This window comes from Streptomyces sp. HUAS MG56 (genome assembly GCF_058673395.1).
The window spans coordinates 5,197,813-5,421,335 of sequence record NZ_CM178722.1 but is presented as its reverse complement, the minus strand read 5'-3'; the positions used below and the strand labels follow the sequence as shown (position 1 = coordinate 5,421,335).

At 71.3% G+C, this 223,523-nt stretch carries 201 protein-coding genes, 14 tRNA genes, 3 rRNA genes, 1 other RNA gene, 5 pseudogenes and 1 riboswitch; of the genes and pseudogenes, 110 read left to right on the top strand and 114 right to left on the bottom strand.

Going from position 1 to position 223,523, the window contains the following annotated elements; translation table 11 throughout:
• Positions 1–301: 301 nt before the first annotated feature.
• Positions 302–1,381 carry a histidinol-phosphate transaminase gene (gene hisC, locus AC4OXY_RS25710; RefSeq protein ID WP_356032401.1) on the top strand — a complete coding sequence of 360 codons (1,080 nt, stop codon included), beginning with the start codon at positions 302–304 and terminating at the stop codon, positions 1,379–1,381.
• Between the two features lie 15 nt (positions 1,382–1,396).
• Here hisC and AC4OXY_RS25705 read toward each other — a convergent pair whose 3' ends face one another.
• Positions 1,397–1,780 (bottom strand): cyclophilin-like fold protein, encoded by a 384-nt coding sequence (locus tag AC4OXY_RS25705; protein WP_362820651.1) that lies wholly within the window; start codon positions 1,778–1,780, stop codon positions 1,397–1,399.
• Positions 1,781–1,988: 208 nt separating this feature from the next.
• Here AC4OXY_RS25705 and AC4OXY_RS25700 point away from each other — a divergent pair, with 208 nt between their 5' ends.
• From AC4OXY_RS25700 to AC4OXY_RS25685, 4 genes are read left to right on the top strand one after another with little or no spacing between them, the layout of a single operon-like run.
• The gene (locus AC4OXY_RS25700) at positions 1,989–3,497 is read left to right on the top strand and encodes a cytochrome ubiquinol oxidase subunit I (protein ID WP_356032395.1); all 1,509 of its coding nucleotides are present in this window, start codon (positions 1,989–1,991) and stop codon (positions 3,495–3,497) included.
• 15 nt (positions 3,498–3,512) lie between these two features.
• Complete coding sequence (gene cydB, locus AC4OXY_RS25695; RefSeq protein ID WP_376287889.1) at positions 3,513–4,517, top strand: cytochrome d ubiquinol oxidase subunit II; 1,005 nt, start codon at positions 3,513–3,515, stop codon at positions 4,515–4,517.
• 59 nt (positions 4,518–4,576) lie between these two features.
• Positions 4,577–8,077 (top strand): thiol reductant ABC exporter subunit CydD, encoded by a 3,501-nt coding sequence (cydD, locus tag AC4OXY_RS25690; RefSeq protein WP_491991132.1) that lies wholly within the window; start codon positions 4,577–4,579, stop codon positions 8,075–8,077.
• Entirely contained in the window at positions 8,074–8,328 is a 255-nt protein-coding gene (locus AC4OXY_RS25685) for a hypothetical protein (RefSeq protein ID WP_491991131.1), read from the top strand. Before cydD ends, AC4OXY_RS25685 begins: the two co-directional genes overlap by 4 nt.
• A 19-nt stretch (positions 8,329–8,347) precedes the next feature.
• On the opposite strand, the gene AC4OXY_RS25680 is transcribed toward AC4OXY_RS25685, so the two are convergent.
• From AC4OXY_RS25680 to AC4OXY_RS25650, 7 genes are all read right to left on the bottom strand, one after another.
• Positions 8,348–9,235 (bottom strand): HAD-IIB family hydrolase, encoded by an 888-nt coding sequence (locus tag AC4OXY_RS25680; protein ID WP_362820646.1) that lies wholly within the window; start codon positions 9,233–9,235, stop codon positions 8,348–8,350.
• A gap of 94 nt (positions 9,236–9,329) precedes the next feature.
• Positions 9,330–10,241 (bottom strand): LLM class flavin-dependent oxidoreductase, encoded by a 912-nt coding sequence (locus AC4OXY_RS25675; RefSeq protein ID WP_356032386.1) that lies wholly within the window; start codon positions 10,239–10,241, stop codon positions 9,330–9,332.
• 42 nt (positions 10,242–10,283) lie between these two features.
• The gene (locus tag AC4OXY_RS25670; RefSeq protein WP_491991130.1) at positions 10,284–10,742 is read right to left on the bottom strand and encodes a hypothetical protein; all 459 of its coding nucleotides are present in this window, start codon (positions 10,740–10,742) and stop codon (positions 10,284–10,286) included.
• A 69-nt stretch (positions 10,743–10,811) separates the two neighbouring features.
• Positions 10,812–11,372: an RNA 2'-phosphotransferase gene (locus AC4OXY_RS25665; protein WP_376287884.1), complete on the bottom strand. Its 561-nt coding sequence runs from the start codon at positions 11,370–11,372 to the stop codon at positions 10,812–10,814.
• Between the two features lie 121 nt (positions 11,373–11,493).
• Complete coding sequence (locus tag AC4OXY_RS25660; RefSeq protein WP_376287882.1) at positions 11,494–12,441, bottom strand: MerR family transcriptional regulator; 948 nt, start codon at positions 12,439–12,441, stop codon at positions 11,494–11,496.
• Between the two features lies 1 nt (position 12,442).
• Positions 12,443–14,197, bottom strand: a complete 1,755-nt coding sequence (locus AC4OXY_RS25655) for an SDR family oxidoreductase (RefSeq protein ID WP_491994640.1) — start codon at positions 14,195–14,197, stop codon at positions 12,443–12,445.
• 32 nt (positions 14,198–14,229) lie between these two features.
• Complete coding sequence (locus tag AC4OXY_RS25650; RefSeq protein ID WP_071374970.1) at positions 14,230–15,072, bottom strand: M24 family metallopeptidase; 843 nt, start codon at positions 15,070–15,072, stop codon at positions 14,230–14,232.
• A gap of 255 nt (positions 15,073–15,327) precedes the next feature.
• Here AC4OXY_RS25650 and AC4OXY_RS25645 point away from each other — a divergent pair, with 255 nt between their 5' ends.
• The 5 genes from AC4OXY_RS25645 to AC4OXY_RS25625 all read left to right on the top strand — a co-directional run bounded on the left by AC4OXY_RS25645 (position 15,328) and on the right by AC4OXY_RS25625 (position 19,177).
• On the top strand, positions 15,328–16,311 hold the full coding sequence (locus AC4OXY_RS25645) for an ABC transporter ATP-binding protein (protein ID WP_356032489.1): 984 nt from the start codon (positions 15,328–15,330) through the stop codon (positions 16,309–16,311).
• Positions 16,301–17,209, top strand: a complete 909-nt coding sequence (locus AC4OXY_RS25640; protein ID WP_356032377.1) for an ABC transporter permease — start codon at positions 16,301–16,303, stop codon at positions 17,207–17,209. The genes AC4OXY_RS25645 and AC4OXY_RS25640 overlap by 11 nt, the downstream gene beginning before the upstream one ends.
• Complete coding sequence (locus AC4OXY_RS25635) at positions 17,206–18,117, top strand: ABC transporter ATP-binding protein (RefSeq protein ID WP_356032375.1); 912 nt, start codon at positions 17,206–17,208, stop codon at positions 18,115–18,117. The genes AC4OXY_RS25640 and AC4OXY_RS25635 overlap by 4 nt, the downstream gene beginning before the upstream one ends.
• A gap of 10 nt (positions 18,118–18,127) precedes the next feature.
• A complete protein-coding gene (locus AC4OXY_RS25630) occupies positions 18,128–18,847 on the top strand; it encodes an ABC transporter permease (protein WP_356032373.1) in 720 nt (239 codons plus the stop codon).
• A 78-nt stretch (positions 18,848–18,925) separates the two neighbouring features.
• Positions 18,926–19,177, top strand: a complete 252-nt coding sequence (locus AC4OXY_RS25625; protein ID WP_376287879.1) for an SGM_3592 family protein — start codon at positions 18,926–18,928, stop codon at positions 19,175–19,177.
• A 338-nt stretch (positions 19,178–19,515) separates the two neighbouring features.
• On the opposite strand, the gene AC4OXY_RS25620 is transcribed toward AC4OXY_RS25625, so the two are convergent.
• From AC4OXY_RS25620 to AC4OXY_RS25580, 9 genes are all read right to left on the bottom strand, one after another.
• Positions 19,516–20,316, bottom strand: a complete 801-nt coding sequence (locus AC4OXY_RS25620) for an HAD family hydrolase (RefSeq protein WP_356032369.1) — start codon at positions 20,314–20,316, stop codon at positions 19,516–19,518.
• Complete coding sequence (serS, locus tag AC4OXY_RS25615) at positions 20,313–21,590, bottom strand: serine--tRNA ligase (protein ID WP_376287877.1); 1,278 nt, start codon at positions 21,588–21,590, stop codon at positions 20,313–20,315. Before serS ends, AC4OXY_RS25620 begins: the two co-directional genes overlap by 4 nt.
• 584 nt (positions 21,591–22,174) lie before the next feature.
• Positions 22,175–23,107: a prephenate dehydratase gene (gene pheA, locus AC4OXY_RS25610; protein WP_356032365.1), complete on the bottom strand. Its 933-nt coding sequence runs from the start codon at positions 23,105–23,107 to the stop codon at positions 22,175–22,177.
• A 174-nt stretch (positions 23,108–23,281) separates the two neighbouring features.
• A complete protein-coding gene (efeB, locus tag AC4OXY_RS25605) occupies positions 23,282–24,565 on the bottom strand; it encodes an iron uptake transporter deferrochelatase/peroxidase subunit (protein ID WP_356032363.1) in 1,284 nt (427 codons plus the stop codon).
• An 8-nt stretch (positions 24,566–24,573) separates the two neighbouring features.
• Complete coding sequence (locus AC4OXY_RS25600) at positions 24,574–26,565, bottom strand: copper resistance CopC/CopD family protein (RefSeq protein WP_491991129.1); 1,992 nt, start codon at positions 26,563–26,565, stop codon at positions 24,574–24,576.
• Positions 26,566–26,578: 13 nt separating this feature from the next.
• A complete protein-coding gene (locus tag AC4OXY_RS25595) occupies positions 26,579–27,070 on the bottom strand; it encodes a copper chaperone PCu(A)C (protein WP_362820632.1) in 492 nt (163 codons plus the stop codon).
• On the bottom strand, positions 27,067–27,720 hold the full coding sequence (locus AC4OXY_RS25590) for an SCO family protein (protein ID WP_356032357.1): 654 nt from the start codon (positions 27,718–27,720) through the stop codon (positions 27,067–27,069). The genes AC4OXY_RS25595 and AC4OXY_RS25590 overlap by 4 nt, the downstream gene beginning before the upstream one ends.
• A gap of 118 nt (positions 27,721–27,838) precedes the next feature.
• Complete coding sequence (locus AC4OXY_RS25585) at positions 27,839–28,576, bottom strand: YcnI family copper-binding membrane protein (RefSeq protein WP_362820628.1); 738 nt, start codon at positions 28,574–28,576, stop codon at positions 27,839–27,841.
• A 129-nt stretch (positions 28,577–28,705) separates the two neighbouring features.
• Complete coding sequence (locus AC4OXY_RS25580) at positions 28,706–29,560, bottom strand: hypothetical protein (RefSeq protein ID WP_491991128.1); 855 nt, start codon at positions 29,558–29,560, stop codon at positions 28,706–28,708.
• A 234-nt stretch (positions 29,561–29,794) separates the two neighbouring features.
• Between AC4OXY_RS25580 and AC4OXY_RS25575 the strand changes: the two genes are divergently transcribed.
• Positions 29,795–30,265, top strand: a complete 471-nt coding sequence (locus tag AC4OXY_RS25575) for an ATP-binding protein (RefSeq protein ID WP_356032351.1) — start codon at positions 29,795–29,797, stop codon at positions 30,263–30,265.
• 25 nt (positions 30,266–30,290) lie between these two features.
• On the opposite strand, the gene pdxR is transcribed toward AC4OXY_RS25575, so the two are convergent.
• The 3 genes from pdxR to AC4OXY_RS25560 form a co-directional block, all read right to left on the bottom strand.
• On the bottom strand, positions 30,291–31,664 hold the full coding sequence (gene pdxR, locus AC4OXY_RS25570) for a MocR-like pyridoxine biosynthesis transcription factor PdxR (RefSeq protein ID WP_491991127.1): 1,374 nt from the start codon (positions 31,662–31,664) through the stop codon (positions 30,291–30,293).
• Between the two features lie 67 nt (positions 31,665–31,731).
• Entirely contained in the window at positions 31,732–33,192 is a 1,461-nt protein-coding gene (locus AC4OXY_RS25565; RefSeq protein WP_491991126.1) for an aminopeptidase P family protein, read from the bottom strand.
• Between the two features lie 150 nt (positions 33,193–33,342).
• Positions 33,343–34,875, bottom strand: coding sequence for a PP2C family protein-serine/threonine phosphatase (locus AC4OXY_RS25560; RefSeq protein WP_491994639.1), 1,533 nt, complete (start codon positions 34,873–34,875; stop codon positions 33,343–33,345).
• A 489-nt stretch (positions 34,876–35,364) separates the two neighbouring features.
• On the opposite strand from AC4OXY_RS25560, the gene AC4OXY_RS25555 reads away from it, so the two are divergent.
• Together AC4OXY_RS25555 and AC4OXY_RS25550 are read left to right on the top strand one after the other, a co-directional pair.
• Positions 35,365–36,030: a bifunctional DNA primase/polymerase gene (locus AC4OXY_RS25555; protein ID WP_356032346.1), complete on the top strand. Its 666-nt coding sequence runs from the start codon at positions 35,365–35,367 to the stop codon at positions 36,028–36,030.
• 174 nt (positions 36,031–36,204) lie between these two features.
• Positions 36,205–36,846 (top strand): hypothetical protein, encoded by a 642-nt coding sequence (locus AC4OXY_RS25550; RefSeq protein ID WP_402067323.1) that lies wholly within the window; start codon positions 36,205–36,207, stop codon positions 36,844–36,846.
• Positions 36,847–37,112: 266 nt separating this feature from the next.
• Here AC4OXY_RS25550 and AC4OXY_RS25545 read toward each other — a convergent pair whose 3' ends face one another.
• The 3 genes from AC4OXY_RS25545 to AC4OXY_RS25535 form a co-directional block, all read right to left on the bottom strand.
• Entirely contained in the window at positions 37,113–38,075 is a 963-nt protein-coding gene (locus tag AC4OXY_RS25545; protein WP_356032342.1) for a DUF5926 family protein, read from the bottom strand.
• 162 nt (positions 38,076–38,237) lie between these two features.
• Positions 38,238–38,888, bottom strand: a complete 651-nt coding sequence (locus AC4OXY_RS25540; protein WP_356032340.1) for an ATP-binding protein — start codon at positions 38,886–38,888, stop codon at positions 38,238–38,240.
• Positions 38,889–38,950: 62 nt separating this feature from the next.
• Complete coding sequence (locus AC4OXY_RS25535; RefSeq protein WP_376287869.1) at positions 38,951–39,790, bottom strand: glycerophosphodiester phosphodiesterase; 840 nt, start codon at positions 39,788–39,790, stop codon at positions 38,951–38,953.
• A gap of 260 nt (positions 39,791–40,050) precedes the next feature.
• On the opposite strand from AC4OXY_RS25535, the gene AC4OXY_RS25530 reads away from it, so the two are divergent.
• Together AC4OXY_RS25530 and AC4OXY_RS25525 are read left to right on the top strand one after the other, a co-directional pair.
• Positions 40,051–41,529, top strand: coding sequence for a S1C family serine protease (locus AC4OXY_RS25530; RefSeq protein WP_376287867.1), 1,479 nt, complete (start codon positions 40,051–40,053; stop codon positions 41,527–41,529).
• Positions 41,530–41,651: 122 nt separating this feature from the next.
• Positions 41,652–41,738: transfer RNA gene (locus tag AC4OXY_RS25525), tRNA-Ser, on the top strand.
• 78 nt (positions 41,739–41,816) lie between these two features.
• Here AC4OXY_RS25525 and AC4OXY_RS25520 read toward each other — a convergent pair.
• A complete protein-coding gene (locus AC4OXY_RS25520) occupies positions 41,817–42,689 on the bottom strand; it encodes a bifunctional DNA primase/polymerase (RefSeq protein WP_356032334.1) in 873 nt (290 codons plus the stop codon).
• Between the two features lie 359 nt (positions 42,690–43,048).
• On the opposite strand from AC4OXY_RS25520, the gene AC4OXY_RS25515 reads away from it, so the two are divergent.
• From AC4OXY_RS25515 to AC4OXY_RS25480, 8 genes are all read left to right on the top strand, one after another.
• Complete coding sequence (locus AC4OXY_RS25515) at positions 43,049–43,360, top strand: hypothetical protein (protein WP_356032332.1); 312 nt, start codon at positions 43,049–43,051, stop codon at positions 43,358–43,360.
• Between the two features lie 217 nt (positions 43,361–43,577).
• The gene (locus AC4OXY_RS25510; protein WP_491991125.1) at positions 43,578–44,756 is read left to right on the top strand and encodes an acyl-CoA dehydrogenase family protein; all 1,179 of its coding nucleotides are present in this window, start codon (positions 43,578–43,580) and stop codon (positions 44,754–44,756) included.
• Positions 44,753–45,742: a bifunctional MaoC family dehydratase N-terminal/OB-fold nucleic acid binding domain-containing protein gene (locus AC4OXY_RS25505; protein WP_356029872.1), complete on the top strand. Its 990-nt coding sequence runs from the start codon at positions 44,753–44,755 to the stop codon at positions 45,740–45,742. The genes AC4OXY_RS25510 and AC4OXY_RS25505 overlap by 4 nt, the downstream gene beginning before the upstream one ends.
• Position 45,743: 1 nt before the next feature.
• Positions 45,744–46,769, top strand: a complete 1,026-nt coding sequence (locus tag AC4OXY_RS25500) for an acyl-CoA dehydrogenase family protein (protein ID WP_491991124.1) — start codon at positions 45,744–45,746, stop codon at positions 46,767–46,769.
• Positions 46,759–47,226, top strand: coding sequence for a MaoC family dehydratase (locus AC4OXY_RS25495; protein ID WP_356029874.1), 468 nt, complete (start codon positions 46,759–46,761; stop codon positions 47,224–47,226). The genes AC4OXY_RS25500 and AC4OXY_RS25495 overlap by 11 nt, the downstream gene beginning before the upstream one ends.
• Positions 47,223–48,389, top strand: a complete 1,167-nt coding sequence (locus tag AC4OXY_RS25490; RefSeq protein ID WP_491991123.1) for a lipid-transfer protein — start codon at positions 47,223–47,225, stop codon at positions 48,387–48,389. The genes AC4OXY_RS25495 and AC4OXY_RS25490 overlap by 4 nt, the downstream gene beginning before the upstream one ends.
• A 282-nt stretch (positions 48,390–48,671) precedes the next feature.
• Positions 48,672–49,265, top strand: a complete 594-nt coding sequence (locus AC4OXY_RS25485; protein WP_362820616.1) for a SigE family RNA polymerase sigma factor — start codon at positions 48,672–48,674, stop codon at positions 49,263–49,265.
• A gap of 145 nt (positions 49,266–49,410) precedes the next feature.
• A complete protein-coding gene (locus AC4OXY_RS25480; protein ID WP_356029877.1) occupies positions 49,411–51,066 on the top strand; it encodes a long-chain fatty acid--CoA ligase in 1,656 nt (551 codons plus the stop codon).
• Positions 51,067–51,141: 75 nt separating this feature from the next.
• On the opposite strand, the gene AC4OXY_RS25475 is transcribed toward AC4OXY_RS25480, so the two are convergent.
• A complete protein-coding gene (locus AC4OXY_RS25475; protein ID WP_491991122.1) occupies positions 51,142–55,338 on the bottom strand; it encodes a PAS domain-containing hybrid sensor histidine kinase/response regulator in 4,197 nt (1,398 codons plus the stop codon).
• A 375-nt stretch (positions 55,339–55,713) separates the two neighbouring features.
• Positions 55,714–56,226 carry an SSI family serine proteinase inhibitor gene (locus AC4OXY_RS25470; protein WP_356029879.1) on the bottom strand — a complete coding sequence of 171 codons (513 nt, stop codon included), beginning with the start codon at positions 56,224–56,226 and terminating at the stop codon, positions 55,714–55,716.
• A gap of 165 nt (positions 56,227–56,391) precedes the next feature.
• On the opposite strand from AC4OXY_RS25470, the gene AC4OXY_RS25465 reads away from it, so the two are divergent.
• Positions 56,392–56,482: transfer RNA gene (locus AC4OXY_RS25465), tRNA-Ser, on the top strand.
• A 202-nt stretch (positions 56,483–56,684) separates the two neighbouring features.
• Positions 56,685–56,757: transfer RNA gene (locus AC4OXY_RS25460), tRNA-Arg, on the top strand.
• Between the two features lie 224 nt (positions 56,758–56,981).
• On the opposite strand, the gene AC4OXY_RS25455 is transcribed toward AC4OXY_RS25460, so the two are convergent.
• On the bottom strand, positions 56,982–57,164 hold the full coding sequence (locus AC4OXY_RS25455; RefSeq protein ID WP_356029880.1) for a hypothetical protein: 183 nt from the start codon (positions 57,162–57,164) through the stop codon (positions 56,982–56,984).
• A gap of 147 nt (positions 57,165–57,311) precedes the next feature.
• Here AC4OXY_RS25455 and AC4OXY_RS25450 point away from each other — a divergent pair.
• From AC4OXY_RS25450 to AC4OXY_RS25440, 3 genes and pseudogenes are all read left to right on the top strand, one after another.
• Positions 57,312–57,581: pseudogene (locus tag AC4OXY_RS25450) on the top strand (XRE family transcriptional regulator); the annotation flags it as partial.
• Positions 57,582–57,583: 2 nt separating this feature from the next.
• Positions 57,584–58,054, top strand: coding sequence for an NUDIX domain-containing protein (locus AC4OXY_RS25445; protein WP_376287852.1), 471 nt, complete (start codon positions 57,584–57,586; stop codon positions 58,052–58,054).
• Between the two features lie 184 nt (positions 58,055–58,238).
• On the top strand, positions 58,239–58,751 hold the full coding sequence (locus tag AC4OXY_RS25440; protein ID WP_491991121.1) for a hypothetical protein: 513 nt from the start codon (positions 58,239–58,241) through the stop codon (positions 58,749–58,751).
• 873 nt (positions 58,752–59,624) lie between these two features.
• Here AC4OXY_RS25440 and AC4OXY_RS25435 read toward each other — a convergent pair.
• The 4 genes from AC4OXY_RS25435 to AC4OXY_RS25420 all read right to left on the bottom strand — a co-directional run bounded on the left by AC4OXY_RS25435 (position 59,625) and on the right by AC4OXY_RS25420 (position 62,223).
• A complete protein-coding gene (locus AC4OXY_RS25435) occupies positions 59,625–59,846 on the bottom strand; it encodes a hypothetical protein (protein WP_376287850.1) in 222 nt (73 codons plus the stop codon).
• A gap of 144 nt (positions 59,847–59,990) precedes the next feature.
• On the bottom strand, positions 59,991–60,257 hold the full coding sequence (locus AC4OXY_RS25430) for a hypothetical protein (protein WP_356029884.1): 267 nt from the start codon (positions 60,255–60,257) through the stop codon (positions 59,991–59,993).
• 165 nt (positions 60,258–60,422) lie between these two features.
• Positions 60,423–61,457, bottom strand: a complete 1,035-nt coding sequence (locus AC4OXY_RS25425) for a sphingomyelin phosphodiesterase (protein WP_376287848.1) — start codon at positions 61,455–61,457, stop codon at positions 60,423–60,425.
• A 274-nt stretch (positions 61,458–61,731) separates the two neighbouring features.
• Positions 61,732–62,223 (bottom strand): MarR family winged helix-turn-helix transcriptional regulator, encoded by a 492-nt coding sequence (locus tag AC4OXY_RS25420; RefSeq protein ID WP_376287846.1) that lies wholly within the window; start codon positions 62,221–62,223, stop codon positions 61,732–61,734.
• 85 nt (positions 62,224–62,308) lie between these two features.
• Here AC4OXY_RS25420 and AC4OXY_RS25415 point away from each other — a divergent pair, with 85 nt between their 5' ends.
• The 9 genes from AC4OXY_RS25415 (at position 62,309) to AC4OXY_RS25375 (ending at position 72,449) form a co-directional block, all read left to right on the top strand.
• Positions 62,309–62,665: an HGxxPAAW family protein gene (locus AC4OXY_RS25415; protein ID WP_376287844.1), complete on the top strand. Its 357-nt coding sequence runs from the start codon at positions 62,309–62,311 to the stop codon at positions 62,663–62,665.
• 58 nt (positions 62,666–62,723) lie between these two features.
• Positions 62,724–63,596 carry a DUF2797 domain-containing protein gene (locus AC4OXY_RS25410; protein ID WP_376287842.1) on the top strand — a complete coding sequence of 291 codons (873 nt, stop codon included), beginning with the start codon at positions 62,724–62,726 and terminating at the stop codon, positions 63,594–63,596.
• An 86-nt stretch (positions 63,597–63,682) separates the two neighbouring features.
• On the top strand, positions 63,683–64,051 hold the full coding sequence (locus AC4OXY_RS25405; protein ID WP_356029889.1) for an antibiotic biosynthesis monooxygenase family protein: 369 nt from the start codon (positions 63,683–63,685) through the stop codon (positions 64,049–64,051).
• 107 nt (positions 64,052–64,158) lie between these two features.
• Positions 64,159–64,899 (top strand): response regulator transcription factor, encoded by a 741-nt coding sequence (locus AC4OXY_RS25400; protein ID WP_491991120.1) that lies wholly within the window; start codon positions 64,159–64,161, stop codon positions 64,897–64,899.
• Positions 64,896–66,554 carry a sensor histidine kinase gene (locus AC4OXY_RS25395; protein ID WP_491991119.1) on the top strand — a complete coding sequence of 553 codons (1,659 nt, stop codon included), beginning with the start codon at positions 64,896–64,898 and terminating at the stop codon, positions 66,552–66,554. The genes AC4OXY_RS25400 and AC4OXY_RS25395 overlap by 4 nt, the downstream gene beginning before the upstream one ends.
• Positions 66,555–66,568: 14 nt before the next feature.
• Positions 66,569–67,996: a bifunctional glycosyltransferase family 2/GtrA family protein gene (locus AC4OXY_RS25390; RefSeq protein ID WP_356029892.1), complete on the top strand. Its 1,428-nt coding sequence runs from the start codon at positions 66,569–66,571 to the stop codon at positions 67,994–67,996.
• Positions 67,993–70,170: a mannosyltransferase YkcB-related protein gene (locus AC4OXY_RS25385; RefSeq protein ID WP_491991118.1), complete on the top strand. Its 2,178-nt coding sequence runs from the start codon at positions 67,993–67,995 to the stop codon at positions 70,168–70,170. Before AC4OXY_RS25390 ends, AC4OXY_RS25385 begins: the two co-directional genes overlap by 4 nt.
• 49 nt (positions 70,171–70,219) lie before the next feature.
• Positions 70,220–71,632, top strand: coding sequence for an MFS transporter (locus AC4OXY_RS25380; RefSeq protein ID WP_491991117.1), 1,413 nt, complete (start codon positions 70,220–70,222; stop codon positions 71,630–71,632).
• Positions 71,633–71,687: 55 nt separating this feature from the next.
• The gene (locus AC4OXY_RS25375; RefSeq protein ID WP_356029895.1) at positions 71,688–72,449 is read left to right on the top strand and encodes a TetR/AcrR family transcriptional regulator; all 762 of its coding nucleotides are present in this window, start codon (positions 71,688–71,690) and stop codon (positions 72,447–72,449) included.
• Between the two features lie 6 nt (positions 72,450–72,455).
• Here AC4OXY_RS25375 and AC4OXY_RS25370 read toward each other — a convergent pair.
• The 5 genes and pseudogenes from AC4OXY_RS25370 to AC4OXY_RS25350 all read right to left on the bottom strand — a co-directional run.
• Positions 72,456–72,563 (bottom strand): annotated as a pseudogene (locus AC4OXY_RS25370) (PPOX class F420-dependent oxidoreductase); the annotation flags it as partial.
• Positions 72,564–72,847: 284 nt separating this feature from the next.
• Positions 72,848–73,318 (bottom strand): PPOX class F420-dependent oxidoreductase, encoded by a 471-nt coding sequence (locus AC4OXY_RS25365; RefSeq protein WP_376287832.1) that lies wholly within the window; start codon positions 73,316–73,318, stop codon positions 72,848–72,850.
• A gap of 51 nt (positions 73,319–73,369) precedes the next feature.
• On the bottom strand, positions 73,370–74,191 hold the full coding sequence (locus AC4OXY_RS25360; RefSeq protein WP_356029897.1) for a YceI family protein: 822 nt from the start codon (positions 74,189–74,191) through the stop codon (positions 73,370–73,372).
• Positions 74,192–74,295: 104 nt separating this feature from the next.
• Positions 74,296–76,791: an MFS transporter gene (locus AC4OXY_RS25355; protein ID WP_491994638.1), complete on the bottom strand. Its 2,496-nt coding sequence runs from the start codon at positions 76,789–76,791 to the stop codon at positions 74,296–74,298.
• 88 nt (positions 76,792–76,879) lie between these two features.
• Positions 76,880–77,380 carry a MarR family winged helix-turn-helix transcriptional regulator gene (locus AC4OXY_RS25350; RefSeq protein ID WP_356029899.1) on the bottom strand — a complete coding sequence of 167 codons (501 nt, stop codon included), beginning with the start codon at positions 77,378–77,380 and terminating at the stop codon, positions 76,880–76,882.
• A gap of 216 nt (positions 77,381–77,596) precedes the next feature.
• On the opposite strand from AC4OXY_RS25350, the gene AC4OXY_RS25345 reads away from it, so the two are divergent.
• Positions 77,597–77,803, top strand: coding sequence for a hypothetical protein (locus AC4OXY_RS25345; RefSeq protein ID WP_356029900.1), 207 nt, complete (start codon positions 77,597–77,599; stop codon positions 77,801–77,803).
• A 15-nt stretch (positions 77,804–77,818) separates the two neighbouring features.
• On the opposite strand, the gene AC4OXY_RS25340 is transcribed toward AC4OXY_RS25345, so the two are convergent.
• The 9 genes from AC4OXY_RS25340 to AC4OXY_RS25300 all read right to left on the bottom strand — a co-directional run bounded on the left by AC4OXY_RS25340 (position 77,819) and on the right by AC4OXY_RS25300 (position 83,441).
• Complete coding sequence (locus AC4OXY_RS25340) at positions 77,819–78,595, bottom strand: hypothetical protein (protein WP_491991116.1); 777 nt, start codon at positions 78,593–78,595, stop codon at positions 77,819–77,821.
• Positions 78,596–78,644: 49 nt separating this feature from the next.
• Positions 78,645–79,583, bottom strand: a complete 939-nt coding sequence (locus tag AC4OXY_RS25335) for an RNA polymerase sigma factor SigF (protein WP_356029902.1) — start codon at positions 79,581–79,583, stop codon at positions 78,645–78,647.
• Between the two features lie 418 nt (positions 79,584–80,001).
• Positions 80,002–80,850 carry an RNA polymerase sigma factor SigF gene (locus tag AC4OXY_RS25330; protein ID WP_356029966.1) on the bottom strand — a complete coding sequence of 283 codons (849 nt, stop codon included), beginning with the start codon at positions 80,848–80,850 and terminating at the stop codon, positions 80,002–80,004.
• Between the two features lie 174 nt (positions 80,851–81,024).
• A complete protein-coding gene (locus AC4OXY_RS25325; protein ID WP_356029903.1) occupies positions 81,025–81,318 on the bottom strand; it encodes a Dabb family protein in 294 nt (97 codons plus the stop codon).
• 10 nt (positions 81,319–81,328) lie between these two features.
• Positions 81,329–81,508, bottom strand: a complete 180-nt coding sequence (locus AC4OXY_RS25320) for a hypothetical protein (protein WP_071377271.1) — start codon at positions 81,506–81,508, stop codon at positions 81,329–81,331.
• 198 nt (positions 81,509–81,706) lie between these two features.
• Positions 81,707–81,791: transfer RNA gene (locus tag AC4OXY_RS25315), tRNA-Ser, on the bottom strand.
• Between the two features lie 45 nt (positions 81,792–81,836).
• Positions 81,837–82,268, bottom strand: a complete 432-nt coding sequence (gene tadA / locus AC4OXY_RS25310; RefSeq protein ID WP_356029967.1) for a tRNA adenosine(34) deaminase TadA — start codon at positions 82,266–82,268, stop codon at positions 81,837–81,839.
• 65 nt (positions 82,269–82,333) lie between these two features.
• The gene (locus AC4OXY_RS25305; protein WP_356029968.1) at positions 82,334–82,873 is read right to left on the bottom strand and encodes a tRNA adenosine deaminase-associated protein; all 540 of its coding nucleotides are present in this window, start codon (positions 82,871–82,873) and stop codon (positions 82,334–82,336) included.
• A gap of 325 nt (positions 82,874–83,198) precedes the next feature.
• Entirely contained in the window at positions 83,199–83,441 is a 243-nt protein-coding gene (locus AC4OXY_RS25300) for a hypothetical protein (RefSeq protein WP_356029904.1), read from the bottom strand.
• A 96-nt stretch (positions 83,442–83,537) separates the two neighbouring features.
• On the opposite strand from AC4OXY_RS25300, the gene upp reads away from it, so the two are divergent.
• On the top strand, positions 83,538–84,173 hold the full coding sequence (gene upp / locus AC4OXY_RS25295) for a uracil phosphoribosyltransferase (protein WP_356029905.1): 636 nt from the start codon (positions 83,538–83,540) through the stop codon (positions 84,171–84,173).
• Between the two features lie 25 nt (positions 84,174–84,198).
• Here upp and AC4OXY_RS25290 read toward each other — a convergent pair whose 3' ends face one another.
• The 6 genes from AC4OXY_RS25290 to AC4OXY_RS25265 form a co-directional block, all read right to left on the bottom strand.
• Entirely contained in the window at positions 84,199–84,846 is a 648-nt protein-coding gene (locus AC4OXY_RS25290) for a LytR C-terminal domain-containing protein (protein ID WP_376287824.1), read from the bottom strand.
• A 98-nt stretch (positions 84,847–84,944) separates the two neighbouring features.
• Positions 84,945–85,241, bottom strand: a complete 297-nt coding sequence (locus AC4OXY_RS25285) for a type II toxin-antitoxin system VapB family antitoxin (RefSeq protein ID WP_004943146.1) — start codon at positions 85,239–85,241, stop codon at positions 84,945–84,947.
• 372 nt (positions 85,242–85,613) lie between these two features.
• Complete coding sequence (locus tag AC4OXY_RS25280) at positions 85,614–85,739, bottom strand: hypothetical protein (protein WP_356029907.1); 126 nt, start codon at positions 85,737–85,739, stop codon at positions 85,614–85,616.
• A gap of 57 nt (positions 85,740–85,796) precedes the next feature.
• Positions 85,797–86,141 carry a hypothetical protein gene (locus tag AC4OXY_RS25275; protein ID WP_356029908.1) on the bottom strand — a complete coding sequence of 115 codons (345 nt, stop codon included), beginning with the start codon at positions 86,139–86,141 and terminating at the stop codon, positions 85,797–85,799.
• A 134-nt stretch (positions 86,142–86,275) separates the two neighbouring features.
• On the bottom strand, positions 86,276–86,956 hold the full coding sequence (locus tag AC4OXY_RS25270; protein WP_356029909.1) for an HdeD family acid-resistance protein: 681 nt from the start codon (positions 86,954–86,956) through the stop codon (positions 86,276–86,278).
• 63 nt (positions 86,957–87,019) lie between these two features.
• Entirely contained in the window at positions 87,020–87,613 is a 594-nt protein-coding gene (locus AC4OXY_RS25265; RefSeq protein ID WP_356029969.1) for an HhH-GPD-type base excision DNA repair protein, read from the bottom strand.
• Positions 87,614–87,840: 227 nt separating this feature from the next.
• On the opposite strand from AC4OXY_RS25265, the gene AC4OXY_RS25260 reads away from it, so the two are divergent.
• The 3 genes from AC4OXY_RS25260 to AC4OXY_RS25250 all read left to right on the top strand — a co-directional run bounded on the left by AC4OXY_RS25260 (position 87,841) and on the right by AC4OXY_RS25250 (position 91,032).
• A complete protein-coding gene (locus tag AC4OXY_RS25260; protein ID WP_356029910.1) occupies positions 87,841–88,317 on the top strand; it encodes a cupin domain-containing protein in 477 nt (158 codons plus the stop codon).
• Positions 88,314–89,084, top strand: a complete 771-nt coding sequence (locus AC4OXY_RS25255) for an SDR family NAD(P)-dependent oxidoreductase (RefSeq protein ID WP_376287821.1) — start codon at positions 88,314–88,316, stop codon at positions 89,082–89,084. The genes AC4OXY_RS25260 and AC4OXY_RS25255 overlap by 4 nt, the downstream gene beginning before the upstream one ends.
• 76 nt (positions 89,085–89,160) lie before the next feature.
• Entirely contained in the window at positions 89,161–91,032 is a 1,872-nt protein-coding gene (locus AC4OXY_RS25250) for a copper resistance CopC/CopD family protein (RefSeq protein ID WP_491991115.1), read from the top strand.
• A gap of 170 nt (positions 91,033–91,202) precedes the next feature.
• Here the strand turns inward: AC4OXY_RS25250 and AC4OXY_RS25245 are convergent.
• Positions 91,203–91,287: transfer RNA gene (locus tag AC4OXY_RS25245), tRNA-Ser, on the bottom strand.
• Positions 91,288–91,407: 120 nt separating this feature from the next.
• Between AC4OXY_RS25245 and ffs the strand changes: the two genes are divergently transcribed.
• The 6 genes from ffs (at position 91,408) to AC4OXY_RS25215 (ending at position 99,994) form a co-directional block, all read left to right on the top strand.
• Positions 91,408–91,504, top strand: an RNA gene (ffs, locus tag AC4OXY_RS25240) — signal recognition particle sRNA small type.
• Positions 91,505–91,542: 38 nt separating this feature from the next.
• Positions 91,543–93,765 (top strand): DNA polymerase III subunit gamma and tau, encoded by a 2,223-nt coding sequence (locus tag AC4OXY_RS25235; RefSeq protein ID WP_491991114.1) that lies wholly within the window; start codon positions 91,543–91,545, stop codon positions 93,763–93,765.
• 167 nt (positions 93,766–93,932) lie between these two features.
• The gene (purD, locus tag AC4OXY_RS25230) at positions 93,933–95,201 is read left to right on the top strand and encodes a phosphoribosylamine--glycine ligase (protein WP_491991113.1); all 1,269 of its coding nucleotides are present in this window, start codon (positions 93,933–93,935) and stop codon (positions 95,199–95,201) included.
• A gap of 285 nt (positions 95,202–95,486) precedes the next feature.
• Positions 95,487–97,247, top strand: a complete 1,761-nt coding sequence (locus AC4OXY_RS25225; RefSeq protein ID WP_356029918.1) for a M48 family metalloprotease — start codon at positions 95,487–95,489, stop codon at positions 97,245–97,247.
• A gap of 247 nt (positions 97,248–97,494) precedes the next feature.
• A complete protein-coding gene (locus AC4OXY_RS25220; protein ID WP_356029919.1) occupies positions 97,495–98,991 on the top strand; it encodes a N,N-dimethylformamidase beta subunit family domain-containing protein in 1,497 nt (498 codons plus the stop codon).
• 103 nt (positions 98,992–99,094) lie between these two features.
• A complete protein-coding gene (locus AC4OXY_RS25215) occupies positions 99,095–99,994 on the top strand; it encodes a phosphoribosylaminoimidazolesuccinocarboxamide synthase (protein ID WP_356029920.1) in 900 nt (299 codons plus the stop codon).
• Between the two features lie 46 nt (positions 99,995–100,040).
• Here the strand turns inward: AC4OXY_RS25215 and AC4OXY_RS25210 are convergent.
• The 8 genes from AC4OXY_RS25210 to AC4OXY_RS25175 form a co-directional block, all read right to left on the bottom strand.
• Positions 100,041–100,116: transfer RNA gene (locus AC4OXY_RS25210), tRNA-Gly, on the bottom strand.
• 23 nt (positions 100,117–100,139) lie between these two features.
• Positions 100,140–100,754: a response regulator gene (locus AC4OXY_RS25205; RefSeq protein ID WP_356029921.1), complete on the bottom strand. Its 615-nt coding sequence runs from the start codon at positions 100,752–100,754 to the stop codon at positions 100,140–100,142.
• Complete coding sequence (locus tag AC4OXY_RS25200) at positions 100,751–101,983, bottom strand: sensor histidine kinase (protein ID WP_491991112.1); 1,233 nt, start codon at positions 101,981–101,983, stop codon at positions 100,751–100,753. The genes AC4OXY_RS25205 and AC4OXY_RS25200 overlap by 4 nt, the downstream gene beginning before the upstream one ends.
• 29 nt (positions 101,984–102,012) lie before the next feature.
• Positions 102,013–102,822: an ABC transporter permease gene (locus tag AC4OXY_RS25195; protein WP_491991111.1), complete on the bottom strand. Its 810-nt coding sequence runs from the start codon at positions 102,820–102,822 to the stop codon at positions 102,013–102,015.
• The gene (locus AC4OXY_RS25190; protein ID WP_356029924.1) at positions 102,819–103,787 is read right to left on the bottom strand and encodes an ABC transporter ATP-binding protein; all 969 of its coding nucleotides are present in this window, start codon (positions 103,785–103,787) and stop codon (positions 102,819–102,821) included. The genes AC4OXY_RS25195 and AC4OXY_RS25190 overlap by 4 nt, the downstream gene beginning before the upstream one ends.
• Positions 103,788–103,918: 131 nt before the next feature.
• Positions 103,919–103,991 (bottom strand) — tRNA-Gly (locus AC4OXY_RS25185).
• A 79-nt stretch (positions 103,992–104,070) separates the two neighbouring features.
• A tRNA-Gly gene (locus AC4OXY_RS25180) sits at positions 104,071–104,142 on the bottom strand.
• Positions 104,143–104,320: 178 nt separating this feature from the next.
• Positions 104,321–104,638, bottom strand: coding sequence for a histone-like nucleoid-structuring protein Lsr2 (locus AC4OXY_RS25175; protein WP_067056255.1), 318 nt, complete (start codon positions 104,636–104,638; stop codon positions 104,321–104,323).
• 310 nt (positions 104,639–104,948) lie between these two features.
• Here AC4OXY_RS25175 and purS point away from each other — a divergent pair, with 310 nt between their 5' ends.
• From purS to purL, 3 genes are read left to right on the top strand one after another with little or no spacing between them, the layout of a single operon-like run.
• Positions 104,949–105,221 (top strand): phosphoribosylformylglycinamidine synthase subunit PurS, encoded by a 273-nt coding sequence (purS, locus tag AC4OXY_RS25170; RefSeq protein WP_067056252.1) that lies wholly within the window; start codon positions 104,949–104,951, stop codon positions 105,219–105,221.
• Positions 105,218–105,898, top strand: coding sequence for a phosphoribosylformylglycinamidine synthase subunit PurQ (gene purQ / locus AC4OXY_RS25165; protein ID WP_491991110.1), 681 nt, complete (start codon positions 105,218–105,220; stop codon positions 105,896–105,898). Before purS ends, purQ begins: the two co-directional genes overlap by 4 nt.
• A complete protein-coding gene (gene purL, locus AC4OXY_RS25160) occupies positions 105,895–108,153 on the top strand; it encodes a phosphoribosylformylglycinamidine synthase subunit PurL (protein WP_356029926.1) in 2,259 nt (752 codons plus the stop codon). Before purQ ends, purL begins: the two co-directional genes overlap by 4 nt.
• Positions 108,154–108,210: 57 nt before the next feature.
• Here purL and AC4OXY_RS25155 read toward each other — a convergent pair whose 3' ends face one another.
• A complete protein-coding gene (locus AC4OXY_RS25155; protein ID WP_491991109.1) occupies positions 108,211–109,389 on the bottom strand; it encodes a glycoside hydrolase family 183 protein in 1,179 nt (392 codons plus the stop codon).
• A gap of 97 nt (positions 109,390–109,486) precedes the next feature.
• Here AC4OXY_RS25155 and AC4OXY_RS25150 point away from each other — a divergent pair, with 97 nt between their 5' ends.
• From AC4OXY_RS25150 to purM, 4 genes are all read left to right on the top strand, one after another.
• Positions 109,487–110,284, top strand: coding sequence for a maleylpyruvate isomerase family mycothiol-dependent enzyme (locus tag AC4OXY_RS25150; RefSeq protein WP_491991108.1), 798 nt, complete (start codon positions 109,487–109,489; stop codon positions 110,282–110,284).
• Positions 110,285–110,340: 56 nt separating this feature from the next.
• Positions 110,341–110,844: an META domain-containing protein gene (locus AC4OXY_RS25145; RefSeq protein WP_402067383.1), complete on the top strand. Its 504-nt coding sequence runs from the start codon at positions 110,341–110,343 to the stop codon at positions 110,842–110,844.
• A gap of 159 nt (positions 110,845–111,003) precedes the next feature.
• Entirely contained in the window at positions 111,004–112,533 is a 1,530-nt protein-coding gene (purF, locus tag AC4OXY_RS25140; protein WP_356029930.1) for an amidophosphoribosyltransferase, read from the top strand.
• Between the two features lie 42 nt (positions 112,534–112,575).
• Positions 112,576–113,646, top strand: coding sequence for a phosphoribosylformylglycinamidine cyclo-ligase (purM, locus tag AC4OXY_RS25135; RefSeq protein ID WP_356029931.1), 1,071 nt, complete (start codon positions 112,576–112,578; stop codon positions 113,644–113,646).
• A gap of 89 nt (positions 113,647–113,735) precedes the next feature.
• Here the strand turns inward: purM and AC4OXY_RS25130 are convergent, their stop codons facing one another.
• On the bottom strand, positions 113,736–113,993 hold the full coding sequence (locus AC4OXY_RS25130) for a DUF3073 domain-containing protein (protein WP_023548946.1): 258 nt from the start codon (positions 113,991–113,993) through the stop codon (positions 113,736–113,738).
• Positions 113,994–114,284: 291 nt separating this feature from the next.
• Entirely contained in the window at positions 114,285–115,412 is a 1,128-nt protein-coding gene (locus AC4OXY_RS25125) for a Leu/Phe/Val dehydrogenase (protein WP_376287806.1), read from the bottom strand.
• A gap of 191 nt (positions 115,413–115,603) precedes the next feature.
• On the opposite strand from AC4OXY_RS25125, the gene AC4OXY_RS25120 reads away from it, so the two are divergent.
• Both AC4OXY_RS25120 and bldC read left to right on the top strand, forming a co-directional pair.
• Positions 115,604–116,446: a DUF8083 family protein gene (locus AC4OXY_RS25120; protein ID WP_376287804.1), complete on the top strand. Its 843-nt coding sequence runs from the start codon at positions 115,604–115,606 to the stop codon at positions 116,444–116,446.
• Positions 116,447–116,988: 542 nt separating this feature from the next.
• Positions 116,989–117,195, top strand: a complete 207-nt coding sequence (bldC, locus tag AC4OXY_RS25115) for a developmental transcriptional regulator BldC (RefSeq protein WP_003949541.1) — start codon at positions 116,989–116,991, stop codon at positions 117,193–117,195.
• Positions 117,196–117,656: 461 nt separating this feature from the next.
• On the opposite strand, the gene AC4OXY_RS25110 is transcribed toward bldC, so the two are convergent.
• The 8 genes from AC4OXY_RS25110 to AC4OXY_RS25075 all read right to left on the bottom strand — a co-directional run bounded on the left by AC4OXY_RS25110 (position 117,657) and on the right by AC4OXY_RS25075 (position 124,576).
• Complete coding sequence (locus AC4OXY_RS25110) at positions 117,657–117,899, bottom strand: DUF6274 family protein (RefSeq protein ID WP_356029934.1); 243 nt, start codon at positions 117,897–117,899, stop codon at positions 117,657–117,659.
• A gap of 209 nt (positions 117,900–118,108) precedes the next feature.
• Positions 118,109–118,183, bottom strand: a tRNA-Asp gene (locus tag AC4OXY_RS25105).
• A gap of 97 nt (positions 118,184–118,280) precedes the next feature.
• Positions 118,281–122,225 (bottom strand): ATP-dependent RNA helicase HrpA, encoded by a 3,945-nt coding sequence (hrpA, locus tag AC4OXY_RS25100; protein WP_491991107.1) that lies wholly within the window; start codon positions 122,223–122,225, stop codon positions 118,281–118,283.
• A 57-nt stretch (positions 122,226–122,282) separates the two neighbouring features.
• The gene (locus AC4OXY_RS25095; RefSeq protein WP_356029936.1) at positions 122,283–122,594 is read right to left on the bottom strand and encodes a hypothetical protein; all 312 of its coding nucleotides are present in this window, start codon (positions 122,592–122,594) and stop codon (positions 122,283–122,285) included.
• A 55-nt stretch (positions 122,595–122,649) separates the two neighbouring features.
• Positions 122,650–122,723 (bottom strand) — tRNA-Phe (locus tag AC4OXY_RS25090).
• 24 nt (positions 122,724–122,747) lie between these two features.
• Positions 122,748–122,822, bottom strand: a tRNA-Asp gene (locus tag AC4OXY_RS25085).
• Between the two features lie 38 nt (positions 122,823–122,860).
• A tRNA-Glu gene (locus AC4OXY_RS25080) sits at positions 122,861–122,933 on the bottom strand.
• Between the two features lie 80 nt (positions 122,934–123,013).
• The gene (locus AC4OXY_RS25075) at positions 123,014–124,576 is read right to left on the bottom strand and encodes a metallophosphoesterase family protein (RefSeq protein WP_376287799.1); all 1,563 of its coding nucleotides are present in this window, start codon (positions 124,574–124,576) and stop codon (positions 123,014–123,016) included.
• Positions 124,577–124,680: 104 nt separating this feature from the next.
• On the opposite strand from AC4OXY_RS25075, the gene AC4OXY_RS25070 reads away from it, so the two are divergent.
• The 8 genes from AC4OXY_RS25070 (at position 124,681) to AC4OXY_RS25035 (ending at position 133,209) form a co-directional block, all read left to right on the top strand.
• On the top strand, positions 124,681–125,031 hold the full coding sequence (locus AC4OXY_RS25070) for a metallopeptidase family protein (RefSeq protein ID WP_356029938.1): 351 nt from the start codon (positions 124,681–124,683) through the stop codon (positions 125,029–125,031).
• 92 nt (positions 125,032–125,123) lie between these two features.
• Positions 125,124–125,657: a hypothetical protein gene (locus AC4OXY_RS25065; protein WP_491991106.1), complete on the top strand. Its 534-nt coding sequence runs from the start codon at positions 125,124–125,126 to the stop codon at positions 125,655–125,657.
• A gap of 226 nt (positions 125,658–125,883) precedes the next feature.
• Positions 125,884–128,109, top strand: a complete 2,226-nt coding sequence (locus tag AC4OXY_RS25060; protein ID WP_491991105.1) for a DEAD/DEAH box helicase — start codon at positions 125,884–125,886, stop codon at positions 128,107–128,109.
• Between the two features lie 116 nt (positions 128,110–128,225).
• Positions 128,226–129,740 carry an amino acid permease gene (locus AC4OXY_RS25055; protein ID WP_491991104.1) on the top strand — a complete coding sequence of 505 codons (1,515 nt, stop codon included), beginning with the start codon at positions 128,226–128,228 and terminating at the stop codon, positions 129,738–129,740.
• A gap of 99 nt (positions 129,741–129,839) precedes the next feature.
• Positions 129,840–129,912: transfer RNA gene (locus AC4OXY_RS25050), tRNA-Lys, on the top strand.
• A gap of 480 nt (positions 129,913–130,392) precedes the next feature.
• Entirely contained in the window at positions 130,393–131,334 is a 942-nt protein-coding gene (locus AC4OXY_RS25045; RefSeq protein ID WP_491991103.1) for an STAS domain-containing protein, read from the top strand.
• A 103-nt stretch (positions 131,335–131,437) separates the two neighbouring features.
• A complete protein-coding gene (locus AC4OXY_RS25040; RefSeq protein WP_491991102.1) occupies positions 131,438–131,938 on the top strand; it encodes a DUF5994 family protein in 501 nt (166 codons plus the stop codon).
• Between the two features lie 77 nt (positions 131,939–132,015).
• Positions 132,016–133,209 (top strand): PP2C family protein-serine/threonine phosphatase, encoded by a 1,194-nt coding sequence (locus AC4OXY_RS25035; RefSeq protein WP_376288034.1) that lies wholly within the window; start codon positions 132,016–132,018, stop codon positions 133,207–133,209.
• Between the two features lie 24 nt (positions 133,210–133,233).
• On the opposite strand, the gene AC4OXY_RS25030 is transcribed toward AC4OXY_RS25035, so the two are convergent.
• On the bottom strand, positions 133,234–133,716 hold the full coding sequence (locus AC4OXY_RS25030) for a DUF5994 family protein (protein ID WP_150944920.1): 483 nt from the start codon (positions 133,714–133,716) through the stop codon (positions 133,234–133,236).
• 244 nt (positions 133,717–133,960) lie between these two features.
• Here AC4OXY_RS25030 and AC4OXY_RS25025 point away from each other — a divergent pair, with 244 nt between their 5' ends.
• Positions 133,961–134,245: a hypothetical protein gene (locus tag AC4OXY_RS25025; protein ID WP_491991101.1), complete on the top strand. Its 285-nt coding sequence runs from the start codon at positions 133,961–133,963 to the stop codon at positions 134,243–134,245.
• Between the two features lie 41 nt (positions 134,246–134,286).
• Here the strand turns inward: AC4OXY_RS25025 and AC4OXY_RS25020 are convergent.
• Positions 134,287–134,598: pseudogene (locus AC4OXY_RS25020) on the bottom strand (site-specific integrase); the annotation flags it as partial.
• A gap of 84 nt (positions 134,599–134,682) precedes the next feature.
• Here AC4OXY_RS25020 and AC4OXY_RS25015 point away from each other — a divergent pair.
• Entirely contained in the window at positions 134,683–135,183 is a 501-nt protein-coding gene (locus AC4OXY_RS25015) for an NUDIX domain-containing protein (RefSeq protein ID WP_402067396.1), read from the top strand.
• Positions 135,184–135,278: 95 nt separating this feature from the next.
• Here AC4OXY_RS25015 and AC4OXY_RS25010 read toward each other — a convergent pair whose 3' ends face one another.
• From AC4OXY_RS25010 to AC4OXY_RS25000, 3 genes and pseudogenes are all read right to left on the bottom strand, one after another.
• Positions 135,279–136,187: an ImmA/IrrE family metallo-endopeptidase gene (locus AC4OXY_RS25010; RefSeq protein ID WP_376288033.1), complete on the bottom strand. Its 909-nt coding sequence runs from the start codon at positions 136,185–136,187 to the stop codon at positions 135,279–135,281.
• Between the two features lie 39 nt (positions 136,188–136,226).
• Positions 136,227–136,442 (bottom strand): annotated as a pseudogene (locus AC4OXY_RS25005) (helix-turn-helix domain-containing protein); the annotation flags it as partial.
• Between the two features lie 7 nt (positions 136,443–136,449).
• On the bottom strand, positions 136,450–137,280 hold the full coding sequence (locus tag AC4OXY_RS25000; protein WP_376287788.1) for a hypothetical protein: 831 nt from the start codon (positions 137,278–137,280) through the stop codon (positions 136,450–136,452).
• A gap of 367 nt (positions 137,281–137,647) precedes the next feature.
• Between AC4OXY_RS25000 and AC4OXY_RS24995 the strand changes: the two genes are divergently transcribed.
• The 4 genes from AC4OXY_RS24995 (at position 137,648) to AC4OXY_RS24980 (ending at position 142,810) form a co-directional block, all read left to right on the top strand.
• Positions 137,648–139,252 (top strand): sensor histidine kinase, encoded by a 1,605-nt coding sequence (locus AC4OXY_RS24995; RefSeq protein WP_491991100.1) that lies wholly within the window; start codon positions 137,648–137,650, stop codon positions 139,250–139,252.
• On the top strand, positions 139,243–139,926 hold the full coding sequence (locus AC4OXY_RS24990; protein WP_491991099.1) for a LuxR C-terminal-related transcriptional regulator: 684 nt from the start codon (positions 139,243–139,245) through the stop codon (positions 139,924–139,926). Before AC4OXY_RS24995 ends, AC4OXY_RS24990 begins: the two co-directional genes overlap by 10 nt.
• An 88-nt stretch (positions 139,927–140,014) precedes the next feature.
• The gene (locus AC4OXY_RS24985; protein WP_491991098.1) at positions 140,015–141,211 is read left to right on the top strand and encodes an alpha/beta hydrolase family protein; all 1,197 of its coding nucleotides are present in this window, start codon (positions 140,015–140,017) and stop codon (positions 141,209–141,211) included.
• Positions 141,212–141,685: 474 nt separating this feature from the next.
• A complete protein-coding gene (locus tag AC4OXY_RS24980; RefSeq protein ID WP_356029942.1) occupies positions 141,686–142,810 on the top strand; it encodes a PP2C family protein-serine/threonine phosphatase in 1,125 nt (374 codons plus the stop codon).
• A 72-nt stretch (positions 142,811–142,882) separates the two neighbouring features.
• Here the strand turns inward: AC4OXY_RS24980 and AC4OXY_RS24975 are convergent, their stop codons facing one another.
• From AC4OXY_RS24975 to AC4OXY_RS24960, 4 genes are all read right to left on the bottom strand, one after another.
• Positions 142,883–143,539: a DUF2637 domain-containing protein gene (locus AC4OXY_RS24975; RefSeq protein WP_356029943.1), complete on the bottom strand. Its 657-nt coding sequence runs from the start codon at positions 143,537–143,539 to the stop codon at positions 142,883–142,885.
• A gap of 10 nt (positions 143,540–143,549) precedes the next feature.
• The gene (locus AC4OXY_RS24970; protein WP_356029944.1) at positions 143,550–143,735 is read right to left on the bottom strand and encodes a hypothetical protein; all 186 of its coding nucleotides are present in this window, start codon (positions 143,733–143,735) and stop codon (positions 143,550–143,552) included.
• Positions 143,736–143,916: 181 nt separating this feature from the next.
• Positions 143,917–144,495 (bottom strand): TetR/AcrR family transcriptional regulator, encoded by a 579-nt coding sequence (locus tag AC4OXY_RS24965; protein WP_356029945.1) that lies wholly within the window; start codon positions 144,493–144,495, stop codon positions 143,917–143,919.
• A gap of 644 nt (positions 144,496–145,139) precedes the next feature.
• A complete protein-coding gene (locus AC4OXY_RS24960; RefSeq protein ID WP_356029946.1) occupies positions 145,140–145,844 on the bottom strand; it encodes a TetR/AcrR family transcriptional regulator in 705 nt (234 codons plus the stop codon).
• A 131-nt stretch (positions 145,845–145,975) separates the two neighbouring features.
• On the opposite strand from AC4OXY_RS24960, the gene AC4OXY_RS24955 reads away from it, so the two are divergent.
• Together AC4OXY_RS24955 and AC4OXY_RS24950 are read left to right on the top strand one after the other, a co-directional pair.
• On the top strand, positions 145,976–146,602 hold the full coding sequence (locus AC4OXY_RS24955; protein ID WP_491991097.1) for an NADPH-dependent FMN reductase: 627 nt from the start codon (positions 145,976–145,978) through the stop codon (positions 146,600–146,602).
• Positions 146,603–146,616: 14 nt separating this feature from the next.
• A complete protein-coding gene (locus tag AC4OXY_RS24950; RefSeq protein WP_356029948.1) occupies positions 146,617–148,041 on the top strand; it encodes a DHA2 family efflux MFS transporter permease subunit in 1,425 nt (474 codons plus the stop codon).
• A gap of 22 nt (positions 148,042–148,063) precedes the next feature.
• Here AC4OXY_RS24950 and AC4OXY_RS24945 read toward each other — a convergent pair whose 3' ends face one another.
• Both AC4OXY_RS24945 and AC4OXY_RS24940 read right to left on the bottom strand, forming a co-directional pair.
• A complete protein-coding gene (locus tag AC4OXY_RS24945; RefSeq protein ID WP_356029949.1) occupies positions 148,064–148,723 on the bottom strand; it encodes a GTP cyclohydrolase II in 660 nt (219 codons plus the stop codon).
• Positions 148,724–148,832: 109 nt separating this feature from the next.
• Positions 148,833–149,369, bottom strand: a complete 537-nt coding sequence (locus AC4OXY_RS24940; RefSeq protein ID WP_491991096.1) for a MarR family winged helix-turn-helix transcriptional regulator — start codon at positions 149,367–149,369, stop codon at positions 148,833–148,835.
• A gap of 98 nt (positions 149,370–149,467) precedes the next feature.
• On the opposite strand from AC4OXY_RS24940, the gene AC4OXY_RS24935 reads away from it, so the two are divergent.
• Positions 149,468–150,601 carry a dihydrofolate reductase family protein gene (locus tag AC4OXY_RS24935; RefSeq protein WP_491991095.1) on the top strand — a complete coding sequence of 378 codons (1,134 nt, stop codon included), beginning with the start codon at positions 149,468–149,470 and terminating at the stop codon, positions 150,599–150,601.
• Positions 150,602–150,675: 74 nt separating this feature from the next.
• Here AC4OXY_RS24935 and AC4OXY_RS24930 read toward each other — a convergent pair.
• A tRNA-Met gene (locus AC4OXY_RS24930) sits at positions 150,676–150,749 on the bottom strand.
• A gap of 328 nt (positions 150,750–151,077) precedes the next feature.
• Positions 151,078–151,244, top strand: a riboswitch (cyclic di-AMP (ydaO/yuaA leader).
• Between the two features lie 9 nt (positions 151,245–151,253).
• On the opposite strand from AC4OXY_RS24930, the gene AC4OXY_RS24925 reads away from it, so the two are divergent.
• Entirely contained in the window at positions 151,254–152,279 is a 1,026-nt protein-coding gene (locus tag AC4OXY_RS24925; RefSeq protein WP_356029952.1) for a M23 family metallopeptidase, read from the top strand.
• Between the two features lie 74 nt (positions 152,280–152,353).
• On the top strand, positions 152,354–153,298 hold the full coding sequence (locus AC4OXY_RS24920) for an aldo/keto reductase (RefSeq protein WP_362823525.1): 945 nt from the start codon (positions 152,354–152,356) through the stop codon (positions 153,296–153,298).
• A 40-nt stretch (positions 153,299–153,338) separates the two neighbouring features.
• Here AC4OXY_RS24920 and AC4OXY_RS24915 read toward each other — a convergent pair whose 3' ends face one another.
• From AC4OXY_RS24915 to AC4OXY_RS24900, 4 genes are all read right to left on the bottom strand, one after another.
• On the bottom strand, positions 153,339–154,676 hold the full coding sequence (locus AC4OXY_RS24915; RefSeq protein WP_402067410.1) for a PrsW family intramembrane metalloprotease: 1,338 nt from the start codon (positions 154,674–154,676) through the stop codon (positions 153,339–153,341).
• Between the two features lie 69 nt (positions 154,677–154,745).
• The gene (trmB, locus tag AC4OXY_RS24910; RefSeq protein WP_362823524.1) at positions 154,746–155,573 is read right to left on the bottom strand and encodes a tRNA (guanosine(46)-N7)-methyltransferase TrmB; all 828 of its coding nucleotides are present in this window, start codon (positions 155,571–155,573) and stop codon (positions 154,746–154,748) included.
• A 269-nt stretch (positions 155,574–155,842) separates the two neighbouring features.
• On the bottom strand, positions 155,843–157,063 hold the full coding sequence (gene lhgO / locus AC4OXY_RS24905; RefSeq protein ID WP_356029955.1) for an L-2-hydroxyglutarate oxidase: 1,221 nt from the start codon (positions 157,061–157,063) through the stop codon (positions 155,843–155,845).
• 69 nt (positions 157,064–157,132) lie between these two features.
• Entirely contained in the window at positions 157,133–158,557 is a 1,425-nt protein-coding gene (locus tag AC4OXY_RS24900; protein WP_356029956.1) for an NsdA family TPR-like regulatory protein, read from the bottom strand.
• Between the two features lie 689 nt (positions 158,558–159,246).
• On the opposite strand from AC4OXY_RS24900, the gene AC4OXY_RS24895 reads away from it, so the two are divergent.
• Both AC4OXY_RS24895 and AC4OXY_RS24890 read left to right on the top strand, forming a co-directional pair.
• Positions 159,247–161,322: an asparagine synthase-related protein gene (locus AC4OXY_RS24895; protein ID WP_356029957.1), complete on the top strand. Its 2,076-nt coding sequence runs from the start codon at positions 159,247–159,249 to the stop codon at positions 161,320–161,322.
• A 164-nt stretch (positions 161,323–161,486) separates the two neighbouring features.
• On the top strand, positions 161,487–164,810 hold the full coding sequence (locus AC4OXY_RS24890) for an ATP-binding protein (protein ID WP_491991094.1): 3,324 nt from the start codon (positions 161,487–161,489) through the stop codon (positions 164,808–164,810).
• 26 nt (positions 164,811–164,836) lie between these two features.
• On the opposite strand, the gene AC4OXY_RS24885 is transcribed toward AC4OXY_RS24890, so the two are convergent.
• Positions 164,837–166,747 (bottom strand): sigma-70 family RNA polymerase sigma factor, encoded by a 1,911-nt coding sequence (locus tag AC4OXY_RS24885; RefSeq protein WP_376287767.1) that lies wholly within the window; start codon positions 166,745–166,747, stop codon positions 164,837–164,839.
• A 215-nt stretch (positions 166,748–166,962) separates the two neighbouring features.
• Positions 166,963–167,748, bottom strand: coding sequence for a TetR/AcrR family transcriptional regulator (locus AC4OXY_RS24880; RefSeq protein WP_362823521.1), 786 nt, complete (start codon positions 167,746–167,748; stop codon positions 166,963–166,965).
• Positions 167,749–168,126: 378 nt separating this feature from the next.
• Between AC4OXY_RS24880 and AC4OXY_RS24875 the strand changes: the two genes are divergently transcribed.
• The 3 genes from AC4OXY_RS24875 to AC4OXY_RS24865 all read left to right on the top strand — a co-directional run bounded on the left by AC4OXY_RS24875 (position 168,127) and on the right by AC4OXY_RS24865 (position 172,158).
• A complete protein-coding gene (locus AC4OXY_RS24875; protein WP_376287765.1) occupies positions 168,127–169,506 on the top strand; it encodes an NAD(P)/FAD-dependent oxidoreductase in 1,380 nt (459 codons plus the stop codon).
• A gap of 159 nt (positions 169,507–169,665) precedes the next feature.
• Positions 169,666–171,336, top strand: a complete 1,671-nt coding sequence (locus tag AC4OXY_RS24870) for an ATP-binding SpoIIE family protein phosphatase (protein ID WP_376287763.1) — start codon at positions 169,666–169,668, stop codon at positions 171,334–171,336.
• A gap of 3 nt (positions 171,337–171,339) precedes the next feature.
• Positions 171,340–172,158 (top strand): class I SAM-dependent methyltransferase, encoded by an 819-nt coding sequence (locus AC4OXY_RS24865; protein WP_491991093.1) that lies wholly within the window; start codon positions 171,340–171,342, stop codon positions 172,156–172,158.
• Between the two features lie 65 nt (positions 172,159–172,223).
• Here the strand turns inward: AC4OXY_RS24865 and AC4OXY_RS24860 are convergent, their stop codons facing one another.
• Positions 172,224–173,513, bottom strand: a complete 1,290-nt coding sequence (locus AC4OXY_RS24860) for an MFS transporter (RefSeq protein ID WP_402067419.1) — start codon at positions 173,511–173,513, stop codon at positions 172,224–172,226.
• A gap of 126 nt (positions 173,514–173,639) precedes the next feature.
• Between AC4OXY_RS24860 and AC4OXY_RS24855 the strand changes: the two genes are divergently transcribed.
• The 4 genes from AC4OXY_RS24855 (at position 173,640) to rrf (ending at position 179,995) form a co-directional block, all read left to right on the top strand.
• Entirely contained in the window at positions 173,640–174,188 is a 549-nt protein-coding gene (locus AC4OXY_RS24855) for a MarR family winged helix-turn-helix transcriptional regulator (protein ID WP_356029965.1), read from the top strand.
• A 663-nt stretch (positions 174,189–174,851) separates the two neighbouring features.
• Positions 174,852–176,377 (top strand): 16S ribosomal RNA (locus tag AC4OXY_RS24850).
• A 312-nt stretch (positions 176,378–176,689) separates the two neighbouring features.
• Positions 176,690–179,808: ribosomal RNA gene (locus tag AC4OXY_RS24845) — 23S ribosomal RNA — on the top strand.
• Positions 179,809–179,878: 70 nt separating this feature from the next.
• A 5S ribosomal RNA gene (rrf, locus tag AC4OXY_RS24840) occupies positions 179,879–179,995 on the top strand.
• The 16S, 23S and 5S rRNA genes sit together here, the layout of an rRNA operon.
• A gap of 57 nt (positions 179,996–180,052) precedes the next feature.
• Here rrf and AC4OXY_RS24835 read toward each other — a convergent pair.
• Positions 180,053–180,416 (bottom strand): annotated as a pseudogene (locus tag AC4OXY_RS24835) (cysteine hydrolase family protein); the annotation flags it as partial.
• 52 nt (positions 180,417–180,468) lie between these two features.
• Between AC4OXY_RS24835 and AC4OXY_RS24830 the strand changes: the two are divergent.
• Positions 180,469–181,029 (top strand): GNAT family N-acetyltransferase, encoded by a 561-nt coding sequence (locus tag AC4OXY_RS24830; RefSeq protein ID WP_362816995.1) that lies wholly within the window; start codon positions 180,469–180,471, stop codon positions 181,027–181,029.
• Here the strand turns inward: AC4OXY_RS24830 and AC4OXY_RS24825 are convergent.
• The 9 genes from AC4OXY_RS24825 to AC4OXY_RS24785 all read right to left on the bottom strand — a co-directional run bounded on the left by AC4OXY_RS24825 (position 181,026) and on the right by AC4OXY_RS24785 (position 192,468).
• Positions 181,026–182,534: a type IV secretory system conjugative DNA transfer family protein gene (locus AC4OXY_RS24825; protein ID WP_491991092.1), complete on the bottom strand. Its 1,509-nt coding sequence runs from the start codon at positions 182,532–182,534 to the stop codon at positions 181,026–181,028. The two genes, AC4OXY_RS24830 and AC4OXY_RS24825, sit on opposite strands and share 4 nt — an antisense overlap.
• Before the next feature lie 25 nt (positions 182,535–182,559).
• A complete protein-coding gene (locus AC4OXY_RS24820) occupies positions 182,560–183,972 on the bottom strand; it encodes an ATP-binding protein (protein WP_356020577.1) in 1,413 nt (470 codons plus the stop codon).
• 14 nt (positions 183,973–183,986) lie between these two features.
• Positions 183,987–185,546 (bottom strand): SCO6880 family protein, encoded by a 1,560-nt coding sequence (locus tag AC4OXY_RS24815; RefSeq protein ID WP_356020574.1) that lies wholly within the window; start codon positions 185,544–185,546, stop codon positions 183,987–183,989.
• Complete coding sequence (locus AC4OXY_RS24810) at positions 185,543–186,889, bottom strand: hypothetical protein (protein WP_356020572.1); 1,347 nt, start codon at positions 186,887–186,889, stop codon at positions 185,543–185,545. The genes AC4OXY_RS24815 and AC4OXY_RS24810 overlap by 4 nt, the downstream gene beginning before the upstream one ends.
• Positions 186,879–187,709: a DUF8175 domain-containg protein gene (locus AC4OXY_RS24805; protein WP_491991091.1), complete on the bottom strand. Its 831-nt coding sequence runs from the start codon at positions 187,707–187,709 to the stop codon at positions 186,879–186,881. Before AC4OXY_RS24805 ends, AC4OXY_RS24810 begins: the two co-directional genes overlap by 11 nt.
• A 164-nt stretch (positions 187,710–187,873) precedes the next feature.
• Positions 187,874–188,182 (bottom strand): DUF8827 family protein, encoded by a 309-nt coding sequence (locus AC4OXY_RS24800; protein WP_356020567.1) that lies wholly within the window; start codon positions 188,180–188,182, stop codon positions 187,874–187,876.
• A gap of 360 nt (positions 188,183–188,542) precedes the next feature.
• On the bottom strand, positions 188,543–189,829 hold the full coding sequence (locus AC4OXY_RS24795; RefSeq protein WP_356020565.1) for a S53 family peptidase: 1,287 nt from the start codon (positions 189,827–189,829) through the stop codon (positions 188,543–188,545).
• 334 nt (positions 189,830–190,163) lie between these two features.
• Positions 190,164–191,537 (bottom strand): S53 family peptidase, encoded by a 1,374-nt coding sequence (locus AC4OXY_RS24790; protein WP_491991090.1) that lies wholly within the window; start codon positions 191,535–191,537, stop codon positions 190,164–190,166.
• A gap of 289 nt (positions 191,538–191,826) precedes the next feature.
• Positions 191,827–192,468, bottom strand: coding sequence for a TetR/AcrR family transcriptional regulator (locus AC4OXY_RS24785; RefSeq protein ID WP_376295455.1), 642 nt, complete (start codon positions 192,466–192,468; stop codon positions 191,827–191,829).
• Positions 192,469–192,530: 62 nt separating this feature from the next.
• Between AC4OXY_RS24785 and AC4OXY_RS24780 the strand changes: the two genes are divergently transcribed.
• Positions 192,531–193,430, top strand: a complete 900-nt coding sequence (locus tag AC4OXY_RS24780) for an oxidoreductase (RefSeq protein ID WP_356020558.1) — start codon at positions 192,531–192,533, stop codon at positions 193,428–193,430.
• 4 nt (positions 193,431–193,434) lie between these two features.
• Here AC4OXY_RS24780 and AC4OXY_RS24775 read toward each other — a convergent pair whose 3' ends face one another.
• Both AC4OXY_RS24775 and AC4OXY_RS24770 read right to left on the bottom strand, forming a co-directional pair.
• Positions 193,435–193,575, bottom strand: a complete 141-nt coding sequence (locus AC4OXY_RS24775) for a hypothetical protein (RefSeq protein ID WP_491991089.1) — start codon at positions 193,573–193,575, stop codon at positions 193,435–193,437.
• Between the two features lie 10 nt (positions 193,576–193,585).
• Positions 193,586–193,858 (bottom strand): Scr1 family TA system antitoxin-like transcriptional regulator, encoded by a 273-nt coding sequence (locus AC4OXY_RS24770; RefSeq protein WP_491991088.1) that lies wholly within the window; start codon positions 193,856–193,858, stop codon positions 193,586–193,588.
• Positions 193,859–194,102: 244 nt separating this feature from the next.
• Here AC4OXY_RS24770 and AC4OXY_RS24765 point away from each other — a divergent pair, with 244 nt between their 5' ends.
• The 4 genes from AC4OXY_RS24765 (at position 194,103) to AC4OXY_RS24750 (ending at position 197,558) form a co-directional block, all read left to right on the top strand.
• The gene (locus AC4OXY_RS24765) at positions 194,103–194,531 is read left to right on the top strand and encodes a Uma2 family endonuclease (protein WP_491991087.1); all 429 of its coding nucleotides are present in this window, start codon (positions 194,103–194,105) and stop codon (positions 194,529–194,531) included.
• An 87-nt stretch (positions 194,532–194,618) separates the two neighbouring features.
• Positions 194,619–195,386, top strand: coding sequence for a trypsin-like peptidase domain-containing protein (locus tag AC4OXY_RS24760; RefSeq protein ID WP_356020550.1), 768 nt, complete (start codon positions 194,619–194,621; stop codon positions 195,384–195,386).
• Between the two features lie 226 nt (positions 195,387–195,612).
• The gene (locus AC4OXY_RS24755) at positions 195,613–196,632 is read left to right on the top strand and encodes a C40 family peptidase (protein ID WP_362816975.1); all 1,020 of its coding nucleotides are present in this window, start codon (positions 195,613–195,615) and stop codon (positions 196,630–196,632) included.
• A 218-nt stretch (positions 196,633–196,850) separates the two neighbouring features.
• Entirely contained in the window at positions 196,851–197,558 is a 708-nt protein-coding gene (locus AC4OXY_RS24750; RefSeq protein ID WP_356020546.1) for a phosphatase PAP2 family protein, read from the top strand.
• Positions 197,559–197,588: 30 nt separating this feature from the next.
• Here the strand turns inward: AC4OXY_RS24750 and AC4OXY_RS24745 are convergent, their stop codons facing one another.
• The gene (locus AC4OXY_RS24745) at positions 197,589–199,145 is read right to left on the bottom strand and encodes an FAD-binding oxidoreductase (protein ID WP_402062510.1); all 1,557 of its coding nucleotides are present in this window, start codon (positions 199,143–199,145) and stop codon (positions 197,589–197,591) included.
• A gap of 365 nt (positions 199,146–199,510) precedes the next feature.
• On the opposite strand from AC4OXY_RS24745, the gene pstS reads away from it, so the two are divergent.
• The 4 genes from pstS to pstB all read left to right on the top strand — a co-directional run bounded on the left by pstS (position 199,511) and on the right by pstB (position 203,639).
• Entirely contained in the window at positions 199,511–200,644 is a 1,134-nt protein-coding gene (gene pstS / locus AC4OXY_RS24740) for a phosphate ABC transporter substrate-binding protein PstS (protein ID WP_362816969.1), read from the top strand.
• 123 nt (positions 200,645–200,767) lie between these two features.
• Entirely contained in the window at positions 200,768–201,775 is a 1,008-nt protein-coding gene (pstC, locus tag AC4OXY_RS24735; RefSeq protein WP_356020539.1) for a phosphate ABC transporter permease subunit PstC, read from the top strand.
• Positions 201,772–202,833 carry a phosphate ABC transporter permease PstA gene (gene pstA, locus AC4OXY_RS24730; protein WP_356020536.1) on the top strand — a complete coding sequence of 354 codons (1,062 nt, stop codon included), beginning with the start codon at positions 201,772–201,774 and terminating at the stop codon, positions 202,831–202,833. The genes pstC and pstA overlap by 4 nt, the downstream gene beginning before the upstream one ends.
• A gap of 29 nt (positions 202,834–202,862) precedes the next feature.
• Entirely contained in the window at positions 202,863–203,639 is a 777-nt protein-coding gene (pstB, locus tag AC4OXY_RS24725) for a phosphate ABC transporter ATP-binding protein PstB (RefSeq protein ID WP_491991086.1), read from the top strand.
• A gap of 156 nt (positions 203,640–203,795) precedes the next feature.
• Here pstB and AC4OXY_RS24720 read toward each other — a convergent pair whose 3' ends face one another.
• On the bottom strand, positions 203,796–204,239 hold the full coding sequence (locus AC4OXY_RS24720; RefSeq protein WP_402062514.1) for an ATP-binding protein: 444 nt from the start codon (positions 204,237–204,239) through the stop codon (positions 203,796–203,798).
• A gap of 228 nt (positions 204,240–204,467) precedes the next feature.
• Here AC4OXY_RS24720 and AC4OXY_RS24715 point away from each other — a divergent pair, with 228 nt between their 5' ends.
• The 8 genes from AC4OXY_RS24715 (at position 204,468) to AC4OXY_RS24680 (ending at position 208,456) form a co-directional block, all read left to right on the top strand.
• Positions 204,468–205,322 (top strand): helix-turn-helix domain-containing protein, encoded by an 855-nt coding sequence (locus AC4OXY_RS24715; RefSeq protein ID WP_402062517.1) that lies wholly within the window; start codon positions 204,468–204,470, stop codon positions 205,320–205,322.
• A 10-nt stretch (positions 205,323–205,332) separates the two neighbouring features.
• The gene (locus AC4OXY_RS24710) at positions 205,333–205,518 is read left to right on the top strand and encodes a DUF397 domain-containing protein (protein WP_402062519.1); all 186 of its coding nucleotides are present in this window, start codon (positions 205,333–205,335) and stop codon (positions 205,516–205,518) included.
• Between the two features lie 87 nt (positions 205,519–205,605).
• Complete coding sequence (locus tag AC4OXY_RS24705) at positions 205,606–205,833, top strand: hypothetical protein (RefSeq protein WP_071377625.1); 228 nt, start codon at positions 205,606–205,608, stop codon at positions 205,831–205,833.
• A complete protein-coding gene (locus tag AC4OXY_RS24700) occupies positions 205,820–206,335 on the top strand; it encodes a DUF6879 family protein (protein ID WP_356020622.1) in 516 nt (171 codons plus the stop codon). The genes AC4OXY_RS24705 and AC4OXY_RS24700 overlap by 14 nt, the downstream gene beginning before the upstream one ends.
• Positions 206,336–206,341: 6 nt before the next feature.
• Entirely contained in the window at positions 206,342–207,193 is an 852-nt protein-coding gene (locus AC4OXY_RS24695; RefSeq protein WP_362817016.1) for a helix-turn-helix domain-containing protein, read from the top strand.
• 63 nt (positions 207,194–207,256) lie between these two features.
• Positions 207,257–207,511 (top strand): hypothetical protein, encoded by a 255-nt coding sequence (locus tag AC4OXY_RS24690; protein WP_356020527.1) that lies wholly within the window; start codon positions 207,257–207,259, stop codon positions 207,509–207,511.
• Complete coding sequence (locus tag AC4OXY_RS24685; protein ID WP_376295466.1) at positions 207,508–207,948, top strand: glycine-rich domain-containing protein; 441 nt, start codon at positions 207,508–207,510, stop codon at positions 207,946–207,948. The genes AC4OXY_RS24690 and AC4OXY_RS24685 overlap by 4 nt, the downstream gene beginning before the upstream one ends.
• Before the next feature lie 79 nt (positions 207,949–208,027).
• Complete coding sequence (locus AC4OXY_RS24680; RefSeq protein WP_491991085.1) at positions 208,028–208,456, top strand: hypothetical protein; 429 nt, start codon at positions 208,028–208,030, stop codon at positions 208,454–208,456.
• A gap of 247 nt (positions 208,457–208,703) precedes the next feature.
• Here the strand turns inward: AC4OXY_RS24680 and AC4OXY_RS24675 are convergent, their stop codons facing one another.
• Positions 208,704–209,702, bottom strand: a complete 999-nt coding sequence (locus AC4OXY_RS24675; RefSeq protein ID WP_356020521.1) for an inorganic phosphate transporter — start codon at positions 209,700–209,702, stop codon at positions 208,704–208,706.
• Between the two features lie 7 nt (positions 209,703–209,709).
• Complete coding sequence (locus AC4OXY_RS24670) at positions 209,710–210,330, bottom strand: DUF47 domain-containing protein (protein WP_071380744.1); 621 nt, start codon at positions 210,328–210,330, stop codon at positions 209,710–209,712.
• A 218-nt stretch (positions 210,331–210,548) separates the two neighbouring features.
• On the opposite strand from AC4OXY_RS24670, the gene AC4OXY_RS24665 reads away from it, so the two are divergent.
• Positions 210,549–210,908, top strand: a complete 360-nt coding sequence (locus tag AC4OXY_RS24665; protein ID WP_356020518.1) for a metal-sensitive transcriptional regulator — start codon at positions 210,549–210,551, stop codon at positions 210,906–210,908.
• Here AC4OXY_RS24665 and AC4OXY_RS24660 read toward each other — a convergent pair whose 3' ends face one another.
• Complete coding sequence (locus AC4OXY_RS24660; RefSeq protein ID WP_356020627.1) at positions 210,909–211,076, bottom strand: hypothetical protein; 168 nt, start codon at positions 211,074–211,076, stop codon at positions 210,909–210,911.
• A gap of 101 nt (positions 211,077–211,177) precedes the next feature.
• Positions 211,178–212,086: an SCO4651 family lipoprotein gene (locus AC4OXY_RS24655; RefSeq protein WP_356020516.1), complete on the bottom strand. Its 909-nt coding sequence runs from the start codon at positions 212,084–212,086 to the stop codon at positions 211,178–211,180.
• 136 nt (positions 212,087–212,222) lie between these two features.
• Here AC4OXY_RS24655 and AC4OXY_RS24650 point away from each other — a divergent pair, with 136 nt between their 5' ends.
• The gene (locus AC4OXY_RS24650; RefSeq protein ID WP_356020514.1) at positions 212,223–212,390 is read left to right on the top strand and encodes a hypothetical protein; all 168 of its coding nucleotides are present in this window, start codon (positions 212,223–212,225) and stop codon (positions 212,388–212,390) included.
• On the opposite strand, the gene AC4OXY_RS24645 is transcribed toward AC4OXY_RS24650, so the two are convergent.
• The 6 genes from AC4OXY_RS24645 to AC4OXY_RS24620 form a co-directional block, all read right to left on the bottom strand.
• Positions 212,372–212,782 (bottom strand): NUDIX hydrolase, encoded by a 411-nt coding sequence (locus tag AC4OXY_RS24645; protein WP_356020511.1) that lies wholly within the window; start codon positions 212,780–212,782, stop codon positions 212,372–212,374. The genes AC4OXY_RS24650 and AC4OXY_RS24645 overlap by 19 nt on opposite strands.
• Before the next feature lie 19 nt (positions 212,783–212,801).
• Positions 212,802–213,881, bottom strand: a complete 1,080-nt coding sequence (locus tag AC4OXY_RS24640; protein ID WP_376295472.1) for a CHAD domain-containing protein — start codon at positions 213,879–213,881, stop codon at positions 212,802–212,804.
• Positions 213,862–216,093: an RNA degradosome polyphosphate kinase gene (locus tag AC4OXY_RS24635; RefSeq protein ID WP_376295474.1), complete on the bottom strand. Its 2,232-nt coding sequence runs from the start codon at positions 216,091–216,093 to the stop codon at positions 213,862–213,864. Before AC4OXY_RS24635 ends, AC4OXY_RS24640 begins: the two co-directional genes overlap by 20 nt.
• Positions 216,094–216,337: 244 nt before the next feature.
• Positions 216,338–217,321: an ABC-2 membrane transporter-related protein gene (locus AC4OXY_RS24630; protein WP_491991084.1), complete on the bottom strand. Its 984-nt coding sequence runs from the start codon at positions 217,319–217,321 to the stop codon at positions 216,338–216,340.
• Positions 217,318–218,247, bottom strand: a complete 930-nt coding sequence (locus AC4OXY_RS24625; RefSeq protein WP_356020503.1) for an ABC transporter ATP-binding protein — start codon at positions 218,245–218,247, stop codon at positions 217,318–217,320. The genes AC4OXY_RS24630 and AC4OXY_RS24625 overlap by 4 nt, the downstream gene beginning before the upstream one ends.
• Positions 218,244–218,726 carry a GntR family transcriptional regulator gene (locus AC4OXY_RS24620; protein ID WP_376295477.1) on the bottom strand — a complete coding sequence of 161 codons (483 nt, stop codon included), beginning with the start codon at positions 218,724–218,726 and terminating at the stop codon, positions 218,244–218,246. Before AC4OXY_RS24620 ends, AC4OXY_RS24625 begins: the two co-directional genes overlap by 4 nt.
• 130 nt (positions 218,727–218,856) lie before the next feature.
• On the opposite strand from AC4OXY_RS24620, the gene AC4OXY_RS24615 reads away from it, so the two are divergent.
• The 5 genes from AC4OXY_RS24615 to AC4OXY_RS24595 are packed head-to-tail and all read left to right on the top strand — an operon-like array spanning position 218,857 to position 223,358.
• Positions 218,857–219,399: an RNA polymerase sigma factor gene (locus AC4OXY_RS24615; protein ID WP_356020499.1), complete on the top strand. Its 543-nt coding sequence runs from the start codon at positions 218,857–218,859 to the stop codon at positions 219,397–219,399.
• Positions 219,396–220,241 (top strand): zf-HC2 domain-containing protein, encoded by an 846-nt coding sequence (locus AC4OXY_RS24610; RefSeq protein WP_362816948.1) that lies wholly within the window; start codon positions 219,396–219,398, stop codon positions 220,239–220,241. The genes AC4OXY_RS24615 and AC4OXY_RS24610 overlap by 4 nt, the downstream gene beginning before the upstream one ends.
• Positions 220,238–221,122: an ABC transporter ATP-binding protein gene (locus AC4OXY_RS24605; RefSeq protein ID WP_356020495.1), complete on the top strand. Its 885-nt coding sequence runs from the start codon at positions 220,238–220,240 to the stop codon at positions 221,120–221,122. Before AC4OXY_RS24610 ends, AC4OXY_RS24605 begins: the two co-directional genes overlap by 4 nt.
• Entirely contained in the window at positions 221,119–222,654 is a 1,536-nt protein-coding gene (locus AC4OXY_RS24600) for an ABC transporter permease (RefSeq protein ID WP_491991083.1), read from the top strand. The genes AC4OXY_RS24605 and AC4OXY_RS24600 overlap by 4 nt, the downstream gene beginning before the upstream one ends.
• Positions 222,642–223,358, top strand: a complete 717-nt coding sequence (locus AC4OXY_RS24595; protein ID WP_491991082.1) for an ABC transporter — start codon at positions 222,642–222,644, stop codon at positions 223,356–223,358. Before AC4OXY_RS24600 ends, AC4OXY_RS24595 begins: the two co-directional genes overlap by 13 nt.
• Positions 223,359–223,523: the final 165 nt, after the last annotated feature.

The window sequence follows — 223,523 nt, the reverse complement described above, 5'->3', positions numbered from 1 at the left end:
AAGACGTGACGCGGCGACGCGTGTGGGCCTGCTAAGTGCCTGATGTCTCGAAGAGGTCTCAACTCACCTGGACGGGGGATGCGCGCCACGGCGCAAGCCACCGGCGCATAGATATATGTACGGCGCGCCCCCGGAAACGTACGCCTTCGTGCCGGGATGCCCGCGATGGCGCCGAGGGGGGCGAGGTTCTCCTGTCGCCGTCCCGGCAACCTGTACGCACCGGGGCCGAATCCTCATAAGGTGTGGAGTATTGGAAGCCGGCGGTGTCGACGGTCCGCCGGCGGTCGCGAGGAGGACTGCGGTGAGCGAGACGAGCCCGAAGCTGCGCGCCGAGCTGGAGGGTATCCCTACCTACAAGCCGGGCAAGCCCGCCACGGCCGAAGGGCCGGTCGCCTACAAGCTGTCCTCCAACGAGAACCCGTACCCGCCGCTGCCCGGCGTGATGGAGAGCGTCACGGCGGCCGCGGCCGACTTCAACCGCTACCCGGACATGGCCTGCACCGGGCTGATGAACGAGCTGTCGGAGCGTTTCGGCGTTCCGCTCTCCCACCTGGCCACCGGCACCGGCTCCGTAGGCGTCGCCCAGCAGCTCGTCCAGGCCACCAGCGGCCCCGGCGACGAGGTGATCTACGCCTGGCGGTCCTTCGAGGCGTACCCGATCATCACGCAGGTCAGCGGTGCCCGGTCGGTGCAGGTGCCGCTCACGCCCGGTGATGTGCACGACCTGGACGCGATGGTGGAGGCGATCACCGACCGGACGCGGCTGATCTTCGTCTGCAACCCCAACAACCCGACCGGCACGGTGGTGCGGCGGGCCGAGCTGGAGCGGTTCCTCGACCGGGTGCCCGGCGATGTGCTGGTGGTGTTGGACGAGGCCTACCGGGAGTTCATCCGCGACCCCGAGGTGCCCGACGGTGTCGAGATCTACCGGAACCGCCCCAACGTCTGCGTCCTGCGCACGTTCTCCAAGGCCTACGGGCTCGCCGGGCTGCGGGTCGGTTTCGCGATCGCCCATGAGCCGGTCGCGGCGGCGCTGCGCAAGACGGCGGTGCCCTTCGGCGTCAGCCAGCTCGCACAGGAGGCGGCGATCGCCTCGCTGCGGGCCGAGGACGAACTGCTGGGCCGGGTCGGCTCGTTGGTGGGTGAGCGCACACGCGTGGTCGACGCGCTGCGCGGCCAGGGCTGGACGGTACCGGAGACGCAGGCCAACTTCGTCTGGCTGCGCCTCGGGGAGGGTGCGGTCGCGTTCGCCCAGGCCTGTGAGCAGCACGGAGTGGTGGTCCGGCCGTTCCCCGGCGAGGGTGTGCGGGTCACGGTCGGCGAGACCGAGGCGAACGACATCTTCCTGAAGGTGGCGGAGTCGTTCCGCAAGGAGCTGTAGCCCCCGGCAGGAGGGTCAGTCCTGGTCTCCGGTCAGCTCCACGCGGACGGGGTCGCCGTCCCGTACGGTCGCCAGGGCCCGGGGGTCTCCGTCGAGGCGCCCCAGGATGTTGCACGGACTCGCGAGGCGGCACTCGTCGCCTCGCGAGATCGGTGTGGGGCCATAGGGGAGGGCGAGCGCGTCGCCGTCTGTCCAGAAGGCCACGGTGCCCGGCTCCACGACCTGCCGGGCGTCCGTTTCACGTGAAACAGAGACACCTGTGTCGAAATACACCTCCTCGCCCCAGGTGTGGGCGCTGGAGGAGAACGGCAGTGCCTTGGCGAGGGCCTGCGTGGTCGGTGTGGCTGCGTCGAGGGTCGCGGTGATGTGCCCCGCGGGCCAGGAGATCCGTATCTGCATGGCGCGCAATTCAACAAGATGTTGAAGTCGCTGCCAAGGTCTTGACTTCGTGGCACTACAGCCACCCCGCCTCGCCAGGCTGAAAATCAGTGCGTCATAATGGCTTGTGAATGTGAACGCGTTCACAAGCGCGTCCCGATTGCTCCCATGATGTGTGTGGCAAAAGGGGCAAACTGCCGCTACCACGGCGAAGTAAGGAGCTGACGACGTGGAATTGGCTTTGGCGCCGGAGACACTGGCGCGATGGCAGTTCGGCATCACCACCGTCTACCACTTCCTGTTCGTCCCGCTGACGATCTCCCTGGCCGCCCTCACGGCCGGGCTTCAGACGGCCTGGGTGCGCACGGAGAAGGAGAAGTACCTCAGGGCGACCAAGTTCTGGGGCAAACTCTTCCTGATCAACATCGCCATGGGCGTGGTCACCGGCATCGTGCAGGAGTTCCAGTTCGGCATGAACTGGTCCGACTACTCGCGGTTCGTCGGTGACATCTTCGGTGCGCCGCTCGCCTTCGAGGCGCTGATCGCGTTCTTCTTCGAGTCCACCTTCATCGGCCTGTGGATCTTCGGCTGGGACAAGCTCCCCAAGAAGATCCATCTGGCCTGCATCTGGATGGTCTCGATCGGCACGATCCTCTCGGCGTACTTCATCCTCGCCGCCAACTCCTGGATGCAGCACCCGGTCGGTTACAAGATCGACAAGGCCAGGGGGCGTGCCGAGCTGACCGACTTCTGGGCCGTGCTGACCCAGAACACCGCGCTCAGCCAGGCCTTCCACACCCTGACGGCGGCCTTCCTGACGGGTGGCGCCTTCATGGTCGGTGTCTCCGCCTACCATCTGGCCCGCAAGAAGCACATCCGCGAGATGAAGACCTCGCTGCGGCTGGGCCTGATCACCGTGGTCATCGCCGGCATGCTCACCGCGATCAGCGGCGACACCCTCGGCAAGGTCATGTTCAAGCAGCAGCCCATGAAGATGGCAGCGGCCGAGGCGCTGTGGGACGGGCAGAAACCGGCGCCCTTCTCGATCTTCGCCTACGGCGACGTGCAGAAGGGCCACAACACCGTGGCCATAGAGATCCCCGGCCTGCTGTCCTTCCTGGCCAACGACGACTTCACCTCGTACGTCCCCGGCATCAACGACGTCAACAAGGCCGAGCAGCAGAAGTTCGGCCCGGGCGACTACCGGCCCAACATCCCGGTCGCCTTCTGGGGCTTCCGCTGGATGATCGGCTTCGGGATGGCCTCCTTCGCGATCGGCCTGGCCGGGCTGTGGCTGACCCGCAAGAAGTTCATGCTGCCGCAGCATCTGCGGGTCGGTGAGGACGAGGTGCCGCACCTGGTGCTGTTCAAGAACAAGGCACTCGGCTCGAAGCTGTCCCCCTGGTACTGGCGCATCGCGACCTGGACTTTGGCCTTCCCGCTGATCGCCAACTCCTGGGGCTGGATCTTCACCGAGACGGGCCGCCAGCCGTGGGCCGTCTACGGCGTCCTCCAGACCCGCAACGCGGTCTCCCCCGGGGTCTCCCAGGCCGAGGTCCTCACCTCGATGATCGTCTTCACGTCGCTGTACGCGATCCTCGCCGTGGTCGAGGTCAAGCTGCTCGCGAAGTACGTCAAGGCCGGTCCGCCCGAGCTGACCGAGGCCGACCTCAACCCGCCCACGAAGATCGGCGGCGACACCCGTGACGCCGACAAGCCGATGGCCTTCTCTTACTAGGCCGGGGGAACAGTTATGCATCTTCACGACGTCTGGTTCGTCCTGATCGCCGTCCTGTGGACCGGCTACTTCTTCCTGGAGGGCTTCGACTTCGGGATCGGCATCCTCACCAAGATGCTGGCCCGCGACCGGCCGGAGCGCCGGGTGCTGATCAACACCATCGGGCCCGTGTGGGACGGGAACGAGGTGTGGCTGCTCACGGCCGGCGGTGCGACCTTCGCGGCCTTCCCGGACTGGTATGCCACCCTCTTCTCCGGTTTCTATCTGCCCCTGCTGGTCATCCTGGTCTGCCTGATCCTCCGGGGCGTCGCCTTCGAGTACCGCGCGAAGCGGCCCGAGGAGAACTGGCAGCGCAACTGGGAGCACACGATCTTCTGGACCTCGCTGATCCCGGCCTTCCTGTGGGGCGTGGCCTTCGGGAACATCGTGCGGGGCGTGAAGATCGACCAGCACTTCGAGTACGTCGGCACCGTCTGGGACCTGCTCAACCCCTACGCCCTGCTCGGCGGCCTGGTCACGCTCACCCTCTTCACCTTCCACGGCGCGGTGTTCACCGCGCTCAAGACCGTGGGGGACATCCGGGTGCGGGCACGGAAGCTGGCCCTGCGGGTCGGTCTCGTCGCGGCCGTCGTGGCTCTCGCCTTCCTGCTGTGGACGCAGGACCACAGCGGTAACGGCAGGAGCCTGGTGGCCCTGATCGTGGCCGTCGCCGCGCTGGTCGCCGCTCTGGTGGCCAACCAGGCCGGGCGCGAGGGATGGTCGTTCGCCCTGTCCGGCCTCACCATCGTGGCCGCCGTGGCGATGCTCTTCCTGTCGCTCTTCCCGAACGTCATGCCGTCCACCCTGAACGGGGACTGGAGCCTGACGGTCACCAACGCCTCGTCGAGCCCGTACACCTTGAAGATCATGACCTGGTGTGCGGCGATTGCCACCCCGCTCGTCATGCTCTACCAGGGCTGGACGTACTGGGTGTTCCGCAAGCGGATCGGCACGCAGCACATCGCCGATATCGCGCACTGAGTCCGCCGAGGGTGTGTTTCACGTGAAACACGCCCTCTGGGCCGAAGGGCACGTTTCACGTGAAACCAATCGATCCGCGTCTGCTGCGCTACGCACGCGCCACCCGGTTCTTCCTCGTGGCGGTCGTCGGCCTGGGAGCCGTCGGTGCGGGGCTGGTCATCGCCCAGGCGATGCTCATCGCCGAGGTCGTCGTCGGTGCCTTCCAGCACGGGGGGTCCGTCGCTGAACTGCGCACTCCCCTGCTGCTGTTGGTGGCCGTGGCGGTGGGCCGTTCGGTCGTCGCCTGGCTCACCGAACTCGCCGCCCACCGGGCGAGCGCGGCGGTGAAGTCCGAACTGCGCGGTCGCCTTCTGGACCGGGCGGCGGCGCTCGGTCCTGGATGGCTGGGCGGTCAGCGGACCGGCTCGCTGGTCACCCTGGCCACGCGGGGCGTGGACGCCCTGGACGACTACTTCTCGCGCTATCTGCCGCAGTTGGGGCTCGCGGTGGTCGTGCCGGTGGCGGTGCTGGCGCGGATCGTCACCGAGGACTGGGTCTCGGCGGCGATCATCGTCGGCACCCTGCCGCTCATCCCGCTCTTCATGGTCCTGATCGGCTGGGCCACGCAGTCCCGGACGGACCGTCAGTGGCGGCTGCTGTCCCGGCTGTCCGGCCACTTCCTGGACGTGGTCGCGGGTCTGCCCACACTGAAGGTGTTCGGCCGGGCCAAGGCGCAGGCCGAGTCCATCCGCCGGATCACCGGCGAGTACCGGCAGGCGACCATGCAGACCCTGCGGATCGCCTTCCTCTCCTCCTTCGCGCTGGAACTGCTCGCCACGCTGTCGGTGGCCCTGGTCGCGGTGACGGTCGGCATGCGGCTCGTCCACGGCGACATGGACCTGTACATCGGTCTCGTGATCCTGGTGCTGGCGCCCGAGGCCTACCTTCCGCTGCGCCAGGTCGGGGCGCAGTTCCACGCGGCGGCCGAGGGGCTCGCCGCCGCGGAGGAGATCTTCGCGGTGCTGGAGACGCCGGTCCCGGCGTCCGGCACGGGTGCGGTGCCCGAGGGCGCGGTGGCCTTCGACGGGGTCACCGTCCGCTACCCCGGCCGCTCCGGCGACGCGGTGAGCGACGTGTCGTTCACCGTCGAGCCCGGCGAGACCGTGGCGCTGGTCGGGCCGAGCGGTGTGGGCAAGACGACACTGTTGAACGTGCTGCTGGGCTTTGTGGAGCCCGCCGAGGGCCGGGTGCGGATCGGTGGCGCGGAGCTGGCCGGCCTGGACCTGGAGGAGTGGCGCTCGCGGATCGCCTGGGTGCCGCAGCGGCCGCACCTGTACGCCGGGACCATCGCGGAGAACGTACGGCTGGCCCGGCCCGACGCGGACGACGGTGCCGTACGGCGGGCGTTGCGGGACGCGGGCGCGCTGGAGTTCGTGGACGCGCTGCCCGAGGGGGCGGAGACCGTGCTCGGCGAGGACGGGGCCGGGCTGTCGGCGGGGCAGCGGCAGCGGCTGGCGCTGGCTCGGGCGTTTCTCGCCGACCGGCCTGTGCTGTTGCTGGACGAGCCGACGGCCGCGCTGGACGGGGAGACCGAGGCGGAGGTCGTGGCAGCGGTGCGACGGCTGGCGGTGGACCGGACTGTGCTTCTTGTGGTCCATCGGCCTGCGCTGCTGGATGTGGCCGACCGGGTCGTTCGGTTGACCGGCCGTGAGCATGCCGGGGAGCTCCACTCCCTGGACCCTCGCCCTTGCCTGCCCACCACCCGCCATTCTCGGCTGGAGAGTGACCCGACAGCCGCGACAGACCTGCCGGAGCAGACCCCCGCCCAGCCCCGCAGCCCCCTTGCCCGGGTTCGCGGGCTTGCCCGGCCCCTGCGCGGGCGGCTCGTGCTGGCGCTGGTGCTCGGGGCTCTCGCGCTCGGCAGTGCCGTCGGGCTGATGGCGACGTCCGGGTGGCTCATCTCGCGGGCCTCGCAGCAGCCGCCCGTGCTGTATCTGATGGTGGCCGTGACGGCGACGCGGGCCTTCGGGATCGGGCGGGCCGTTTTCCGGTACGCCGAGCGGCTGGTGTCGCACGACGCCGTGCTGCGGATGCTGGCCGACACCCGGGTCGCGGTCTATCGGCGTCTGGAGCGACTCGCGCCTGCCGGACTGCGCAGCGCCCGGCGCGGTGATCTGCTGACCCGGCTGGTCGCGGACGTGGACGCCTTCCAGGACTACTGGCTGCGCTGGCTGCTGCCCGCCTCCGTGGCCGTCCTCGTCTCGGCCGGTTCCGTCGGCTTCACGGCGTGGCTGCTGCCCGAGGCCGGGGCCGCCCTCGCGGTCGGTCTGGCGGCGGCCGGGGTCGGTGTTCCCCTCGTCACCGCCTCCGTGGCCCGGCGCGCCGAGCGGCGGCTGGCGCCCGCGCGGGGCGTGCTCGCCACCCGCGTCACCGATCTGCTCACCGGCACCGCCGAACTGACCGTCGCCGGTGCGCTGCCCGCCCGTAAGGACGCGGCCCGGCGCGCCGACGGCACGCTCACCCGGATCGCTTCGCGCGCCGCCGTGGCCACCGCGCTCGGCGACGGGCTCACCGCGTTGATCTGCGGCCTGACCGTCGCTGCCACCGCGCTGTTCGGCGCCCAGGCGGTGGCCGCGGGCCGACTCGGCGGCGTGGCGATGGCCGTGGTCGTCCTCACCCCGCTGGCCGCCTTCGAGGGCGTCCTGGGGCTGCCGCTCGCCGTGCGCCACCGGCAGCGGGTGCGGCGCAGCGCGGAGCGGGTGTACGAGGTGCTGGACACCCCGGAGCCCGTACGTGAGCCGGAGCGGCCGCGCCAGGCGCCGGCCTCGCCGTTCCCGCTGGTGGTCAAGGGGCTCGCCGCGCGGTACGAGGGGCAGCGGCGGGAGGCGCTGGCCGGGTTCGACCTCACGCTGGAGCAGGGCAGGCGGATCGCCGTGGTCGGGGCCTCCGGTGCCGGCAAGACGACCCTCGCGCAGGTGCTGCTGCGGTTCCTCGACCCGGAGGAGGGCGCGTACATGCTCGCCGGTGTGGACGCGTACGCGCTGGCCGGTGACGACGTACGGCGGCTCGTCGGGCTGTGTGCGCAGGACGCGCATCTCTTCGACAGTTCGGTGCGCGAGAACCTGTTGCTGGCCGGGAAGGAGGCCACCGAGGACGATCTTCGCCGGGCGCTGGCCCGGGCCCGGCTGCTGGACTGGGTGGACTCGCTGCCGAACGGCCTGGACACGCTGGTCGGCGAGCACGGGGCGCGGCTGTCCGGCGGTCAGCGCCAGCGGCTCGCGCTGGCCCGTGCGCTGCTGGCCGACTTCCCCGTCCTGGTCCTCGACGAGCCCGCCGAGCACCTGGATCTGCCGACGGCCGACGCGCTCACCGCCGATCTGCTGGCCGCGACCGAGGGCCGTACGACGCTGCTGATCACCCACCGGCTGGCGGGCCTGGACGCGGTGGACGAGGTGATCGTGCTCGACGCGGGCCGGGTTGTGCAGCGGGGCGGGTACGCGGAGCTCGTCGCCGTGGACGGGCCGCTGCGGGCGATGGCGCTGCGGGAGGAGGCGGCGGAGTCGCTGGTGGCGGCGCGGTGACCGTCACCCGGGCCGTCGAGCCCGCCCTGCGGATGCCGCAGTTGCCGGCGGCGATGCGGTCCGTGGGCAGCGGGCTGGAACGGCACACCACGCTGGACCGGAGCGGTGAGACGGCCGCTGCCACCGACTTCCGGATGCTGCAGTTCGCCGCGCAGATCAACATGGCCGCCGTACCGCCGCGTTCACGCCCTCGCACCGCTTCCTCGGCCCTGTCGACGCGGCCGTCGGCGACCTCACCGGCGAGAACCTGAGACGCCGGGCCGGCAGGACCTAGAAGCGGTCCGCCAGAAGCTGTTCGATCACGACCGCCACACCGTCCTCGTTGTTGGCGACCGTGCGGCCCGACGCGGCGGCGACGACGTCGGGGTGGGCGTTGCCCATCGCGTACGAGCGGCCGGCCCAGGTCAGCATCTCGACGTCGTTGGGCATGTCCCCGAAGGCGACGACCTCGTCGTGCGAGATGCCGCGCTCGGCGCAGCACAGGGCGAGCGTGCTGGCCTTGGAGACGTCGGGGCCGCTCAGTTCCAGCAGGGCGCTGGGGCTGGAGCGGGTGACGTTGGCGCGGTCGCCGATCGCGATCCGGGCGAGGGTGAGGAAGGCGTCGGGATCGAGGTCCGGGTGGTAGGCCAGGATCTTGAGCACGGGCTGGTCGGCGTCCGGACCGTCGGGGGCGAGGAGCCGCTCGGCGGGCTGGAGGTTGTCCGGTATCTCCAGGTGCAGCTTGGGATAGTCGGGCTCCTGGTGGAAGCCGTAGGTCTGCTCGACCGCGAACACCGTGCCGGGCGCCGCCTCGCGCAGCAGCCGTACGGCGTCCAGGGCGTTCGGGCGGGCCAGTTCGCGCACCTTCACGAACCGGTGGGCGCCGGGGCCGCCGTGCAGGTCGACCACGGCGGCGCCGTTGCCGCAGATCGCCAGGCCGTGGCCGTGGACGTGGTCGCTGACGACGTTCATCCAGCGGGCCGGGCGGCCGGTGACGAAGAAGACCTCGATGCCCGCCTCCTCGGCGGCGGCCAGCGCCGCGACGGTCCGTGGGGAGACCGATTTGTCGTCCCGCAGCAGCGTGCCGTCGAGGTCGGTGGCGATCAGCCGCGGCCGTAGGGCGGCGGACGGGGTCCCGGGCTGTCTGGTCGCTGAGGTCACCCGGCCATTCTCGCGCATATGCCCGCACGCCCGTGCGGGACTCCGCACAGATGAGACGCAGATGACGCTCAGCGGCACGGACGGCATCCGGTGCACCGGAGGGCCTTCCGCGTCAGCCCAGTTGAGCGAGCGCCTCCATGGCGATCTTCTCGAAGACCTTCTCGTCCGCGGCGAAGTCGGAGTCCGGGATGGGCCAGTGGATCACGATCTCGGTGAAGCCCAGCTCCCGGTGCCGGCCGGCGAAGTCCACGAAGGCGTCCACGGACCGGAGGGGCTGGGCACGGTCCGGGGTGAAGCCGGTGAGCAGGATCTTGTCCAGCTCGGCCACGTCCCGCCCGGCGGCCGCGCAGGCCTCGGACAGCTTGCCCAGCTGGCCGCGCAGGGCCTCGACGGACTGCTCCGGAGTCCCGGTCTCGTAGAGCTTCGGGTCGCCCGTGGTCACCCACGCCTGTCCGTACTGCGCGGCGAGCTTGAGACCGCGCGGGCCGGTGGCCGCCACCGCGAACGGCAGCCGGGGCCGCTGCACACAGCCGGGGATGTTGCGCGCCTCGTCCGCCGAGTAGAACCGGCCGTCGTGGGTCACCGCGTCCTCGGTGAGCAGCCGGTCGAGCAGCGGCACGAACTCGGCGAAGCGGTCGGCGCGCTCGCGCGGGCTCCACGGCTCCTGGCTGCTGTTCAACAGCGCCGTCGCGTCGAAGCCGGTGCCGCCGGCGCCGATGCCGAGCGTGATCCGGCCGCCGGAGATGTCGTCGAGGGAGATCAGCTCCTTGGCGAGGGTCACCGGATGCCGGAAGTTCGGCGAGGTCACCAGCGTGCCGAGGCGCAGGGTCTCGGTGACGCCGGCGGCCGCGGTCAGGGTCGGGACCGCGCCGAACCAGGGGCCGTCACGGAAGGTGCGCCAGGACAGGTGGTCGTAGGTGTACGCGGTGTGGAAGCCCAGCTGCTCGGCCCGTGTCCAGGTCGAACGGCCGCCTTCGCTCCAGCGGCGGTGGGGCAGGATCACGGTGCTCAGACGCAGGCTCATGCGTTCGAGAGTAAGCGGCCCCACGGACAACGACCCAAACGATCAGCGGACGTTCCGGCTCAGCCACGGGCTCAGCAGGATCATCGGGACGTACTCCGTGTGCGTACGGTCGCCGGGCAGCGGGACGACCAGGCGGTAGCCGGGCGGGAAGCGGCGCGTCCTGACGTGGGCGAGGCCGTCGAAGACGGAGCGGAGGAAGGCCGGGACGTCGTCGCGCGCGATGTCGGGGCACTCGACGCCCTCGACGGTGATCAGCGCGTCGTCGTCCGGATAGAGCCGCACGCTCACCTGGGGCAGGCCGCCGAACTCGACGTACGCCTCGTGCGGCAGGGAGCCGTCGGGATCCGTGATCACTCCGATCCCCGCGGCGTCGCGGCGGGAGGTCCGGTCGGCGCCGATGTCGTCGTTGACCTCGATCTCGCGCGCGTAGCGGGCGGCGAGGGCGCGCAGGGCGTCGACGGCGGCCTGGGTGGTCGGCAGGTGTACGGGCGAGTGGTCCATACCACCGAGGACGGCGGCACGCGCGCGAAGGTTCCTCGGAGGGAGGGAAAGAGCGCAGGTCACCAGGGGTCAGCGGGAGCCGGGGAAGCGCAGGTGTCGCGGCGGTACGGCCTTCGTCAGCCAGACGCCGTTGGCGCTGACGTGGAAGACGTGGCCGTCACGGTGCATGGCGCCGGCGTCCACGGCGAGCACGACGGGGCGGCCGCGGCGGGCGCCGACCCGGGTGGCGGTCTCGCGGTCGGCGGACAGGTGCACGTCGTGCCGGTTCATGGGCCGCAGTCCCTGTGCGCGGATCGCGTCCAGGGCGCGGGCGACGGTCCCGTGGTAGAGGTACGGCGGCGGGGTCGCCGGGGGCAGGCCGAGGTCGACCTCGATGCTGTGGCCCTGGCTGGCGCGGATCCTGTCGCCGTCGACCGCGAAGCGCTGTTTGTCGTTGGCGGCCACCACGTGGTCCAGCTCCTCGCGCGTGACCGGGAACCCGTGCGCGGCGGCCGCGGCGATCAGCGCGTCGATCTCCACCCAGCCGGCCGGGTCCGGGGTGAGCCCGATCCGCTCCGGCTGGTGGCGCAGGTGCTTGGAGAGGTATTTCGACACCTTCACGGTGCGTCTTTGGTCATGCTCTTCCTTCATGTGTCCAGCGTGCGCGAGAGACGCGGATCACGCAGGTCTTTTTTGTCCCCAGGTTTGATCCACAACCAACTGTGGTTATCCACAGGGGAATTGGTGAAACTGTGGATAAGTGACGGGCGGTTTATGATGGTTCGGGAAGTTCCTTGTCCGCAGTGGAGACTGAGGCCAACTGGTCCAAGGACCGTGCCCTCGCCTCCCGTTCGGCCGCCAGCGCGATGAACTCGGCGACATGCCTCGGACCAACGAGCCTTTCCACGGCGGAGATCGTCTCGGTCGGCAGGGGCACGGAACGGGTGGCGGACGCCTCCGGCGCCGGCTTCTCGGTCACGAGGTGGGTGCGCAGATGTCTGGTCGCCAATGTGCGCATGGCCCGGGCCAGTTCGGCCTCCATCGTCTGCTGGGCCAGCGGTCGCAGCCGGCGCACGAGCGAGGCCGCCTCCGCCGCGTGCGCGTCCGTGCGCCGCCCGGGATCGTCCAGGTAGCGCGCGAAGACGTACTCGCTGGTGAACTCCAGGAAACGGGCGGCGATGTGCTCGACCTGGCCCCTCAACTCCCGCAGGTGGTCCGAGATCGCGGACAGCGGCACCCCGGCCGCGTGCAACTCGACGGCCACGGCCAGCTCTTGGGGGCTCGGCACCGAGAACGTGTCCGGGTCGCCCTCGATCCGCTCCAGGACGCCCAGCTCGACCGCCTCCGCCACGGCGTCGTCGTCGGGCGCGGCGCCGAAGCGGGCGTCGAGCTCGGCCCGGGTGACCCGGGCGGGGCGCTCGTCCGTCCACGGGCCCTCCACCTCGGTGACCAGGCCGAGCACCCCGCCGAGGCCCCGGCCGGTGTCCCAGGCCTCCAGCAACTCCTTGATGGACGCCAGGGTGTAGCCGCGGTCGAGGAGGTGGGCGATCTGGTGCAGCCGGGTGAGGTGCGCCTCGGAGTAGAGGTTGGCGCGGCCCCGGCGCTCGGGCCGGGGGAGCAGACCGCGGTCCTGGTAGGCGCGGATGGTCCGCACCGTCGTGGCCGTGTGGTGCGCCAGGTCCTCGATGCGGTACGTCCGCGCGGGCGGCGGTCCGGTCATCTCACAGCCTCGGCTCCACGCGCGCGATGCGCCGCAGCGCCCCGGGCAGGAATCGGGACATGAGGTGGGCGCCGCGCGCCTCCGGGGTCACCGGGACGACCGCCTTGTCGCCGGTCACCGCGTCCAGGATCGCCTCGGCCACCTTCTCCGGCGGGTAGTTGCGCTTGCCGTACAGCCGCGCCGACTTCTTCTGCCGGCGCCGCTCCTCCGTCTCGTCGACCCCGGCGAAGCGGGCCGTGGAGGTGATGTTGGTGTTGACGATGCCGGGGCAGATCGCGCTCACCCCGATGCCCTGACCGGTGAGTTCGGCCCGCAGGCACTCGGAGAGCATCAGCACCGCCGCCTTGGAGGTGCTGTAGGCGGGCAGGGCCCGGGAGGGCTGGAAGGCCGCCGCCGAGGCGATGTTGACGATGTGGCCGCCCTGGCCGCGCTCGCTCATCCGCGCGCCGAAGAGCCGGCAGCCGTGGATCACGCCCCACAGGTTGACGTCCAGGACCTTGCGCCAGTCGTCGGTCGTGGTGGCGAAGAAGGAGCCGGACAGGCCGATGCCCGCGTTGTTGACCAGCACGTCCAGCACGCCGTACTCGCGGTGCACCTTCTCGGCGAGCTTCTCCATGGCCTGCTCGTCGGAGACGTCGGCCGTCTCCGCCCAGGCCTCGGGCGCGCCGACGAGCCGGGACAGCTCGGCGGTGCGGGCCGCGGACTCGGCGTCGCGGTCCACGGCGACCACGCGCGCGCCGGCCTCCGCGAAGGCGAAGGCCGTGGCCCGGCCGATGCCGCTGCCCGCGCCGGTGACCAGCACCAACTGCCCGCCGAACCGGGCCGCGTGGCGGCCGGTGGCCTTCGGTTCCGGCCGGCCGCCGTCGACGGACATGATGAATTCCTCGATCCAGGAGGCGACGTGGTCGGGCCGGGTGCGCGGCACCCAGTGCTTGGCCGGGAGCGTGCGGCGGGTCAGCTGCGGTGCCCACCGCTCCAGGTCGTCGTAGAGCCGCTCGGACAGGAACGCGTCCCCCTGCGGCGTGATGAGCTGCACGGGCGCGTGTGCGTACGCGTCGGGGCGGGGCCTGGTCAGCCGGGCGCGGACGTTGTCCCGGTACAGCCAGGCGCCGTGCGCCGCGTCGGAGGACAGGGACGCGGTCGGGTAGTCGCCGCCGGGGACCTGCTCGACGCGCTCCAGGATGCGCGGCCAGCGCTTGCCGAGCGGGCCGCGCCAGGCCAGCTCGGGCAGCACGGGCGTGTGCAGCATGTACACGTACCAGGACTTGGCGCCCTGGCCGAGGAGCTGGCCCACCCGGCGGGGCGTCGGCCGCTTCACGCGCGCGTTGATCCAGTGTCCGAAGTGGTCCAGGGACGGGCCGGAGATCGAGGTGAAGGAGGCGATGCGGCCCTCCGTGCGGCCCACCGTGACGAACTCCCACGACTGCACCGAGCCCCAGTCGTGCCCGACCAGATGCACCGGCCGGTCCGGGCTGACCGCGTCCAGCACGGCCAGGAAGTCGTCGGTGAGCTTGGCCAGCGTGAAGCCGCCGCGCAGCGGCTGCGGCGCCGTCGAGCGGCCGTGGCCCCGGACGTCGTACAGCACCACGTGGAAGCGGCCGGCGAGCCGGCCGGCCACCTCCGACCAGACCTCCTTGCTGTCCGGGTAGCCGTGCACCAGCACCACCGTCGGCTGCTCCGGATCGCCCAGCTCGGCCACGCACAGCTCGACCCCGCCGGTCGCGATCCGGCGCTCCCGCGCCCCCTTCAGCGTCACGCCCGCCCTCGCCTCTCCCGCGCCGTCCGCCGTCACTTCTCCTCCGCCCAGCGCCGCACGTGCGGCAGATCGTCGTCCAGCCAGAACGCGCTCTGCTCGGGGTCCCCGGAGTCGGTGACCACGAGGATCTCCTCGAACTTCGCGCCCGTACCCCGGAAGCCGAGGTGGGGTTCGACCGCCCACAGGCCCGGCTGCGGCGGGTGGTCGGAGAAGCGGTACGGCGACCACAGGGGCGACCAGCCCTCGCGGTGGCCGTGCAGCGCGTCGGCGGCCAGCCCCTTCAGGGACTGCGTGCCGAACCCGAACAGGTGCGGGGAGAAACGGCGCTGCTTCACCCGGTCCACTTTGTGGGCGATCACGCCGAACGGGTACGCGCGATGCCGGTTGGCGTAGCCCTGGCGGACCATGAGGCGGTCCACGTCCTCGTAGATCTCGCGCAGCGGGCGCCGCTCGCGCACCTCGCGCAGGATCAGCTCCCGGTGCGCCTCCAGGTCGGCCATCAGCCGGTCCTGCACCGGGTTGACTCCGAGGGAGCCCGAGTAGCCGATGTCCGCCGTGTACCCCTCGTAGACCGGAGCCATGTCCAGGATGAACGGCATCCCGGGCGCCAGGGCGCGGTCGGTGGGGAAGAACTGGAGCGGGACGCGGAAGTTCACGAACGCCGTGCGGTCGCCGAACCAGGCGAAGGGCAGATGGAACCAGTCCCGCACCCCGCGCTCGCGCAGCCACTCGCGCTGCATCCGCGCCGCCTCGCGCTCCGTCACACCCGGCTCCAGGCGCGCCGCGACCGCCTCCGCGCACTCGTAGGCGAGGCGCTGCACCCGCCTGAACCCCCGCAGCTCCACGGAGAGTTCGCTGCTCACTGCCGTCGTCATGCCGCCCCGTCCCGTCGTGCCGCCGACTCGACGCGTCGCCTCGCCGACTGCGGTACGCGTCCGTAACTTGACATTGGTGAATGTGACAGTTGTTAGAGGCGGCGTCAATAGGAGGGACGACAGGCTGTGGAAAACCCGCGGTAACCCTTAGGCAGGGCATCCCTTAGGGCCCCGTAATACCTGGGACTGACACGAAGACGGCTCTGAGGTCTGACGACCGGCGTGGCCCGCATCACTACGGTCGTATGCGTGACTGTGATCGCGACCGAAAGCCTGAGCAAGCGGTTCCCCCGGGTGACCGCTCTCGACCGGCTGTCCGTGGACATCGGACCCGGTGTGACCGGACTCGTCGGAGCCAACGGCGCCGGCAAGTCCACCCTGATCAAGATCCTGCTGGGTCTGTCCCCCGCCACGGAGGGCCGCGCCGAAGTGCTCGGCCTGGACGTCGCCGCCCCGTCGTCGGGCCGCGCCATCCGCGAGCGCGTCGGGTACATGCCGGAGCACGACTGCCTGCCGCCCGACGTCTCGGCCACCGAGTTCGTCGTCCACATGGCGCGCATGTCCGGCCTGCCGCCCGCCGCCGCCCGCGAGCGCACCGCGGACACCCTGCGCCACGTCGGCCTGTACGAGGAGCGCTACCGCCCCATCGGCGGCTACTCCACGGGCATGAAGCAGCGGGTCAAGCTCGCCCAGGCGCTGGTGCACGATCCGGAGCTGGTCTTCCTGGACGAGCCGACCAACGGCCTCGACCCGGTCGGGCGGGACGACATGCTCGGCCTGATCCGCCGCATCCACACCGACTTCGGCATCTCCGTCCTGGTCACCTCCCATCTGCTGGGCGAGCTGGAGCGCACCTGCGACCACGTCGTCGTCATCGACGGCGGCAAGCTCCTGCGCTCCAGCTCCACCACCGACTTCACCCAGACCACGACCACCCTGGCGATCGAGGTCACCGACAGCGAGACCCACCCCGACGGCACCCGCGCGGTCCGCGAGGCGCTCCACGCGCGCGGACTGGACACGCAGGACGAGGGCGCCGGACTGCCCGGCGCGGGCCACGTCCTGCTGCTGACCGCCGAGAGCGAGGAGATCTACGACCTCGTCCGGGACGTCGTCGCCGACCTCGGCCTCGGCCTGGTGCGCATGGAGCAGCGCCGGCACCACATCTCCGAGGTGTTCACCGACGACGGACACAGCAGCGACAAGCAGCGGAAGGAGGCCGTCGGACATGGCGGTTGAGCGCCCCCTGCCGGCCCCGGCCGGCGACCAGACCCGCATCCACGACATCGGCTACCGCGGCTACGACGGCCCCCGCCTCGGCCGCGCCTACGCCCGCCGCTCGCTGTACGCGCAGTCCCTGCGCGGCTCCTACGGACTCGGCCGCTCGGTGAAGTCCAAGGTGCTGCCGATGGTGCTGTTCGCGGTGATGTGCGTGCCCGCCGCCATCATGGTGGCCGTCACCGTCTTCACCAAGGCGCACGAACTGCCCGTGACGTACACCCGTTACGCGATCATCATGCAGGCCGTGATCAGCCTGTACGTCGCCGCGCAGGCACCCCAGTCCGTCTCCCGCGACCTGCGCTTCAAGACCGTGCCGCTGTACTTCTCGCGGCCCATCGAGACCGCCGACTACGTCCGCGCCAAGTACGCGTCGCTGGCCTCGGCGGTCTTCATCCTGACCGCCACTCCCCTGCTCGTGATGTACGTGGGCGCGCTGCTGGCCAAGCTGGGCTTCGCCCACCAGACGAAGGAATTCGCCGAGGGACTGGTCTCCGTGGCGCTGCTCTCCCTGCTGTTCGCCGGCATCGGCCTGGTCATCGCCGCCGTCACCCCGCGCCGGGGCTTCGGTATCGCCGCCGTGATCGCCGTGATGGTCATCTCCTACGGCGCGGTCTCCACGCTCCAGGCCATCGCCAACGTGCAGAACCACACGTCCGCCATCCCGTGGATCGGCCTGTTCTCGCCCGTCACGCTCATCGACGGCGTCCAGTCGGCCTTCCTCGGCGCGACCGCCCGCAACCCCGGCGCGATCAACCCGTCGGCCGGACAGGGCGTGGTCTACGTCCTGGTCGTGCTCGCCCTGATCGCCGGCAGCTACGGCCTGCTGATGCGCCGCTACAAGAAGGTGGGACTGTGACCACGCTCAGCATCGACCACGTCTCCCGCTGGTTCGGCAACGTGGTCGCCGTCAACGACATCACGATGACGATCGGCCCCGGCGTCACCGGCCTGCTCGGCCCCAACGGCGCCGGAAAGTCCACCCTGATCAACATGATGGGCGGCTTCCTCGCCCCCTCCACCGGCACGGTCACCCTCGACGGACAGCCGGTGTGGCGCAACGAGGCCATCTACCGGCACATCGGCATCGTCCCCGAGCGCGAGGCGATGTACGACTTCCTCACCGGCCGCGAATTCGTCGTGGCCAACGCCGAGTTGCACGGCCTGGGCGCGGGTGCGGCCCAGAAGGCCCTGGCCACGGTCGAGATGGAGTACGCGCAGGACCGGAAGATCTCGACGTACTCCAAGGGCATGCGCCAGCGCGTGAAGATGGCGAGCGCCCTCGTCCACGAGCCGTCGCTGCTCCTGCTGGACGAGCCGTTCAACGGCATGGACCCACGCCAGCGCATGCAACTGATGGACCTGCTGCGGAAGATGGGCGACGAGGGCCGCACGGTGCTGTTCTCCTCGCACATCCTCGAAGAGGTCGAGCAGCTCGCCCGGCACATCGAGGTCGTCGTCGCCGGCAGGCACGCGGCCAGCGGCGACTTCCGCAGGATCCGCCGCCTGATGACCGACCGCCCGCACCGCTACCTCGTCCGCTCCAGCGACGACCGCGCCCTCGCGGCCGCGCTGATCGCCGACCCCTCGACGGCCGGCATCGAGGTGGACCACAGCGAGGGCGCGCTGCGCATCCAGGCCGTGGACTTCGGCCGCTTCACCGCCCTGCTGCCGAAGGTCGCCCGGGACCACGGCATCCGGCTCCTCACGGTCTCGCCGTCCGACGAGTCCCTGGAGTCCGTCTTTTCTTACCTGGTCGCGGCGTAGGAGGCCGAAGATGTACGACCCCACTGTCGCCCGGCTCACCTACCGGGCCCTGCTCGGCCGTCGCCGGGCCCTCATCCTCGGCGCGCTGCCGGTGCTGCTGATCGTCCTCGCCGTGGCCGTGCGGGCCCTGACCGGCGCCGACGACCAGACCGCGGCCGACGTCCTCGGCGGCTTCGCGATCGCCACGATGGTGCCGATCATCGGCGTCATCGCGGGCACGGGCGCGATCGGCCCGGAGATCGACGACGGTTCCGTCGTCTACCTGCTGGCCAAGCCGCTGAAGCGGCCCACGATCATCTTCACCAAGTTGATCGTCGCCATCGCCGTGACCATGGTCTTCTCGGCGCTGCCGACCCTGATCGCGGGCCTGATCCTCAACGGCAACGGCCAGCAGATCGCCGTCGCCTACACGGTCGCCGCGCTGGTCTCGTCCATCGCCTACTCGGCGCTGTTCCTGCTGCTCGGCACGGTCTCCCGGCACGCCGTGGTCTTCGGGCTCGTGTACGCACTGGTCTGGGAGGCGCTGTTCGGCTCCCTGGTGCCCGGCGCGCGCACGCTCAGCGTCCAGCAGTGGTCGCTGGCCGTCGCCCACAAGGTCGCCGGCGGGGACCTCGTGACCTCCACCGTGGGCCTGCCGACGGCCATGGTGCTGCTGGTGGCGGTCACCGTGCTGGCCACCTGGTACGCCGGCCAGAAGCTGCGGGCGCTGAAGCTCGCGGGCGAGGAGTAGACCTCCGGCGGCTTGACGGGGGCTTCACACCGGTCCGGGCGAACTGAGCAAAGCGGATGCACGGCGAGGAGGTCGTCGATGACGGAGGAGATACCGGAGAACGACGGGCGCGGACGGTCCGGGGGCGACGCCGGGGACAGACTGGACGAACTGGTCCTGGACGAGGCCTTCATACGCGGCGCCGAGACCTCCGAGCCGTCCGCGCGGGCCCGTATGCTCGCCGCCCGCTGGCGTGCCGAGGCGCCCGAGCCGCAGCCATGGCGCTCCGACGAGCCGCCGGCGGGCTGGTTCTTCGGCAAGGCCCGGCGCCGCAGGTGGCGCCGCCGGTAATTCGGTGGCGCCCAACCGGGCTGCGGGGCAGAGTGGTTGTGCCCCATCCGCCGGGAACGTCCCGGCGCCCTGATCCGGGAGTGGAGGTGGGCGATGCCCATGCACGGCAGTACGCCCGGCTCCCGACAGGACAGCCCGAGGCCGGCTCCGGTGTAGTTACCCCGCCGTGGAGCCACAGGAGCTGTCCGGGGCGGCCGCGAGGCGCTGCCGCTGTGGTACGGCCGGTCTTCAGCAGGGGTTGGTCATGTCGGCGCCCCGCGCTGCAGGCTGTGCCCACCCGTTCCGTTCTGCGGAACGACGGCCCACAGCGGTTGGCCGCGCGGCCGCCTCCCCGGCCCTCAGCCCAGCAACCGCTCCAGGACCACCGCGATCCCGTCGTCCTCGTTGGACGTGGTCACCTCGTCGGCCACCTCGCGCAGCGCCTCGTGGGCGTTGGCCATGGCCACGCCCCGGGCGGCCCAGGCGAACATCGGGATGTCGTTGGGCATGTCGCCGAAGGCGATCGTGTCCGCGGCCTTCAGGCCCAGGCGGCGGGCCGCCAGGGACAGGCCCGTGGCCTTGGAGAGGCCGAGCGGGAGCAGTTCGACGATGCCCTCGCCCGCCATGGCCACGGTGACGAAGCCGCCGGCCGCGCGCTCGGCCGCCTGCGCCAGGTCGTCGTCGGACAGCGTCGGGTGCTGTATGTAGATCTTGTTCAGCGGGGCCGTCCAGAGGTCGGACGCGTCCGTCAGGGGGACCGCGGGCAGCGTGCCCGTGACCGCGTAGCCGGGCCCGACCAGCACGTCGCCGTCCAACCCGTCCCGGCTCGCCGCCAGGTACAGCGGGCCCACCTCGGCCTCGATCTTGGCCAGGGCGACCCCCGCCAGCTGGCGGTCCAGGGTGACCGAGGTCAGCAGGCGGTGGGCGCCGGCGTCGTAGACCTGTGCGCCCTGGCCGCAGACGGCGAGACCGTCGTAGCCGAGGTCGTCCAGGATGTGCCGGGTCCAGGGGACGGCGCGGCCGGTGACGACGATGTGGGCCGCGCCCGCCGCGGTGGCCGCGGCGAGCGCGTCACGGGTGCGCTGCGCGACCGACTCGTCGGAGCGCAGGAGCGTTCCGTCGAGGTCGGTCGCGATCAGCCGGTACGGAAAACCCGTCACTGCGTGACCGGCTCCAGGACCTCGCGGCCGCCCAGGTAGGGGCGCAGCACCTCGGGGACCCGGACGGAGCCGTCGGCCAGCTGGTGGTTCTCCAGGATCGCCACGATCGTGCGCGGTACGGCGCACAGCGTGCCGTTGAGCGTGGCGAGCGGCTTGACCTGCTTGCCGTCCCGCATACGGATCGACAGCCGGCGGGACTGGAACTCGGTGCAGTCCGAGGTCGAGGTCAGCTCGCGGTACTTGCCCTGGGTCGGGATCCACGCCTCGCAGTCGTACTTACGGGCGGCCGAGGAGCCGAGGTCGGCGGAGGCGACGTCGATCACGCGGAACGGCAGCTCCAGCGAGGTCAGCCACTGCTTCTCCCACTCCAGCAGGCGCTGGTGCTCGCCCTGGGAGTCCTCGGGGTCGACGTACGAGAACATCTCGACCTTGTCGAACTGGTGCACCCGGAAGATGCCCCGCGTGTCCTTGCCGTGCGAGCCGGCCTCGCGGCGGAAGCAGGGCGAGAAGCCCGCGTACCGCAGCGGCAGCCTGTCGGCGTCGATGATCTCGTCCATGTGGTACGCCGCGAGGGCGACCTCGGAGGTGCCGACCAGGTACAGGTCGTCCTTGTCGAGGTGGTAGACGTCCTGGGCCGCCTGGCCGAGGAAGCCGGTGCCCGCCATGGACTGGGGGCGGACGAGGGCCGGGACGAGCATGGGGGTGAAGCCCGCGGCCGTGGCCTGGGCCATCGCCGCGTTCACCAGGGCCAGCTCCAGCAGGGCGCCGACACCGGTGAGGAAGTAGAAGCGGGAGCCGGAGACCTTGGCGCCGCGCTCGACGTCGATGGCGCCGAGCAGCTGGCCCAGCTCCAGGTGGTCCTTGGGCTCGAAGCCCTCGGCACCGAAGTCGCGGATCGTGCCGTGCGTCTCCAGCGTGACGAAGTCCTCCTCGCCGCCGACGGGCACGTCGGGGTGGACGAGGTTGCCCAGCCGGAGGAGCAGTTCGTGGGTCTCGGCGTCGGCCGCGTCGCGGTCGGCGTCGGCGGCCTTGACGTCGGCGGCGAGCTGGCCGGCCTTCTTCAGCAGCTCGGCCTTCTCGTCGCCGGTGGCCTTGGGGATCAGCTTGCCGAGCTGCTTCTGCTCGGCACGCAGCTCGTCGAAGCGGACGCCGGAGGACCTGCGCCGCTCGTCGGCAGACAGGAGGGAGTCGACGAGCGCGACATCCTCTCCACGGGCGCGCTGGGACGCGCGCACACGGTCGGGGTCCTCACGAAGCAGGCGAAGGTCAATCACGAGGCCAAGGCTACCGGTGCGGGCTCGCCGCTCACGAATCACTATTCCGTGGAGTTCCGATGCGCCACTATTTGTCACTTACGTTCCGTTATGGACGAATTGCGGAACGTGTCGGAACAAGTCAAGGGAAAGTGTCTCACTCCCTGGGACGAGGCATGCTTTCGGCGCCGGGTTGACCGGATTCCCTTGTGGAGAACGGGACTTCACGGCCCCGCTGTCCACAGAAATCCACACCCTTCCGAGAGTTATCCACAGGCTGTGTGGAAGGTCTGTGGACTTCGGAATTGATCACTCCGGAACTTCGTGGCCGAGTGAAGAATTCCCAGGACAAACCTGGGTGACACCCACTTTCGAGTGGAAAGCGGTCGCTCCAAAAGATGAATCAAAGGAAACGGGTGGACGAAGGGTGAGGTGCGGCTCGATGGCCGCATCGGGGGCGTGAGGGGCGATTTATCGACCGACTCATGCACTCGTGTCGACTTGTCCCCAGGTCGAGAAGCGGACCTGTGGATAACTTCTGTGGATAACGACGATATGCAGGTAGGACTGGCTCGAAGCGAGTGTCGACCGGTCCTGCGGCCCGATCAGAACCGGCCGTCCTGGCAGCGCGCCACCCAGTCCGAAGCGGCCATGAACTCCTCGTCCGAGGCCCATGCCGGCGTCGGCCGGGCCCCGGCCGGCGCGATGTCCGCGCGCGGGTAGGAGCCCAGGAAACGCACCTGGAGGCAGATCCGCTTCAGCCCCATCAGCGCCTCCGCCATCCGCCGGTCGGAGATATGGCCTTCGGCGTCGATGCAGAAGCAGTAGTTGCCGATCCCGGCGCCGGTCGGCCGGGACTGGAGCAGCATGAGGTTGATCCCGCGCGAGGCGAACTCGCCGAGCAGGTCGCGCAGGCCGCCGGGGTGGTCGTCGCGCTGCCACAGCACCACCGAGGTCTTGTCGGCACCGGTCGGCGCGGCGGGCCGGGCCGGGCGGCCGACCAGCACGAACCGGGTCTGCGCGTTCTCCGCGTCGTGGATCCCGGTCTCCAGGGCCTGAAGTCCGTACCGGGCGGCGGCGAACTCGCCCGCGAACGCGGCGTCGTAGCGGCCCTCCTGGACCAGGCGGGCGGCGTCCGCGTTGGAGGCGGCCGACTCCCAGACCGCGTCCGGGAGGTGTGTGCGCAGCCAGTTGCGCACCTGCGGCTGGGCCGCCGGGTGGGCGGAGACGGTCTTGATGTCGGTGAGCTTCGTGCCGGGCCGGACCAGCAGGGCGAAGGTGATCGAGAGCAGCACCTCGCGGTAGATGGTCAGCGGTTCGCCCGCGACCAGCTCGTCCAGGGTGGTGGTGATGCCGCCCTCGACGGAGTTCTCGATCGGCACGAACGCGGCCTCGGCCTCGCCCGCCCGCACCGCGTCCAGCGCGGACTGCACCGACACGTACGGGGTCAGCTCCCGGGTGGCCGCTTCCGGGAGTGTCCGCAGGGCGACTTCGGTGAAGGTGCCCTCGGGGCCGAGATACGCATAGCTCGCTGGCATGTCCCTCACCCTAATGGCCGCAGGCCGCCCCGGCCCGGCGGTCTCACGAGAGCCACTCGACCGGATGGTTTGAACCCGGAAAGCCCAGCAAAATCGGTAAACCCCGTAACCTCGCCGCATCCCGGACCGACCGGGTTCCGGGCCGACCGCATTCCGGACCGGCCCGGTCCCGGGCTAGCCCTCCAGCAGCCGCTGCCCCACGTACTCGCCCTGCGCCGCACCGCCCGGCACCGCGAACAGACCGCTCGCCTCGTGCCGGATGAACGCTGACAGCGCGTCGCCCCGGTCGAGCTTGCGCTGCACCGGGACGAAGCCGCGCAGCGGGTCCGCCTGCCAGCACACGAAGAGCAGACCGGCGTCGGGCGTGCCGTCCGCGTCGAAGCCGTCGTGGTACGAGAACGGGCGCCGCAGGATGGCCGCGCCGCCGTTCTTGTCGGGCCGGGTGATCCGCGCGTGCGCGTTGAGCGGGACGACGTAATTGCCCTGGGAGTCGGTCTTCTCCAGGTCCATCGGGGTCGTCTCGTCGCCCCCGGACAGCGCCGCCCCGTTGGCCTTGCGACGCCCGATGACCTGCTCCTGGGCGGCCACCGACAGCTTCTCCCAGTCGTCCAGGAGCATCCGGATACGGCGTACGACGGCGTAGGAGCCGTTCGCCATCCAGGCGGGCTCGCCCGAGGCGGGCACGAAGATCCGCCGGTCGAAGTCGGAGTCGGCCGGCTTCGGGTTGCGGGTGCCGTCGAGCTGGCCCATGAGGTTGCGGGCCGTCATGGGGTGCGCGGTGGCGCCCGGGCTGCGGTTGAAGCCGTTCATCTGCCAGCGCAGCCGGGCCGCGCCGCCCGCGTCCTTCTGGATCGCGCGCAGGGCGTGGAAGGCGACGAGGGCGTCGTTCGCGCCGATCTGCACCCACAGGTCGCCGTCGCTGCGCGCCTTGTCCAGGTGGTCCGAGGAGAAGTCCGGCAGCGGGTCCAGCGCGCCCGGCCGCTGCTTGTCCAGGCCGGTCTTCCCGAAGAAGCCGTACCCGAACCCGAAGGTGATCGTCAGCGAGGAGGGGCCGGCGTCGCGGGCCACGTCGGTGTCGTCGTGGGGCGCGGCCTCGCCCGCCATCAGCCGCTCGGCCGTCGCCGACCAGCGGCGCAGCAGGGCCGCCGCCTCCTTGCGGCCGGCGCCCGCCGCCAGGTCGAAGGCGACGAGATGACCGCGCGCCTGGAGGCCCTCGGTGATGCCGGGCTGATGTTTCCCGTGAAACATCGCCCGGTCGGAGCCCACCGAGGTGAGCGGGGTGGCCGAGGCGGGCGCGGTGGCGTAGCCCACGGCCCCGCCGGCCGCGCCGAGCACGAGCCCGGTGGCGCCGGCGGTGCCGAGCAGCGCGCGCCGGGAGACACCGTGGCCGCGTGCGGACTCGGGGGTCTGCGGCACCTCGGCGGAGGTGCGGGCCTGCGGGACGGACTGGTCGGTCATCGTGTGGTTCAGCCGATCTGCGCGTTCTTGGAGACGGTCACCTGGTCGATGTCGGAGGTCCGCACGGTGACGGCGATCTTCCAGTCGCCGGCCAGGGGGATCTGCACTCCGCTCGCCGACCAGTGGCCGGTGGTGATGTGCTCGGGGGTCACGGGAAGGGGGCCGATCTTCTTCGCCTCAAGGGTGAATTCGACCTTCACCTCAGGGATGTCGAAGGGCTTGCCGCTGGGGTTCTGGACATAGAGGTGCATCTCGTTCGCGCCCACGCCCGCGGGGTCGAGGTCGACGCTGATGACACCCTTGCCGTTGGTGCCGCCGGTGTCGAAGGGCATGTCCAGGGTCAGCGCGCCGTTCGTGGGCGCGGTGGCGGCACCGGCCGAGGAGGAGGTGGCGGCCTTGGCCTCCAGCTCGGTGCGGCCGGGCTCGGTCTGGGTCAGCCAGGTGGTCACGGCGAGCAGCACGACCGCGACGCCCGCCTCGGCGAGCACCGAGCGGCGCAGTCCGAAGCGGTGGGCGTCGCCGTCGCGCAGCCGCTTCTGCCGGGCGGCGGCCATGGCGGCCCGCTGCCGGGCGAGCTGCTCGGCCCGCTGCGGGTTGCCGCTCGTCCTGCCCTTGCCGGGGCTCTTACCGGCGCTCTTGTCGGCGGACTGCTTGGCCGCGCCGGTCGTCACCCGCTCCTTCTCGGCCTCCGTCGCCTTCTCCGCCTCGTCGGCGGCCGCCTCCTCCGCCTCGGTCTGCGCCCCCGCGACGGTGACGCCGGCGAGCCGCCGGGTCCAGCGCCGCGACACCGACGCGATGGCGACCATCACGGCCACCAGACCGATCTTGACCAGCAGCAGCTGGCCGTACCGGGTGTCGGTGAAGGCCGACCAGGAGCCGAGCTGACGCCAGGACTGATAGGTGCCGGTCGCGGCGAGCGTGACGACGGAGCAGAAGGCGAGCCGGGAGTAGCGGCGGACGGCGGCGGCCTCGACCGGTGTCTCGGCGGGCGCCCGGTACAGGGCGACCAGCAGCGCGGTGAGCCCGCCCAGCCAGGCGGCGACGGCGAGCAGATGGAGGACGTCGACGGGCATGGCGATGCCCGGCTGGAGACCGACCGAGGCGTGCTCGGCCATGGCCCAGCTGGTCGCGAGCCCGGCCGCCACGACCACTCCGCCGATCGCCAGCCCGAAGGTCAGATCGCGCTTCTCCTGGCCCTCGTCCCGCTTCGTGTAGGCGCCGAAGAGGACGGCGATGAAGAGCGCTGCGGCCGCGAGCAGCAACAGCCGGGAGACCAGGGCGGCGCCGGTCTTCGTCTGGAGCACCGGCCCGAGCAGCCCGAGGTCGAAGACGTCGCCGAACTTCCCGCTGGTGGTGTACGCGCCGCGCAGGAGCAGCAGCCACAGGGTGGCCGCGGTGAGCGTGAGCCAGCCGCCGACGACCAGGCGCTGCACGGGCCGTACGCCCGCGCCGCGCTGCCAGCAGGCGAGCACGAAGGCGGCGCCGCCCGCGAGCACGATGAAGCCGGCGTACGACGCGTACCGCCCGATCGCGTACAGCGCGCCCACGGTGCCGCCGCCCGCGGTCGGTCCGGTGCCGCTGACGACCGTCGGCGAGGGCGCCCCGACGGAGAAGGTGTAGGCGCCGGAGACGGGGTGGCTGTCGGCCGAGACGACCTGGTAGGTGACCGTGTAGGTGCCCTTGCCCAGCCCGCTCCTGAGCTTGACGGCGTACGTCGTCCCGCTCAGGTTGGCGGGCCTGCCGGTCTGCACCGGCTTGCCGCGGGGGTCGAGGACGCGCAGGGAGTCGTCGTTCATCGCCACCTTCTCGGAGAAGGTGAGCGCCACCTGGCCGGGTGCCTGCTTGACCACCACCCCCTGCGCCGGGTCGCTGCCGGTCAGCGCGGCGTGGGCGGAGGCCGGGGCGGCGCCCGCGAGCAGCACGCCGGCGACGGCGAACAGCAGCAGCACCAGGCTGCGCAGGGCGCCGCTCCTCCCCTTGGGGGTGATGGTCCGCGTCAAGGTGGTCCCTCCCTCAGTGGCCGGTCGCCGGGTTGTACGTGGCGGACCTCACCGGCATCTCGACGGTGAGGGGTCCGGACGTGGCGAAGGTGAGCTTCACGGTGACCGTCTGGCCCTGCTTCGGCCGGCGCTTCAGCTTCTCGAACATCAGATGGTTGCCACCGCTTTTGAACACGAGTTGACCGTGGGCGGGTATGGCGAAGGAGGTCTGCTCCTGCATGGTGCCGCCGGTGGTGCTGTGCATGGTGACCTGGCCGGCGACCTCGCTCGTCACCGAGGTCAGCTCCTCCTTGGCGCCGCCCTTGTTGGTGATCGTCAGAAAGCCGGCCGCCATGTCGGCGGCGACGGGCTGCGGCATGTACGGCCCGCTCACCGACAGTTCGGGCTTCGAAGAACCGGATCCGGAGCCGGACCCGGAGTCCGAGCAGCCGGCGAGGGCCAGCGCACCGGCGAGGGCGGCGGCCGTGCTCACCAGGGCGGAGCGGCGCGTCACGGGACGGTTCACGGATTGGCTCCCTTGACGAGCTTGGGCAGGTCCTTGGTGTAGTCGTCGACGGTGGCGTCCTCGCCGTAGAGGACGTAACCGCCGTTCGTCTTCGGCGAGAACGCCATGACCTGGGTGCCGTGGACGGAGACGAGCTTGCCGTTCTTGTCCTTCGTCGTCGGCTCCACGGAGATGCCGAGGGAGCGGGCGCCGGCCTGGATGGTGGCGAAGTCGCCGGTCAGGCCGATGAACTGGGGGTCGATGCCCTTGAGCCACGTGCCCAGTTCGGCGGGGGTGTCGCGGCCGGGGTCGGTGGTCACGAACACGACCCGGAGGTCGTCCTGCTCGGCCTTGGGCAGCGCCTTCTTGGCGACGGCGATGTTGCTCATCGTCGTCGGGCAGATGTCGGGGCAGTGCGTGTAGCCGAAGTAGACCAGGGTCGGGTGGCCCTGGGTCTCCTTGCGGAGGTCGTACTTCTTGCCGTGCGTGTCCGTGAGGACCATGTCCGGCTTGGCGAAGGGCTGGTCGAGCACGGTGGCGGGCTTGCCGGAGTCGGACTCCTGCGAGACCGCGGTGACCGGCGACTTGTCGTCGCCGCTGCCGCACGCGGAGAGGGCCAGGCCGGCGGTGGCGGCGAGCAGTACGGCCGCTGCGAACGTCTTCTTGCGCATAGAGAAATGTCCCAGATGTAAGAGCTCCGGTGCGCACCGGGGCCGGACGGGCGGGTCCTGCGGGCGGGCCGTACGAACCTGTCGTACGGCCCCGGTGCGCGCTCCGGAAGGAGGGGGGCTAGGCGGTCCGGCGGCGGCCCGCGAAGACGCCGTAGGCCACGCCCGCGGCGCCGACGACGATGCCGATGATGCCGAGCACGCGCGCGGTGGTGTCGGTGTCGTGCGCGCCGGAGTCCGTGGCGGCGGTCGCGGTCCCGGTCTTGTCGGAGGTGTCCTTGGCGTTCGCCGAGCCGCCGTGGCCGTCGGTCGCGGCGGACAGCTGGAGGACGGGGGCCGGGTTCTCCGGCTCGTCCTGGCCCGCCTGCGGCACCTCGATCCAGCGCACCACTTCCTTGTCGGAGTAGGTCTGGAGCGCCTTGAACACGAGCTGGTCGGTGTTGTCCGGCAGGGCGCCGAGAGAGAGCGGGAACTTCTGGAAGTAGCCGGGCTGGATGCCCTTGCCGTCGGCGGCGGTCCAGGTGACCTGGGAGACGGCCTCGTCGATCTTCTCGCCGTGCATGGTCAGCGGTTTGGCCAGCTTGGACTTGGTGACCTTCACGTTCCATCCGGCGATCGGCTCGGGCATGACCGAGGCGAGCGGGTGGTCCGTGGGGAAGGTGACCTCGACCTTGGTGGTCGAGGCGTTGTCGCGTTCGTTGGGGACCTTGAAGTCGACGACCGCGTAGCCGCCCCTGGCCGCGGCGCCCTCCGGCTGCACGGAGACGTGCGCGAAGGCGGGGGCGGACAGGGCGAGGACGGCCGTGCCCGCGACGGCGGTGGCGGCGGTGACCCGAGAGGCGATACGAGAAGCCTGCATGGCAGGAGCACTCCACTGGTGAGAGTTCCGGTGACGAAGAGAGGCACGCGTGCGTGCCGCGCGACGGCGGCCTCTTCACGGTCGGAACCGGGTTCCCGGTCGGAACCGGGGCGGAGTGCGCGCGTCGCGTCAGGCGGCGAGGAGGAAGGCGGCGGCGGGCGGGCCGCGCCGGATCACCGCGTGCCGGAGTGCGGTGGTGTGCGGGTCGGGTGCCTCGTCCCGGGCGGTACGACGGCCGCGCGGGAAGGGACCGGCGGCGGGCAGCAGCCCGGCACACAGGGCGCACGCCAGCGCGAGCGCCGCGCGCAGGGACCGTACGAGCGCTCCCTCGGCGACCCCGTGCGCCGACAGCTCGATCAGCCGCACCAGGGCCAGATCGCCGCGGCGCAGCAGCCAGCCGGCGGCGACGGCCGCGAGGACGTGGCCGAGCAGCATCGGCAGCGAGGGCAGCAGCCCCGCGGCGGAGCCGGTGGCACCGTGCGCGCCGGACAGGACGTGCAGGGCGGCGACGGGCCGGCCGGCGCGGTCGATGAGGCGCGCGTCGAGCAGCAGGTGGAAGGCGTGCCCGGGGGTGAGCGCGGCGGCGTTCGAGCCGCACAGCAGCCGGGCTGCGTTCTCGACGAGTGCGGTGTCGCTGAGCGACGAACCCGGCGCGCCGGACGCCCCCGGAGCGGTCATCACCATGCCGCCGGAGGCCATCGCGGCCCCGTGCTGGCCCAGCCCGAACAGCGCGTGCAGCGCGGTCTGGCCGAGCGCGAGCAGCGCGGCGATGCCGGGCAGCGAGCGGGCCCGCCCGGCGAGCGGCACCACCACCAGCAGACAGCCCAGGAACCCGGCCCCGAGCGTCCACAGCGGCACGCTCGCACAGGAGGCCAGGGCGTGTCCGCACGCGGCCAGCACGACACAGACCGCGGCGAACACCGCGGCCCGCAGGATCCGGAGCCCGGCTCCGGGGTGCGCCGTGCGCGCGTTTGGGGCAGTCATGGCGGCCTCATCATCGCACTGCCCTTGTCGGCTTCCTACGGCAGGGCGCGGGAGCCGGCCGGAGGCAGGACGCGGGAGCCGGCCCGCGCCAGCGCGCCCCGGCCGTCCCTCATACACCGATTCCTCCCGACGCGCATCGGCTGTATGGGCGGTGTCACGTCAACGATGTGCTTACGGCCCCCTATGGGCGGCAATAGGTATCGGTATGTCGAGCCGCGGCCAGGAGGCTGGAGCATGAGCATCTGGTGGTCACTCCATCTGCGTCGCGAAGCAGCGAGCGTGCCGCTCGCCCGGCGGTTGCTGATCGGCACCATGGAGACGGCGGGCGTCGACCCCGAGATCTCCTACGACCTGTCCGTCGCCCTGAGCGAGGCCTGCGCGAACGCGGTCGAGCACGGCGGGGACGGATCCCGGGACGGCTCGGTGGAGGCGTACCGGGTGACGGCGTACCTCGACGGCGAGAAGTGCCGTATCGAAGTGGCCGATTCGGGGCCGGGGTTCGGCCCGGGGTTCGGCCCGGGATTCAGCCGCACCCAGGACATCCGGCCCGCCCGCGCGGACGCCGAGCACGGCCGAGGGCTGTGTCTGATCCGGGAGCTGGCCGATCACGTGCACATCGGCGCCAAGCCGGGCCGGGGCGGGACGGTGGTCAGCTTCGACAAGATCCTCAAGTGGACGAAGGACCCGTCACTGCTGACGGCGTGACGGGTGGGCGCGCCGCAGCCGCCCGTCAGCCGTCCAGCACCTTCGCCAGCGCCTCCAGCGCCTCCGGATACGCCCGTTCCCGCGGTGTGCCGTAGCCGACGACCAGGCCCCGGGGGCGGTCGGCGGGGGCGCCGGGGGTGTGCCAGTGGTCGCCCAGGACGCCGAGGGCCAGGCCCTGCGCCTGCGCACGAGCGAGGGCCTCGGCCTCGTCGGGCACGTCGATCAGGGCGTGCAGTCCGGCCGCGATCCCGCGCACGCCCCGGCCCGTCCCCAGCCGGTCCAGCAGCTGGTCGCGGCGGCGCCGGTAGCGCAGCCGGCACGCGCGTACGTGCCGGTCGTAGGCGTGGCTGTCGATCAGCTCGGCGAGTGCGAGCTGGCCGATGGTCTCGGTGTGGTGGTCGCTGTGCAGCTTGGCGTCGGCGACCGCGTCGACCAGGTGCGCGGGCAGCACCATCCAGCCGAGGCGGAGAGCGGGGCCGAGGGTCTTGGAGGCGGTGCCCAGGTAGACCACCTGGCCCGGCGCCATGCCCTGGAGCGCGCCGACCGGCTGGCGGTCGTAGCGGAACTCGCCGTCGTAGTCGTCCTCGACGATCAGCCCGCCACGCGCGCGTGCCCAGTCGCCGAGCGCCCGCCGCCGCTCGGGGTGCAGGGTGACCCCGGTCGGGTACTGGTGTGCCGGCGTGACCACCACGGCGGCCGCCTCGCCCAGCTCCCCGGGGCGCACCCCGCGCGCGTCGACCGGCACCGGGCGCACGGTCCCGCCATTGCGCCGCACCACCTCCCGGTGGAACGGCAGCCCGGGGTCCTCCATGGCGACGGTGGCGCCGTCCAGCACACGCGTGAGGAGCGCGAGGCCCTGGACGTACCCGGAGGTGATGACGATCCGTTCCGGGGGCGCGACGACGCCGCGGGCCCGGCCCAGGTAACCCGACAAGGCCGTGCGCAGTTCGACGCGGCCGCGCGGGTCGCCGTAGTCGTACGCCAGGGACGGTGCCGTAGCGATGGCGCGGCGCAGCGCGCGCAGCCAGGCTGCGGCCGGGAACGCGCCGACGTCCGGGCTGCCCGGGCGCAGGTCGAAACGCGGCGCACGCGCGTGTGCGGCGGCCTGCGGGCCCGTGGCGTCCAGGGCGGGCGGCAGTGCGGCGACCCGGGTGCCCGAGCCCTGCCGCGCCGTCAGATAGCCCTCCGCCACCAGCTGGTCGTACGCCGCCTTCGCCGTGCCCCGGGAGACTCCGAGGTCGGCCGCGAGGCGCCGGGTGGCCGGCAACCGGGTCCCGGGCGCGAGCCGTCCGTCGCGGACGGCGTCCCTGAGTGCCCGCTCCAGCCCGATCCGACGGCCGTCCCCCGCGTCGGTCTCAAGATGCAGGTCCACACCCGCACCGGACCAGAAGTCGTCCACGAATACCCTCCCCCTAGGCATGCCAATGGCCGGGCGCCTCCCCGGCACCCGGCCATTGAAACGCAGATCAGCCCTTCAGCGAGGCCATCCACGCCTCGACCTCGTCGGACCGGCGCGGCAGCCCGGCCGAAAGGTTTCGGTTGCCGTCCTCGGTCACGAGGATGTCGTCCTCGATGCGGACGCCGATGCCCCGGTACTCCTCCGGCACCGTCAGGTCGTCGGCCTGGAAGTACAGGCCCGGCTCGACCGTCAGCACCATGCCCGACTCCAGCACACCCTCCACGTACGTCTCGGTGCGCGCGGCGGCGCAGTCGTGGACGTCCATGCCGAGCATGTGGCCGGTGCCGTGCAGGGTCCAGCGGCGCTGCAGGCCCAGCTCCAGGACGCGCTCGACCGGGCCCTCGACCAGGCCCCACTCGACGAGCTGCTCGGTGAGCACGCGCTGGGCGGCGTCGTGGAAGTCGCGGTACTTGGCGCCCGGCTGCACGGCCGCGATACCGGCCTCCTGGGCCTCGTAGACGGCGTCGTAGATCTTCTTCTGGATCTCGTTGTACGTGCCGTCGACCGGCAGCGTGCGCGTGACGTCGGCGGTGTAGAGCGTGTGGGTCTCCACGCCGGCGTCGAGCAGGAGCAGGTCGCCGGAGCGGACCGGGCCGTCGTTGCGGACCCAGTGCAGGGTGCAGGCGTGCGGGCCGGCGGCGCAGATGGAGCCGTAGCCGACGTCGTTGCCCTCCACGCGCGCGCGGAGGAAGAACGTGCCCTCGATGTAGCGCTCCGAGGTGGCCTGCGCCTTGTCCAGGACCCTGACGACGTCCTCGAAGCCGCGGACGGTCGAGTCGACGGCCTTCTGGAGCTCGCCGATCTCGAACTCGTCCTTGACCAGCCGGGCCTCGGAGAGGAAGACGCGCAGCTCCTCGTCGCGCTCGGCGGTGACCTTGTCGGTCAGGGCCGCCTCGATGCCGGCGTCGTAGCCGCGCACGACACGCACCGGGCCGGTGGCTTCGCGGAGCTTGTCGGTCAGCTCACGCACGTCGGCGGCCGGGATGCCGTAGAGCGCCTCGGACTCGGTGAGGGAGTGGCGGCGGCCGACCCACAGCTCGCCCTGGCCGGAGAGCCAGAACTCGCCGTTCTCGCGGTTCGAGCGGGGCAGGAGGTAGATCGTCTCCCGGTGGCCCTCGGCAGTGGGCTCCAGGACCAGAACGCCGTCCTCGGTCTGGTTGCCGGTGAGGTACGCGTACTCGACGGACGAGCGGAAGGAGTACTCGGTGTCGTTCGAGCGGGTCTTCAGGTTGCCCGCCGGGATCACCAGACGCTCGCCCGGGAAGCGGGCGGAGAGCGCGGCGCGGCGGCGCGCGGTCTCGGCGGCCTGCGCGATCGGCTTCAGGTCACGCAGCTCCGTGTCGGCCCAGCCGGACTGCATGTTCTCGGCCAGCTCGTCGGAGACGCCCGGGTACAGGCCGTTCTTCCGCTGCTTGATGGGCTCCTCGGACGCTTCTTCCGGGGTCTCCGGGTTGAGCTCGTCGGACACGTGATCCTCCTCGGTACGGCGTGTGATCTCCCCCGGCGGCCCACGTCGCTCGCGATCGTCTCCGAGCGGGGGCCTCCATCATCGTACGGTCGTACCGCGGGCGGACCAGGGTCGGATGACCTGCTATGCCCGGTCATGCATTCCGGACGCTCAGTCGAAGCGGGCCGCCAGCAGGACCACGTCCTCCTCGCTGTCGGCCGCGTCCAGGCCGTCCGGCAGGACGGTGCGCAGGACGTGGTCGGCGACCGCGTCGGGGTCGTGGCGCAGCGCGCGCGGGATGCTCGCGGCAGCCGTGTGCAGCCGGGCGAAGGCGCGGTCCATGGGGTCGCCGGTACGGTGCAGCAGTCCGTCGGTGTAGAGCAGGACCGTCTCTCCGGGCTCGGCCTGGATCTCCACGCTGGGCGCCTCCCAGCAGGCGAGCATGCCGAGCGGGGCGGAGACGGAGGTCTCGGCGAACTCGGTGCGCCGCCGGCCGATGAGCAGCGGCGGGCTGTGTCCGGCGCCGGCCAGGGTGACCTTGCGCAGGGTGGGCTCGCAGTAGGCGAACAGGGCGGTGGCCGAGCGGGCGGGTTCGGTCAGCCGCAGCAGCAGCTCCAGGTCGGACAGGACGGCGACCGGGTCCTCGCCCTCCATCACGGCGTACGCGCGCAGGGAGGCGCGCAGCCGGCCCATGGCGGCGACCGCGCTCGGGCCGGAGCCGGTGACCGAGCCGACGGACAGGCCGAGGGCGGCGTCGGGCAGCGGCAGCGCGTCGTACCAGTCGCCGCCGCCGCGCGGGCCGGTGCGGTGCCGGGCGGCGAGCTGGACGCCGGGCACGCGGGGCAGCCGGGCGGGCAGCAGTTCCGCGGTGATGGTCGCCACGCGCGCGCGTGCGCGCTCCACCTCCAGCAGCCGGGCCAGGTGCTCGGTGGCGTGCCGGACGTAGAGGCCGGTCAGGTGGCGCCGGCGCTCGTCGGGCTCGGCGGGTTCGTCGTAGAGCCAGACGGCGGCGCCGAGGCGGCCGGCGGACTCGCCGGCGAGGGGCAGGGCGTAGCTGGCGGCGTAGCCGAGGCGGGCGGCGACCTCGCGGTGGCGGGGGTCGAGGCCGTCCTCGGCGAGCAGGTCGGGGTGGGCGATCTCGGTGCCCGCGCCGGTGTCGTAGGGCAGGGCGCCGCGCGGGACGGTCTCGATGTGGCCGAGGTCGGCGCGGCCGAGGCCGAGGCCGAGGGTGGTGTGCGGGCCGAGTCCGTCGGCGGGCTCCAGGACGACGAGGCCGCGGCGGGCGCCGACGAGGGTCGATCCGGCGCGCAGCAGCTCGTGCAGGGCGGGTTCCAGCCGGTCCGTGCGGGACATGCGCTCGGTGAGTTCGTGCAGGGTGGTGAGGTCCGAGACCCAGCCGGCCAGCCGGTCCTGGAGGAGGGTGCCGGGGGCGGGGGCGCCCGGGGCGGGGGAGTCGGGCGCGGGGACGGAAGCGGCGTCCGTGGAGGAGGGGGCGTCCGGGGCGGGGGGAGTGGGCGCGACAGTGTGTGTGGGCGTCGGAACCGTTGAATCGATTCCAGCCACTTTCGGAGGGTGCGGGGCACTCATGGTGTCCGGCTTCCAGACCGGTGCGTATTGCTCAGAAGCATCGCAAACCCCCATGTCATTCTGCGCCGCTAGCAGTGTCTCCACATGTACACGCACTCGTGAGGGGATGTCCAGCATTGTCCTGCGGGGATTCCTGGTGTCCATGAGTCTGACGAGGTTTCCCCCGAACCCCTTGCCTTACTGCCAAGTTGGCTGAAAACTACCTCGGGTATCGGTTCATTGCGGTCGACTGGCCTTGCTCCACAGAGCGTCACAGCGGTCGTGATGGGTACGTACTCGGAGAAGGCCAGGGGTGGTTGGGGGCTACCCGGAACCTGGCGACGGACCCGGGCGTCATAGCCACCGACGGCCGAGCCCCATCCTCCCTGGCGGAGGCGGAGAGAAATACGCGCGACGGCAAAAACGCCATACTTCGCCACCCCTCACGCCGCAGCCGTGCTTTTGACCGACGCACTACGGACGCGGCCCATGCTCGACCCCTTGGGGATCCCCCTGCCGTGCGCGGGGGTGTGATGCGCCAATAGGTACGCACAGTGAAGTGATCGACACATGGTGTGATGTGGACCACGGTGTTGCCAGCGGTGCAACGGAAAGGAACGAGCGCTCATGCGCGAGATCCTCGGAAGGCGACGCAGGCTCCTGTCCAGGCGGAACGGCGGGGGACCTGAGCTGATCGACGCGGCCCTGACCTTCGCGACCGAGTGGCAGTGGCCGGTACTCCCGGGTGTGGCCCCGGCCCCGCGGGGGCGGGCCCGCTGCGGCTGCCCCGACCCTGAGTGCACAGTGCCCGGAGCGCACCCCTTCGACCCCGGCCTGCTCGCGGCCACCACCGACGCTCGCATGGTGCGCTGGTGGTGGACCAACCGGCCGAGCGCGCCGATCGTCCTCGCGACCGGGGGCAGGGCTCCCTGCGCGGTGAGCCTGCCGGCGCTCGCCGCCGCACACGCGCTCGCCCTGCTCGACCGCCGGGGCATGCGCCTCGGCCCGGTGATCGCCTCGCCCACCCGTTGGGCGCTGCTGGTCAAGCCGTACTCCATGGAGCAGCTGGGCGAGCTGCTCTACGCCAAGGACTTCGTCCCCGGCTCCCTGCGCTTCCACGGCGAGGGCGGCTATCTCGCCCTGCCCCCGTCCGAGACCGGCGAGGGCGCCGTCCGCTGGGAGCGCGCTCCGCTGCCCGGCTCGGCCGCACCCTGGGTGCCCGATGTGGAGGCGGTGGTCGACGCCGTGGTCGACGCCCTCACTCGTACGGGTGTGAGCGCGCCCGAGTTGTAGGGCTGTCGGCGCGGGTGCGGTGGTCGGGCCCCGCTCGCTCGTTATCTTCCGCACATGCTGCCAATTTCCGGGGGAAACCGACCATCCGGGGGAAACCGACCATCCGGGGAACACCGACGCCGCCCGCCACAGCGTGGCCGGCCGGACCCGCATACGCTCCGTCTGCTCGCCCTCATGGGCGTCGTGACGGCCGCGGTCGCGCTGCCGCTGGCCGTGGCGTCCGCCGGGCAGGTGGACGAGAAGGCCCACCACGTGGCGGGTGACCAGTCACAGGACGCCGGGCACCCGCCGGTGCCGGGACAGGACGACGCCCTGCGACGCTCCGGGAACGGGCATGCGGGCGGGTCCGCGCACGCGGGAGGGGACGGGGACGCCAAGGTCCCCTCCTCCGACGTCTCTCCCCGGCTGCTCGGGCTCGGCCTCGCCACCGCCGCCCGCTGCGGCCCCGCGCTCACCTCGCCCGACGGCATCGAGGCGCAGACCTGTGTGCTGACCCAGGGAGCGGAGACCTGGGCGCGCACCTACTACCGCAACGCCACCGGCACGTCGCTCGACTCCGTGCTGAGCCTGATGGGCCCGGGCGGACACAGTCTTGAGATGCGCTGTGTCACCGGCGCCGACGACGAGCCCGCCACCTGCGAGACGCCCCGTGAGCCCAGCCGGGGCGGAGCGGACGCCTACACGGCCGTCACCGAGTTCGCGAAGCACGGGGACGACGGTGGCCTGCTGCTGCGTTCGGGCAGCGATCCGGCGAACTCCGGGGACGGGTCCGCGGGCGACGCCGCGGCCGACTCCGGGGATCCGACGGCGAGTTGATGCCCGGCTGCGGAACGTCCGCCGCATGCGGACGGAGCGGCCGGGATCACGCGGACATGGAAAGACCCGGTTGCTGGCGACGGGGGATGCACCAGCAACCGGGATACGGGAACGGTAACAAGAGATCGCCGGTTCGCAAATTCCGGCTGGGGCATTCGGCCACCGATTCCCCTGCTGCGACGGCGAGTTGTGACAGGAGTCACCCGTGCCGGAGGTCGTCGTCACGGCTGACCGACCAGTCAGCCGTGACGCCCGCGAGGGGGGCCTCAGCTGAGCGTGACCTGCCGGTTGGTCAGACCGCCGCGGGCCCGGCGCTCGTCCGCGGTGAGCGGTTCGGCGGTGGCGAGGGCGGCGGCGAGCCGCTCGGCGAACTCGGCGGCCGGCTTCTCCACGTCCTCGGCCGACATCCCGCTCGGCAGGTCCCAGACCGGAACCGTGAGCCCGTGAGCACGGAAGGAGCCCACGAGCCGGGTGCCCTCGCCCAGGCTGGAGCGGCCCGCGGCGTGCAGTCGCGCGAGAGCGTCCAGAAGCTGCTCCTCGGGATGCGGCATCACCCACCGCAGATGGTTCTTCTCCGGCGTTTCGCACCAGTACGCCGCGTCCACGCCGGACAGCTTCGCCGTCGGGATCGCGGCGGCGTTGGCCCGCTCCAGGGAGGCGGCCACGTCCGGGGCGGCGTTCTCCGCGTCCGGCACCCAGAACTCGAAGCCGCTGTGCACGACCGGCTCGAACGGCGCGTCGGCGTCGAGCAGGTCCTGGAGCCGGGGGCCCTCGGCGGGGGCGCGGCGGCCCTGCACGGGCGTGCCCGGCTGCGCTTCGAGCGCCCGCAGGAGCGTGTCCGCGAGGTCGCGGCTGATGTCGCCGGACGCCGTGTCGTTCTGCAGGCCGAGCAGGATCGAGCCGTCGTCGCGGCGCAGCGCGGGCCAGGCCATCGGCAGCACCGTGGCGAGCGTGACCGACGGAACGCCCTCGGGCAGGCCGTCCTTGAGGGTCAGCTCGACCGTCGCGGCCGGGACCAGCTCGCGCAGTGCGACCCAGTCGCCCTCGCCCCCGAGGCCCTCGAAGGGGCGGTGCACCAGCTCGGTCACCGCGTGCGCGGCGGCCCGGCCGTGGCACGCCTTGTAGCGCCGGCCGCTGCCGCAGGGGCAGGGCTCGCGGGCGCCGACAACCGGGATCTCTCCGTCCGTGATCTGTGGCTTGGCCTTCGTCTGGGGTCGCTTCTTGGCCATCGTGGGTGTCTCCCGGTTACGGCTGTTCTCGTACGGGCGCGAGCCTAGCCTCTTCGGCCATCGCCGACGGGAACCTGTGGACAACGCACGCGCGCTCGACGCCAGTGGTGTGAACCTGCGGAGGGCCAAAGGGACCTGACGGGCCGGATCCCGGTCCGCGGCTCAGTCCAGATCGTCGAAGGCGTCCGCGAAGTCCAGGCCGGCCATCTCCATGTCCATGCCGGTGAGTACGGGGGCCGTGACGCGCGTAGCGAAACCGCCGCGCCGGCACCCGGCATCGGGATCGTGGACGTCCTCGTGGACCACCACCCAGACCGTCACCTCGCCCCGGATGTCGTCCCGTACGCCCCAGTCGTCGGCGAGGGCCGTGATGATGTTGAGCCCGCGGCCGCCGTGCGCCGTCACCGACGGCGTGGCCGGTGCCGGGCGGGTCGGACCGCCGCCGTCCGTCACCTCGACGGTGAGCCGCCCGCGCGGATCGACGCGCCACGCGGCACGCACGTCGCCGTCACCGGCCGGTGCGTCACCGAGGGGCCGCCCGTGTCTGCAGGCGTTGCTGAGCAGTTCCGAAAGGATCAGTACGGCGTCGTCGATGACCGACTCCGACACGCCGCCGCTGCGCAGCTGCGCGCGCATCCGGTGCCTCGCCTTCCCCACGCCCGCAGGGCCATGGGGTACGGCCATGCTCGACGACGTGGGCACCTCCTGTGCCACCACCAACGCCACCCCCGAGACCTCCTTCGCCCCACGCCACGGTGTGGATGCCCCTTGGACCTGTGGGGGAAACCGGCCAATCCCCTTCCGGTGACGCATTCGTAACGCTCACGTACGGAGCGAATGCGCCGGTGCACTCCCTGTGACGAAGGCGTCCGGGGTCACCTGCGGTTCAGCTGTCGCAGCACCGCGCGCGGGCGGTTGGTGATGATCGCGTCGATGCCCAGCTCGACGCAGAGGTCGACGTCCTCGGGCTCGTTCACGGTCCAGACGTGCACCTGGTGGCCGGTTCGTTTCAGCCGCTCCACGTACGCGGGGTTGTTGCGCACGATGCGGATCGAGGGACCGGCGATCCCCACGCCCGCGGGCAGCCGCCCGTCGCGCAGCCGCGGTGTGAGGAACTGCACGAGGTAGACCGTCGGCAGTGTCGGGGCGCCGACACGCACGCGATGCAGCGAGCGTGCCGAGAAGCTCATGATCCGCACCGGGGACTCGGCGGCGGAGACCGGCGCGTCCAGTCCGAACCGCTTCAGCAGCGTCAGCAGCCGCTCCTCGACCTGCCCGGCCCAGCGCGTGGGGTGCTTGGTCTCGATGGCCAGTTCAACCCGCCGCCCGGCGTCCGAGACCAGTTCCAGCAGCCGCTCCAGGGTGAGCACCGAGGTCTCCGCGCGGTCCTCCGGGCTGTGCTCCCAGTCGGGCTCCTCGCTGTCGGCGGCCCGGCCGCGCCAGGTCTCGCGGGTCTTGCGGGAGCCGAAGTCGAGGGTGGCGAGATCGGCCAGCTCCAGGGCGGAGACGGCCCCGCGGCCGTTGGAGGTACGGTTCACCCGGCGGTCGTGGACGCAGACCAGGTGGCCGTCGGCGGTCAGTCGTACGTCGCATTCGAGGGCGTCGGCGCCGTCCTCGATGGCCTTCTTGTAGGCGGCCAGGGTGTGTTCGGGCGCGTCCTCGGAGGCGCCCCGGTGGGCGACGACCTGGACGGAGCGCTGTGGTGCGTGGGTCACCGCGTCATCGTGCCACCGTCCGGTGGCGCTCGGGGTGGTGAGGGAATCCCCAATGCAGGGCTATGTAACTTTTGTCGGAAAAACCTTATATAAAGACTGGCCCTGGACCCACAGCCACCGCTTATGGTGCTCTGACGGCCCGTGGGAAAAGCTGTCTCCATACAAACGGAACAGCGAAGACCGAACACAGCACCACGCAAAGCTGCCGAGCGTGACCGAGTGCGACCGACAACACCAGCCGTGGATCGAGGAGAAGAGCTGTGAGCACCGAGAACGAGGGCAACGAGGTACCCGCGGCCCCGTCCGCACCTCCTGTGCCGGTGGCCTCTTCCGCCGCTTCCCCGCAGAGCCCCGCGCCCGACGGGAACGCGCCGACCACCCCCCTCCCGCCGCTCCCCGGGGACGCCCCGGCCGGCCCGGCCCCCGAAGCCGCCGCGGCACACCCCTCCGGCCCGGCCCCCGACGGCTCCTGGCCGCCCCCGCGGCCCGCCGCCCCACCGCACCCCGAGACCCCGTCCTACGGCGACGCGGGCGCGGGCGGTGCCGGCGGCTTCGGCGGCCCGGGTGCCCCCGTCTGGGGCGCGGCGTACCAGCAGCCCGCCCCGAAGCCGCGCGGGCGCGGCGGCCTCGTCGCCGCGGTCCTGGTGGCCGCGCTGGTCGCGGGCGGCCTGGGCGGCGGCCTCGGCTACACCCTGGCCAAGAACCACGACGACAGCGGCTCCACCACCGTCTCCGCCTCCGACAGCGGCGGCGCCACGCAGGTCAAGCGCGCGCCCGGCACGATCGCCAGCGTGGCCGCCAAGTCGCTGCCCAGCACGGTCACCATCGAGGCCCAGGGCACCAACGGCGACGGCGGCACCGGCACGGGCTTCGTGTTCGACACCCAGGGCCACATCATCACCAACAACCACGTGGTGGCGGACGCGCTGAACGGGGGCAAGCTGACCGCGACGTTCCCGAACGGCAAGAAGTACGACGCCGAGGTCGTCGGCCATGCCCAGGGCTACGACGTGGCGGTCGTCAAGCTCAAGAACCCCCCGTCGGACCTCAAGCCCCTCCCGCTCGGCGACTCCGACAAGGTGGTCGTCGGCGACGAGACGATCGCCATCGGCGCCCCCTTCGGCCTGTCCAACACGGTGACGACCGGCATCATCAGCGCCAAGAACCGCCCGGTGGCCTCCAGCGACGGCAGCTCCAGCAGCAAGGCGTCGTACATGAGCGCCCTCCAGACCGACGCGCCGATCAACCCGGGCAACTCCGGCGGACCGCTGCTGGACGGCTCGGGCGCGGTCATCGGCATCAACTCCGCGATCCAGTCGACCAACAGCGGCGGCGGCTTCGGCGGCTCCGGGCAGTCCGGCTCGATCGGCCTGGGCTTCGCCATCCCGATCGACCAGGCCAAGTACGTCGCCCAGCAGCTGATCAAGACCGGCAAGCCGGTGTACGCGAAGATCGGCGCGTCCGTCTCGCTGGAGGACTCCAGCGACGGCGCGAAGATCACCGACCAGGGCACGGCCGGTTCCGCCGCGGTCGAGTCGGGCGGCCCCGCCGACAAGGCGGGCCTGAAGCCCGGCGACGTGATCACCAAGCTGGACGACATGGTGATCGACAGCGGCCCGACCCTGATCGGCGAGATCTGGACCCACAAGCCCGGCGACAAGGTGACGATCACCTACAAGCGGGGCGGCCAGGAGCACACGGTGGACCTGACCCTGGGCGCCCGGGCGGGCGACAGCTGACCCACCGCCGGCACCGGCACGCGCGTGTGACCGCCTCCCGGGCCCGGTACCGGACCACGGCGCCCGCCGAACGCCCGCTCCCGGTACGCTGTTACCCGCTCCGTCCCAGGTGGACGGCGCGGGGAGGCGTGCCCGAGCGGCCGAAGGGAACGGTCTTGAAAACCGTCGTGGCAGCGATGTCACCGTGGGTTCAAATCCCACCGCCTCCGCACAGTTCGTAGATGTGCAGGTCAGAAGGGGCGCCCCGGTGCGGGGCGCCCCTTTTCCGTGCCCGGTTCACGGCTGGTTCACGGTCGGTGTCCCGTCATCCGGGCCGCCGAGGCGATCGTCGCGCGGGCCTCGCGTTCCGTCAGGCCGGTGCCCCGGGCCGCCTCGGTCAGGGCGTCCGTGAGGGCGGGGCCGAGGCCGTTCTCGTAGGCGCGGCAGGCCGCCCAGAACAGGCGGGTGTTGCGCTGGCCCTCGTGGGCGGAGAGGACGAACTGGATCAGGCCGCGGCCGTGGTCGCCGGGGACGGCCGGGGCCGGGTGCGGGGCGCGCGGCGGGGGCAGGAGCAGGCGCAGGAGGGACGGCGGGCAGGGGGCCGGGGCCAGGTGCGCGGTGCCCGGCGCGGCGGTGTAGACGCCGTGGTCGGTGCGTGAACCGGGGCCCACGAGGTAGCCGCCGGCGCCCCGGATGTCGATGCCGGGGGCGAGGCGGCCGGCCGAGTTGGGTACGACGGCGTCCGGCGGGCCGGTGAGCCACAGATGGCGGCCGCCGCTCGGGGTCCGGACGACGACCGTCTCCGGAATCGTGAACAGATGCCGCAGGGCCAGTTCGCGCAGGGCGGCCGAGGAGTCCGTGCCGGACTTGGTGTCCAGGTCGACGCCGATCAGGTGGTACGGGGGCAGCCCGCAGGCGATGCCGTAGCCGGTGGCCCAGGGGGCGGCGGCGAACAGCGCGCGGATGCGGGCGGGGTCGGCCGAGGCGTCGTACACGCCGTGGCCGAAGCGGCCGCACGCGCCGTGGCAGCGCGCTCCGGCCGGGTCGGGGTCGTCGCGGTGGGGGGAGCGCAGGGCCGGGAGCTTCGTCCGGGACAGCGGGATGACGGCCAGGCCGCGTTCGGCGGCGGACAGCGCGTGTGCGAGGGCCAGGGTCGTGGCCTGCCGGTCGGTGGTGGCCATGGATCCATGTTCGTACGTGCGTTCGAAAAAGGGAAGGGGGTGCGTTCGGTGTGCGGGCGGAGCCGGTGGTGGGGCGCGGCGCGCGGCGGAACGGTTCACCCCTTGTGCCGCTTGGGGTGTGAAAGTGCCGACGCGCGCCTCCTGGGTGGAGAGGAGACGAATAGTGGCGATAGGGGTTTATCGACTTGTCCTCACGCTTGCGTGCTAATCGGGGCTTCCCGGGTGGTTCGCCGGGGATTCGGTGGGCAACTCTTGATTCGCGACGTCGTCCACGAAGTCGAGGCAGTCGGCCAACTGCCCTGACACCAGCCACAGTTCACAAACGTCCGGCCTCTCGGGCCGCTTTCTGGAGGAACAAGATGGCAAGCATCCGTACCGCCCGCGTTGTCGCCGCCGTCGCTGCTCTCCCGCTCGCCGCCGCCCTGTTCAGCGGTGTCGCCGCCGCAGACAACGGCGCCATCGCGGGTCACGGATCGAACGCCGGTGTGGCGAGCGTCATCGGCAGCGGTGTCGGCCACGACAACTTCGGCAACTCGTCGACCACCCAGCAGAGCGCGGTCGGCGACGGCGCGTCGAACCGGAGCAACACCGCTCAGGTCAACGGTTCCGCCTTCACCGCCCTCCAGCAGGGCAATGACGACGTGTCCGTCAACTTCGCCAACCTCTGGTGAGCCCGGGACGAGGTCCCTCCCGGTGAGGGCCCTCGTGGGGTGTGCTTCGGGGTCGTAACACGTCGCGCGGCGGCACTTCGGTGCCGCCGCGTCGGCGTTTCCCGGGGAGTCGGGAGTCCGGGCCCGGGCTGTGGCGTCGGCGACCTTGACACCTCCTCGTATCTGACGGACAGTCAGAAACCTTCCCGGGAAGGTCCGCGAGGCAGGGAGGCCCGCCGTGCACCTCGCCCCCACGGAGCGACAGCAGCGCCTGCGCGCCGAACTGCGCGCCTACTTCCGGACCGTGCTGCCCGAGCGCGGCGAACCCGCCGACTCACGCGCCCTGTTGCGCCGCATCGGCGCCGACGGCTGGCTGGGGCTCGGCTGGCCGGTCGAGTACGGGGGACAGGGGCGGGGCGCGGACGAGCAGTTCGTGTTCTTCGACGAGGCCCACCGGGCCGGCGCCCCGGTCTCCATGGTGACGCTCAACACCGTCGGGCCCACTCTCATGCGGTACGGCAGCGCGGAGCAGAAGGCCCGCTTCCTGCCCCGGATCCTCAGCGGCGAGGCCGTCTTCGCGATCGGCTACACCGAGCCCTCGGCCGGCACCGACCTCGCCTCGCTGCGCACCCGGGCCGTGCGGGAGGGCGACGGCTGGCGCGTCGACGGCCAGAAGATCTTCACCTCGGGCGCCCAGCACGCCGACTGGATCTGGCTCGCCTGCCGCACCGACCCCGAGGCGCCCCGGCACCGGGGCATCTCGATCCTCCTCGTCCCGACCGACGAGCCCGGGTTCTCCTGGACGCCGATCGAGACGGTGGGCGGGCAGACGACGACGGCCACCTACTACGACGGCGTCCGCGTCCCCGCCCGGAACCTGGTCGGCACCGAGCACGAGGGCTGGTCGCTGATCACCGGCCAGCTCAACCACGAACGCGTCGCGCTCGCCGCGCTCGGCATGCAGGCCGAGGAGTGTCTCGAAGCCGCGCTCGCCGCCGCCCGTACACCCGATCCAGTGAATCTGCGCCGCCGGATCGACGAGCCCTGGGTGCGTCTGCGGGCCGCCGAGGCACATGCCCGCCTGGCGGCGAACCGCCTGCTCAGCTGGCGTTTGGTGGCGGACGTGGGGGCGGGCCGACTGGCTCCCGGCGAGGCGAGCGGCGTGAAATTCGCGGGAACGGAATCGACTGTCGCGACGTATCGCATGTGTCAGGAGATCGCGGGCGAGGCGGGACTGGTCCGCGCGGGTTCCCCGGGGGTCTTCGGGGACGGCGAGCTGGAGCGGCTGAACAGGGCGGCACAGATCAACACGTTCGGGGGCGGGGTGAGCGAGGTGCAGCGGGAGATCGTCGCGACGACGCGGCTCGGGATGGCACGGACGGCGCGAGCGGCCGGGACGCGGAGGGGACAGCGGTGAGCGCGCGGGTCCCGGAGGGGACGGAGGCAAGCGCGCGGGTTCCGGAGGCGGACGAGCTGGGCGCCCGGCTCGCGGGGTACGCAGGGCGGGCGGCCGCCGTCGCCGCCGTGGGCAAGGACCCGGTGAACCTGCCGATGATCCGGCACTGGTGCGAGGCGATGGGCGACACCAACCCGGTGTACGCGGGCCCGGGCGCCGTCGCCCCGCCCACCATGCTCCAGGCCTGGACGATGGGCGGCCTGTCCGGACACGCGGGGCGCACGGGCGCCTACGACGAACTGATCGGCCTGCTCGACGCGGCGGGCTGCACGTCCGTGGTGGCCACCGACTGCGAGCAGGAGTATCTGCGGCCCCTGCGCCCGGACGACGAGGTGGCCTTCGACACGGTGATCGAGGCGGTGTCGGAGCGGAAGACGACGAAGCTGGGCACGGGCTACTTCGTGACCACCCGCACCGACGTCCGGGTCGCCGGCGAGCTGGTGGGCACGCACCGCTTCCGCATCCTCAAGTACGCCCCCGCGCACCGGAATCCGCCCGCTCCGCGCCCCCGGCGCCCGCGCCCGGTGGTCAACCGGGACAACGCGGGCTTCTGGGAGGGCGTGGCCGGGCACCGGCTGCTGATCCAGCGCTGCACGGACTGCGGCACCCTGCGCCACCCCTGGCTGCCGGGCTGCAACGCCTGCGGCTGCCCGGAGTGGGACACGGTCGAGGCGAGCGGCGAGGGCACGGTCCACTCGTACGTGGTGATGCACCATCCGCCCTTCCCGGCCTTCGATCCGCCGTACGCGGTCGGCCTGATCCAGCTCGCCGAGGGCGTGCGGATGGTGAGCAACGTGGTCGGGGTGCCGTACGACAAGGTGCGCATCGGGCTGCCGGTCCGGGTGGAGTTCCGCCGCTACGAGGACGCCGGGGACGCCGGGAACGCCGGGGGCGACGAGGGCGCGCTGGTCCTGCCGGTCTTCCGGATCGTCGAGGGAGAGGGCTGACATGGACTTCACGCCCACCGAGGCCCAGGCCGGGGCCCGTGACCTGGCCGCGCGGATCTTCGGCGACCTGGCCGGCCCCGACCGGCTGAAGGCGGCCGGGACCGGCAGCGACCCGGAGCTCTGGCAGGCCCTGTGCGTGGCGGGCCTGGTCGGCGCGGTGACGGACCTGGGCCTGCTCGGGCTGGTGCTGCTCCTGGAGGAACAGGGGCGGACGACGGCCCAGGTGCCGTACGCGGCGAGCTGTGTGTACGGCCTGCTGGCCCTCACCGCGCACGGCAGCGACGCGCAGCGCGGCGCGCTGCTCCCGGCGGTCGAGGACGGCTCGGCCGTGGTGGCCGGGGCGCTTCCCGCGCAGGGTGCGGTGCATGCCTCGGCGCGCGGGGAGCTGACCGGCACGGTCCCGGTCGTGCCGTGGCTGCGGGACGCCACCCATGTGCTGGTCGCCGACGCCGGCCGCGGGCTGTGGCTCGTCCCGCTCGGTTCGGGCACGGCCGTCACCCCGGTCGAGCTGACGGCACCCTGGTCGGCGGGGAGACTGACCCTCGACCGGGCACCCGCCGAGCCGGTGGGCGGCCCGGAGGCCCATGCCGACGTCCTCGCCACCGCCCGTACGGCCTTCGCCGGGCTCCAGGCCGGGGTGTGCGCGGGCTCGCTGGCGCGGGCCGTGGCGCATGTGGGCGCCCGTGAGCAGTTCGGGCGCCCGCTCGCCACCCGGCAGGCCGTCCAACTGCGCGCCGCCGACGCCCACATGGACATCGAGGCGATCCGGGTGACGGCCTACGAGGCGGCCTGGCGGCGGGACGCCGGGCTGCCGTACGCCACGCACGCGCTGACCGCGGCCTGGTGGGCGTCCGAGGCGGGACACCGTGTGGTCCACACGGGCCAGCACCTGCACGGCGGGGCGGGAGCCGACCTCGACCATCCGGTGCACCGGCACTTCCTGTGGGGCCGGCAGCTGGACGCGTATCTGGGCTGCGGGACCGAAGTGCTCCAGGAACTGGGGGAGTTGATCGCGCATGGCGAGTGAGGGCGCGGCGGCGCCGCGGGTGGGTGCCGAGCTGCCGCCGCTGGAGATCCCGGTCACGCGCACGCTGATCGTGGCGGGGGCGATCGCGTCCCGCGACTACCAGGACGTGCACCACGACGCGGAGCTGGCCCGGCAGAAGGGCTCGCCGGACATCTTCATGAACATCCTGACGACGAACGGCCTCGTCGGCAGATACATCACCGACCACTTCGGGCCGTCGGCGGTGCTCCGCAAGGTCGCCATCCGGCTGGGCGCGCCCAACTACCCGGGGGACACGATGGTGTTGACGGGCCGGATCGAGGAGCTCGTCGAAGGGGACGACGGCGACACGGCGACCGTGCGGGTCGTCGGCGCCAACGGCATCGGCAGGCATGTGACCGGGACGGTGACGGTCACCCTCCCCGGCGGGGGCACGTCTCCCGGCGCGGGCACGTATCCCGGCGGAGGTGCGTCATGAGCGCGCGGACGCGGGACACCCTGGGCGGCCGTGCGGCGATCGCCGGGATCGGGGCCACCGCGTTCTCCAAGGACTCGGGGCGCAGTGAGCTGCGGCTGGCGGTGGAGGCGGTGCGGGCCGCGCTGGACGACGCGGGCCTGGCGCCGGCCGACGTGGACGGGATGGTGACGTTCACGATGGACACGAGCCCGGAGATCACCGTGGCCCAGGCCTGCGGGATGGGCGAGCTGTCCTTCTTCTCCCGGGTCCACTACGGCGGCGGCGCGGCCTGCGCGACCGTCCTGCAGGCGGCGCTCGCGGTGACGACGGGCGTGGCGGAGGTGGTGGTGTGCTACCGCGCCTTCAACGAGCGCTCGGGCCGCAGATTCGGCGCGGGCGTGCAGCACCGGGAGCCGTCGGCGGAGGGGGCGGCGCTCGGCTGGGTGCTGCCGTTCGGGCTGCTCACCCCGGCCTCCTGGGTGGCGATGGCGGCCCAGCGGTATCTGCACACGTACGGACTGACGCCGGAGGTGTTCGGGCACGTGGCCGTGGTGGACCGCATGTACGCGGCGACCAACCCGGCGGCGTACTTCCACGGCCGTCCCCTCACCCTCGCCGAGCACGCCGCGTCCCGCTGGATCGTGGAGCCGCTGCGACTGCTCGACTGCTGCCAGGAGACCGACGGCGGGCAGGCGCTTGTCGTCACCTCGGTGGAGCGGGCCCGGGACCTGCGGCATCCCCCGGCCGTGATCACGGCGGCCGCGCAGGGAGCCGGGCGGGCACAGGAGCAGATGACCAGCTTCTACCGGGACGACCTGACCGGCCTGCCGGAGATGGGCGTGGTGGCCCGCCGGCTGTGGCGGGCCTGCGGCCTCGGCCCGGCCGACATCGACGTGGGGATCCTGTACGACCACTTCACCCCGTTCGTGCTGATGCAGCTGGAGGAGTTCGGCTTCTGCGGGAGGGGGGAGGCAGCCGGTTTCGTCGCCGAGGAGCGGCTGCCGCTGAACACACACGGGGGCCAGCTGGGGGAGGCGTATCTGCACGGTATGAACGGCATCGCGGAGGCGGTGCGCCAGTTGCGCGGCACGGCGGTCAACCAGATACCGGGCGCGTCCCGCACCCTGGTGACGGCGGGCACCGGGGTTCCGACGTCGGGGCTGGTCCTGACGTCGGACGGGTGAGCCGAGGGACGTCGGCGACCGCGGGCCAGGGCGTCGGCGACGGCAGCCAGGGCGCCGGTGACCGCGGGCCACGGGGGGCGCGGGGGCGCGGGGATCGTCGAGCCCCGGCGGCCGCCCACGCCCCGCCTCAGGGTCCGACTCAGGGTCGAACCCGCAGACCGGGTGTAGTCGTACTCCACCTTCAGGAGGTGGAGCCCGCCCCACCCCTACAACCTGAGGGGGACGCCGCTTCGGGACCTGCGGGCGATCCGCCGGGGCGGCTCCCGCTCATAGCGTGGAGCCATGACCACACCCGTCTGCACCAGCGCCTCGGCTGCCGCCGCACCAGCGGGACAGACCCTCCCCCACGCCCGAGTGCGCCAGGGCGGCGCTGCCCCCACGTACCCGTCGTTCGCGTCGTACGTCCGGGCCCGCCAGCCGGTCCTGCTGCGCACCGCACGCTCGCTGACCGCGAACCCGAGCGATGCCGAGGACCTGTTGCAGACCGCGCTCGCCAAGACGTACGTGGCCTGGGACCGGATCGAGGACCAGCGGGCGCTGGACGGCTATGTGCGCCGTGCGCTGCTGAACACCCGTACCTCGCAGTGGCGCAAGCGCAAGGTGGACGAGTTCTGCTGCGACGAGCTGCCCGAGCCGGAGCCGGTGCCCGGCGACGACGACCCGGCCGAGCGGCAGGCGCTGCGCGACGCCATGTGGCGGGCGATCATGAAACTGCCGGCGCGGCAGCGGGCGATGGTCGTCCTGCGGTACTACGAGGACCTCAGCGAGGTCCAGACCGCCGAGGTGCTCGGCGTGTCGGTGGGCACGGTGAAGTCGGCGGTGTCGCGCGCGCTCGGCAAGCTGCGCGAGGACCCGGAGCTGGGCCTCGCCCGCTAGCCCGGCACCCCACCCGCACCCTCACCGGCGTCGAGTTCCCGTTCGCGTGGTGACGTACTCCCTAGTGACATACCGCGCGGTATGTGAGCAGAATCTGCCCTACCCCTACTGCCGCGCAGGGCAACGCCGCCCCGGGAGGACCGCCGTGCTGAGCACCATGCAGGACGTACCGCTGACCGTGACTCGGATCCTCGAACACGGGATGAAGATCCACGGACAGTCCCGGATCACCACCTGGACCGGCGAGGGCGAGCCGCAGCGCCGCACCTTCGCCGAGGCGGGCGCCCGCGCCGTACAGCTGGCGAACGCCCTGCGGGACGAACTGGGCGTCCGGGACGACGACCGGGTCGCGACCCTGATGTGGAACAACGCCGAGCACGTCGAGGCGTACTTCGCGGTCCCGTCCATGGGCGCGGTGCTGCACACCCTCAATCTGCGGCTGCCCGCCGAGCAGTTGGTGTGGATCGTCAACCACGCGGCCGACAAGGTCGTCATCGTCAACGGCTCACTGATCCCGCTGCTCGCGCCGCTGCTGTCCGAGCTGCCGACCGTCGAGCACATCGTGGTCTGCGGCCCGGGCGACCGTTCCCCGCTCACCGGTGCCGGCGCGCGGGTGCACGAGTACGAGGAACTGATCGCGGACCGGCCGACCACGTTCGACTGGCCCGAGCTGGACGAGCGCCGGGCCGCCGCCATGTGCTACACCTCCGGCACGACCGGCGACCCCAAGGGCGTGGTCTACAGCCACCGTTCGATCTACCTGCACTCCATGCAGGTCAACATGACGCAGTCGATGGGCCTGACCGACCAGGACACCTCCCTGGTGGTGGTCCCCCAGTTCCACGTCAACGCCTGGGGCCTGCCGCACGCCACCTTCATGACCGGCGTCAACATGCTGATGCCGGACCGCTTCCTGCAGCCGGCGCCGCTCGCCGAGATGATCGCGCGCGAGAAGCCGACCCACGCGGCCGCCGTGCCCACCATCTGGCAGGGCCTGCTCGCCGAGCTGACCGCCAAGCCCCGCGACGTCTCCTCCCTCACCCAGGTCACCATCGGCGGCGCGGCCTGTCCGCCCTCCCTGATGACGGCCTTCGACCGGCTCGGCATGCGGGTCTGCCACGCCTGGGGCATGACGGAGACCTCCCCGCTCGGCACGGTGGCCCGCCCGCCGGCCCATGCGGTCGGCACCGACGAGGAGTTCGCCTACCGCCTCACCCAGGGCCGCTTCCCGGCCGGCGTCGAGGCCCGGCTCAGCGGCCCCGGCGGCGAGCGCCTGCCCTGGGACGGGGAGTCGGCGGGCGAGCTGGAGGTGCGCGGCAACTGGATCGCCGGCGCCTACTACAACGGCCCGGACGCCGAACCGCTGCGCCCCGCCGACAAGTTCAGCGAGGACGGCTGGCTGAAGACCGGCGACGTCGGCACCATCTCCCCCGACGGCTTCCTCACCCTCACCGACCGCGCCAAGGACGTCATCAAGTCCGGCGGCGAGTGGATCTCCTCCGTGGAGCTGGAGAACGCGCTGATGTCCCACCCGGACGTCGCCGAGGCCGCCGTGGTCGCCGTACCCGACGAGAAGTGGGGCGAGCGCCCGCTGGCCACGGTCGTCCTCAGGGAGGGCGCGCACGCCGACTTCACGACCCTGCGCACGTTCCTCGCCGAGGAGGGCCACATCGCCAGGTGGCAGCTCCCCGAGCGCTGGACGATCGTCGAGTCGGTGCCGAAGACGAGCGTGGGCAAGTTCGACAAGAAGGTGCTGCGCCGGCAGTACGCGGACGGCGCCCTGGACGTCACCCGCCTCTGACCCCGCAGGGCGGGTGCGCCGGCCGGTCGGGAACGAGCGGTTCCTGACCGGCCGGTGACGTGTGGGGGCGTTACGTCAGTTGGTGCCGATCCGCGCCAGCAGGTCCACGATCCGGCTCTGCACCTCGGCGCTCGTGGACCGCTCCGCGAGGAACAGGACCGTCTCGCCCGAGGCCAGCCGGGGCAGGTCGGCCTGGTCGACGGCGGCGGTGTAGACGACCAGCGGGGTGCGGTTGAGCCGGCTGTTCGCCCGCAGCCAGTCGATGATCCCGGCGAACCCGGCTCCGGGCTGCCGCCGCTGCACCTGCATCAGGTCCATCACCACGAGGTTCGGCCGGAACTGCCCCGCGAGCGTCACCGCGTCGTTGTCGTTCGCGGCGCGCGCCACCTGCATGCCGCGCCGCTCCAGCGTCGCGGTCAGCGCCAGCGCGATCTCCGCGTGCTCCTCGATGAGCAGGACGCGCGGCGGGTGCTGCTCGCTGTCGCGCGGCGCGAGCGCCTTCAGCAGCACGGCGGGATCGGCGCCGTACGCCGCCTCGCGCGTCGCCTGCCCGAGCCCGGCCGTGACCAGCACCGGCACCTCGGCGGCCACGGCGGCCTGGCGCAGCGACTGGAGGGCCGTGCGCGTGATGGGCCCGGTCAGCGGATCCACGAACAGCGCGGCGGGGAAGGCCGCGATCTGCGCGTCGACCTCCTCACGGGAGTGCACGATCACCGGGCGGTAGCCGCGGTCGCTCAGCGCCTGCTGGGTCGTCACGTCCGGTGCGGGCCACACCAGCAGTCGGCGCGGGTTGTCCAGCGGCTCCGGGGGCAGCTCGTCGTCCATCGGCTGCGGCCGCGGCGGGTCCGCGACCTCGACGGCCCCGCCGGGACCGTCGAGCGGCTCGGGCCCCTCGGCGGCGTCGGCGTCCGGGGCGCCTATGGCGTACGACCGTCCGGCGCCCTCGGTGCCCGGCGCGGGCCGGGACTGCCCGCCGAGCGACGGCTGCGCCACGGCGGGCTGCGCGGGCGCCCCCTCGGCCGCCTCCGGGCGGGTCGCCGGGTCGGGAGGCGTGCCCAGCTTGCGCCGGCGGCCGGAACCGCCGGGCGAGTGCGGCGGCGGGGTCTGCGTCTGTGTCGGCTGCTGCACCTGCGCCGCCTGTCGCGCGAACGGCACGCCCTGTCCGAGAGTACGGACGCTGATCGCGCGCCCCTGCGTGGAGTTCGGGTCGGCCGCGGCGTCGTCGGCGGGCAACGGCTGGGCCGGCCGTGCCGCGGCGGCCACGGGAGTGCCCGCGCCCGACGTGTCGTCGGCACCGGGCCACTGCTGCGGGACCGCGGTCGCGGGCGCCGGGGCCCGTCCGGCACCGGCGGCGACGGCCGCCGCGGCGGCCTCGGCGGGCAGTGGCTGCGCGGCCGGGGTACCGCCGGGCGGGGTCGACGTCTGCGCCGGGGCCGGGGCCTGTGCCTGGGCCGTCTGGGCGGGCAGCGGCTGTCCGGGTACGGCGGGCGCGGCGGTGGCGGCGCCGCCCTGAGCCGGTGCTGCGGGCTGGGCACCGGGCGCCGTCTGCCCCGGAGCGACCGGCTGGGCCGGCACCGGCACGGGACCGGCCTGCGCGGGGAGGGGGACACCCTGACCGGCCGTACCCTGCGCCGGAACGGCGGCGGGAACAGGCTGGGCCTGCGCGGTCTCCGGCGCGGGCGCACCCTGGGCCTGCGGGGCCACGGCACGGCGGCGCCGGCCGGTCGGCGCACTGGTGGGGTGCGGCTGCGGCGGGGTGTGGTCCTCGGACTGGTCGAGCGGTACGGCGTCGTGCCGGCCGGTGTCACCGGGCGCCGCCTCGACGGGCGCCGGGAGCTGCGGCGGTACCTGTGCCTGCGGTTGCGGCCGGGCCTCGGGGCTCACCGGCTCGGCGGAGCGCGGTGCGCGGTCGGCCTCGGCCGGCGGCAGGGCGAAGACCGGACGCGGCCCGGCCGCCTCCTGCGCGGCGGCGCGCTCGGCCGCGGCGGCCAGCGCCCGTCGGCGCCGCCCGGTCGGCTGCGCGCCCTCGCCCGGGGCGTCCTGCGCACCCGGAGCGTCGCCCGCGGTGTTCTGCCCGGCCGGGAGGGCGGCCGGCAGCGCGGCCTGGGCCGGTGCCCCGGCGTCGGGGCGGACCGGCACGCCCTGCGGCGGCACGGCGGCGCCGAGTCCCGTACCGGCGGCGGCCGCTCCCGCGGCATGCTCGGCCGCGGTCACCACGGCGCCCTCGCTGACGCCCGCACCGTCACCGGCGTCACCGGCGCCGTTCTCGGCGGGCCGGCCGCGGCGCCGTCCGGAGCCGCTGGACGATGCCGATGCCGTCCGCTCGCCCTCGGCCGGGACCACGGCGACGGCGGCCTCCTCGGCGGGCGCGGCGGCACGCCGGCGCCGCCGCCCGGTCGGCGCGGGCGCCTCCGCCTCACCGGTCTCGCCCCCGCCGGGCCCGTCACCGCTCTCCAGGAAGGCGTCCGTGGAGGCCCGCCGGGCCCGCCGCCGTCCGCCACCGCCGAACGTGTTCCCGCCGGCCGTGTGCCCGTCCGCCGTGTGCCCGTCGGCCGCGCCGCTCTCGTCCGCGCCGGCCTCGGCCACGGCCGGCAGGGCGGCCACGGACCCGGCGCCCCCGCCGATCGGGACTTCCAGCACGTACGCGCTGCCGCTCATCCCCGGCACCTCGTGCGTCTGGAGCACCCCGCCGTGGGCCCGCACGATCCCGCGCACGATCGGCTCGTGCACCGGGTCTCCCCCGGAGTACGGCCCGCGCACCTCGATGCGGACGACCTCGCCGCGCTGGGCGGCGGCGACCACGACCGTGTTGTCCAGGTAACCGCCCGTGGAGGCGGGCGCGTTGCCGGTGGCGTCGACGCCGGCCACGTCCGCCACGAGGTGAGCGAGCGCGGTCGCGAGCCGCTGCGGGTCGACCTCGGCCTCGATGGGCGGCGCGTGCACGGCGAACTGCACCCGGCCGGGACCGATCAGCTCCACCGCGCCGTCGACACCGGCGGCGACGACGGCGTCCAGCATCACCTTGGTACGGGTGATGCTCTCGCTGCCCGTGTCCAGCCGCTGGTAGCCGAGGACGTTGTCGATGAGGGTGGTGATGCGCGCGTACCCGGCGGACAGGTGATGCAGCACCTGGTTGGCCTCGGGCCACAGCTGTCCGGCGTCGTCCGCGGCCAGCGCGGACAGCTCGCGCCGCAGCTCGTCCAGCGGCCCGCGCAGCGACTGCCCGAGCAGGGTCAGCAGTTGGTCGTGCCGGCCGGCGAGCGCCTCGTACCGGTCCTTCTCCCGCTCGCCGAGCGCCGCGTACCGCTCCTCGGCCGCCGCCGTCTCCTCCGCGTGCGCCTCGCGCAGCTCCTCGACCTCGGTGACGTGCTTCTGGCGCAGCGCGGTCAGATCGGAGGCGTGCTCCTCGGAGAGCCGCTCGATCTCCTCCGCGTGCGTCTTCTCCTGGGCGGCCTTCTCCTCGGCCAGCGCCTCGTACGGCCGCCGGTCGGTGAAGGTCATCACGGCGCCGACCAGCTGGTCCCCGTCGCGCACGGGAGCCGTGGTGAGATCGACGGAGACTTTTTGCTCACCCTTGGACCACATCACCTGCCCGCGCACCCGGTGCTTGCGCCCGGAGCGCAGGGTGTCGGCGAGCGGCGACTCCTCGTACGGGAAGGGCGTGCCGTCGCCGCGCGAGTGCAGCACGAGGCCGTGCAGCTCCTTGCCGCCCAGCTCACCGGCCCGGTAGCCCAGTATCTGCGCGGCGGCCGGGTTCACGAGCACGATCCGCCCGTCGGTGTCGGTGCCGACGACACCCTCCGAGGCCGCGCGCAGAATCATCTCGGTCTGCCGCTGCGAGCGCGCCAGCTCCGCCTCGGTGTCCACGGTCCCCGACAGGTCCCGTACGACGATCATCAGCAGCTCGTCGCCGGTGTAGCCGTAACCGTCGTACGCCTGCTGCCCGTTCTCCAGGTTCGCGCTCGTGACCTCGACGGGGAACGACGAGCCGTCGGTCCGCCGGGCGATCATCCGGGTCGGCTTGGTCCGGCCGTGCGGGTCCATGTGATCGGGCCGCCGCATCGAGCCCGGGATCAGCCGCGAGTCGAACTCGGGCAGCAGATCGAGCAGCCCACGCCCCACGAGAGCCGTACCCGGCGCCTCGAATGCCTCAAGCGCGATGGTGTTGGCGTTGACGACGGTTCCGTTGGCGTTGACCAGGACCAACGCGTCCGGCAGAGCGTCGAGTATGGCTGCGAGGCGAGCAGCGCCTCGGGATGGCCTGCTGCTCACGAGACGCCTTCCTCCCTGTTACCGCACCTTGCCGACCGCTCGGGCCATCTTGCCAACCGGCCCGCGACGTGTCACGCGAGGGAGTCTATGCGCACGTGTTGCGCTCGCGGCGCCGGATGAGAGGGAGGTCCCACGAGGAAGTGACACCGAACCTGTGCACGACCACCGGCCACGGCGCCGGTTCCGGCCCCCGTTCCGCCCCGTGCTCCGCAAGACCTTCGCGGGACCTTTACGGCCTGGGTGATGCGGGAGTGATCCGGCCGGCAGGCACCGGAGAGACTTCCGGGAACCGCCCGCGCGCCGGGCGCGCCGGGCGCACGGGCGGACCGGGTGGATCGGGCGCGCCGCGCGGACCGGGTGGACCGGCCGGGGGCCCTAGGCCGATCCCGGAGCGGGCAGCAGCGGCACCATCCGGTCCCACCGCCCGATCTCGCACCCGTTGCTGCGGTCGTACACGGCGTCGACGGGGCGGCCGGCCCAGGTGCCGGTGACATGGGCGGTGGCCGGACCGCCGTAGATCATGGTGCAGACGGAGTCGGGGGGCACCGGGGCGAAGAGGTCCCGCCCCCATTGCGTGGTCCCGTCCAGTGCCCGGCAGGCCCCGGCCGGGTCCGGGTGGGTTCCGCCGTCCGGATGACAGAACAGCTCGTACGCCCCGTCCTTCCCGGACCCGGCGTGCTGCACGGCGACGGTCAGGTGATCGCCGGCCCGGTCCTCGGGCCGCACGGGCGGCGGCCCGGCGGGCGCGGCGACGGCGGGTGCGGCGGCGAGGGAGACCAGGGCCGAGACGGCGGCGAGGGAGGACACGGCGAGGACGGTGTGCTCGCCGTCGCGGCGCCCGTGCCGGAGGGGGACGCGTACGGACCCCCGCTGAGAGAGAAAGACCATGCCCTGCCCAACGGCTCCGCCGTCAGGACGTTGCGCCCCGCCGGGTGGAAGCCCTTTGCCCTGCGGCCCCCGTGCCTAGTACCGTGGAGCTCGATTGGTGACGGGCCGCGAGGCTGTGTCATCATCTGCACGCACCACTCACGCGCTCGCGTGAGCGGTTGTGCTGGAGGCGTCGCCTAGTCCGGTCTATGGCGCCGCACTGCTAATGCGGTTTGGGCCTTAAAGCCCATCGAGGGTTCAAATCCCTCCGCCTCCGCACCGATCCCGAAGCCCCGGTCCCCAGGACCGGGGCTTCGGCGTTCCCGGATCATCGCCGCCCACTGCCCCTGTTTGGTGTTTCCGCAGGTCAGATGGGGTTTGGGGAACGGATTTCACATGGCGGCGGCAGTCATGTAATGTTCTTCCTGTCGCCGGGACGGGCCGAAAGGGCCGAAACGAAGACAAGAACAAAAGAACAAGCACTCGTAGCTTAACGGATAGAGCATCTGACTACGGATCAGAAGGTTGCAGGTTCGAATCCTGCCGAGTGCACAACAGATCAGAGGCCCTGTGGAGTGATCCACAGGGCCTCTGGCTTTTGCTTTGACGGCAGTGTTTGACGGCAACCGCTGCCGGGGCCGATGCGAGGCAACGGCGGCCAGCTCATGCTGGGTGGAAAACGCCGAGTCTCCCTCACCCAACAACGGTGAGGGAGGCTCGCAAGCTCAGCAGCTACGTCCGAGGGCGCGCTGACTGCAGCAGTGGTGTCCTGGAAGTCAGTCGCCGAGGTCGTCCTGGATGTCATCGAGAGACTGCTGGCTCTGCTGCTGCCTCTGCTGCTGCTGTTCACGGACCTTGTCCTGCGTCTGCTGGCCGCGCTGCTGAGCCTGCTGCTTGGCCTGCTGTGCCTTCTGCCTGGCCTGCTGCGCCTTCTGCTGCATCTCGTCCTTCATGCCCATGGGGTCACTCCTTGAGTGGGCGGGGGGATTGCGCCCAGGCTCGCAGTCGGACTCGGACGCTGCATTTCGGACCGGCACGCTGTGTAATACGGTGCTGGTCGCTCCCCTGCTGTTGTGAGCTGACCGGGTGATCCGTCTACAAGATCACTCGAGTCCCGCTGCCGACTCGCCCTCATGCACTATCGCCCCCTGGCCGAGGTACCCGGCATCGAGGTGCGGACCCATGCCACCACGCTCTACAACTCGATCTACCGTGCGGATGACCAGGCGCTGGTCAATGCCCATGTCTGGGGCGTGAACGCCCACGGTGCTCCCGTGTGGCATCTTCGGCGCAACGGAGAGGGCGGCATGTTCGACACCTACGCCAGCAGCTTCGACGCGGTGTGGGAGACCGCGACGCCAGTGGGAGAGGGCTGACCATGGCACGGACCGAGTACTACGACGACCCAGCGGCACCTGAGCCGAACAGCCTGGTGGTCGCCGCGTCCGCCGTGGTCACCGACGATGAAGGGCGCGTACTCCTTCAGCGCCGACGGGACAACGACCTTTGGGCGCTCCCTGGTGGCGGCATGGAGATGACCGACTCACTCCCGGGAACGGCCGTTCGCGAGGTGAAGGAGGAAACGGGCCTGGACGTGGAGATCACCGGGCTCGTGGGCATGTACACCGATCCTCGCCACATCATCGCCTACTCGGACGGTGAGGTGCGCAGACAGTTCAACGTCTGCTTCACCGCCCGTGTGGTCGGGGGCCAGCTCGCGATCTCGGATGAGTCCACGGAGCTGCGGTTCGTCCAGCCGGAGGAGATCGATCAACTGCCGATGCACCACACGCAGCGGCTCCGGATCCGTCACTTCCTGGAGCACCGGGAGCGGCCCTACCTCGGCTGATCGAACCTGCGACAACCGCTTTAGGAGTTCGATCCGGAGTCCGTGGGCTCGGTGATGCCGGCCGTCTTCCCAGCTGCATGGAGACGCCTGCGTGCGCCCCTGCCTGGTGTCGTTGATGTCAGGCATGGATGTCAGCGGGCCGTTCTGGGGCCAGCGAAAGCGGCCAGCCGCTAGGGTCGCCCGCATGGGTGCCACGACTGCCGCCATGGTCACTGCCGTCGTTGGAGTACTCGGCACGCTCCTGGCGCCTGTGATCACGACTTGGACGACGAAGCGCCAGCGGGCGGAAGAGAGGCAGGCTGAGGAGGGAAGACGGATCTTTGAGGAACGGCGCGCTGCGTACAGCGCTATGAACCGTGCGTCCCGTCACTTCCACACCATGCTGAAAGACGCCCTCCATCGCATGCGAGACGGTGTCTACACCGACGACGACCGTGCCCAGGTCGAGGAGGCGCGACGGGACTACCGGGATCGCTACGCCGAGGCTCAGATGATCGTCCCTGAAGCGGTACTCAGGGTTTCTCGCGAGTTGAACGTCGTCCTGGCCGCGATCGACGCTACTGCCAAGCGCATTGATCGGGGTCTGGCTCGGGAAGGGGAGAGCGCGGATCAGGCACTCATCGACCTGAAGGCGGCAGAACCCGCACTGACTGCCATGCGCCGGATCATGCGTGAGGACCTGGGCGTGCCTGACTGACCCTGTCTTGCCTACGGGACCGCTTCGTCCCGAAGCAACTGGGACGGGGTGCTGACTTGGGCTGCTGCGCGTTTCACCTGCGCTGATGGTCCACAGACGTTCGCGCTCGTCCGCCGATGTTCGTCAGCGTTGTCACGCAGTCAGACCGCCGCGGCTCCGGCTCACTTCTTGCGGCGCTTGCTCGCCCTCTTCTTCAACTCGGCTTGGCCGCGCTTCGTCCAGTCACCTTGGTGGAGGTAGCAACGCGATGTGCCCTTGACTGTCTTGTTCTGGCAGCGACCGCCGACCGCCGTTGGCCAACCGCACTTCCCTTGCTTCCACTCGCCCACCGCCCACCCCCGGCAGTCCAGCTCGCCTGTCGACAACCAGCGTGCGTGACCGTGCAGACGTATGGGAGGGCGCATGGCAGGCGGCACCCGGGGTCCCACGCGCACGCGGTCAGTACATCCAGGGCTGTTCACCTGCGTTCATGGGTGGCCTGGCTACGGGAAGGACCCGGCATACGGTCTCGTCCGAACGACGGTGAACGGGGCTGAACGAGACGGAAACTGTGACGGCCGCACTTCTCACCGCGGCACACGAGATGGCCCCTGCCGGTTGCCGGAGCCACCATCATTGGTGGAGCTAAGCCGCCTTGGGTCGTGCCGCCCGCATGCCCGGGGCGGGCTCCTGTGCGTCCTCAAGGGGCAAGGTCTCGTCTTCCCCGAAATCAGGGGCCTGGAAGGGGTTGGTCGCCGGAGGCGGCGATGCTGCAGTGGAGCAGCGGGGTTGCCCTTCCAGGGCGGAGAACAGCGATGTCAGATCGATGAGAGGACTCTCTTTCGTTACAGGCCCCTGAAGGGTCCTGGTGTGCCGTGACCGGGCACAGCGGTCCTACAGCTTGGTCATCTTGGCGTACGGGCTCAGAATCCGCTGTTGCGCCGAGCCGAAATCCACGAGCGCCGCGACCCCGTCCTCGATGCCGATCACTCGGCCGAGGCCGTACATGTCGTGCGTGACCTGGTCGCCCAAGGCGAAGTGCTTGGGAGCCGGTGTCGCCGGGGCCTTGAAGGGGCTGGTAGGCAGATGACGCTTCGGCGTAGCAGGCTTTGTCATGGCTCAGTATGCGCCCACATCCGTCCCGTTCGCTGTGGCCGTCGGCACAGATCCGGACGGGAACAACCGCTTCATGCCGCTGACCTGCGGTTTCGAGACCCGGTGAGGCGAGACTGGACGAGGCACCCGCCCAGGCCGCCGTCGTCATGTCGGGGAGATGAAGCCCTGGTCGGTGAGCCATCGGTCCAGGGAGTTGCGTTCGACCTCCCGCAGGGCCCGCGCGGTGTCGGACCTTCCGGGTCTGAAGGCGGCAAGGGTGCGGTTGGCGGCCCACATGCGGATCTGGGCGACGGTGAGCGGGTCGAGTTGTCCGCTCTCGCGCCAACGCGGGCCGGCCGCCTCGTACACGGGCAGACCCCGGTCGAAGAACTCGTCGATCAGGCCATGTGCCTGGAAGTCGCGGTCGTCCATGACGACCTCCCTTGCCGATCTCTTCAGGCTGGTCGGTCCCGGGCCGGGGCGATAGGGCCGAACGGCACTGCCACAGGGCCGAACGGTCACCGGCGCCGACGGCCCCGGAGGGAATCCGGGGCCGTCGGCGCCGGACGGAACGGTTCGGCGGACTAGTTCGGCGGACTAGTTCAGCTGGAAGGCCGCCTCGACCGGGTAGTGGTCGCTGGGGGCGTTGGTGTCGGTCTGGCCGCTGGTCCAGCCGGACTGGGGGTCGAAGTCGACCTTGACCGCGGACATCGCGGCCGGAACCGGGCGGCCGTCGGCGTTCAGGTAGCCGATGTAGTCGAGGTCGTCGCGGTAGTCCTTCGGGAAGGACTCGACGCCGGACATGTACTGGCACCAGGCGGAGACCGGGCAGTCCATGGTCCGCAGGGTCTGGGAGGAGTCGGTGGCGGGGGTGCCGAGGACGCCGTTCACCGCGCTCTGGGCGTGGGCGTAGTCGCCGCGCGACTGGCCGCCGTAGTACTCCACGTTCATGTCGCCGCCGATCAGCACCGGGCCGCTGGTGCCGGCGATGCCGTCCGCCCAGGAGCGGATTTCCCCCAGCTGGGCGAGGCGCGTGGCCTGGGTGGTGTCGGTGGAGGTGTCGGACTCGTCGGCCTGGAGGTGGGTGCCGACGACCCAGCTCTTCACCCCGCCCTTGTCGATCTGCGCCAGCGCCGCGCCCTTGTTGGCGTGGTAGTCCCAGGTGCCGTAGGTCGAGTTGCTGAAGACGTGGGCGTACTGGGCGGTGATCGGGTACTTGGAGAGGATCATCGTGCCGCCGTTGATGACGAACAGCGAGTTGGAGCAGTCGCCGCTGATGCCGTTCCAGCCGCCGCCGGAACACGTCTGGCCGACGACCGGGGTGTGGTACGGGTACAGGTCGGCGAGCTTGCTGGTGATGTCGGCGGTCGAGGTGTTGTTGAAGTCCTCGTCCAGCACGACCACGTCCGCGCTGTGCTTGCGGATGACCGACTCGATGACCGGGGTGCGCTGGGCCGCCTTCTCGTTCTGGGTCGTGTCGACGACCGGGGTGCCGAGGTCGACGTTCCAGGCGAACACCGACAGCTCGGTGCCGGTGGCCGCGCTCGCGGCGGGGGCCGTGTAGCCGCCGGCGCCGAGCAGCAGGGCCGCCGCCGCGGAGGTGAGGGCGGTAGCGGTACGACGCGAGACCATGCGCTCTCCAGAAGGAAGGGGGAGGAGGCCCCGGCCGGCCGGTGCGTGGCCGACGATCGGGGCGCGTCCATGACAGCGCGACAGACTCTAGATACTCGCCGGTACGGCGGAAAGAACATCGACGCGAACATCGATGGATCGATCCGTGGAGAAAAGGTGTCTGGACAAGTTGGGGTGCTGGCGGGCTGATCCACCGGTCGTCACGGGGTCGGTTGCTCGAACGGTGTGCGCACCGCGTGCGCAGCGCGTGTGGTGCCGCCGGCCACCCGCCCGCTCAGCACTCCTCGTCGGGGTCGTTCCGGTTCAGCTTCTCCAGGTACGCGTGCGCGAGGTCCGTGGCTCGGGAGAACCAGTCGGTGATGACCGCCAGTTCCTCGGGGGAGTAGGCGGAGAACAGGTCCGTCAGCCGCTTGTAGTGACCCCGGTACACCGCCTCGACGCGCGTGACGGCGTCCGGTACGGCGGCCACGCGGACCCGGCGCCGGTCGCTGGGGTCGGGGCGGCGCGTGACGTAGCCGGCCCGTTCGAGGCGGTTGAGGATGCCGGTCACCGCGCCGGTGGTGACGTGGGCCCGGGCGGCCAGGTCGCCGGCGGTCAGCAGTGCGTCGCCGGCCTCCAGGACGAAGGCGAAGCAGGTCAGGTCGGTGACGTTCAGGCCCAGTCGCCGGGCCAGCTCCTGCTGTCCGATCACATGGGCGGCGATGAGGTGGTCCATCGCCGACAGTGCCATGGCCGGGGTGGCGGACGGTCGCGGCGTGCCGTGCATCTTTCGTGATCCCTTAGTTCGTGAGATATTCGGCGGCGTAACTTCTTAGTTCGTGAGAGAGTTCGGCTCGTCTCTGGAGGCGGCTATGAGTCTGTACGACGAGGGTCACACGATCGCCGGCTGGACCGGCTTCGGCGTCGCGACCGTGGGCGGCACCGTGGTGGGGCTCGGGGTGTGCGCGGCCTCGCTGCCGGTGGTCGGGGGCGGGCTGGTCGTGGTGGCGGTGAGCGTCGCCGTGACGTGGGTGCTGCATCTGTCCGGCTGGGGGAAGCCGCCGGGGGTGCGGCCGCGGGACCAGTGGGGGATGCGGGTCCGCGACACGCGGGCACGGGAGGGGCATCCGGGGTGTGTGAGCTGCCGGTTGGCGGGGCGCGGCCGGAGCGTCGCCGCGGTGGCCGCGCGCTCGGCGGCCGAACCGGTCGCCCCGGCGCTCGCCGAGTGAACACCCTCGTCCGCCGCTCCCGGCCCGCTGTCAGACCCTCCCTCTACTCTCGGAAGGGATGGCACGCGAATGGAAATGCTCGGGACTGCGCTGGTCGGCGGACGGGCCGGTGCTGGTCTGGGACGGCGGGCGGCGCAGCGCGCCGGCGTGGGGGAAGCGGATCGCCTTCGCCGTGCCCGGGGGCGGGGTGCGGACCTGCGTCGGGGCGCGGGGGAACAGCTGCCCGGTGCGGGCCGGCGTGCCGGGCAGGAGTACGGGGGCCCGGTGCGAGGAGTGCGCCCGGCTGGACCGGGCGCACTCCGTGGCCGCCGACACGATCGCCGACGACCCCCGGCCGTACCGGGTGTATCTGGCGTGGTTCGGGCCCGGGCTGGTCAAGGTCGGGATCACCGCGGTCGAGCGGGGGGACGCCCGGCTGCTGGAGCAGGGTGCCGTCTGCTTCAGCTGGCTCGGCACCGGCCCGCTGATGGCCGCCCGGCGCACCGAGGAGCTGTTGCGAGCCGCGCTGCGGGTGCCGGACCGGATTCCGTACGCCGAGAAGCGGGCGGTGCGGGCGGCGCTGCCCCGGGCCGCGGCGGAGCGCGCCGCCGAGGTGCGGGAGCTGCATGCGCGGGCCGTGGCGCTCCCGGCGTGGCCGGAGTCCCTGCGAGCCGCCGAGTGCCATGTCACCGATCATCTCGGCGTGTTCGGGCTCGACCGGGCCCCGGGCGCGTTCGGCGAGGTCCTGGAGCTGGTGCCGGGCGGCGCCGTGAGCGGTGAGCTGGTCGCGGCCGCCGGGCCCGATCTGCATCTGGCGGTCGGCGGGCGCGGGGTCGTCGTGCTCGACACACGGCTGATGGCGGGGTGGGGGCTGGTGCCGGGCGAGTCCGGGGAGGGCCGACTCGGCTTTCCGGTGCGGGAGTTCAGACAGGAGCCGGACCTGTTGTTCTGACCGGACGTAAAGAATCGGATCCCGGACGGATCCCCTTCGGCAAGGTCCATGGACGCGCGGCAGGGCGTTGGCCGACGGTGGTCGTCATGAGCGAGCAACCGGACACCACTGTCGTTCCCACTCCCGCCCACGAACCCCCTTACTACGCCGTCGTGTTCACCTCGGTACGCCGCGTCGACGACGAACCCGGTGCGTACGAGCGGACCGCCGCCCGGCTCTCGGGTCTCGTCCGGGAGATCCCCGGCTTCCTCGGGGAGGACTTCGCCCATGGCCCCGGTCCGGACGGACTCGCCATATCGGTGGCCTACTTCCGGGACCTGGACGGGATCGAGCGGTGGCGGGAGCATCCCGAGCACCTCGACGCCAAGCGGCGCGGACGGGAGCGGTGGTACGAGCGGTACGTGATCCACATCGCCCGCGTCGAGCACAGCCACGCCTTCAGCCGGCCGGCGTGAGGCCGGGGCGCTTCCCAGGCGCCGCCTGAGAGCCGCCTGTGCGTTTCTCAGGGAAATCACAGAGTGTGGAAAGCGTCTTCTCAGAGGGCCCGGACAAGGTGTGCACCATGACCACGACCTCGCCCCAGGGGCGCACCGAACTGCTGAGGCCGGACGGGAGCCCCGTCCGCGTGCTTGTGGTGGACGACGAGCTGTCGATCACCGAACTGCTGAGCATGGCCCTTCGCTACGAGGGCTGGCAGATCAGGAGCGCGGGCGACGGACAGGGCGCGATACAGACCGCCCGGGAGTTCCGGCCCGACGCCGTCGTCCTGGACATGATGCTGCCCGACATGGACGGGCTCGCCGTCCTCGGCCGGCTGCGCCGCGAACTGCCCGACGTGCCCGTCCTGTTCCTGACCGCCAAGGACGCCGTCGAGGACCGGGTCGCCGGGCTCACCGCGGGCGGGGACGACTACGTCACCAAGCCGTTCAGTCTGGAAGAGGTCGTGGCGCGGCTGCGGGGGCTCATCCGCCGGTCCGGTGCCGCCGACCGGCGCTCGGACTCCGTGCTCGTCGTCGGGGACCTGACCCTGGACGAGGACAGCCACGAGGTGTCGCGGGCCGGTGCGAACATCCACCTCACCGCCACCGAGTTCGAGCTGCTGCGCTTCCTCATGCGCAACCCGCGGCGCGTGCTCAGCAAGGCGCAGATCCTGGACCGCGTGTGGTCGTACGACTTCGGCGGTCAGGCCAACGTGGTCGAGCTGTACATCTCGTATCTGCGGCGGAAGATCGACGCCGGACGCGAGCCGATGATCCACACGCGGCGTGGGGCCGGTTACCTGATCAAGCCCGCCGTGTCATGAGCGGACGACGACGGCCGGGTTCCCGCAAGCAACAGAAACGACCGAAGCGACGGCCCGGACAGCCGCGCACCCTGCGGACCCGGCTCGTCGTCGCGTCGGTGGTATTGATCGCCGTGGTGTGCGCGGTGATCGGCACGGTGACGACGCTGGCGCTGCGCTCGCATCTGTACAGGCAGCTTGAGGGCAAGGTGGACGAGACCGCCGCGCGGGCGGTCGGCCATCTGCAGGCTCCGGCTGGTCTGAGGCCCGGTGCGCTCCCGGACCCGTCGGCGTCGGACGCTGTGACACCGAGCGACAAGGTCGACAACCTGCTCACCAAGGGCCCGACGCAGCCCCGTACCGTCGCGGCGTACGTGCAGAACGGCTCGATCAGCTCCGGCGCTGTCGCCCAGCAGCAGAACGACGACTACGGCCTCTTCAAGCGGATGCGCGCCGACGACCTCACCGCCGCGCAGAAGAACGCGCTGAACGCCGTGCCCAAGGACAACAAGGCGCACAGCGTGGAGATCCCCGGGCTCGGGGACTACCTCGTGAAGTACGTGACGAGCCGGGACAGCAGCGACGCGTACTACATCGCCCTGCCGACCAAGGACGTCGACGACAACATCGACACCCTGATCCTCGTCGAGATCAGCGTCACCGCCGCCGGTCTCGTCGCCGCCGGCATCGCCGGTTACGTGCTCGTCGGTGTCGCCACCCGCCCCCTGCGCAAGGTCGCGGGCACCGCCACCCACGTCTCCGAACTCCCGCTGCACACCGGCGAGGTGAGGCTCAGCGAGCGGGTCCCGGAGTCCGAGTGCGATCCGCACACCGAGGTCGGCCAGGTCGGCGCCGCGCTCAACCGCATGCTCGACCATGTGCACGGCGCCCTGCACGCCCGGCAGCAGAGCGAGATGCGGGTACGGCAGTTCGTCGCCGACGCCAGCCACGAGCTGCGCACGCCGCTCGCGTCGATCCGCGGCTACGCCGAGCTGACCAGGCGCGGGCGCGAACAGGTCGGGCCCGACACGCGGCACGCCCTCGGCAGGATCGAGTCCGAGGCGGGCAGGATGACCCTCCTCGTCGAGGATCTCCTGCTGCTCGCCCGGCTCGACGCCGGACGGCCGCTCCAGTTCGAGCAGACCGATCTCATCCCGCTCGTCGTGGACACCGTCAGCGACTCCCGCGCGGCCGGCACGGACCACAACTGGCGGCTCGATCTGCCCGACGAGCCCGCGCTCGTGTCGGCGGACGCGGCCCGCGTCCAGCAGGTGCTGGTCAACCTGCTCGGCAACGCCCGTAAACACACGCCACCGGGGACGACCGTCACCGCGCGCGTGCAGCGGCGCGGGCCCTGGATGTGCGTCGATGTCGAGGACAACGGGCAGGGGATACCACCCGAGTTGCTGCCGCACGTCTTCGAGCGGTTCGCGCGCGGCGACTCCGCGCGCTCGCGCTCCACCGGGTCCACCGGGCTCGGGCTCGCCATCGTGCAGGCCGTCGCGACCGCGCACGGCGGTGCGGTGACCGTGGACAGCGTTCCCGGGCGGACCGTGTTCACCGTGCATCTGCCCGCCCTCACTCCCGTCGTTCCCCGACCGGCCCCCGAAACCGACCGGCAATCGCACTCACAGGCACAGCACAGTGCCACCACATGGGCGCAACAGGGGGTTTGAGTTGAGTCGGTCCCATGCGAACCGACTCTTCTCCCGGCACTCTGCCGGCGCGGGAGCACCTCCCGGCCACAGACGCCGGTACGCCTGTCCTGGACGTAGTGATCCCCGTCTACAACGAGGAGAAGGACCTCCAGCCGTGCGTCCGCAGACTGCACGACCACCTCAAGCGCACGTTTCCGTACGCGTTCCGGATCACCGTCGCGGACAACGCGTCGACGGACACCACCCCCCAGGTGGCGGCGCGGCTGGAGCAGGAGATCCCCGAGGTCACCCACTTCCGCCTGGAGCAGAAGGGCCGCGGCCGGGCCCTCGCGACCGTGTGGTCCACGTCCGACGCGCCGATCCTCGCCTACATGGACGTCGATCTGTCCACCGACCTCAACGCCCTGCTGCCGCTGGTGGCGCCGCTGATCTCGGGCCACTCCGACCTCGCGATCGGCTCCCGGCTCGCCCGCAGCTCGCGTGTCGTGCGCGGCCCCAAGCGGGAGTTCATCAGCCGCACCTACAACCTGATCCTGCGCGGCTCGCTCCAGGCCCGCTTCTCGGACGCGCAGTGCGGCTTCAAGGCCATCCGGCGCGATGTGGCCCAGGTGCTGCTGCCGCTGGTGGAGGACACCGGCTGGTTCTTCGACACCGAGATGCTGGTGCTCGCCGAGCGCGCGGGGCTCAGGATCCACGAGGTGCCGGTCGACTGGGTCGACGACCCGAACTCCACCGTGCACCTCGTGAAGACCGCGACCGACGACCTCAAGGGCGTCTGGCGGGTCGGCAAGGCCCTGGCCACCGGTTCGCTGTCGCTGGACCGGCTCACCCGGCCCTTCGGCGACGACCCGCGCGACCGTGACATCCAGGACGTGCCGAAGGGGCTGGCCCGCCAGCTCGTCGGCTTCTGCGTGGTCGGCGGCCTGTCGACCCTCTTCTACCTGGTGCTCTACAGCCTCTTCCGGCAGTTCTCCGGCTCCCAGGTCGCCAACGCGCTGGCCCTGCTGGTCTCGGCGGTCGCCAACACGGCCGCCAACCGCCGGCTCACCTTCGGGGTGCGCGGCCGGGGCGGCGCCGTCCGGCACCAGGCGCAGGGCCTGGTCGTCTTCGGCATCGGTCTCGTCCTGACCAGCGGCTCGCTGGCCGCCCTGAACGCGGCCGGCTCCAGCCCGGCGCACTCCACGGAGCTGGCGGTGCTCATCGCCGCCAACCTCGCCGCGACCGTGCTGCGCTTCCTGCTCTTCCGCGCCTGGGTCTTCCCGGACCGCGGCCACTCCGGCCCGGGTTCGGGCCCTGGCGCCGGCCCCGGCCCTGTTTCGACCGTGGTCGCCGGGCACACCCCGTACGCACCGTCGCCGCACCAGCGGTCGTACGAAGCCGGGGACGGCACCTGGCGGGACGCCACCCTGCGGTTGCAGCCGGCGCGCCCCCACGACACCGATCCGAGGGACCCCCGATGACCGTCGACCAGCACAGCGGCACGGCCGCGTGGGTGCCGTCCGCCGCGGCTCCCCCGCCGGCCCCGCGGGCCGGTGAGCCCCAGCGGCCCTTCTTCCCCAGGCTGTGGCGCGGCCGGCCCGAGGACCCGCGCTGGGCGCGCCCGGCCCTCCTCGCCCTGCTGACCGCCACCCTGCTCCTCTACCTGTACGACCTCAGCGCCTCCGGCTACGCCAACTCCTTCTACTCGGCGGCCGTGCAGGCGGGCAGCAGGTCCTGGAAGGCGTTCTTCTTCGGCTCGCTGGACGCGGGCAACGCCATCACCGTGGACAAGCCGTCGGCGTTCCTGTGGCCGATGGAGCTGTCGGTCCGGATCTTCGGCCTGAACTCCTGGGCGATCCTCACCCCCGAGGTGCTGATGGGCGTGGGCTCGGTCGCGGTGGTCTACGCGGGCGTACGGCGCCGGTTCAGTCCCGGGGCCGGTCTGATCGCGGGCGCCGTCCTCGCGCTCACACCGGTGGCCGCGCTGATGTTCCGGTTCGACAACCCGGACGCGATGCTGGCCCTGCTGATGGCTCTGTCCTGCTACTTCGTCGTACGGGCCGTGGAGGACGGCCGGACGAGGTGGCTGGTGTGGGCCGGGACCGCGATCGGCTTCGCCTTCCTCGCCAAGACGCTCCAGGCGTTCCTGATCCTGCCGCCGCTGGCGATCGTGTACGCGGTGTGCGCCCCGGTCCCGGTGAAGAAGCGGTTCGGCCAGCTGGCCGCCGCCACCCTCGCGCTCGTCGTCGCGGGCGGCTGGTGGGTCGCGGTCGTCGAACTGTGGCCGGCCTCCTCGCGCCCCTACATCGGCGGTTCGCAGAACAACAGCTTCCTGGAGCTGACCTTCGGCTACAACGGCCTCGGCCGGATCAACGGCGACGAGACCGGCAGCGTCGGCGGCATGGGCGGCGCGGGCGGCACCGGCCGGTGGGGGGCGACCGGCTGGGACCGGATGTTCAACTCCGAGATCGGCAGCCAGATCTCCTGGCTGCTCCCGGCCGCGCTGATCCTGCTGACCGCCGGCCTGGTGGCCACCCGCAAGCTGAAGCGGACCTCCGTCACCCGGGCCTCGTTCCTGGTCTGGGGCGGCTCGCTGCTGATCACCCTGGTGGTCTTCAGCTACATGGCGGGCATCTTCCACCAGTACTACACCGTGGCCCTCGCCCCCTGCCTCGCGGCCGTCATCGGCATGGGCGCCGGGCTGCTGTGGGAGAAGCGGCAGGAGCTGTGGGCGTCGATCACGCTGGCCGCCTCCGTGGTCGCGGCCGCGGTCTGGGGCTACGTCCTGCTCAACCGCACCGCCGACTACCTTCCCTGGCTGAAGCGGCTGGTGCTGATCGGCGGTCTGACCGCCGCGCTGGGCCTGGTCCTCGCGGGCCGGATCTCCCGGCAACTGGCCCTCGGCGCCGCGGCGGTGGGCCTCGTGGCCGCGCTCGCAGGTCCGACGGCGTACACCCTCAGCACGGTGGACTCCGCGCACACCGGCTCCATCCCGACGGCCGGTCCGGCGGGCGCGAGCATGATGGGCTTCGGCGGCGGTCCGGGCGGCGGCAAGGGCGGCATGCGCGGCGGCTTCGGCGGCGGCACGCCCGGCGGGCAGGGGCAGCAGGGCCGGGGTCAGCAGAACGGCAACGGCTTCCCGGGCGGTGGCACCGGCGGCTTCCCGGGCGGGGGCATGCCGGGCCGGAACGGCAACACCCAAGGCCGGCACAACGGCAACGGCTTCCCCGGCGCGGGCCGGACCGGCGAGGGCGGCATGGGCGGCGGCATGGGTGCCGGCGGCCTGCTGAACGGCGCGGACGTCTCCTCCGCCGCCAGGAAGCTGCTGGCACAGGACGCCTCGAAGTACACCTGGGTCGCCGCGTCCATCGGCTCCCAGAACGCGGCCGGCTACCAGCTGGCCACCGGTGACCCGGTGATGGCGATCGGCGGCTTCAACGGCACCGACCCGTCCCCGACACTGGCGCAGTTCGAGAAGTACGTGGCGGACGGCAGGATCCACTACTTCATCGCCGGCGGCGGCATGGGCGGAGGCATGGGCACCAGCAGCAACGGCTCCGCCTCGCAGATCAGCTCGTGGGTCCAGAGGAACTTCGAGAAGGTGACGGTCGGTTCGGCCACCTTCTACGACCTCGCGCGGAAGAAGAGCGGCTGACACACCGGTACCGATAACGCGTTGTACACCGTATAGTGACCGCTATACGGTGTACAACATGTCCACCCCCCAAGGTCATCAAGGCCCCCAGGGCCACCCCCAGCGGTGGCTGATCCTCGGCGTCATCTGCCTCGCGCAGCTCACCGTGCTGCTCGACAACACCGTCCTGAACGTGGCCATCCCCTCGCTGACCCGCGAGCTGCACGCGGCCACCTCGGACATCCAGTGGATGATCAACGCCTACTCTCTGGTGCAGTCCGGTCTGCTGCTCACCGCGGGCAGCGCCGCCGACCGCTACGGCCGCAAGAAGATGCTCATGGCCGGTCTCGCCCTGTTCGGCATCGGCTCGCTCACGGCCGGACTCTCCCACTCCACCGGGCAGTTGATCGCCGCGCGGGCCGGCATGGGCATAGGCGGCGCGCTGCTGGTGACCACCACGCTCGCGGTCGCGATGCAGATCTTCACGCCCGAGGAGCAGCCCCGGGCGATCGGCATCTGGAGCGCGGTCAACGCCCTCGGCTTCGCGACCGGCCCGCTGATCGGGGGCTTCCTGCTCGGCCACTTCTGGTGGGGCTCGATGTTCCTGGTCAACATCCCGGTCGCGGCGCTGGCCCTGGTCGCCGTCGTGGCCCTCGTGCCGGAGTCGAAGGACCCCCGCGGGGACCGTCCGGACCTGTTCGGCGCGCTGCTGTCCACCGTCGGCATGGCCGCGGTCGTCTTCGCGATCATCTCCGGCCCGCTCCACGGCTGGACCTCGCCGCGGGTGCTCGCCACCGCGGCCGTGGCGGTGCTGGTGCTCGGGGCCTTCGCCTTCTGGGAGAGCAGGGCCGAGGAGCCGATGCTCGACCTGCACTTCTTCCGCGACCGCCGGTTCACGGGTGCGGTCGCGGGGGCCGTGCTCCTCAGCTTCGGCATGACCGGTTCGCTGTTTCTGCTCACCCAGCACCTGCAGTTCGTGCTCGGCTACGAGCCGTTGGAGGCCGGGCTGCGCACCGCTCCGCTGGCGCTGACGGTCGTGCTGCTCAACTTCACCGGTGTCGCGGCGAAGTGGTCCACGAGGCTCGGCACGCCGGTGTCGATCGCGCTCGGCATGGTGCTGATGTCGGCGGGACTGGTGACCATCGCCGAGATCGACACGAACGGCTATGCCGGTACGCTGCTGGGCCTGCTGCTGATCGGCGCGGGCTGCGCGGTCGCCAACCCGGCGATGGCCCACGCCATCATGAGCGCGATCCCGCCGGAGAAGGCGGGCGTGGGGGCCGGGATCAACGGCACACTCGCCGAGTTCGGCAACGGTCTCGGCGTGGCCGTTCTGGGCGCGGTCCTCAGCTCCTCCGTCGCGTCGGGGGCGTCCTTGTCCGCCGGTCTGGGCGCCGGTCAGCTGGTGGGCGCGGTGGCCGTGCTCGTCGGGGGGTTCGTGGCGGCGGGGCTGCTGCGCAGGGCGGAGCGGGCGGCGGCGTAGGCCGCGCCCCTAAAGTTGGACCACTTGGCCGGAGTCCGCGGAGGGAGAGGCGCCGATGGTGGAGCAGGGTGCGCGGTCGGCGCGGGGCAGCGTCTGGTTCCAGGGGGAGAAGGCACAGCGCAGCGGACGCGGCGGCCAGCCCTCGGGGCTGGACCGCAAGAGGATCACCGACGCGTCCGTACGGCTGCTGGACGCCGAAGGGCTGGCGAAGTTCTCCATGCGCCGGCTGGCCGCCGAGCTGAACGTCACCGCGATGTCCCTGTACTGGTACGTCGACACCAAGGACGACCTGCTCGAACTCGCCCTGGACGCCGCCTTCGGGGAGCTGCCGCTGCCCGATCCGGACGCCGGGGGCGAGGACTGGCGCGAGCAGCTGCGCGCGCTGGCCGCCGAGTACCGGGCGCTGCTGGTACGGCACCCCTGGCTGTCGCCGCTCGCGGGGAGCTATCTCAACATCGGCCCGAACTCGCTGGCCTTCTCCCGCGTGGTCCAGCGGGTCGTGCGCCGGGCCGGGCTGCCCGCGCACGGGGTGATGGGGGCGATCTCGGCGGTCTTCCAGTTCGTCTACGGCTACGGCACGATCGAGAGCCATTTCAGCGCCCGGATCGCGGACTCCGGGCTGACCGCCGACGAGTACTACCAGCAGGCCATGGCCATGGTGGCCGAGACCCCGGAGACCGCCGGGGCCATCGAGGAGTCCAGGGACCTCGTGGCGGCCCGCGGCGGTGACACGGTCGCCGAGATGCTGGACCGCGACTTCACCTTCGCCCTGGACCTGCTGATCGCGGGCATCGAGGCGATGGTCAGCCGCGGCTGACCCCCTTCACCCCTCGCCGGCCAGCCGCGCCGGAAACCCTCCGGTCGCCACCGGGCCCCAGCGGTCGGGGGTGACGCGGATGAGGGACTTGCCCTGTCTCAGCATCGCCTCGCGGGCCCCTTTTGTCGGCGCCTCTCGCACTGCTTCGCAGGCTTCGAGGCGCTGTGCCGGACTCCGGCCGTCGGGTGGGGCCGAGCGGTGTCTATCGGTCGTCGGCCAGCCGCGCCGGAAACCCTCCGGTCGCCACCGGGCTCCAGCGGTCGGGGGTGACGCGGATGAGGGACTTGCCCTGTCTCAGCATCGCCTCGCGGGCCCCTTTTGTCGGCGCCTCTCGCACTGCTTCGCAGGCTTCGAGGCGCTGTGCCGGACTCCGGCCGTCGGGTGGGGCCGAGCGGTGTCTATCGGTCGTCGGCCAGCCGCGCCGGAAACCCTCCGGTCGCCACCGGGCCCCAGCGGTCGGGGGTGACGCGGATGAGGGACTTGCCCTGTCTCAGCATCGCCTCGCGGTATTCGTCCCAGTCGGGGTGTTCGCCGGCGATGTTGCGGTAGTACTCGACGAGCGGCTCCACGGAGTCGGGGGTGTCGAGGACCTCGGCGGTGCCGTCGATCTGGACCCAGGGGCCGTTCCACTCGTCGCTCAGGACGAGCAGGCTGACCCGGTGGTCGCGCTTGGCGTTGCGGGTCTTGGCGCGCTCGGGATAGGTGGAGACGACGATCCGGCCCGCGTCGTCGACCCCACAGGTCAGCGGGGAGGCCTGCGGCCCGCCGTCGGCGCGGCGCGTGATGAGCAGCGCGCGATGGCGGGGGCGTACGAAGTCCAGCAGCTCGGCGAGCGATACACGGGTGTTGGTCGCGATGTTCGGTGCCATGGCACGCCAGCCTAGGGGCAGCAACGGCGGTTGTGGCTGACCCTGCTGTGCCTACGCCTGGGGCAGTGAATCCCCCTGGACCGCCTGGATGTCCAGCTCGACCTTCAGCGTCGTGCCGATCGCGGCGATGCCGGCCTGGAGGACCTGGTTGTAGTTCATGGCGAAGTCCTCGCGGCGCAGCTCCGCCGTCGCGCGGAACGCGGCGCGCGTGCCGCCCCAGGGGTCGGCGCCGGTGCCGAGGTAGGCCAGGTCCAGGTCGACCGGCCGCACGATGCCGTGCATGGACAGCTCGCCGTGCACCGTCCAGCGGTCGGAGCCGGCCGGCGACAGGCCGGTGGAGCGGTAGGTGATCTCCGGGTGCTGCTCCACGTCCAGGAAGTCCGCGGACTTCAGGTGCGTGTCGCGCATGCCGTTGCCGGTGTCGACGGACGCGGCCTTGATCACGGCCTCCACCCGGGACTTGGCGATGTCGTCGGGCGCGATCTCGATCGTGCCGCCGAACTCCGCGAACCGGCCGTGCACGCTGGAGATGCCCAGGTGCTGGGCGACCGCGGCGACGGAGGAGTGCACCGGGTCGATCGTCCAGGGGCCGGGCGGCGGCAGTTCGGTGCCGCCCTGCCGGGCCAGTGTGACCGTGCCGACCTCGGCGCGGCCGCTCGCGGTGACGATCGCCGAGGAGGCCGCGGGCGCGTAGCCCACGGCGGTCACGATCACGGTGTACGCCCCCGGCGCCAGCTCGGTGGTGTCCCGCACGGCCCCCTCGGCATCCGTCTCGGCGCGCAGCACCTGCGAACCGGTCATGTCGGTCACCGTGACGACCGCGTGCGACACGGCCCACCCGTCCCGCGTACGGATCTTCGCGGTCAGTCCCATCCCGTTTTCTCCCTGCAAAGCCTTGCTCATCGGTCTCAAGCGAACCGGCCCGTGGCACACGCACGACGGGTACGACCGTACGTGCGCCACGGGCCGGGGTGGAACTACTCGCCGGGGTGAGCGAGTTCGATCTGGTGCCCGTCGACCCCGGAGCCGGCGACGGTCAGAGCCGTCGCCACCGGCGGGTAGCCCGTCGCGATGACGGTGTACTCGCCGCTGTCCAGGTCGGTGAAGGCGTACGCCCCGTCCGTACCGGTGGTGGAGGTGCCGACCACGTTGCCGGCCTGGTCGACCAGGGTCACCCGGGCGTCGGCCAGCGGGCCGTGCGGGGCCCGGACGACACCCTGGAGCCGGGCACCGGCGTCCAGGTCGATCTCGATCCGGGTGAGCCCGGTGGTGCCGACCTCGACCGGCAGGGCGCGCGGCCGGAAGCCGCTCGCGTTGACGGCCAGCGTGACCGTGCCCGGCACCAGGTCGGCGAAGGCGAACTGGCCCTGCTCGCCGGTGGCGGCGGTGGCCAGCAGGTCACCGCGGACGTCGGTGACGATCACCATCGCGTCCTTGACCGGCAGCGCGCTGCCCGCGGCCCGGACCACACCGGTCAGCCCGCTGGTGCCGCTGAGCAGGATGTCGTACGACAGCGGCTCGCCGCCCACCACGATGGTGGAGGCCTGCGGCTGGTAGCCGTCGGCGGAGGCGATGAGGACGTACGAACCCGTGCCGGGGGCGTCGACGGAGTAGGAGCCGTCGCCCTGGGCGACCGCGCGGCCCAGCTGGCGGCCGGTCAGCGAGATCAGGGTGACCGCGGCCTGCGGGACCGGGGCGCTCTCGGCGCCGCGGACGAAGCCGTGCACCGGGGTGCCGCCACTGCCGCCCGAGCCGGGCTCGGCGAGCGCGACGGCGGTCGCCACCGGCGCGGCGGCCGCGGCGACAGCCGGGGAAGCGGCGGAGGTGTCCGACACGACGGGCGTGGCCCAGCTGGGCACCTTCTGCTGTGCGGGCTCCTGCACGGTGTTCTCCACAGTGGTCACAACGCTCTCCACGGGGGCGGCGGCTTCCGCGGCCGCCCCGCTCTTCTCCTGCGCCGCCTGGGCCAGCGCGCCGGACGTCCGCAGCGGGACCTCCTTGATGAACAGCACCGTGATGAGCGCGATCAGCGCGAACGGGGCCGCGTAGAGGAAGACGTCCGCGATGCCGTGGCCGTAGGCGCCCTCCAGCCAGGTGCGCACCGGGGCCGGCAGGGCGTTCATGTCGGGCAGCTGACCGCTGCCGACGGCCTTGGCCGCCGCCTCCTGCGCCTTCGGGCTCAGCTCGGTGATGGTGTCCTTGGCGTGGTGGGTGATCCGCTCGGACATGACCGAGCCGAGCACGCCGACGCCGACCGCACCGCCGAGGGAGCGGAAGAAGCTCACCACGGAGGAGGCGGCGCCCAGCTCGTGCGGGGCGACCTGGTTCTGCGTGGACAGCACCAGGTTCTGCATCATCGTGCCGACGCCGATGCCGAGCAGCGCCATGTAGATCGACAGCTCCCAGTACGGGGTGTCGTAGCGCATCAGACCGAGCAGGGCGAGGCCCGCGGTGAGGGAGACACCGCCGCCGACCAGCCAGCCCTTCCAGCGGCCGGTGCTGGTGATGAAGCGGCCGGAGACCATGGACGCGACGAACAGGCCGCCGATCATCGGGATGGTCATGACGCCGGACATCGTCGGCGACTTGTCGCGGGCCAGCTGGAAGTACTGCGAGAAGAACACGGTGCCCGCGTACATGCCGATACCGACGAACAGGGAGGCCAGCGACGCCAGCGTGATCGTGCGGTTGCGGAAGAAGCGCAGCGGGATGATCGGCTCGGCGGCCTTGGTCTCGGTGAACACGAACAGCAGCGCGAGCACGATCGTGCCGCCCACCATCGTGTACGTCTGCCAGGACAGCCAGGCGTACTTGTCGTTGGCGAAGGTGACCCAGACCAGCAGCAGCGAGGCGGCCGCGGTGATGAAGAAGGCACCGGTCCAGTCGACCTTGACCTTCCGCCTGGCGACCGGCAGGTGCAGCGTCTTCTGCAGCACGACCAGCGCGATCAGCGCGAAGGGGATGCCGACGAACAGGCAGTAGCGCCAGCCGAGCCAGGAGGTGTCGGTGATGACACCGCCGAGCAGCGGGCCGCCGACGGTGGCGAGGGCGAAGGTGGCTCCGGTGTAGCCGGAGTACCGGCCGCGCTCGCGCGGGGAGATCATCGCGGCCATGATGACCTGCACCAGGGCGGACAGACCGCCGGCGCCGAGGCCCTGGATGACACGCGCGCTGATCAGCATCGCCGGGTTCTGCGCGAGACCGGCGACGACCGAGCCTATGACGTAGATGACCAGGGATATCTGGACGAGGGCCTTCTTGCTGACCAGGTCGGCGAGCTTGCCCCACAGCGGCACGGAGGCGGTCATGGCGAGCAGTGCCGCCGTGACGACCCAGGTGTAGGCGGACTGGCCGCCGCCGATGCTCTTGATGATCGTCGGCAGTGCGTTGGTGACGATCGTCGAGGAGAGGATGGCGGCGAACAGGCCCAGGAGCAGGCCGGACAGCGCCTCCATGATCTGCCGGTGCGTCATCGGGGCGTGCTCGGCCGAGGAGCCTCCCCCGTGCTTGGCATGAGCCCGCACACCGGCTGGTGTGGTCGTTGCCATGGGCTTCCTTTTCTTACGTGCTTGCGGGTGTACGGGTGGTCTTTTCGAGTACGGGGGCGGGGATGCGGCACGCCGAGGAGGCGGACCGGCAGTCGCCGAACGAGTCGCGCAGGCGGGTCATCAGCCGGATGAGCTGGGCGACCTCTTCGTCGGTCCAGTCGGCGAGCCGCTCCGCGAGCAGGTGCGTGGTGCGCCGGGACAGCTCGTCGAGCTGTGCCAGCCCCGCGGGCGTCAGGCGCAGGATCCGCGAGCGCTTGTCCGCGGGGTCCGGCAGCCGTTCGATCCAGCCGCGCGCCGCGACGTGCGCGACATGCCGGCTGGTGACCGACATGTCCACGGAGAGCAGCTCCGCGAGCTTGCTCATGCGCATGTCGCCGTGGCGCCCCAGCAGGGTCAGCACGGCGGCCGAGCCGGTCGGGCAGTCGGGCGGAAGGATCCGTCCCAGGTCCCGTTTCACGGCTCCGACGGCACTGAGCTGACGCGCCAGCTCTTCGAACTGCGCCTGCTCGGCCATCACACCTCCCGTATTCGTTGCTTGGGGCAACCATAGGGGTGTTTGGTTGCTGCAGGCAAACAAATCGGGGTCCGGCGGTGCAAAAACTTGGCAAAGGCATGTATTGCAAACGTAAATATGCAGGTGGGGGTGGGTGGCGTGCCCCCCTCTGTCCCGGTGGGGCCGTGGTGGACCCCACTTGGGCGGCCGGGGCCGTCTTCGCTAAGGTCTCGGGCCATGGCTAACACCCAGGGCCCCGAGGGCAACTACGACCCCGCCGGCAGCACCCAGATGTTCCGCGCGTTCGTCGACGAGGCCCCCCAGGGGCGTCAGGCGCAGACGGCCGCGACCTCCTCCTCCGGCGGTCCGCGCGTCGGCCTGATCATCGGCGTCATCGTCGCGATCGCCGTGGTGGCGGGCGTGGCCTGGCTGGCGCTCAAGTAGTTCTCTACGCCGGGATCACTTCCACTGGACGGAGACGTCCCGCGTCTCGATGTGCATGCCGAGCGGCACGCGCCAGGCGTCGACGCACACCGTCCAGGCGGGCTTCACCCGCGTGCCCGGCGCGATCGGCACCGGGAGGCCGGCCGCCGAGTCGATCGTCCCCCAGTCGATGCCGAGCGCGCCGATGACGTGCGTCCCGAACGTCACCGACCCCGAACGCACCGCCGTGCCGCCCGAGTTGCGGAACTCGACGGTCACCTTCTGGCACCAGCGCTGATCGGTGTCCTTCGTCGCCGGCTTGCCCCAGGAGAGCTCGGCCGGGCCGGCGGTCGTGCCGGCGCCGGGAGTTGGGGTGGGGGAGGTGCCGGAGGCGGACGGTTCGGGAGGCGTGGGCGTCGTGCCGGGCGGGCCGCCCGCGCCGTCCGAGGGACCGGATGTGGCCGGCGCCGGTGTGCTCTGCCCCGGGCTGCCGGGGGAGCCGGAAGCACCGGGAGCGGCTGACGTGGCGCTCGGGCGCGGTGAACCGGGCGGGCCCGTAGGCGAGTTGCCGTCGAGCGGGGTCAGCGAGACCGAGCCCGTCGGGGTGACCGCCGCCGTACCGGCCCGGTCCGGACCGCCCACCGCGCCGACCGCGACGTAACCGCCGCCCGGGCCCCGGTCCGCGCACGCGGCGAGCACCCCGCCCAGGACGACGACGGCCGCCGATGCTGCCGTAACGGCGCCTCGGCGGCCATGCGTCCATGTCGCACGGGTTGTTGGAGCGGTGTCGTCCGGCCCTGTCGCGCGCAGCATCGGGCCAGTGTCGCTGACGAACCGTCAGAAATGAACCCTCAGTCGGTTCTCAGTCCGAGATCAGCCCTTCCCGCAACTGCGCCAGCGTCCGCGTCAGCAGCCGGGAGACGTGCATCTGGGAGATGCCGACCTCCTCGCCGATCTGGGACTGCGTCATGTTGGCGAAGAAGCGGAGCATGATGATCCGGCGCTCGCGGGGCGGGAGTTTGGCCAGCAGGGGCTTCAGGGACTCGCGGTACTCCACGCCCTCCAGGGCCGTGTCCTCGTAGCCGAGGCGGTCGGCCAGCGAGCCCTCGCCGCCGTCGTCCTCGGGGGCCGGGGAGTCGAGGGAGGAGGCGGTGTAGGCGTTGCCCACCGCGAGGCCGTCGACGACGTCCTCCTCGGAGACGCCGAGCACGGCGGCCAGTTCCGTCACCGTCGGGGAGCGGTCCAGCTTCTGGGAGAGTTCGTCGCTCGCCTTGGTGAGGGCGAGGCGCAGCTCCTGGAGGCGGCGCGGGACACGCACCGACCACGAGGTGTCCCGGAAGAACCGCTTGATCTCGCCGACCACCGTCGGCATCGCGAAGGTCGGGAACTCCACGCCCCGTTCGCAGTCGAAACGGTCGATCGCCTTGATCAGGCCGATGGTGCCGACCTGGACGATGTCCTCCATCGGCTCGTTGCGGGAGCGGAAGCGCGCGGCCGCGTAGCGGACCAGCGGCAGGTTCAGCTCGATCAGGGTGTCCCGGACGTAGGCCCGCTCGGGGCTGTCCTCGCCGAGGGCGGCGAGCCGCAGGAACAGCGAGCGGGACAGGGTGCGGGTGTCGATGTCCCCGGTGGCCGGCAGGACCGGGACGGGCGCGGCCTCCTGGGCAGGCGGGGACGGCACGGCGTCGAGGGCCGTGACGGCCTCGATTCCGTCGAGGACGTCGAGAGCGTCGAGCTCCTTGGGCGCTGCCTCGCTCGGCGCGGGCGTCAGCACCTTCGAGCTGCCCTGGTCTGCGGACATGCCACCCCCTTTGGGTCGCGGGACGGTCGTGGCGGCGCTGTCTTTCGAGCAACGCAGCCTTCACCTGAATACCGGAGCCGAGGGCCCGGCAAACGCGTCTCCCGCAGAATGTCACATGTCGGCAACACGCTGTAGTGACATGTCGACATGAGAGATCCGAATCGGCCCTGGAGAGAAGGGGTCTGACGCTATTTCGGGCCCCAACTGCCGGCATCGGCCCAGGTGAGCGATTCGCCCGCGACGGTTACCGCTCGCTCGGGTATGCGATGCAGAACCGCTTGAGGCGTGCTTCCGTGCGCCCGCTATGCATCGACCGAACGCCCCCCACGCTTCGGTCCGTACCGATTCTTATCGTGCCCTTAGGCGCAAGCCCCTTAAGCGCGAGCGCTTAGGGGCGGAGCCCTTACGCGCGGAGCCCTTAGGCGTCGATGCGATTCGCGGAGCGCAGCCGCTGGAAGCTGCGGGCGAGGAGCCGCGAGACGTGCATCTGGGAGACGCCCAGCTCCGCGCTGATCTGCGACTGGGTGAGGTTGCTGTAGTAGCGCAGGAGGAGGATGCGCTGCTCGCGCTCGGGGAGTTGGACGAGCAGATGCCGGACCAGGTCGCGGTGTTCCACGCCGTCGAGGGCCGGGTCCTCGTAGCCGATCCGGTCGAGCAGACCGGGCAGTCCGTCGCCCTCCTGCGCGGCCTCCAGCGAGGTGGCGTGGTACGACCGTCCCGCCTCGATGCAGCTCAGTACCTCGTCCTCGCTGATCCGCAGCCGCTCGGCGATCTCGGCGGTGGACGGGGAGCGGCCGAAGAGCGTGGTGAGATCCTCGGTCGCGCTGTTGACCTGCACCCACAGCTCGTGCAGCCGGCGCGGTACGTGGACCGTGCGGACGTTGTCCCGGAAGTACCGTTTGATCTCGCCGACGACGGTCGGCATCGCGAAGGTCGGGAACTGCACGCCCCGGTCCGGGTCGAAGCGGTCGATGGCGTTGATCAGGCCGATGGTGCCGACCTGGACGACGTCCTCCATCGGCTCGTTGCGGGAGCGAAAGCGCGCGGCCGCGTAGCGCACGAGCGGGAGGTTCGCCTCGATCAGCGCCCCGCGCACCCGGTTGTGCTCCGGCGTGCCCGGAGCGAGCTGCTTCAGTTCGGCGAAGAGCACCTGGGTGAGGGCTCGGGTGTCGGCGCTGCGCCGCTTCTCGGGGGGTACGGGCACGGGATCGGGCGCAGGGGGTGCCTCCTCCTCCTGGGGTGGCGCAGTACTGGCCGACACGGTCAACGCCACCTCTTCGTCGCTCAATCATCGGTCAAAAGCGGTCATAGCATCACAAGACATGTGCACTGTGTGCAAGCACCGCATAACGCCGTGTTGTGTTCAAATTTCGACAAGTTGGGGCGTGCGACACACGAAAGCCCCCCGCCGGTCCGGCGGAGGGCTCGGGTGGAGCGGGGATCAGAACGCGTAGTCGGCGATCACCCACGTGGCGAACTCGCGCCACAGGGCGACGCCCGCCTGATGAGCCGGGTGCTCCAGGTAGCGCTGGAGGGCGGCGGTGTCCTCGACGGCCGAGTTGATCGCGAAGTCGTAGGCGATGGGCCGGTCGGTGATGTTCCAGGCGCACTCCCAGAACCGCAGCTCCTCGATCTGGTCGCCCAGGGCCCTGAAGGCCTCCACACCGGCGACGACCCGCGGATCGTCGCGCTCGACGCCCTCGTTGAGCTTGAAGAGGACCAGGTGCCGGATCATGCGATGTACCTCAGCTCTTTCCCCCGTTGGCGAGCCACGTCATGAAGTCGCCCACGGACTTGGCGGCGTCCGATATGCCCTCGAAGACTATCTGGACGTAGTGCGCCGCCTTGGGCGGGTCAGTGATGATCACGTACAGCGCGAAGACCACGAGCGCGTACACGGCGATCTTCTTGGCGTTCACCGCCACCGCGGCCTCCCCTGTGCCTGTCCCTGTGGGCCCCTGTTGCCGGCCGCGAGTGTAACCTTCACGCCTCGTTCGAGGACCAACGGCCCGCCGCCGGGGGCCCTTTGCCGGCCCGCGCGAGCGGCGCGCACGTGCGGGGTCCGTAGACCGGATCCGTACGACGAGAAGGGCCCCGTCTCACGACAGGGCCCTTCTTCGAAGCGGTAGCGGAGGGATTTGAACCCTCGGTGACTTGCGCCACACTCGCTTTCGAGGCGAGCTCCTTCGGCCGCTCGGACACGCTACCGAGGGAGACCCTACAGCACGGCGGGGCATGGTTCGAAATCGGTATTCAGCGGTCCCGGAAAAACTCCGTGAGCAGCTGGGCGCACTCCGTCGCGAGGACGCCCTCGATCACCTCGGGCCGGTGGTTGAGCCGCCGGTCGCGGACCACGTCCCACAGCGAGCCCGCTGCGCCCGCCTTTTCGTCCCGGGCGCCGTAGACGACCCGGTCGACGCGGGACTGGACGAGCGCGCCGGCGCACATCGTGCACGGCTCCAGCGTGACCACGAGCGTGCAGCCGGTCAGCCGCCACTCCCCGAGCCGTGCCGCGGCCCGCCGGATCGCGAGGACCTCCGCGTGGGCCGTGGGATCACCGGTGGCCTCGCGCTCGTTGTGCCCGGCGCCGAGCACCGTCGTACCGTCCGGGGACAGGACGACGGCGCCGACGGGGACGTCGCCGCCCCGGACGGCCCGCTCGGCCTCGTCCAGGGCGAGCCGCATCGCGGCCCGCCAGCGGTCGCGTACCGGGTCCGCCACGGCTGCCGGACTCTCGGAGTTCTCGGTGGTCAGCGGACGGTCTCCAGGACCTCGGCGGCGCCCAGGGCCTCGGCGATCGAGCCCAGCGCGTCCTCGGCGTCCAGGATGCGCAGCTCCTTCTCGCCGATGCCCAGGTCGTCGAGGATCCGGCTGTCGCCCACCGGGCTGTGCGGGACGGCGTCGGCGCCGCCGCCGGCAGCGTCGTCGTCGTCATCCTCCTCCGACTCGCCGTCCTCCGTGCCGTCGAGGTCCAGGGAGTCCAGGTCGGGGCCGTCGTCCGAGCCGGGCTCCCGGCCGAGCAGTTCGTCGGTGAGCAGCAGCTCGCCGTACGCGCTGCGCTGGGCGGCGGCGGCGTCCGAGACGTAGATGCGAGGGTCGTCCTCGCCGTCGATGCGGACGACGCCGAACCAGGCGTCCTCCTGCTCGATCAGGACGAGCACCGTGTCGTCGTCGGGAGAGGCTTCCCGGGCCAGGTCGGCCAGATCCGACAGGGTCTCCACATTGTCGAGCTCCGTGTCGCTCGCTTCCCACCCGTCTTCGGTGCGCGCGAGCAGTGCGGCGAAGTACACCGTGACTCTCCCACTGGTCATAGGTGTGCCGGTTGGGGGTCCCCCCGGCGGAGGTATGTGGGTGGAGAGAGCTGGGCTCCGAGCCCCACCCACTCGGAATCGTGGCAGAAACAAGACGTTCAGGGGACGTCTTCGGCTCCCTGTGTCTCGCAGCCGCCTTGCGGATCGTACGCGGCTTTTCCCAGCGCTCACGCACGCCCACCACGCAAACACCGCCGTGGACGTGGATCTTCCTCACCGAGAACTTTCTCACCGGGCCCCGCTCCTGATGCCTCCTCCTCGCGGGCGGTTCCACCCTGTGCGGGTACGGCGGACCACGGACGGCCTACCAGCGGAATGTCCGCATGCGCTGTGCGTGGCGCATGCGGGCGGCCTTGGCGCGCCGCGGCTGGACCCGGGCGCGCAGCTCGCGGGCCTCGGCGAGATCACGCAGGAACTCGGCGCGTCGGCGGCGCCGTTCGGCGTCGGACCCGGGGACGCCGGCGGCGCGTATCGGGGGCTCGCCACGGTCCCCGGTGCCGCCGGTGTCCCCGGGCGCGTCCTCAGGAAGGTCAGGCAGGTCAGGCACGTCGCACCACCCCGGTTCCGTCCCTCCCACTTTCCCCCGTACGGCCCCTTCGACGCCAGGGCCGGAGGGGGTTCGGTCGCAGGTACCGTTAGGGGCATGCGTCTCCACGTCGTCGACCACCCCCTGGTCGCTCACAAGCTCACCACGCTGCGCGACCGGCGCACCGACTCCGCGACCTTCCGCCGGCTGGCCGATGAACTGGTCACCCTGCTGGCCTACGAGGCCACGCGGGACGTGCGCACCGAGGCCGTCGACATCGACACCCCGGTCGCGCGGACCACGGGCGTCAAGCTCGCCCGCCCCCGCCCGCTGGTCGTGCCGATCCTGCGCGCCGGTCTCGGCATGCTGGACGGCATGGTCCGGCTGCTGCCGACCGCCGAGGTGGGCTTCCTGGGCATGATCCGCAACGAGCAGACCCTCCAGGCCTCCACGTACGCCTCGCGCATGCCGGAGGACCTCTCGGGCCGCCAGGTGTACGTCCTGGACCCGATGCTGGCCACGGGCGGCACGCTCGTCGCGGCGATCCAGGAGCTGATCAGGCGCGGTGCGGACGATGTGACCGCCGTGGTGCTGCTCGCCGCGCCCGAGGGCGTCGCGGTGATGGAGCGCGAGCTGGCGGGCACGCCGGTGACGGTCGTGACGGCGGCGGTGGACGACCACCTCAACGAGCACGGCTACATCGTGCCGGGGCTGGGCGACGCGGGAGACCGGCTGTACGGCGCGGCGGAGTAGCTCCGGCAGCCCTGCGGGGCGCTTTTCAGCACCCCTTCTTCGACGTCGCCGCCGACTGCGGCGCCGTCAGGGCCGTCAACGCCTGCTGGGCGTCCGCGGGCTTCGCCAGTGCCGTGAAGCCGTCGCCCAGGATGAGGTCCAGGTCGGCGCCCTTGCGGCCGGCGTCGGTGCGGCGCTCGGCGCCGGCCAGTTCGGTGGCCAGCACCGGCAGGGAGCTGTCCTGGGCGGCGGCGGGGCCGAGGAGTACGCCGGTGCCCTTGACCTTCTTGTCGTAGTCCTTGCTGGCGTTGCCCACGTCACCGATCTTGAAGCCGCGCTTCTTGAGTTCGTCGGCGGTGGCCTTGGCGAGCCCGCCGCGGGCGGTGGCGTTGTAGACGTTCACGGTGATCTGGCCCGGCTTGGGCAGGGTCTTCGGCTGTGCGGCCGGCGTCGCCGTGGCGGCGGCCCCGGGCCGGCAGGCGGTCTTCGCACCGGTCGCCGTGGTCTTCTTGGTGCCGCCGGAGAAGACGTCGATGAGCTGCAGGGTGCCCCACGCGATCAGGCCGAGCGCGCAGGCGGACGCGACCACGGCGGCCACGAGCCGGGCGCGGCGCCGCGGCGGACGCATCCGAGGGTATTTGTCCCCCGTGATCCGGTACTGGCCGCCCATGCCAGGGGGAGTCAGCATGCTCATGGGCGCAGCGTAGTGCGCCCGAGCGGCGATGCCTATTAGATGATCAGTCGATCCCGCTCAGCGGAACCCGAAAGGGTCAACGGCCGTGCCGGGCCGGGTCAGTCGAGTTCGAGCACGCGCGCGTGCAGCACCTGGCGCTGCTGGAGGGCGGCGCGGACCGCGCGGTGCAGGCCGTCCTCCAGATAGAGGTCGCCCTGCCACTTCACGACGTGCGCGAAGAGGTCGCCGTAGAACGTCGAGTCCTCCGCCAGCAGGGTCTCCAGATCGAGCTGCTGCTTGGTGGTCACGAGCTGATCGAGGCGGACCGGGCGCGGCGCGACGTCCGCCCACTGCCGGGTGCTTTCCCGGCCGTGGTCGGGGTACGGCCGGCCGTTTCCGATGCGCTTGAAGATCACACGGAAAGCCTACCGGCCCAGACGTTCCGGGCGCAGCCATGGCGGCTGAGTGCGCCCTTTTGAAAGCCCTGAAAAGATGGAGCGAAACGGGCAAATGGGCTGGTACCGGGAACGGGGCCTGCGTTGAGTGACCGCGGGACCACGCCGTCCACGCAAGCGCCGCGCGCTCCACGAGCGTTGTGCACAGGCTGTGGACCGCGAGTCGGCGCACGAGAAGCCGGCCGCCGCCGCGGCCCGAGGCGCCGCCCGCGCCCGCGCCTGTGCCCCGGGAGGTCGCCGGCCCGCTCCGTGGGCACGCGGCCGGGCCGTGAGATCACCCGCTCCCTGTTGGCACGGCCCGGCGGAGACGGCGGCCCCGCCGGGCCGGTGCGTTCAGCGGTCCCGTTCCTCGGGCTTCCGCTGCGGTTCCGGACGGTTCTCGTCCGGCTTGCGCGCCGCGGCGCGCCTCGCCTCCGCGCGCAGCAGGGCGCGCAGGACGGCGTACGGATCCTGGGGCATGGCTGTGCTCCTTGCGTCGAGCCGACTGACCTTGCGTGGTGTGGGGACGCGGGTCTGTCAGCAGCGCAGGACCACCGTGCGCAGCAGGGGTGTCGCGTACGGCGCCCGGAGCGCGGCGGGGCACGGGCGGCGCGCCGGCGCGGCCGGGCCGGGCAGGGGCGCGGGGCACTCGGGAGCGTCGGCCCGGTGGACGGCACGGGCGGCCGGCCGCAGGAGGAGGTCGAGGCCGTCGAGGGCGTCGGTGACGTCGTGGCCGTCGTGGTGCTCGGAGGTGTCGGCCGAGACGGCGCAGACGGGGGCCGCGTGGGCCTGCGCGTGCGCGACCGGCACCCACAGGGCGAGGAGCAGCACGAGCACCCGCAGCCAGGTACGGCTACGCGGGCGGCGCGAGGTCCTGCTCACGACAGGTTTCTCCCCGGCGCGGGCGGTGTGTGCAGCACCGGGGGCCGCAGATCCGCCCGGTCGGGGGAGGAGAGGGGCATCGTGTTGACGCAACGGGGCGACGGGCCGGGACGACGGCTCAGACGGTCTGACGCTCAGGCGGTCTTCGGGATCCGCTTGGCCCGGCCGCGGATGCCGAACGCGGTGATGATCTCCGTGATCCCGACCGCGACCAGCCAGATGCCGCCGACGAGGGTCAGGACGGCGACCGAGTGGAACGGCGAGTCGATGAGCACGATGCCGGCGATGAAGGTGAGGATCCCGAGGAAGACCTGCCAGCCCCGGGCGGGGGTGCGCGGGTCGGAGGCGGCGGCCAGGGTCTGGGTGATGCCGCGGATCAGCCAGCCGATGCCGATCCACAGGGCGAGCAGCAGGATCGACTGCATGGGCCCGCGGAAACTGAGCAGGCCGAGCAGGATCGACAGGGCACCGCTGATGAAGGCCAGCACGCGCAGCGAGGTCGCCATGTGCGTGCCGAACGCGGCGCCCAGCTGGAAGATGCCGCTGATGAGGAGGTAGAGGCCGAAGAGGACGCCGGCCGCGCGCAGCGAGGGGCCGGGCCAGACCAGGACCAGGATCCCGAGGATCAGCGAGGCGATCCCGGTGACCAGGACCACCTGCCAGGCGGCCCGGGACAGGGCGTGCAGCGGGCCTTCGAACGGCGGCTCGGGCTCGTGCCGCCTGCCCGCCGCCCCGCCCGCCTGCCGGGCCGCGTGGACGTTCCGGTCGTCGTACCCAGGGCCCTGGTCGGAGCCACTGCTCGGTGCCTCGGTCATGGTTCATGCTGTGACCGGCGGGGCCGGGCGTGCCATCAGGGAGGGCCGGTCGGGTGAACGGGCCTACGTGCCGGAGGCCTTCGCCGCCGCCTTCATCTCCTGCTTGTGCGCCCGCACCTTGGCCAGTGACTCGGGGCCCGTGATGTCGGCGACGGAGCGGTAGGCCTTCGGTTCGCCGTACGCGCCGGCCGCCTCCCGCCATCCCGGGGGCGTGACGCCGAGCTGCTTGCCGAGCAGCGCGAGGAAGATCTGGGCCTTCTGTTTGCCGAACCCGGGCAGCGCCTCCAGCCGTTTCAGCAGCTCGGCACCGGTCGGCACGTCCCGCCAGACGGCCTCGGCGTCCCCGTCGTAGTGCTCGGCGAGGTACTGGCACAGCTGCTGGATCCGCTTGGCCATCGAGCCGGGGTAGCGGTGCACCGCCGGCTTGTCGGAGAGCAGCGCGGCGAAGTCCTCGGGGTTCATCGCGGCGATCTCGTGCGCGTCGAGGTCTCCCTCGCCCCCGGCGCCGAGCCGGTCGGCGATGGTGCGCGGGCCCTTGAACGCCCACTCCATCGGAACCTGCTGGTCGAGCAGCATGCCCACCAGCGCGGCGAGCGGGGAGCGACCGAGCAGCGCGTCGGCCTCGGGGTCCTGGGCGAGGTGCAGGGTGACGTCCATGGCTCGATGATCGCCCGGCCGCGCGCGGGCCGCAGCCGGGGGTGCCCCGCCCCGGCCGTCGTCCGTCGCCGCCGGAGTCGCCGTGAGGGCTCTGCGCAACGCGCCTCCTTGAACGAGACGAACGAGATGGGTGCGGGACGAACGAGACGGGCGAGACGAACGAGGCGAACGGAGCGGGCCCAACTCGCCGTCCCGGAACGGACGGTGCACCCCCTAGCCTTCTCCCCGTGACGACGCCCGAAGAGCTGATCGCCCACTACGGACTCGAACCCATCCCCCGCGAAGGCGGCCTGTACCGGCGTACCTGGGCGGGACCCGTCCGCCCGGACGGCCGCCCGGCGGGCTCCGCCATCGTCGCCCTGCTCACCGCGGACGACTACTCCGCCCTGCACCGCCTGCCGACCGACGAGATCTGGCACTTCTACCTCGGCGACCCGCTCCGCCTCCTGCTCCTCGCCCCCGACGGCACCGCCCGCACCGCCGTCCTCGGCCCCGCCCCGCTGTCCGGCCAGCACGTCCAGCTGACCGTGCCCGCCGGCACCTGGATGGGCGGACGGGTCGCCCCGGGCGGCGCCTGGACGCTCTTCGGCACCACGATGGCCCCAGGATTCACCGAGGCGGACTACGAACACGGCGACGCGGCGGCCCTGACGGCGCGTTACCCCGCCGAGGCCGCCCGCATCACGGAACTGTCCCGCCCATGACCACGCACACCCTCCTCGAAGGACAGACGGCGCTGGTGACCGGCGCGGGCGGCGGCATCGGCCGCGCCATCGCCCTGCGCTTCGCCGAGCGGGGCGCGGCGGTGGCCCTGCACTGCCGTACGGCGGTGGCGGCGGCCGGTGAAGTCGCCGACCGCATCCGGGAGTCGGGCGGCGAGGCCGTCGTCCTGCGGGCGGACCTGACGGACGAGGAGGCCTGCCACCGCCTGATCGGGGAGACGACGCGATGGTCCGGCGGCCGCCTCACCGCGCTCGTCAACAACGCGGCCGTCCAGCCCGTGCAGCCCCTGCCCGGGATGACGGCGGCCGACTGGCGCGCGGTCGTCGACACCGACCTCACCAGCGTCTTCGCCTGCACCCAGGCCGCCGCGGCCCACATGCGCGCGCACGGCGGCGGCACCGTCACCCACATCGCCTCCATCGAGGCCGACCGCCCCGCCCCCGGCCACGCCCACTACAGCGCGGCCAAGGCGGCGGTGGTCATGCACGCCCGCGCGGCGGCCCTGGAGTACGGTCCGGACGGCATCCGCGTCAACACGGTCTCGCCGGGCCTGATCGACCGGGAGGGCCTGGCCGACGCCTGGCCGGACGGCGTGCGCCGCTGGCTCGCCGCCGCCCCCACCGGCCGCCTGGGCCGCCCCGAGGACGTGGCCGACGCCTGTGTGTTCCTGGCCTCGCCGCTCGCGAGCTGGATCACCGGGCACGACCTGGTCGTGGACGGCGGCGTCTCGGCCCGCCAGACGTGGTGAGCAACGGAGCCGAACCCTCCGTACCTATAGGGAACATGACCCACGGGGAACACGGCGGGCCGACGGAGGGGACCAGGTGCAGCTGCGCGACCGACACCGAGGGCCGGGCGGACGGCTGAACCGTCGGCCGAACGGCGCCCGGCCGAGCTGTTGGCCGCGCCGCCTGGCCCTGCTCTGCACCGGTCTGCTCCTGCTCCTCCTCGGCGCGGCGGCCCCGGCCGCGGCCCACGCGGCCGTGCGCGCGACGGACCCCGCCGACGGCACCGTCCTGCGTACGGCCCCCCGTCAGGTGACCCTGACGTTCACCGAGTCGGTCGGCCTGCTCACCGACTCGTTCCGGGTCTACGACCCCGCCAACCACCGCGTGCGCACGGGCGCCGCCGGCCACGCCCCCGGCCGCCCGGACACCGCCCGCGTCCCGCTGCCCGCCAGGCTCGCCCAGGGCACCTACACGGTCGCCTGGCGGGTGGTCTCGGCGGACAGCCACCCGGTGTCCGGCGCGCTGACCTTCTCGGTCGGCACCCGCACGGCGACGGCCGCGAGCACGGCCCCCGACACCACGGAGAACCCGGCGACGGCGGCCCTGTACAACATCGCGCGCTACCTCGCCTACCTCTCCGTGGCGCTCCTCCTCGGCACGGCCGCGTTCGTGGCGTACTGCCGCCCGCCGAAGGCGGCCCCGCTGCGCACCCCCGTCCTGGCGGCGGCCTGGACCCTCATCGCGTCCACGGCGGCCCTGTTCGTCCTGCGCGCACCGTACGAGGAGGGCGCGCCCCCGACGCAGGCACTCTCCCTCGCCGCCCTCGCCCGTACGGCGACCACCCGCCCCGGCGAACTCCTCCTCGCCCGGCTGGCGTTGCTGCTGCTGGCCGCCACGGTGGTGCTGGTGCTGCGAGCCCGCCGCACCCGTCTGCCCCGCCGCGCGACACTGGCGGTGGCCGCGGCCGTGTCCGTCCCCCTGGCCCTGACCTGGGCGGCGGCCGAACACGCCGCGGCGGGCATCCAGGTCCCGCTGGCGATCACCTCCGCCACCCTCCATCTGCTGGCCATGGGCACCTGGCTGGGCGGCCTGGCCGCGCTCCTGCGCACCCTGTCCCGCACCCCGGCGCTCCCGCTCTCGGTCCCGGCCCGCTTCTCCCGCCTGGCCCTCGCCTCGGTGACGGTCCTCGCGGTGACCGGCGTGTACCAGTCCTGGCGGGGCCTCGGTTCCTGGCAGGCCCTGACGGACACGGCGTACGGCCGCACCCTGCTGGCCAAACTGGCCGCGGTGGCCGCCCTGCTCCTGGCGGCGGCCTGCTCCCGCGCCTGGACGACCCGCACGGCAGGGGCCCGGACCCGGCCGCAGGTACGGACGACAACCCCGGCCCGCATCCCCGAACCGGCGACGGGCCCCCCACTCCCCGAGCAACCGTCCCCTCCCGCCCCCACCCCCGCTCCGCCCCCGTCCCTCCCCCTCCACCACCTGCGCCGCTCGGTACTGGTGGAGGCCGCCGTGGCCGCGGTGGTCCTGGCCCTGACGACCCTCCTGACCAGCACCGTCCCCGGCCGCACGGCGACGGAGGCGGCGCAGGCGACGGCGACCGGCACGGCGGACGCGGGCATCCCGACGGCATCGGTGACGACGATCCCCTTCGACGTCGGCACCCCGGGCGGCCGGGGCAAGGTCCAGATCACCCTGGACCCCGGCCGGGTCGGCACCTGCTCCGTCCAGGCGGTCGTCTACGGCCCCGACGGCGGCCTGTCCACCGTCCCCGAACTCCGCATCACCCTCACCCTCCCCGCCCGGCGCATCGGCCCCCTGGACACCAGGGTCACCGACCGCGGCGGCTACTGGGCAGCCGACTCCTTCACCCTCCCCCTCCCGGGCACCTGGACGATGAAGGCGACGGTGCGCGTCTCGGACGTGGACCAGGTGACGGTGTCGGCACCGGTGCGGGTGGCGCGGTAGACAGCACCCAGGAACTCGGGCCGCCGCTCGCGCCGCACGCCACTGTGCTCCACCTCACATGCCGACCGGCTCACGCCCGCTCCTGCCCGTATCGGACCTCGGACCCGGAAACGCGAAAGGCCCCGACCGGCGAACCGGTCGGGGCCTTCAACTGCCCTGTCGGGCTGAGGCGGAGGATACGAGATTCGAACTCGTGAGGGGTTGCCCCCAACACGCTTTCCAAGCGTGCGCCCTAGGCCTCTAGGCGAATCCTCCGCCGGAAACATTACATGACCGAGGGGAGTGCTCGCGAACCCGTTCCCGCAGGCCCGGATCGGGAGTGACCCCGGGCGGTGATCGGGTACTGAACGCGGTCCGCGATCGGGTACTGTGGGGCGCAGCCCCTCACGTGGCGCTATCTGACTGAACTCCCCCAGGGCCGGAAGGCAGCAAGGGTAGGTCGGCTCTGGCGGGTGCGTGGGGGGCCCTTGTTTTCCCGGGTTGTCAGTGGGCGCCTATAACCTCGTATGCGTGTCGTCTCTCGCGCTGTACCGCCGCTATCGCCCGGAGGCCTTTGCCGAGGTCATCGGGCAGGAGCATGTCACCGACCCGTTGCAGCAGGCGCTGCGGAACAACCGGGTCAATCACGCGTACCTGTTCAGCGGGCCGCGCGGTTGCGGGAAGACCACCAGCGCGCGCATCCTCGCCCGCTGCCTGAACTGCGAGCAGGGCCCCACCCCCACCCCGTGCGGCGAGTGCCAGTCGTGCCGGGACCTCGCGCGCAACGGCCCGGGCTCCATCGACGTCATCGAGATCGACGCCGCGTCCCACGGCGGTGTGGACGACGCCCGTGAGCTGCGGGAAAAGGCCTTCTTCGGGCCCGCGAGCAGCCGCTACAAGATCTACATCATCGACGAGGCCCACATGGTCACGTCGGCGGGCTTCAACGCGCTGCTGAAGGTCGTCGAGGAGCCGCCGGAGCATCTCAAGTTCATCTTCGCGACCACCGAGCCCGAGAAGGTCATCGGGACCATCCGGTCGCGTACGCACCACTACCCCTTCCGGCTTGTTCCGCCCGGCACGCTGCGGGACTACCTCGGCGAGGTGTGCGGGCGGGAGGACATCCCCGTCGAGGAGGGCGTGCTGCCGCTGGTCGTGCGCGCCGGTGCCGGGTCCGTGCGTGACTCCATGTCCGTCATGGACCAGCTCCTCGCCGGTGCGGGAGAGGAAGGTGTGACGTATGCCATGGCCACCTCCCTCCTCGGCTACACCGACGGCTCGTTGCTCGACTCCGTCGTCGAGGCCTTCGCCACCGGGGACGGGGCCGCGGCCTTCGAGGTCGTCGACCGCGTCATCGAGGGCGGCAACGACCCGCGCCGTTTCGTCGCAGACCTGCTGGAGCGGCTGCGGGATCTCGTGATCCTCGCCGCCGTTCCGGACGCGGTGGACAAGGGGCTCTTCGACGCCCCGGCCGACGTCCTGGAGCGGATGCAGGCGCAGGCCTCCACGTTCGGCGCCGCCGAGCTGAGCCGCGCCGCCGACCTGGTCAACGAGGGCCTGACCGAGATGCGCGGCGCCACCTCGCCCCGCCTCCAGCTGGAACTGATCTGCGCGCGCGTGCTGCTCCCCGCCGCCTACGGCGACGAGCGCTCGGTGATGGCCCGCCTCGACCGCCTCGAACGCGGTGTCAACTTCTCGGGCGGTGCCGGCGCGCCCGCCATGGGGTACGTCCCCGGCCCCGAGGCCCACGGCCAGGGCGGCGGTGCGCCGGTCGCGCCGATGCCGCCGGTCCCGTCGGGCGGCGGTCCCGCCGCGGCCCGTGCCGCCGTCCGCGCGCCGGGGGCTCCGGCAGCACCGGCCCCCGCCCCCGCTCCCGCCCCGACCGCCCCCCAGCCCGCACCCGCGCCTGAGCCCACCCCCACCCCTGCCCCCGAGCCTGCCGTCGCCCAGGCTCCGGCGCAGCCCCCGGCCTCCCCTGCGCCCGCCGCCGGCGCCTGGCCCACGGCCGCCCCGGCCGGTGGCGGCCGGCGTCCCGGTGGCTGGCCCACGGCCGCCCCGGCCGGTGGCCAGGGACAGCAGGCCCCGGCCCCCGGCAGCGCGCCCGCGCAGCCGCAGCACCAGGCGGCCACGGCCCCGGCCCCCGCGCCGACGGCCACGGCAGCACCGGCTCCCGCCCCCGCACCCGCCACCGCGGGCGGCCTCGACCCCCGCGTCCTGTGGCCGAACATCCTGGAGGCCGTCAAGAACCGCCGCCGCTTCACCTGGATCCTGCTCAGCCAGAACGCCCAGGTGGTCGGCTTCGACGGCACGACGCTCCAGCTCGGCTTCGTCAACGCGGGCGCGCGGGACAACTTCTCCGGCAGTGGCAGCGAGGACGTGCTGCGGCAGGCGCTGGCCGAGCAGTTCAACGTGCAGTGGAAGATCGACGCGGTCATCGACCCCTCCGGCGGCTCCGCGCCCCCGGCCCCGGGCGGCTCCGGCGGGGGCTACGGCGCCCCGGCCGCGCCCCGCCCCGCGACGCCCCAGTCCGCCCCGCAGGCCCCCGCGTCCCCGCCCTCCGGCCCCGCGGCCGCTCCGGCGGCACCCGCCCCGGCCTCGCGGCCCACGCCCGCCCCCGAGCCGCCCCCCGTCGCGCCCGAGGACGACATCCCGGAGGACGACGACCCCGACCTGGACGAGTCGGCCCTCTCCGGCCACGAACTGATCGTGCGGGAGCTGGGGGCGACGGTGGTGGAGGAGTTCTCGAACGAGTAGCCCGGCGGCCGGCCCACGGGCGTACCTCGTTCGAGTAGCGCGTCCTCGGGAGTGCCCTCGGGAGTGTCCTGGGGATCGTTCCCCGGGTCTCCTCGGGGTCTATTTGGAGGAAACTCCAGCAAACCCGGCCCCCGGTCTTCGGCAACCTTGCCATTAGGCTGACCCCCGTGAAGGTCCTCGTCATCGGCAGCGGCGCCCGCGAACACGCCCTGTGCCACTCCCTGTCCCTCGACCCCGACGTCACCGCGCTGCACTGCGCCCCCGGCAACGCCGGCATCGCCGAGGTCGCCGAGCTGCACGCGGTCGACGCGCTCGACGGCAAGGCGGTGGCCGGGCTGGCCGCGCGCCTCGGCGCCGAGCTGGTCGTCGTCGGCCCGGAGGCCCCGCTGGTCGCCGGGGTCGCCGACGCCGTCCGGGAGGCGGGCATCCCCGTCTTCGGCCCCTCGAAGGAGGCCGCGCGGCTGGAGGGGTCCAAGGCCTTCGCCAAGGACGTCATGGCGGCGGCCGGGGTGCCGACCGCCCGCTCCTACGTCTGCACGACCGCCGAGGAGGTCGCCGAGGCCCTCGACGCCTTCGGCGCCCCCTACGTCGTCAAGGACGACGGCCTGGCCGCCGGCAAGGGCGTCGTCGTCACCGAGGACGTCGAGCAGGCGACGGCGCACGCCGCCGGCTGCGAGCAGGTCGTCATCGAGGAGTTCCTCGACGGCCCCGAGGTCTCCCTCTTCGCGATCACCGACGGCGAGACCGTCGTACCGCTCCAGCCCGCCCAGGACTTCAAGCGCGCGCTCGACGGCGACGAGGGCCCCAACACCGGCGGCATGGGCGCGTACTCGCCGCTGCCGTGGGCCGACCCGAAGCTGGTCGAAGAGGTGCTGGAGACGGTCCTGCAGCCGACCGTGGACGAACTGCGCCGCCGCGGCACGCCGTTCTCCGGTCTGCTCTACGCCGGGCTCGCGATCACGAGCCGCGGCGTCCGGGTCATCGAGTTCAACGCCCGTTTCGGCGACCCGGAGACCCAGGTCGTGCTGGCCCGGCTGAAGACGCCGCTGGCCGGTGTCCTGCTCGCCGCCGCGAACGGCACGCTCGCCGATCTGGCGCCGCTGCGCTGGAGCGAGGACGCCGCCGTGACCGTCGTCGTCGCCTCGCACAACTACCCGGGCACGCCCCGCACCGGCGACCCGATCACCGGCCTGGCCGAGGTGGCCGCCGAGGACACCCCGCACGCGTACGTGCTGCACGCCGGGACCAGGCGGGACGGCGACGCCGTCGTGAGCGCGGGCGGGCGCGTGCTGTCCGTCACGGCAGTCGGCGAGGACCTGTCCGAGGCGCGCGAGCGCGCGTACCGGGCGGTGGGCCGGATCGGGCTGGACGGCTCCCAGCACCGCACCGACATCGCCGCGAAGGCGGCGCGCGAAGCCGCGGCGGCCCGCGCCTGACCTGGTCGGCCGTCCGCCCGTTCGCCCGCAGGACCCACCCGGGCCCCGGATCCACGATCCGGGGCCTGATCTTTGCTGTCTGTCACCCACCTCTGACCAAAGCCATTCCATCGAGTGAGCAATCGTCTATACGGCTGACGGGGGCCGAGGCCCCAACTAGGGTGCCGCGCAAGCGTTCCGGCACATGGCCCACCGGCATTGCGATGTCAGTGGCGGGTGCCACAGTGGGGGAGTGAGCACCACCAGGCAAGCACGGCAACGGCAGCGAGGGGGTGAGGTCGGCACGTGAGCGGAATCGGTGTGGAAGTGGGCGCGGAGGCCGCGCGCTCCCGGGCCCTCGCGGTCCTGCGGGTCCGGGGCCGGGCACTGGCCGCGGCCCTGCTGCCCGCGGGCGCCGCGGTGATCCTGCTGACCGGCGGCTCCACGGGCCACCTGGTCGGCCCCGGCTGGGACGCCGCCCGGGTGGCGGTGAGCGCGCTCGCCCTGCTGGTGCTGGTGGCCGCCGCCGGCATCGCCCTGGTCGTGGCCCGCGCCCGCCCCGCCATGACGCCCACGGTGGCGATCCCGGAGACGTCCGCCCCGGACCTGTACCGGCTGGTGCGCGACCTCGCCGACCGGCTGGACGTGCCGGCCCCCTCGGCCGTCGCGCTCACCCCGGACTGCGACAGCTGGCTGGAGGACCGCACGCACGCGGCGCACGGCCCGCCGGCCCGCTCCGCGCCCGACGAGATAGGCGGACCCCCCGGCTCCCCGCCCCAGCGTCGTACGCCGGTCGCGCCGGTCCTCGTGATCGGCTCCCCGTTCCTGTGGTGGATGCGCGTTGGCGAGCTGCGCGCGGTCCTCGCCCCCGTCGTCGCCGGTACGGGCCCTTCGGCGCACCCCGACATAGCGGCCGCCCGCCGCTTCGTACGCGGGCTGGACGCGGCGCTCGCGGTCGCCTCGGCGCCCGGCCGCGGCCCGCTGGCCCGGCCGGCGTGCGCGGCGCTCGGCTGGGTGGCCCGGCTGCTGCTGAGCGGCTGCCGGGAGCACGCGACGCAGATGGAGCGCGGGGTCGCGGCAGCCGCGGCCGAGCGCGCCCAGGCGGTCGACTACGGCCTCAGGATCGTCGCCCAGGAGCAGGTCGGCCTCGCCTACGCGGGCTGGGACCGGCTGCTGACCCGGGTCGCGCTGCCCGCCTGGCGCATGGGCCGCTGGCCCGCCCGGCTGGACGCGGGCGTGGTCGCGGCGCTCACCGAGCTGTCCCGGCGCGACCGGCTGGCCGAGGGCTTCGCCTCCCGGCTCGGCGAGCGCCCCGCCTGCGACCTGCTGGAGGAGCCCGGCACGGTGGACGAGGCCGCCTCGCTGCTCGCCGCCCGTCTGTTCCACGGCGGTCCCGCCGAGACCGGCCCCGACTGGGCGCCGGTGGACTGGCAGGCGTATCCGGAGGAGGTCGTGGACCGCACCTGGCGCGCCGAGGCGGCCCGGCTGCACCGCGTCCTGGACTCGCTCGGCGTGCGCCCCCCGGTCGACCCCGCGGCTCCCGGCCCCTGCGGCCCCACCCTGGCCCGCGTTCTGGACCACCTCGCCGAGCCCGCCGACGCGCTGCCCCACCGGGCCGCTCCCCGCGCGGCCGACGAGCTTCCGGAGGCCGACGACGCCGAGGGCGGCACGGAGCGCAGCGCCGCCCTCGCCGCCCGGCTGAGCGCGGAGCTGGCCCGGGAGGAGGCCGTCGCGCCGAGCGGGGCGAGCCCCGCGGGCGGCAGCCCGGAGAGCGCGCTGTGGGACGACGGCGCCCTGCCGCTCTTCCCGCTCCAGCCCCCGCGCAGCGGCCGCGACCTCCTCGCCGACCACGTCACGGCGATGGTGTGCTGCGCGGCCGTCGACACCGCCGGCGCGGCCCCGGCCCTGGACTGGCTGGACGGCCCCTCCCTGCTGCTGGACGGCGAGCGGGCCGCCGATCTCACGCCCAAGGTGCTCAGCCTCATCGAGGAGGGGGACCCGGGCCCGCTGCGCGACTGGCTGGCCGCGACCGGAATACGTCCGGAAAAGCCCGTACGGCTCGTCTGACGGACCTCGTCCGACGGGCGTCCAATGGGAGCGCTGACTTCCACTTCAGGTCAATTCGCGACGACCAGTGACCGAGCGCGTGCGTTATGTGATGTGCTGGGAGCGACCACGCACCTGGCAAAGGCGTGCGACATACGACAGCACGGCCGAGCACAGCGAGCTCCACTGAGCACGATCGAGCACACCGAGCACAGCGAGCACCACCGAGACAGGGCCGACACGGGGGACCTGAGGGAGGGGAGCGATCATGGCCTCGGACCATATTCGTCGCTGGGAGTCCGGAGCGCTCGCGCACGCCGTCACGGACCCGTTCGGCCAGGGCCCGGTGCCCTGGCTGCGCGGCAGTGAGACGTACTTCGACGACACAGGTCACGTCGTGCCCTGGTACGTCGACGCCACCACCCAGCAGCACACCACGGGGGCCGCGCGCGTCCCCGCGCCGCGCACCTCCCCCGGCGGCCCGCGCTCCGCCGACGACGTGCACCGTCAGATCAAGGGCTTCACCTCCACCGGCGCGGTCGCGCCCGGCGAGGCGATCGACTTCCGCATCACGGTCGACCCGCCCCAGGAGTTCAGCGTCGACATCTACCGGATCGGCCACTACGGCGGCGACGGCGCCGCCAAGATCACCACCAGCCCCCGGCTGTCCGGCATCGTCCAGCCCGCCCCGCTGACCGCCGACCGCACGGTCTCCTGCCACCACTGGTGGCTCTCCTGGCGCCTCCAGGTGCCCGTCCACTGGCACATCGGCGCCTATGTGGCCGTCCTGACCACCGCCGACGGCTACCGCTCCCACGTGCCGTTCACGGTCCGCGACGACCACCCCGCCGACCTGCTCCTGCTGCTGCCGGACATCACCTGGCAGGCGTACAACCTCTACCCGGAGGACGGCCACACCGGCGCGAGCCTGTACCACGCCTGGGACGAGAAGGGCCGCCTCCTCGGCGAGGCCGACGCGGCGACCACGGTCTCCTTCGACCGCCCCTTCGCGGGCGCCGGTCTCCCGCTCCACGTCGGCCACGCCTACGACTTCATCCGCTGGGCCGAGCGCTACGGCTACGACCTCGCCTACGCAGACGCCCGCGATCTGCACGCCGGCCGCGTCGACCCCACCCGCTACCGGGGCCTGGTCTTCCCGGGCCACGACGAGTACTGGTCGGCGGCGATGCGCCGGGCCGTCGAGGACGCCCGGGACCGGGGCACCTCGCTGGTCTTCCTGTCCGCCAACACCATGTACTGGCAGGTCGAGTTGGGCCCGTCCCCGTCCGGCGACCCGGACCGGCTGCTGACCTGCCGCAAGCGCAAGGGCCCCGGAAAACCGGTGCTGTGGCGGGAGATCGACCGGCCCGAGCAGCAGCTCGTCGGCATCCAGTACGCGGGCCGGGTGCCCGAGCCCGCCCCGCTGGTCGTCCGCAACGCCGGGCACTGGCTGTGGGAGGCGACCGGCGCGCACGAGGGCGACGAGATCGACGGCCTGGTCGCCGGCGAGGCCGACCGGTACTTCCCGCGCACCCCGCTGCCCGAGTGCGACGAGCGCATCCTGCTCGCCCACTCCCCCTACACCGACAACGACGGCGCCCTGCGCCACCAGGAGACCTCCCTGTACCGCGCCCCCTCCGGCGCCTGGGTCTTCGCCTCCGGCACCTTCGCCTGGTCCCCGGCCCTGGACCGCCCCGGCCATGTGGACCCCCGCATCCAGCGCGCCACGGCGAACCTTCTGGACCGCATCTGCAAACGCGACTGACCCGGCCGACCGGCATGCCGACCCCGCGACCGACCCCCCGAACGCGGTGGACCACCCCATACGGGAGAATCGAGGCACTTGGACAGAACCACGGGGAGGAACCGTGTCCGGATTCGTAGAAAAGCCCGAGCCGATTCAGGTTCCGGGCCTGGTGCACCTGCACACCGGCAAGGTGCGCGAGCTGTACCAGAACGAGGCGGGCGACCTCGTGATGGTCGCCAGTGACCGCATGTCCGCCTACGACTGGGTGCTGCCCACCGAGATCCCCGACAAGGGCCGCGTCCTCACCCAGCTCTCCCTGTGGTGGTTCGACCAGCTCCGCGACCTCGCCCCCCACCACGTCCTCAGCACCGAGCTGCCCGCGGGCGCCCCGGCCGACTGGGCGGGCCGCACCCTGGTCTGCAAGCAGCTGAAGATGGTCCCGGTCGAGTGCGTGGCGCGCGGCTACCTCACCGGCTCGGGCCTGCTGGAGTACGACGAGTCCCGTACGGTCTGCGGCCTCGCCCTGCCCGAGGGCCTTGTCGACGGCTCGGAACTGCCGGCCCCGATCTTCACCCCGGCCGCCAAGGCCGAGGTCGGCGAGCACGACGAGAACGTCTCCTACGAGGAGGTCGCCCGTCAGGTCGGCGCCGAGACCGCGGCCCAGCTGCGCCAGGCCACCCTCGCCGTGTACTCCCGCGCCCGGGACATCGCCCGCGACCGCGGGATCATCCTGGCCGACACCAAGTTCGAGTTCGGCTTCGACGGCGACACCCTGGTCCTCGCCGACGAGGTCCTCACCCCGGACTCCTCCCGCTTCTGGCCGGCCGACACCTGGCAGCCGGGCCGTGCCCAGCCGTCGTACGACAAGCAGTTCGTGCGCGACTGGCTGACCTCGGCGGAGTCCGGCTGGGACCGCAGGAGCGAGCAGCCCCCGCCGCCGCTGCCGGCCGAGGTCGTCGAGCGGACCCGGCAGAAGTACGTGGAGGCGTACGAGCGGCTGACGGGTCACACCTGGTCGTAACGGCCGTCACGCGAAAAGGCCCCCGGAGAACCGGGGGCCTTCTTCATGGAGCGGACGACGAGGCTCGAACTCGCGACCTCAACCTTGGCAAGGTTGCGCTCTACCAACTGAGCTACGTCCGCAGTGCGCCGTGGCGCGAGAGCAACTATACCCAACCTCGCTCGCGTGCGAGACGCACTGCCGCATGACGGTTCTCGGCGCCGAGCTTGGTGACGGCCGAGGAGAGGTAGTTCCGCACGGTCCCGGGGGACAGTGCGGCCCGCTCGGCGATCTCCGCGACCGGCGCCCCGTCGGCCGCCAGCTCCAGCACCTCGGCCTCCCGCGCGGTCAGCGGGGAGTCCCCGGCGGAGATCGCGTCGGCGGCCAACTCCGGGTCCACGTAGCGGTTTCCGGCGTGCACGGTGCGGATGATCTCGGCGAGCCGCTGGGCGCTGACGGTCTTCGGGACGAACCCGCGCACACCGGCCGCGAGCGCCCGTTTCAGATGGCCGGGGCGGCCGTGGCCGGTGACGATCAGCACCTGGCAGCCGGGCAGTTCGGCGCGCAGGGATGTGGCGACCCTCACACCGTCGGCGCCCGGCATCTGGAGATCCAGTACGGCCACGTCGGGTGTGTGGGCCCGGGCCATGGCGAGGGCCTCGGGTCCGGTCGCCGCCTCCGCGACGACGAGGAGATCGTCCTCCAGCGACAGCAGCGCGGCCAGGGCGCCCCGGATCAGATGCTCGTCGTCGGCGAGCAACAGCCGTACCGGACTGCTCACAACGTGACTCCGCTCACTTCTCTCGTCTCCTGTGTCAGCGGCACCTCGGCCGCCAGCCGGAACCGGTCCTCGCCGACGCGCCCGGCCCGGAGCGTGCCGCCGACGGCGGCCAGCCGCTCGCGCAGCCCGGCGAGACCGGAACCCCCACCCCCGTGAGGGGTTCCGGCCACTCCGTCGTTCTCCACCGTCAGCACCACACGCCGCTCCCGCACCCGCAGCCCCACCTCGCACCGGCGCGCATCGCCGTGCCGCAGCACGTTGGTGGTCGCCTCGCGCACCACCCAGCCGAGCACCGACTGCACCTCGGCGGGCAGCCCCGCGGTCCGGTCGCCGACCTCGCAGTCGATCCCGGCGGCCGCCAACACGCCCTGTGCGCCCACCAGTTCGGCGCCGAGGTCGGCCTCGCGATAGCCGCGGACGACGGCCCGCACCTCGCGCTGGGACTCCTGCGCGACGCGCTGCACCTCGATCATCTGCTCCACCGCCTCCGGCCGTCCGCGCCGGGCGAGCTGGACGGCCAGCTCGCTCTTCAGCGAGATCACGGACAGATTCCGCCCGAGGACGTCGTGCAGGTCCCGCCCGAACCGCAGCCGCTCCTCGGCGACGGCGAGCCGGGCCCGGGTCTCGCGGGCCTCGTCCAGCTCGTACACGGAGTCGAGCAGCCACACGGAGAAGAGGCAGGTGACGGCGAGGAATCCGGCGGACAGGAACACCAGGAACGCCGTGACCACCGCGATGGGCCAGGCGGCGCCCAGCGGCAGGGACAGCACTCCGGCGCCGACGGCGAAGCCGGAGACGATCGCGAGCATCTGCCGCCGGCCGCGGAAACCGAGCGTCAGCAGGCCCCCGCCCCAGGACATCAGACCGCCGTAGACCGTGCCGACGGCCTGTCCGGTGCCCCGGCCGACCGGCCCGTACTGGTGCACCGCGAGGACGGTCACCGCCAGGACGACGGTGACGGTGCCCAGCGCCCACAGGGCCCGCACCGGCCGGGCCCGACGGCCGCGGGTCCAGTCCAGGGCCTTGGCGGAGGTCACCGTGGTCACCACCGCGTGCCCGACGATCATCGCGAGCAGCCAGCCCGCGAGCCACGGCGGGATCTTCCCGCTCAGGGGCCCGCTCATGCCGGTGATCTCCACGACGGAGAAGAAGTAGAACGACCAGCGTGTGTACGTCTCCACCTGCTGCGGTCGGCTCTTGCCCCGCCACCAGCCGCGTGGCCCTCTCATCCCCGGATCCCCCCGTCACGCCTTGTACCTCACCGCCGCGGCTCCCAGCGGAACCACCGGCGTCCAGCAAACACCGCCACGATCGCCCAGGCCAGCGCGGTCCCCAGGGCGCCGAGGGCCTCGTACCCGCTCAACTGGCCGCTCCAGCCGCCCCGGACGAGCCGGATCGGTGCGGACAGCGGGAGCAACTCGCAGACGGAGGCGAGCCGTTGCGGCATGACCTCGGTCGGGAACATGATCCCGGAGCCGAGCATCGACACGAACATCAGCGGCAGCGCGGTGACCTGCCCGCTCTCCACGGTCCGGGTGAAGCCCGCGGTGAGCGCGGCGAGCCCGGCACCGATCACGAACCCGGCCAGCACGCCCGGCAGCAGCAGGTACGGCGCCTTGGGCGCGCCGGTGTGCAGCAGCGCGGCGCACGCGGCGGACACCACGACCGCCTGGGCGAGCCCGATGCCGACGGCGGGCAGCGCGGTGCCGGCGAGGATCTCGGCGTCGGAGAGCTCACCGGTGCGCAGCCGCTTGAGGACGAGTTCCTCGCGGCGGGCGACGTAGGCGTTGACCAGGGAGGTGTAGACGGCGAAGAGGAAGGAGAAGCCGATCGCGGCCGTCAGCATGGTCGTGCCGACGGTCAGGCCCTGCTTCTTCAGGTCGACGTGGTCGAGCGCCGGCCGCACGCTGAACGGCAGCAGCAGCGGCACGGACAGCGCCGTGAACACGACACCCCGGTTGCGGGCGAGCAGCGCCAGCTCCGCCCGGCCCAGCGCCCGCAGCCGCCCTACGGCCGTCGTCCGGGACGCCCCGCGTGCCGGTGTGCCCGTGACCTGAAGCGTGCTCATGCCGCCACCCCCTGGGCCTGCGCCTGCGCCCGCCCCTGTGTCTGCTCACGCGCGATCCCGAGGAACGCCTCCTCCAGCGAGGCGGAGCGCACGTCCAGGGCCCGCAGTTCGACCCCGGCCCGCTCGGCCCAGGTCAGCACCCGGGTCGCCGTCAGCTGGAGTTCGGCCGTCCGCAGCCGTACGACCCTGCCCTCCACCTCATGGCCGCTGACGCCGAGTTCGGCGAGCGGCGGCAGGTCGCCGAGAAAGTAGCCCTGGGGCAGCTCGAAGGACATCCGGGAGGGCCGGCCGGCGGTCACCTCGGCCGGGGTCCCGGAGACGGCGATCCGGCCCTCGTGCAGGATGGCGAGCCGGTCGGCGAGGCCCTCGGCCTCCTCCAGGTAGTGCGTGGTGAGCAGCACGGTCGTGCCCGTGTCGCGCAGTGCGCGCACCAACTCCCAGGTGTCCCGGCGCCCTTCCGCGTCGAGCCCGGTCGTCGGCTCGTCGAGGAAGAGCACCTCGGGGTCGTTGAGCAGCGCCAGCGCGAGGTCCAGCCGTCTGCGCTCACCGCCGGAGAGCTGCTTGACCCGCACCGCGTGCTTGTCGGTGAGCCCGACCAGCGCCAGCACCTCGGCCTCCGGCCGGGCCCCGCTCGTGCACCCGGCCCACATGCGGGCGGTCTCGGCGACGGTCAGCTCGGCCGGGAAGCCGCCCTCCTGGAGCATCACCCCGGTGCGCGGCCGTACGGCGGCCCGTTCGCGGTAGGGATCGTGGCCGAGGATCCGGATCCGGCCCGCGGCGGGTGCCGCGAGTCCTTCCAGCAGTTCGACCGTCGAGGTCTTGCCCGCGCCGTTGGTCCCCAGCAGGGCGAAGATCTCCCCGCGTGCCACGGAGAAGGAGATTCCGCGTACGGCCTCGAACCCGCCCCCGTAGACGCGTGTGAGATCGGCGACCTCAATCACGTGTTCGTGTTCGTCGTAGTCCATGCCCTCAGCGTCCCGGCGGCCGGAGCGGTTCGGCAGTGCGCGGTGTCATCACCCCGCATGACAAATGTCAGAAGGCAGATCGGCGGGCAACGAAAAGACCCCGGTCCAGAAGGACCGGGGTCTCATTACCGAGCGGACGACGAGGCTCGAACTCGCGACCTCAACCTTGGCAAGGTTGCGCTCTACCAACTGAGCTACGTCCGCACTGCCCCCGACCGGCTCCCACCGATCGGTGCGAGCACCAGCCTACCTGATCCACAAGAGTGGTCGTGACCGGTGCCAGAGCGGGTGACAGGAATCGCACACTGCGCCTTCCCCCTGGAAGGGGGATGTTCTACTACTGAACTACACCCGCAAGATCCTCGGGGTTCCGGCCTTTCGGCCTCGCCCCTCGGCGTGCTCCAGACATTAGCTGATCAACGGGGGGGTTGCGCAAGTCGGCTCCCCAGAGCCCCCCGCGGCGGCCCGCCGCCACCCAAGTGCACAGCCCCCAGGGCCCGCTGACGGACCCTGGGGGCTGCCCCTTCGCGGGCTCACTGCGCGGCGCTGAAGGCCTCGTACACCTTCTTGGGGATGCGCCCGCGGGCCGGTACGTCCATCTTGTTGGCCTGGGCCCAGGCGCGGACGGCCGCCGGGTCGGGGGCGACCTCCGTCTGCTTGTACGCCTTGCCGGACCGTGACCGCTTGCGGCCGGCCTCGACGTAGGGCGCGAGCGCCTTGCGCAGTTTCTTGGCGTTGGATGCGTTGAGGTCGATCTCGTACGACTTGCCGTCGAGTCCGAAGGCGATCGTTTCCGCCGCTTCCGAGCCGTCGATGTCGTCAAAGAGCGTGACCACGACCTTTTGCGCCACGAATATCGGTCCCTTCGTGCGGCACGTCATAACAGCTCAACGCCGATGACATGCCGAGTATCGGCTATTGCCAATTCATTTGTACAGTGCCCGGCAATGCAAAGTGAAGCCCGACTAAATCCGTCTGCGTGTCCCAGTGCAATAGGCGGACCGGGCGGACTGTGGAACTTTCCCAGAACTTTTCGCGACCGCACGGCTTCGACACCCGATCGTGATGCGCCTCACGTACTTTCCTCCAACTCTACTCGCGTAGAAATTTTGTGCGGGTAGTCTGAAGGAACCTGCTCAGCACCACACACCGGGAGTGCCAGTGGCACGCGTCGTCGTCGACGTCATGCTCAAGCCGGAGATCCTCGACCCCCAGGGCCAGGCGGTCCAGCGTGCGCTGCCGCGCCTGGGTTTCGAAGGGATCTCGGACGTACGTCAGGGAAAGCGTTTCGAACTGGAAGTTGACGGGCCGGTCGACGAGGCCGCGCTCGCCCGCATCCACGATCTTGCGGAATCCTTCCTCGCCAACACCGTGATCGAGGACTTCACCGTCAAGGTGGAAGAGGCCGCGGAAGTCGCGGAGGCGGCGAAGTGACCGCTCGTATTGGCGTCGTCACTTTCCCCGGCAGCCTGGACGACCGGGACACCCAGCGCGCGATCCGCCTCGCGGGCGCCGAGCCCGTCGCCCTGTGGCACAAGGACAAGGACCTGCACCAGGTCGACGCCGTGGTGCTGCCCGGCGGCTTCTCCTACGGCGACTATCTGCGGGCCGGTGCCATCTCCCGGTTCTCGCCGGTGATGGAGTCCGTCATCGAACAGGCGAAGGCCGGCCTGCCGGTCCTCGGCATCTGCAACGGCTTCCAGGTCCTCACCGAGGCCCATCTCCTTCCGGGCGCGATGCTCGGCAACGACCACCTCCACTTCATCTGCCGCGACCAGAAGCTGCGGGTGGAGAACGCGGAGACCGCCTGGACCGGCGACTACCGCACGGGCCAGGAGATCCACATCCCGCTGAAGAACATGGACGGCCGGTACGTCGCCGACGCGTACACGCTCGACAAGCTGGAGGCGGAGGGCCGGGTCGTCTTCCGCTACGTGGACTTCAACCCGAACGGGTCGCTGCGGGACATCGCCGGCATCACCAACGAGGCCGGAAACGTCGTCGGCCTGATGCCGCACCCCGAGCACGCCGTCGAGCCGCTCGTCGGCACGGGCCGCACCGACGGCCTCCCCTTCTTCACCTCGATCCTCAAGAAGCTGGTCAACGCATGAGCCGGACGCCTCTGGACACGGTCGAGCACGCGGCCGCGACCCCCGACGTCGAGCTGCCCTGGGCCGAACTCGGCCTGAAGAAGGACGAGTACGAGCGGGTGGTGGAGATCCTCGGCCGCCGCCCGACCGGCGCCGAGCTCGCCATGTACTCGGTCATGTGGTCCGAGCACTGCTCGTACAAGTCCTCCAAGGTCCACCTGCGCCAGTTCGGCGAGAAGGCGCCCGAGAGCGACGCGCTGCTCGTCGGCATCGGCGAGAACGCGGGCGTGGTGGACGTCGGCCAGGGGTACGCGGTCACCTTCAAGGTCGAGTCGCACAACCACCCCTCCTACGTCGAGCCCTACCAGGGCGCGGCCACGGGTGTCGGCGGCATCGTGCGCGACATCATCGCGATGGGCGCCCGCCCGGTCGCCGTGGTCGACCCGCTGCGTTTCGGCGCGGCCGACCACCCCGACACCAAGCGCGTCCTGCCGGGCGTCGTCGCCGGCATCGGCGGCTACGGCAACTGCCTGGGCCTGCCCAACATCGGCGGCGAGGTCGTCTTCGACGCCTGCTACCAGGGCAACCCGCTGGTCAACGCCGGTGCCATCGGCGTGATGCGGCACGAGGACATCCACCTCGCCAAGGCCTCCGGCGCGGGCAACAAGGTCATCCTGTACGGCGCCCGGACCGGCGGCGACGGCATCGGCGGCGCCTCGATCCTGGCCTCGGAGACCTTCGACGACGCCAAGCCGTCGAAGCGTCCCGCCGTCCAGGTCGGCGACCCCTTCCAGGAGAAGCTCCTCATCGAGTGCACCCTGGAGGCCTTCCGGGAGAAGCTGGTCGTCGGCATCCAGGACCTCGGCGCGGCGGGCCTGTCCTGTGCCACGTCCGAGCTGGCCTCCAACGGCTCCGGCGGCATGACCGTCACCCTGGACGACGTACCGCTGCGCGACTCGACGCTCTCGCCCGAGGAGATCCTCATGAGCGAGTCGCAGGAACGCATGTGTGCGGTGGTCGAGCCGGAGAAGGTCGACCGCTTCCTGGAGATCTGCGAGAAGTGGGACGTCATCGCCACCGTCATCGGTGAGGTGACCGACGGCGACCGGCTGGAGATCTTCTGGCACGGCGGCAAGATCGTGGACGTCGACCCGCGCACGGTCGCGCACGACGGCCCGGTCTACGAGCGCCCGTACGCCCGCCCGGACTGGCAGGACGCCCTCCAGGCCGACGACGCGAACAAGCTGCCCCGGCCCGCCACGTCGGACGAGCTGAAGGCCCAGGTCCTGAAGCTGGTCGCGTCCCCGAACCAGGCCTCCAAGAAGTGGATCACCCAGCAGTACGACCACTTCGTGCAGGGCAACACGGTGCTGGCCCAGCCCGAGGACTCGGGCATGATCCGGGTGGACGAGGAGAGCGGCCTCGGTGTCGCCATCGCCACCGACGGCAACGGCCGCTACGCCAAGCTCGACCCGTACACGGGCGCGCAGCTGGCGCTGGCCGAGGCGTACCGGAACGTCGCCACCACGGGTGCCAAGCCGCTGGCCGTCTCCGACTGCCTGAACTTCGGCTCGCCCGAGGACCCGGCGGTGATGTGGCAGTTCGCGGAGGCCGTGCGCGGTCTGGCGGACGGCTGCAAGCAGCTGGGCACGCCCGTGACCGGCGGCAACGTCTCGCTCTACAACCAGACGGGCGAGGCGGCCATCCACCCGACGCCGGTCGTCGCCGTCCTCGGCGTGATCGACGACGTGGCCCGCCGCACCCCGGTCGCCTTCCAGGAGGAGGGCCAGCTGATCTACCTCCTCGGCGACACCCGTGAGGAGTTCGGCGGCTCGGCCTGGTCCCAGGTGGTCCACGACCACCTCGGCGGTCTGCCCCCGCAGGTCGACCTGGAGCGTGAGCGGCTGCTGGGCGAGATCCTGATCTCCGCCTCCCGCGACGGCATGATCGACTCCGCGCACGACCTGTCCGACGGCGGTCTGGTCCAGGCCGTGGTCGAGTCCGCCCTGCTGGGCGGCAAGGGCGCGCGACTGGTCGTACCCGACGGCCTGGACGCCTTCACCTTCCTGTTCTCCGAGTCGGCCGGCCGCGCCGTCGTGGCCGTCCCGCGCTCGGAGGAGGTCCGCTTCAACGACATGTGCGGCGCCCGGGGGCTGCCGGCCACGCGCATCGGTGTCGTGGACGGGGAATCGGTGGAGATCCAGGGCGAGTTCGAGCTGTCGCTGGCCGAGCTGCGCACGGCGCACGAGGAGACGATCCCGGCGCTGCTGGCGTAGACCCCGCGTCGCCCGTCCGGGCCCGGCTCCCCTGCGACCGGGCCCGGACGGGCATGCTCACGCGGGGATGCCGTCGAACTGCCGCACCCAGTAGGGCGGGGCGTTCTGCGTGCCGTTCCACTGCGACACGATCAGCGTCAGCGAGTTCGCGCCCGCGCTGCCGGGGTGGATGTAGCCGCCGTAGAGGTTCGGCACCTGCAAGCCGGTGATCCGCGGGACCGGCACGCTCCACGGGGCGTCCGGGCGGGGCGCGTTGCGCGTGAAGATCGTGCCCAGGACCACGTCGAAGTAGCTCATGCAGTACGTGTCGCCGATCCGCTTGACCGAGAACTCACCGGTGTTGTTGCCGGAGAGGATCACCGAGGGCGGGGTCGAGGCGTCGGTCCAGGTCCAGGAGCCGTTCACGTAGGCCCAGTTCTGCTGCAGGTCGAAGCGGCCCGCGCGGAAGTCGTCGGGGCGGTACCGGAACAGCTGGATCGCCCCGCCGTCGGCCGAGTTCCTGTGCGTGCCGTTCCAGTGCTTGGAGTAGATGTACAGCCAGCCGTCGGGGTCGATGCCCGCGAACGACCACATGCCGTACATGTTCTGGTTGATGCCCCGGTGGTCGCCGTCCCAGTGGTAGTCGTAGTCGGTCCAGGTCACGCCGTAGTCGTCGGAGTAGGCGACCCCTGACATCAGGGAGCCGTCGTGGCCGTCCACCCACTGCGGGTCGTCCGGACCGCCCCAGGTGTGGACCGAGGTGTACTGGAGGTAGGTGCGGCCGCCGAACTCGATGCAGTCGTTGGGGATCCGGCTGATCTCGAAGCCGTACCCGTTGTCCGCGCGGTGCGTGTAGTCGAACAGCTGGCCCGCCCGGCCGCCGGTCGGCATGGCCCAGGTGAAGGAGATCGGGGCGGCGCCGGAGGCGTCGAAGCGGTCCTGGTTCAGGATCACCGGGGAGCCGATGTACTCGCCGGTCTGCTGGATGCCGCGCCACGAGTCGCCGAAGACATAGCCCCAGGTGTCGTCGTGTTCCCGGTGGTACGGGATGCACAGGTCACCGGAGCCGAGTCCCTGCCCGCTCGCCGAGTCACCGGGGTTGTCGCACAGCGGGGTGCCGTTCTGCCCGGCGGCAGCGGCCGTGGCGGGAGCGGCGGTGACGAGTCCCGTGCCGGACAGGGCGATGCCCATGCCCAGTCCGGCCTTCAGCACGGACCGACGGGCTAACCGGGGCGTGGTGGTGAAGCGTGGTGTCATGGCGGCCAGCCTAGAGCCGTCCGAAATGTCATTCTAGAAAAACGCTCTAGAAACATTGTGAATGAATCGTGGGCGGGCACGGCATAGGCTCACCGCCATGCCTCCCGCCCAGAAGCGCGCCCGCACCTACGACTCCGCCAGGACCCGCGCCGCCGTCCTCGGCCAGCTCGGACACGTGCGGGAGGCGGCCCGCGGTCTCGACCCCGGGCAACTCGCCCTGCCCACCCGGCTCGACGGGTGGACCGTACGGGACCTGATCGCGCACATCGGCATGGCGGTCACCGCCGTGCACCGCGCCCTCGACCACCCGGCCCCGCCCCGGCAGGACGTGACGGTCGTGCAGTGGCCCTTCGCCACCGCGGCCAGTGCCCCCGCCATCGACGCGTTCACCCGGGGCCTCGCCGCCGAACACCCCGACCTCGACGCCTATCTCGCCGACGTCGACGCGTCCCTGCGCACGCTGCTCGCCGAACACCCCGGCAGCCGGCTGCTCGCGACCAACGCGGGCGCGCTGCCCCTGGACGACTACCTCGTCACCCGCACCGTCGAACTCGTCGTCCACACCGACGACCTCAACGCCGCCGTGCCCGGCCTGGACGTGCCGTACGACCGCCAGGCCCTGGCCGCCGCCACCCGGCTGCTCGCCGACGCCCTCGCCGCGAAGGCGCCCGGCGGCTCCACCGAGGTGCGCGTGCCGCCGTACGCCGTGGTGCAGTGCGTCGAGGGTCCGCGGCACACCCGTGGCACCCCGCCGAGCGTCGTCGAGACCGACCCGCTGACCTGGATCCGTCTCGCCACCGGCCGCGTGGGCTGGCGGGACGCCCTGGCGGAGGCCGCGGTGAGCGCGAGCGGGGAGCGGGCGGACATCGGGGGTCTGCTGCCGCTGATGTCGTAGCGGAACCGACGCGACCGGTCCGGCGTCGAATCGCCATGAACCGGTACAAGCAGCGCATGATCCTGACCGCCGCCGCCGTGCTCGTCCCGCTCACGGTGGCCTGCGGCGCCGGAAAGGCGGACAGTGGTGCGGTGAGTTCCCAGCAGCCGGGCCCTCAGCAGCCGAGCTCCCAGCAGCCGACGTCCCGGCAGTCTCGGCAGCCGATGTCCCGGCAGCCGGTCACCGGGGTCGACTGGCGGGTCGACTCGCTCACCGTCGGCGGCAGGACCCGGTCCGCGCCCGCCGCCGCCCGCCTGCGCATCGACGCGGACGGCCGGGCGGCAGGCAACCTCGGCTGCAACCGGTTCAGCGCCCGGGCCACCGTGCAGGGCGACCGGATCACCCTCGGCGGCCTGCGCACGACCCGGATGGCCTGCACCCCGGACCGCATGGAGTTCGAGCGCGCCCTGGCCGGCGCGCTCACCACCGGCACGCTGGTCGCCAGGGCCGACGACGGGAGCCTCACGCTCACCGACGGCAACGGCGACCTCATCCGCCTCAGCCGTCACGCCCTCGGATGATGTGCGACACCTCACTCGCGCATACGGCAAAAGCGGTCGACGTTCCCTCGCTGACCTGCGTAAATCAGAAAACCGACAAGGCGATAGGTGCACCGTGACCCGTTACGGTCGCGTATCCCCAATTCGGACCAGTGGTCGACCTCGCCTACACTCGGTGCCGTGCCACGTGGTGACGGTCGACTCAATCACGATCTGCTTCCCGGCGAGAAGGGCCCCCAGGACGCTTGCGGCGTCTTCGGCGTCTGGGCTCCGGGCGAAGAGGTCGCAAAGCTCACGTACTTCGGGCTCTACGCCCTCCAGCACCGGGGTCAGGAATCCGCGGGAATCGCGGTCAGCAACGGCTCCCAGATCCTCGTCTTCAAGGACATGGGCCTCGTCTCCCAGGTCTTCGACGAAACCTCGCTCGGTTCGCTCCAGGGTCATATCGCGGTCGGACACGCCCGCTACTCGACCACCGGCGCGTCCGTGTGGGAGAACGCCCAGCCGACGTTCCGTGCCACCGCGCACGGCTCCATCGCGCTCGGCCACAACGGCAACCTGGTCAACACCGCGCAGCTCGCCGAGATGGTCGCCGAGCTGCCGAACGACAACAACAGCCGCTCCACCCGGGTCGCGGCCACCAACGACACCGACCTGCTGACGGCGCTGCTCGCCGCCCAGGTCGACGAGGACGGCAAGCCGCTGACCATCGAGGAGGCCGCGCACGCGGTGCTCCCGAAGGTGCGCGGTGCCTTCTCCCTCGTCTTCATGGACGAGGGCACCCTCTACGCCGCCCGCGACCCGCAGGGCATCCGCCCGCTGGTCCTCGGCCGGCTGGAGCGCGGCTGGGTGGTCGCCTCCGAGACCGCCGCCCTCGACATCACCGGCGCGAGCTTCGTGCGGGAGATCGAGCCGGGCGAGTTCGTCGCCATCGACGAGAACGGTCTGCGCGCCTCACGGTTCGCGGAAGCAAAGCCCAAGGGCTGTATCTTCGAGTACGTGTACCTGGCCCGCCCGGACACGGACATCGCCGGCCGGAACGTGTACCTCTCCCGCGTGGAGATGGGACGCCGGCTCGCCAAGGAAGCGCCCGTCGAGGCCGACCTCGTCATAGCGACCCCGGAGTCCGGCACTCCGGCCGCCGTCGGCTACGCGGAGGCCTCCGGCATCCCCTTCGGCAACGGCCTGGTGAAGAACGCCTACGTCGGCCGGACCTTCATCCAGCCCTCGCAGACCATCCGCCAGCTGGGCATCCGCCTGAAGCTGAACCCGCTGAAGGAAGTCATCAAGGGCAAGCGACTGGTCGTCGTCGACGACTCGATCGTGCGCGGCAACACCCAGCGCGCCCTGGTCCGCATGCTCCGCGAGGCCGGCGCCGCCGAGGTCCACATCCGGATCTCCTCGCCGCCCGTGAAGTGGCCCTGCTTCTTCGGCATCGACTTCGCCACGCGCGCGGAGCTGATCGCCAACGGGATGACCATCGAGGAGATCGGCACCAGCCTCGGCGCCGACTCGCTCGCGTACATCTCCATCGACGGCATGATCGAGGCGACCACCATCGCCAAGCCGAACCTGTGCCGCGCCTGCTTCGACGGCGAGTACCCGATGGAGCTGCCGGACCCCGAGCTGCTCGGCAAGCAGCTCCTGGAGACCGAGCTGGCCGCCGGGCCCGCCGCCACGGCCGCGGCCGACGCGATCCGTCGTCCGTAAGCCCGTCATCAGCCCCGTCATCAACCCGAAAGATCCCAGGCAATGTCTGAGAGCCAGTCCGGTGCTTCCTACGCGGCTGCCGGTGTCGACATCGAGGCGGGCGACCGCGCCGTCGAGCTGATGAAGGAGTGGGTGAAGAAGACGCAGCGCCCCGAGGTCCTCGGCGGCCTCGGCGGCTTCGCCGGCCTCTTCGACGCCTCCGCCCTGAAGCGCTACGAGCGCCCCCTGCTCGCCTCCGCCACGGACGGCGTCGGCACGAAGGTCGACATCGCGCGCCGGCTGGGCGTCTACGACACCATCGGCCACGACCTGGTCGCCATGGTCATGGACGACATCGTGGTGTGCGGTGCCGAGCCGCTGTTCATGACGGACTACATCTGCGTCGGCAAGGTCCACCCCGAGCGCGTCGCGGCCATCGTGAAGGGCATCGCGGAGGGCTGTGTGCTCGCCGGGTGCGCCCTGGTGGGCGGCGAGACGGCCGAACACCCGGGGCTGCTGGGCGAGGACGACTTCGACGTCGCCGGCGCCGGTACGGGTGTGGTGGAGGCCGACCGGCTGCTCGGCGCGGATCGCATCCGCACGGGTGACGCGGTGATCGCCATGGCGTCCTCCGGGCTTCACTCGAACGGGTACTCCCTGGTCCGCCACGTTCTGCTGGACCGCGCCGGTCTCGCCCTGGAGGCGGAGGTCGCCGAGCTCGGCCGCACCCTCGGCGAGGAGCTGCTGGAGCCCACGAAGATCTACTCGCTGGACTGCCTGGCCCTGCTGCGCACCACCGAGGTGCACGCGTTCTCGCACATCACCGGCGGCGGTCTCGCGGCCAACCTGGCCCGCGTGATCCCGGACCACCTGCACGCCACGGTCGACCGCTCCACCTGGACCCCGGGCGCGATCTTCGACCTCGTCGGGCGCACCGGCAAGGTCGAGCGCCTGGAGCTGGAGAAGACCCTCAACATGGGCGTCGGCATGATGGCGATCGTCCCGCAGGAGTCCACCGAGGTGGCCCTCGCGACCCTGGCCGACCGCGGGGTCGACGCCTGGGTGGCCGGCGAGATCACCGAGCGCGGCGCGAGGACGACCGGCGCCGAGCTGGTCGGGGACTACTCCGCCTGATCCTGACCGGATCCGGCGGGCGGTGACCGTGCGGACAGCACAGAAACCGGTCGGTGGCTCTGCCACCGACCGGACTGGTCACTGCAAGGTCAAGCGCCGCGACGGTGCTGTTGGTGAGGATCCTTGTCGTCCTCTTCCTCGTCGTCGTCCTCGTAGAGGTCCGCGTAACGAGAGTAGAGATCGTCCTCGTCGTTCTCATCGTCCTCGAACGGCTCGCCGTTCGGCGGCTGGCTCGAAGTCGATGCGCCCAGTTCACTGGCCAGACGTGACAGATCAGTCCCACCGCTGTTGTACTTCAGCTGGCGGGCGACCTTTGTCTGCTTGGCCTTGGCCCGGCCGCGCCCCATGGCTCGACCCCCTCGGTGACAGGGGCTCGACGGCCCCAGAGTCTGACACGCGTTCATGATCTGGAACGGACTCTCAGTAGAGAGGCCGGTCCGTAGGGCTTCCACGGTACCTGAGCCCGCGCCCATACGGTACGTCGCCCGCACCACGCGCGTGTGCACAGGACCTTCGAGGCGCCCTGTCCTCGCTGGTCAGTGGCGATTTTAACCACTTATCGGGGAACGACCCGCCGGGGGAAGTGAGAGTTCTCTCGAAGTTCCCGCCGACGGGTACCGCTCATGTGTGCGAACGGGTCAGTGTGCGACGTGTCCCGCGCGGGCCTCGGCCATCCGCTGCTCGGCGATCCGGTCGGCCGCGGCGGCCGGCGGAATGCCATCAGCCTTCGCACGTGCGAATATGGCCAGCGTGGTGTCGAAGATCTTCGACGCCTTCGCCCTGCACCGGTCGAAGTCGAACCCGTGCAGCTCGTCGGCGACCTGGATGACCCCGCCGGCGTTCACCACGTAGTCCGGGGCGTAGAGGATCCCGCGGTCCGCGAGGTCCTTCTCCACACCCGGGTGCGCGAGCTGGTTGTTGGCCGCGCCGCACACCACCTTCGCGGTGAGCACCGGGACGGAGGCGTCGTTCAGGGCGCCGCCGAGCGCGCAGGGGGCGTAGACGTCCAGCCCCTCCACCCGGATCAGCTCCTCGGTGTCCGCGACGGCCGACACGCCCTCGGGGTACTGGTCGAGGATCCGCTGGACGGCGTCCGCGCGCACGTCCGTGATCACGACCTCGGCGCCCTCGTTCCGCAGGTGCTGGACCAGGTGGTGGCCGACCTTGCCGACGCCGGCGACGCCGACCTTGCGGCCGCGCAGCGAGGGGTCGCCCCACAGGTGCTGCGCGGAGGCGCGCATGCCCTGGTACACGCCGAAGGCGGTGAGCACGGAGGAGTCGCCGGCGCCGCCGTTCTCGGGGGAGCGGCCGGTGGTCCAGGCGCACTCGCGGGCCACGACGTCCATGTCGGCGACGTACGTGCCGACGTCGCACGCGGTGACGTAGCGCCCGCCGAGCGAGGCGACCATGCGGCCGTAGGCGAGGAGCAGCTCCTCGGTCTTGTCGCGCTCCGGGTCGCCGATGATCACGGCCTTGCCCCCGCCGTGGTCGAGGCCGGCCATGGCGTTCTTGTACGACATGCCGCGCGCGAGGTTGAGGGCGTCGGCGACGGCCTCGGCCTCGGTGGCGTAGGGGTAGAAGCGCGTCCCGCCGAGGGCCGGGCCCAGGGCGGTGGAGTGGATGGCGATCACGGCCTTGAGGCCGCTGGCGCGGTCCTGGCAGAGCACGACCTGCTCATGGCCGCCCTGGTCCGAGTGGAACAGGGTGTGCAGGACATCAGCAGACGCGCCGGTTACGTCGGTCACTGTGGTGACTCCTGTGTACATAGCGGCGAGTGGGGCGGAACCCCGTACAGGTGGCGGGGCGCCGTGCCCTGAGCGTAGAGCTTCGGTACGACCACCATCTGCGCAGTGTTCAGGATCACTCTCGCGGGCCTCTCGTGCACGCATGTCCGTGGGACGATTTGCAGTGGTTTTGCAGCGGTTTTCGAGCCGGGCCCGGTGGGGAGGGAGCAGGCGTGCCGAAGGTGTCCTCCGTGGTCGTCCCCTATGCCGCGTACCTGCGCGTGTACGAGCCGCTGGGCGCCTTCCCGGAGCCGGAGCGCGGCCACTGGGCCCGCTACGCCCGCCGCCCCGACCGCCCCTCGTACCAGGACGAACTGCGGCGCTCCCTCGCCGACTTGCTGCCCACGCCGCCGGTCGCGGTGCCGGTGCACGAGAGCAGCGACGCCTTCGTGCTGGAGGTCGACGGGGTGGTCTGCGTGTGTCCCTGGCGCACCCGGCTGCGCGGCTGGCAGGCGCTCGGCGAGCTGGCGGAGGAACTGCCCGCGCCGGTGCTGGACGCGGTGCTGCCGTCCCTGGTGCGCCACCAGGCCGCCCAGGACTACGAGCGCTGGCTCGCCCGCAACCCCGACGCCCGGCCGTGGATCCGCACCGCGACCTGGCAGGTGCCGCTGAACTGGTTCGTGCTGGTCTCCGACGAGGAGCGGCGCTACGAGAAGGGCACCGCCGACGTGCCCCCGCTGCTGCGCTACCGCACGCCGATGGTGCAGTCCCGGCGCCGGGTGGCGCGGGCCCTGCGCACGCTGAAGGACACCGTCGAGGAGGGCCCGCTGATCGACGGCCTGGTGGACGTCGGCCGCTGGCTGGAGGAGTTCCACCCGCGCTCGGTGGTGGAGCTGGACTACGGCGGCCTCGTGCACGTCCTGCCGGCGGGCGAGCTGGAGGGCGACCACTCGGCGGCGGACGTGGCCGACGGCATCGAGGCGCTGCGCCGGGGCGACGGGACGGCGGCCGGCGAGGCGTACGCGAGGCTCGTGGAACGCTGGCGCTCGGTACGGGACCGGCGCTCCGCGAACTGAGGAGCCGGATGGGTGACGCACGTCACGCTCCACAACACCCCCGAACGGCATACGGTCTACCGCACTTGACCAGGTGACGGGACGTTGGTCCCGATCCGGGCGTTTGTGTCAAGGATGACTGAAGCGTGATGGACCGCACGTACAGGGCCCTTGCGTCTCTTGCCCCTCCTCATGCCAAAATAGGACAAGGAGCCCGGGGAAGGTTCCTTCCGCCCAACTGTGCTCCATTATGGGTGGATTCTCCGCATTGCACGCTTTGGGGGGTCTGGTGACTCCTGATCGTCCTGTGACTGATCGTCACAGTGGCGTGACTGTCCGCTATGGCATGGTCCATCGGCTTCCGTCGCTGATGAACACCTGGGAGGGCAATTCCATCGGTTTGGCCGACGCGGCTGGACGGATGGTGTAGTTGTAGTGCCGAGGACAAGCCGTTCGTCCTATAACCGACTCGACTCGCGTCCACCATTTCGGGCAACGCGGGTCAAGGTGCAGAATTTAGAGGAAAGAACCGAGAAGGTTCGGTTCTCCCGAGGAGGCCGCTCATGACCGCTCGCACCCCTGATGCCGAGCCGCTGCTGACCCCGGCTGAGGTCGCCACCATGTTCCGTGTCGACCCCAAGACGGTCACGCGGTGGGCGAAGGCCGGCAAGCTCACTTCGATCCGTACGCTCGGCGGGCACCGCCGCTACCGCGAGGCCGAGGTCCGCGCTCTGCTCGCGGGCATCCCGCAGCAGCGCAGCGAGGCCTGAACAACTGCATAACCGGGCAGAACGGCAGGTCCCCCAACATGCCGAGGCGCCCGGAACAGTAGCTCCAAGCGACGCGGGATCTGCCCCAACAGACCCCACGCCCAAGCCGAACAGACCGTTGTTGGCAGCGACACAGGGTGCGTCGTAGATCGCGCTGGACTCCGCCGGGTCCAGCGCGATCTTTTTTGTGCGCTGGCCGGAACTCCGGGGGCGGTCCCGTGAGCGGCCTTGTCGGAGTCTGGGGAGGGCTGTCGGAACCGCTGTGCACGACCTCGGGGACAGGTGCAATTGCACATATTAAATTGACCTGTTGTAGGCCAGGGGTAAGTACCGCCCTTTTGAAAACTCATGCGGTGACTCCCGTCACATGCCCGGGCAGTTGTTGCCGATGGCATGTGTGCGCTATTGGAACGTCATGTTCCAGCGTCCCACGCACGGTGGGGTGTTGGGACCGGCGTCGGTCACGCGAGCCGAGGACTTTCGTCCCGGAGCCCCTCAAGATCCTCGACACCGTCGGCACTGTCGATGTCCTCGACGGCGACGTCCCCGTCCTCGGCCTCCTGCCCCCGTGAGCCGGCGTCCATCGCCAGTCGCAGGAGGTGATGGCAGACGGGGCAGTGGCGGGTGAGGTGCCGGTAGGGCGACGCGGCTGCCAGATGCGCCCTCAACAGCGCCCGCGTCTCGTGCCTGGCCGATGCCCCCATACCCACCTCCAGGGGCCACAGCGGGAAAGCAGGCCCTGTCTTCTGGGTACCGAGGGAATGTGACGCCGTCAAGGGAGCGGGCGGAACGGACACCGGCGCGCGACGCGGTCCCGACGGGATGTGCTGCGTCTGATCGCGACTGCCGCCGCGGGCGCGGGCCCCGCATGCCGAAGGCCCCCGTCCGGGTGGGACGGGGGCCTTCTTCGATGCGGTCCTGACGGGATTTGAACCCGCGGCCTCCACCTTGACAGGGTGGCGAGCACTCCAAACTGCTCCACAGGACCAGGTTTCGCGGCGCCTTGCTCAGTGCGTTGCGCTGCGAGATGAGACTGTACAGGAGGTGGGGCCGCCTGGTCGAACTCACCCCCTGTACACGTGCGACTACGCCACGATCGCGTCGATCGCCTTCACGATCCGCTTGTCGGAGACGGGGTACGCGGTGCCGAGCGCGTGGGCGAAATAGCTGACCCTCAGCTCCTCCAGCATCCAGCGGATGTCCAGGACGGCCTGCGGGACGGGGCGGCCCTGCGGGAGCTGTTCCAGGAGCCAGGCGTACTCGTCCTGCATCTCGTGGACCTTCTGCATGCGCGTGGTGTCCCGCTGCGCGCCCGTCGGCATCTGCTGCAGCCGCCGGTCCGCGGCCACCAGGTAGCGCACCAGGTCGGGCAGCCGGCGTATGCCGGCCCAGGTCACGAAGCCCGGCTTCACGAGGGCGTCCAGCTGTCCGCGGACGTCCGTCAGGTTCGCGAGCAGCGCCGTGCTCCGCACGGCCTTCAGCCGGCGTTCGGTGGCTTGCCAGGCCGCGAGGACCTGCTGCACCTGCGCGACCGTACGGACCGTCGTGTCGACGATCTCCGCGCGGACCTTGTCGTACAGCTTCCGGTACGACGCCTCGTCCCACACCGGCCCGCCGAAGTCCGCGATCAGCTTGTCCGCCGCGGCCGTCGCGCAGTCCTCGAAGAGGGCCTGGACGGAGCCGTGCGGGTTCGCCGACAGGGCGAGCTTCTGGGCGTTCGTCAGCTTGTCCGAGGCGAACTTCGCCGGGTTCACCGGGATGTTCCGCAGGATCAGGCGCCGGGTGCCCTTCCACATGGCCTCCGCCTGCTCGGCCTCCGTGTCGAAGAGCCGTACGGACACCGTGTCGCCGTCGTCCACCAGCGCCGGGTACGCCTTCACCGGCTGGCCGGCCCGGCGGGTCTCGAAGACCCGGGTCAGCGTGCCGATCGTCCAGTCGGTCAGCCCCTTGCGCTCCAGGGACTCCCCGCCCTCGCGGGACGCGGTCGCCGCGGCCGCCTGCGACAGGGCCTTGCGTGCCTCCGGCTTCAGCTGGAGCCTCAGCGTCTCCAGGTCCTTGTCCTCGGCGAGCTTGCGGCGCCGCTCGTCGACGATCCGGAACGTGATCTTCAGATGCTCGGGGACCTTCGACCAGTCGAAGTCCTCCGCCTCGAAGGGGACGCCGACCATGCGCTTCAGCTCGCGCGCCATCGTCACGGTCAGCGGCTCCTGCAAGGGCACGGCCCTCTCCAGGAACGCCCTCGCGTAGTTCGGGGCGGGCACGTAGTTGCGGCGGATCGGCTTCGGCAGGGAGCGGATCAGCTCCGTCACGACCTCCTCGCGCAGGCCGGGGATCTGCCAGTCGAAGCCCTCGTCGGTGACCTGGTTGAGCACCTGGAGCGGGACGTGGACCGTGACGCCGTCGGCGTCCGCGCCCGGCTCGAACTGGTACGTCACCCGGAACTTCAGCTGTCCCTGCCGCCAGGAGTCCGGATAGTCGGCCTTCGTCACCGCCTCCGCCGACTCCCGGATGAGCATCTCCCGCTCGAAGTCCAGGAACTCCGGCTGCTCGTGCCGCTTGTGCTTCCACCAGGAGTCGAAGTGGGCGCCCGACACGACGTGTTCGGGGACGCGCTGGTCGTAGAAGTCGAAGAGGGTGTCGTCGTCGACCACGATGTCCCGGCGCCGCGCCCGGTTCTCCAGCTCGGCGACCTCGCTGAGGAGCCTGCGGTTGTCGGCGAAGAACTTGTGGTGGGTGCGCCAGTCGCCCTCCACGAGCGCGTTGCGGATGAACAGCTCGCGACTCGTCTCCGGGTCGATCCGGCCGTAGTTCACCTTCCGCTGGGCGACGATCGGGACGCCGTACAGCGTGACCTTCTCGTACGCCATCACGGCCGCCTGGTCCTTCTCCCAGTGCGGTTCGCTGTAGGTCCGCTTCAGCAGGTGCTCCGCGAGCGGTTCGACCCACTCGGGCTCGATCTTCGCGTTGACCCGGGCCCAGAGCCGGGAGGTCTCCACCAGCTCCGCCGACATCATGAACTTCGGCTGCTTCTTGAACAGCGACGAGCCCGGGAAGATCGCGAACTTGGCGCTGCGGGCGCCCAGGTACTCGTTCTTGTTGCCGTCCTTCACGTCCTTCATCCCGACGTGGGAGAGGAGGCCGGCGAGGAGGGAGATGTGGACGCGGTCGCCGGGGGCGTCCTCCTCGTTGAGGTGGATGCCCATCTGCTTGGCGACCGTCCGCAACTGGATGTAGATGTCCTGCCACTCGCGGATGCGCAGGAAGTTCAGGTACTCCTGCTTGCACATGCGCCGGAAGGAGCTGGAGCCGCGTTCCTTCTGCTGCTCGCGGACGTACCGCCACAGGTTCAGATAGGCGAGGAAGTCGCTGGTCTCGTCCTTGAAGCGGGCGTGCTGCTGGTCTGCCTGGGCCTGCTTGTCGGCCGGGCGCTCGCGCGGGTCCTGGATGGACAGCGCGGCGGCGATGACCATGACCTCGCGGACACAGCCGTTCTTGTCGGCCTCCAGCACCATGCGGGCCAGGCGCGGGTCGACCGGCAGCTGGGCCAGCTTGCGGCCGGTGTCGGTGAGCCGCCTGCGGGGGTCCTTCTGGGCCGGGTCCAGCGCGTGCAGCTCCTGGAGCAGCTGGACGCCGTCGCGGATGTTGCGGTGGTCCGGCGGGTCGATGAAGGGGAACTTCTCGATGTCGCCGAGGCCCGCGGCGGTCATCTGGAGGATGACGGAGGCCAGGTTCGTCCGCAGGATCTCGGCGTCCGTGAACTCCGGCCGGGCGAGGAAGTCGTCCTCGCTGTAGAGCCGGATGCAGATGCCGTCGGACGTACGGCCGCAGCGGCCCTTGCGCTGGTTGGCGCTGGCCTGCGAGACGGGCTCGATGGGCAGCCGCTGGACCTTGGTGCGATGGCTGTAGCGGCTGATCCGGGCGAAGCCGGGGTCGATGACGTACTTGATGCCGGGGACGGTCAGCGAGGTCTCGGCGACGTTGGTCGCGAGAACGATCCTGCGCCCGGTGTGCGGCTGGAACACCCGGTGCTGCTCGGCGTGCGACAGCCGGGCGTACAGCGGCAGGATCTCCGTGAATCTGTACTTCTTCCTCTCCAGCGCGTCCGCCGTGTCCCGGATCTCGCGCTCGCCGGAGAGGAAGACGAGGATGTCGCCCCGGCCCTCGGCCTGGAGTTCCTCGACCGCGTCGCAGATCGCGGTGATCTGGTCCCGGTCGGAGTCCTCGGAATCGTCCTCCAGCAGCGGCCGGTAGCGCACCTCGACCGGGTACGTCCGCCCGCTGACCTCGATGATCGGCGCGTCGCCGAAGTGCCGCGAGAAGCGCTCGGGGTCGATGGTGGCGGAGGTGATGACGATCTTCAGGTCCGGCCGCCTCGGCAGCAGCTGGGCCAGATACCCGAGCAGGAAGTCGATGTTGAGGGACCGCTCGTGGGCCTCGTCGATGATGATCGTGTCGTAGGCGCGCAGCTCGCGGTCGGTCTGGATCTCGGCGAGCAGGATGCCGTCCGTCATCAGCTTGACGAAGGTGGCGTCCGGGCTCACCTGGTCGGTGAAGCGGACCTTCCAGCCGACGGCCTCGCCGAGGGGCGTCCGCAGCTCCTCCGCCACGCGTTCGGCGACGGTCCGGGCGGCGATACGGCGGGGCTGGGTGTGCCCGATCATGCCGCGCACGCCCCGGCCCAGCTCCATGCAGATCTTCGGGATCTGCGTGGTCTTGCCGGAGCCGGTCTCACCGGCGACGATGACGACCTGGTGATCACGGATGGCGTCCGCGATCTCGTCCTTCTTCTGGCTGACGGGCAGCTGCTCGGGGTAGGTGACGGCGGGCACACGGGCACGCCGTTCACCGATCCGGGCCTCGGCCTTGTCGACCTCCGCCTCGATCTCGGCGAGGACGGCGGCGCGGGCCTCCGGCTTACGGATCTTGCGCGCGCCCTCAAGCCGCCGGCCGAGCTGGTGCGCGTCACGCAGCGACAGCTCGGTCAGACGGGGGGCGAGGGTGCCGAGGGCGGGGGCGGGATGCGTAGACATACGCGGTCCAGGATCTCACCCCGGCCGAAAATCACGCGAATGATTTGCGTGCGCTGTTCAGGAGCCGCGCTGCGCCGGCGCGGAGGCGGCCGGCGCCGAGGCCTGCGCGGCACTCTGCGCGAGCGACTTCGCCGTGTTGGAGATGGCCTTGATGCCCAGGTAGGCCGTGGTCATGCTGCTCACCGCGGTGAACGCGGCGGTCAGGATGCCGACGATCACCGCCTTGTCCCCGTGGAGCCGCCACACACCCACGATCGCGACGACGACGATCGCGAGATTGCCGGCGATGATCGCGAGCAGCCCGTACCGCGCCCGGATCCTCTCCAGCTGGTTGTCCGCTGTCATGGCGACGGACTGGTGCTGGCTCATCTCCCCGATCCCCTGACGACGAAGGCCCCGTTCGACGAACGGGGCCTTCTGGTTGTGGCTGGGGCCGGGGTCGAACCGGCGACCTATCGCTTTTCAGGCGATCGCTCGTACCAACTGAGCTACCCAGCCACGGTGTTTCACGTGAAACACCAGCGGTCCTGACGGGATTTGAACCCGCGGCCTCCACCTTGACAGGGTGGCGAGCACTCCAAACTGCTCCACAGGACCAAGCTTGTGCGTGCAACAGTGTCGCACACGATCTTGCGTGCCCCCAACGGGATTCGAACCCGTGCTACCGCCTTGAAAGGGCGGCGTCCTAGGCCGCTAGACGATGAGGGCTATCGGCCCGCCTGGGCGCTTCTCAGCGCGTCGGGGACGTGAGAAGCATATGGGATGCCGAGGGCTATCGCCAAAACGGTTTACGGCGACGGGGTGGAGGGCGACGGTGTGCCCGTGGCGGAAGGCGCGGGACCGGGCTTGACGGGGGTGGCCAGATGGCGGCTGACCTCGGCTGTCGCCTCGCCCAGCCCGCCCAGCCTGATCGCGTCCCAGGCCTGCAGGCGGCGGCTGTCCCGGTCGAAGTAGAGGATCGAGGCCTCGATCGGGGCCGGGTACGCGCCCTCGACCGCGCGCAGCCCGCTGCCGCCCGTGGAGCCCTCCATCCGCAGCCGGGTGCCGTAGGGGAGGATCTCGTCCCCCTCGTGGTGCAGATGGCCGCACAGCACCAGCGGCACCTCGCCGTCCGTCTCGCGGGCCGCCGCCGGCTCATGGGCGACGGCGACGTCGACCGGGGTGTGCCGGGCCTTCTGGTCGCGCAGGTCGGCGGCCAGCCGGTCGCCGGCCAGCTGCTCGGCCGCGTCGCCGCCGGGCACCGCCGAGCGGTCCGGGGTGAACTGCGGATCGCCGATGCCCGCGAAACGCAGTCCCGCGACCGTCTGCGCGTGCCCGTCGTCCAGGACGTGCACGTTCTTCATGCGCCCCAGGTAGCGCTGGGTGATCCGCGAGTCGTGGTTGCCGCGCACCCAGACGTACGGCACGCCCAGGTCCCTGACCGGGTCCAGGAAGCCGTTCTCGGCCGCGATGCCGTGGTCCATCGTGTCGCCGGAGTCGACGATCACGTTCACGTCGTACTGCTCCACCAGCGAGGCGATGATCTTCCAGCTCGCGGGGTTGAGATGGATGTCCGACACGTGCAGGACCCGGATGGTGGAGGGGTCCGGCTGGTAGGCCGGGAGCGTGGAGGTGACGTCGTAGAGCTTCGTCACGTTCGTCACCAGGCGGGCCAGTTCCTTCTGGTAGACGTCGAACTCGGTGACGATGTTGCGCGCGTTGCCGACCACGGACGGTGCCGAGGACAGCAGGCCCGAGTACTTCGGCTCCAGCACCGACCTCGGGTTCCAGGTGGCGTACGCCGACGCGCCCGAGGCGGCGAGCAGCGTCAGGGCCAGTCCGCCGGCCGCGAGGGCCCGGCGCGGGCGGCGGTAGACGGCGAGGCCGAGGGCGGTGGCCCCGGCGACCACGGCGACACAGGAGCGCACGGCCAGGTCCAGCGTGCCGTGCTCGACGTCCTGGGCGACCTCCTGCTGGAGGCCGGAGATCCGCTCCGGGTGGTCGACCAGGGCCTGGGAGCGCAGCGGGTCGAGCTGGTCGACGTTGACGTCGAGGCGGACCGGGGCGACATGGCTGTCCAGGGTGAGCGCGCCCAGCGGAGAGATGTTGATCTTCGTGCCGCCGCTCAGCGAGGGGCGCAGCGCCATCGTCGTGTTCATCGGGCCGACCGGCGCCCGGACGTTGCCGACGACCAGCAGGCCCAGCCAGGCGCCGAAGAGCACGACGGCGGTGAGCCCGAGGGCGCTCAGCCAGGGGCGGCCCGGACGCGCGTCCGGGCGCGGGGCGGGGAGCGTGCGGGTGCCCCTGCGGGCGGGGCGCGGGCGTACGCGGTTCGTCAGCGTGCGGAGGGCTGCGACGGGGACGCGGGCCATTGGTCCCGTATGCCCATGTACGGATGTGGATATGCGGCGTACGGCTGCGGATGTGCGGCGCCGCGCCACTCTCGTACGAAGCTCTCGTACCGGACAATGACCGTGTGCTGGAGATGACGCGCGAGGAGTTCGAGGAGCTGGTCGCCGAGGCGCTCGACCGGATCCCGCCGGAGCTGACGCGGCTCATGGACAACGTGGCGGTGTTCGTGGAGGACGAACCGCCCGCCGGCGACCCCGAGCTGCTCGGCCTGTACGAGGGCACCCCGCTGACCGACCGGGGCGAGTGGTACGCCGGTGTGCTGCCGGACCGGATCACGATCTACCGGGGGCCGACGCTGCGGATGTGCGCGACCCGCGAGGACGTCGTCGCGGAGACCGAGGTGACCGTGGTGCACGAGATCGCCCATCACTTCGGGATGGACGACGCACGGCTGCACGCCCTCGGCTACGGCTGAGTGCGGGCTGCGCGTGCGGGGCGCGTGTCCTCTTGCGGGCGGCGGGAGTTGGGGAGGTTGACTCCTTTCCCTTGCCCCCGGAGGTGGCCGCCGTGCGCCCCTTGTACGTACCCGTCCGGCTCGCCGTCACCGTGCTGGCCGTCAGCGCGGCGGCGGCCGGCTGCGTGAACGTGGGTGACGACGCCGGCCGGGCCCGGCCCTCGCACTCGGCCGGGCAGCACGGCGGTGCGGCGCCCGACGGCGGTCCGGTGGACGGTGTCGGGGGCCAGGGACACGGAGGCCCGCGGGCCGACGGCAAGCACGGCAAGGGCGGCGGGGCGAAGCCGGGGGAGTCGCCCAGCGCCTCGGTCACCCCGTCGTCCGGCGCGGCCGGCGCGTCCCCGACCCCCGCACCGTCCGGCAAGCCCGCCAGGCCCGGGAAGCCGGTCGAACCCGGGGACCCGGCGCCGACCAAGGCCCCACCGGCCCCGCCGGTCACTTCCGCACCACCCCAGCCCCCGGCCTCCACCCCGCCCGCGGCCACCTCCGAGCCCCCGACGGCCGAGCCGTCCTCCTCGGCGCACGAGGGCACCGGAACGCAGCTGGCCCAGCGTGAGCCCGCCCCTACGGCGGGTGTGCCGGCGTGAGGCTGCGACCGGGTCCGACCTGCGGTTTCAAGGACCGGTTTGCCTTCAGGGGGGATGGGTGCGTATGGTGGTAGATCGTTTGATCCCATTTGCCCGGCGCCATCACAGAGCGCGCCGTGTGGCGCGTACTCTCCCTTGCCGTGGCGGACCGCATTGAGGCGGTCGTGAGCGAATCACGGAGTTGACGGGCGCGTGCCGACGAGACTCCGGAAGGTTTCGCATTCGCATGTCCGTGTCCAGTACTGATCAGTTTGTCGTGTCCGAGAACGAGCTCAGCGAGCTTGAGAACGAACTCGTCGACGAGACGAACGAGATCACCGAGGCCGACGAGGCCGCTGACACCACCCCCCAGACCACCTTCGCCGACCTCGGCCTCCCCGAGGGCATCGTGCGCAAGCTTGCGCAGAACGGCGTGACGACCCCCTTCCCGATCCAGGCCGCGACCATCCCGGACGCCCTGGCCGGCAAGGACATCCTCGGCCGTGGCCGCACCGGCTCCGGCAAGACCCTCTCCTTCGGTCTGCCGACCCTGGCCACGCTGGCCGGCGGCCGCACCCAGAAGCACAAGCCCCGCGCGGTCATCCTCACCCCGACCCGCGAGCTGGCCATGCAGGTCGCCGACGCCCTCCAGCCGTACGGCGACGTCCTCGGCCTGAAGATGAAGGTCGTCTGCGGCGGCACCTCGATGGGCAACCAGATCTACGCCCTGGAGCGCGGCGTCGACATCCTCGTCGCCACCCCGGGCCGGCTGCGCGACATCATCAACCGCGGCGCCTGCTCGCTGGAGGACACCCAGATCGCCGTCCTCGACGAGGCCGACCAGATGTCCGACCTGGGCTTCCTGCCCGAGGTCACCGAGCTGCTCGACCAGGTCCCGGCCGGCGGCCAGCGCATGCTCTTCTCCGCCACGATGGAGAACGAGATCCAGACCCTCGTCGACCGCTACCTGAACAACCCCGTCTCCCACGAGGTGGACGCGGCCCAGGGCGCGGTGACGACCATGTCCCACCACATCCTCATCGTGAAGCCCAAGGACAAGGCGCCGGTCACCGCCGCCATCGCCTCCCGCAAGGGCCGCACGATCATCTTCGTCCGCACCCAGCTGGGCGCCGACCGCGTCGCCGAGCAGCTGCGCGAGGCGGGCGCGAAGGCCGACGCGCTGCACGGCGGCATGACCCAGGGCGCGCGCACCCGCACCCTGGCCGACTTCAAGGACGGCTACGTCAACGTCCTGGTCGCCACCGACGTCGCCGCCCGCGGCATCCACGTCGACGGCATCGACCTGGTCCTGAACGTGGACCCGGCCGGCGACCACAAGGACTACCTGCACCGCGCCGGCCGCACCGCTCGCGCGGGCCGCACGGGCACGGTCGTCTCCCTGTCCCTGCCGCACCAGCGCCGTCAGATCTTCCGGCTGATGGAGGACGCCGGCGTCGACGCCGCGCGCCACATCATCCAGGGCGCCGGCGCCTTCGACCCGGAGGTCGCCGAGATCACCGGCGCCCGCTCCATGACCGAGGTCCAGGCCGAGTCCGCGAACAACGCCGCGCAGCAGGCGGAGCGCGAGGTCGCCCAGCTCACCAAGCAGCTGGAGCGCGCCCAGCGCCGCGCGGCCGAGCTGCGCGAGGAGTCCGACCGGCTGGTCGCCCGGGTCGCCCGCGAGCGCGGCGAGGACCCGGAGGCCGCGGTGGCCGAGGCCCAGGCGACGGCCGCGGAGGAGCTCGCGGTCGCTGAGGCGCAGGCCGCTGCCGCCGCCGAGCCGCGGGCAGAGCGCGAGGAGCGCCCGGCGGCCTCGGCGCCGTACGAGCGCCGGGAGCGGCGCAGCTTCGACCGGGACCGTGACGAGCGCCGTGACGACCGTGGTGGCCGTGGTTTCGAGCGCCGCGACGACCGTCGTCCGTTCGACCGGGACCGCAACGACCGCAACGACCGTGACCGGGGCTTCGACCGGGGCGGCGACCGTGGTGGCCGTTCCTTCGAGCGCCGTGACGACCGTGGTGGCCGTGGTTTCGAGCGCCGCGACGACCGTCGTCCGTTCGACCGGGACCGCAACGACCGCAACGACCGTGACCGGGGCTTCGACCGGGGCGGCGACCGTGGTGGCCGTTCCTTCGAGCGCCGTGACGACCGTGGTGGCCGTGGCTTCGAGCGCCGCGACGACCGTCGTCCGTTCGACCGGGACCGCAACGACCGCAACGACCGCAACGACCGCAACGACCGTGACCGGGGCGGCCGTTCCTTCGAGCGCCGTGACGACCGCGGCGGCTTCCGCCGGGACGAGCGCGGCGGGCACCGGGGCAGCGACCGTCCGTTCAACCGCGACCGCCGTGACGACCGTCCCGGCTTCCGCTCCGCCGGTCACGACCGCCCCTTCGGCCGCCGTGACGACCACCGCGGCACCGGCTCCTTCGGCCGCCGCGAGGACAAGCCCCGCTGGAAGCGCAACGGCTGACGCCGGGTGAGCCTGGCCGAGTAACCTGAGAAGGGCCCGTACGACACCGTCGTACGGGCCTTTTTTGGCCATAGCGTGACGCATGTCACCCCTCGGGTGGGGGAATTGCTGGGGGCATGACAGAAGACGCGAGAGCGAACGGGGCGCACGGCCTGTCGGACGAGGAACGACTGGCCCAGCTCGGCTACACCCAGGTCCTCGCCCGCCGGATGTCGGCGTTCTCGAACTACGCCGTGTCCTTCACGATCATCTCGGTGCTGTCCGGCTGCCTGACGCTCTATCTCTTCGGCATGACCACCGGCGGCCCGGCGGTGATCACCTGGGGCTGGGTGGCCGTCGGCCTGATGACCCTGTTCGTGGGCCTGTCGATGGCCGAGATCTGCTCGGCGTACCCGACCTCGGCCGGCCTCTACTTCTGGGCCCACCGCCTCGCGCCGCCCCGCTCGGCGGCGGCCTGGGCGTGGTTCACGGGCTGGTTCAACGTGCTGGGCCAGGTCGCGGTGACGGCCGGCATCGACTTCGGCGCGGCCTCCTTCCTCGGCGCGTACCTGAACCTCCAGTTCGGCTTCGGGGTGACCCCGGGCCGCACGGTCCTCCTCTTCGTCGCGATCCTCGTCCTGCACGGCCTGCTGAACACCTTCGGCGTGCGGATCGTCGCGTTCCTGAACGACGTGAGCGTGTGGTGGCACGTGCTCGGCGTGGCCGTCATCGTCGGCGCGCTGACCTTCGTCCCCGACCACCACCAGACGGCGTCCTTCGTGTTCACGAAGTTCGTGAACGAGACCGGCTGGGGCAGCGGCCCGTACGTGGTCCTCCTCGGCCTCCTGATGGCCCAGTACACCTTCACCGGCTACGACGCCTCCGCGCACATGACGGAGGAGACCCACGACGCGTCCACGGCCGGCCCGAAGGGCATCGTCCGCTCCATCTGGACGTCCTGGATCGCCGGCTTCGTGCTCCTCCTCGGCTTCACCTTCGCGATCCAGTCCTACGACAAGGAGCTGGCCTCCCCGACCGGCGCGCCCCCGGCGCAGATCCTCCTGGACGCCCTGGGAGCCACGACGGGCAAGCTCCTGCTCCTCGTCGTGATCGGCGCCCAGCTCTTCTGCGGAATGGCCTCGGTGACCGCCAACAGCCGCATGATCTACGCCTTTTCGCGCGACGGCGCGCTGCCCTTCTCGCGCCTCTGGCACACGGTCAGCCCGCGCTCGCGCACCCCCGTCGCCGCCGTCTGGCTGGCCGCCCTGGCCGCTCTCGCCCTGGGCCTGCCCTACCTGATCAACTTGACGGCGTACGCGGCGGTCACGTCGATCGCGGTGATCGGCCTGTACATCGCGTACGTCATCCCGACCTTCCTGCGCGTCCGCAAGGGCGCCGCCTTCGAACGCGGGCCGTGGCACCTGGGCCGCTGGTCGGGGGCGATCGGAGTCGTGTCGGTCCTCTGGGTCGTGGCGATCACGATCCTCTTCATGCTCCCGCAGGTCTCCCCGGTCACCTGGAAGACCTTCAACTACGCCCCCGTCGCCGTCCTGGTCGTCCTCGGCTTCGCCGCGGCCTGGTGGCTCGCCTCGGCCCGCCGCTGGTTCCTCACCCCGGACCGCGTTCCCGCCCCGCAGACGGCCGAAAAGTGACCATCCCGCCCCTTCCTCCCCCCGCGACGCGGCCGGTCCACCGATACCCGATCGGAGACACGGCCGCGTCCGGCTATGCTCGGACAGGCAACATCGCCTGGGCCCTTAGCTCAATTGGCAGAGCAGTGGACTTTTAATCCATTGGTTGTGGGTTCGAGTCCCACAGGGCCTACGGCTGGTAGGCGGGGGATATGGCCCCTGACCTGCTACGCAGCGTCCGAGCCGGCGTCAGCTGGCTCGGACGCTGCTTCGTTTCCGGGCTCCTGCGTGAGCGGGAAGCGCGGCCACCTGCGGCGGTTTTGTGTGAGACCGCCCTCAGCGGATACCCGGCGGGCGTGAGGTACGGCAGTGTGCCCCACGAGTGGGCCGTCTGCCCCGGATGTCTCCATGAGCCTCGGCAGGCGGTGCGCTCCTTACGGGCCTTACGGGTGAGCCCGTCCGGTGCTGCGGGTCGAGTCGGCCGGCGGCGTACGGTGGAGATACCGAGGGCATCACGCACTCCGGCCGTCTTGCCGGGTCGTCCTCGGCGAGAGACGAACCCCGGGCCGTCCGAGCGGCGGTGCGGAGACGGGTCGGCAATCATGCCCGCCGCGATCACAACAACTCCGCACCCTTCCCTGGTCGTTGCGTTTCCCTGCCGAAGGGCGGGGTGATGGCCGTGCAGCGCCTGGACATCCATCGGCGTGACCGGGGGGAGCGGGCCCTCGTCACGCTCGTCGGCGACATCTGGCCGGCCTCGGCGCCCCTGCTGCGGGCCGCGCTGGAGCAGTGCCTGCGCGACGGCATGACAGCCATCGACGTCGATCTCACCACGGTCGGCTCCTGTGACGCCAAGGGCCTGGACGTCTTCCTGACGGCGTCACGGCATGCCGGCCGCGTGCACTCCTGCCTGCACCTGCACCATCCGTGCGCGCAGATCACCCGGCTCCTCGCGGGCACCGGCTCCGCGCCCCTGCTCCGCGATCTGCTGGACCCGTCCGCGGCGGGTCCGTCGGCCGGCGGGACGCAGACGTCCGGCGACCGCGCCGGTGCGCCGGTCGTCAAGGACGGGATCCGCCTGCGCAGGCTGACTCGCCGGCAGGTGGAGGGGATGAGCGAGGACATCGCCGACCTGGCCGTGGCCGGCCCCTTCATGCGGGACGACTTCCTGCGGCGGCTTGCCGTCAGCGCCCGACGGCCTGGCTTCGCGCTGCTGGTGGCCGAGACGACGGTGTTGGTGGGGTGCGTCTTCGGGTTTCCGGTGAGTCCCGTCAGCCGGTCCGAGCAGGGGTTGCAGGAGAGCGTCCAACGGCTCACCGGCTGTGCCCGGTTCCTGCTCCTCACTCAGGTCGTGGCGCACCAGCACCCACAGCGCCGCGACATCGGCCGCCGTCTGCAACAGCGTCTGCTGGCCGATGAGCGCACCGAGCTCGGAGTGGCCTTGCTGATTCCTGCCGACCGGGCCGGACAAGCCGCCTACGACTCGTGGGGCTGGCGGAACCACGGGGAGATGGTCGGGCTGCCCGGTCGGGGCGCTCCTTGCGTGCTGACCCTGTTCCGGGAGAGCAGATCTTCGCTGCCTGCGCCTCGGGCCGCCGTTCCAAGCCGGGCGTAGCCTTGAAGACACCGAGAGCATGTCGGGCGCATGATCAGGACAGCGCCGTTCCCGGCGAGTGGCGAACGAGGGCAGCTCCAGGCCGCCCGGACGGGATCGCACGATGGACTCCCCCACACCGCCCGCAGGAGACCGGCCGCCGAGTGACGCGCACACGTACAGGATGCCGCTGGCCCGGCTGAGGCTCAGGCCGGAGGCCAGCCACGGCCCGCTGGGCGGAGCGTGGTGGCCGCGTTGCGACGCCCTGGAACTGGAGCTGCCCGCGCTCGTGGGCTCGCTCGACCCCGGCCTTGGCACGGTCACCCGCGTCACGGTCGGCGCTGCGGCCTGGCCTGACGCGCCACTGACCGTGTCGGCGCCGGACCACGTGATCGAGGTCGTCCTGAGCGACGCCACCGCCGAGGAGCATGCCATCACCCTGGACTGCGGCACCCTGGGGCGCTGGGAGCTGCTGGTCGTCCCGCCCGACGAGCCGGCCGGAACCGCCGAACGCCTGCTGACCGCCGCCGCCGATCCGTGGAATCCGCTGTCGGCTCAGCGCACCTTGGCACATGTCGAGGACGGCTTCGGCCGGGAGGGCGCGGGGGAACAGCACGGCCCATGATGGAGTGATGGGACGGGTAGTCCTTTCGCCGGTCGACCCCGCCGCCGGTGTCCGTGTGGATCACGGTGGGTGAGCTGATGACGGCCGAACCGGGCACGGACCGCTCCGAGAGCTTCGGGGAAGCGCTTCTGGGGGCGGTTCTCGACCGGGCGCACGAGCTCCCGCCCCACCTCATCGGACCGCTGGTCGCCGACGTGGTGGAGCGGCTCGGCGGCCGCCGTCCGCAGGTGCTGCTCCAGGACTACGGCCAGTTGCTGCTCGTACCTCTGCGCGGTGAGGGCCTCACGGGCGGGGATCCGCAGGACATCGACGCTTCCGTCGCGGGCCGGTGCTTTCTCGATGCCCAGCCCGTCGAGGTGCCCGAGGCCGACGGCGTACGGGTCCACCTGCCGCTGCTGGACGGCGGCGACCAGGTGGGCGTCATGGCCGTGACGCTGGACCGGGTCGATGACGACGACCGGCGGCTGCTGGCCAGGCTCTCCGGCCTGGTTGCCGACCTGCTGGTGACCAAGCACGGCTACTCCGACCTGTTCTTCTCCACCCGCCGCGGTGAGCCGATGAGCGTCGCCGCCGAGATCCAGTGGTCCCTGCTGCCGCCTCTGGCCATGGTCATGCCGCGGGTCGCCGTGGCCGGGATCCTGGAGCCCGCCTACGACGTGGCGGGGGACAGCTTCGACTACGCGCTCAACGGTGACATCCTCCACGTGGCCATGATCGACGCGATGGGGCACGGCCTGGGCGCGGCCACCATGGCCACCGTGGCCATCGGCGCCTACCGTCACGCCCGCCGCCTCGGCACCGGCCTGTCGGAGATCTACGCCGCCATGGACGTCGCCGTGGTACACCAGTTCGGCCCGGACCACTTCGTCACCGCCCAGATGATGCGGCTGGACACAGCCACGGGGCGGATGCACTGGGTCAATGCGGGACACCCGCCACCGGTACTCGTGCGCGATCACCGCGTCATGTGTCGGCTGGACGTCCCCACGACCCTCCCGGTCGGCATGGGCGGCGCGGAGCCAGAGGTCGGCGAGCTGGACCTGGAGCGCGGAGACCGCGTCCTCTGCTTCACGGACGGACTGATCGAGGAACACGCCGTGGGTGAGGAGCAGTTCGGTGAGGACCAGCTGATCGACTGGGTGAACCGGCTGGAGAGGACCGGTCGCGGGGTCCGGGCGGTGGCGCGCTCCCTGTCGCACACCCTCAAGCGGGCGCGGGGCGGACACACGACGGACGACGCGACGCTGCTCCTCGTGGAGTGGCGCGGCTGACCGCACCACCGGCTACGACAGGGGTCAGCCGGACGGCCTCTGCCCGCTTCCCGTGTCGATGAGGATCTGCTCCGCCTCGCTGACGTTGCCGGCCAGGACGGCCTGTGCCATCGCCGCGCGGGCGGCCTCGGGCGGCGTGTCCGGTGGGACCACCAGCAGCGAGAAGAGGTCCCGGTCGCCCCGGGTGATCAGGACCGTGTCGTCACCCACCGGGAAGGAGTCCACGTGTACTACGTGGTCGCCGACGACGATCCGGGTCGGCAGCCCCTCCCAGGCCGTGGCATCCAGCCCGACGCGGGTCAGAGGTCCCAGATGCTCGGTGAGGGCGCTCAGCAGCGCGGGCAGCTCGGCACCGATGTCGCGCGACCGTGGCCACCACGCCCCGTCGAGGACGCCTTCGCGCGATGCCGTCGTCTCCAGCCGGAGCAGTGCACTCCCCGGCCGCACGGCATGGTGCACACCGCTCGGCAGGTGCCTGGAACCAGGGGATGTGTCGGAGCCGGTCATGGAGGACCACCTGTCCGGGATCCGGTGCGAACACGGGATCCGCCTCGCTTCTGACCACGCTACTCCCCATCACCGCGAGCATCGGCGTCGCCGGGAATCGCCGGGACGCCCGCATACAGCCAGGGCAAGCCGCATGAGGAGCTACGCAGCGGGGCACCCGGGCGGCGGAGGCTGTGTGCGAGGCCGTAGGGTCGGCTGCCTGTCGGCATCAGCAGCCTCGGAGACCAGCCTGAGAGCGCCAGCCATGACGACACTCCGTGAACGCAAGACCTACCGCAAGGCCATCCTCCGGCAACTCTACGGAGCCATGGAGCACAACCGACCTGAGGTCAGCGGGGCGGCACTGCGCGAAGAGCTCCGGTTGCCCGACGACGATCTGTCCGCAGCCTGCGCCTACCTGGCCGACGAGGGCCTGATCACCGTTGAATGGACGTCGCACAAGACGCCCGCCACCGCCTCACTGTCCCATGACGGCATCCGGTTCATGGAGGAGGAAGAGGAGTGGAGTGGCTCCAGGCAGAGCGAGTGACACGAACTCAACGCCCGGCCGCCGCTTGTCGGGCCGGGACTTCAATCCCCGAGTGACGCGTGCGCGGATGGGCTGGCGGCCTGCGGATCGGACGCTGCAGGGGCGGACGGTTCGGCGGCGGCCGGACGTGACCGAGGGATCAGCTTCGCTGCCTTCTCGGCGATTTCGCGGTCCAGCTCCGGGAGCAGGCTCGTGTACGTGTCCGAGGTCAGCGTGATGGTGGAGTGCCGGAGCGTCTCCTTCACGGTGTGGATGTCACCGCCGCCTCCGTGCGTGAGCGTCGCGGCCACGTGGCGCAGGTCCCGCAGGGTGATGGGCGGCAGGTCGGTCGTGGCGAGGATGCGGCGCAGAGTGCCCGGAGCCGCCGAACTCGCCCGTCGTGCACGCGAAGTACTGGCCTAAGCTGCCCACCAACCGGCCGACGAAGGGACACAACCGTGGCTCAGCGGACAACTGACGACCAGCCCAAAGCCCTCATGCCCGCCCTCGAATCCATGACTCTCCTCGTCGCCGCCGTCATCGTCCACGACAAGGCCACCAACCGCGTCGTCCTCCTCCAGCGCAGCCAGAACGCCAAGTTCGCCAAGGGCATGTGGGACCTGCCCGTCGGCAAGAGCGAGCCGGGCGAGCCGATCACCGAGACCGCCGTACGCGAGCTGTACGAGGAAACCGGCCTAACAGTGAAGCCTGAGTCCCTGAAGGTCGCCCACATCATCCACGGCGCCTGGGGCGTCGAAGCTCCCAACGGGTTCCTCACGGTTCTCTTCGCCGCCCATGAATGGACCGGTGAACCGGAGAACCGCGAGCCACGGAAGCACGCACAGGTTTGCTGGACGGACGCCGACGCCATCCCGGAAGACTTCGTGGACACCACTGCCAGTGCCCTCCGCCGATATCTCACCGGCGGCCCCCAGGTATCGCTGGACGGGTGGAAGTAGTGACCAGCACGGCGTCACCGTGGCCATGCGACCCGGAACAGGCCGGCCAGGAGTGAGCTGGAGTGGGGGACGCGCAACTGCTGTGACTACGACGGTCAGCTGGGGAACAGCGTCAGCACCTCGGGGGCGGTCGGCTTTTCGCTCTCGTCGGATGCATCCAGTGCAAGACGCGGCCTCGTCATGGTCGCGGTGGCGTAGACCTCGTTCGCCAGCTCGAAGGGCAAGCCCGAGCGGGAGACAAGTTCATCGAACGAAACGCCTGTCTCCTCGCAGAGGCGGACCGCCTTCTCAAGCAAGAGTGGCGCTTCGCGAGGGCCGAGGTCACACGGCTCCGGATCGCCGTGCTGAGACAGCATCATCATGGCTCGCTTGTACGTTGTCTCCCGGAAAGCACCGAGGGCATGGGCACGGTAGACGAGGGCTTTAAGGGAAGTACCCCAGCGTCGCTTCAGCGCGTAGAGCGCTTCCCAGTCGAGTCTCTGCGGCAGTTCCTCAAGGACCTCGGCGCCTGGCATCAAGAACTCGGCGGCGAAGTCATGCGCCTGGTTCTCGACGATGCGGCTTCCAGGCTCAGCATCAAGGTGCATGACCAAGTGTCCGGCCTCGTGAGCTGCGTCGAATCGCGACCGAGCCTTGTCGTTCTTGGCAGGATTCCGGAAGATCAGCGGCCTGCTCCCGTACCAATGGGAGAAGGCATCCACCCGTTTGGACATGGCTGGTAGCTCCAGGACCACGACGCCATGGGCTTCGAGTAGTCGGGCCACATGGGGGATCGGTCCACTAGGAACGCCCATGGCATCGCGAGCATCGCGAGCTATGGCCGCGATGTCAGCCCTGCTCGGCTCGGCCGGCAGGGCCAGGCGCGGCAGTCTTGCAGGGGGAAGCTCCACGTAGTGCTCGACCGTCGTAACGAGCCGCCAGACGATCTTGCCGAATGCGACAGCCTGATCCCGTTGCAGCTGTGTCGTCGCCCTGAGGCTTCGGAAGTGGGCGGCGCTGGGCATCGTTGGATGCGGGTGCCCCGTAGCGAAGAACGTGGCCGGCACACCCAAAGCAATGGCCAGCTGCGCAACGACCGAGGCTGAAGGCCGACTCTGGCCCAGCTCGTACTGGCTGACCGCTGCTGGTGTAAGCCCAACCTTCCTGGCGAGCTCGTTCTTCCGGAGTCCCCGAAGCTGACGGGCTGTGGTCAGAGCTTCAGGTTCGAAGGAGCGGGAGGCGAATTCAGCGCCTCTCGATCCTCGAAGCGGTGTCGGCATGGATTTCTCAGTCTGTGTTCTCGCGCAAGTCGCGCGTCTCGTCAGTGCGCCGGCGAAGCGGCAGCTCGTTCTCTTCGAGGTCGGTGTAGTCCAGAGCCTTCGGCGCCTTCCCTGTAACGGGCCGACCCTCGTTGGAATCCGTTGCAGACGGCAGCTCGCCGTCTCGATCCGGAAGTCCCGCTGAGGGCAGACCGACCTGGTAGACGAGTGCGTCCTTTGCCGACCGCGGAGCCGGGAGGCTCAGCTGGAGATCATTATGGATCTCGAGTGTGCCATCAAGCCAAGGCGAACCGCCTTCTCGGTTGTCGCGCGGAAGGCCCACTTCGATGACGCAGTTTCCCGTCTCCGGGTCACCCGTGTGCATGATCCGAACATGCCCCTGCCGAACAACTTCAGCGAAGCTGTCAGCCCAGTCCGGGTCATGGTCGAACGCCAGCTGCCCCTTCATCGAGCTGTTCAGCACGGCACCTCGGAGCCGAGCGGCACTGCCGTCCCAGCTGAGCTGTTCGAGCTTGTCCCGCACCTTGTCAGGTGCGGTCAGCGGGAACTTGTAGATCCTCACGACCCACGACCCGGAGATGACCTCGATGGCCCCACCGGCCACCCTTCGGACCGGAATCCCTGCTTGGTTGAGCCTCTGGAAGGAGAGGTTGGCGATGTTCCGCCAGACCAGCTGAGCGAAGGTGCCGTTGTCGTCCCCGTGTGACGGGTCATGACGGTCGGCATTGGTCGCGTATACCTCGCGCGCGACGTCCCGGACGATCTCCAGCACCTGCTGGAGCTCACTCACTGCCTGCTGCAGAGCGATTTCCAGCCACCAATTCTGTGTGGGAATCAAGTGATTGGGCGTGATGGTGCTCGCACTTCAAGTGCATAGGTGCGCCTGCCTCAAGTCGCCGCTCGCTGCGACTACCTACGGCAGGCGGCAAGAGTGGCGCAGGCAGGCGGAGCTCACCTTGGTACGCAGAGCACTCCCCGCACGTCCCGTCTGTCTCTTTCCCTGCCGACACTTCCGCAGAGGCTTCCCGGCCGGAGTAGGTGTTTGCCTACCCCGGAAGTAGGTTTCGGCCCATGGTGCTTGCCGGTTCCCGCGCAGCAGCATGATCTCCAGGCCACAGCGCGTGGCCGGGGAGATGAGACGAGGGGCGGATATGTGGCCGTTTCCGGTTCCGGTGAACGGGGCGCCCTGGCCGGGGGGCGTGCTCGTGGCGTTGACCACGGTCTGTGTCGTGCTGGCCTTCAGGGCGGAGCAGGTGTGGGACCGGCCGACGCGTGGCGCGCGACCGGTTGGGCGGATCGGCTGGCCGGTCGTGGCGGGGTTGGTGGGTACGGCCGCGTACGGCAGTGTGCCGGCTCTGGTGCTTGCCCTGCACAACACCGAAGGAACGGGCGGCTACGTCGTCACCGTGCCAGATCTCCAGCCCGACGGGCTGCTCGCGTCGGCGCTGCTGATGGCCGGCCTACTGGCCACCACGCTGCTCTCCTCGGCGCGCGTGCCCAGGCGGTGGGTACTGCCCGTGGTCGCGGCGGTGACCGGCGAACTGCTGGAATGGACGTACTGGCTCACTCATGCGGTCACGCGTTCCTCTGTTTCCTACGGCCTGACACCCCTGAATATCCTGGTGGGCTGTGTGAGCATCCCGGTGCTCGCCGCCTTCGCCGGTGCGGCTCTGCGCCGGCCGGCGAACGGTAGGCCCGAGCGCCTTGCCGGAGCCGATGCGCTCAGGTCCGCGCGCTGGGCCCTGCTGCTGCCCGCCATCGTTGTGATGACCGGCAACCTGTTCGGCCTCGATCTGTGGCAGTCCGCGCCGCCGGGCACCGGGATCGGACCGGCAGTGGTGAGTTACCTGGTCGGGCTGGCACTGCTGGCGGCCGTCGTGGCCGGGCTGGTGCGGTGGCCGAGGGCGGCGGCGAACCTGGCTGTCCTGGGGCTGGTGGGGATCGGGGTGTACGACATCGCACAGAGCGGGTTCGGGCAACACCTGGTGGAAGTACGGAAGTTCGGCTCCCCAGGCATGCCGGCGCCGTCCCTCAACTTTGAGATGGTGGCTCACCATGCGTCGGTCCTCGGCGGCATCCAGGGGGCCGTGCTGCTGGCCCTCGGGCTGTGGCTGCTGCCGAGGACCGTGCTGGCGGATGCCGGTCGGCTGCTCGGTCGGGGGCCGGACCCGGCGCTGGCCCGACGGGTGCGGGAGCTGACCGAGACACGGGCCGACGCGGTCAGCTCCGCGGCCGCGGAGCTGCGCAGGATCGAGCGAGACCTGCACGACGGCGCACAGGGACGGCTGGTCACCATCGGGATGAACCTCCGGGTCGCGGAGGAGATGATCCACAGCGATCCGCACGAGGCCGCCGCTCTCGTCGTGGAGGCCCGCGTCGCCTCTGCGGCGGCACTGGAGGAACTGCGCGGCCTGATCAGAGGGATGCACCCGCCGATGCTGGCCGACCGGGGTCTGGGGGAGGCGGTCCGGGCGCTCGCGCTGGACCTGCCCCTGCCGTGTGAGACCGAGATCGAGCTGCCCGGGCGGCTCGCCGCCCCGCTGGAGTCGGCCTGCTACTTCGCCGTCGCCGAGGTGGTCACCAACGCCGTCCGGCACGCCTCGGCGCACGGCCTGCAGATCCGCATGGCCCGGACGGGCGGGCTGCTGCGCATCGAGGTGGTCGACGACGGGGTGGGGGGCGCGGATCCCGCCCGGGGCACCGGGCTGGCCGGGGTGGAGCGACGGCTGGCGGCCTTCGACGGCATCCTGGCGGTCAGCAGCCCGCCTGGTGGGCCGACGATCGTGGTCATGGAGGTGCCGTGCGCGTAGTCGTCGCGGAGGATCTCTTCCTGCTCCGGGAGGGGCTGGTCCGGCTCCTCAAGGCACGTGGGTTCGAGATCGTGGCGGCCACCGACAGCGCGCCGGGTCTGCTCGGTGCGCTGCTGGAGTTCCGGCCGGACCTGGCGATCGTGGACATCAGGCTGCCGCCCACCCACACCGATGACGGACTCCGTGCGGCGCTGTCCGCCCGGGAACGGATACCCGGGCTGCCGATCCTGCTGCTCTCGCAGTACGTCGAGCAGATCTACGCCGAGGAGCTGCTCGCCGACCAGGCCGGAGGGGTCGGCTACCTGCTCAAGGACCGGGTCTTCAGCGACGACCAGTTCGTCGACGTGATCCGTACGGTCGCCGCGGGCGGCACGGTCATGGACCCCGAAGTGGTCACCAAGCTGCTCGGCCGCCGCAGCCGTGGCGAACGCGAACCCCTCTCCAGGCTTACCGAACGGGAAGGCCAGGTGCTGGAGCTCATGGCCGAGGGACGCTCCAACAGCGCCATCGCGAACCGGCTCTTCATCAGCGAGAAGGCCGTGTCCAAGCACAGCACGAGCATCTTCACCAAGCTGGAGCTCGCCCCTTCTGACGACGACAACCGCCGGGTGTTGGCCGTACTCGCCTACCTCATGTCCGCGCCGGGGGACGGCCGCACTCCACCGAGCCACTGAGCTGATCAAGACCGGAACAGTGCCGCCTGGGGCCGACGGCCCAGGCGCCGCGCGTAGCTCACTGCTGCCCAGAACCCAGGGAGGGTCCATGACAACCACGCCGTTCATGAACCGAGAAGGAATGACGCGCCGCCGCATGCTCGGAGCCGCGCTGGCAGTCGGGGCCGCCATGCCGATGGGCATCGCCCGCCCAGCGTGGGCAGCTTCGAACGCCCCGGGCCCGGTGCAGCTCACCCTGCCCGTGCCCACCGGACCGTACCCGGTCGGCACGGTGCCCCTGCACCTCGTCGACACTTCACGTCCGGATCCCGTGGCCGGCCCCGGGCATCACCGCGAGCTGATGGCCGCCGTCTGGTACCCCGCCCGGGGCGTCAAACGGGGCCCATTGGCCTCCTGGACGTCCCCCGCCGTGGTGCGGGCACTCCTCACGGCGCAGGGCTTTCCGGCCGATGTCGCGGTGGCACCGCTCACGGCAGGCCACGAGGGCGCCCCGGTACTGCGAACAGGCCGCCGACTGCCCGTCGTCGTCTTCTCGCACGGCGCGCACGATCACCGTGCGGACGCCACCATCGTGGTGCAGGAGCTCGCCAGCCACGGATATGTGGTGGTCACGGTGGACCACACGTACGACGCGTTCAGCGTGTTCCCCGACGGCCGGCTCACGGTCCCGCTCGACATACCCAACCTGACACCACGGGACTTCGCCACCGACATACGGTTCGTGCTCGACCGCGTCGAGGACCTCGCCGCCGGGCGCAACCCCGACGCCGAACAACGACTGCCGCCGGCCGGCCTGCTCGGCGCCCCCGATCCGCAGCGCATCGGCATGTTCGGCTGGTCGAAGGGCGCGTCGGCGACGGCGTTCGTGATGAGCGAGGACCCGCGTGTCCGGGCCGGGCTGAGCTTCGACGGGCCGATGCAGCCGACGGTCACCACCGACCTGGACCGGCCGTTCATGCTGATGACCGCCGAGTACCCCCGGGCCACGCAGCCGAGCGTCGCCGAGTTCTGGTCGCACCTGCGGGGGTGGCGGCTCAACGTCCAGGCGGAGGGCGCGGTTCACTCGTCGTACTGCGACGTCCAGTTCCTGATCCCACAGCTGGCACAGGCCGTCGGGATGAGCGACGCGGATCTTCAGTCCTGGATCGGCACACTGGATCCGGCCCGGGCGGTGCGGATCCAGCAGGCCTACCCGCTCGCCTTCTTCGACCTGCACCTGCGGCACCGGGGGCACCTGCTCGACGGCCCATCCCCGGCCTTCCCGGAGGTGAAGTTCATCTCATGACGCGACAGACCGCGTCACTCAGGGCTCGCCGTCACGACAACCGACATCCGCTGCTGCCGCGGACTCGACGTCGGCGCTCCTGCGCGGTGGAGTCCTGCTTCGGGGCGCGTATCTGTGCTGGTCAAACCCATGGTCTGCGTGAGCGATGCGTGAGCGGACGGCGTGGCACGAGCCGTCATGAGGTGCACCGCGCATCACACCGCACATGCTCTGACCAGGTGGTTCCGGACACCCAAGCAGCGTCCGGAACCACCCGGCACACCCCGACCAGGACTTTTAATCCATTGGTTGTGGGTTCGAGTCCCACAGGGCCTACGGACGGCGGGCGGGGGATCTTCCCCTTCGGCTCGCCACGCGGCGCCCGGACCGGCTTCGGCCGGTCCGGGCGCCGTGGTGTTTCCGGGGCGGGCGGCCGGATCCCGCGCGTGGGTGCTTCCGGTCGTCAGCCGCTGCGGCGCGGTGCAGTGTGGATACATGCATCTCCGGCAGGGCGGGGCCGCCGGGCGGCGGCCATGGCGGTCGGGCCATGCGCTGCTGGCGGTTCCGGTCACGATCATCGTGGTGATCACGGCGGTGGACCAACTCGTCCCGGAGGACATCCATCTGGGGCCGTTGCTGGTCATCGCCCCCGCGATCACCGCCTACTTCGCAGGCCCCTGGCTGACCGCGCTGGTCGGGCTGCTGACCGTGGCGGCGCAGGCGTACATCGGCTGGCACTTCGGCGTGCTGCTCACCCGCAACGTGCTGGTGCAGATCCTCGCCCTGGCGGTGCTGTCGGCCCTGGTCGTGGTCTTCTGCGTGCTGCGTGAGCGGCACCGCCGCCAGCTGGCCCGGGTGCGTACGGTCGCCGAGGCCACGCAGCACGTGCTGCTGTGGCCGCTGCCCGACCAGCTCGGCTGTGTGCGGGTCGCCGTGCTGTACATGGCGGCCGAGGACGAGGCCCAGATCGGCGGCGACCTGTACGCGGCCACCCCCGTCGACGGCGGTGTCCGGATCATGATCGGAGACGTGCGCGGCAAGGGCCTGCCGGCCATCGGCGAGGCCGCCCTGCTGATCGGGGCCTTCCGGGAGGCCGCCCACCAGCACGCCGGTCTGCCGGCGCTGGCCGCCGCGCTGGAACAGAGCGTGACCCGGAACCTGGCCCAGCTGGCGCCCACCGGGGAGAGCGGGGAGCAGTTCGCCACCGCGCTGCTGCTGGAGGTCCCCGACGACGACCGCGTCACCCGGATCATCAGCTGCGGGCACCCCCCACCGCTGCTGCTCGGCCCGGACAGCGCGGTCACGGTTCCCCTGCACCCGGCGCCCCCGCTGGGGATCGGCCGGCTGGCGCCGAGCACGTACACCGTCGACGTGCTCTCCTTCGAGCCCGGCGACACGCTCCTGCTCTACACCGACGGCGTCATCGAGGCCCGGGACACCTCGGGTGCCTTCTATCCGCTCGCCGAGCGGGCCGTGCTGTGGGCCGGACAGAGCCCCGAGAAGCTGGTGCACTCGCTCCGGCGCGATCTGCTCGCGCACGTCGGCGGCCGCCTCGACGACGACGCGGCGGTCATCGCGCTGTGCCGCACACCCGGCCCGCACCACGGCCACCACCGGTGAGGCACCGGTGGGGAACCGGCGGGGCACCGGCGGGTCAGGTCCGGGTACGGCGGCCCTGCCGGTGCCCCCGTCTCACAGGCTGTCGTACGGCCCCTGCGGTTTGGTGCCGCGCCGGTCGTGCGCGGCGTGCCGGGGTCTGGTCACCTTGGACGAGACCTGGCCGACGATCTCCCAGAAACACACCAGTGCGGTGATCGGCGGAATTCCGAAGATGATCAGTGAAAGCAGTGAATGTGATGAATGGCTGACGCACAGGGCGACGGCCATCGCGGAGGCGCCCAGCAGAACGCACCAGGACCGCCGCGCGCTCCGATTCTGCACGGTGGCCCGCAGAATGGAGAGGGCAGCCACGAGCCACGGTCCGTACACCGTCAGCGGCCACCACCGTGCCAAGTGCATCGGCAATACGCCGGACGCGGTGGCACGGAGCTGTGCATAGGAATAAGAAAAAGACCAGCCCAACATGCACACCGCGCACACCGAGATGGTGGCGATCAGGATCGTGACGTGTGCCCCGCGCTGGCTGTCGCGCATCCAGCGGGAATCCGCGTGGACCCGCCGCCGGTTGCGCCGGTGACTGGAGCGTCCGGCCGGCGGAGCCTCGTCGGGTGTGGCCGTGGTGGCCGCTCCCGACAGCATCTGGGCCAGCTCCTCGACCGGATCCCACTGCATCTCGATCGTGCTGAACTCGGCGTCACAGAAGATGTCTTCATTGTGAATCCTGTCCATCAGATAAGTCCTACAGCCCCACCATCGCCCGCGAGTAATCACTTTCCAGCTGGCTGATCCTTCTCAGGAAATCGTCGAGAAGATCCGAACAACCGTCGATGAGCCCGTCGAGGAACCCGTCACGGTCGCTGGAGTCCAGCTGGAGTGTGATGGTCCCGTGAAGGTTGCCGGCTGCATGCCTTTCGGTGCGTGTCACGACCGCCTAACGAGCCCCTCATGAGGCGCGGGTGTCGGGCATTCGGGTATTTCTGTAACTCGAAAGTGTGCCCTGTGGGCCTAATGAAGCAATTGGCGAAAATGTGAGTGGGCAGGAAATTGCATTCCGTGAATATAGCGGGGATGCCCCGCTTCTGGCCTAGTCCGCCCTCTCTTCCGGCCTAGTCCGAGATGACGATCCGTTCGACGGCGGCGGTCACCAGCTCGTCCCGTTCCGTCTCCGACAGGACGTCCGGCAGGGTGAGCTGTTCGACGATCAGCCAGTTCAGCGAGAGATAGAGCAGTTTTACGGCCGTGGCGTCGCCGGGCAGGCCGGAGGACTCGTGGTAAGCGACGTTGGCGGCGAGGTCGGCGCGCACGCGCTCGGTGAGCACCGCGCGCAGTTCGGGGCGGCGGGTGGCCTCCAGGCGGAGTTCCAGCAGCGCGAGGTAGCCGGTGCGGAAGGAGGCGATCCGGCCGACGAGTTCGCGCATCAGCAGCGCGTACGTCTCCCGGTCGCGGCCGGCCGTGCGCTGGCGGTCGATCGTCGCCTCGTCGGGCTGGAGCCGCTCGTAGACGCGAGCGCCGGCCTGGGTGAGCAGGTCGTCCCGGCTGCCGAAGTAGTTGGACGCCGTGCCGGTGGGCACGGCCGCCTCGGCGTCGACCGCACGGAAGGTCAGCCCCCGCGCGCCCTCCCGGGCCAGCACCTCGATCGCGGCGTCGACGAGCGCGGCCCGCCGCTGGTCATTGCGTCTCACCATGAAATCAGGCTCCCGTGTGGGGTACGTCCGTACCGGGTCGGCTTACCACTCCAGGGAGAGTACTGCGTATGGAGTTGTGCGGCACGGAGACCGGGGTGGGCCGGGGCAAGGATCGGTGCGGGTGCGGGTGCGGGTGCGGGTGCGCGTGCGGGTGAGGGTGTGACGGCCGGGCGGCCGTATCCCGCTCCCGCGTGGGCCGACCCGGTTCCGCTGGGCGTACGCGGCTCCGCTGCCGGAGACCGACCTGGCCGCCTTCCGGTGAGCCCGTCACGCGGCAGCACGCGCGGCCGCGCGGTCGTCGGCGCGATGGATGTCCGCCCGTGCGCGCCTGCCGACGCGGTGGGCATCGACCCGAAGGCGGCCGTCGGCGCTGCCGCCACCATCCCCCGGCCGCGGCCCCCCGGCCGTCCCCTCCTGGCCGCCCCCAGCCGTCGCCTTCGGTGGCCGGTCTTCGAACCGGGTTCGCCCCTCCCGGAGTTCAGGGGGCCGCCCCGTAAGGGTGGCCGTTCGCCGTGGCCGGGTTCCGGTTGCCGGAGTGGGGGAGGTGGGGACGTCGATCGCCCGTGTGGGTCTGGGCGCGTTGGGGGAGGCCGAGCCGGCGTAGATCCGGGACCGGCAGCGGAGGGGGCTCGGCGGGCTGATGTTCAGCCGGTGGGGCCGGCCCCGGCCCGGCCGTAGGCCCGCAGGAAGGCCGCGACCCCGCCGCCGATCAGGCGGTCGGTCTCGGCCGGCGGCAGGGGCAGGACGCCGTAGTGGCTGAGCTGGGTGATCGTGTGCGTCGTCAGGGCCATGAAGTGGGCGGCGGACATGGCCGGGTCGCCGTGCAGGTCGAGCAGGCCGGCCCCGGCGAGGTGGGTCATCGCCTCGGCGACGGCCCGGCCGACCGGCGCCGGTCCCTCCTCGTGCCAGGCCGTCAGGACCTCCGGCGGTACGTGGTCGGCCTCGGCGTGGATGTGCCGGACGAGGGCGAAGTGGTTCGGGTGCTCGGTCATGAGGCCGACGAACGCGCGGGCCAGGGCGACCAGGTCGCGCTCCAGGTCCTCGGCGTGCGGGGGTCGCGCCGGGTCCAGCATCTCGCGCAGCCGGGCCAGTTGGGCGTCGCGGACCTCGCCCGACGTCCAGGTCACCACGGTCTGGAACAGCTGTGCCTTGCCGCCGGGGAAGTGGTTGTAGAGCGTGCGCGTGGAGACGCCGGCCTCGGCGGCGAGCGCGTCGACCGAGGCGCGCGCGTAACCCTCGCGCCCGAAGACCGTGCAGGACGCGCTCGCGATGGCGATCTGCTTCTCCAGTTTGCGCGGGGAGACCTCGCGCCGTGCCCGTTCCAGTCTGGACTTGTTCGTTTCGCTCACGCCCGCCTCCTTCTGTGACCGTCACTCTAGCCGACTGACAACGTTCGTTGTAATTATTACAACGAACGTTGTACCTTGCTGGAGCGGAAGGCCGCAACGGGTGGCCCACCGCAGGAAGATGGGGGACATCTGTGTCTGTGACCAGCAACGAAGCCGTATCCCCGGCCCATGACGCACCGCTGCGCGTCGCCGTCGTCGTCGGCAGCGTCCGCGAGGGACGGGCGGGCCGGGCCGTCGCCGACTGGTTCCTCGGCGCCGCCGCCGGTGACGCCGGCCTCCACCTCGAAGTCATCGACCTCGCCGAGGTGGACCTGCCGCTCGTGCTGCCCGGCTGGGGCGGCGGGCCGGGCCCGGAGACCGCCGCCGTACTGGGCGGCATCTCGCCGCGGCTCGCCGCCGCCGACGCGTTCGTCGTCGTCACGCCCGAGTACAACCACAGCTTCCCGGCGTCCCTGAAGAACTTCGTCGACTGGCACTACACCCAGTGGCAGGCCAAGCCGGTCGGCTTCGTGTCGTACGGCGGTCTCGGCGGCGGGCTGCGCGCGGTCGAGCAACTTCGGCTGGTCTTCGCCGAGTTGCACGCCATGACCGTGCGCGACTCGGTCAGCCTGCACGGGCCCTGGTCCGGCCTCACCGAGGACGGCACCCCGCGCGACGCCGACGTCTGCACCGGTGCCGCCAAGGGCATGCTCGGTCAACTCGCCTGGTGGGGACGGGCGTTGCGGGCCGCGCGCGCCGAGCGTCCCTACGCGGGCTGAGGGCGGGGACGGAGATGAGCAGCAGCGGTACCCGGTCCGTCGCGGCACCGACGTACCGGCCGGCACCCGATCCGGCCATCGCCCTGCGCCGCACGCTCACCGTCACCGTCATCGGCTCGGTGATGTCCGTGCTCGACGTGACGATCGTGAACGTCGCGATGCGTTCGCTCTCGGAGTCCTTCGGCGCCCCGCTGGAGACCGTCCAGTGGACCGCCACCGCCTACGCGCTCGCGCTCGCCGCCGTCGTCCCGGTCGCCGCCTGGGCGATGGCCCGGATCGGCGCCCGGCGTACGTACACGACCGCGCTCGTCCTGTTCACCCTCGGCTCCCTGCTCGCCGCCTGCGCCTGGGACGCGGGCAGCCTCATCGCCTTCCGCGTGGTGCAGGGGCTGGGCGGCGGGCTGCTCCAGCCGGTCGCGATGACGATGGTGCTGAGGGTCGCCGACCGGCGCCGGCTCGGCCGCGCGATGGCCGTCGGCGGACTGCCTGTCCTGGTCGGGCCGGTCGTCGGCCCGATGCTGGGCGGCTGGCTGGTCGACGCGGCGTCCTGGCACTGGATCTTCCTGGTGAACCTGCCCGTGGGCCTCGTCGCCCTGGCCCTCGCGCTGCGGCTGCTGCCGCGCGACGAACCGGACGCGGCGACGCGTGCCGCCGCCCGCCTGGACGTCCCCGGCCTGCTGATGCTCTCGCCGGGTCTCGCCCTGCTGCTCTACGGCCTGGCCCGGGGCGGCGAGGGCGGCGACTTCACCGCCCCCGGCGTCCTGCTGCCCGCCCTCGCCGGTGCCGCCCTGACGGCCGCCTTCGTCCGCCGGGCGCTGACGATCAGTGCACCTCTCCTGGACCTGCGGCTGCTGCGCGACCGCACCTTCGCCGCGGGCATCGCCACACTCGCGCTGTTCACCTGCGGCTACTTCGGCTCGGCGCTGCTCGGCCCGCTGTACTGGCAGCAGGAGCGGGGCCTGAGCGCGACGGCGGCCGGGCTGCTGGGCGCCCCGACCGGGCTTGTCGTCGGTACGGCGATGCAGCTCGCGGCGCGGTGGGTCGACCGGGCCTCGCCGCGCCGGCTCGTCCCGGCCGGCATCGCGCTCGCCGCCCTCGGGATGGCGCTGCTGGCCTGGCAGGCGGGCGTGCCGGGGGTCGCGACCTGGCGGTTCGTCGCCTCGGCCATGGTGATGGGCGCCGGCATCGGCATGGTGCTGATGCCGACGACGGCGACCGCGAGCCGGGACCTGCCCGTGGACCGGATGCCCGCGGCGAGCACCGCGCTCAGCATCAACTCCCAGCTCGGGGCGTCGGTGGGCACGGCGGTGCTGTCGGTGGTGCTCGGCGCGGCGGGCCAGGATCCGGCGGGCTTCCGGATCGCCTACGCGGTGGCGGCGGGCCTGCTGGCCCTCTCCGCTCTGCCGGCCCTGCGCCTCCCCGGCCGCCGCCGGGCGTGAGGCCGGCCCGTGGTCCGCTCCCTCAGCCCGCGGTCCGCTCCGTCAGCCCCGTCCGCTCCGTCAGCTCGGCCAGCGGCAGCGTGTGCTGGGTCTGGAGGACCTTCGCGCGCAGGTAGCGGACGTTGTGGGCGGTGGTGAAGACGCCGGTCGGCACCCGGTCCCGGACGACGACGCCCAGCGACCTCAACTGCTCGGCCTTGTCAGGGTTGTTGGACAGCAGGTCCAGTTCGCCGATGCCGAGGGCGGCGAGCATCTGCGCGGCGGCGGTGTAGTCGCGGGCGTCCTCCGGCAGGCCGAGCGCGGCGTTCGCCTCGTAGGTGTCGAGGCCCTGGTCCTGGAGGGCGTAGGCGTCGAGCTTGTTGTACAGGCCGATGCCGCGGCCCTCCTGGCGCAGGTAGAGCAGCACACCGCCCCGGTCGGCGATGCGCTCGACCGCCTCGCGCAGCTGGGGGCCGCAGTCGCAGCGGGCCGAGCCGAAGACGTCGCCGGTGAGGCACTCGGAGTGCAGCCGCACCAGCGGTACGGAGCCCGGGGCCGGGTCGCCGAGGACGGCGGCGACGTGTTCCTGGCCGTCGGCCAGGCCGTGGAAGGTGACGAGTTCGGCGTCGACGCTGTAGCCGTCGTGGAAGCGCAGCGGAACCCGGACGCGGGCGCGCGGCGTGGCGGCGGGGGTGTCGGGCATGCGGGTCCCTCCAGAGGCGGCTGCTTCAGATTTGAAGCAGTAGTGCACAGGGGACCCTACCTCATGCTTAAAAGTTAAAGCAATTGAATTCGGGAGCGACTCCAGCGATTCACGAGGAGGCGGACGGCGGCTGGGACGACGAACACGACGACCGGCGCCGCCACGGCACATCCCCCGTCCCGGCCTCGGCGTCCTCGTCCTGTAGTCCCCGCGCGACGCTCGTGAAGATGTCCTCCAGCTGCCCCACCTGCGCGGGCGTCAGCCGGTCGAAGAGGGTGCTGCGCACGGTCTCGACGTGCCCGGGCGCCGCGCGCTCCAGCACGGCCATCCCCTCGTCCGTCAGTACGGCGATGCTGCTGCGCCTGTCCCAGCGGCAGTCCTCCCGGCGCACCAGCCCGTCCCGCTCCAGCCGGGTCACCGCGTACGTCAGCCTGCTGCGCGTGATCTTCACCGTCTCGGCGAGATCGGTCATGCGCAGCCGTCGCTCGGGCGCCTCGGAGAGGTTGGCCAGCACCGAGTAGAAAAGGTGGGGCATGCCGGCGTCCTGCTGGAGCTGCCGGTCCATCGCGTCCTCCAGGAGGTGGGTCGCGGCCATGTACGCGCGCCAGGCGCGCTGCTCCTCGGGGCTGAGCCAGCGGGTCGTCATGCGGCCAGTGTAGGTTTGTTTCAAACTTGAACCAAGATCCCGGCTTCGCGGACCCGGACTCCGCAGACCTCGCAGACCTCGCAGGGAGAGTGCGCCCGATGTCGTACCCGTATGTGCTGCTGTCCGCCGCCGTCTCGCTCGACGGCTACCTGGACGACACCGGCCCCGAGCGCCTGCTGCTGTCCGGCCCGGCCGACTTCGACCGGGTCGACGAGGTGCGGGCCGCGTCCGACGCCATCCTCGTGGGGGCCGGCACGATCCGCGCGGACAACCCGCGACTGCTGGTCAACTCGGCCGAGCGCCGCGCGGCCCGGGTCGCGGAGGGCAAGCCCGCATACCCCCTCAAGGTGACCGTCACCGCCTCCGGCGACCTCGACCCGGCCGCGAGGTTCTGGCACACCGGCGGCGCGAAGGTCGTCTACACGACCGACGCCGGTGCCGAGCGCGCCGCACGGCTCCTCGGCGACAGCGCCGAGGTCGTCCCGCTCGGCCCCGGCCTCGACTGGCCGGCGCTCCTGGAGCACCTGTACGTCGTGCACGGCGTGCGGCGCCTGATGGTCGAGGGCGGCGGCACTGTCCACACCCAGCTCCTCCAGCAGGGCCTCGCCGACGAACTCCAGCTGGTCCTCGCCCCGCTCCTCGTCGGTGACCCGGCCGCCCCGCGCCTGTTCGGCCCGGGCGGGTACCAGGCCGGCCGCCTCCGCCTCACCGAGACCCGCCGGATCGAGGACGTCGTCCTCATGCGCTACGAGCCCACCGCCCCCGGCACCGGAGCCGCCCCGGTCGCCGCCGACCGCCACTGGCTGCGCATCGCCTGCGAACTCGCCGCGCTGTGCCCGCCCTCGAAGACGGCGTTCAGCGTCGGCGCGGTGGTCGTCGCGGCCGACGGCACGGAGCTGGCGCGCGGCCACTCGCGCGAGGGGGGCGACCCGGTGGTCCACGCGGAGGAGGCGGCGCTGGCCAAGATCGACCCGGCCGACCCGCGGCTGGCCGCCGCCACGGTCTACAGCAGCCTGGAGCCGTGCGCCCGCCGCGCGTCCCGGCCCGCGCCGTGCGCCGAGCTGATCCTGCGGGCGGGAGTGCGCAGGGTGGTGACGGCGTGGCGCGAGCCGGACACGTTCGTGGAGGCGGCCGACGGGAGCGGGGTTCTGGCGCAGGCCGGGGCCGAGGTGGTCGTACTGCCGGAGTACGAGGCGCGGGCCAAGGCGCCGAACGGGCATCTGGTGCGGTGAGCCGCCGCGCCCCTTCGGGGGCGCGAAACACTCAGGGCCCGGAATCCACTGGATTCCGGGCCCTGAGTCTTCAGTAGCGGGGACAGGATTTGAACCTGCGACCTCTGGGTTATGAGCCCAGCGAGCTACCGAGCTGCTCCACCCCGCGTCGTTGTGTCTCAAGAGTACCCCATGCGAAGGGGTGCTCGCACACCGCTTGATCGCGGGGCCCGCTGCCCGGTGATTCCGGGGCCCGCGATCACGACGCCTTCACCGACGGTGACCGAGCGACCGCCGTCCGCATAACATCTGAGACACCATCAAAAACGCCGAGACCCCTGAACCGTGGCCAACTCGACCGATTTGATTTGGTATTGGCGTATGTGTCCGGCCGGAAAGCATTAACGATCAAGCCGAACGGCTTGGAAAGTGCCTCGCGGGTCTATTAACGTTCGATAACGCAGCGCGGTCGTCCCAGCCGTCACAAGAGGCGGCTCCGTGCGCACGCGCCGAATCCCGCGAGGGAACCGGGGAACCACCACCTTGGGGTGAATCACGCGGACGCCGACGTGAACTCACTGAGTCCACGCCCGGTATACGCGCGTAGGAGACCTTCCTGCTCCGAACCCGTCAGCTAACCCGGTAGGCGACGGAAGGAAAGGAGTACGCCCGCGTGGCGTCCAACCGGCTTGCCCCCGAAGCCCCGTCCATACCGGCGTCCGACGAGCCCGAACCCTTCGGCTACGGCTCCTACCACGCCGAAGAGGGCACGTGGGAGGAGTGGAACCCCACCGAGGACTCCGTCGACCGGGTCCGCGGCCGGCACCGGGTCGCCAAGCAGCGCAGCGGCTTCGCCCGCAGCTCCACCGTCCTCGGCGTCGGCGTCGTCGCCGCCGTCGGCGCGGGCGGCATGGCCAGCGCCCACACCGGCAAGCCGCCGGTCTCCATCTCCCTGCCGGACTCCGTGAGCCACCTCTTCGAGGGCGGCTCCACCGAGGCACCGAAGTCCACCACCGCCACCGGGCTCTCCGACGTCGGCATGCACACCGAGAGCGGCAGCAACGGCGACGCCGGCGAGGCCCTGCGCAACCGGATCATGGCCCAGGCCGAGCAGCAGCGGAGCAAGGCCGACAGCCGGGCCACCGCCGCCAGGCTCGCCACCGCCGAGCAGCAGACCGCCGACGCGGCCGCCAAGGCCGAGAAGGACGCCGCCGCCAAGGCCACGGCCGCCAAGGCCACGGCGGAGGCCGACGCCGCGAAGGCCGCTGAGGCCAAGCGCCTGGCCGAGCTGGCCAAGCAGTACACGCTGCCCGTCGTGTCGTACACGATCACCGGCACCTTCGGTCAGCCCGGCGCGATGTGGTCCTCCGGCTACCACACCGGTCTCGACTTCGCCGCCCCCACCGGCACCCTCATCAAGGCCGTCCACGGCGGCACCGTCACCCAGGCCGGCTGGGCCGGTGCCTACGGCTACCGCACCGTCCTGACCCTGGACGACGGCACCGAGCTGTGGTTCTGCCACCAGTCCTCGATCGGCGTCTCGGTCGGCCAGAAGGTCTCGACCGGCGACGTCATCGGCCGGGTCGGCGCCACCGGCAACGTCACCGGCCCGCACCTGCACCTGGAGGTCCACCCGAACGGCCAGGCCACCGCCATCGACCCGGCGCCGTGGCTGCGGGACAAGGGCCTCAACCCCTGACCCGTCCGACCTTCCGGGTGATCGTGGCGCCGGTGGCGGAATGAGATCATCCGTCGCCGGCGTTGACGTGAAGCATGACTTCCTTGCGCACACTCGGCAGTTCGGATCTCCAGGTCTTCCCCCTCTCCCTCGGCGGCAACGTCTTCGGCTGGACCGCCGACGAGGAGACCTCCTTCGCCGTGCTCGACGCCTACGCGGCGGCCGGCGGCAACTTCATCGACACCGCCGACGCCTACACCGCCTGGATCGAGGGCAACAAGGGCGGTGAGTCGGAGACGATCATCGGCAAGTGGGTCAAGGCCCGCGGCAACCGCTCCGATGTCGTCATCGCCACCAAGGTCAGCCAGCACCCCGAGTACCAGGGTCTGTCCGCCGCCAACATCAAGGCCGCCGCCGACGCCTCCCTGCACCGCCTGGACACCGACTACATCGACCTCTACTACACCCACTTCGACAGGCCTGAGGTCCCGGTCGAGGAGATCATCGGCGCCCTCGACGAGCTGGTCAAGGCGGGCAAGGTCCGGCACATCGCCGCCTCCAACATCAGCGCCGAGCGGCTGCAGGAGTCCCTCGACTTCTCCGCGCGCGAGGGCCTGGCCCGGTACGTCGCCCTCCAGCCGCACTACAACCTGGTCTCCCGCGACACCTACGAGGGCGGGCTGCAGGAGGTGGCCGCCAAGGAGAACCTGGCCGCGGTGCCGTACTTCGCGCTCGCCTCGGGCTTCCTCACCGGCAAGTACCGCCCCGGCACCACGGTCGACAGCGCCCGCGCCGGCCGGGTGCAGGAGTACGCGGACTCCGAGCGCGGCCAGAAGGTCCTCGCCGCCCTGGACGAGGTCGCCGCCGCCCACGAGGCCCCGCTCGCCACGGTCGCCCTGGCCTGGCTCGCGGCCCAGCCGACGGTCACGGCCCCGATCGCCTCGGCCCGCACGGTCGAACAGCTCCCCGCACTGCTGGGAGTGGCGGACCTGAAGCTCACGGACGAGGAACTGACGAAGCTGACGGCGGCGTCGGCCTGATCCCTCCCGGCGGCGCCGGGCCCCGCGCGAGCCCGACGGCCTACGACTGGTACGGGTTGTACGCGGGGTATGCGGGGTACGGCGCCGCCGGATACCCATACCCGTACGGGTACCCGTTCTGCGGATGCGGGGGAGCCCAGCGCGCCGGAGCCGGGGCGGTGGCCCGGGCGGCGTACTCCAGGGCCGGCCGCGCCGCGTCCCTGCGCCGCCAGAGCGCGTCCAGCAGCTCGCCCTCCCGTACGACGAAGTCGGCCCCGGCCCGCCCCGTGCGCCCGCGGTGCCGCAGCAGCGCGAGCGTCGTGGCGTACTCCTCGTAGCGCGCCACCTCCCGCGCCGCCGGCTTCCCGCCGTGGTGGCGGGCGTAGTCGCGCGCCGCGCGCCGCGCCCGCATCGACCCCAGCGCGTCCGGCTCGGCCGGCCCCAGCCACCCGGCCAGCACGTACACGGGCAGCTCCGCGCGCACGGTCCGCAGCTCCCGCTGCCGCGTCCAGATCGCCAGCCAGGTCAGCAGTCCGAACACGGGCACCATGAAGCAGCCGTAGACGGCGAAGAACCCGAACTCGCCGAAGGTCGAGGAGCCGTTCCAGAAGGCGTGCATGCTCATCGCGAGCAGCAGCCCGCAGAACGGCAGCAGCACCCGCCGCGCGCGCTGCCGTGGCGCGGAGAACGCGGAGAGGCCGAAGCCGAGGCCGGTCATGGTGGTGAACAGGGGGTGCGCGAACGGCGACATCACGATGCGCACGAAGAAGGTGGCGGCGGTGACGGAGGCGATGCCGCTGTCGCCGGAGAGCTGGTCGGCCCCGAAGGCCGTGCCGAGGTAGAGGATGTTCTCGGTGAACGCGAAGCCGGTGGCGGTGATCCCGGCTATCACCATCCCGTCCACGATCCCGGTGAAGTCGCGTCGGCGGAAGAGGAAGACCAGCAGCACGGCCGCGGCCTTGGCGGACTCCTCGACGATCGGCGCTATCACGGTGGCGCCGAGGGTGTCGGCGCCGGCCGGATCGGCGGTGGCGGTGGCTATCCACCTGGTCGCGAAGCTGTTGGCGACGATGGCTATGAGCGCCGCCGCGCAGGCGCCCCAGGCGAACGCGAAGACGAGGTTGCGCCGGGGGCCCGGCGCCACCCGGTCCAGCCAGCGGAAGGCGGCGGTCAGCCAGGGCACGGGCAGCACGGCCAGCCCGAGGCCGACGAGGAACCCCTCGGTACCGGTCTGCCGGCGCACGAGCGCGAGGATCACCAGCCCGGACAGCGCCAGGAGCGTGATCAGCGCCCCGTACCGCACCGATGCGCGCTGCCACCAGTGCGGATGGCGGAGCACGGGACCGCCGGGGGCGGGCGGATACGCGGGATACGGGGGACTGGTCGGACTGATGGCCACGGCATCGACCCTAACGGTGACGGGACGAGGGGCTGGAGCGGATTACCGGACCGGGAAGGTCCGGCTCGGTCAGGCGCTCTTGTGCGGTACGCGCCGGAACAGCAGGTCGTTCACCACATGACCCTTGTCCAGTCCCTGCCCCTCGAAACGGGTCAGCGGCCGGAACGCGGGGCGCGGTGCGAAACCGCCGTCCGCCTGCGTGTTCTCGAAGTCCGGGTGTGCGGTGAGGACGTCGAGCATCTGCTCGGCGTACGGCTCCCAGTCGGTCGCGCAGTGCACGAGCGCGCCGGGGCGCAGCCTCGTCGCGGCGAGGGTGAGGAACTCGGGCTGGATGAGCCGCCGCTTGTGGTGCCGCTTCTTCGGCCAGGGGTCCGGGAAGTAGACGCGCAGCCCGTCGAGCGCGTCGGGCGTGAGCATCTCGCGGAGCAGGATGATCGCGTCGCCGTTGGCCACCCGGACGTTGGCCATGCCGCCCTGGTCGGCGAGGTTCAGCAGATTGCCCTGGCCCGGGGTGTGCACGTCGACGGCGAGGATGTTGGTGTCCGGGTCCCCGGCGGCCATCTGCGCGGTGGCCTCGCCCATGCCGAAGCCGATCTCCAGCACGACGGGCCGGTCGTTCCCGAACAGCTCGCCGAGGTCGATGACCTGCTGCCCGTCGATGTCGAGCCCCCACACGGGCCACAGCCGCTGGAGCGCGTCGGCCTGCCCGGCCGTCACCCGGCTGCGCCGCGGCTGAAAGCTCCGGATCCGCCGCTCGAAGTGCGACCCGGCGGGATCGGCCTTGGGCCCGTCGGGAAACCGCGGTTCGCCCTTGGCCCGGGTGTGCCGGATGGACGAACCGGGTGCGTGGGGGTCGGCCGGAGCGGGGGCGTCGGGGGTGTTCAGCGAGTCAGACACAGTAAGACCGATTTTACGGCGCTCCGCAGCCACCCTCGGCTCCCGCCGGGGCTCCCCGCTCGGCCGCTCGGCACGCCCCCGGTCGCCGAGGCCCGGCGCACCGGCTCCCGCCGCGGCCCGGATCCGAGGAGCCTGCCGGGGTCCCGCCCTGTCGCCCGGCCCGGCGGGCGCGTCCTCGTTCGGTGTGTGCGCGGCTCTCGTGTTTTCCCGGGCGAGGTGGCTGTCTGGGGCGGTCAGCGCCCTCGGCTCCCGTCCGGCCAGGGGTTTGCTCAGTCGACCGTGCCGAGCATGTCCAGCACGCGGCGTCCCACTTCCCGGCCGATGGGCAGGGAGGCGGTGGCCGCGGGGGAGGGTGCGTTCAGTACGTGGACGGCCCTCGCGCCCTCGCGGATGAGGAAGTCGTCGACCAGCGTCCCGTCCCGCAGCACCGCCTGCGCCCGCACCCCGGCCGGGGCACGCACCAGGTCCGCGGGCTCCGCCCCGGGCAGCAGTCTGCGCACGGCATCCAGGAACGCTCCCTTGGACACCGACCGCCGCAGCTCCCCGGCGCCGTATCTCCAGTGCTGCCGGGCGATCGCCCACGATCCCGGCCAGGCCACGGTGCCGGCCAGCTCCCGGGGCCGCACGACTCCCCAGCCGTATCCCTCCCGGGCCAGCGCCGGCACCGCGTTGGGCCCGATGTGCACGCCGCCGTCGATGCCCCGGGTCAGATGCACGCCGAGGAACGGGAACGCCGGGTCCGGCACCGGGTACACGAGGCCGCGCACCAGCTCGGGGCGCGCCAGCTCGTAGTACTCCCCGCGGAACGGCACGATCCGCACCTCGGGCTCGTCCCCGGTCAGCCGGGCCAGCTCGTCGCAGTGCAGCCCGGCGCAGTTCACCAGCACACGCGCCCGTACGACGTCACCGGCCGCCGTGAGCACGGCCACGCCCCGCTCCGGGCGCCGGTCCACCCGCACGACCCGGGCGCCGTAGCGGATCTCGGCCCCCGAGGCATGCGCGAGCTGCCGGGCGACGCCGACGTAGTCGCAGACGCCCGTCGTACCGACGTGTATGGCGGCGAGTCCGCGCACCTCCGGCTCGTACTCGGTGATCTGCGCGGGGCCCAGCTCGCGGACCGGGATGCCGTTCTCCCGGCCGCGCTGCACGAGTGCGTGCAGCCGCGGCAGCTCCTCGCGCTCGGTGGCGACGATCAGCTTGCCGGTGACGGCGTGCGCGATGCCGTACTCGGCGCAGAACTTCACCATCTCGGCCGCGCCCCGCACCGCGTACCGCGCCTTGAGGGAGCCCGGGCGGTAGTAGATCCCGCTGTGGATCACCCCGCTGTTGCGGCCCGTCTGGTGCCGGGCCGGGCCCGGCTCCTTCTCCAGCACGGTGACCCGCGTCCCCGGCGCGGCCCGCGTGATCGCATACGCGGTCGACAGCCCGACGATCCCCCCGCCGACCACGAGAACATCACAGTCGTACGCACCGACCGGCACCTGCACCACCTCCCACCTCGATAGTGCACTGCGCCACTGACAATGCCTTCAAACGCGGCAGGTGTCCGATGTCACGGCTCAGGCGGGCGCCATCAGCAGGGGCCGGGCCCTCTCCCGCAGCTCCACCACCCGCGGCTCGTCCCCGTAGGGCTCCAGCCGGTGCAGCAGATCCTTCACGTACTCGGTCGTCCGGGCCGAGGAGATCCGCCCGGCCACCTCCACGGCCCGCACGCCCTGCTCGCACGCCGCGTCGAGGTTCCCGGACTCCAGCTCGGCGACGGCCGACACCACCAGCCGCAGCCCGTGCGAGCGTACGAACTCCTCCGTCGGCTTCGACAGGGCCTGTTCCGTGAACCGCCGCACCTGCCGAGGCGCCTTCAGATCGCGGTAGCACTCGGCGGCGTCGGCGGCAAAGCGGTCATAGCCGTAAAAACCGAGCCAGGACGGGTCGTTGTCGCCCTCGCGGGACCGCTCCAGCCATCCCTCCGCCGCCTTCAGTGCCGCCCCCGCGGCCTGTGCGTCCCCCGCGCGCGCGTGGGCCCGCGCCTCGACCAGCCGGAAGAAGCTCATCGTCCGCGCGGTCGCCAGCCCCCGGTTGCGCTCCAGGGCGGCCTGCGCCAGGTCGACGCCCTCGTCGCCGAAGCCGCGGTAGGTCGCCTGCAGCGACATGGAGGCGAGGACGTAGCCCCCGAGGGGGACGTCCGCCGCCGCGCGGGCGAGGCGCAGCGCCTGGATGTAGTACCGCTGCGCTGCCTCCTGCTGGCCGGTGTCGAAGGCCATCCACCCGGCGAGGCGGGTCAGTTCGGCGGAGGCGCCGAACAGGGCGCGGCCCACTTCGTCGGAGTAGGCGCCGAGCAGCAGCGGCGCCGCCTCCACCCGCAGGCACTCCGGCACCATCGACGAACGCCAGTCACCGCCGCCGTACTTGGAGTCCCAGCGCCGGGCGTCCTCGGCGGCCTCCCGCAGCTTGCGCACATCGCTGTGGCCGACTTTGATCGGTGCGCCGGAGCCCTCGACGGAGCCCGCCTCGCGTGCGACCGAGGTGTCGGCGGGGGTTATCAGCCATCGTGAGGCAGGCGTTGCGTATGCGCTCACTGCGAACGATCCGGCGAGCGACTGCCAGATGCCGCCGGTGCCGGCCCGGCGCCCGGCGAGGTCGAGACGGTACAGCTCCGTCGCCGACTTCACCGCCTGTGCCACGTCCCGGGGGAAGGCGAGGCCGACTTCGGGAGCGGGATCCGCGTCCGCCAGGCCGATCTCGTGGAGCGGCACCGGACGGCCGAGCTTCTGCCCGATGGCGGCCGCGATGAGGTGCGGCGCGGCGCCCTGCGGCACCATGCCCTTCGACACCCAGCGCGCCACCGAGGTCTTGTCGTAGCGAAGAGTCAACCCGCGTTGGGCGCCAAGGTCGTTGACGCGTCGTGCGAGTCCTGCGTTGCTGATTCCCGCGAGGGCGAGAACGGCGCCGAGCTTTTCGTTCGGCCCGCGTTGCTCCCTGGACATGCGCCACCCCTCGACACAGACGGCTGCCGCGCTGGCATAACCACGCGGCATTCGTAAACCCAGCGTAGTTCGCCGCATCCCAAGCGTTAAGGGGCATTGTTCCGGATGGCGGGATTGTGGTCCGTACGGAAGCGCCGCCCTGCACGCACTGTGCACGGTCTGTCGCCGCGTGCCCCCGCGTGTGTGGCCGTGCGCCCGTCCGTGCGCTCTTCTCCGGCCATCGGGGGAGCGGTTCCATGGCTCTTGCGTGGGTCGGCCCGCTGTACTGGATCCAGTGGGCTGGGGGACACCGCCACCTTCATCCCCGCGGGTGGCGGACCGGTCCGGGAGGCGATGCCCGCCTCCCGGACTGTGCGCGTGCCCGCACCGCCGCCCGTTTCGCGCGCCTGTACGGAGCGTGCTCAACTCGGGCTTCGCTCTCCGTATTTGGCTGAAAATCGCCCCGGCCCGTCGCGGTGGATTCCTGCTCCGACCATGCAACTTGAGGGCGCGAAGGGCGTCTTGGGGGAGCGTACAGGGGGCGCATTCGAGTCGAGCTCACCACCCCCCTTCCTCGCCCCGCCGCCGAACTCCGCGCGCGTTTCCCTCGATCGAAGCCGGTGCCGCCGCCCCTCCACAGCGCGTCCTTCATGGCAGCATGGGGACCGGTTCGTACGGTGCACTGTTGTCCACAGCCTGTGGAGGCGTCGATGCGGTGGTTGGTGGGTTGGAGCAGCACCGCCGCGGGCATCGCCGGAATCGGCTCCGCGGGTGCCACCGGTTACGACGGCGAGACCCTGCACCCGGTCGGCTCCCACCTCCTGTGGGGCGACCCGGATCCGCTGTGGGCCGTCGGCGACTGGCGCCCGGACGAGGTGCGCGTGGTCAAGGCCGACGCGGACAACCGCATCGCCGTCCTCGGCATCTGCGGCGCCTCCGACGAGGAGCTGCGGCGCGCCCTGTTCACCGCGCGCGGGGGCGCACTCCGGCATCTGACCGCCTGGCCCGGCAGCTACACGGCCGTCGTCCAGGTCGGCCGGCGCATCACCGTCTGCGGCGACCTCGCGGGCGCGCGCCCGGTCTTCCACACCCCCTGGGCGGGCGGCACCGCCTACGCCACCGCCGCGCTGCCCCTCGCCGACCTCATCGAGGCCAACCTCGACTTCGGCCACCTCGCCGCCCTGCTCGCCGCCCCCGACGTACCGGCCGCACTGCGCGACACCACCCCGTACGAGGGCGTACGCCGTGTTCCGCCGGGGCACGCACTCGTGCTGCGCGCCGGAGCACGCGAGATCGCCGGGTACGAGCACGTCGCCTCGCTCGCCGTGGCCGCGCCCGCCGCCGACCCCGACCACGCCGTGGACGCCGTACGCGACGCCCTCGTCGAGGCGGTACGCGCGCGTCTGGCGGCACCGCGGCACGTGCCCGACCTCGATCCCGGGCCGGTGCCCGGCATGGGCCCGGCCGAGCGGCGGGCCCGGCGCGGGATGCCCGTGCCCGGCATCGGCGCCGACCTCTCCGGCGGCCCGGCCTCCGGCACCCTCGCCCTGCTGGCCGCCGGGCTGCCCGGCCGCCCCGGCACACTGCTCGGACACGGCACCGGCGCCGGCGAACGGCTCCTCGCCGTCACCTTCAACGACCTGGCCGTCGGCGGCCGCGAGGCCGAGGTGGAACGCGCCGGGGCCCTCGCCGCGAACCCCCGCCTGCACCACGTGGTGGTCACCGGCGCCGAGGAGACCCTGCCGTACGCCGACCTCGACGGCCCCCTCACCGACGAACCGGGGCCCGCCCTGGTCACCGCCGCCCGGCACCGCGCCCGCCTGGCCTCCGGCAGCGCCGACCACGTCACCGGACACGGCGCCCGGCAGGTCCTCGACGCCCACCCCGCCCGCCTCGCCGACCTCCTCATGGACCGCAAGCGGCGCCATCTGGTCCGCCCGGTCGCCGCGCTCGCCCGGGCCGACGGCTCGGTGATGGTCCCCGCGCGCGTGTACGGCGCGGCCCGGCGCCTCGCCCGCACGCCCTACCGGGCCGGGCTGGAGGCGCTGGCGGAGCGGCTGATGCGGCGCCGCTTCGACGAGCCCAAGGGGGCGGTCGGCGCGTCCCTCGCCGCGCTGACCTGGGCCAGACCGGGGCCGGCCGCCCGTTGGCTGACGGGAGAGGCGCTGGCCGAAGTATCGGTTCTGCTCCAGGCCGAGGCGGACCGCTCCGGAACCGGCGCGCTGCGCCCCGGCGAACACCGCGCGCGTGCCGCGCTCGCCCGCGGCGCCGCCGACCTGCGCGTCCTGGAACAGGCCGCCGAGATCCGCTCCCAGCGCCTGCACGCACCCTTCCTCGACAACCAGGTGGTCCGCGCCTGCCGCGCCCTCCCCGAGGCCCTGCGCGTCCAGCCTGGCGCACGCGCCTCGATCCTGCGCACCGTCCTGGAGGGCGCCGGCGTCACCGACCTCCCGCCCGGCTGGGGTGCCCCCTCCCACGCCTCCTCGGCGGCGGCCACCCGCGCGGGCCTGCGCATGGCGGCCGACCCTCTGCTGGACCTCTTCGCGACGCCGCTCCTGGCCGACGCCGGACTGGTGGAGGCCCGCGTGGTCCGCGAGGCCCTCCAGTCGGCGGCGGCAGGCGCCGCGCTCCCCCTGGACGGCCTGGCCGACCTGATCTCCCTGGAACTCTGGCTCCGCCGCCTGCTGTCGCGCCGAGGCACCTGCTGGACGGGAACACCGGCACGCGCGCGTGCGGTGCCCTCCGGGATCCAGCCGAGAAGGGGCGCTTTGGCCTCCGGCGCCTGAGCAGCGGGGCCGGGGGTGGTCCAGCCGTACGCCGCCTGCGACCCGGTGGGGAGCCGTTCGCGCAGTTCCCCGCGCCCCCGGGGCAGCCGCGGGGCAGGGAGTCGATCCGTGCCGCGCACGAAACCCCCGTGCCCCGTGTCCCCCGACCCCGCGACAATGGCCCGATGCGGTACAGAATCCTGGGCGTAACCCAAGCAGAGGACGACCAGGGCACCCCCGTACCCCTCGGCGGCCGGCGTCTGCGCACGCTGCTCGCCGCCCTCGCGCTGCGCCCCGCCCGCACCGCCACCTCCGAGACCCTGATCGACGAGATCTGGGCGGACGACCCGCCCCAGGACGCCCCCGCCGCCCTCCAGGCGCTCGTCGGCCGCCTCCGCCGTGCCCTCGGCCGCCACACCGTCGTCTCCACCCCGGGCGGCTACCGCCTCGAAGCCACCGAGGACGACATCGACCTGCACGTCTTCGCCCGCCTGACCCGTACCGGCACCCAGGCCCTCGCCGCGGGCGACCCGGCCACCGCCCACCGCACCCTCACCGAGGCCCTCGCCCTCTGGCACGGCCCCGCGCTCGCCGACCTCCCCGACCGCACCGCGGCCACCCGTCCCGAGGCCCTGCGCCTGGAGGCGACCCGCGCCCGGGCCGCCGCCGCCCTCGACCTGGGCCGCGCCCCCGACGTCGTACCGGAACTGCGGGAACTGACCACGGCCCACCCCCTCGACGAGCCCCTGCACGCCCTCCTCGTCCGCGCCCTGCGTGACACGGGCCGCCCCGCCGACGCCCTCGCCGCCTACGAGTCCGCCCGCCGCGCCCTGGCCGACACCCTCGGCACCGACCCGGGCCCCGAACTCAGGTCCCTGCACGCCTCGTTGCTCGAACAGCCGGAGACACCACCGGCCTCAGCGGTGCCGGCCGACCCTGCCCGGCCCCCTGAGCGCACCGGCAACCTCCGCCCCCGTCTGACGTCCTTCGTCGGACGGGAACCAGAACTCGCGGCCATTCGTTCCGACATGCACAGGGCCCGCCTGGTCACGCTCACCGGACCGGGCGGTTCGGGAAAGACCCGCCTCGCCGAGGAGGCCGCCGCAGGGCTGCCGCAGGCATGGCTGGTCGAGCTGGCCCCGCTCGACCACCCCGAGGCGGTCCCCGGCGCGGTGGTCAGCGCCCTCGGTCTGCGCGAGACCGTGCTGCTGACCAACGAGCTGACGACCCCGCAGGCCGACCCTGTCGCCCTGCTGATCGAGCACTGCGCGCAGCGCAGCCGACTCCTGATCCTTGACAACTGCGAGCATGTCATCGGCGCGGCGGCGGACCTCGCCGAGACCCTCCTCACCCACTGCCCCGGGCTCACGATCCTCGCGACCAGCCGTGAACCCCTGGGCGTCCCCGGCGAGTCGGTGCGTCCGGTCGAGCCCCTCGCCCCGGAGCAGGCGCACCGCCTCTTCACCGAGCGCGCGAAGGCCGTCCGTCCCGACGCCGACGCGGCGCTCGCCGACGCCGGGGCCGTGGCGGAGATCTGCCGCCGCCTGGACGGGCTGCCGCTCGCCATCGAGCTGGCCGCGGCCCGGCTGCGGCTGCTGTCCCCGCGGCAGATCGCCGACCGGCTCGACGACCGCTTCCGCCTGCTCACCTCCGGAAGCCGTACGGTCCTGCCCCGCCAGCAGACCCTCCGCGCGGTCGTCGACTGGTCGTGGGACCTGCTGGACGAGCGCGAACGCACGCTGCTGCGCGAGGTGTCCGTGTTCGCCGGCGGCTGGGACCTCACGGCGGCCGAGGCGGTGTGCTCGGGCCCGGCGGCCGACCTGACGGGCGCCCTCGTGGACAAGTCCCTCGTCGTGGCCACGCCCACCGGCCCCGACGGCTCCGGCGGCATGCGCTACCGCATGCTGGAGACCATCCACGAGTACGCCACCGAGCGCGCCGCCGAGGTCCCCGGCCTGCGCGCCGCCGCCGAGCGCCGGCACCGCGCGTGGGTGCGCGCGCTGGTCGAGGAGGCCGACCCGCTGCTGCGCTCGGCGGCCCAACTGCCGTGGATCTCCCGCCTGGAGACCGAGCTGGACAACGTCCGGGCGGCACTGGACCGCGCGGTGCGCGTCGGCGACGAGGCGGAGGCGGGCGCGATCGCCCTCGCCATGGGCTGGTTCTGGTGGCTGCGCAACCACCGCCAGGAGGCGGTCGCCCGGGTCCACCTGGTCCTGCGCCTGGGCGTGGCCCTGGACACCCTCGCGGCGCCCGGCATGTCCGACGCCCCGCGCACCGGCGGCGCACTGGCCGGGCTCGTGGAGGCGGCCGACCCGGTCGGGGCGTTCGTCGCCGCCCCGGACGGCGAGGCCGGGCATCCGCTGCGCGAGCTGCGGTCGGACCTGCGGATGCTCTACCTGTTCCTGACCTCCGAGTCCGGTGCGGGGCTCCACCTCGCGGCGGACCCGCGCGCCCCGCAGTACGTCGCGCGCGTACGGGCCGCCTACGAGCACGGCGGCCCCCAGGCGGCGCGGCTCCCCGGCATCGTCTGGCCGCTGACCGCCTACTACCTGGGCGGCCCGGCGGACGTCGGCCCGGACATGGCCGCCGCCGTCGCCAACTGCCGCAGATACGGCGGCGACTGGGAGATCGGCGTCGCCCTGATGTACCGCACCCACGTGACCGTCGACTCCCCGGGCAACCTGCGGGGCGTGGACGAGGACCTGGCCGAGCTGCGCACGCTCAGCCGGCGTGTCGGGGACCGCTGGATGCGGGCCCAGGTGTGCAGCGCGGCGGGCGAGGCGGCCATGGCGCGCGGCCGGTTCGAGGAGGCCCGCGGCGAGTACGAGGAGGCGCTGCGCCTCGCCCACGAGGTGGGCGCCCACGCCGAGGCGCCGTTCCTGATGGCGCGGCTCGCCGAGATCGCCTACCGCTCGGGCGACCCGAAGACCGCGCTGACCGCCCTGGAGGAGGCGGAAGCGGCCGCCGACCGGTACACGGTGCGCGAGCCGAAGGCCTTCGTGCTGCTGCTGCGGGCCCAGATCGCCCTGCGCGAGGGGCAGACGGCCTGCGGCCGCGCGCTGTACGAGGCGAGCTGTGAGGCGGCGCGCGGAGGCACCCCGCCACCGCAGTTCGCGGCGGGGCTGCGGATGGTCGAGGCGCTCGTCGTCGCCGCCGAGTCGGGCCCCGCGCACGGGCTGCCGATCCTCGCCGAGGCGCTGCGCGAGGCCGTGGCCCAGCGGTGCGCCGAGGCGATCACGGCGGGCCTGGTCGACACCGCCGCCGGTCTGCTGGCCCGGCACGGCGATCTGCCGCGCGCGATCCGGCTGTACGCCGCCGCGGACCGCTGGCGCGCCGGCACCCGGCGCCCCGAGCCGGAGCACATCGAGGCCGCCCGGGTGCACGCCGGCGCCCGCGCGGCCCTGCCCGTCGACCGCTACGCGGCAGAGCGCGCCCTGGGCGCGTCCCTCGGCGTGGCCGAGGTGCTGCGCGAACTGACCACCGCGGAGCCGCCGGTCGAGAGCCGCTGAGGACCACGACCGGCGGACGGGCAGGGCTACCGGCAGGTGAACCGGGACTGTGCCCAGTCCGCGAGCGCCGCCTGGTCGAAGACGTTGCTGTGCGGCTCCACGACGAGCCGTACGGTTGTGCGCCCGGTCAGGTCCACATGGACGGGGACGGCCTGGTCGCGCCCCTTGACCATGCCGGACCGCCACAGCCGGACCCCGTCGGCGTACACCGAGAACGACACCTTGCCGAGGCCGAGCGTCATGTCGTCCACACCGGCCTGCGCGTCGTACGCGGTGCACTGCCGGTTCAGGGTGATGGTGACGGAGGACTCGCCGTTCACGGTGACCCCGCGCGCGTACCGCACGCCGCCGATCGACATGCCGTAGCGCTGCCACACCCAGCTGCTCTCGCCGAGCCGGATCTCGGGCCGGGTGCCGTCGCCGTCGACGTCGTAGCTCAGCTCGTTCATCTCGTAGACGGTGGGCGCCAGCGGTGGAGTGGGCGTCGGGGTCGGTGTCGGCGTGGGCCTCGGCGAAGGCGTCGGAGTCGGAGTCGGTGTGGGCTTCGGCCTGGGGGCCGGCGTGGGCGTGGGCTTCGGCGTGGGGGTCGGTGTCGGGGTCGGTTCGGCGGCGGGCACGACCGGCGGCGGGGCCGGCGTGTGCCTCGACGGGGTCGGCCGCGGCGCCGGAGGCCGTACGGCCGGCGCGGACGGCGCCGGTCTCGCGATCTCCTTGGTCGGCGGGTGGCTGTCGTTGGCCAGGGCCAGCGCCACCGCGGCGGCGGCCACCGCGACGACACCGGCCGCGATCCCCGCCTTCACCGGCGCCCCGAGCCCCTCCGACGCCGCGGCCCCGCCCGCGCCGCCCGCCCCGCCGGACGAGCCGGTGGCCGCGGCGGCGACCCCGGCGGCCCCGGCCGAGGCGCTGCCGGCCACGATGCCGAGCGCCTTGGCGTACCCGGCGGTGGCGAACCAGCCGATGACCGCGACCGGGACGACACCGGGGATGCCGCTCGCGACCTCTTCGATCTGCGCGGCGGCCAGCCGGCACTTGGCGCACTCCTCCAGGTGCTTGCGCAGCCCCCGCTCGGCGCGGATGCGCAGCTTGCGGCGGGCGTACGTGCCGAGCTGGTCGGCGTAGCGGGCGCACTCCTCGTCACCGGCGAGGGTGGCGCTGACGTGGGCCTGGAGATAGGCCTGCTTCAGCCCCTCGCGCGCGCGGCTGGCGAGCACCCGGGTGCCGTTGGCGTCCAGCCCGAAGAGCACGGCCACCTCGCTCGGGGACTCGTCCTCCACCTCGGTGTGCCACAGCACGGCCTGCCAGCGCTCGGGCAGCGAGCGGAACGCCCGCATGGCCATGGACTGTTCGGCCTCCCGCATGGCGCGCACGTCGGCGCCCAGGTCCAGGCCCGCGCCGAAGGAGCCGATGGACGAGGCGTCGTCCGGCACCTCGGACGCGCGCGAGGCGTGCTGGGCGAAGACGGCGAAGTCGTCGACGAGGTGCTCACGCCGGGCGGACTTGGTCCAGTTCGCGGCGACGCGGCGTACGGAGGTGAGCAGGTAGGCCCGTACGGCGTGCTCGGGCCCGGCCCCGCCGCGCACGGCCTGCAGCATGCGGGCGAAGACCTCGGCGGTGAGGTCGTCCGCGGTGTGCCCGTCGCGGCAGCAGGTCCGCGCGTAACGCCGTACGGCATCGGCGTGCCGCCGGTACAGCTCCTCGTACGCGGAGTCGTCGCCCCCGCGCATCCGCTCGATCAGCTCGGCGTCGCCCGGCGGCATCCCCCGGGGCGGCGGCAGGACGCTGCCCTCACGCTGGGCCGGCACGCTCCCGGCGGCGGTGCGACCGCCCCGGCTCGGACCGCCCTGGCTCGGTACCTGGGGCGGGGTCTCCGCAGTGGTCTCCGCGGCCGCCGCGCCCGCGTCGTCACCGCGTGACTCGTCCTGCCCCTCAACGCCCATCGCGGAAAGCCCCCGACGCCGGCCCAGCCCAAACCGTCACCGGCACAGAGTGCCACACTGTCTTTTGTTCAACGACCCCCGTGCACGGCATCCACTCATCCGAGGGGCATGGTCAACCCGCCCCCTCGAACATCATCCGAACGGGCGAACCCGACGCGCCCGCACCCGCCCGTGAAACCGTCACGGGCGGGTGCGGGCGGCCGAACGCAACCGATCTACGCGGGCCGCGACCGCAGCCCCTCCAGCAGGATGTCCAGCAGCCGCGCCGACGCCGCCGCCTGCTGCGCGGCATCCGGCAGGGACGGTGCCGCCGTGGCGATCACGAGCAGTACGTCCCCGACGGACACGTCCGCCCGCAGCTCGCCCGCGGCCCGGGCCCGGTCGACCAGCCGGCCGACCACGTCGAGCAGTGCGCCGACCCCGCCGTCGTCGGACCCGCCGGCTCCCGCGGACTGCCCGGACACCAGCCGCAGTTCACCGGAGGCCGGCTGCACCCGCTGCTGCGGCACCCGCGGCTCCTCGGCAGGGCCTGCGGAAGCGCCCCCCTCGGCCGAACCGGCGGAGCCGGCGAGCACCTGCGGCGGCAGCAGCCGCCCCGCCCCGGACGCCACCGACGTCCGCAGGAAGCGGGACAGCGCCGACCACGGCTCGTCCTCCTGCCCGAGCGCGGTGCGCGCCTGATCGGTCAGGCGCGCGGTCTCCTCCTCGGCTATCCGCCGGACCAGTACGTCCTTGCTGGGAAAGCGCCGGTACACCGTGCCGACACCGACCCGCGCGCGCCGCGCCACGTCCTCCATCGGCGCGCCGTAGCCCAGCTCGCCGAAGACCTCGCGCGCCGCACGCAGCACGTGCTCCAGATTGCGCTGTGCGTCCACGCGCAGCGGTGTCGTACGCGACGCGTCCGCGCGTCCGTTGCCCACCGCGGCGCTCACCGCCCCGCCGCCGGGTGCGACGACGGCTGCGGTTGCCGATGACCAATGATGCGTGTCCTGAACATGCATGTTTTTCCCCCGGTAAATGACGTCTCCCCCCGGAGACTCCCCGTCACTGCATCCGGAGTGCGCGGAACCCACTTCGATCTCGACCGGGTCCGCCCGTCGCGAGCCCCGTTCGAGCACATTCCCTACACCCCGTCGACACACGAACATAGTTGAGAGGGAGTCAATTCAGAAGGGGCAGGTTCCGCTCGTCGCGCCCCCCGATCGGAGTACGCGTCATATCCGCCCCGATTCCCCACCTTCGCACACTGTGACCCGCCCCCGCTGACCTGCCCCCTTTCGTCCACCCCGGCGACCGCCCCCGGCGCACCGCACACGCGCCCGCCGGTCACACAAATTGCCGGGACTGTGGACAAACAACAGCGCCGGGTGCGTCATGGGATGGTGAAGGAACGTGCGCGCATTCTGGTTGTCGGCGGTGGCTACGTCGGGATGTACACGGCCCTGCGCCTCCAGCGGAAGCTGAAGGCCGAGCTCAGGCGCGGTGAGGTCGAGATCACCGTCGTCACGCCCGATCCCTACATGACGTACCAGCCCTTCCTCCCCGAAGCGGCCGCCGGTTCGATTTCCCCTCGCCATGTCGTCGTACCGCTGCGCCGCGTCCTGCGCCAGTGCCATGTCGTCGTCGGCGAGGTGATCTCCGTCGACCACGCGGTGCGCACCGCCGCGGTCTCCACGCCCGCCACCACCGAGGAGGGCACGGCGGCCGACCTCCTCGCGTACGACGAGATCGTCCTCGCCCCCGGTTCCGTCTCCCGCACGCTGCCCGTGCCCGGCCTCGCCGAGTACGGCATCGGTTTCAAGACCGTCGAAGAGGCCATCGGCCTGCGCAACCACGTCCTCGAACAGCTGGACATCGCCTCCTCCACCCGCGACCCCGCGATCCGCGACGCCGCCCTGACCTTCGTCTTCCTCGGCGGCGGCTACGCCGGCGTCGAGGCGCTCGCCGAACTGGAGGACATGGCCCGCTACGCCGTGCGCTACTACCACAACGTCCGCCCCGAGGACATGAGATGGATCCTCGTGGAGGCCTCCGACCGCGTCCTCCCCGAGGTCGGCGCCGAGCTGGGCCGCTACACCGTCACCCAGCTGCGCCGCCGCAACATCCAGGTGCTGCTCGAAACCCGCCTGGACTCCTGCGCCGACCGCGTCGCCGTCCTCAGCGACGGCCAGCGCTTCCCGACCCGTACGGTCGTGTGGACCGCCGGCGTCAAACCGCACCCCGTGCTCGCCGCCACCGACCTGCCGCTGACCGCGCGCGGCCGCCTGAAGTGCACGGCCGAGCTGACCGTGGACGGCGCGGCGCACGCCTGGGGCGCCGGCGACGCGGCGGCCGTCCCCGACGTCACCGCCGCCGAACCCGGCACCGACACCGCCCCCAACGCCCAGCACGCCGTCCGCCAGGCCCGCACCCTCGGCGACAACATCGCCCACGCGCTGCGCGGCGAGCCCCTGGAGACGTACGCGCACCGGTACGTCGGCTCGGTCGCCTCCCTCGGCTTCCACAAGGGCGTCGCCCAGGTCTACGGGCGCAGGCTGAAGGGCTACCCTGCCTGGTTCATGCACCGCGTCTACCACCTCAGCAGGGTGCCCACCTTCAACCGAAAGGCCCGCGTGCTGGCGGAATGGACCCTCGCAGGGCTCTTCAAACGGGAGATCGTCTCGCTCGGTTCGCTCGAACATCCCCGAGCGGAGTTCGAACTCGCGGCCGGTGGAAAGCCTCCTCACAATCCCTCGGACGACCCGTTGGGGTCGTCCTGACCGGACCCAGGAACTCCACGGCCCGCTCCGGCGTCTGACGGATGTCGCCGCGGCCCGCCCCCGCAAGACCCTGCGCTCCCGACAAGACCCTGCCAGACTGCCCCACGTCCGCGGACGGTTCACCCGCCCGCCCACAGCACCCACGAGGCTCTTCCCACAGTGAACTTCACGCGCTGGAGCGCCCGGCTCCCCGGAACGCAGCGCCGCGCCGCCGCGCGGACCGAGACCCCGGTCCCCACGGACCGGCGGGGAGAAGGCTCGGTGCCCGCGGCCCGCGCCGAGCAGTCGGCCGACGGCACAACCCCGGTGCCTGCCGTCGACGAACTGCCCGCGCGCGACGTCCTCGACCGCGTCCCCGCACTCGTCGCCCTCGTGCACGGCCCGGACCACCACCTCGCGTACGTCAACGGCGCGTACACCGCGGCCTTCGGCGCACGACCGGCGGGCGCGCCCGCGCGGGAGGCGCTGCCGGAGCTGGCCGAGCTGGGCCTGCTCCCGCTCCTCGACCAGGTGCTGCGCAGCGGCAAGCCCCGCACCCTGAAGTCCCGCAAGGCCGTCGACGGCCGGTCGTACACCTTCACGTGCACCCCCGTCGCCGAGGACGGCGACCGCGACGGCGGCGTGCTGGTCTTCGCCACCGACGTCACCGACCACGCCGAGGCCGCCGAACGCCTGCGCGCCAGCGAACGCCGCCAGCGCGAGACCGCCGTCACCCTCCAGCGCTCCCTGCTCCCACAGGAACTGGAACAACCCGACGACCTGCGCATCGCCGCCACCTACCAGCCCGGCGGCACCGAGGCCGCGGTCGGCGGCGACTGGTACGACGTCATCACCCTCGGCGGCGGCCGCACGGCCCTCGTCATCGGCGACGTCATGGGCCGGGGCGTGCGCGCGGCGGCGGTCATGGGCCAACTCAGGACAGCCGTCCGGGCGTACGCCCGCCTCGACCTGCCGCCGCACGAGGTGCTCCAGCTGCTGGACGGCCTGGCCGCCGAGATCGACGCCAACCAGATCGCCACCTGCGCCTACGCCGTCCACGACCCCAACGAGGGCCGGCTGGTGTACGCCTCCGCGGGCCACCTCCCGATCCTCGTCCGCGACGAGAACGGCTCGGTCTCCCGCGCCGACGAACCCACCGGCCCGCCGCTCGGCACCGGCGGCTGGATGCACGCGTCGGGTTCGATCGCGCTCGGCCCCGGATCGACGGCCGTCCTCTACACGGACGGCCTGGTCGAACGCCGCGACGAGGACCTGGACGAGGGCATCGCGGCACTCGAACGCGCCCTCGCGGGCGCCACCGGCACCCCGCAGGTCGTCTGCGACCGCCTGGTCCGCTCGGCCGGCGTCACCGCCGACCACGACGACGACGTCGCGGTCCTCGTCCTCCAGCACCCGGCCCGTACGGGCCCCGCAGGCGAACTCTTCCGCAACGCGGCCCTGGAACTCCTCGGCGGCGTGGAAGCGGCCCCACGCGCGCGTGCCTTCGCCTCCGGCGTCCTCACCAGCTGGCGCTTCCCTGCCGAACTGCACGACCTCGGCGTCCTCGCCACCAGCGAACTGGTCGCCAACTCCCTCCAGCACGGCACCCCGCCGATGCGCCTGCGCCTGCGCCGCACCGACCGCCGCCTGATCGTCGAGGTCACGGACGGCGACGACCACCTGCCCCGGCGCCGCCGCGCCGAACCGGCCGACGAGTCCGGCCGCGGCATCGCGATCGTCGCGACGATCGCCTCGAACTGGGGCTCGCGCCGCACTCCCGGCGGCGGCAAGGCGGTCTGGTGCGAATTCCTCCTGCCGAAGGGAAAACAGGGGACGCAGGGGAAGCACTGACCCATGGCAGACACGCCCCTGACGGACGTACACCGCGCGAGCCACGGCCCGGAGCAGTACGCCGCCTACAGCGCCCCGATCATGCGCCCCTTCGTGGCCGAGCTGCTGGACGCCGTGGACCTCGGCCCCGGCTCCACCGTCCTCGACCTCGCCTGCGGCACCGGCTTCGCCGCCCACGCGGCCGCCGCCCTCACCGGCCCCACCGGCCGCGTCTGCGGCGCCGACATCGACGAGGGCATGATCCGGGTGGCCCGGGAACAGCACCCCCGCCTCTACCCCGACATCGACTTCACGGTGGCCCCCGCCGACCTCCTCCCCTACGACACCGCCGCCTTCGACGCCGTCGTCTGCCAGCAGGGCACCCAGTTCTTCCCCGACCTCGGCGCCGCCTTCGCCGAGACGGCCCGCGTCACCCGCCCCACCGGCCGTTTCGCCACGACCGCCTGGGCCCCCGTCGACCGCCAGCCCTACTTCCTCGCCCAGCAGCGGGCCCTTGAGGAGTACGGCGGCCCCGACGCGCCGGGCTACTTCGCGCGGGCGTTCGCCCGCACCGCCGACCAGCTCACCGAGGCCCTCCGCACGGCCGGCTACCACGACACGGCCCACCGCGAGGTCACCTTCGCCATCACCCTGCGCCCGCTGGACACCTACGCCCCCGGCCACCTCACCGCCCTCTGGGGCGGCCTGATCACCCGGGCCGGCGGCAGGCGGGCCCTCACCGCCGCGGGCCGCCTGGTCCTGGACCAGCTCGCGGACCGCACCGCCCCCGACGGCACGGCGACGCTCCCCTTCACCGTGACGCTGGTGACGGCAACCCGCTGACCGGTACGCGCGACGGCCGCCACCCGAAGGCGACGGCCGTCGCGAACCGCTGCGGGACCGCGGGGCTACGCCTCCGCCGCCACCGGCTCTGCCGGCGCCCCGCCGCGCGTGACCACCCGGCTGCCCTGCGCCGACCACGGCCGGTCCTGCACCGTGGTGAGCCGCCGCCCGAGCCGCAGCGCCAGGAAGGTGATCCCGAGCGAGAACAGCAGGAACGTCACGATGTACGGCGCGTGCAGCGAGGCACCCATGGGCCCGCCCACCGCCGGACCGACGGCCAGCGCCAGCTGCTTGACCAGCGCGAACGCAGAGTTGTACTGCCCGGCCATGCCCTCCGGCGCCAGATCGGCGACCAGCGGCGCGACGGTCGGCGACAGCATCGCCTCACCCAGCCCGAACAGCGCGTACGTCGAGACGAACGCGGCCGTGGCCATCTCCTGGCTGCCGTGCCCCAGCCCCGCGTACCCGGCCGCGACCCACGCCACGGCCCAGATCAGGCCTACCCCGGCGATCACGCGCGAGCGCCGACGCCGCTCGACGAACTTCAGCACGGCGAACTGGGCGATCACGATCATCAGCGTGTTCGCGGCCAGGGCGGTCCCCAGCGCGGACGTGGATATCCCGGCGGCCTCGACGCCGTACGCGCTCAGACCGGACTCGAACTGGCCGTAGCAGGCGAAGAACAGCACGAAGCCGAGCACGCACAGCTGCACCATCGCCCGGTTCCCGAGCAACTGCTTCCAGCCGCCCTTCGCCGACGGCGCGGGCGCGTCCGTCAGCCGCGGCGCGTGCGGCATCCGCACCGTCGCCATCACCACGACCAGCAGCAGGAATATCGCCGCCTCGATCGCGAACAGCAGCGTGAACGAGGACACGCGCGTGGTGTCGACGAGATGGCCGCCGATCAGACCACCGACACCCAGCCCCAGGTTCTGCAGGAAGAACTGCATCGCGAACGCACGCGAGCGCGTGTCCGCCGTCGAGCAGTCCACGATCATCGTCGCCAGCGCCGGCTGCATCACGGCCTGCCCGGCCCCGAGCGCCGCGGCCGACAGCAGTACGGTCGTGGCGTTGCCCGCCAGCCCCAGGCTCAGCGCGCCGAGCGCGGCGGTGACCAGGGCGGCGAGCAGGACCGGCAGTGGGCCGCGCCGCACGATCGCCCGGCCGGCGAACGGCAGCACTATCAGCGCGGCCACGGCGAAGACGGCGAGGACGAGCCCCGCCGTCATCGACCCGAGGCCCCGCACCTGCGCCACATAGACGTACAGGTACGGGACCGTGAAGCCGAGCCCGAAAGCACTGAGTGCGTTACCCACGTGGATCCGGCGCATCGCTGCGCCCATCGCCCTGGTCACGTTCACCTCTCTCAACCACTGAGATCCGAAGAAGTTAGATCTGAAGACTTCGAAGCTAAAGTTCGAAGCTAAAGACTACACAATCAAGGACTTCAAGGCAAAGGAGCTGCGTGCGATACTGCGGCCATGGCCGACACCCCCGGCGTCACAGAGCCGACCCTCGAAGAACAGATCGCCGCCTACCAGCGCGAGTTCCACGATCTCGACCCCCAGGTCGAGAAGATCGTCTCGGCACTGTCCCGGCTCAACCGCCGCATGAACGTCGCTTACGGCCGCCAGACCTCGGCCCTCGGCATCAGCAACGCCGAGTGGGAGGTCCTCAAGGCCCTCGTCCTCTCCGGCGTGCCCTATCGCATGGGCCCCAGCGACCTCGCCAAGCGCCTCGGCCTCACGCCGGCCGCGATGACCCACCGGATCGACCGCATGGTCGCCGAGGGGCTCGTCACCCGGGAGCGTGACGAGTCGAACCGCGTCCGGGTGATCGTCGAGCTGACCCCCGAGGGCCGCGAGAAGTGGCTGGAGGCCATGCGCCTGGCGACCGTCTTCGAGGAGGACCTGCTCCAGGACCTCACTCCCGCGGAGCGCGCGGTGCTGGGAGAGGTCCTCACCCGTCTGCTGCGCCGGGTGGAGCACGCCCAGCCGGACGCCGGCGGCCGCCTCACCGACCTGGACTGATGCCGCCCCGTCAGGGCCGCGGAAAAGATCTTGACAGCGAAGGTTGACGCTCGCCTGCCGGATCCGTAAAGTTCTCCGGGTTGCCGCCGAGCCGTAACGGTTCTCCGGCAACACTCCGCCGCTTCACGCGGCACCCCCTCACACCATCAGCACGATCTCCCGTCCGGGTCGATTTCGGCATGCCCGAATTCAATTCGAATGGAAGCCCGGCGCCCCGATTGGGAATCGCCGAGCGGATCCGCTAAGGTTTGAGACGTCGGAACGGCCCAACGGCCGGGAAGACAAACCCCCCTGACTGGGAGTCAGACACCGAAAGGATCTGATAGAGTCGGAACCGCCGGAAAGGGAAACGCGAAGCGAAAGCGGAGCGGGAACCTGGAAAGCACCGAGGAAATCGGATCGAGAAAAGATCTGATAGAGTCGGAAACGCCGAAGGGAAGCCCAGAGGAAAGCCCGAGAGGGTGAGTACAAAGGAAGCGACCGTTCCTTGAGAACTCAACAGCGTGCCAAAAATCAACGCCAGATTAGTTGATACCCCGTCTCCGGTCATCACGACCGGGGCGAGGTTCCTTTGAAAAACACAGCGAGGACGCTGTGAACCGGGAGGACTATTCCTCCTCCTGGTTCCGCTCTCGTGGTGTTCGACCGGATTACCGGTAAACATTCACGGAGAGTTTGATCCTGGCTCAGGACGAACGCTGGCGGCGTGCTTAACACATGCAAGTCGAACGATGAAGCCCTTCGGGGTGGATTAGTGGCGAACGGGTGAGTAACACGTGGGCAATCTGCCCTTCACTCTGGGACAAGCCCTGGAAACGGGGTCTAATACCGGATATGACCGTCTTGGGCATCCTTGACGGTGTAAAGCTCCGGCGGTGAAGGATGAGCCCGCGGCCTATCAGCTTGTTGGTGAGGTAATGGCTCACCAAGGCGACGACGGGTAGCCGGCCTGAGAGGGCGACCGGCCACACTGGGACTGAGACACGGCCCAGACTCCTACGGGAGGCAGCAGTGGGGAATATTGCACAATGGGCGAAAGCCTGATGCAGCGACGCCGCGTGAGGGATGACGGCCTTCGGGTTGTAAACCTCTTTCAGCAGGGAAGAAGCGCAAGTGACGGTACCTGCAGAAGAAGCGCCGGCTAACTACGTGCCAGCAGCCGCGGTAATACGTAGGGCGCAAGCGTTGTCCGGAATTATTGGGCGTAAAGAGCTCGTAGGCGGCTTGTCACGTCGGGTGTGAAAGCCCGGGGCTTAACCCCGGGTCTGCATTCGATACGGGCTAGCTAGAGTGTGGTAGGGGAGATCGGAATTCCTGGTGTAGCGGTGAAATGCGCAGATATCAGGAGGAACACCGGTGGCGAAGGCGGATCTCTGGGCCATTACTGACGCTGAGGAGCGAAAGCGTGGGGAGCGAACAGGATTAGATACCCTGGTAGTCCACGCCGTAAACGGTGGGAACTAGGTGTTGGCGACATTCCACGTCGTCGGTGCCGCAGCTAACGCATTAAGTTCCCCGCCTGGGGAGTACGGCCGCAAGGCTAAAACTCAAAGGAATTGACGGGGGCCCGCACAAGCAGCGGAGCATGTGGCTTAATTCGACGCAACGCGAAGAACCTTACCAAGGCTTGACATACACCGGAAAGCATTAGAGATAGTGCCCCCCTTGTGGTCGGTGTACAGGTGGTGCATGGCTGTCGTCAGCTCGTGTCGTGAGATGTTGGGTTAAGTCCCGCAACGAGCGCAACCCTTGTTCTGTGTTGCCAGCATGCCCTTCGGGGTGATGGGGACTCACAGGAGACCGCCGGGGTCAACTCGGAGGAAGGTGGGGACGACGTCAAGTCATCATGCCCCTTATGTCTTGGGCTGCACACGTGCTACAATGGCCGGTACAATGAGCTGCGATACCGTGAGGTGGAGCGAATCTCAAAAAGCCGGTCTCAGTTCGGATTGGGGTCTGCAACTCGACCCCATGAAGTCGGAGTTGCTAGTAATCGCAGATCAGCATTGCTGCGGTGAATACGTTCCCGGGCCTTGTACACACCGCCCGTCACGTCACGAAAGTTGGTAACACCCGAAGCCGGTGGCCCAACCCCTTGTGGGAGGGAGTCGTCGAAGGTGGGACTAGCGATTGGGACGAAGTCGTAACAAGGTAGCCGTACCGGAAGGTGCGGCTGGATCACCTCCTTTCTAAGGAGCACTTCTTACCGGGCTCTGCTCGGTCAGAGGCCAGTACATCGGCGAGTGTCCGATGCTGGTTGCTCATGGGTGGAACGTTGATTATTCGGCACGGTCCAGGACGGACCAGGCGCTAGTACTGCTCTTCGGGGCGTGGAACGCTGATCTGGTCGGCTGGTCGTGCCGGGCACGCTGTTGGGTGTCTGAGGGAATGATCTGATCTTCTCCTCAGTCGCCGGCCCCAGTGCACTCGGACCTTATGGGTTCGGGGTGATGGGTGGCTGGTCGTTGTTTGAGAACTGCACAGTGGACGCGAGCATCTGTGGCCAAGTTTTTAAGGGCGCACGGTGGATGCCTTGGCACCAGGAACCGATGAAGGACGTGGGAGGCCGCGATAGTCCCCGGGGAGTCGTCAACCAGGCTTTGATCCGGGGGTTTCCGAATGGGGAAACCCGGCAGTCGTCATGGGCTGTCACCCGCTGCTGAACACATAGGCAGTGTGGAGGGAACGAGGGGAAGTGAAACATCTCAGTACCCTCAGGAAGAGAAAACAACCGTGATTCCGGGAGTAGTGGCGAGCGAAACCGGATGAGGCCAAACCTATGGCGTGTGAGACCCGGCAGGGGTTGCGTCGTGGGGGTTGTGGGATCTCTCTTTCACGGTCTGCCGGCCGTGAGACGAGTCAGAAACCGTTGATGTAGGCGAAGGACATGCGAAAGGTCCGGCGTAGAGGGTAAGACCCCCGTAGTCGAAACGTCAGCGGCTCGTTTGAGAGACACCCAAGTAGCACGGGGCCCGAGAAATCCCGTGTGAATCTGGCGGGACCACCCGCTAAGCCTAAATATTCCCTGGTGACCGATAGCGGATAGTACCGTGAGGGAATGGTGAAAAGTACCCCGGGAGGGGAGTGAAATAGTACCTGAAACCGTGTGCCTACAAGCCGTGGGAGCGTCGGAATGTGCTTGCACATTCTCGTGACTGCGTGCCTTTTGAAGAATGAGCCTGCGAGTTTGCGGTGTGTTGCGAGGTTAACCCGGGTGGGGAAGCCGTAGCGAAAGCGAGTCCGAACAGGGCGATTCAGTAGCACGCTCAAGACCCGAAGCGGAGTGATCTAGCCATGGGCAGGTTGAAGCGGAGGTAAGACTTCGTGGAGGACCGAACCCACCAGGGTTGAAAACCTGGGGGATGACCTGTGGTTAGGGGTGAAAGGCCAATCAAACTCCGTGATAGCTGGTTCTCCCCGAAATGCATTTAGGTGCAGCGTCGTGTGTTTCTTGCCGGAGGTAGAGCACTGGATAGGCGATGGGCCCTACCGGGTTACTGACCTTAGCCAAACTCCGAATGCCGGTAAGTGAGAGCGCGGCAGTGAGACTGTGGGGGATAAGCTCCATGGTCGAGAGGGAAACAGCCCAGAGCATCGACTAAGGCCCCTAAGCGTACGCTAAGTGGGAAAGGATGTGGAGTCGCACAGACAACCAGGAGGTTGGCTTAGAAGCAGCCACCCTTGAAAGAGTGCGTAATAGCTCACTGGTCTAGTGATTCCGCGCCGACAATGTAGCGGGGCTCAAGCGTACCGCCGAAGTCGTGTCATTCACACAATAGGGCCAACGCCTGTGTGGATGGGTAGGGGAGCGTCGTCTGCCGGGTGAAGCGGCACTGGAAGGTAGTCGTGGACGGTTGACGAGTGAGAATGCAGGCATGAGTAGCGATACAAACGTGAGAAACGTTTGCGCCGATTGACTAAGGGTTCCTGGGTCAAGCTGATCTGCCCAGGGTAAGTCGGGACCTAAGGCGAGGCCGACAGGCGTAGTCGATGGATAACCGGTTGATATTCCGGTACCCGCTGTGAAGCGTCAAACATCGAGCATCGTGATGCTAAGGCCGTGAAGCCGTTCCGGACCCTTCGGGGAATGGAAAGTGGTGGAGCCGCCGGACCAAGCGGTTAGTAGGTGAGTGATGGGGTGACGCAGGAAGGTAGTCCATCCCGGGCGGTGGTTGTCCCGGGGTAAGGGTGTAGCCCGAGTGGTAGGCAAATCCGCCACTCATGCAGGGTGAGACCTGATGCCGAGCCGATTGTGGTGAAGTGGATGATCCTATGCTGTCGAGAAAAGCCTCTAGCGAGTTTCATGGCGGCCCGTACCCTAAACCGACTCAGGTGGTCAGGTAGAGAATACCGAGGCGTTCGGGTGAACTATGGTTAAGGAACTCGGCAAAATGCCCCCGTAACTTCGGGAGAAGGGGGGCCACGTCTGGTGACGGCACTTGCTGCCAGAGCTGGGGGTGGCCGCAGAGACCAGCGAGAAGCGACTGTTTACTAAAAACACAGGTCCGTGCGAAGCCGTAAGGCGATGTATACGGACTGACGCCTGCCCGGTGCTGGAACGTTAAGGGGACCGGTTAGCTCCATTTCGGTGGGGCGAAGCTGAGAACTTAAGCGCCAGTAAACGGCGGTGGTAACTATAACCATCCTAAGGTAGCGAAATTCCTTGTCGGGTAAGTTCCGACCTGCACGAATGGCGTAACGACTTCTCGACTGTCTCAACCATAGGCCCGGTGAAATTGCACTACGAGTAAAGATGCTCGTTTCGCGCAGCAGGACGGAAAGACCCCGGGACCTTTACTACAGTTTGATATTGGTGTTCGGTTCGGCTTGTGTAGGATAGCTGGGAGACTTTGAAGCGGGCACGCCAGTGTTCGTGGAGTCGTCGTTGAAATACCAGTCTGGTCGTGCTGGATGTCTAACCTGGGTCCGTGATCCGGATCAGGGACAGTGTCTGATGGGTAGTTTAACTGGGGCGGTTGCCTCCTAAAGAGTAACGGAGGCGCCCAAAGGTTCCCTCAGCCTGGTTGGCAATCAGGTGTTGAGTGTAAGTGCACAAGGGAGCTTGACTGTGAGACCGACGGGTCGAGCAGGGACGAAAGTCGGGACTAGTGATCCGGCGGTGGCTTGTGGAAGCGCCGTCGCTCAACGGATAAAAGGTACCCCGGGGATAACAGGCTGATCTTCCCCAAGAGTCCATATCGACGGGATGGTTTGGCACCTCGATGTCGGCTCGTCGCATCCTGGGGCTGGAGTCGGTCCCAAGGGTTGGGCTGTTCGCCCATTAAAGCGGTACGCGAGCTGGGTTTAGAACGTCGTGAGACAGTTCGGTCCCTATCCGCTGTGCGCGTAGGAGTCTTGAGAAGGGCTGTCCCTAGTACGAGAGGACCGGGACGGACGAACCTCTGGTGTGCCAGTTGTTCTGCCAAGGGCATGGCTGGTTGGCTACGTTCGGGAGGGATAACCGCTGAAAGCATCTAAGCGGGAAGCCTGCTTCGAGATGAGGACTCCCACCCACTTGATGGGGTAAGGCTCCCAGTAGACGACTGGGTTGATAGGCCGGATCTGGAAGCACCGTGAGGTGTGGAGGTGACCGGTACTAATAGGCCGAGGGCTTGTCCTCAGTTGCTCGCGTCCACTGTGTTGGTTCTGAAACCACGAACAGCCAACGGTTGTTGATTGTTTCATAGTGTTTCGGTGGTCATAGCGTGAGGGAAACGCCCGGTTACATTCCGAACCCGGAAGCTAAGCCTCACAGCGCCGATGGTACTGCAGGGGGGACCCTGTGGGAGAGTAGGACGCCGCCGAACAAATTTTGGGAAAGGCCCACGCCATCAGGCGTGGGCCTTTCTGCGTTTTCAGAAGGTCAGGGTGGAGCGGATGCACGCGTCGGTCTGTGCGCCAGTGACGATGAGCCGGCCCACCTTGAGCTCCGACAGCACGGACTCCAGCTCGGTGTCCTCGAAGGAGTCCATCCAGTTCTTGGGCACGAGGGGCTCGGTGTCCTGCCGGACCAGCTCCGGGACGTACTGCCAGTTCTCGCTGCCCTCCTTCAGCTCCTCGTCGGAGTGCTGCACCCAGATCACCGGAAACGTCGGCCGCGCGGGCCTTGCCGACGAGTGTGCTGATGTTGGCGATGACGTCGTCGCGGTGGGGGGAGCCGGCCATCACGCCGTTCTGTACGTCGATGACCAGCAGGGCGGTGTGCGGGCGTTGAGGGAGTGTTGTCATGGCGACCACAATATGAGATGCCACTGACAGCGGGCCGAACTACGGTGGCCCCATGAGCAGCAATCATGACTACGTCATCCGCGCCATACGACGCGACGACTGGCCCCTCGTGAAGCAGTTGCGGCTTGAGGCGTTGCGGGATCCGTTGGCGGATCTCGCCTTTCTGGAGTCGTACGAGGAGGCCGCGGTCAAGGCGGACGCCTTCTGGCAGGACCGGGCCGAAGGGTCGGGTGAGGGGTCCGCTGCGGCCCGGCAGTTCGTGGCCGAGGCGCCCGACGGGTCATGGGCCGGCTCGGTGACCGTGCTCATCGAGGAGGCCGGGACGAAGGACTGGGCCGGGACGCCGGTCGAGCGGCGGCAGGGGCATGTCGTCGGGGTGTACGTCCGGCCCGAGCACCGTGGGAACGGGCTGATCAAGGCCCTGTTCGACGCCGGTGTGGCCTGGGCGTGGGAGCGCGGTGCACAGCGGGTGCGGCTGCTGGTGCACGAGAAGAACACGCGGGCGCAGGGGGCGTACCGCAAGGCGGGCTTCGCGCCGAGCGGGGTGACGGTGCCGTTCGTCAAGGACGAGGAGCAGGACGAGTTGGAGTTCGTGCTGGGGCGGCGGTCCTAGACCGGCAGTTCCTGGTGGGGCCAGCGGGAGCGGGCCTGTTCGCGGGAGCGGAGCAGGGCGAGGGTGGGCAGGCCGCGGTCGGAGCCGGTGGTGAGCAGGTCCGGGAGTTGGGGCAGGGGCGCGACGGCCGCGATGTCGTCCAGGACCAGGGTGAGTGGTGGGTCGAGCCGACCGGAGGATGACCGTTCGGCCATGCGCCGGCCGCGCTCGACCACGCTTGAGACGAGGGCCGTCAGGAGCGGCATCGCGCCGGGGTTGCTCCGGGGGTCCTCGATGGATTCACCGACCACATAAAGCGTGCCCCCTTCGTGGACAAAGGAATCCAAGGCGAGCGCATCAGTTCGGTTGGGAGTGCAGGCCTCGCGGATGTTGACCGTGAAGAGGGCGGCGAGGGCGCGCGTGATCAACTCCTGGGCGATGTCCCGGCGTTCGGGGTGCGCGGTGAGGGCTGCCTCGAGTTCGCCGGCGGAGCCGGCCGCGGCCTTGGGGTGGGTGCGGAGCGTGCGTACGGCGTCCTGGACCTGGGTGCCCTGGGCCCAGCGGTGGACGTGGCGGATGGTGCGGGATTCCAGGGCGGCGGCGTGGAGGTAGCTGCGCAGGAGCGTGGTTGCCGTGTCCGTGACGGTCTGGTCGAGCTTGGCCGTGGGCTGGACCGGGGTGAGGAGTGCCGTCGCTCTGCTCAGGGCCGTCGGCTTGTCCTCGCAGCCTGCCGTGGGGGACCAGTGGAGGCGGGCCGGCGTGTCGCAGAGGTGCGCGGGGTCGTAGAGGAGGATGGGGCCCAGTTTGGCCCTGGCGTCCTTGGTGTCCGCCCAGAGGGCGGGGTTCGAGGTGACGACGAGGGCGGGGCCTTCCGCCTCGCGTAGGGCGTGGGTCGCGGTCGGCCGGCGTTCTTCTCTGGGCGCGACGAGGATTCCGTTCCGCCGGCCCACCGGTTCGCCGTTGACCGGGAGGCCGGGGGGCGCGACTTCCGGCACCGTCTCCCGCAAGATCTCCGTCGGCTCCGGCTCGGGCGCCGGCTGAGCCGGAGCCGGTACCGACTCCGACCTCGGTACCGGCTCCGGTCTCGGTTCACCGCGCGGCACCGGTACCTCGTGGCGTGGCTCCGGACGCGGTTCCTCGTGTCCTTCCGCCTTCCGCCTCGCCCTCCCCGCCCGCCATCGCGCGGCCGCGCCTATCACGAACACGGTGAGGACGAACAGGATCATCAGCTGGCCGAGGAACAGGCCCCAGAACAGGCCCCAGCCGGACAGCTGGTTCGCGGGGGTGTCGGGCCAGGCGCCGGCGATGTCGTGGGGCTGTCCGATGAGGTGGCGCATGGCCAGGGGAGTGCGGGTGAAGACGACCCCCGTGGGCCAGGCGCCCTTGGTGAAGAGCGCGGCCAGCCCGGTGGCCGTCCACACCAGCAGGGTCATGCCGAGGAGGAACGCGAGTATGCCGACCAGGAGGCCGTCGGGGATGCCGCCCTGGCCCTCCCGCCGGTCGGTGCGGCGGTCGTCCGGTCTCACGCCTGTGCCCTTCCTCTACGCGCCTCTACGCCACCGTCGACTCGGAGTCGCCCAGGTGCTGTTCCACGAAGGCCGCCGCCCGCTGTTCGGCCTCCAGCTCGGCGGCGCGCAGCACCTCGTCGGCGACGAGGTCGCTGGAGGACTCGGTCATCGCGCGGTCGGTGAAGACCAGGGGGCGTTCCGTCTCGGTGACGAGGTGTTTGACCACCTGGACGTTGCCGTTGACGTCCCAGACCGCGATGCCGGGCGTGAGAGTGGGGATGATCTCCACCGCCCAGCGGGGCAGGCCCAGGACGCGGCCCGTCGACCTCGCCTCGTCGGCTTTCTGGGCGTAGATCGTCCTGGTCGACGCCATCTTCAGGATCGCGGCCGCTTCCTTCGCCGCCGCTCCGTCGACCACGTCGGACAGGTGGTGGACCACGGCGACGAAGGACAGGCCCAGGCGCCGGCCGAACTTCAGCAGGCGCTGGAACAGCTGGGCCACGAAGGGGCTGTTGATGATGTGCCAGGCCTCCTCGACCAGGAAGATGCGCTTCTTCCGGTCGGGGCGGATCCAGGTGTGTTCCAGCCACACGCCGACGATCGCCATGAGGATGGGCATGGCGATGGAGTTGCGGTCGATGTGGGACAGGTCGAAGACGATGAGGGGCGCGTCGAGGTCGATGCCGACCGTGGTCGGGCCGTCGAACATGCCGCGCAGGTCACCGTCGACCAGGCGGTCCAGCACCAGGGCGACGTCCAGGCCCCAGGCGCGTACGTCGTCTATGGCGACGTTCATCGACTCGGCCGACTCCGGCTCGGGGTGCCGTAGCTGCTCCACGATGTCGGTGAGGACCGGCTGGCGGTCCACGATCGACTCGTTGACGTAGGAGTGCGCGACCTTCAGGGCGAAGCCGGAGCGTTCGTCGAGGCCGTGGCCCATCGCGACCTCGATGATCGTGCGGAGCAGCGCCAGCTGGCCCGTCGTCGTGATCGAGGGGTCGAGGGGGTTGAGGCGGATGCCGTGGTTCAGGGCCGCCGTCGGGTCGAGCCGGATGGGGGTTATCCCCAGCTCTTCCGCGATGAGGTTCCATTCGCCGACGCCGTCCTCGCCCTGGGCGTCCAGGACGACGACCTGGCGGTCCTTGAAGCGCAGCTGGCGCAGGACGTAGGTCTTCTCCAGGGCCGACTTGCCGTTGCCGGACTCGCCGAGGACGAGCCAGTGGGGGGCCGGCAGTTGCTGGCCGTAGAGCTGGAAGGGGTCGTAGATGTAGCCCTTTCCGGAGTAGACCTCGCGGCCGATGATCACGCCGGAGTCGCCGAGGCCGGGGGCGGCGGTGGGCAGGTAGACGGCCTGGGCCTGGCCCGTGGAGGTGCGGACCGGGAGACGGGTCGTCTCGACCTTTCCGAAGAGGAAGGACGTGAAGGCGTCGGTGAGGACGGACAGCGGATCCCGCATCGGTGAATCAGCCCCTACCGTCGGATGCCGGTGGCGAAGGGAAGTGTGTTCACGAAGGCGCGGTGGTGCTCTCGGTCGCACCACTCCAGCTTGAGGTACGACTTGCCGGCGGAGGCCCTTATCGTGCGCTTGTCGCGGGCGAGGGAGTCGGGGGTGCGGGCGGAGACGGTGATGTAGCCGACCAGGTTGACGCCGGCGGCGCCGCTGGCGAGGTCCTCGCCGCGCTGGTCGAGGCGGTTGTGGGCGGCGATGTCCCGGGGGTCGACGGTCCGGTTCATCTTGGCGGCGCGGGACGCCTCGGCCTCGTCGTTGGTCTTCTCGGTCAGCATACGTTCGATGGCGATCTCGGTGGGTTCGAGGTCCATCGTGACGGCGACGGTGCGGATGACGTCGGGGGTGTGGACGAGGAGGGGGGCGAGGAAGTTCACGCCCACCGGGGTCATCGGCCACTCCTTCACCCAGGCGGTGGCGTGGCACCAGGGGGCGCGGGTGTTGGACTCGCGGGTCTTGGCCTGGAGGTAGGTGGGCTCCATGGCGTCCAGCTCGGCCGGCCAGGCGTTGCGCTGGGTCATCGCCTGGATGTGGTCGATGGGGTGGTCCGGGTCGTACATGGAGTGGATGAGGGAGGCCAGCCGTCCCTGACCGAGCGGCTGGCGGACGCGGATGTCGGCCTCCTGGAGGCGCGAGCAGATGTCGGTCAGCTCGCGGGCCATGACGACGGCGAGCCCGGCGTCGCGGTCGAGCCTGCGGCCGGACTGCGGGCGGGCGGCCTTGGCCATGGCCTGGGCCTCGGCGGCCAGTTCGCGGGTGAAGTGCATGCAGGCGACGAGGTAGGCGCGGTGCTGCTCGCTGCTGGTGGACACCATGGACTGGAGCTGGTCGTAGGAGCGGGACAGCCAGTCCGGGGCGCGGTCGTCGCCGCGCAGGGCGACGTCCTTGGCGTGGGCGTCGGGGTCGGCGGGGAGGGTGCGGGCGAGCATCTGCAGCCGGGTCACGAAGCCGTCGCCGTTGGCGACATGCTTCAGCAGGGTGCCGAAGCGGTCGACCAGGGCCTCCTGGTCCTCCGAGTCGCGCAGGCCGACGCCGGGGCCCTCGATCTCGATGGCGGCGGTGACGGTCTTGCGGTCGGCGTGCAGCAGTACGGCGATCTCGTCGGGGCCGAAGGGTGCGGCCAGCCAGGTGATCCGCCCGATGCCGGGGGGCGGCCCCACCTCCACCTCCCGTCCGCCGATGCTGGTGCCGGCCTCCATGGCGGTGGAGCGGTAGACGGCGCCGTTCTTGACGGTGCGCTTGTAGCTGCGGTTGATCTCGAACCACTTGTAGAACGTGCGGCGCTTGTACGGCACGTAGACCGCGGCGAGCGCGATCAGCGGGAAGCCCGTGAGCAGCACGATCCGCAGCGAGAGCACCGGGACGAGGAGGCCGCACATCATGCCGAGGAACGCGCCCGCGATGATGAGCGCGATCTCGCCGGACTCACGGTTTCGGCCGACGATCGCGTTGGGCCGGGCGCGGCCGATGAGATACGTACGGCGGGGCGTGACCGGATGGGACAGGTGGGACTCGGTCGTCAACGCCCTTCACCTCCTGAACGGTTGTTGCGGGCGTTGCCGGCGTGCGGGGTGTTGGCCGGGCTGGGCGCGCGGGGCGCGGGAGTGGCGGAGGGGACTGCTCCGCCGCCGCCGGAGGGGCGGCTGCTGTGCGCGGCGACACCGCCGGTGGCGGGGTTGGCCGGGCGGGGGGTGCTGCTGCTGGTGCCGCCCGCGCCGCCGTTGTTGTCGGCGCGGGAGCTGTGGGTCTTGATGCCCTGGGCGACGAGGGTGGCGGGGGAGCTGATGACGGCGGCGGCCTTGCTCTCGGCGCCCTGCATGATGCGGTTGTTGCGGCCGTTCGCGATCTCGTCGCCGAAGCCGGGGACGAAGCGGTAGATCATCGCGCTGGCGAAGATGGCGAGCAGGATGATGGCGAGGCCGGAGACGACGGCGGAGAAGGAGTCGGGGCCGTTGCCGCTCGACAGCGCGCCGGCGAGGCCGAGCACGATCACGATGACGGGTTTGACGAGGATGACCGCGATCATGATGCCGGCCCAGCGCCGGACGTGTCCCCACAGGTTCTTGTCGACGAGGCCGGCGTAGACGACGGTGCCGAGGAGGGCGCCGACGTAGAGGAGGGCGGCGCGGATGACGAGCTCCAGCCACAGGACGCCGGCGGCGAGGATGCTGACCAGGGAGACGACGATCAGCATGATCGGTCCGCCGCCGATGTCGGTGCCCTTGCCGAGGGCGCCGGAGAAGGTGCCGAAGAAGACGTCGGCCTGGTTGCCGGTGGTCTTCGCGAGGACGGCGCTGACACCGTCGGTCGCGGAGACGACGGTGTAGAGGATCAGGGGGGTGAAGGCGGAGGCGAGGACGGTCAGCCAGAGGAAGCCGATGGCCTCGGAGATGGCGGTGGTCAGCGGGACGCCGCGGACGGCGCGCTTGGCGACGGCCAGGAGCCACAGCAGGAGCGTGAGGATCGTGGAGGCGGCGAAGACGACGGCGTACTGCTGAAGGAACTTCTCGTTGGTGAAGTCGACGTTGGCGGTGTTCTTCACGGCCTTGCTGAGCTTGTCGATGGTCCAGGAGGCGGCTTCGGCACAGCCTTTGGCGAGGGAGGAGAGGGGGTCCTGGGCAGAGGTGTCCGGGGTGACGGCACCGCCGGATCCGCTGGAGGTGTTGCCGCGTTCGCAGTACTTCTTGGCCTCGCCGGAGATGACGCCGCAGTTGTACTTGCCCGACGGCGAGGGCGACGGGCTGCCGGAGGCGTTGGGCGTGGGCGACGGCGCGGCGACGGCGCGCGTGGCCAGCAGTACTGCCGTGGTCTGCACGGCCGCCACGATTCCGGCGAGCTTCAGCGCACGTTGCGGGCTACCGGGCATACGTGAACCCTCCGTACTGTTCGATGGCCTTGCTGATCTCGTCGGAGGTGGCGGCCTTGTCGTCACCGGGGACCGGGGCCGGGCCGTCCTTCTGGCTGTCGGAGGCGATCTTCCAGTCGCCGCCGGTCCATTGCAGGTCGAACGTCCAGGTCTTCCACGACGAGGTGACGGGGTCGGTGGAGGAGCTGCCGGCCATGCCGATGAGCCCCACGTACCAGACCGCGACCCGGGCGCCGTTGTCCGCGTAGTTCAGCACTGTCGCGCCGGCCGGGACGATCCGGGAGACGAACGTGCTGCCCTGGGGCGGGTTGCCCGCCGCGTCGAGGCCCATCTTGGCGAGAAAGCCGGCCGAGTAGGCCTGGTCCATCGCGCTCTGGAGCCGGTCGGCCGCCTGGGAGGTGTACAGGAGGCTGAGCAGCCTGTCGCGGCTGTCCTTGTTGAACATGCCCGTCGAGCCCAGCGCCACGGCGTAGTTCGAGGCCGCCGACTGGGCGCCCTGCTCCGTGTGGGCGAATCCCGTGGGGACGCCGCTGGCCTTGGTCTGCACCGGTTCCGTTCCGCTGGCCGCCGTCGAGGACGTCGTCGGCCTGTTGCCCTTGTCGGAGGCGGTGTCGGCGGACGGGTGGTCTCCCCGGTTGGCGAATGCGATCGCTGCGATCAGCAGGACGACCACGCCCACCACGGTCACCAGGCTGCGGGAGGAGGAGCGGGTGGGGCGGCGGGGGGCGCCGCCGTAGGGGTCGTTGTCGGGGAGGCGGGTGCGGGTTTGGCCCGTGGGGCTGTCGTAGTCGGGGTAGGGCCCATCGTCTCCGGGATTCATGCCGTGTACGCCCCCTCACCCTCGTAGGCATACGACGGTAGCCGTGCTGGTTCCCGCGCGGGCGCGGTGTGGTGACTCGACATCAGGGAAACGCAACCTCAGCCGGTGGGCACGACGGACGGGTGGAGACGGGGGGACGGGGGACGGAGGGGCGGGAGGTGTGGCTAGACCGCCATGCCGTACACGATCGTGAACAGGGTGCCGAGGGAGCCGATGATGAAGACTCCGGTGAGGCCGGCGATGATGAGGCCCTTGCCCTGTTCCGCGCTGAAGGTGTCGCGCAGGGCCGTGGCGCCGATGCGCTGTTTGGCCGCGCCCCAGACCGCGATGCCGAGGCACAGGAGGATGGCCACCGCCATCACCACCTCGATCATCACCTTCGCCTCGTTGCCCAGGCTGCCGAAGGGGCCCCAGTTCGGGGCGATCCCGCCGATGATGGTGTTGATGTCACCCTTGCTGGCCGCGAGAAGCATGTAAGTCACCGCCCCTGGTGGGTAGTTCTGTTGGCCCCCTGCGGGGTGCAGAGGTCAGGCCTCATTGTCGCCGACATCGGCGCCGACGTATGTCGACTTGACGTCATTGACTGGCGGGTTTCGTACGTATCGCGCGTACGGTCACTCTGTGTATCACGGCAGGTCACCCCGGGCAACGAGGTCAGACCGGAACCTGTCGTGTGGTTCTGTCGTTGTCCCTCTTTACGACCTGGCACGGTTTCTGACGGCCGGTCGGGTGAGGCTTCGGGACGATGTTCTCATGAGGGACGGGCGGGAAATGGACAAGGCCCCGGCGGCCGGGTGCCGTCGGGGCCTGTGACGTGCGAGGCGGTGGTGCGGTCAGCCGGTGAAGGCCGCCGTGCCCTCGGGGGTGCCCCAGCCGGTCGGGCCGTCGTAGCCCGTGCCGGCGGTGCACAGGTAGCTGGGGGAGCAGGAGCCGTTGTTGCCGCTGGTGACGTCGTTCAGCGCGGAGGTGCCGGCCGCGGTGTACGGGAACTTGGCCGGGTAGCTGCCGCTGGACGGGGTGCCGGCGAGGGCGTACACGGAGGCGATGATGGGCGAGCTGGCGCTGGTGCCGCCGAAGGTGTACCAGCCGGCGGTCACGCCGTAGGAGTCGTAGACGGAGACGCCGGTCGCCGGGTCGGCCACGGCCGCCACGTCCGAGATGGTGCGCTTGGCGCAGCCGGTGTCGGTCTGCCAGGTGGGCTTGGCGTCGTACGCGGAGCAGCCGGAGCCCGTTCCCTCCGTGCTGCTGGTCTTCCAGACGGACTCGGTCCAGCCGCGGGAGGCGGAGGAGGACTTCGACAGGGCGGTGCCGCCCACCGAGGTCACGTACTTGGAGGCGGCGGGGTACTGGGCGCCGTAGGCACTGTCACCGGCGGAGACGGTGATGGCGACGCCCGGGTGGTTGAAGTACGAGGTGTCGTACGACGTGTCGGAGGAGGATTCCGAGCCGCCGTAGCTGTTGGAGACGTACTTCGCGCCCAGGGTGACGGCCTCGTTCACCGCCTTGCCGAGGTTGGCCATGGTCGCGGAGGTGGCCTCGACGAGCAGGATGTGGCAGTTCGGGCAGATGGCGGAGGCCATGTCGAGGTCGAGGGACTCCTCCTCGGCCCAGCCGCTGTCGGCGGTGGGGAGCGAGGTGGTGGAGCCGGTCTGGCCGACCTTCTTGAAGCAGCCGTTGGAGGTGGTGCAGGACGGCAGGCCGTAGTGCGAGCGGTATGTGGCGAGGTCGGCGGCCGCGTTCGGGTCGTCGTAGGCGTCGACGATGGCGACGGTCTCGCCGGAGCCGTTGGCGGAGGCGGCGGAGGTGAGGCCGTAGGCCGACTGGAGGTCCGAGGGGCCGTAGCCGGAGGGGGTGGAGGCGTCGGCGGCCTTCGGGGTGATGCCGGTCCGCGCCGCCTGCTGTTTCTGGAAGGCGGTGAGCCCGCCGGTCACGCGGAAGGAGTGGCAGGCGAGTTCGCCCTTGTGCTTGGGGGTGGCACAGGGGGTGGCGGTCCAGGTGGCCTTCGCGGTGGGGGCGGCGGCGTCGGCGTGGGCCGCGGTGCCGAGGCCGGCGAGGGCGAGTGCGGCGGTGGCCGCGAAGGCGGTGCCGAGGCGGCGCCACCGTCTGTGAGTCGTACGCATGTGTGCAGCTCCTGGTTTCCGGGTGGGGGGTGGGAACAGGGCTGTGCGGGTGCGTGCGGCGGTGCGTGGTACGCGGTAGACGATGACTTGTTGAGTACGTGACAACCAGGGGGGTACTGGAATCCTGGCGTCCGCCTTGCCGAAGCATTCCGTTCACTTGACCCAACTCATAGACAGCGCATGGGAGTTGGACAGGAAGGAGAGGCGCTGGGCAGGGAAAACGGGCCGCGGCCGGCTGCCGTGACCCGTTTTCCTTTCCGTGCCGCCGAAGGGACCCCACGTCCCCCTCAAACTGGCGGCTCCCCGTGACCCGACGGGGTGGATCCTTGTGGGGTCAGCCCGCGCTGAAGGCGGACGTGCCCTGCGGCGTGCCCCAGCCGGTCGGGCCGTCGTAGCCGGGCCCGGCGGTGCAGAAGTAGTCCGTGTCGCAGGTGCCGTTGCTGCCGCTCGTCACGTCGTTGAGGGCGGAGGTGCCGGCCGCGTTGTACGGGTACTGGGCCGGGTAGTCACTGCTGCCCGGGGTGCCGGCGAGGGCGTAGACCGAGGCGATGATCGGCGAGGAGGCGCTGGTGCCGCCGTAGGTGTTCCAGCCGCTCGCCTGGTAGGTGTCGTAGACCGAGACGCCGGTGGCGGGGTCGGCCACGGCGGACACGTCGGCGATCATGCGGGTGGAGCAGCCGCTGTCGGTCTGCCAGCTGGGCTTGGGGTCGTTGGCCGAGCAGCCGGAGCCGGTGCCCTCGGTGCTGGAGGTGTTCCAGACGGACTCGGTCCAGCCGCGGCTGCTGGAGTCCGTGGACAGGGCGGTGCCGCCGACGGCGGTGACGTACTGGGAGGCGGCCGGGTACTCGGCGCCGTAGGCGCTGTCGCCCGCGCTGGCGGTGATGGCGACGCCAGGGTGGTTGTAGTACGAGGAGTCGTAAGAGGTGTCGGAGGAGGACTCCGAGCCGCCGTAGCTGTTGGAGACGAACTTCGCGCCGAGCCTGACGGCCTCGTTCACCGCGGTGCCGAGGTTCGCGTCGGACGCCGACTTGGCCTCGACGAGCAGGATGTTGCAGTTCGGGCAGACCGCGCTGACCATGTCGAGGTCGAGGGACTCCTCACCGGCCCAGCCGCTGTCGGCGGTGGGGAGCGAGGTGGTGGAGCCGGTCTGGCTGACCTTCTTGAAGCAGCCGTTGGACGTGGTGCAGGACGGCAGGCCGTAGTACGACCGGTACGTCGCGAGGTCGGCCGCCGCGTTCGGGTCGTCGTAGGCGTCGACGATGGCGACGGTCTCGCCCGAGCCGTTGGCGGAGGCCGCGGAGGTCAGGCCGTAGGCCGACTGGAGGTCCGAGGGGCCGTATCCGGTGGGGGAATCGGAGGCGGCGTTCGGCGAGACGGTCTTCGGTGCGATGCCCTTGAGGGCGGCCTGCTTCTCCATGAAGGCGGTGGTGCCGCCGGTGACACGGAGCGCGTTGCAGGCGGCGAAGCCCTTCTTCGGGGTCGCGGCACACGCCTTCGCGTAGCGCACATGGGCCTTGGCGACCTGGGCGGCGACGGCCTGGGCGCTCACCTTGGTGGCCGCCGTGTGGCCGGTGGTGGCGGTGGTGGCGCTCGCGTGGGCCGCGGTGCCGAAGCCGGCGAGGGCGAGCGCGGCGGTGGCCGCGGCCGCGGTGCCGAGGCGGCGCCATCTACCGCGTATGTGGGGGGAGTTGTGGGTGGACGTACGCAAGGTACAGCCTCCTGGAAGTGGGTGACAGAGGCCTGCGGGTGTGGGAGTCCACCGGTGGGTGACCGGTGGGGGCGGCGGCCCGGGTTCGACCCTTGCTTGTTGAGTACGCGACAACAAGAAGGGTCTTGGAATTCTGACTCCCGCGTTACTGAAGTCGGGCGGAGGCTTACTGATCAATGGCCGTGTGCTGGCTCTGTGCTGGGAGTGGCTTGACCTGGGGCACAGGGCGGGCACAGACGGCGGCCGAAGGGTGCGGCTACGCGCGTAACTGACGGGTGGCGAGAGCGTGTTACCGCGGCCGGAGTCCGTTCAGCAGCAGATGGACGTGTTCGTCCAGGCCGCGCACGGCCTCCTCGGCGTCGAGCGCGCAAGCGGCGATGAGGGCGGCGAGGCCGTGCAGGCTCGCGGCGGCGACCATGGTGATCCGCTCGGGGTCGCCCGCGACGATCTCCCCTCGCTCCTGGGCGTCCGCGATCATCCGCGTGATGGAGCCGAGGGAGAGGTCGACGGCCGTGGCGAGCAGTTCGGAGCTGTCGGAGCGGGCGGAGTCTTCGGGGGCGTGCTTGCGCGCGAACATCAGCTCCAGCAGCTCGGGGTTCTCGACGGCGAAGCCGAGGTAGGCGCGGGCGAGTGCGGCCAGCCGTCCCTCAAGGCCGAGGCCGGGGTCCTCGACGGCGGAGTCCAGCGCCCGGTTCAGCCGCTCGTACCCGTCCAGCGCGAGGGCGTCGAGCAGGGCCTGCTTGTCCTTGAAGTGCCGGCCCGGGGCGGCGTGACTCACGCCGATGTCCCGGGCCAGCTCGCGCAGCGAGAGCGCGCCGACGCCCTTCTCGCGCAGGGTGCGCTCGGCGCTCTTGAGCAGGGCGGTGCGCAGGTCTCCGTGGTGGTAGGGACGGCGGGAGGGAGACGGCGAGGAGGAGGACAGGCGCGGCATGCCCACCATGGTAACGGGATGTTGTCGTTGACAGCTTTGTTGTCGATGCCTACATTCGGGGTATGGCTACTCACAAGTGGAACGTGACCGACCTCCCCGACTTCAGCGGTCGTACGGCTGTGATCACCGGCGCCAACAGCGGCCTCGGCCTCGTGACGGCCCAGGCGCTCGCCGGGGCCGGAGCGCACGTGGTGTTCGCCGTACGGGACCTCGCGCGCGGCGGCGCCGCCGCGGCGCGGGCCGGCGGCAGCACGGAGGTGCGCCGGCTGGACCTGGCCGACCTCGACTCGGTGCGCGAGTTCGCGGCCGGCTGGGACCGCCCGCTGGACCTGCTGATCAACAACGCGGGCGTGATGATGCTGCCCGAGCAGCGCACGCAGCAGGGCTTCGAGATGCAGTTCGGCACGAACCACCTCGGGCACTTCGCGCTGACGAACCTGCTGCTGCCGTATGTGACGGACCGCGTGGTCACGGTCTCCTCCGGTCTGCACCGCGGGGGCGACGGGGTGATCAGCTTCGAGGACGTGAACCTGCGCGGCCGCTACACCCCGACCCGCGCCTACGCCCAGTCCAAGCTCGCGAACCTCCTGTTCACCCTGGAGCTCCAGCGCCGCCTCGCCGAGGCCGGCTCCCCGGTGCGGGCCCTGTCCGCCCACCCCGGCTACGCCGCCACCAACCTGCAGAGCCACCACGGGAGTGCCCTCATGAGGGGAGTCATGGCGGTCGGCAACAAGGTGTTCGCCCAGAGCGACCGGGCCGGCGCCCTGCCCACGTTGTTCGCCGCGAGCCAGGACCTGCCCGGCGCGGCGTACGTCGGCCCGGACGGCCTCGGCGAGATGCGCGGCGCCCCGACCCTGGTCGGCCGCAGCGCGGCGGCGAGCGACCCGGCGGCGGCGCGACGGCTGTGGACGCTGTCGGAGGAGATGACGGGGGTGGCGTGGGGGCTGAAGCCGGTGAGCTGACGGCTCACGGCGGCTGCAACTGCCACTCGTGGGCGCCTTCGCTGACGGGCGCCGGCTTCTTCTTGAGGGCGGCTATCAGGGTGCCGAAGGCCGCCGGGGAGTTGCCCTCGCTGCAATAAGAGGACTTCTGCCAGTTCGGGTTCATCGGTGGTCCCTCACAGCTCTCGCATCAGGTCGTGGATGTGGTCACGGGTCTTGTCCGGGCTGAGTGCGACGGCGTCGATCCGGTCAAAGAGCGTTCGGCACTTGTGGAGTTGGGCGTCGGCATCGAGGAATGAGACGCCGTGGGACTGATCGAGCTGGATGGTGTCCAACTGCGGCACCGGGCCGTGGGTGTAGAGGATGGACTGGCCAGGGCCCGGGCAGGCGCCGACATCGAACGTGATGGTGCGCAGGGTGATGTGATCGCGTTCGCCCTCGCCGCGCACGACTTCTCCCCGGCCCCCGGGTCCCGCCTGGCTCCGCCGCCGACGCCGTACCCGAGCCCGCGCCGGCGGACGACGCGGAAAGCGGGCGCGGCCTGCACCTCGTACGGGCCTGTGCCGACTCCTGGGGTGTCTCCGTGCTGCGGGAGCTGGGTGCGTCCAGAGGCGGGAAGCTGCTGTGGGCGGACTGTCAGAGCCGTGGCTTACTGTAATCGTGCCCGATCGGAACGTGAGGAGGTGTGTGCTCATGGTGACGGTGACTGTGCGTGACGTGGAGGCGCGACAGGAGGTCGCCCAGTACGGTGGTTCCAAAGCCGAGCGGGACGTCGGACCTCCCACCGAACCCGCTCGCGCGGCCGAAGACGCCGGCAAGGCGGAAGAACGGAGGCAGGACGAGAACTGGCTTGCCGACCCCGAGGACGCCGCACTCGCCGTCGAGGTCATCTCTCCCTCTGAGAAATCCCGCGACATCCGCGACAAGGCCGACTGGTACGCCGTGGCCCGCGTCCCCGTGCTGCTCGTCATCGACCCGCGCAAGGCCACCTGGACCCTGCACACCCGGCCTGACGACGGCGCCTACCAGGACGTGCTGCCAGGTAAGTTCGGGGAGCCGGTACCGTTGCCCGAGCCGCTGCACGGTGATGTCGCGACGGGTGACTTCCCTGTCTACGGGTGAGGCTCTGGGCCCAACCGGAGGTTTCACAGGAAAATCTCAGTTAAGTCTCAGAGGGATTCTCACGATCGCGGGGCAGAGTGGAGGCTGATGAAGCGCATCTCACGCATCACGCTCACCTCGCGCCCCGCACTGCTCGGCGCGGTGGTGATGCTCGCCCTGACCTCGGCGTCCGTGGCGGCCGCGGATGAGGCGTCGGGGCCCCTCGGGGTCACCGCCGATGCCTCGGTGAACCGGCACACCGCACGGATCGGTGTGCTCGTCGGCGCGGACCACGCCGGTGATCTCAAGGGCGGCCACTACTGCACGGCCTCGGTCGTGCACAGCCCCGGGGGCGATCTCGTCGCCACGGCGGCGCACTGCGTGAGCAGCGCCGACGACAAGCTGCTCTTCGTGCCCGGCTACCGGGACGGACACGCGCCGTACGGGGTGTGGAAGCTGGGCAGGCGCTACCTGCCCGACGGATGGGCCAAGGACCAGGACGAGGACAGCGACCTCGCCTTCGTCACCGTCGAGAACGCGAACGGCCGGCGCCTGGAGGACGTGGTCGGGGCCAACCGCTTCACGCCCGGTACGGCCACCGGTGCCACCGCCGTGACCGTCGTCGGCTACCCGGACTCCCGCGAGGTGCCGATCAGCTGCACCAACAAGCCGACCCCGCACAGCAGGACCCAGCAGCGCATCGACTGCCCCTCCTTCACCGCCGGCACCAGCGGCAGCCCCTGGGTCAACGGCGACAACCAGGTCGTCGGCATCCTCGGCGGCCACGAACAGGGCGGTTCGACCGACGACGTGTCGTACAGCGTGGTGCTGGGCAGCGAGGCGACGGAGCTGTACAAGGACGCCACGGCTGGTTGATCTTCATGGCAGGGCCTCGCGGCCGTCCATGAGCAGGGAGTCACGCCTCGGGACCTGAACCGCGGAACGTGATCCTCGCTGCCCGGGATCCCGGCTCATCATCAGCGTGAAACCGCCGCACAGCATCGATCCGGCCACCGCCCGGTGACTACACCCCCGTCACGTGCCGTGGTGTCACTGTGAAATGACGCCACATCACGCAAAAAGAGCCTTGAACCGCTCGGGCATGGGGGAAAGTTGGACCGTGCGGAAGGTATGGGTGTTCGGTGGGGCGGCCGTCGGGCTCGGCATGAGCTTCGTCGCGCTGCTCGTGGTCGGGGTCTACGTCGTCGCCGGGAACCTCGCGGGCGGGGTGGCCTCGGCAGGCCGGGCGCTGGCCAAGGGCGCCGTACCGGCCGCGTACCAGGGGCTCGTGCAGAAGTGGGGCAACCTGTGCCCGCAGCTCACCCCGGCGCTGCTCGCCGCCCAGTTGTACCAGGAGAGCGGCTGGAACCCGACTGCCGTCAGCCCCGCCAACGCGCAGGGCATCGCACAGTTCATCCCCGGCACGTGGGCCATCTACGGCATCGACGGCAACGGCGACGGCAAGCGGAACGTCTGGGACCCGGGCGACGCGATTCCTTCGGCGGCTTCGTACGACTGCCAGTTGGCCAAGGACGTGAAGAGCGTGCCGGGCGACGTCTCCGACAACATGCTCGCCGCCTACAACGCCGGTGCGTACCGGGTGATAAAGGCCGGCGGGGTGCCGGCCATCAGCGAGACGCAGGACTACGTCAAGAGCATCCGCAGCCTGTCGCAGAGTTTCGCCGCCCCCGTCACCCGCATCGATCCCAGTCAACAGGCCGCCGGGGCCATCGCGTTCGCGCAGAGCAAGCTCGGGACGCCGTATCTGTGGGGTGGGGAGGGGACCGCCGAGCAGGGTGGGCGGTTCGACTGTTCGGGGCTGACGCAGGCCGCGTACGCCAAGGTCGGCATCACGCTGCCGCGCGTGGCCAACGACCAGTACAACGCCGGACCGCATCCGTCGCGGGATCAACTGCTCCCGGGCGACCTGGTGTTCTTCTCCACCGATCCCAGCGACTCGCGGGCCATCCATCACGTGGGGATCTACGTCGGCGGCGGGTACATGATCGACGCGCCGCGTACGGGTGCGGTGATCCGGTTCGATCCCATCGACGCGCGCGACTACTTCGGTGCCACCCGCGTCACCGCGGATGGCGCAAAAGCGCTCCCCACGGCGGTCTGAGACGGAGCGTGAACCCACCCCCTGAGCTGCGAAGACGAGTCTCTCTTCGATAACGTCTGCGTGATCTTTCAGTGGAGAGTGGAACGTATTGGGGAGGGCTGTGCGTTCCTGTTGACGTAGCCGAGCGGACGTGCAGCGGAAGCGGATCTACGCACCACGGGGGGCAGGAGCGGCGCACATGAGGTGCGTCCGGTAGACGACGAAGGGGCCGCAGCACCATGGCTGTACTCGCCGAATCCGGATCGAACCCCGACGTCGGCCTGCTCTACGACATCAACGGCCTTGCCAAGGACGCTCCGCACTGGTTCGACCGGGTGATGGAGTTCGTCGGGGAGTACGGGCTGCTGCTCGCCATGGTGCTGCTGGTGGTGTGGTGCTGGTGGTCCGTGCGGCGCCGGGGCGGGGAGGACGCCGTGTCGTCCGTCGCCGCGCTGGTGTGGGCGCCGCTCGCCGCCGGCCTCGCCGTACTCGTCAACATCCCCATCCGGGGGTTCGTGGGACGGCCCCGGCCCTTCGTCGATCACCAGGGGCTCGACGTCCTCGTCCCCGGCAAGACCGACTTCTCCTTCGTCAGCGACCACGCCACCATCACCATGGCCCTCGGCGTCGGCCTGTTCGTCGCCAACCGCCGCTTCGGCATCGCGGGGATCGGGCTCGCACTGCTGGAAGGGTTCTGCCGGGTGTACATGGGCGTGCACTATCCGACGGACGTCGTCGGCGGCTTCGCCCTCGGCACGGCCGTCGCCCTGCTGCTGTCCCCGGCGGCCATGGCCCTGCTCACCCCGCTGATGCGGGCGGTGGAGCGGTCGCCGCGAGCGGGGTGGATCGTGCGGAGCCGGGCCGCGCGGGACGGCGGGCGGGACGGGGCGCTGCTGCCCGGCGCCCGCCACTCCGTCGAGAACGAGGAGCGGGATCTGGCGGCGTAGGAGCCGGGTCCGGATCCCGCCCGGGGTTCCTCAGAGCCCCTGCGCGTAGGAGAAGAAGCGCTGTGGGTCGTAGCTCTGCTTCACCTTGCCCAGGCGGCTCGCCGCGTCCCCGTAGTAGGCCTTGCGCCAGTTGCTCAGGGTCGGGTCCGTGTAGTTCTGGTACGCGGCGCCGGAGGCGTACGGCTGCATGGCGCCGTGTGCCGACGTCAGCCAGGACTGGGCCGTGGTGCCGGAGGCGCCCGCGCCCCAGGACGCGATGTACTGCGCCAGCATGCGCGAGCGGCGGTGGACGAAGGCCGTGGCCGTGGGGCTGACGCGGTTGACCGCGCCGCCGAGGGCCGTGAAGGCGATGCTGCCCGCGCCGCCCCGGACCGAGGCGATCTGCCGCAGCACCGTCTGGATGCCCGCCGCGGACAGGGAGCGGTCGAAGAAGTCGGAGCGGGCCGCGTAGGTCTCCCGGCCGAGCGCGCCCTGCGGGGAGCGGCCCGGGGTCGAGCCCGGCAGGTGGCACTGGGCGTCGGAGGAGAAGGACGTGCAGCCGGCGTAGGCCTCCATCGCCTCCTCGTAGCCCTTGCGGCGCAGGGTGACCGAGGAGGCGTTCGCGCCTGCCAGGTGGGCGAGGCGGTCCACGGCGTTCTGGAGCTCGCCGTACGTTCCCATCGAGAAGCAGGCCACCGAGATGCCGGGCGTGCGGCCCGGGGAGCACTCCAGGTGGAGGGAGGACCAGATCTCGTCGGGCTGGGTCGGGCCCCACTCCTGCCAGGCCTTCAGGACCGCCGCCGCCTTCGACCACGGCCAGGTCAGGTACGCCGTGACCGCCTGCGGTGCCGCGTGGGTCCTGAACTGGAGCTCGGTGACGACGCCGAAGTTGCCGTTGCCCGCGCCGCGCAGCGCCCAGAAGAGGTCGGAGTGCGACGACGCGTTCGCCGTGACCTGGGTGCCGTCCGCCGTGATCACGGTCGCCTGGGTGAGACTGTCGCAGGTCAGGCCGTAGGCGCGGGAGGCCACGCCGTGGCCGCCGCCGAGGACCAGGCCGGAGACGCCGACCGACGGGCAGGAGCCCGCGGGTATGGTCACGCCCTTGGCCGCGAGCGCCCGGTAGACGTCGATCAGCTTGGAGCCGGCGCCGACGACCGCCTGGCCGCCGCTGACTCGGATGCCGTTCAGCCTGGAGACGTCGAGGATGAGACGGCCCGTGCCCGAGGAGTAGCCGGCGTAGGAGTGGCCGCCGTTGCGTATGGAGATCCGGATGCCGTGGGAGTGGGCGTAGGCGAGAGTGGTGCGTATGTCGTCGGCGTGCGCGACGTAGGCGACGGCGGCGGGCTTCAGGGTGTCGAAGCGGGTGTTGTAGAGCTGGTGCGCCGTCTTCCAGGCCGCGTCGCCGGGGCGGACCAGGGTGCCGTCCAGGTCGCGGGCGAGGGCCGTCCAGTTCGCGGCGGCGCTCTGGCTGGTGGTCATCAGCGCCGTGCGCGAGGATGAACCCGTGTTTCCCGCGCTTGCGGTCGTACCCGAGCCCGTGCTGCACCCGGTCAGTGCGGTCGCGGTCAGTGCGGCCGCGCCGCCCGCGATGAACGTACGCCGTTCCATGCCCATCGTCGTCTCTTGCCTTTCCCCGGTCCCCCCGGACCCCCTTGGTCCTTCCCGGGGTGAGACGGCATCCTGGGCGGGAAAGTTCGTAACAGTTCGCACACAGGGATTCGAACGCCGAAGACGCGTGGGTGTAACCCTGCGGTCGGGACCGGCGCGTGCCCTCCCCGTAAGCATTCCGTGACCTAACCAGGCCGATGGCAGGGGTTCACCCCGCGTTCACTTAGGGCCATCGGCGGCTTCACCTGTTCTGCCTAATTTCGGCCGTACCCGATGCGGAGTGCGGCCCTGGATGCGCTGAGCTCCCGCGTCTCACAACCTCGCACGCCGCCGCATGCGGCGGCTCCTGGAAGGAACTCCCGAAAGTGATGCTTCAGCGCAAGAACCGGCTCCGCGCCATCTCCCTCGGCGCGATCGCCGTCTCCGGCGCCCTGGCCCTGACGGCGTGCGGCTCCGACAACACCGGTGGCGGTTCGAACGCGTCGGGCAACCCGTCGTCGTCCACCAACGCCTCCGCGATCAAGTGTGACGGCGCCAAGGGCCAGCTGCTGTCGGACGGCTCTTCCGCGCAGAAGAACGCGATCGACGCCTGGGTGAAGAACTTCTCCCAGGCCTGTGGCGTGCAGATCAACTACAAGGCCGGCGGCTCCGGCGCCGGTGTGACGTCGTTCACCCAGGGCCAGATCCCGTGGGCCGGTTCGGACTCCGCGCTGAAGCCCGCGGAAGTCGCGGCCTCCAAGAAGGTCTGCTCCGGCGGCCAGGGCATCGACCTTCCGATGGTCGGCGGCGCCATCGCCATCGGTTACAACCTGAACGGCGTGGACAACCTCGTCCTCGACGCCCCGACCCTCGCCAAGATCTTCGACGGCAAGATCAACAACTGGAACGACCCGGCGATCGCGAAGCTGAACCCGAAGGCGAAGCTTCCCGACCTGAAGATCCAGGCCTTCCACCGCTCGGACGACTCCGGCACCACGGACAACTTCACCAAGTACCTGAAGGCCTCCACCCCCGACAACTGGAAGTACTCGGGCGGCAAGACCTGGCAGGCCTCCGGCGGTCAGTCCGCCGCCCAGTCCTCCGGTGTGGCCCAGCAGGTCAAGCAGACCAACGGCGCCATCGGCTACTTCGAGCTGTCCTACGTCGGTGACGGCGTCAAGGCCGCCAGCATCGCCACCGGTGCCGCCCAGCCGGTCGCCCCGAGCACCGACAGCGCCACCAAGGCCATCGCCGCCGCCAAGGTCGTCGGCACCGGCCAGGACCTGTCGCTGAAGCTCGACTACAACACCAAGGTCGACGGCGCCTACCCGATCACCCTGGTGACGTACGAGATCGCCTGCGACAAGGGCAACAAGGCCGACACCCTGCCCACCGTCAAGTCCTTCCTCAACTACATCGCGTCCGAGGACGGCCAGAAGATCCTCAGCGGCATCAGCTACGCGCCGATGCCCGACGAGATCATCAGCAAGGTCCGCACCACCGTCGCGGGCCTCAGCTGACCTGATCCGAGAGTGCGGCCCGGTTTTCCCGCCTCCCCGCGGGCCGGGCCGCACCGTCCGGTGCACCGCCGCCACGAGCCACGCACCCCACCGGGTGCACGGCTCCGCAGACCGGAGAACCCGATGGACATATCGACCAAGACAACTGACGCATCTCCCCCCACCCCCCAGCCGGCCACGACCGGACGGAAGAGCAGCTCGCGCGGCACGGCCCGCGCCGGTGACCGCATCTTCCTCGGCCTGTCCCGCGGCTCGGGCATCCTGCTGCTGGTGATCATGGCCGCGATAGCGGTCTTCCTCACCTACCGCGCGTCCCTCGCGATCAGCAAGGACCACGGGAACTTCCTGACCACCTTCGAGTGGAACACCAACCTCATCCCGCCGTCGTTCGGCATCGCCGTCCTGGCCTTCGGCACCGTGGTCTCCTCGGTGATCGCCATGGTCCTGGCCGTGCCGGTGGCGGTCGCGATCGCGCTGTTCCTCACCCACTACGCCCCGCGCAGGCTGAGCGGTCCCGTCGCCTACGTGATCGACCTGCTCGCCGCCGTGCCGTCCATCGTCTACGGCCTGTGGGGCGCCCTGATCCTCGTACCGCACCTGAACGGCCTGTTCGGCTGGCTCAACGACTACCTCGGCTGGACCGGGATCTTCTCCTGGCAGGGCGGCGCCCCCCGCTCGATGCTCACCGTCGGCATCCTGCTCGCGATCATGATCCTGCCGATCATCACCAACGTGAGCCGCGAGGTCTTCCGCCAGGTCCCGCAGATGCACGAGGAGGCCGCGCTGGCCCTCGGCGCCACGCGCTGGGAAGTGATCCGCATGGCGGTCCTGCCCTTCGGCCGCTCCGGCGTGATCTCCGCCTCCATGCTCGGCCTCGGCCGCGCCCTCGGCGAGACGATGGCCGTCGCCACCGTGCTCTCGCCGACCTTCGACATCCAGTCCAGCCTGCTCGACCCGGGCGGCGGCACCTTCGCCCAGAACATCGCCAGCAAGTTCGGCGAGGCCACGCAGGACGGCCGTGACGCGCTCATCGCCTCCGGTCTCGTCCTGTTCGTCATCACCCTGCTGGTCAACGGCGCGGCCCGCGCGATCATCGCCCGCCGCAAGGAGTACTCGGGGGCCAACGCATGAGCACCGCAGCCGTCACCGACAAGCTGCCCAACAGCCTGCGCAGCGCACGTCTGCCGAAGTGGTCGCCCTGGGCGATCGCCGCCGGCTCCGTCGTGGTCGCCGTGGGCATCGGCGCGGGCGCGGGGCTGAGCAGCAAGGTCGAGTGGGGCCTGATCGCCGCGCTGCTGTTCCTCTTCGCCACGTTCGCCATCGCGACCAAGGTCGAGGGCAAGCGGCAGGCCAAGGACCGCATCGCCACCTCCCTGGTCTGGGTGGCCTTCCTGCTCGCCCTCATCCCGCTGGTCTCGCTGATCTGGACCACCGCCAAGCGCGGTGTGAAGGTCCTCGACCCCTACTTCCTGACGCACTCCATGGGCGTCGTCGCCGACTCCGAGCCGGGCGGCGGTATCTACCACGCCATCATCGGCAGCCTGGAGCAGGTCGGTCTCGCCACCCTGATCGGCGCCCCGGTCGGTGTGCTCACCGCCGTCTACCTGGTGGAGTACGGCCGTGGCGGTCTCGCCAAGGCGGTCACCTTCTTCGTCGACGTGATGACCGGTATCCCGTCGATCGTCGCGGGTCTGTTCATCCTCAGCCTGATGCTGATGTTCGACATGCAGCCCTTCGGCTTCGCCGGCTCGCTGGCCCTGGCCATCCTGATGATGCCGGTCGTGGTCCGCTCCACGGAGGAGATGCTGAAGCTCGTACCGAACGAGCTGCGCGAGGCGTCCCTGGCGCTCGGCGTGCCCAAGTGGCGCACCATCCTGAAGGTGGTCCTGCCGACCTCGATCGGCGGCATCACCACGGGCATCATGCTGGCGATCGCCCGTATCGCGGGCGAGACGGCGCCGATCCTGCTGCTGGTGTGGGGCAACTCCTTCATCAACAACAACCCGTTCTCGGGTGCGCAGCAGGCGCTGCCGCTGTACATCTACCAGCAGTACGCGAACAGCTCCGGTTCGACCGCGGCCTACGACCGCGCCTGGGCGGCTTCGCTCACGCTGATCGCCTTCGTGATGATCCTCAACCTGGTGGCCCGCGGCATCGCCCGCTGGAAGGCCCCGAAGACCGGTCGCTGACCCCCAGACTTGGAAGTAGTGAAGTAGTAATGGCCAAGCGAATCGACGTAAGCGGACTGACCGCCTACTACGGCTCCCACAAGGCGATCGAGGACATCTCGATGACCGTCGAGCCGCGCTCGGTGACGGCGTTCATCGGCCCCTCCGGCTGCGGCAAGTCGACGTTCCTGCGCACCCTGAACCGTATGCACGAGGTCACCCCCGGCGGCCGCGTCGAGGGCAAGGTGCTGCTGGACGACGAGGACCTGTACGGCACGGGCGTCGACCCGGTGTCCGTGCGCCGCGAGGTCGGCATGGTCTTCCAGCGCCCCAACCCCTTCCCCACGATGTCGATCTTCGACAACGTGGCGGCGGGTCTGCGCCTCAACGGCAGCTTCAAGAAGTCCGAGCTGAACGACATCGTCGAGAAGTCGCTCAAGGGCGCCAACCTCTGGAACGAGGTCAAGGACCGCCTGAACAAGCCGGGCTCCGGCCTCTCCGGCGGCCAGCAGCAGCGCCTCTGCATCGCCCGCGCCATCGCGGTGGAGCCGAAGGTCCTGCTGATGGACGAGCCCTGCTCCGCCCTGGACCCGATCTCCACCCTCGCCATCGAGGACCTGATCGGCGAGCTGAAGGAGCGCTTCACGATCGTCATCGTGACGCACAACATGCAGCAGGCGGCGCGTGTCTCGGACCGTACGGCCTTCTTCAACCTGGCCGCCGTCGGCCAGCCGGGCCGGCTGATCGAGATCGACGACACGGAGCGGATCTTCTCCAACCCGTCGGCGCAGGCGACCGAGGACTACATCTCCGGCCGCTTCGGCTAGGCCGAGCCGGTCTCATAGGACCCCTCGCGGTGCTGCATGGCGGTGCCACCGCGAGGACGCAAGAGGGCCCGCCCCTGGCTCCCGGGGGCGGGCCCATTGCGTTTCCCGGCCCACCCGCCCACCCGCCCACCCGACTCGGTCGGCTGGAAGGTGCTGTCAGGCGCCCACCTCGAACCACAGCAGCTTCCCGGCGCCTCGGTCCAGCGGACTGTCCCCGAGGGTGAGTCCGCCCCATGAATCGGCGTATTCCTGTACGAGGTGCAGTCCGCGTCCCTGCTCCGCGTTCACCGGCGCATGCGGTACCCGATCCCAGGGAGGCTCCCCGAAGGGGGCGGGGATGTTCGGGTGCCTGTCCCACACTCCGATCCGAATCCGGCCGTCGGCGAGCGCGGTGAGCCGTAGCGAGGCGGGCCCGTTGGTGTGCTGATAGGCGTTGCCGACCAGCTCGGACGTCAACAGTTCGACCCGGTCCAGGACTTCGTGTCTGCCGTGCCCGTTCAGGACGGCCCGCACGGTCGTACGTGCGACGCGTGCCGCGCGGGGATCGTGGGGCAGACGAAGGGCGTACACCCAGGTGTCGGGCAGGGATACGGTGCCCATGAAGACCTCCGACGAGAGAAGGGGCTTGGGTTCGCTCAACTGACCACGTCAAGGCGGTGGCTCTGCCTGGGGTAGGTGCGCTTCCGGCTTAGAGGTGGAGGGAGTTGAGCGGTACGTGATTACGGTAGAGCAGATGGTTAGATGCATCTAACGGAATAGGTAAGATCCGTCCACTCTTCACTCGTGTGAGGGAGCGTTACGCCGCGCCGCGGCCAGGAAGGAGACTCCGTGCCGCCCACCAACAGTCCGTCGCTCCGACAGCGCCGGCTGGGCGCAGAGCTGCGCAAACTCCGGGAGCGAGCAGGACTCACCGCTACCGGCGCCGCCGAACTCCTAGGCGTCAACCAAGCGCGCGTAAGCATGATCGAGACCGGCCGCACTCCCATCAGCGCCGACTGGCTGCGCTCCATGGTCCATGTTTACGACTGCGTGGACGAAGCACTCATCGACGCTCTTGCCGCGATGACAGGACGGCGCGCCCGTGGCTGGTGGGAGGAGTACCGCGGGCACGTGCCGGTGGCTCTGGTCGATCTGGCGGAGCTGGAACATTACGCGTCCGCGCTTCGCGTGGCGCTGATGATCCATATCCCGGCGCTGCTCCAGACGACCGATCACGCCCGCGCTCTCTTCCAGTCGGCGGCGCCGTCGATGCGCCAGTACGAGATCGAACACCGTCTTACCCACCGAATGAAACGGCAGGGGGTTCTGCACAAGGCAGATCCGCCTCCGTATACGGCGATCATTCATGAGACGGCACTCCGCATGAACTTCGGTGGCCCCGCCGTGGTTCGTGGCCAGCTCAAGCACCTGCTCGACATGAGTGAACTGCCGCATGTCACCGTGCGGGTGATCCCCTTCGAGGCGGACCACTTCCCGGCCACCGGTCAGCCCTTCGACTACGTAGAGGGTCCTGTCCCACAGCTCGACACCGTCCAGTTGGACTCCTACCACGGTGCCTGTGAATTCATCGATGCCGAAGCTCAGTTGAACAAGTACCGCGCGGTGCTGAACCGCATGGAGTCCTGTGCGCTCAGCCGCGCCAGGACGCGCGACTTCGTCAGCCACCGCATCCAGGACCTGTGAAGGAGTAACCATGCCATCCCTCACCTGGCGGAAATCCACCTACAGCCCCGACGGCTCGAACTGCGTCGAGATAGCCACCACCCCCACCGCGATCCACGTCCGCGACTCGAAGGACACCGGTGGCCTCCAGCTCACCATTACCTCCTCCACCTGGACGGAGTTCATCCGCTACGCGGCAGGGGGCAGAGCCTCGTAGAAGTTCGTGCAAGTTCGTGGTGGTGGCGGCGTTCTGGCCTGCAAGCTCGTTCAAGCGATCGCCCATCACGGTCAAAGGAGGCCAGGCATGACGTTGCGCAAGCTGGGCAAGGACCCCGAGAGTCCTGAGGGCAAGTCGCCGACCGTGTACCTCGACGATGAGAAGGACACCTACCTGGTCCAGGGCTGGAAGGTGACCGATGAGGACAGGCGCTCGCAGTTGGATCTGCCCGGTCACGAAGACGTCGTAGAGATCCCCCGACGCATGGTGCAGTTCTTTCTGGAGGTGAACAGCGGTGGCGATGCCGACGCTTGAGGAACGGCTTCGGCGCTGCACCCGTGCTGCCGTGCACCTGGAGATGCGCGACGGCTACATGCGTTCCGATCCCCGTTTCGTTGCCTGGCAGCAGGGCGTCAGGAACGACCCGGCCGACAGTGACCCTGAGCGTCGGCCGTGGTTGCGACTGATCGCCGACCTGGTGGGCCAGGGGGTCGAGGTGCGGAGGGCGCGGATCGTGTCGGAGCCGGTGTCGGACTACATCAGCTTCGAGCACCACCTGACCGGTCCCACCCTCGCCGCAGGCGAGCAGGTTCGCTGGTTGCCCCGCCGCCGTGCCTCCGGGCTGGCCTTGCCGGGAAACGACTTCTGGCTGTTCGATGACAGCTCATTGGTCTTCCACCATTTCGCTGGAGATGGTGAACTCGCGCCTGATGACGAGGAGTTCACTGACGATCCGGCCGTGGTGAAACTGTGTGCGGACGCGTTCGAGGCCGTCTGGTCCCTGGCAGTACCGCACGCGGACTACCCGCTGACCTGAGCCACCATCTCCAGCGTGTCCTCATCCAGCGTGAAGCAAGCACGGCAGGCTCTGGGCCGGCGTCTGCGCGAGATCCGCAAGGACGCCGGCCTCACGTCGCGGGAACTGGCACGACGTGCCGGCTGGCATGAGTCCAAATGCTCGCGTCTTGAGAATGGGCACACGCTGCCGTCCGATGCTGACATCCGCACGTACACCGCCCACTGTGCTGCCAGGGGTGAGACGGCCGACCTCATCGCCACTGCACGCGGTATAGAAGGTGCGTACATCCAGTGGCGGCGTATGGAGCGGGCGGGACTGAAGCGCGCCCAGCAATCAGTGGCGCCTCTGTTCGAGCGCACGCGACGCTTCCGCGTCTACCAGTCGTGGGTGATCCCAGGACTGCTCCAGTCGGACGCGTACACGCGAGCCGTGCTGAGCACCGTGGCCCAGCTGCGGGACGTGCCCGACGACATCGATGACGCCGTAGCCGTCCGTATGGACCGCCAGCGCATCCTGCGCTCCGGTGACCGCAGGTTCGCGATGCTCGTCGAGGAGTGGGTACTGCGAACGGTCATCGGCGACAGCGACACCATGGCCGGAGCACTCGGCCATCTCATCTCTGTCGCTTCGCTGCCCTCGGTCAGCCTGGGCGTCATTCCACTCGGCACGCCCCGCGGTGCCGGTTGGCCCGTCGAGTCGTTCACCATGTACGACGACGCCCAGGTCAACGTGGAACTCGTCTCTGCTCACCTGACGGTCACCCAGCCTGGTGAGATCGCCGAGTACTCCAAGACGTTCGCGGAGCTGTCCGCCATCGCTTTGTACGGCGTACGGGCCAGAGCGCTCATCACTGCTGCCATCGATGCCCTTGCGTAACCACCGCGCAAGTCCGTAGAAGTTCGTCGACCCCAAGGCCCCCACCGTTCCAGCCTGGGCGCCATGGCCAGAATCCGGCAGACCTACCCCGACCCGCGTCCCGTTGATCTTCCCATCGGCTTCCATGCCTGGCTCCTGGACTGCGCTCCTGTCGCTGACTGCGAGACCTGCCAGTCCGAGTGGCAGCGCCTCAACGCGGCCAAGGGGCTCGGCGACATCACGCAAGCCGCCAAGCACGCCACGAACATCCGCGATCACGCGTCCGACGGTCACTCACAGCGGCAAGGCGCAGTCGCGCAAGAGAGGACTCCCAAATGACCATGGCACCTGAAACGCCGACCGTCGCCCTGCGGCACGGCCGGGACCTTGTCACGCCCGAGCTGTTCGCGCGGCTGGCCGACTTCTGCGCCGAGGAATACGGGCACGAGCGGTCCATGGCCGAGCGGATCATGACCGAGGCCCTGGCGTTCGTGGACGTCATGGGCCGGACTGGCGAGGGCATGTCGCCCTCCGCCGTCGTGGACCCGGGGTGGCATACGTTCATGCTCCACACCGAGGAGTACGCCGAGTTCTGTCACACGCGTTACGGCCGGTTCATCCACCACGCCCCGAAGTCCCGATACAGGGACAGGGCCACGATGGCGGACGTCGTGGCCAGGATGCGCGCCCACGGCTACAAGGTCGACGAGTCCCTGTGGGGCACCAAGGCCGACTGCAATGAACCGACGTGCTGCGGCGACGGTCCCTGCTGCTGATACCGGCCACTGTCAGTGCCAGCTCCTGGAGTCCCCGTTCTCGCGGTCGGGGACTCCAGGGGGCGAAAAGGGAGTTTTCATGGCAACTGCTGAAGGAACCAAGGGCCGGGGACGGGTGACCGTCTTCTCCCTCTTCGGGCCCGTCTTCGGTTACGCGACCACGCTCGTGGACGATCAGCAGCTCGCCTACGTGGGGCCACTGACTCCCGGTGTCGGGTGGCGCCTGCTCTGGAGGATGGCGGAGAGGTGTCACAACGACGGGGCGACGGAAATCAGGAAGGCCGAGTGGATCGTCTCGCAGGCGTCCCGGGCGTTCATCTGCGGGAGCGGTGTCGTGGTGAAGCTCTCCGACGCCGATTGGGAGATGGAGGCCGGCGGCTGGTCCGTGGAGCTGAGCGGCTCCTGGTGCAACCAGGACGTGCTGGTCACCGGCAATCTCACGGTGCCGGCGCTCACCGACGAGCAGACCGCCCCGAAGCCCACCTGCTACCCGCAGTACGCCGACTGACGCCCCGCCCGATCCGCAGGGCGCACCCCTCGGCCGCAGACCAAGACGGGTTTCGATGCCGGCGATTGGCACGTCTGGGCCGGCCCGGACGGCCGTGACAGGGGCTTCGCCGGGCGTCACTGGCCCAGATCGGCCAACCGTCGGCCGACCGGCACTGATCCGGCCGCGTCCCGGACAGCGAACCGCCCACCCTCTTGGTCGGCTTGTCAGCTGACCGAGACGGGTGGGCGGGTGGGCGGGAAAGGAACTACAGCGCCACCAGCTTGACCACGCCGAAGGCCAGCGCGGCGACCAGCGCGGCGGCCGGCATCGTGATGAACCAGCCCAGGACGATGTTCTTGGCCACGCCCCAGCGGACGGCGTTGACGCGCTTCGTCGCGCCGACGCCCATGATCGCCGAGGTGATGACGTGGGTCGTGGAGATCGGCGCCTTGAAGAGGAACGCCGTGCCGAACATGATCGACGCGCCGGTGGCCTCCGCGGCGAAGCCCTGCGGAGGGTCCAGCTCGATGATCTTGCGGCCCAGGGTGCGCATGATGCGCCAGCCGCCGGCGTAGGTGCCCAGCGACAGCATCACCGCCGAGATGATCTTCACCCAGACCGGGATCGGGTCGCCGAAGGTCTCGTTGCCGGAGATCACCAGGGCCATCACCACCACACCCATGGTCTTCTGGGCGTCCTGGAGGCCGTGGCCGAGGGCCATTCCGGCGGCTGACACCGTTTGCGCTATGCGGAAACCGCGCTTGGCCTTGTGCGGGTTGGCCCGGCGGAAGATCCACATGATCGCCAGCATGGCCAGGTAGCCGATGATCAGGCCGACCACCGGGGACAGCACCATCGGGATGATGATCTTGTCGATCACGCCGTTCCAGTGCACACCGGTGCCGCCCGCCAGCGCCGCGCCCACCAGACCGCCGAACAGGGCGTGGGAGGAGGAGGACGGCAGGCCGTAGTACCAGGTGGCGAGGTTCCAGACGATCGCGCCGATCAGGGCCGCGAACAGGATGCCCATCCCGGTCCCGCCGCTGGGCGTCTCGATGAGGCCCTCGGAGACCGTCTTGGCGACGCCGGAGCCCAGGAAGGCACCGGCCAGGTTCATCACCGCGGCCATCGCCAGGGCCGCGCGCGGGGTGAGGGCGCGGGTCGACACCGAGGTCGCGATGGCGTTCGCGGAGTCGTGGAAGCCGTTCGTGTACGTGAAGAAGAGCGCGACCAGAATGGTCACGATGAGGGCGAAGGTGTCCATCGACGCCTCAGGACTCCTTGACGGCGATGGTCTCCACCGTGTTCGCCACGTGCTCGAACGCGTCCGCCGCCTCTTCCAGGACGTCCACGATCTGCTTCAGCTTGAGCACCTCGATCGCGTCGTACTTGCCGTTGAAGAGGTGGGCCAGCAGCTTGCGGTGGATCTGGTCCGCCTGGTTCTCCAGCCGGTTGACCTCGATCCAGTACTCGGTGAGGTTGTCCATCGTGCGGAGGTTCGGCATCGCCTCCGCCGTCAGGTCCGCCGCCCGGGCCAGCACCTCGATCTGCTGCTCGACGCCCTTCGGCAGTTCCTCGACGTTGTAGAGGACGACCAGGTCGACGGCTTCCTCCATGAAGTCCATGATGTCGTCGAGGGACCCGGCGAGGGCGTAGATGTCCTCGCGGTCGAACGGCGTGATGAACGAGGAGTTCAGCTGGTGGAAGATCGCGTGAGTGGCGTCGTCACCCGCGTGTTCCGCGGCCCGCATACGCTCTGCGATCTCGGCTCGGGCAGGTCCGTCCGCCCCGAGCAGTTCCATCAGGAGTTTCGAGCCCGTGACGATGTTGTCCGCGGATGCGGCGAACATGTCGTAGAAGCTCGTCTCCCTGGGGGTCAGACGAAAGCGCACGTGGGGTCCTCGGGGTGCTTCGGTTTCGGTCAGGCTGATGCTAGGCGCATCATCCGGCCACGGCTATCGGGCCGCATCCCAGTGTCGCCCATCAGGCACAGTGATCAGCACGGGGGCGTACCAAGGGCCCCATACCCAGCAAAATTCGTTACCATATACCCAGTAGGGGTATGTGAACGCAATTGTGACCAAGATCGTGACCCAGACGGAGGCCAGCGATGACGACGACCGAGGCCGGCGCCCCGGCTCCCGCCGAGGGTACGGCCGCCGAGGGAACCTGCCACGACGCCCCTGCCACGCACGGCTACCACAAGCAGAAGGACGAGCACCTCAAGCGGCTGCGCCGGATCGAGGGGCAGATCCGCGGGCTGCAGCGGATGGTGGACGAGGACACGTACTGCATCGACATACTCACCCAGGTCTCGGCCTCCACCAAGGCCCTCCAGTCCTTCGCGCTCCAGCTGCTGGAGGAGCATCTGCGGCACTGCGTGGCCGACGCGGCGCTCAAGGGCGGTGACGAGATCGACGCGAAGGTGGACGAGGCGACGAAGGCGATCGGCCGCCTCCTGCGCACCTGATCACCCGCGCTCGCGCTCACGCTCCTCGTACACCCGCAGCACCTCGTCGATGCTCTCCAGGCTGAGCCGGTCCTCGGCGGCCGACGCCGCGATGATCAGCTCTCCGCACAGCTCGATCTCGGCGAGGGCCACGTGGTCCTGAACCGCCGTCCCGCCGACCGGAGCCACCCGCCTCACCTCTTCTCTGCCGTCACCGACTTCCTAGAGTAGGCAGCGCTCTACACACCGCGCATGGCACGGACGGGCTAGTCCCCGGATGGCCCGGCGGGCTAGTTCGAGGGTTCCCGGGTGGCTTCCCGGGATGGCTTGTTCTCGCCGGTGTCCGTGCCGGCCTCCTCCGCGATCCGGCCGGCGTAGATGTCCTGCGCGTGCGGCAGCCGCACCTCGGCCGGGGTGCCGAAGTCGTACAGCAGCGTCGTCGAGGCGACCGCCACCGGGGTCTTCTGCCGGCCGTTGACGAAGCTGAAGCGCTGCCGGAGCTTGCGGATCCGGCCCTGGTCGTCGAGATAGACGTCGAACGGGACCTCGGCCGTGGCGAACCCCTTCGCTGCCGCGCCCAGGGCCGCCCGGTTCGCGGCGGAGGCGCTGCGGGCCGCGTCGGCCAGATTCGCGGTGCCCCGGTAGTGCCGTACGGGGGTGCCGCCGACCTCGGTGCGGCCCGCGTAGGCCGCCGTACGGGTGCCGCGCAGCACCTCGGCCGCCGCGTACGGGTCGGTCGCGCCACCGGTGACCAGGTTGCCGTCGGCCACAGAGGCGGTGGCCACCCGCACCCACTTGTCGGCGGGCACGCCCGCGCCCCGGTTCTTCATGAACAGGGCGCCGGGTGCGAGCAGTTCGGTGATGGGCTGGTGCTCGGCGGCGCCGGCGGGATCCTCGGGCAGGACGACGGTGAGCCGGCCCAGCCGGTGCCGGTAGTCGTAGACGCCCTTGCCGCGGATGGTGACCCGGGTGCCGCCGGCGGCCATCTCCATGGAGGTGGTGGCCTTCGAGGTGCCCGCGCCGCCCAGGGTGTCGGCGGTCCGCCGCAGCAGGGCGACCGGATCGCCCGCGCCCTTCACGTCGTCGGCGGCGGCCCGGCTGTCCGAACAGCCCGTGGCACCCGCCGCGAGGCCGAGCAGGACCCCGACCGCGACGACCGTCCCGCCCAGGTGACTGTGCTGTTGCTGCCGCCGATCCATCGCCTGCCTACCCCCAAGCCGGTACGTCCGTCACGGGCCCCAGTCGTTCCGGTTAACGACGGGTAGGGGGGCACCGTCACGCGCGAGGGCGGGCGCACGGAGGGCGTAAGGGAAGCGCGGGAGTACCGTTGACGTCGTGGCGCAGCAGGATGGGCCGGAGCGCGTCCGGCGGGAGCACCTCACTTCTACGACGGAACAGGGCCGCTTCTGCCTGGCCCGCTGCGTCTGCGGCTGGCGCGGCCCGGCCCGCAGAGCCCGCAGCCAGGCCCGTACCGACGCGGAGGCTCACACGGCCAGTGCGTGAAGGGCGTCCGCCACCAGGTCCCGGTCCCGCGGCTGGGTGAGCCGGTCGCGGGCGGCGGCGGGGGAGAGCCACAGGATGCGGTCGACCTCGGCGTTGGGCGTGAAGCGGCCGGACACCGCCCGTGCCGCCCAGTAACGCACCTGTTTCGGGCGGCCGTTGGCCAGATAGCGCATGGTGGGCAGCTCGGCGCCGGGCTCGGCCGTGTACCCGGTCTCCTCGGCGACCTCGCGCAGCGCCCCGGCGAGCGCGTCCTCACCCCGCTTGAGCTTGCCCTTGGGATGGGACCAGTCGTCGTACTTGGGCCGGTGGACCAGGCAGATCTCCAGGTCCCCGGCGACCGGCGAGCGGCGCCAGAGCACGCAGCCGGCCGCCAGGACCAAGGTGTCGTTCACACCGCCTCCAAGCGGGATGTCAGGGCGTGCCGACGGTCTGCTGCTGCCAGGCCTGCTGGAAGGCGAACCGGGCCGCCTCCACCTCGTGCCGCTGGTCGGCGTGGAGCACCCCGAGCGCGTACGCCGTCGCCGGCGCGATGCGCGGGGTACGGGCCGCCTGCGCCGCCGCGGCCGCCGCCTCCGAGGCGTCCCGGTGCCGGTTCAGCGCCTGCCCCGCCGACAACAGCCGCACGTCCACCGGTGAGTTGCCCCCATGCAGCACCTCCTGGGCGTACCGGTGCAGGCGCAGCAGCAGCCGGACCTGGTGCCAGGGGCCGTCCTGGGGGTGCGGGGACGGGTCCGGGGACAGGCCGTGGACCAGGGCCTCCGCGTTGTACGGGTGGCCCGCGGTGACCAGGGGGAGTGCGCCGATGGCGGCCGTCAGCCGTTCCTCCGCAGCGGCTGCCGGCGGGCGCAGGTCGGTCGTCGCGGCGGTGCGGGTGAGGGGCACCTCGCTGGCGAGTACGGCGACCTTGTCGGCCACGGCGTGAAAGCGGCTGGACCCCAGTGCCTGGAGCGCGGTCGAGTGGGCGCGGGTCCGGGCCAGGGTCAGCTGGCGCTCCAGCAGGGCGCCCGCCTTGGCCGCGCCCACGGTGAGGTTGCCGCGCTCCTGTGTGGCCGTCGTGCCGGCCGCGCCACCGGCCGGGAGCGGCGCGGCGGCCAGGGCGGCGTCCACCGCCTGGGCCGGGAGCACGGTCGCCCCCGACAGCCGGTGCAGGGCCAGCAACAGCCGTTCCAGACGGGCCTCGTAGGAGTGCTCCAGGCCCAACGTGCCGGACAGCCAGGCCAGTTCGGGGCGCATCTCCTCGGACCAGTCGGGGTCGAGGAGGGGCCGGAAGGTGTGCAGGTTGCCGCTGATGCGGCGGGCAGAGCGGCGCAGCAGCCGTGCCGCGTCGACGGACTCCTCCGCGCCGTTCGCCTGGTGGCTGCCGCCGGTCTCCCGGTGCAGGCGCAGGGCGCGGAGGAACTCCGTGGCCTGGGCGCGCAGATAGGCCGCGAGGGACTCTCCTGTCGCCACGTCCGCCGCGGGGTCCGTCGGGTCAAGGTGTTGCTGTGCCACGCCGGCGCCTCCGGGCGTCTATGAGCATCTCCTGGACGTTGCGCAGGGGCTGTCCGTCCCCATCGGTCGCGTGCCGGGTCCACTCGCCGTCGGGGCCGAGGTGCCAGGAGGCCGTGGTGTCGGACATGCCGGTGTCGAGCAGCCGGTTCAGGGCCGCCCGGTGGGCCGGGTCGACGACACGGACCAGGGCCTCGATCCGGCGGTCGAGGTTGCGGTGCATCATGTCGGCGCTGCCGATCCACACCTCGGGCTCCCCGCCGTTGCCGAAGGCGAACACCCGCGAGTGTTCGAGGAACCGGCCGAGTATGGAGCGGACCCTTATGTTGTCCGACAGGCCCGGGACGCCGGGGCGGATCGCGCAGATGCCGCGCACCCAGACGTCGACCGGCACGCCGGCCTGGGAGGCCCGGTAGAGGGCGTCGATGACGGCCTCGTCGACCATCGAGTTGACCTTGACGCGGACGAAGGCCGGACGGCCCGCGCGGTGGTGCTCGACCTCCTTGTTGATCCGGGAGATCAGGCCGTCGCGCAGGGACTTGGGGGCCACCAGCAGGCGGCGGTAGGTCTCGCGGCGGGAGTATCCGGACAGCCGGTTGAACAGGTCGGACAGGTCCGCGCCGACCTGCGGGTCGGCCGTGAGCAGGCCCAGGTCCTCGTAGAGGCGGGCGGTCTTCGGGTGGTAGTTGCCGGTGCCGACGTGGCTGTAGCGGCGCAGGGTGTCGCCCTCCTGGCGGACCACCAGGGACAGCTTGCAGTGCGTCTTCAGGCCGACCAGGCCGTAGACGACGTGGCAGCCGGCCTCCTCCAGCTTCTTCGCCCACTTGATGTTGGCGTGCTCGTCGAAGCGGGCCTTGATCTCGACCAGGACGAGGACCTGCTTGCCGGCCTCGGCGGCGTCGATGAGCGCGTTGACGATCGGGGAGTCGCCGGAGGTGCGGTACAGGGTCTGCTTGATCGCGAGGACGTCCGGGTCGTCGGCCGCCTGCTCGATGAAGGCCTGCACGGAGGTGGAGAAGGAGTCGTACGGGTGGTGCAGCAGCACGTCCCGCTGGCGCAGGGCGGCGAAGATGTCCGGCGCCGACGCCGACTCGACCTCGGCGAGGTCGCGGTGGGTGCCCGCGATGAACTTCGGGTACTTCAGCTCCGGCCGGTCGAGGCTGTGGATGCGGAAGAGGCCGGTGAGGTCCAGGGGGCCGGGGAGCGGATAGACCTCCGCCTCGGAGATCTTCAGCTCGCGGACCAGCAGGTCGAGCACCTCGCGGTCGATGGACTCCTCGACCTCCAGGCGCACGGGCGGCCCGAAGCGGCGCCGCATGAGCTCCTTCTCCAGGGCCTGGAGCAGGTTCTCGGCGTCGTCCTCCTCGACCTCCAGGTCCTCGTTGCGGGTGAGCCGGAAGGCGTGGTGCTCCAGCACCTCCATGCCCGGGAACAGCTCCTCCAGGTGCGCGGCGATGACGTCCTCGACGGGGACGTAGCGGCCGGGGCTGCTCTCCAGGAAGCGGGACAGCAGCGGCGGCACCTTCACGCGCGCGAAGTGCTTGTGGCCGCTGACCGGGTTGCGCACGACGACGGCGAGGTTGAGCGAGAGACCCGAGATGTACGGGAAGGGGTGCGCGGGGTCGACGGCGAGCGGGGTCAGGACGGGGAAGATCCGGTGCCGGAAGAGGGTGAACAGGCTGGCCTGTTCCTTCTCGGTCAGCTCCTGCCAGCGGACGAGGTGTATGCCCTCCTCCGCGAGTGCGGGGGCGACGTCCTCGTGGTAGCAGGCGGCGTGCCGGGCCATCAGCTCGCGCGAGCGGGCCCAGATCATCTCCAGGACCTCGCGGGGCTGGAGGCCGGACGCGGAACGCGTGGCGACGCCGGTGGCGATCCGGCGCTTCAGGCCGGCGACGCGGACCATGAAGAACTCGTCCAGGTTGCTGGCGAAGATCGCGAGGAAGTTCGCGCGCTCCAGCAGGGGCGTGTTCGGGTCCTCGGCCAGCTCCAGGACGCGCTCGTTGAAGGCCAGCCAGCTGCGCTCGCGGTCCAGGAACCGGCCCGCGGGCAGGGGGGTGCCGTCCCCCGGCGCCTCCTCGTAGTCGTCGAGGTCGGCATCGAGGTCGGGCTCCAGGTCGGAGACCGTGGCGGCGACGGTGTGCGGGCGGTGCGCGGCGATGGAGCCCACGGGGGGCTGCGTCTGCTGGACAGGTGCCTGGGCGTCTGGCTGACTCATGACCCCATTCTTCCGCGCCATGGGCGTGACGGGCGCGTCGGAACGTGCGGGCGGGAGCGTCACGGCCCCGTTCGGCGCGGCCCTCTCGGGGGGCGGCGAAGGCTCTGGCACGGCGGGCTTCATTGGCCGAGCGTCGCAAGTCTGGCTGAATCAATGGTTACGGAGACATGACGTGCGGGATAGCGCGGGGCGGCTCCCAGGGGGGAGCGCCCCGCCGGAGACCGGGCGGGGGTCCCGCCTGGCCCTACGACACCTGTCGCCGCAGCACCCGGAAGCACGCGAGGGCGAGCAGCCCGGTGACGGCCAGGAGGAGGGCGCTGGCGGTGAGCTGGAGGGGCCAGTAGTGGGAGTAGGGGTGGTAGGTGTTGTAGAAGCCCGCGGCCTTGGCGTAGGCCGCGTCGCAGGCCGCCTCGGAGTCGCAGCTGGGCATCGGCAGGTGGCCGCCGGTGCGGGTCAGCAGGCCGTGGTCGACGCCGAGCCCGGTCCCGAGGTCGGCGTGCTGCTGTGTGACGGGGGCGGTCCGGGTGACCGCCGGCCACAGGTGGGGCAGCAGTTGCTGGGTCGTGCCCCAGACGCCCGACATGAAGACCACGCCGAGGACCAGCGCGGGCAGCGCTCGGCGCAGCAGCAGGCCCGCCAGGGCGCCGGCCGCGAGCCCGGCGAGGGCCAGGGCGGCGGTGGTGGGTCCGTTGGCGTGGAAGGTCCCCGTGTCGTACCAGGTCTTGGCCGTGTCGATACGGCCCCGGCCCGCCGCCCAGGCGCGGTGGTGCAGCCAGAACAGCAGGCTCGTGCCGGCGGTGAGGGCGAGGGCGGGGACGGTCAGCCGGGCCGCGAGCCAGCGGGCCGGGGAGGCGCCCTGGGTCCAGGCCAGCCTGGCCGTGCCGGACTCCAGTTCGCGGCCGGTCAGTGCGGCCCCGGCCCAGGCGGCCACCAGGAAGGGCAGCACGTTCAGGGCGTAGGTCGTGTAGTTGTACCAGCTCTTGTAGCGCAGGATCGCGGTCTGGTCGTAGCTGCACGGCCGGTCGAAGTCGCAGGCGTCGTAGTGCCGCCAGCCCTGGGCGGCCGCGTCGGCCCACGGGCCGGCGAGGGTGATCAGCAGGCCGGCGACCACGGCGAACAGGCCCGCCCACGCGAACAGCGCGGGCCGGTGCAGGCGCACCACCCAGCGGGTCATGCGCGGCCTGCCGGCGGCCGCCACGGCGTCGACCGGTCCGGTCAGAACAGTCACGCGGCACTCTCCTCGGTGACGGCTTCGGTGGTTTCGGCGGTGTCGGCGCCTTCGCCGGCTTCCGCGGTGGCCAGGGCGGGGGCCCCGGGGTTGCGCAGGTGGGCGAGGACCAGCTCCTCCAGCGAGGGCACCGAGGTGCGCCAGTCGCCGGGGAGCGGTCCGGCCGGGCGGATCAGCGCGGTGAGCTGGCGGCCGGTGGTGCGGGACTCGACCACGGTGTGCGGGGCGAGGCCGGTGCCGGCCTCGGCCGTGATCCGGCGGTGGGCGGAGCGCAGGTCGTCGATGTCGCCGGCCAGCCGGACCCGGCCGTCGCCGACGAGGAGCAGGTGGTCGCAGGAGTCCTCCAGCTCGGCGACCACGTGCGAGGACATCGCGATCGTGGTGCCGTGCTGGGCGGCGTCCGCCATCAGCGTGCCCATCAGCTCGTGCCGGGCGAGCGGGTCGAGGTCGGCCATCGGCTCGTCCAGGAGCAGCAGTTCGGGCCGTTTGCCGAGGGCGAGGGCGAGCGCGACCCGGGTGCGCTGGCCGCCGGAGAGCGTGCGGACACGGGCCTCGGGGTCGAGGGCGCCGCCCGCGACGACCCGCTCGGCGTAGGCCGCGTCCCAGCGCCCGGGGTTGAGGTCGGCGCCCATGCGCAGCGTCTCGGCGACCGTGAGCTGGGGGTGGAGCGGCTTGTCCTGGGCGACGAAGCCGACCCGGGGGCGGGCCTGCGCCGGGCTGGTGCCGAGCACGGTCAGCCGGCCCTCGGTGGGCGGGAGCAGCCCGGCGGCGAGCGCGAGCAGCGTCGACTTGCCGGCGCCGTTGGGGCCGACGACGGCGCACACCCGCCCGGCGGGCAGCCGGAAGCCGCACTCCCGCAGCGCCCGGCGCCCCCGCCGGCCGAACCGTTTCCCCAGTGCCTCGGCCCTCAGCGCCGTGTCGGTCATGACGGGTCTCCCTGCAAGTTCGCGGTGTGCTGGGTGTGCTCGGTGTCGCGTCGAGTGCCGTACGCGGTGACGTGCGTGCCGGGTTCGGCCGCGTGCGCGTCGGGTACGGCGAAGCGCTGGTCGAGTACGGCGGTGAAGAGCGCGGCCACGTCCTCGCGGTCCAGCCCCGCCTCGCGCGCCCGGTCCGTCCAGGTCTCCAGCTCGGCGCGGAGCGCGGCGTCGGCGGTCGCGGCGCCGAGCGAGCGCCGGACGAAGGTGCCGAGCCCGCGCCGGGCCTCCACCAGCCCCTCGCGCTCCAGCTCCCGGTACGCCTTCAGGACGGTGTTGGGATTGATCGCGGTGGCCTCCACGACCTCGCGGGCCGTGGGCAGCCGGTCGCCCGGCCGCAACAGGCCCATGCGCAGGGCCTGCTTGGTCTGCTGGACGATCTGGACGTAGGTGGCGACCCCGCTGTGCCGGTCGATGCGGTACTCGACCACGCCCTCACCACCCTTTCACTAATTGAGTAGTGAAAGGGTGGTGCAAGCCCGGCCGGGAAGTCAAGCGAGGATCCGCAGAACCGATCGAGGATCCGTGAACCGATCGTGGGCCCCGGTCCGATGAGGAGACGTGAGCGAGAAGAGAAGCGACGGAGAGCTGCTGCGGGCCATCGCGGCGGACCGGGACCGGCGCGCCTTCGAGGAGCTGTACCGGCGCTACGCGCCGTGGCTGACCGCGCGCCTGCGCGGCCGGTGCGCCGACGCCGGGGTCGTCGACGACGTCGTACAGGAGACGTTCCTCGCGATCTGGCGGGGCGGGGCCCGCTACCGCGAAGAGGGCGACGTGGCCGGGTGGCTGTGGCGGATCGGCTCGCGCCGGCTCGTCGACGCGCTGCGCGGCGACGGGGCGCGCGGCCGGCTGCGGCAGGCGCTGGCCCGGCTGCGGCACCGGGACGAGGCGTCCGCCGAGGAGCGCGTGCTCGCGGGGGTGGAACACGGGGACCTCGCGGGCGCGCTGGTCCGGCTCTCGCCCGAGCTGCGGGCGGTGCTCCAGGCGACGGTCGTCGACGGCCTGTCCACCCGTGAGGCCGCCGTCCTGCTCGGCATCCCGCCGGGCACGGTCAAGACCCGGGCGATGCGGGCCCGGAAGCAACTGCGGGAGGCACTGGCATGACCTGGCATGTCGCCGAGGACGATCTGCGGGCCTACGCGCACGGGGAACTGGCGCCCCCGCTGCTGTGGTCCGCCGACACGCACCTGACCGGATGCGCCGACTGCCGGGAGCGGCTCGCCGGGGTCTGGGACCCCGGTGCGCTGGACGCGGCCTGGGAGCGGCTGGACGCCGAACTGGACGTGCCGCGGCCGGGCCCGTTCGAGCGGCTGCTGCTCCGCTGCGGGGTGGCCGACCACACCGCGCGGCTGCTGGCCGCCACGCCCGTGCTGCGCCGCTCCTGGCTGACGGCGGTGTCGCTGCTGCTGGTGCTCTCGGTGCTGACGGCCCACGGCGGTCACTCGGACACGTTCTTCCTGGCCGTGGCACCGCTGCTGCCGCTCGCCGGGGTCGCGCTGTCGTACGGGCCCGCGCTCGATCCGACGTACGAGATGGCGGTCGTCTCACCCGTGCACGGCTTCCGGCTGCTGATGATCCGTACGGTCGCCGTGCTCGCCGCCGCGCTCGGCCTGTCGGGCCTGGCCACCCTCGCGCTGCCCGGGTACGGGCTCGGCGCGCTCGGCTGGCTGCTGCCCGCGCTCGCGCTCACCACGGCCGGGCTCGCGCTGACACCCCGGCTCGGGCCGGTCGTGGCGCCGTCCGCCGTCGGCGGGGGCTGGGTCGTCCTGCTGCTGGCCGCCCGCGCGCACCAGGGCGGCGGCGCCGGGGCGCTCGTCCCCTTCACCGCGGCCGGCCAGGCGGTGGCGGCCGGGGTCGCCGCACTCGCCGCCGGGCTGCTCTTCGCCGCCCGCGACCGCTTCGACCAGTCCCACCCGTCCCACCACTCGTACCGGAGCGCCGCATGACGACCGTCTCTGCCCCCGTCACCGTCTCCGCCTCCGGGCTGACCCTGCGCTACGGCACCACCCGCGCCCTCGACGACGTGTCGCTGCGGCTCAGCCGTGGCGTGACCGGACTGCTCGGGCCCAACGGCGCCGGAAAGACGACCCTGTTGCGGGTGCTCGCCACCTCCGTGCCGGCCGGTTCGGGCGCGTTCACGGTGCTCGGGCACGACCCGGCCACCGCGCGCGGCCGCCAGGAGGTGCGGCGCGCGCTGGGCTATCTGCCGCAGACGCCCGGCTTCCATCCCGACTTCACGCCCTTCGAGTTCGTGGACTACGTCGCGATCCTCAACGAGCTGACCGACCGCGCCGCCCGGCACCGGGAGGTGCGCCGGGTGCTGGACGAGGTCGGGCTGGCCGAGGTGCGCGGCAAGCGGATCAAGAAGCTGTCGGGCGGGATGCGGCAGCGGGTCGCGCTGGCGGCAGCGCTCGTCGGCGACCCCGGGTTCCTGGTGCTGGACGAGCCGACGGTCGGCCTCGACCCCGAACAGCGCATGCGTTTCCGGGAGCTGATCGCCCGGGCGGGCGAGGGCCGCACCGTGCTGCTGTCCACCCACCAGACCGAGGACGTGGCGATGCTCTGCCACCGGGTGCTGGTCATGTCCGGCGGCCGTATCCGCTTCGACGGCACCCCCGCCGAGCTGGCCGCGCGGGCCGCGGGCCGGGTGTGGAGCAGTACCGCCCGCGACCCCGGCGCGAAGGCCGGCTGGCGCACCGGCACCGGCAGCTACCGCAACGTCGGCGACCCGCCCGAAAACGCCGACCTGCTCGAACCCACCCTGGAGGACGGCTATCTGCTCGCCCTCGACGGCCATCACGACGGCCGGGCGGAGGTGACGGCGTGACCGCGACCACCCTCACCCAGCGGGCGGCACCCGCCGCAGCTCCCACCGGCACCCGGAACACCCGGGCCGCCGTCCTCGCCCTGGCCGCGTTCGAGGCCCGCCGTCTGTTCCTGCGCCTGCCCGTGCTGCTGGCCTTCGCCCTCCACGTCACCTGGATCGTGTGGCGCACGCTGCGGCCGTCGGACGACTACCCCGTCCTCCAGGACGCCGACCGCGCCACCCAGGGCGGCCCGCTGCTGGTCGGCCTCGCGGTGCTGCTGTGCGTGAACCAGGCCGTGCTGCGCTCCCGGCGCCGGGACACCGAACGCCACTTCGCGGTGCTGGCGCTCGGCGCGTGGCGCCGTACGGCCGCGCACGCGCTGTCCGTCGTCCCGCTCGCGCTGCTCACCGCCCTGGCCGTGACCGCCCAGTTCACCTGGGAGGCGCTCAAGTCCGGTGCGGTCGGCCGGGGTTCGGTGGCCGAGCTGCTGACCGGACCGCTGACGGTGCTGCTGTTCGGGACGATCGGGGTGCTGCTCGCCCGGCTGGTGACCTCGGCCGTCGCGGGACCGCTGCTCACCGTGGTGTTCCTGCTGTTCTTCGGCGGCGGCGCGTTCCCCTACACCGGGCAGGAGACCGGGGCCGTGTGGCTGGGCCCGGTGGTCACCACGATCGGCGTCCACCCGTACCCCTCCGACCTGCTGGGCCGCCCCGCCGGCTGGCACGCGCTCTACCTCGCCGGGCTGGCCCTGACCGCGGCGCTGCTCGCGGTGCTGGTCTCGGGCGGCCGCCGGAACCGGGCCGTGCAGGTGGCCTTCGCCGGTGCGCTGGCCCTGGCCGTGCTGGGCGGGGTCGTACAGACCGGCGGGGTGCCGGCGCGGACGGTCGCGGCCCGTACCCGCGCCTCGGTCGCTCCGGAGAAGGTGCAGACGTGCGTGCGGCGCGGGCAGGTGCGGTACTGCGCCTTCTCCGAGTGGATGCCCCGCGTCGCCGACTGGGCGCGGGTCGCGGACCGGGTGCAGGCCCTCGCGGGCGGCACCGCGCGGGGGCGGGACCTGCTCGTACGCCAGCGGATGGACGTCCGGGGCGGGCTCTCCGACGACGCCGCGCTCGCCCCCTCCACCCGCCCCGGCCAGGTGACCGTCGGCACGTCCTGGGGCGGCAACCGGGTGCCGGAGTTCTCCACCGCCGTGGCCGGTGTGCTGGTCGCGGGCGACGAGAGGGCGGCGAGCGCGTTGTGCGACGGCCGGATGGTCACGGTGATGTGGCTGTCCCTCGCCTGGCAGCCCGACCCCGAGTCCGCCCTGCGCGATGTCCGCCTCGACGACAGCCTCAAAGGCTCCGCGATCGTGCTCTCCCGCACCGAGCCCCTGCTCATGACGGCCGGTCAGACCAAGGTCGTCCGCGCCCTGCTCGACCGCCCGTTCTACGGCGTGGCCGCCAGGGTCAAGTCCCACTGGGCCGAGCTGACGACCCCCGGGGTCACGACGGCCCGGGCGGCCGAACTGCTGGGCGTGCGGGCGTCGGTGGGGGCGGACAAGTGCGCGCCGTGACCCCGGACCCGGACTCCCGCCCGAGCCGGGCACTGCCGATCCGGGCACTGCCGGGTGCGCGGGTCGCCGCGGCCCTGGTCGTCCCCCTCTGGCGCACCCTGCCCTGGCGGACGCTCGGTGCGGCCGCGGCGGTGGGGCTGCTGGTGGTCGGGGCCGGCCGGGCGGCGGGGGCCGGGCCGGTGGAGACCCTGTACCTCCTGCGGGGCGCCGGTCTCGCCCTCGCCCTCGGGGTCGCGTTCCTGCTGGACGACCCCGCCCGGCACACCACGACCCCGGTACCCGTCCGGCGGGCGGTGCGCACGCTGCTGCGGGCCGCGCTCGTGACGCCCGTCGCGGGGCTGTGGTGGGTGGCCGTCCTGCTCCTCGTGCCCGGTGCGGACCGGCCCCCGGCCGGGGACCTCACCCTGGAGGCGGGCACCGCCTTCCTCCTCGCCCTCGCCGGGGCCGCCGTCGCCGTGCGCTACGGCGACGCCCCCGAGCCCGGCCGGCCGGTCGCCACCGCGCTGCTCGCGACCGCCGTCCTCGCCCCCCGGCTGCTGCCCGACCACTGGGCGCTGTTCGTCTCACCGACCGACCCCGGATGGGCCGCGGGACACGAACGCTGGGCATGGCTCCTGACGGCCGCGGCGGCACTCTGGACAGCCTCACTCCACGAACCACGCCCCCGCCACTCCAACCGAGCCACCCCCCACACCCCCGCGTGACCGCCGGCCCGGGTGGCCCCCGCCGTCGAGGCCTGCGGCTGGTGGTCGGCCGGTGTCGAGGGTGTCGGCTGCGGCTCGCGTCTCGGCCGGTCCTGCCGGGCCGGTGCCGCACGCCTCCGCGTAACTGCCGGCTCCCGCTCGGGCCTCTGGTGGGTGGCCCCCGCC

What these genes read in the sequence shown, in the direction of transcription:
- AC4OXY_RS25705 (WP_362820651.1), bottom strand. Translation starts at nt 1,780, where the DNA reads ATGCAGATACGGATCTCCTGGCCCGCGGGGCACATCACCGCGACCCTC.
- cydB (WP_376287889.1), top strand. Translation starts at nt 3,513, where the DNA reads ATGCATCTTCACGACGTCTGGTTCGTCCTGATCGCCGTCCTGTGGACC.
- AC4OXY_RS25680 (WP_362820646.1), bottom strand. Translation starts at nt 9,235, where the DNA reads ATGCGCGAGAATGGCCGGGTGACCTCAGCGACCAGACAGCCCGGGACC.
- AC4OXY_RS25675 (WP_356032386.1), bottom strand. Translation starts at nt 10,241, where the DNA reads ATGAGCCTGCGTCTGAGCACCGTGATCCTGCCCCACCGCCGCTGGAGC.
- AC4OXY_RS25670 (WP_491991130.1), bottom strand. Translation starts at nt 10,742, where the DNA reads ATGGACCACTCGCCCGTACACCTGCCGACCACCCAGGCCGCCGTCGAC.
- AC4OXY_RS25665 (WP_376287884.1), bottom strand. Translation starts at nt 11,372, where the DNA reads ATGAAGGAAGAGCATGACCAAAGACGCACCGTGAAGGTGTCGAAATAC.
- AC4OXY_RS25660 (WP_376287882.1), bottom strand. Translation starts at nt 12,441, where the DNA reads ATGACCGGACCGCCGCCCGCGCGGACGTACCGCATCGAGGACCTGGCG.
- AC4OXY_RS25650 (WP_071374970.1), bottom strand. Translation starts at nt 15,072, where the DNA reads ATGACGACGGCAGTGAGCAGCGAACTCTCCGTGGAGCTGCGGGGGTTC.
- AC4OXY_RS25640 (WP_356032377.1), top strand. Translation starts at nt 16,301, where the DNA reads ATGGCGGTTGAGCGCCCCCTGCCGGCCCCGGCCGGCGACCAGACCCGC.
- AC4OXY_RS25630 (WP_356032373.1), top strand. Translation starts at nt 18,128, where the DNA reads ATGTACGACCCCACTGTCGCCCGGCTCACCTACCGGGCCCTGCTCGGC.
- AC4OXY_RS25625 (WP_376287879.1), top strand. Translation starts at nt 18,926, where the DNA reads ATGACGGAGGAGATACCGGAGAACGACGGGCGCGGACGGTCCGGGGGC.
- pheA (WP_356032365.1), bottom strand. Translation starts at nt 23,107, where the DNA reads ATGCCAGCGAGCTATGCGTATCTCGGCCCCGAGGGCACCTTCACCGAA.
- efeB (WP_356032363.1), bottom strand. Translation starts at nt 24,565, where the DNA reads ATGACCGACCAGTCCGTCCCGCAGGCCCGCACCTCCGCCGAGGTGCCG.
- AC4OXY_RS25590 (WP_356032357.1), bottom strand. Translation starts at nt 27,720, where the DNA reads ATGCGCAAGAAGACGTTCGCAGCGGCCGTACTGCTCGCCGCCACCGCC.
- AC4OXY_RS25585 (WP_362820628.1), bottom strand. Translation starts at nt 28,576, where the DNA reads ATGCAGGCTTCTCGTATCGCCTCTCGGGTCACCGCCGCCACCGCCGTC.
- AC4OXY_RS25580 (WP_491991128.1), bottom strand. Translation starts at nt 29,560, where the DNA reads ATGACTGCCCCAAACGCGCGCACGGCGCACCCCGGAGCCGGGCTCCGG.
- AC4OXY_RS25575 (WP_356032351.1), top strand. Translation starts at nt 29,795, where the DNA reads ATGAGCATCTGGTGGTCACTCCATCTGCGTCGCGAAGCAGCGAGCGTG.
- AC4OXY_RS25560 (WP_491994639.1), bottom strand. Translation starts at nt 34,875, where the DNA reads ATGCTGGACATCCCCTCACGAGTGCGTGTACATGTGGAGACACTGCTA.
- AC4OXY_RS25555 (WP_356032346.1), top strand. Translation starts at nt 35,365, where the DNA reads ATGCGCGAGATCCTCGGAAGGCGACGCAGGCTCCTGTCCAGGCGGAAC.
- AC4OXY_RS25550 (WP_402067323.1), top strand. Translation starts at nt 36,205, where the DNA reads ATGGGCGTCGTGACGGCCGCGGTCGCGCTGCCGCTGGCCGTGGCGTCC.
- AC4OXY_RS25545 (WP_356032342.1), bottom strand. Translation starts at nt 38,075, where the DNA reads ATGGCCAAGAAGCGACCCCAGACGAAGGCCAAGCCACAGATCACGGAC.
- AC4OXY_RS25540 (WP_356032340.1), bottom strand. Translation starts at nt 38,888, where the DNA reads ATGCGTCACCGGAAGGGGATTGGCCGGTTTCCCCCACAGGTCCAAGGG.
- AC4OXY_RS25520 (WP_356032334.1), bottom strand. Translation starts at nt 42,689, where the DNA reads ATGGCCACCACCGACCGGCAGGCCACGACCCTGGCCCTCGCACACGCG.
- AC4OXY_RS25515 (WP_356032332.1), top strand. Translation starts at nt 43,049, where the DNA reads ATGGCAAGCATCCGTACCGCCCGCGTTGTCGCCGCCGTCGCTGCTCTC.
- AC4OXY_RS25500 (WP_491991124.1), top strand. Translation starts at nt 45,744, where the DNA reads ATGGACTTCACGCCCACCGAGGCCCAGGCCGGGGCCCGTGACCTGGCC.
- AC4OXY_RS25495 (WP_356029874.1), top strand. Translation starts at nt 46,759, where the DNA reads ATGGCGAGTGAGGGCGCGGCGGCGCCGCGGGTGGGTGCCGAGCTGCCG.
- AC4OXY_RS25490 (WP_491991123.1), top strand. Translation starts at nt 47,223, where the DNA reads ATGAGCGCGCGGACGCGGGACACCCTGGGCGGCCGTGCGGCGATCGCC.
- AC4OXY_RS25485 (WP_362820616.1), top strand. Translation starts at nt 48,672, where the DNA reads ATGACCACACCCGTCTGCACCAGCGCCTCGGCTGCCGCCGCACCAGCG.
- AC4OXY_RS25470 (WP_356029879.1), bottom strand. Translation starts at nt 56,226, where the DNA reads ATGGTCTTTCTCTCTCAGCGGGGGTCCGTACGCGTCCCCCTCCGGCAC.
- AC4OXY_RS25455 (WP_356029880.1), bottom strand. Translation starts at nt 57,164, where the DNA reads ATGGGCATGAAGGACGAGATGCAGCAGAAGGCGCAGCAGGCCAGGCAG.
- AC4OXY_RS25445 (WP_376287852.1), top strand. Translation starts at nt 57,584, where the DNA reads ATGGCACGGACCGAGTACTACGACGACCCAGCGGCACCTGAGCCGAAC.
- AC4OXY_RS25440 (WP_491991121.1), top strand. Translation starts at nt 58,239, where the DNA reads ATGGGTGCCACGACTGCCGCCATGGTCACTGCCGTCGTTGGAGTACTC.
- AC4OXY_RS25435 (WP_376287850.1), bottom strand. Translation starts at nt 59,846, where the DNA reads ATGACAAAGCCTGCTACGCCGAAGCGTCATCTGCCTACCAGCCCCTTC.
- AC4OXY_RS25430 (WP_356029884.1), bottom strand. Translation starts at nt 60,257, where the DNA reads ATGGACGACCGCGACTTCCAGGCACATGGCCTGATCGACGAGTTCTTC.
- AC4OXY_RS25425 (WP_376287848.1), bottom strand. Translation starts at nt 61,457, where the DNA reads ATGGTCTCGCGTCGTACCGCTACCGCCCTCACCTCCGCGGCGGCGGCC.
- AC4OXY_RS25420 (WP_376287846.1), bottom strand. Translation starts at nt 62,223, where the DNA reads ATGCACGGCACGCCGCGACCGTCCGCCACCCCGGCCATGGCACTGTCG.
- AC4OXY_RS25415 (WP_376287844.1), top strand. Translation starts at nt 62,309, where the DNA reads ATGAGTCTGTACGACGAGGGTCACACGATCGCCGGCTGGACCGGCTTC.
- AC4OXY_RS25410 (WP_376287842.1), top strand. Translation starts at nt 62,724, where the DNA reads ATGGCACGCGAATGGAAATGCTCGGGACTGCGCTGGTCGGCGGACGGG.
- AC4OXY_RS25405 (WP_356029889.1), top strand. Translation starts at nt 63,683, where the DNA reads ATGAGCGAGCAACCGGACACCACTGTCGTTCCCACTCCCGCCCACGAA.
- AC4OXY_RS25400 (WP_491991120.1), top strand. Translation starts at nt 64,159, where the DNA reads ATGACCACGACCTCGCCCCAGGGGCGCACCGAACTGCTGAGGCCGGAC.
- AC4OXY_RS25395 (WP_491991119.1), top strand. Translation starts at nt 64,896, where the DNA reads ATGAGCGGACGACGACGGCCGGGTTCCCGCAAGCAACAGAAACGACCG.
- AC4OXY_RS25390 (WP_356029892.1), top strand. Translation starts at nt 66,569, where the DNA reads ATGCGAACCGACTCTTCTCCCGGCACTCTGCCGGCGCGGGAGCACCTC.
- AC4OXY_RS25385 (WP_491991118.1), top strand. Translation starts at nt 67,993, where the DNA reads ATGACCGTCGACCAGCACAGCGGCACGGCCGCGTGGGTGCCGTCCGCC.
- AC4OXY_RS25375 (WP_356029895.1), top strand. Translation starts at nt 71,688, where the DNA reads ATGGTGGAGCAGGGTGCGCGGTCGGCGCGGGGCAGCGTCTGGTTCCAG.
- AC4OXY_RS25365 (WP_376287832.1), bottom strand. Translation starts at nt 73,318, where the DNA reads ATGGCACCGAACATCGCGACCAACACCCGTGTATCGCTCGCCGAGCTG.
- AC4OXY_RS25360 (WP_356029897.1), bottom strand. Translation starts at nt 74,191, where the DNA reads ATGGGACTGACCGCGAAGATCCGTACGCGGGACGGGTGGGCCGTGTCG.
- AC4OXY_RS25355 (WP_491994638.1), bottom strand. Translation starts at nt 76,791, where the DNA reads ATGACGCACCGGCAGATCATGGAGGCGCTGTCCGGCCTGCTCCTGGGC.
- AC4OXY_RS25350 (WP_356029899.1), bottom strand. Translation starts at nt 77,380, where the DNA reads ATGGCCGAGCAGGCGCAGTTCGAAGAGCTGGCGCGTCAGCTCAGTGCC.
- AC4OXY_RS25345 (WP_356029900.1), top strand. Translation starts at nt 77,597, where the DNA reads ATGGCTAACACCCAGGGCCCCGAGGGCAACTACGACCCCGCCGGCAGC.
- AC4OXY_RS25340 (WP_491991116.1), bottom strand. Translation starts at nt 78,595, where the DNA reads ATGCTGCGCGCGACAGGGCCGGACGACACCGCTCCAACAACCCGTGCG.
- AC4OXY_RS25335 (WP_356029902.1), bottom strand. Translation starts at nt 79,583, where the DNA reads ATGTCCGCAGACCAGGGCAGCTCGAAGGTGCTGACGCCCGCGCCGAGC.
- AC4OXY_RS25325 (WP_356029903.1), bottom strand. Translation starts at nt 81,318, where the DNA reads ATGATCCGGCACCTGGTCCTCTTCAAGCTCAACGAGGGCGTCGAGCGC.
- tadA (WP_356029967.1), bottom strand. Translation starts at nt 82,268, where the DNA reads ATGCGGCTCGCCCTGGACGAGGCCGAGCGGGCCGTCCGGGGCGGCGAC.
- upp (WP_356029905.1), top strand. Translation starts at nt 83,538, where the DNA reads ATGCGTCTCCACGTCGTCGACCACCCCCTGGTCGCTCACAAGCTCACC.
- AC4OXY_RS25290 (WP_376287824.1), bottom strand. Translation starts at nt 84,846, where the DNA reads ATGAGCATGCTGACTCCCCCTGGCATGGGCGGCCAGTACCGGATCACG.
- AC4OXY_RS25280 (WP_356029907.1), bottom strand. Translation starts at nt 85,739, where the DNA reads ATGCCCCAGGATCCGTACGCCGTCCTGCGCGCCCTGCTGCGCGCGGAG.
- AC4OXY_RS25270 (WP_356029909.1), bottom strand. Translation starts at nt 86,956, where the DNA reads ATGACCGAGGCACCGAGCAGTGGCTCCGACCAGGGCCCTGGGTACGAC.
- AC4OXY_RS25265 (WP_356029969.1), bottom strand. Translation starts at nt 87,613, where the DNA reads ATGGACGTCACCCTGCACCTCGCCCAGGACCCCGAGGCCGACGCGCTG.
- AC4OXY_RS25255 (WP_376287821.1), top strand. Translation starts at nt 88,314, where the DNA reads ATGACCACGCACACCCTCCTCGAAGGACAGACGGCGCTGGTGACCGGC.
- AC4OXY_RS25220 (WP_356029919.1), top strand. Translation starts at nt 97,495, where the DNA reads ATGGCCTCGGACCATATTCGTCGCTGGGAGTCCGGAGCGCTCGCGCAC.
- AC4OXY_RS25200 (WP_491991112.1), bottom strand. Translation starts at nt 101,983, where the DNA reads ATGAGAGGGCCACGCGGCTGGTGGCGGGGCAAGAGCCGACCGCAGCAG.
- AC4OXY_RS25195 (WP_491991111.1), bottom strand. Translation starts at nt 102,822, where the DNA reads ATGAGCACGCTTCAGGTCACGGGCACACCGGCACGCGGGGCGTCCCGG.
- AC4OXY_RS25190 (WP_356029924.1), bottom strand. Translation starts at nt 103,787, where the DNA reads ATGGACTACGACGAACACGAACACGTGATTGAGGTCGCCGATCTCACA.
- purL (WP_356029926.1), top strand. Translation starts at nt 105,895, where the DNA reads ATGAGCCGGACGCCTCTGGACACGGTCGAGCACGCGGCCGCGACCCCC.
- AC4OXY_RS25155 (WP_491991109.1), bottom strand. Translation starts at nt 109,389, where the DNA reads ATGACACCACGCTTCACCACCACGCCCCGGTTAGCCCGTCGGTCCGTG.
- AC4OXY_RS25150 (WP_491991108.1), top strand. Translation starts at nt 109,487, where the DNA reads ATGCCTCCCGCCCAGAAGCGCGCCCGCACCTACGACTCCGCCAGGACC.
- AC4OXY_RS25145 (WP_402067383.1), top strand. Translation starts at nt 110,341, where the DNA reads ATGATCCTGACCGCCGCCGCCGTGCTCGTCCCGCTCACGGTGGCCTGC.
- purM (WP_356029931.1), top strand. Translation starts at nt 112,576, where the DNA reads ATGTCTGAGAGCCAGTCCGGTGCTTCCTACGCGGCTGCCGGTGTCGAC.
- AC4OXY_RS25130 (WP_023548946.1), bottom strand. Translation starts at nt 113,993, where the DNA reads ATGGGGCGCGGCCGGGCCAAGGCCAAGCAGACAAAGGTCGCCCGCCAG.
- AC4OXY_RS25125 (WP_376287806.1), bottom strand. Translation starts at nt 115,412, where the DNA reads ATGTACACAGGAGTCACCACAGTGACCGACGTAACCGGCGCGTCTGCT.
- bldC (WP_003949541.1), top strand. Translation starts at nt 116,989, where the DNA reads ATGACCGCTCGCACCCCTGATGCCGAGCCGCTGCTGACCCCGGCTGAG.
- AC4OXY_RS25110 (WP_356029934.1), bottom strand. Translation starts at nt 117,899, where the DNA reads ATGGGGGCATCGGCCAGGCACGAGACGCGGGCGCTGTTGAGGGCGCAT.
- hrpA (WP_491991107.1), bottom strand. Translation starts at nt 122,225, where the DNA reads ATGTCTACGCATCCCGCCCCCGCCCTCGGCACCCTCGCCCCCCGTCTG.
- AC4OXY_RS25095 (WP_356029936.1), bottom strand. Translation starts at nt 122,594, where the DNA reads ATGAGCCAGCACCAGTCCGTCGCCATGACAGCGGACAACCAGCTGGAG.
- AC4OXY_RS25075 (WP_376287799.1), bottom strand. Translation starts at nt 124,576, where the DNA reads ATGGCCCGCGTCCCCGTCGCAGCCCTCCGCACGCTGACGAACCGCGTA.
- AC4OXY_RS25060 (WP_491991105.1), top strand. Translation starts at nt 125,884, where the DNA reads ATGTCCGTGTCCAGTACTGATCAGTTTGTCGTGTCCGAGAACGAGCTC.
- AC4OXY_RS25055 (WP_491991104.1), top strand. Translation starts at nt 128,226, where the DNA reads ATGACAGAAGACGCGAGAGCGAACGGGGCGCACGGCCTGTCGGACGAG.
- AC4OXY_RS25045 (WP_491991103.1), top strand. Translation starts at nt 130,393, where the DNA reads ATGGCCGTGCAGCGCCTGGACATCCATCGGCGTGACCGGGGGGAGCGG.
- AC4OXY_RS25040 (WP_491991102.1), top strand. Translation starts at nt 131,438, where the DNA reads ATGGACTCCCCCACACCGCCCGCAGGAGACCGGCCGCCGAGTGACGCG.
- AC4OXY_RS25035 (WP_376288034.1), top strand. Translation starts at nt 132,016, where the DNA reads ATGACGGCCGAACCGGGCACGGACCGCTCCGAGAGCTTCGGGGAAGCG.
- AC4OXY_RS25030 (WP_150944920.1), bottom strand. Translation starts at nt 133,716, where the DNA reads ATGACCGGCTCCGACACATCCCCTGGTTCCAGGCACCTGCCGAGCGGT.
- AC4OXY_RS25025 (WP_491991101.1), top strand. Translation starts at nt 133,961, where the DNA reads ATGACGACACTCCGTGAACGCAAGACCTACCGCAAGGCCATCCTCCGG.
- AC4OXY_RS25010 (WP_376288033.1), bottom strand. Translation starts at nt 136,187, where the DNA reads ATGCCCAGCGCCGCCCACTTCCGAAGCCTCAGGGCGACGACACAGCTG.
- AC4OXY_RS24985 (WP_491991098.1), top strand. Translation starts at nt 140,015, where the DNA reads ATGACAACCACGCCGTTCATGAACCGAGAAGGAATGACGCGCCGCCGC.
- AC4OXY_RS24980 (WP_356029942.1), top strand. Translation starts at nt 141,686, where the DNA reads ATGCATCTCCGGCAGGGCGGGGCCGCCGGGCGGCGGCCATGGCGGTCG.
- AC4OXY_RS24975 (WP_356029943.1), bottom strand. Translation starts at nt 143,539, where the DNA reads ATGGACAGGATTCACAATGAAGACATCTTCTGTGACGCCGAGTTCAGC.
- AC4OXY_RS24965 (WP_356029945.1), bottom strand. Translation starts at nt 144,495, where the DNA reads ATGGTGAGACGCAATGACCAGCGGCGGGCCGCGCTCGTCGACGCCGCG.
- AC4OXY_RS24950 (WP_356029948.1), top strand. Translation starts at nt 146,617, where the DNA reads ATGAGCAGCAGCGGTACCCGGTCCGTCGCGGCACCGACGTACCGGCCG.
- AC4OXY_RS24945 (WP_356029949.1), bottom strand. Translation starts at nt 148,723, where the DNA reads ATGCCCGACACCCCCGCCGCCACGCCGCGCGCCCGCGTCCGGGTTCCG.
- AC4OXY_RS24940 (WP_491991096.1), bottom strand. Translation starts at nt 149,369, where the DNA reads ATGACGACCCGCTGGCTCAGCCCCGAGGAGCAGCGCGCCTGGCGCGCG.
- AC4OXY_RS24935 (WP_491991095.1), top strand. Translation starts at nt 149,468, where the DNA reads ATGTCGTACCCGTATGTGCTGCTGTCCGCCGCCGTCTCGCTCGACGGC.
- AC4OXY_RS24920 (WP_362823525.1), top strand. Translation starts at nt 152,354, where the DNA reads ATGACTTCCTTGCGCACACTCGGCAGTTCGGATCTCCAGGTCTTCCCC.
- AC4OXY_RS24900 (WP_356029956.1), bottom strand. Translation starts at nt 158,557, where the DNA reads ATGTCCAGGGAGCAACGCGGGCCGAACGAAAAGCTCGGCGCCGTTCTC.
- AC4OXY_RS24895 (WP_356029957.1), top strand. Translation starts at nt 159,247, where the DNA reads ATGCGGTGGTTGGTGGGTTGGAGCAGCACCGCCGCGGGCATCGCCGGA.
- AC4OXY_RS24890 (WP_491991094.1), top strand. Translation starts at nt 161,487, where the DNA reads ATGCGGTACAGAATCCTGGGCGTAACCCAAGCAGAGGACGACCAGGGC.
- AC4OXY_RS24885 (WP_376287767.1), bottom strand. Translation starts at nt 166,747, where the DNA reads ATGGGCGTTGAGGGGCAGGACGAGTCACGCGGTGACGACGCGGGCGCG.
- AC4OXY_RS24880 (WP_362823521.1), bottom strand. Translation starts at nt 167,748, where the DNA reads ATGCATGTTCAGGACACGCATCATTGGTCATCGGCAACCGCAGCCGTC.
- AC4OXY_RS24875 (WP_376287765.1), top strand. Translation starts at nt 168,127, where the DNA reads ATGGTGAAGGAACGTGCGCGCATTCTGGTTGTCGGCGGTGGCTACGTC.
- AC4OXY_RS24865 (WP_491991093.1), top strand. Translation starts at nt 171,340, where the DNA reads ATGGCAGACACGCCCCTGACGGACGTACACCGCGCGAGCCACGGCCCG.
- AC4OXY_RS24855 (WP_356029965.1), top strand. Translation starts at nt 173,640, where the DNA reads ATGGCCGACACCCCCGGCGTCACAGAGCCGACCCTCGAAGAACAGATC.
- AC4OXY_RS24830 (WP_362816995.1), top strand. Translation starts at nt 180,469, where the DNA reads ATGAGCAGCAATCATGACTACGTCATCCGCGCCATACGACGCGACGAC.
- AC4OXY_RS24820 (WP_356020577.1), bottom strand. Translation starts at nt 183,972, where the DNA reads ATGCGGGATCCGCTGTCCGTCCTCACCGACGCCTTCACGTCCTTCCTC.
- AC4OXY_RS24810 (WP_356020572.1), bottom strand. Translation starts at nt 186,889, where the DNA reads ATGCCCGGTAGCCCGCAACGTGCGCTGAAGCTCGCCGGAATCGTGGCG.
- AC4OXY_RS24805 (WP_491991091.1), bottom strand. Translation starts at nt 187,709, where the DNA reads ATGAATCCCGGAGACGATGGGCCCTACCCCGACTACGACAGCCCCACG.
- AC4OXY_RS24800 (WP_356020567.1), bottom strand. Translation starts at nt 188,182, where the DNA reads ATGCTTCTCGCGGCCAGCAAGGGTGACATCAACACCATCATCGGCGGG.
- AC4OXY_RS24795 (WP_356020565.1), bottom strand. Translation starts at nt 189,829, where the DNA reads ATGCGTACGACTCACAGACGGTGGCGCCGCCTCGGCACCGCCTTCGCG.
- AC4OXY_RS24785 (WP_376295455.1), bottom strand. Translation starts at nt 192,468, where the DNA reads ATGCCGCGCCTGTCCTCCTCCTCGCCGTCTCCCTCCCGCCGTCCCTAC.
- AC4OXY_RS24780 (WP_356020558.1), top strand. Translation starts at nt 192,531, where the DNA reads ATGGCTACTCACAAGTGGAACGTGACCGACCTCCCCGACTTCAGCGGT.
- AC4OXY_RS24775 (WP_491991089.1), bottom strand. Translation starts at nt 193,575, where the DNA reads ATGAACCCGAACTGGCAGAAGTCCTCTTATTGCAGCGAGGGCAACTCC.
- AC4OXY_RS24765 (WP_491991087.1), top strand. Translation starts at nt 194,103, where the DNA reads ATGGTGACGGTGACTGTGCGTGACGTGGAGGCGCGACAGGAGGTCGCC.
- AC4OXY_RS24760 (WP_356020550.1), top strand. Translation starts at nt 194,619, where the DNA reads ATGAAGCGCATCTCACGCATCACGCTCACCTCGCGCCCCGCACTGCTC.
- AC4OXY_RS24755 (WP_362816975.1), top strand. Translation starts at nt 195,613, where the DNA reads ATGGGGGAAAGTTGGACCGTGCGGAAGGTATGGGTGTTCGGTGGGGCG.
- AC4OXY_RS24750 (WP_356020546.1), top strand. Translation starts at nt 196,851, where the DNA reads ATGGCTGTACTCGCCGAATCCGGATCGAACCCCGACGTCGGCCTGCTC.
- AC4OXY_RS24745 (WP_402062510.1), bottom strand. Translation starts at nt 199,145, where the DNA reads ATGGAACGGCGTACGTTCATCGCGGGCGGCGCGGCCGCACTGACCGCG.
- pstC (WP_356020539.1), top strand. Translation starts at nt 200,768, where the DNA reads ATGGACATATCGACCAAGACAACTGACGCATCTCCCCCCACCCCCCAG.
- pstA (WP_356020536.1), top strand. Translation starts at nt 201,772, where the DNA reads ATGAGCACCGCAGCCGTCACCGACAAGCTGCCCAACAGCCTGCGCAGC.
- pstB (WP_491991086.1), top strand. Translation starts at nt 202,863, where the DNA reads ATGGCCAAGCGAATCGACGTAAGCGGACTGACCGCCTACTACGGCTCC.
- AC4OXY_RS24720 (WP_402062514.1), bottom strand. Translation starts at nt 204,239, where the DNA reads ATGGGCACCGTATCCCTGCCCGACACCTGGGTGTACGCCCTTCGTCTG.
- AC4OXY_RS24710 (WP_402062519.1), top strand. Translation starts at nt 205,333, where the DNA reads ATGCCATCCCTCACCTGGCGGAAATCCACCTACAGCCCCGACGGCTCG.
- AC4OXY_RS24705 (WP_071377625.1), top strand. Translation starts at nt 205,606, where the DNA reads ATGACGTTGCGCAAGCTGGGCAAGGACCCCGAGAGTCCTGAGGGCAAG.
- AC4OXY_RS24700 (WP_356020622.1), top strand. Translation starts at nt 205,820, where the DNA reads ATGCCGACGCTTGAGGAACGGCTTCGGCGCTGCACCCGTGCTGCCGTG.
- AC4OXY_RS24690 (WP_356020527.1), top strand. Translation starts at nt 207,257, where the DNA reads ATGGCCAGAATCCGGCAGACCTACCCCGACCCGCGTCCCGTTGATCTT.
- AC4OXY_RS24685 (WP_376295466.1), top strand. Translation starts at nt 207,508, where the DNA reads ATGACCATGGCACCTGAAACGCCGACCGTCGCCCTGCGGCACGGCCGG.
- AC4OXY_RS24680 (WP_491991085.1), top strand. Translation starts at nt 208,028, where the DNA reads ATGGCAACTGCTGAAGGAACCAAGGGCCGGGGACGGGTGACCGTCTTC.
- AC4OXY_RS24675 (WP_356020521.1), bottom strand. Translation starts at nt 209,702, where the DNA reads ATGGACACCTTCGCCCTCATCGTGACCATTCTGGTCGCGCTCTTCTTC.
- AC4OXY_RS24665 (WP_356020518.1), top strand. Translation starts at nt 210,549, where the DNA reads ATGACGACGACCGAGGCCGGCGCCCCGGCTCCCGCCGAGGGTACGGCC.
- AC4OXY_RS24655 (WP_356020516.1), bottom strand. Translation starts at nt 212,086, where the DNA reads ATGGATCGGCGGCAGCAACAGCACAGTCACCTGGGCGGGACGGTCGTC.
- AC4OXY_RS24635 (WP_376295474.1), bottom strand. Translation starts at nt 216,093, where the DNA reads ATGAGTCAGCCAGACGCCCAGGCACCTGTCCAGCAGACGCAGCCCCCC.
- AC4OXY_RS24625 (WP_356020503.1), bottom strand. Translation starts at nt 218,247, where the DNA reads ATGACCGACACGGCGCTGAGGGCCGAGGCACTGGGGAAACGGTTCGGC.
- AC4OXY_RS24610 (WP_362816948.1), top strand. Translation starts at nt 219,396, where the DNA reads ATGACCTGGCATGTCGCCGAGGACGATCTGCGGGCCTACGCGCACGGG.
- AC4OXY_RS24605 (WP_356020495.1), top strand. Translation starts at nt 220,238, where the DNA reads ATGACGACCGTCTCTGCCCCCGTCACCGTCTCCGCCTCCGGGCTGACC.